The following is a 164,502-nucleotide window of genomic DNA, read 5'->3' as shown; positions in this document are numbered from 1 at the left end:
ACGTGTTCAACCTGGTCTCTACGAGTCCTTTAGGCTGTAGCACGGTAACACCCGTGAGTGTCACGGGCGTGAACGCACCAGTAATAGCACCAATTGCTCTCTCGTTGTGTGTCGGTGCTACTCTCGACCTGACCAGCCTAAGTGGCTTAACTGGGCTGACCAACATCTTCCGTACAGGTGGTCTGTTGGGGCTGGGTACGTTGCTCAACACACCGACGTCGGTGAGCGTTGGTGCGGGCGTGAACCTCTTCAACGTGGTTTCTACGAATCCATTAGGCTGTAGCACGGCTACCCCGATCAGTGTAACAGGGGTAGACGCGCCCGTGGTCGCACCAATTGCCTTAAGCTTGTGCGTGGGTACGAACCTAGACTTGACTAGTCTGAACGGTTTAGTTGGTCTGACCAACGTCTTCCGCACGGGTAACTTGCTGGGTTTAGGTGACGTCTTGGGTACGCCTACATCGGTAAGCATTGGTGCCGGGGTGAATCTCTTCAATGTGGTCTCTACCAATCCATTTGGTTGTACAACGGCTACCCCGATTTCGGTCTCAGGCGTTGCTCCCGGCGCAATTCTGCCCATTAACTTAAGCCTGTGTGTGGGTACGAACCTGGACTTGACTAGTCTGAACGGTTTAGTTGGTCTGACCAACGTCTTCCGCACGGGTAATTTGATCGGGCTGGGTACGTTGATCGGTACGCCAACGTCAGTAAGTATTGGTGCAGGCTTAAATCTGTTTAATGTAATCTCGACCACTCCATCTGGTTGTACGACATCTTCGCCCATTTCGATTACAGGCGTCGATGCACCCGTGGTGGCACCGATTGCGTTGAGTCTCTGTGTAGGTGCCAACCTTGACCTGACGAGCCTGAGTGGTCTGACTGGCCTGACGAATGTCTTCCGCACAGGTGGGCTCCTGGGGCTGGGAACTACCCTGGGATCACCAACGGCGGTGAGCATAGGCGCGGGTGTGAACCTCTTCAACGTGGTAAGTACCAACCCATTTGGCTGCACAACGGCTGCGCCAATCTCGGTGACGGGTGTAAATGCGCCGGTGGTGGCACCGATCGCTCTCTCTCTTTGTGTGGGCGCAAATCTCGATCTGTCGAGCCTAAGTGGTTTGACTGGTCTGACGAATGTGTTCCGTACAGGTAACCTGCTGGGTCTGGGTACGGTCTTAGGCTCGACTAATGTCACAGTGAGTGCGGGTGTGAACCTCTTCAATGTGGTGTCGTCTAACCCATTTGGCTGCACAACGGCTACGCCAATTTCAGTGACAGGCGTTAATCCACCGGTGGTGGGGCCAATTGCCCTCTCGTTGTGTGTTGGTGCTACGCTTGATCTGACCAGCCTAAGTGGCTTGAGTGGCCTAACCAATGTGTTCCGCACAGGTGGTTTGTTAGGTCTGGGTAACATCCTGGGAACACCTACTTCAGTGAGCATTGGTGCTGGTGTGAACCTCTTCAATGTGGTGTCAACGAATCCATTCGGTTGTACAGCGGCTACCCCGATCAGTGTATCAGGCGTTGATGCACCGGTGATTGCACCGATTGCCTTGAGTCTCTGCGTAGGAGCTAACCTGAACCTGGCCAGCCTAAGCGGCCTGGCGGGTCTGACGAATGTCTTCCGTACAGGTAATCTACTCGGTCTGGGTACGTTGCTCAACACCCCTACTTCAGTGAGCATTGGTGCGGGTGTAAACCTCTTCAATGTAGTGTCAACGAATCCATTCGGTTGTACGACGGCCACGCCAATTAGTGTAACGGGGGTAAACGCACCGGTAGTAGGGCCGATCGCCCTGTCACTCTGTGTAGGCACAAACCTTGACTTAACCAGCTTGAGCGGTCTGACGGGCTTAACGAACGTCTTCCGCACGGGTGGTCTCCTGGGCTTGGGTACGGTCGTGAACACACCGGTATCAGTTAGTATTGGAGTAGGGGTGAATCTGTTCAACGTGGTGAGCACCAATCCGTTTGGTTGCACGACGGCTACGCCGATATCGGTGACAGGTGCCGAAACGCCAGTGCTTTCGCCAATTAACCTAAGCCTGTGTGCCGGTGTGAACCTGGACCTGACGAGCCTGAGCGGCTTGACTGGCTTGACCAATGTCTTCCGCACGGGTAATCTACTCGGTCTGGGTACGTTGCTCAACACACCCACGTCGGTAAGCATCGGCGCTGGGGTGAATCTCTTCAATGTAGTGAGCACCAGCCCATTTGGCTGTACCGCATCCGCGCCAATTTCAATTACCGGTGTCGATGTGCCTGTTATATCGCCAATCAGTCTCACTCTTTGCGCGGCGGTGAATGCACCGGTCAACCTGAGTGCGCTCCTGGCAGGGAATGGCAGTGGAGCAGGACTGACGAACATCTTCCGGCTGGGTGGTCTCACGGGGCCAGTTATTGCGAATCCGCTGAACGTTAGTCTGGCGGCTGGTGTGAACCTGTTCACAGTGACGAGCACCAACCCAACTGGCTGTACGGTCATTACGCCAATTGACGTAACGCTGACCATCAAACCAGTGCTGAGTGTATCGACTGCCTTACGGTCACAGACAATCTGCGAGGGGACACTGCCATTACCCATTATCGGCACGGTAACGAGCGGAACCATTGCCAGCAGCCTCTTCTTTGGTCCGCTAGCCGACACGACCAGTCTATTTAGTACTACAGTCGGTGCCGGGCTGACGTTTACGCCAACGACGAGCCAACTGGCTGCTCCTGGCCAAACGGTTTACTTTGCCCTGGTAGCCAACAGCACGTCGACTTGCTCGGATACGGTGTTCGTGTCGATAACGACAGCGCCACGGCCCGTGGTGACAACGACCAGCCTGAGCATCTGCCTGGGTGAGACAGTTAACCTGTCGGCTCAACTGACAACAGCGGTGGGCAACGTTCGTACGTTCTTCGCCACTCGTCTGGATGCCGTTGCGCAGGTGAATCCGTTGACAAGCCTGAATGTGACGCCAACAGTAAACACGACCTTCTATACCCGTGTTACGGTGCCACTGACCAACTGCTTCAGCATTGACAGCATCGTGGTGACGGTTAAACCAAAACCAGGTGCGGGTATGGACATGACGCTGGCTTGCGGTCCGCTGGGCGAAACGCCAACCTCGGCCACGCTGACGGCTACACCAGCCGGTGGTTTGTGGAGCAACGGGGCGGGTAACCCAACGGTGGCCACCTTCACGCCAAATTCAGCGTCAACTACGGCTGGTGGCCTGGCAGTTGGTTCGTACCGGTTCATCTATACGGCCAACGGCTGTACGGATACAGTAGCGGTTGTGGTGCCAGCCTGCCAGACGTTCTGCGCCGGGGTATCGGTAACAGCCCTGGCCAGCAGCTACACCCTCACGCCAGCACAGTCGGTGAGCCTGTCGGCTCAAGTTAGTCCGGCCGGGTCGTATACGTACGCCTGGAATGGACCCGGAACCCTTACGCCAGCCAACGCCGCTACGGTAGTTGCGGCTGGACTGCCAACTGGAGCGAACACGTTCACAGTGGCGGTAACAACGGCACCGGGCTGCACATCTACAGCGGTTGTGTCGGTAACGGTGGTGGCACCTGAACTGGCCATCAGTATTACTGATCCAGGTACGTGTGAACAAGGAACGAATACGTACAGGACCACCGGTGTGATCTCACTTACCAATGCCATAGCCGGTACGCTGACGGTTACCGACGGAACCAGCACCACAACGGTGTCGGTAACTGCCGGACAGACAACGGCCAGTTTCAGCCTGACAGGCCTGACTCCTGGTTCGGGTCTGCATACGGTTGTGGTGAATGGAATCGGTTATCCAACCACCTCGACTACCTACGTTGCACCGGAATCCTGCACGGTGGCTACCTGCGACTATGTGGTGACGGCCACGACTGCCAGCGCAACGGTGGCAGCGGGACAGTCTGCTTCGCTGTCGGCGATTGTTTCACCGTCTGGTAGTTACACTTATGTTTGGAGTGCTCCGGGTGGGGTAACTATCACGCCAGTCAACGGGTCGGCGGTGCAAACCTCGGCCCTGGCATCGGGTGTCTATACGTTCAGTGTGACGGTAACGAATCAGTTGGGTTGTGCGAAAGTAGCTACGGTCTGCGTATCGGTGCCCTTGACGCCCTGCGCCAACAGCAACTACGCCTACAGCCTGACAACGGTGGCGGGCTTCAGCAACTACCAGTGGCAATACACAGCACCTGGTTCGGTGAGCAGCACTATTGTACAGGATGGCGTCAGTAACAGCTTCGTCGCCACGTTGCCGGGCGAATATCGGGTGGTGGTTACGGATGCCAACGGTCTTGGCAACTGCCCGGGCAACACCTGCTGTCCGATCATCATTGTCGAGCAGCCAGCCCCGGTATCGCTGTCGGTGACGGCCATCGCCGCCACGTGTAGCAGCACCGCTCCAGCCGCTCAGGATAACGCCCAACTTGTGTTGGCGGGACCCGTACTGGCAGGTACCAGCTACAACATCAGCGCAGGCAGCAGCTACTCGGCGGTTGGGGCACTGTTCGCTACCAATCAACCGCTGGCCGGTCTGACAACGGGTAGTGTACTGCGCAATGGATTGCTTAACCCGCCAACGGCGGCGGGCAGCACGTATACCGTGCGTGTATTCACGGCTGATGGTTGCTTCGCCGATACGGTAGTAACGATACCACGTTCGGATTGCCAGTGCCCACCGGCCAAGTGTGTGCCCATTACGGTTCGGAAAGTAGCCAGAGTACGATGAGTTGTCGGTAATTACTGAAGCTACTTCCTGTCTGGGAAGTAGCTTCTTTTAGCCTCAACTGCCAGGTACGTTGCCTATAGCTAACAGAACAGTTACCCCATTTTCCCGCCGTACCTGCACGCTGTTGCCTTGTCCAGGCAACAAAAAGCCGCCGATCGAAAGACCGGCGGCTTTTATTTTGGACCTGTCGCGCATGGCACCAGCCGTGTAAGACGCTACTTCACAATCTTCCACATGGCCTCTATGGTGGTGACGGGGAGCTGGCAGGCGCGGTTGTAGCAGACGTAAATCGCGGTCTGGTCACTGATCGTGCCGCGCTGCTGTAACAGGGGTAACGAACTGCTGCTGAACGTACCTGCCACCACTTTATTCGGGAAAAACTGACTATCGATCTGCTGCCGGAAAGCCATCGCTTCGGAACCAACAAGGGCGATCTCGGCCGTGGGACGTACCCGCATGGCGTAGAGCGACGCCCAGTTGGTGAGGTAGCTGGCTTCGTTGGCCATCAACGGTTGAATGAGGCCAAGCATGGCGTCGGCGCGCTGGCCGTAATCGGGGCGGTCGAGGAGGAGGCTGAGCGTGTACAGGTTATGCGCCATGATCGAGTTTGAGGCCGGAATTACGTTGTCGAACAGTTCCTTTTTTCGCGCAATCAATTCTTCGCCCGATTTATCGGTGAAGAAAAACAGTGGCTCCGGTGCTGCTGCGCCTGTCGGCAACGTACCTGGATCGTCGAAATGAGCGAGTACGTACTGCGTCAGCTTGTCGGCTTCGGTGAGCCAGCTTTCAGTGAACGTTGCCTGATAAAGGGCCAGATACCCGTCGATCACGGCGGCGTAATCGTCTAGGAAGCCGATCTGCCGGGCGCGGCCGGGCTCGCCTTCACGTTTTTTGTAGGTATGCCAGAGCCGCCCGCCGTTGCGCTGGTCGGTCAGTTTCTGATTGATAAAAAAGGCCAGCCGGAGCGCGATCGACAGAAAGTCAGGCTCACCAAAAACGCGATAAGCCGTGACAATGCCCTTGAGTGCCAGGCCATTCCATGAGCACAGGATTTTATCGTCGAGGCCGGGGCGGATGCGCTGATCCCGAACGGCCATCAGTTTCTGGTGCGTATCGGCGAGCTTCTGCTCCAGTTCGGCGGCAGTCCAGCCCTGTGTATCGGCAAAGGCGGGGTTTGTCTCGGTGCGGTGCAGAATATTCGTCCGACCATGCCCGTGGCCGATATCCCAGGCTCCCTCCCGGGTGATAGTGTAGAGCTTGGCGAACCAGTCGTAATCGTCGCCCAGGATCTGCTGTAACTCGTCGGCCTGCCAGGTGTAAAATTTGCCTTCTACGCCTTCGCTGTCGGCATCGAGCGCGGAGAAAAACCCGCCTTCCGGTCCCAGTAATTCGCGTTCCATAAAGCGGATGGTGCCATAAACGGTATCTTTATACAGCTTGTTTCCCGTCAGCGTAAAGGCATCGGAATAGAGTGTGAGCAGTTGTGCGTTGTCGTAGAGCATCTTCTCAAAATGCGGCGCAAACCAGTGGCGGTCAGTCGAATAGCGGGCAAAACCGCCGCCAATCTGATCGTAAATGCCACCCAGCGCCATGCGGTTCAGCGTCAGCACCAGTTGGTTAAAGGCCGAGGCGTCGCCGGTGAGATCGGCGTAGCGGAGCAGGAAACCATACAGTGTAGGCATCGGAAACTTGGGTGCGCGACCGGTGCCGCCGTCTTCCAGATCAAAGCGCGATGCCAGCTTGAGGTACATGGCCTCTACGGTTTCGAGCGCGTAGATCGGCTCGGCATTGCTGAGTTTGAACCGCTCCGTTTCCGATGAATTCAGGTGGTTCGCAAACCCCTCCGCCGATTCAGCCAGTTGGTCCCGGTTGTCATCGAACGCCTGCCGAACGCCGTTTAGCAGGTTATGCCAGTTCTGGGGCGGCGCGTAGGTGAGTCCGTAGAACGGTTTGGCGTCGGGCATCAGAAAGACGTTGAGTGGCCAGCCACCCTGCACACCCATCGCCTGCACGGCCTCCATATAAATCGCATCTACGTCGGGCCGTTCTTCGCGGTCAACTTTAATGCACACGAAATTTTGGTTCATTACCTGCGCAATATCTTCGTTTTCAAACGATTCGCGCTCCATCACGTGGCACCAGTGGCAGGCCGAATAGCCGATGCTCACCAGAATAGGCTTGTCTTCGTCGCGGGCGCGTTGCAGGGCTTCTTCCCCCCACGGATACCAGTCGACAGGGTTATGGGCGTGTTGAAGGAGGTAGGGCGATGATTCGGTGTTAAGGCGGTTCATGGTTCTGGACCCCACCCCCAGCCCCTCCCCAGTAGGGAGAGGCTGGGGGTGGGGTATTAATAAATGATCAATTGCTTACTCACGCCGCCGACCCGTATCAGGTACAGCCCGGCGGGGAGCTTGCTGGTATCAATGACGAGCGGGGCCGAAATGTTCATGAATTGCTGAATAATCTGCCCCAGCGCGTCAATCAGGGCCACATCGCCCCGCTGGCTGGTTTCGACTGTCACCTGCTGCCGGGCGGGATTTGGGTAGATGCGCAGGTCGGGCAGGACGGGCAATTCGGTGGCGAGCAGGCTCAGATCGTACTGGCAAAGCGCTACCTCGCGGCCCGTGAGCGTGAGGTAGCCCTGCCAGTTTTTGTAACGGATGGGCACCACCGTTTGCTGCCCGTCGGTGGCGTAGGGGTTCTGGGCGGCTATCAGCAGTTTGTTATCACTAAAGACGCCGCGCCAGACGGGTTTCTGGTCGTTCATCAGGTCGCGGGCGTTGGTTTCGGCCACCAGTTCGTAGGTGCCCTGAAACTGGCTGTTGAACTGCGACAGCCGGTATAGCCCGTGGATGAAGTATTCGTAGGCCGCGTGTACGTCCTGCCGCGTGGTCGAGAGGTTCAACTCATCCCAGAACCAGAGCCCTTTGGCCCCGGCGAAGAACGGGAAAATGGCGGTGGCCTCGGCCATCTGTGGCTGAATGAACGCAGGATAATTCCCGCAGCAGTCGTGAAAGCGCATCCAGACAAACGGGACCACGGGCTTGCGGATTGCCGCCCGTTCGCTCCAGGCCCGGTTGGCTTCGATCTGAAACAGCGTATAGGCCAGGTAATCACCCGCCAGCGGACTGGGCCGAACCGGGTCGTAATTGTAGTAGTAATAGACCGACGGAGCCAGAAAATCAAGCTGGTCATAAAATGGGCCGCCCAGGTACGTTCCCGTGCTGTCTTTGGCGAGGTAACTGAGGCGGGAAGCGTTGGTGGTCCAGTCGGTCCAGGTGTTGGCGACCACATTCAGGTACGTATTGCGGATGGGTACGTCGCTGTAGGTGCTGAGGCGGATTTGCGACAGATCGGCCCGCTGGCGCAGGTAGCGCAGGCCGTAGGCATACAGGGCCGCCATGTCTTTTTTGTAGGTACGTATGAAATCAGCGTCGGGCAGGGCGCGGTACGGGGCGGGTGTGGCCGCGTTTGTTTTCAACCGTAGAATGCCCGCGTCGGTGTCAATCTGCCGTTCAATATCGACCAGTAGTATATCGGTGGGAAGGATAAACTGACCTGCCGCATTGGTTTGCCCAGCCGACGTTTCGCGCAGCCAGCCGTCCCACTTGGCGCGGTAGAGAGCCAGGTCGTTTCCCCACGGACTTTCGAGCGTTTCCCAGGGCTGATTCAGGCCATAAACGAAACCGGCATATTCCAGCGCCCGTTGCTGTCTGGCCATTCCTTCGCCCGGTAGTGGCTGCACCAGCCGGTTGAATCCGTGGGAGGTGGGGCCGTTGAGGTCGCCAGCCAGGCGGGCACCCCCGTAGATGATGGTAAAGGCGCTGGGCAACGAAAAAGCCGGAAATTTGCTCCACTCGACCCGGTTCGGCTGGGCGACGGGCGTAAACGGGATCCGCTCGGCACACCGTAGCTGAGCCAGTCCGGGCACCGTCGTGCCGGGTACGTTGCCGGTAAGCAACAGCAGGGTAAGCAGGCCACTGAGCCAGGTACGTTGTTGGTGTAGCACAACTAACGGGTTTGTTTCGACAAAGCTAGGTTTAGAACGATCGCTTTATCAAAACAAACTTAGCCAGAGCTTACTCTCGCCCTACTTTGCTAGCGAAACTGCCTTTACGGTGTTCCGGGTACGTTCTTCATAAAAAGCCGTTACGGTGGTGCCGTTCACCTCCAGTAGTTCGCTGGTGACGAAAAATGGAAATTCAGTAACCTCGCCATCGGCTGCTGTAATAGTGATCAGCCCAGGTACATCGCCGGTGGTCACTTCATCGGCACCGAGTTCGCCCGTTACCTTGCTGGTTGTGCCTTTAAGTACGTTGATATCGGCGTCGAGCAGAAACCGGCCCCCTACTTCAATCTCCAGCAGTGCGTTGGTTTGCTCGGTAACGTATAGGAACGAAATGGTTTTACCAACCAGTTGCGTCAGCGTGTTTTTCTGAACGGTCGTAACGTCTTCCAGGTTGATCGTAAACTGGTCTGTAAGTTTGTTTTCCGGCAATTCGATCGTCAGAATGACAATTGGGAAATCGGTATCATTGACCTGTTTCAAGATGCCCGTTCCGCTGATCTCCTCGTCGGCGGGAATGGTATCAGCGGCAAAACGTGCGATTGGGGCAGGTTGCTGGCCGATGCCCCGGCCTTGCCGATCGAATGGTCTGCTCATCAACGCCATTGCCGGTAGAAGTAGGAGGACTACATACCAATGCTTCATCGGAACTAGAACGGGGGTTTATGGTCAGGGAGAGGTACCGGAGCGTGGCAGACGACCGGACAAAGTTACAGCTTTACCAGTACCGAAAGGGTGCTTTGATACTGATAGTTGTTTTGCGTCCTGGTCGGGAAACCACCATGTGGGTAATACCGCATGGCTGGTTCCAGTTGAAGGCTGAATACTGGCGTGAGCTGATACCGAAGTGTGGTCTGTGCACCGAAACCGACGTTTAATGACCGCCCGAGTTCGCTTTTATCGGAATTGCTCACTGGCAGCGTGTTTGCGCCATCAAAAAGCGTCTCATTAGCAGTGCTCAACAGATAGTCGGCAGCAACAGTAGCGCCGATGTACCATTGAAAATGGGCCTCTGGCGTAAGGCGGTAGCCAACTGTTATTGGTACGCTGATAACGCGTAGGTCTCTGTTGAATTGAGGCTGTGGTACAACCAGGGTTGTAACGGGAATGACTGATAGTAGCTGCTGGAACGCTTGCTGGCGGTAAAGCGCTTTTACGCCAACCAGGAACCGGTTGACCTGATAGGAAGCATCAAGCCCATAATTGGCAATAACAGGCGAGGAATAGGCGGATAGATCGCCAACGTACCCAGCCGTGTTAGTATACGTCATTTTGTCGATACCAATCGTTGGCCCGATCATAAATGAGCGTGTTGCTGTTGACTGAGCCGTAGCGAATCGAATCGTTAGGCAGGCGAAAGCCAGCAGTAAAAAAGGAGTTTTCATGACGATGTATGTTGAGTAAGAAAGCACATACAAAAGTAACCGTCATATCTTGAACAGGGTTGGAAGTGCCCCCTGAAACTGGAAGTCGCTATACACATTCGTCGGGAACCCAACGCGTGAATGATAGCGCAAAGCTGGTTCCAGTTGCTGGATGAACATGAGCGGTACCGAAGCGCGTCACATAAGAATATTATCAACGGCCTTGATCTTCGGTGGCAGGTTGGTTTCGCCCAGCATTTCGCGCAGGTCGATTTCAATGTTGCGGCAGATGGCCGACATAGGTACGTCGTTGATGCCGTTCTCGAACGGGTTTTCGCTCGTATCGCCCACAACCTCCATTGTATTGAACACCCAGGCAATCAGCGTGTAAAAGGGAATGGTGAGCCAGACGTGCCAGCCGCCAACCTTAGCCATTTCGGTGATGAGGCCGAAGGGCAGCAGCAGAATAAACAGCCACACAAAAATGTAGCTGAAAAAGGCGTACTGACGCGGAAAAGGAAACGATTTTAACCGTTCGGCGGCTCCCTGCTGGGTATACAGTTCAACCAGCAGCCGCTCCAGTTCGTTGTGGTAGATGTCGGAAAGAAGCCCCATTGCCCATAACTCCCGCAGGTGCGCCGACTGGTTACGAATCAACTGGGTGGCTATATTCGCTTTTTTCAGTAAGCTGTTCATCTCATCTTTCGCCACGAAAAGCCCCAGTTCTTCATCCATTTTCTCCTGATGAAACGCCCGGATCCGGTCGATGATCTGTAGCTCGGCACCGTGATGTTCCTGCCACACCTGCCGACTGCGGAGCTGCAACCGAAGGCTATTCAGAAAAGCCAGATGGCGGTAGATGAGTTGCCGGTGGTGCTCACGTAATTCATTGATGGACAGTGGGTTGTCGGCTTTTAGGTTCGTGGTGTAGTCGATCACCATGATGGCCCAGGAGCGGCTGGCGTTGGTCAGGCTGCCCCACACGCGCCGCCCTTCCCAAAGCCGGTCGTAGGCTGAGTTGTTTTTAAAGCCAACGTAAAAAGCTACGGCGGTGCCAATGGTTGCGATGGGCACAAACGGCACCGTCAGCAAGGGCCAGTTCGTTGTCACATACAGGCTGACAATGGCGGTTGAATAGAGAATAAAAAACAGGATGGGTCGCCAGGTAAACGACCATAAGTGGCGGAAGGCCACGCGTTTGCGGGTGTACATGATCCCAAAATAAGGAGCTAAGGCAATACGGACTTCCGTTCGTCTGTTTATTATGCGAAAAACAGACGGACGGAAGTCCGTGTTACGTTTTTCTATGAAAGCAATTAGCATTACCCAACCTGGAGATGAGTCTGTTCTACAACTCGAAGACCGGCCCATTCCACAACCTGCTCCTGATCAAGTGCTGATCCGGGTGCGGGCGGCGGGCGTGAACCGGAGTGATATTCACCAGCGCCGGGGCGGTTACGGGATGAATCCGGCGGGTCAGGTTCCGGGTCTTGAAGTGGCTGGCGTGATCGAACAGTGCGGGGCCGATGCTGGGCGTTGGCAGGTTGGTGAGGCGGTGTGCGCGCTGATCAGCGGCGGTGGCTATGCCGACTACGTGGCGGTCGATCACCGGCACTGCCTGCCCGTTCCGGCGCAACTTTCTTTCGTAGAAGCCGCCTCGTTGCCTGAAACCGTGCTGACGGTCTGGTCGACGGTTTTTCAGTGGGGACATCTGCGTAAGAGCGAAACCTTGCTTGTTCACGGTGGCAGCAGTGGCATCGGCGTTATGGCCATTCAGCTAGCCAACGTGTTTGGCTCGCCGGTGTATGCAACAGCGGGCAGCGACGAAAAATGTGCGGCCTGTGAGTCACTAGGCGCAACGCGCTGCATCAACTATAAAAAAGAGGACTTTGAACAGGCGCTTGGCGGCATAGGTATCAACGTGATCCTCGACATGGTGGGCGGCGACTATACCCCGAAAAACCTGCGGATACTGGCAACCGATGGACGGTTGATGTTTATCAATGCCATGCAGGGTGCCGATAGCCAGATTCATATTCCAACGCTGATGCAAAAGCGCATTACCATCAGTGGTAGTATGCTCAAGCCGCGCGATGATGCGTTCAAAGCCGCCCTGACTGCCGACGTGGAAGCGCAGGTCTGGCCGCTTTTGAACGATAGGCGACTGAAACCGATCGTGTATCGAACCTTTCCGCTGGCCGAGGCCGCTCAGGCGCAGGCGCTCATGGACAGTAGCGAACACATTGGCAAAATCGTACTGGAAGTGGCTGTGTAAAGCAGAACTTTCACACAAAAAGGATAGCAATAAAATTGCTTTTGTCAGGCCCTCCGACCAGGCGAAAGCAACGTACCTAAACTTCCTGTGCGTCGAAATACGCCTTTACTTTCTGCGCTTTGTCTTCACCGATCAATTCGGCGATAGCGGAAACATCGGCTTCTTTGATCTTTTTCACGCCTTTAAAGTGCGTCAGTAACTTACCGGCTGTCTTTTGGCCAATGCCTTCAATGCTCTCCAACTCGCTGATAAGGCTGTTCCGGCTGCGTTTATCGCGGTGATGCGTAATGCCAAACCGGTGCGCTTCGTCGCGGCACTGCTGAATAAGCTTCAACGATTCCGAGCGTTTGTCGAGGTACAGCGGTAGCGTATCTTCAGGAAAATAGATTTCTTCCAGCCGCTTGGCAATGCCTATAATCGGGATTTGGCCGTACAAATTCAGCGCCTTCAGGGCATCGCAGGCGGCGCTGAGTTGACCTTTGCCGCCATCGATAACGATCAGGTCGGGGAGGGGACCATCCTCTTCCAGCATCCGGCTATAGCGGCGGGTAACTACCTCGTGCATACTGGCGAAGTCGTTGGGGCCGATAACGGTCTTGATGCTATAATGCCGGTACTCTTTGTTTGCCGGCTTTCCATCAATGAAACATACCATAGCCGACACCGGGTTAGTGCCCTGAGTGTTCGAGTTATCGAAACACTCAATACGGCGGGGCAGGTTTTTAAGTTGCAAATCCTGCTTCAACTTAATAAGCACCCGGTCTTTCTTGCTCGAACTGGCCGTGGCTTCGGCAGCAGCCCTATCCTGACGCTCGCGCCGGAAGTAGAGCACGTTTTTCAGCGACATGTCCATCAGCTTGCGTTTATCGCCAATCTGCGGCACCGTTATTTCGGCTTTCAAATCAGTTTCCAGCGGAATATTGGTGATAATCTCCTTCGCCTGACTACCGTACTGATCCCGGAATTCGACGATCATCATCGTTAGTAAGTCAGCGTCGGTTTCTTCCAGTTTCTTCTTAATCTCGACCGTATGCGTTTGGATGATGGTGCCGTTTACCACCTTCATAAAGTTGACGTAGGCCGACACCTCGTCGGATGCAATTGTGAACACATCGGCATCCGCAATTTTCGGATTCACGACCGTTGATTTGCTCTGGAAGCGTTGCAACACATCAAGCTTATCCTTGTATTTCTGTGCCTGCTCAAAGGCCATTGTCCCCGCCGACTCGACCATGCGGTTCCTGAAATACTCCTGGGCTGGTTTAAGCTGTCCTTTCAGAATGGCGTGTATCTGCTCGATATCGGCATCATAATCGGCTTCTGCCTGTTTGCCTTCGCAGGGACCTTTGCAGTTGCCAATGTGGTATTCGAGACACACTTTATACTTACCCGCTTCGATGTTTTCGGGGGCCAGATTGTAGTTGCAGGTACGTAGGGTGAATAACTGGCTGAACATTTCCAGCACCGTGTACATCGGCTTCAGGTTGGCAAACGGACCATAGTACGTACCCTGCCCCCGCTCGATGCGGCGGGTGGTCACTACGCGGGGGAAATGCTCGTTCGTGACGCAGATAAATGGGTACGTCTTGTCATCGCGCAGTAGGATATTGTAGCGCGGCTGGTATCGTTTAATTAACTGGTTCTCAAGCAGAAGTGCATCGAATTCGGTATGAACAATAGTGAATTCGATCTTCCTGATCTGACTGACCAGCCGCTGCGTTTTTCGGTCATGCTGATTCGATTTGACGAAATAGCTGCTGACGCGATTCTTCAGATCCTTCGCTTTGCCAACATAGATAACCTCGCCCGTCGCATCGAAATACCGATACACGCCGGGCTCATGAGGCACCCTGGCCAATTCCTTTTTATAATCAAATTCTGGCATGATAAAGTAACGAACGTACCTGGCTAAAGGTTGCCCGTTTAACCCGTAACGTACCTGGGTCAGTTCAGAATTTCTTCTTCCTCGGTTGGGGCAATCTGCGGCGGAATGTAACGCTGGGCCGAGTCGATATAATAGCCGCCACAATCGACTTTGTAGCCGTTTGGTTTTAAAAATGGACCCGGTTTGTACTTGGTCAGCGATTTGTCGGCGTACACTTTTTGCATAAATAAAGCCCAGGCAGGCATGGCCAGGCGTGCACCCTGCCCAAAGGCAATATCTTTGAAGTGGATCGACCGCTCATCGCCGCCTACCCAAAGCCCCGATACCAGATTCTGTGTAATGCCCATGAACCAGCCATCGGAGAAGCTCGATGTCGTTCCTGTTTTGGCCGCAATCTGGTTGCCGTTTTCCAGCAACTTATACTGTCCACCCAGCCGGGCGGCCGTTCCGCCGGGGTCTTCGGTGGCTCCCCGCATCAGATAAAGCATGTCATAGGCTTTCTGGGCGCTGATCACCTGCACGGCATTCAGCGTGAAATTGTGCAGCACATTATCATTCTTGTCGGTAATCCGGTATACCGTGATCGGTTCAACGCGGTGACCACTGTTGGCAAAGGTGCAGTAAGCAGCCACCATGTCCATCACCGACACGTCGGCTGTACCCAGACAAAGGGTGGGGTTTTCCAGGAAACCGGTCGTGTCGATGCCCAGATCAGCCGCCGTCTTTTTAACTGCCGCCGCACCTGATTTTTTGATCAGTCGTGCCGACACGCTGTTGACCGACGCACCAATCGCCTCCCGCAATGATAAAGCACGCCCGCTGTACCGTCCGGTCGAGTTTTTGGGCGTCCAGGAGCGCGGGCCGTTGCCGTCTTCGTAAGCAGCAAAAGTCACCGGGCTGTCGGTGATGCGGTCGCAGGTGGTGAAGTAGTTGTTGTTCAGGGCAGTCAGGTACACAAACGGCTTGAAGGTCGAACCCGGCTGGCGTTTTCCCTGCGCCACGTGATCAAACTTCATGTGCCTGAAATTTATGCCGCCAACCCACGCCCGAACGTACCCAGTCGTGGGATCCATCGAAACGAAGCCGGTATGGAGCAGGCGTTTGTAGTACTTCAGGGAGTCGATCGGGCTCATCACCGTGTCTTTCTCCATGCGCCGGTTCGCGTAGGTGAAGACTTTCATCTTCACGGGCTTATTCAGTTCGCTCCATATTTTGGCTTTATCGTCACCGTAAACTTCCTTAAGCAACCTGTACCGGCTGGTCTTTTTTATCGCGGTATCAATAAAATTGGGCATTTCCTGCCATTGATTGGCTGCGTTCTTGAACACCCACGGATTACGCCCCCGCCATTGCTGGTAGAACTTTCCCTGTTGATCGCGCATGTTGGCCATCACCGCTTCTTCGGCGGCCTGTTGCATCCGCGAATCCAGCGTTGAGTAAATTTTCAGGCCGCTCGTGTACAGGTTCAGGTCTTTGCCGTTCTCCTGATTATACTGTTTGATCCAGCTTTTCAGGAAGTCCCGGATCGTGGCGCAGTAATACGGGGCTTTGTTCGTGTTCTGATTTTCGATGTTGAAGTCGAGTTTCAGTGGCTTGATCTTGTACGACACATACTGGTCGGTGGTCAGAAACTTGTACTTTTTCATCTGACTTAACACTACGTTCCGCCGCTCGCGCGCACGGTCTTCAAACACACGCGGGTCAAATAGCGACGGGTTTTTCAACATGCCGACGAGGGTCGCGCTTTCTTCGACGGATAGCTGCCAGGGTTCCCGGTTGAAGTAGGTTTTGGCCGCCGTTTTTATACCATACGTATTGTTACCGAACGACACCGTGTTCAGGTACATCATGATAATTTCCTGCTTGGTGTAATTGCGCTCAAGACGCACGGCCAGAATCCATTCTTTTGTTTTGGCAATCACCAGCCGGATAACCGGAAGATCGCCCAGAATGCCTTCGTATTTTTCCTCTCTGGTATTGAACAGGTTCTTGGCCGTTTGCTGCGTCAGCGTACTGCCACCTCCCGTACTGGCCGTATTCTGAAACGTAAGAATACCGGTAATAGCCCTGGCGATCGATCGGAAGTCGATGCCCGAATGCTTCATAAAACGGGCATCTTCGGTAGCCAGCAAGGCCGATATCACATTGGGCGACACCTGCGTAATATCGATAGGCGTCCGGTTTTCCAGATAAAATTTGCCCATTTGCGGCCCGTCGCTGAAGAAAATAGTCGATGCCTCCTGGCTCTTCGGATTCTCAAGTGCTTTCAGATCGGGCATACCGCCAAAAAGCCACAGAAAATTCACCGAGACGGCCAGTACGTACAGCACAATGGCAGCCAGCAGAATCAAAACGTATTTCCAGATTCGGGTAATGGTCGTGCGATACTGCCCGGAAGCAAATTCAATCATGGGTGGTTACTGAGTTCAATGTCTAAAAGTTCAAGTTTCAACGTATAGGTGCCAGCGTTAAGCTACAGGTTGGTACTGCCATTGGACATTGAACCCTGGCCGTTGAACTTTACCTTTATTTCCTTTTCGCCGTAAGCTGCTCGGCAGCGGCCTGGCGTTCTTTTATATGTGAAAGTAATGGACTCAGCGGATAATCGCGAACGAATTCGCCCAGGGCCTGCCGATACGCATCGACGCCCTGAACCCGGCCAATCAGGATAATTCGTAGCAGCGCCATCTTGTCGGCAATTTTTGAGCCGCCGAACGTACCCAGCGCAGCTTCTACGCGAGCCAGCGTTTCGGTGCTGTTGCCAGACTGGTACAACTCGTATAGCTTGGCGTAGGTTTGATTGGCCGCAATCTCATTCACACCACCTTTGCCCGTTTCGGTGCCGTTGGCCAGGGCCGAATTACTGGCCGCACTCAGCAGTCTAGCATACGATGAGGTCGGAAATTCAGTCAGTAATTTGTCGCGCCACGGCGAAGGCTTGCCCGCCTGTTCGGCCGCCAGATGCATCAGGTAATACGCTTCCGGCCGATAGCTTGAATTGGGGTAACGAACCAGCAACCGGTCAAGGGTGGCCATAGCCAGCAGCGGCTGGTCTAGCTGGAATTTGTACAGCTTGCCCTGCCGATAAAGAGCCGATTCGAGCAGATCGTTCGACTTTTGCAGGGCATCCGCCGAAAACGGAATTTGTCGATATAGATCGTCTTTCTTTGCTTTTCGCTGGTTCAGCGTATTCACCACGGGCGGGCGTGTTCCTGCCCCTGCTGCCGCCAGCGGCGTAGCCGGATTGGTGGCATTGGCGGGGTTGTTGCCGTTGAGCGCACTCGTCTCACTGGCAATAGCCTGCGAGGCATCTTTGTTCTGCCTGCGCCAGTCATCGGCGAGTGGACGGTTTCCCCAGACTTGCATAAATTCCTGTTTTCCCTGTGCCATCTGAACCGGGTTATACAATACCCAGCGGTCGTTGGGAGCCAGATCAGAATTGGTCGCCTGCGCACCCGACAGGTTGGTACGTCCTGTCACCTGTTTTGCCAGTTCGGCCTGGGCGGCGTCTTCTTTTTCGCGCTGGTCAATCAGTTTATCCAGCAACTGATCCAGCGCGGCGGGGTTCATTTGCGCCATTCGTTGCAGGCTATCTTCCCGGTCGATCGTGGTCTGGTTATTCACAAACTCATCGAGCGATTTCTTCCGGTTGGCCAGCGTAGTATACATGGCGTGATTCTGCGGCAGCAAGGCCAGCGAACTGTCGTAATACGCCTGCGCTTTGCCATAGTTGCGCTTCTTCTCGAAATACAGATTTCCCATTTCGGCATAGGTCAGCGGAACCTGTGCCGTATTACTGATCCCCGTCTGAATGGCCTTATTGAAGTTGACCAACGCCCGATCGTAGTTACCGCGACGGGCGTCGGCCTTGCCCATCGTAAAATAAATCTTGTCTTTCAGGTCCGAATTTTTTCGGTCGTTCAACATTTCCTCAAACCGCTCGGCATTACGAGCCAGTTGTTTTGGATCGTTGCCGTCGGCCTGCATCAGGTAGATGTTCGCGAAGAATTCCTGATCGTAATTAGGTCGGGTACGTAACACCTGCTGAAAATGCTCATTCGCCTGCGCTGCCTTTCCTGCCGACTCGTACAACTGGCCGGCAATCAGGTGAAGCCGGGCCGTAGCTTCCGACTTTTTCAGGAACGGGAATGTCGCGTCGAGAATACCCGCGGCGACCAGCGCCTCGCCTTTGCGCTGATGTAGATAGGCCTTTGTGAGGTAAAAGTCGCGGGTATTTTCTTTGTTCAGCGGTTGTGCCCGCAGGTATTCGGCAACAGTCAGGCCGTTCGGGAAATCGCCCGATTCGGTGTAGGCCCGCATCAGCAGAATCAGGGCTTCGTGCTTGTCGTCTTCGTCGGTTCCTTTCGTATTGACATACTTAAACACCTCAATGGCATTCGGTAGATCCTGCCGATACAGGCGGGTTTTGCCGATGAGTACATACGCATTATCCACCCACTTGCTGTTCTGATGCCGCTCGGCTACCAACGACGCTTTCTTGATGGCATCGTCGAGCTGCGGTCGAACCGGCTGGGTCGCGTTGGAATCAAGTGGCAGCAGGATGGGCAACGTTTCGTTATAGTTTTCCTGCCTGTTCTTAAACAGATACCGCTCCACTTCGTCGATGTCATCACGGGCCATGACGTACGCGTTAAAGTGAGCCGTCAGGTTATGATAGCCTTTACTAACAGAGCCGTTACTATGCTGCGAACAAGACCAGAATGCACCCGCCAGCCCGGCAATTAGGCCTAATGAAGCGATATAAGTAGGTCGGGAATGGTGCATACAAGGTAAAGAAGTTGTCGTTTGCCCATTTTCGGGACGTACCTTCGTGGAAGCGATAAAATAAGGGTAGATCAGTTTATAAATAAAACGAGCCTACTGCCAGTCAACGTATCGAATCCTGTGCCAGAAGGACGAAATTAGCTATTTTCCAACGATGAATCCACCAGAAAACCCAAACAAGCCATCTCAGGGTAACAGCGATGACCGTCGCCCGTCGGCTTTCGCGCAATACAGTGGCATTGGTATACAAATGCTGGGCACCATCGGCGTAGGGGTTTATGCCGGTATGAAACTCGATCAATGGCAGGGTAACAAAACGCCCGGCTGGACAATCGGGCTATCATTGTTCGCCATTTTCGCGTCGCTCTACCTTTTTATCAAACAACTGCCTAAAAACTAAGGCAAATAGTTTGCTAGTGTTAGCCAGATCAGCCATATTTTATTTGGTATTATAGGTCGTATGCATATTAAAACCAGGTTAATGGTATCGAAAAGAAAATATACAGCAAATGCGTGATTCTTTACTGTTAACGGCTTTCTTAGGAATTGTATTTTTTGTAGCTGACCGATTCTACAAACCAAACTGGCTGCATCCGTATTGGCCCTATTTGCTGCTCTTCTATACCATGCTGTCGGTGTTACTCCACCGGCTGATGAGTTTCGTAAAAGACCCAAAATCAGCGCAATTCACCACTTTCTTCCTGGCATTTACTACCGCCAAACTAATTTTAAGCCTGGCCTTTATGGGCGTTATGCTCTACAACAACGTACCTGGCCGTAAAATCTTCGTTCTGAGCTTTCTTGGATTGTATTTAGTTTACACCAGTTTTGAAATCTACGGCCTTACGCGTAAATTGCGGCGCGATTCGTAGAAACGCTTACTTATTTCATATGATGAGTTCGTCAATTAAGAGATTTTTGCTCGCTTTTGCCCTTTTGTTCAGCACCGTAGCGGGTGCATTTGCGCAGGATCACGCCGCCGAGGGTGGCCATGAAACCCACGCTGAAGAGAAAAAAGGATTTAAGGTTGGTGATATGATCACTCACCACATCAGCGACGATAAAGGCTGGGAGTTCGCCCACGGACTCACATTACCACTACCCGTTATTTTATATTCAGCCGATCGGGGCGTTGAGGTTTTTTCATCATCACGTCTGGCTCACGGTGAAGTATACAACGGGTATAAGCTGGAACATGGCCACGTTGAGCGGGTCGATGAAGCCGGTAAGCCGCTGGAAGACGTACACGTGCGTGACTTCTCGATCTCAAAGAACGTAGCGTCGCTGCTGCTCAGTGCGATCATCCTGCTTTTCGTTTTTACATCAATCGCCAAAAGTTATACCGTCAACAAAGGAAAGGCACCCAAAGGCCTTCAGTCGCTTTTGGAGCCGATTGTAATGTTTGTTCGTGACGAGATCGCGAAGCCGAACCTGGGTCCAAAGTACGAGAAGTACTTGCCTTATCTGCTTACGTTGTTCTTCTTCATCCTGGTAAACAATCTGCTTGGTTTGTTGCCAGGTGCCGCCAACCTGACCGGAAACATTGCCGTTACAATGGTGTTGGCCCTTATTACCTTCTTCGTTACCAATTTCAGCGGAAACAAGCACTACTGGATGCACCTGGTAAAACCTACGGGTGTGCCTGTGGCCCTGTTGCCGATCATGATTCCGGTCGAGATTGTTGGTTTATTCATGAAGCCATTATCGTTGATGATCCGGTTATTTGCTAACATCACCGCCGGTCACATTATCATTCTGGCCCTGCTTTCGCTGATCTTCATCGCTGGTCAGGCAAGTGCCGGTACGGGGTATGGTGTCAGCTTGATCGTTGTTCCCTTTACGCTTTTCATGAACCTGATCGAATTGCTGGTGGCTTTCCTGCAAGCATTCATCTTTACCCTCCTCACGTCGATGTATATCGGCAGCGCCATTGAAGATCATCACGAAGCCGATCATGGCATCGGTTACGAAGGTCCCGGCGACGAGATAGGGTAGTTTTTAATTTGCTTTCTTTTGTTTCTTTTTCACATATAAATCTGTTTGAAGATGTTAGCTTTCATGCTGTCAATCTTATTGGAAGCAACTGGTAGTGTAGCCATTATGGGTGCCGCTATTGGTGCTGGTCTGGCCGCTATTGGTGCTGGTCTTGGTATTGGTCGTATCGGTGGTAGCGCGATGGAGGGCATTGCCCGCCAGCCAGAAGCTGCCGGTCGTATCCAGACCGCCATGCTGATCATTGCCGCCCTGATCGAGGCCGTGGCTCTGTTCGCTGCCGTTATCTGTCTGCTGGTTGCCCTGGCTTAATCGCTTGGTTATCAGTACGTGTCCTGTCTGAGCATTAGGCGACGACGCACGGGATACACCGAATTTTTAGCTAGCCTGCCAATTGGGGTTGCCGTTGGCAGGCTACTATCAAAACAAAAGAGAGCCTATTATTTCTTGACTCATTACGCTAATTTATAATTTACTATGAACCTGCTTACCCCCGACATTGGCCTGTTAGTTTGGCAAGTAGTCATTTTTGGTTTACTGTTTTTTCTTCTCCGCAAATTTGCCTGGGGACCAATTACCGATAGCCTGAAAGAGCGCGAAAACAGCATTCAGGGTGCCCTTGACCTCGCCGAAAAAACGCGCGGAGAGATGGCCAAACTGAAATCGGAAAACGAGCAGATTCTGGCTCAGGCCCGGATCGAGCGCGACACGATTCTACGTGGTGCCAAGGAAACTGCCGACAAGATGGTTGCCGACGCCCGCGATAAAGCCGCCGCTGAAGGGCAGCGTATGCTGGAACAGGCTCGTGACGCCATGCAAAACGAACGTCAGGCACTGGTGGCTTCGATGAAGAAAGACGTGGTTAACCTGTCGATTGAAGTGGCTGAGAAAGTACTGCGTCGCGAACTGACAGACAAGGCGTCTCAGGAGAAACTGGTACAGGACCTAGTGTCTTCATCACGGTTAAACTAAACGGTAGTAAACGATGGCTATTTCAACGGTTGCTGCCCGGTACGCCAAGTCACTCATTGACTTGGCCCAGGAAAAAGGCATTGTGGAAGAGATGTATGGCGACATGCTCTATTTCCAGCGTACAATTTCCGAGAACCGCGCTTTAGGGGTGCTGCTCAAGAACCCGATTGTGCGTAACGCGAAAAAATGGAATATCATCAACGCGGTATTTGGTAGCAAGCTGAACCCGATGACGATGTCGTTCTTTCATATCGTCGCCCAGAAAGGCCGCGATAATATCCTGGAAGATATTGCCGTCGCTTTCTGTACCCAGTTCGATAAACTGAAAGGTGTTGAACGGGCTACGGTGATCACAACCGTGCCACTGACCGAAGAACTGCGCAAACAGCTAAAGGCGAAAGTGCAGACTCTGACAGGCGGCAAAAGTGTTGAACTCGACGAAAAGCAGGACGCTAAACTCATCGGCGGGTATGTCCTGCGTGTAGGCGACCAGCAAATCGACGCGTCGCTTCGAACCCAGTTGAATGACCTTCGACTGAAGTTTATGAACTAACGATTGACTGCATTACAGGCAAAAGCCGCCCCGGTCTGGGGCGGCTTTTGTATTTTTGTGGGTAATATGTTCAGGCAAACGTACCTGAGAGGGCCTCGCTAAAAGCTCAATGTCAGCAACATAACTACCTTCTTCATCACTTTTCTGATCGGTTTATTCATTCACGTACCCAGCTTACTTAGTGATTATCCCCCTTGCCCACCGCGCCAATCAGGCACAGGAATATTATTTCTCCATCAAACTCGCCGAAGTACGCAAGTTACAGGCGGCAGGTCACGATGTGATCAATATCGGTATTGGCAATCCCGATATGATGCCGTCTGAAGCAACCGTAGCGACGCTTTCAGAAACAGCCCGGCTCCCGACCGCACATGGCTATCAATCGTACAAAGGTATTCCCGCGCTCCGTCAGGGAATAGCCGATTATTATGCCCATACCTACGGCGTTACGCTGGATCCGGAAGCCGAATTGTTGCCGATGATTGGCTCAAAAGAAGCGATCACGCACCTTTCGTTGACGTTTTTGAATGAAGGCGATGAGGTGATGGTGCCCGAGCTAGGGTATCCGGCGTATCGGGCTGTAAGTCAGATGGTGGGCGCAAACGTGGTTGAATACACCTTGCTAGAGCATCAAGGCTGGCAACCGGACTGGCAGCAGATGGCCGACCAGCTAACGGAACGTACCCGGATCATCTGGCTGAACTACCCGCATATGCCTACGGGCGCACCCGCTACGCAGCGCCTTTTCGAGGAAGCCGTCCGGTTTGCGCAGGACCACAAGGTGCTGTTGTGTCATGATAATCCTTATAGCCTGGTGCTAAACAAAAAAGCGCCGATTAGCCTGCTTTCCATAGACGGAGCTAAAGAGGTGGCCGTCGAGTTGAATTCGATGAGCAAGTCGCACAATATGGCTGGCTGGCGTGTTGGCTGGCTGGCTGGCGCGAAACCGTATATTGATGCAGTACTGACCATCAAAAGTAACGTCGATTCGGGCATGTTTCTGGCGCTACAACAAGCGGCGGCAACGGCTTTACAAAACTCTGACGAATGGCATGCCGAACGCAACGCCGTGTATCAGGGCCGCCTGGAAGCCGCTTATTCGTTTCTGGATACGCTGGGGTGCACGTATGCCCGTGACCAGGAAGGTATGTTCCTGTGGGCTAAACTGCCTGACAGTATTCCATCAGCCGAGGCTCTGGTCGATGATCTGCTATACAATAAACACATTTTCATTGCCCCAGGCCTGATCTTCGGTCCTAAAGGAAACCGCTACATCCGGGTATCGCTCTGTATGCCGAAAGAACGGATTGAGCAGGCTGTAAACCGATTACTCTTATGACAATTACAATCGTTGGTGTTGGCTTGCTTGGTGGCTCATTTGCCTTAGCTGTTCGCGATAAATACCCCAAAGCACGCTTCATCGGCGTCGACGCCTCAGCCGTACATGGCCAACTAGCCCTGGCGAAAGGCATTGTCGATGAGATGATGCTGCTGGACGAAGCCGTTGCCCAAAGCACGTTGGTTGTACTGGCCACACCTGTAAATACCATCCTGAACCTACTGCCAGCCGTTCTCGATCAACTGCCCGCCAACGGTACTGTGCTGGACTTGGGATCAACCAAGGAGGGAATCTGTGCGTTGGCTGATCTGCATCCGAAACGTACCCAGTTTGTAGCAGCACACCCAATGGCGGGCACGGAGAACTCAGGCCCTGGTGCGGCTTTTCGGGAATTATTACCGGGTAAAAACCTGATCATCTGCGACCGGGAGAAAAGCCAGTCCGATAGCCTGAGCCTGGTAGAAGCCATGTTCAGCGATATCGGTATGAAACTGTTCTACATGACTCCACAAGAGCATGACCTGCATCTGGCCTATGTATCGCACCTTAGTCATATCAGCGCGTTTGCCCTAGGACTGACGGTACTGGAAAAAGAGAAAGACGAGCAGGCGATTTTTGATATGGCAAGCACAGGTTTTAGCAGTACCGTCCGGCTGGCCAAAAGCTCACCTCAAATGTGGGCACCGATTTTTGATCAAAACCGCGACAACGTCTCGCAGGCGCTGGCCGACTACATCGACTTCCTGCAACGCTTCAAAGCCGTGATCGACGAACGGAACGTACCTGGCTCGCTCGATTTCATGGCCCGCGCCAACGTCATCCGCCGCGTGCTGGAAGGTATCGAGAAGCGGTAGAACCGGGAGAAATAGATTATTGTTTTTTGCGAGTAATCAAGAAGAAAAGGAATCAACCTAATAGATTATGCAACCTACTCCTAACCGGCCTGCCGATCGCGTTATGCTTCGCATAGACCCCGTCAAAAAAGAAGCGTTTTTGCAAATGCTCCAGCTATTCGATTTCGTAGAAGTTGAAACGCTGGAAAAGCAGGTAAGCCGCTACGTTCAAAATGCGCCTGCAGATGTACCGCTAACCGACGATGACATTATGCATGAGGTATTGGCGGTACGTAAGCGTAAGAAACGGGCATGAACGTAGCCTTTGATGCTAATATCTGGATTAGTTTCACTATTGGTAAGCACTTGGGCATATTGAGCCATATAGTACTCGATGAAGCTTATTCGGATGTCCTCAATATTCATGGTTGCCCCGAAATCCTGACTGAGTATATCACAGTCATAAAACGGCCGAAATTACGGAAGTATATAAAGCCGGAGCGGGTACAGGAAACACTGGACCTCATTGCCCGTGTAACAAAAATCACTATCTGACGCGTGTCGTTAGCGGATCACGCGATGCTAAGGATAACTATTTACTAGCACTCGCTGAAACCGTGCCACTTGATTATCTGATAACTGGTGATCGTGACCTACTGGTACTCGAACAATGGCAGCAGACTCAAATTATCTCATTTGCTGATTTTATCAACCTGATTGGTAAGGCTAGTTAACTCAGAATTACTTCGCTTTACAAGACTAAATTTTCAGGTGGGGAGACTTTGTCTTAGCTATATTTTTGTAACAACCTGCTCAACCACTTTGACTCGCCCGTTTTGATAAAAACCGAGATAACGTCTCGCAGGCTCTGGCCGATTACATCGACTTCCTGCAACGCTTCAAAGCCGTGATCGACGAACGGAACGTACCTGGCTCGCTCGATTTCATGGCCCGCGCCAACGTCATCCGCCGCGTGCTGGAAGGCATCGAGAAACGGTAAGATAAACGTTCATGGTGCCATTAGGAGTGAACTTCGTGAAAGAAAAAACCGATTGTTGAAAACAGTTGTTGGTATTGACTAGTAAAGTAAAGAAGGCCTGAGTACGGGCCTTATAAAGTCAACAACCAACACCCATGCAGTCCGCAACAACTGAACAACCCGCCACAGCCTCTGGAACCATCACGCTCGGCGGCGATTTAACCGTAAACCGAATGGGCTACGGTGCCATGCGAATCACTGGCGAAGGCATCTGGGGGCCACCCAAAGACCGCGATGAAGCCCTGCGTGTCTTGAAACGGTGCCTCGACCTGGGCATTAATTTTATCGACACCGCCGATAGCTACGGTCCATTTGTGTCGGAAGAGTTAATTGCCGAAGCCCTGCATCCCTACGCCGAAGGCCTTGTCGTGGCCACGAAAGGCGCTTTGCTCCGCACCGGTCCGAATCAGTGGCCAGTCGACGGCAGCCGGAAGCATCTGGAAGAGGCGTTGAACGGAAGTCTGAAACGCCTGAAAGTAGAGCAGATCGACCTGTATCAGCTACACCGTTTCGACGATAAAGTGCCCTCTGAAGAATACCTGGGCTTTTTGAGAGAAGCGCAGCAACAGGGCAAGATCAAACACATTGGCCTGTCAGAAGTCGACGTGGAGCAGATTAAAGAGGCGCAGCAGTATTTCGAGGTAGTGTCGGTGCAGAACATGTACAGCTTCGGCCAGCAAAAGTGGAACCCGACGCTAAAATTCTGCGAAGAGCAAAACATCGCCTTCATTCCGTGGTATCCGTTGGGCGGCGGTAATCTGAAAGATGAAGAAGCCGTTCATCGTGTGGCTGCGCGTCACGGTGTCAGTGAATACCAAATTGCACTAGCCTGGTTATTGGCTGCTTCGCCAATGATGTTACTGATTCCAGGTACGTCGTCGGTGAAACACCTGGAAGAAAATACGAAAGCAGCTACGATTAAGCTGACGGAGGAAGACCTTCAGGATATGCCCTTGCCACAATAAGTCAAGGTAAGATGCTCGATAAGGCATAAACAAGAAAAGGAGACGTTTAAAACGTCTCCTTTTCTTGTTTGTAGAGAATTCACTGAATCTATTTCGACTTCAGGCTTTCCATTTTCTCACGTGATGCCTTCAACTCCGACAACTGCTTGGTCAGGTCTTCTTTGATATACGCAGGCAGATGATCTTTCTCAACCGCTTCCGCGTAAGCTTCCACGGCCGCGTCTTCGCCAAACGTCACTGAGCTTAATACGGTATCGCGGTCTTTACCTGTAAGTGCTGATTTAATATCGATCCAGGCGCGGTGAATTTTGCTGCTCACATCGGTCGACGTGGCCTCAGTAACAGCCGAACCGTCAATGCGTACAATATGGTCGGCCAGTTGGCTACGGAAGTTCTGGCTCTGCACAATCATCTCGTTGAAAAGGTGATCTAACTGGGTGTCTTCCGTGTCTTCCACGGCTTTCATGTAGCCCTGAATCCGGTCGTTATTAATTTTTACTAATTCGTTGAGGTCGTCAACAATCTCTTCGTTCTTAATCATGACTAACGCTGATTGAATGGTTTAAACACTTGTAGGAAAAACCATGTCGGCGGGGCAATGTTCAAAAAAAGCCGTCCGGCTTATTAACCGGGCGGCTTTCGGGAAGTTGATTTGTAGGTGTATTGCTTACGCGAGGCGGGCGGCCACGACCGATTCGGCGAGGGCCCGCCCCTACATGGGAATCATCTCTAAAACTCGGCTGACTTTGGGGCGCGGGGGAAGGGAATTACGTCGCGGATATTGCTCATGCCGCTCACGAACAGGACCAGACGCTCGAAACCCAGGCCGAAACCTGAGTGAGGAGCTGAGCCAAACCGGCGCGTGTCGAGATACCACCAGATGGCTTCCTCTTCGATACCCACTTCGGCCATACGCGTGGTCAACTTTTCCAGATTATCCTCCCGCTGCGAGCCGCCGATGATTTCGCCGATACCAGGAAACAGCACATCCATGGCCCGAACGGTAGGGCCGAACACGTCGCCCCGCTCGTTGGTAGCCGGTTCATTGTCCTGCTTCATGTAGAACGACTTGATGGCACGGGGGTAGTTGGTGAGAATGACTGGTTTTCTGAAATGCTTTTCAACCAGGTACCGCTCGTGTTCCGATTGCAGGTCGATACCCCAGCTTACTTCATACTGGAACTGCCCTTTTTTAGCTGGTTTCGAGTTGCGCAGAATCTCTACGGCGTCGGTGTAGGTCAGCCGCTCGAAATCATTATCGACCACGAACCGGAGCTTTTCGGTCAGCGTCATGTCGCTTTGGTCTTCTTTCTTTTTCGTCTTTTCCTCCTCTTTCAGGCGGTTCTCCAGGAAAGCCAGGTCGTCGGCGCAATTGTCGAGCGCGTACCGAATCACCGTTTTAACGAAGTCTTCGGCCAGATTCATGTTGTCTTCCAGCTCGAAGAACGCCATCTCGGGCTCGATCATCCAGAACTCGGCCAGGTGGCGGGTGGTGTTCGAGTTTTCGGCGCGGAAGGTTGGCCCGAACGTATAAATCTTGCCCAGTGCCAGCGCCCCCAACTCGCCTTCCAGTTGCCCTGATACGGTCAGGTTAGTTTCGCGGCCAAAGAAATCCTGGCTGTAATCGACCTTACCGTCTTCCGTCTTTGGTGGATTGATCGGGTCGAGCGTCGATACGCGAAACATTTCACCGGCCCCTTCGGCGTCAGAGGCCGTGATGATGGGCGTATTCAGGTAGTAGAACCCGTTGTCGTTGTAATATTTATGCACTGCAAACGCCAGCGCGTGGCGAAGCCGCAAAATAGCGCTGAACGTGTTGGTGCGGGGGCGCAGGTGAGCAATCTCGCGCAGAAACTCAAGCGAATGCCGCTTGGGCTGAAGCGGATATTTCTCCGGATCGGCGGGGCCGTAGATGTGCACATCGGCAATCTTCACCTCTACGGCCTGGCCCACGCCTTGTGAAGGAACTAGCTCGCCCGTAATGGCCACGCAGGCACCGGTAGTGATGAGGCGCAGGGTGTCGTCGGGCAGGAAACCGGCTTCGGCCACGGCCTGAATGGTGTGGATCGTCGAGCCGTCGTTGATGGCCACGAATACGGCATTTTTGCTCTCGCGCTTGGTACGTACCCAGCCTTTCACCGTCACGGTCTGGCCAGGTTCCGTCTGAAGCAATTGCTTAACAGGTAGGTAACTCATGGGGACAAAGATAAAACAGTTATCAGTTATCAGGGAACAGTTATCAGCGCCGCTTGCGCATTGTATAGCCCGGAAAGGCCCCTTGCAGAGCCACTGATCATTGTTCCCTGCTAATTGATAACTGTCCGACATACTTTCGCCCCCATGTCTAGCGAAGCCCCCAAACGTACTGTACTCGATGCTGTGAAGCAGTATGGGGGACGATTGTTTGGGTTTATCCGCGACCGGGTGCGAACAGAGGAAGACGCCGAGGATATTCTACAGGATGTTTGGTATCAACTGAGTCGCGTGGTTGATCTGGATCAGATCAGTAGCCTCAGCGGATGGCTCTATGAAGTGGCCCGCAACCGGATTACCGACCGTTACCGACGTACCCGCGAGGTAACACTGACGGATGCCACCCGCGATAACGATGATGAAGACGATCTTTCACTGGATGATCTGTTGCTGGCCGACCCCGAATCGGCGGATGACCCGGCTTTTCGGGATCTGATCTGGGACGAACTGATGCAGGCGCTTGCTGAGTTGCCTGACAATCAACGAAGCGTGTTTGTTCAGAATGAACTGGAAGATCAGACATTGCAGGCCATTGCCGACCTGACGGGCGAAAACCTGAAGACTATAATTTCGCGGAAACGCTACGCGGTGCAGTATCTTCGTAAGCGGCTCCAATCACTCTACGACGAACTGTCGAACTCCTGACAACCATGCGCTACGGACCTAAACGCCGCTTCATCTGGATTCCCTTTTTTGTGTTGCTCAGTGCGGCCATCCTGTCTGCCGCTGTGATGTGGCTCTGGAACCACGTACTGGTGTGCGTCGTGCAGGTACGTCCCGTCACGATCTGGCAGGCGGCTGGCTTGATGCTGTTGAGCCGACTTCTGTTTGGCAACTGGCCTGGTCGGGGCGGCCGTTGGGGCGATAGTCACAACCGGTTTGCCGGCCCTTCCTGGAAGGCCAAATGGCAACAGATGAGCGACGAAGAAAAGGCCCGTTTCCGGGAGCAATGGCGGAGGCGGAGGGGAGGAGCCTAACCCTATAAGGTACTTTCGAGACCTTATAGGGTTGATAATCAGCTTATAAAAAAATAACCAAACTTTTTTTCATTTTCGTTAAAGTAATTTCCCGACTCATGCGTCATCCTGTTTGAAGCCGTTTACAACCCCGGCTTTCAACAAGGATAATGAACCGTATGCCTCGCTTTATAGTACCCGCCATTGTGTTTGGCGCGGCTTTAGTAGCCTTCCCGTTCTTCTTTTTACGGCTGGCCTTATTCGCACTCATCGTTGGCGGAGCCCTTCGTTTCATCCGCCGCCGGGCGTTTGGCGGTGGGTCAGGTTACCCAACTCGATGGGGTAGCCCCTGGCAATCGCGCCGGATGGAATTCACCGATCGGATTCGCACCATGAGTGATGCCGAATACGCCGATTTCGTTCAGCAAAACAAACCACAACGTCCCATTCCAATCGAGTCATTTGATCGTCGGAGCGAAGATTTCGTGCTGTAAAATTGGCCATTCCGATCAGTTCAACCGCCTCATTCGTGTATACAACCAATCCAATAAACAACAAGAACATGCATCATCACCAACACCGCCATCAACAGCATGGCTCTCCTTTTTCGCAATTCATTCGTCCCTTTCTCGGAGGCTGGCGTCGGCCAAAACACAACGTACCTATGAACGTTGAAGACCACGGCGACCACTACAAAGTGATCGTTTACGCGGTCAGCTTCGATAAGGCAGATATCAAAATCAGCGTCCTCAACGACCAACTGATCATTCAGGGAACACGCGCTCACGATACGGCCAACGACCCGAACTTCCTCCTGCAGGAATACCCACTAAAATCGTTCGAACGGGCATTGCCCCTCAGCAACCGCGTTGATACGACGGGTATTGTTGCCAGGCAGGAAAACAGCGTGCTGATCCTCACCGTCCCTAAAAAGCCAGAAGTGGTTGTGGAGGTAAGCTAGATTTGTCGGTAGCGTAATTGCGTAAAGTCGTACACGGCACCAGCCATGTACGACTTTCTTTATTAATGCAAAGGCAGACTCTTGATCTGACCACCCAATACATCGTCGACGGGGTATTGAATCAGAAACGCCTTCGGATCAATCGTCAGGATGGTTGAGCGTAATTTGCTGATTTCGAGTCGGGTAACGACAACGTACAGCACATCGACATCCTGGGCCAGATCGCCGCGTTTGCCGTGGCCCTGAGCCCCTTTCAGCACCGTAAGTCCCCAGCCTGCGGCTGACACCTGCTCACGAATAACGTCGTATTCTTCGGAAACGATGAGAATAGCCGTGTACTCCTCGATACCATGAACGATGAAGTCGATGGTCTTGGAAGCGGCGAAGTATGTGATCATGGAATACAGCGCCAGTTCAATGGTCAGGAAGAAAGCGGCCGCCCCGAAAATGACCACATTCAACAGTAAGATGACATCGCTCACTTTCATGGTCGTAGCCTGACGGCTGATGACCAGCGCGGCCACTTCGGTACCATCCAGAACCGCTCCACCACGCATAGACAGGCCAATGCCTGCGCCAATGAAAAAGCCGCCAAAGAGCGAGGTCAGCAGCAGGTCGGGTGTGATGTCCGGGTAGGGAACGAGCACAAGACAGGCCGATAAACCGGCAATGCCTAGTGTGCTTTTTATAGCAAATTCCCGACCGATCTGCTTATAACCCAACCATATGAATGGTAGGTTAATGACTACGATTCCTGCCGCCAGAGGCAGACCTGTCTGGGATGCCAGCAGCATTGAAATGCCCGTTACGCCGCCGTCGATAAACTGGCTGGACAACAAAAAACCTTTCAGTCCGAGCCCTACACTGAGAATACCGGCGATGATAAAGGCCGCATCGCGGATGTAATGGGTAGATGGGTTTTTAGCCATAAGTATGAGTGAGATCAGTAAAAAATAGCCCTGTCAGTTATCGCAGGGCCGGTTAGGTTTATAACGGCATCCAGCCGAGTATCGTTAGGTGAGTACGCCAATAAAGCAGAATCAAACTTGTCCGTATTACCTTCCAGACTTAATTTAGAGGGTTTACTTTTGATCAAAACAGCATCGTATGGGCTTAATAAAACCAATTGGCACCCTTGACCGAACCATGTCGAAAACAGGCATTGTGCGCCTGGCAACCGATCACGCTCAGCAGATTATCGACAGTGGAAACTACGATCTGCTAAAGACGTATGTGGAAATGAAGCGGTACGAGGTATACATCAAAGCGATCATTGCCCGCCTTAAAAACCACAGTGTAGCCCAGGCGCAGGAGCTGCGGGCCATTACCCAGCATCCGGTTGTGGCACCCAGGCAGGAAGGCGCTGATCAGACGCTCGAACCGGTTTCGGCCTCATCGCTGCCCATGCCGACCAGTTCGGCCACGTCGCTTGGGGAAACCGACGAACCCACTGATGACCCGATCGTGCGCAACAACACCATCAACTACAGCACGGCCAGCGTGCAGATTACAAAACGCGTTACCTACGACTTTACGCAGGACGCTGAATGGCAACGGCTTACCGCCGAAATTGCTTCGTTGAAAGTGCAATTGAAACAACGCGAAGAGTATTTGAAAACCCTGGATGCAACACCCGCCCATGTGCAGGAAAATGTGTCGGTGAGGTTGTAAACGACACCTTCTTTCATTCCTATTTATAGAGAAATTTGTCTGTTTCCACGAGGAATGAGTTATCTTGAGTATAGATTTGCTCAACACTGACATGGTACCCTTAAGCGTGTATACCTATTCTTCCGACGCTGCACTTTGGGACGACTTTCTAACTGGAAACAGAGCCGCCTACGCGTACATGTATGAGCGTTATGCCAAAACGCTCTATAACTACGGCTATAAAATTGCCCAGAACAGACAGGTCACTGAAGATTGCCTGCAAGATCTGTTCCTCAACATCCTGGAAACCCGCGACCGCCTAGGCCGCACCGACTCAATCAAGTTTTACCTCATGCGCTCCCTCCGGCGCGAAATTGTTCGCCGCCTGCAAGCCGAGCAGCGCTTCGACCCCGACCCCGACGCGCTGGATTTTCAGGTCGAATTTCACTACGAACCAACCTGGCTGGATTCGCAGATTTCGGCCGAGCAGTCGGCTGCTTTGCTGGTTGAGTTGAATGCCCTGCCGCCCCGGCAAAAAGAGGCGCTGTTTCTGAAATACTTCGATAACCTGAGCTACGAAGAAATTGCCGGTGTCATGAATATCGAGCAGTCGTCGGCCTACAAGATTATCTACAAGGCCATTGCCGCCCTTCAAAAACGTGTGGGCAACAGTGTACTGATGCTGCTGCTCATGTAAATGGGTAATTGAGTAATTGGGGGATTGGGTAAATGCTTCGCTCAGGTACGTTGTTGTATAATAGCGGAGCAATTACTCATTTATCCAATCTCCAATTACCCACTAATTTCCTTCATCTCATATTTTTTTGCATTCGTGAGGGATAAAAAGGAGGCATGATTTCTTCTGTAGGAAATCGCCCGGAACATAACCGGAATGCCAACCTTGGGAATGCCTACTGATCAACCATCCGACTATTCGCAGTTTACCATCCGTGACTTTGTCCTCGACGAGTCGTTTCGGCGGTGGGTGCTTCAGCCCGACGAGGCGACTATGTCGTTCTGGCACACGTTCATGCTGCGCCATCCCGAACAACAATCGGTGGTCGACGATGCGGCCTCACTGCTGCTTCACCTGCGCGCTAACTACGACGACCTGACCGATGCCAGCTACGAGCGCATCTGGTCTATTCTGGAACAGGCTCACGCTGATCAGGCCACGCCCGTTATTGACCTGGCAAGTCGGGCCACCCGTCGGCGGTGGCTGAATGGTTGGAAAGTAGCGGCTGTCATGGCAGGTTTGCTGGGTACGTTGGCAACGGGCTGGTACGTTCGTGAGCGGCAGCACCAGCATGAAGAACATACTGCTTTTGGCGAAACCCGCACCCTCGTTCTACCCGATGGATCGACGGTACAACTCAACGGCAACTCAACCTTAACCTACCGCGACGATTGGGCAGATGGGCAGGCCCGTGAGGTATGGCTGGATGGGGAGGGGTTTTTTGTCGTGACCAAAAAGGCCGTATCCGGGCAGCGGGTGAAATTTATCACCCACACGCCGGGCCTCGATGTGCAGGTATTGGGAACGCAGTTCAACGTGAACTCGCGGCGTGGACAGACCGATGTGACCCTGGTAGAAGGCAAGGTTGAACTCATCCGGCCGGGCGACACCAAAGCCAGGGTGCTGGAGCTACATCCCGGTCAGGTGGCCACCGCCCGACCGGGTATTGAGCAGGTAGCCCTGAAAGAAACCGCCCCGGAAATACAGACGGCCTGGACGCAGAAGCAATTTATTTTCGATAAGACGCCCCTACGCGCCGTTGCCCAACAATTGAGCGACGCATACGGGCTTACGCTGGTCTTCGACGAAGAAACACTGGCTGATCGGCAGTTTACGGGTAACCTGTCGAGTCAGGATGTGGAAACGCTGCTGACAACGCTGGCTGCCACGTTTGATCTCTCTATCGAGCGAGACAGTAACATCGTTTACCTCCGAAAAAATAAGTAATCAGGCCCCTCTCAACATCGGGGAGGTGCACACAGTCTAGTATCAATCGAGTTTCTTGATCGGTTTAGTATACAGAATTGATCGAGCTTTATTTCTAATCATCCAAAACCATGAAGAATAGGTACGTTACCTTATCTGTGTTGGTTGGCCTAAGCCTGTACAGCCTGCCCCAATTGGCCGCTGCCCAGTTGATGACGAGGGCCAATACGAATAGCAGGGGAATCGCGTTACACCCTGATGCACAAAACGACGACAGCCGTTTGAACCGTGCCCGGCCGTTGAAAAAAGCGCTGTCGGAGATCGAACAGAAATACCATGTCAACTTTGCGTACGATGACCAGTTGCTGAACGGCCGCCAGACACAGGTCGATCCCTCGGGTGCTACACTTGAGCAGGCCCTCAACCAGCTACTGAATGGGCAAGGATTACGGTTCCGAAAAATCAAGGAGAATCTCTTCGTCATTCAGGCGGCACCCGCCGATAAACCTGTATCGGCGACCCCTTTAGCAAACCCAGCCACGGACCGTTCCGACGTGGTGGCGCAGGCCGTTGAGGCTGTTGTTAAACGAATTACGGGACGGGTAACGGACGAAACTAATCAGGGCTTACCCGGTGCAAACGTCATTGAGAAAGGCACCAACAACGGGGCCACGACCGATGCCGACGGTAAGTTCACCATCAACGCCAGCGACAACGCCACAACGCTCACCATCAGTAGCGTTGGCTACACAACGCAGGACGTTGCCATCAGCGATCAGACGGTCATCAACGTACAACTGGTGCCCGACGACCGGACGCTGAACGAAGTGGTTGTGATTGGCTATCAGTCAGTTCGCAAGAAAGACCTCACGGGTGCCAACGATGTGATCAGTCCGACGCAGGCAAATAAAGTAACGGCCAATTCGCTGGCCGAATCTATCCAGGGTTTATCACCGGGGGTAACCGTGCGGAATTCGGGTGTACCGGGGCAACAGGCGTCTATTCAGATTCGGGGGGTGGCCAGCTTTCTGAACACCGACCCGCTTTACATCATCGACGGCATGATCGCCGATGCCAACCCAACGATCAACAACGATGACATTGAGTCGATCCAGGTGTTGAAAGATGCGTCGGCGGCGGCCATTTACGGGTCACGGGCGGCTAACGGGGTGGTGATTATTACCACAAAACAGGGTAAAGAAGGTCCGATCCGCGTCTCGTTCTCGGGAAAATACGGCGGTCAGCAGGTCTACAAACGCTGGAACGTGACCGACGCGGCGGGTTTTGCCGCGTTGCAACGTACCCAGTATCAGAACGCCGGCCAAACGCCGCCTTCCAGCGTTGCCGTGGGTACGTTCAACCCCAACATCAACACCAACTGGCAGGATCAGGTACTGCAAACGGGTAGCCTTCAGGACTATAATCTGACGCTGTCGGGCGGCACCAAAACCGGAACGTACCTGATCTCGGGAAGTTATTTCAACAACCAGGGGTACGTCATCGGCAGCGGCTTCGACCGGGCTAGTTTGCGCATCAATACCAAGAGCCAGACGGGTCGATTTACGTTTGGCGAAAATGCGCTGCTGACGAACTCGAACATCCAGAATTTCCCGGCGGGAAACCCCATCTACGATATGGCGAGTGCGCTGCCGGTGATTCCCGTTCAGGACCCCAGGTACGTTAACGCAGCCAATCCGGGTGGGTACGGGATTGGCACTAACCCCGACGCTGTTTCGTATGCGTTCAACCCGGTGGCGGTTCGTAACCTGGTGAGCAACAAGAGCAACTTTGCCAAGCTGGTGGGCAATGCCTATCTCGACGTGAAGCTGACCGACTGGCTCACTTACCGGGCCAATGCTGGTTTGGAAGTGAGCTTCGATTACACGCAGAACCTGCGCCAACTGGGTACGTATCAATACAGTGCCTCGCCGGTGCCCAGCTCAGTGGGCGAAGACCGGTCGCGGTATTTGAGTTTGCTCTTTGAGCACACGCTGAATTTTAACAAAGCGTTTGGTGCTCACAGCATCAATGGCGTGGTGGGAATCAGTCAGCAAACAACGCGGCGGGACATTACATCAGGCTCACGAACTGACCTCGGCTTTGCGGGCGGCCAGTATTTCACAACCATCAATGCCGCCACGGGTATTTCCAACTCGGCAGGCAGCACTCCCGACGACTACCGGATTCTGGGCTATCTGGGTCGGGTCAACTACGCCTATAACGATCGCTACCTGTTGACGTTCACCGGCCGCGTGGATCAGGATTCACGCTTCGGGGCCAACTACCGCACCGGCTTTTTTCCGTCAGTAGCGGCGGCCTGGCGCATCAGTCAGGAGAAGTTTTTCCACGTTGACTGGATCTCCGACCTGAAACTGAACGCGTCGTATGGTAAACTCGGCATTGTGGTTCCATACCTGGGGTCGTTCCCATACACGGCCTTCATCAACAACAACCCGAGAGCTATTTTCGGAGCCGATCAGACCCCAAACGTAGGTGCGTATCAGGCTCAACTGGCCAATCCTGACCTGCGCTGGGAAGAACGCATTCAGCAGAACTACGGCGTTTCGGCGAGCTTCCTGAATAACCGGATCACGACAGAAATCAACGTGTACAACTCGCTGTCGAACAATGCCATTCTGAACCTGGCCGTACCGGGTTATCTGGGTAACCTGCGCGGTAATCCATTTGTCAATACGGCGTCGATTCGTAACCAGGGCGTCGAGTTTTCGGCCACGTATCGCAACAACGAGCATCCATTTAAGTGGGATGTGTCGGGCAATTTTACGACGATCAAAAACACGGTCGAAAACGTTGGTAATCAGGGCCAGAACATTAACTACATTCAGAGTGGAAACACCCGTTCGCAGGTTGGTTTGCCAGTGGGACAATGGTACGTGCTGAAAACGGCCGGTATTTTCCAGAGCCAGGAAGAGATCAATAATTACAAGGGGCCAACTGGTCAGTTGATTCAACCGAACGCCAAGCCGGGCGATATCAGGTACGTTGACGCGAATAACGACGGACAGATTCGGCAGAACGACGACCGGGTTTTCGTCTCGTCGCCCTGGCCCAAGCTACAGGCCGGTGCACAGTTCAACGCATCGTACGGTCAGTTTAGCCTGAATGTGCAAGTAACGGGTGTGTTTGGCTATACGGTATACAATGATGTGCGCCGTACACTGGACAGCTACCAGTTGACCAACTTCCGCAGCAATGTGAGCCCCTGGTCACCGACCAATACGAACACGAACGACCCTCGTCTGGGCATTGAGACCAGCGATGTAGGTATCGCCTCAAACAACTTCGCGTATACCGACCGCTGGCTGGAAGATGCTTCGTATGTACGGATGCGCAACGTAGAAATCGGGTACACGCTGCCACGTACGCTGCTCGACCGCATCAAGGTGCGTAATGCCCGCGTGTATGTGAGCGGCCAGAACCTGTTTACCATCACCAAATACACGGGTCTCGATCCCGACGTGACGGGCGCTAATATTCAGGAGCGGGGTGTTGATAATGGGCACTGGCCATCGCCCCGCGTGGTGTCGGTTGGTATCAACTGCGATTTTTAACACATTAAAGACCTCACCCCCAGCCCCTCTCTGACGGAGAGGAGCTGGGGGTGAGGTAAACAAATCATCATGAAAAATAGCATCATATCGCTAACCGTAGCCGCCGCTCTGATGCTGGCGGGCTGCGATCGAAGCTTAGATATAGTGAACCCGAACCAGATAACGGCTCAGTCGTTCTGGAAAACGCCCGACGAAGCGCTGGCTGGGGTCAATTCGGTCTATAGCACCATGCACCGGGGCGGCATTTCGCGCTGGATGCCGTTCTACTACATCATCCGGTCAGACGAAGGACGGAGCCAGAGCCCAGCCGTCGATATTGTCAATAACATGGATCAGTTTCTGGTGACTGATTACAATTACGGCAATGCCTACGCCGTCTGGAACGACAACTACATCGGAATCAACCGGGCTAATCAGGTGATTGATAACGTACCCACTATCACCATGGACGCTACGCTGAAAGGCCGCTATGTTGGGGAAGCCAAGTTTCTGCGGGCGATGTATTATTACCACCTGGTGACGCTGTGGGGCAATGTGCCGCTGATTCTGCGGACGTCGGTAGTGGGTGATAAACCCAGCTCGTCGACCAGTGCACAGGTGTGGGCGCAGATTGAGAAAGACCTGACCGAAGCCGCTGCCGTATTGCCAACTACCTACGGATCAGCCGATTTAGGTCGCGCTACCAAAGGGGCTGCGTATGCGTTGCTGGCTAGAGCGCAGATGCAGCAGCAGAAGTATACCGAAGCCCTGACGCCCCTGCAATGGCTGGCCGACGGCGAAGGAAAAACGGTGTATGCGCTGATGCCCAATTACCGGGATAACTTCCTGATTACGACGGAAAACAACAAAGAGTCGGTCTTTGAATGGCAATTTCAGATCAACCCCGCCGAATACACGGATGACGATACCGAGACACCAAACCAGAACTACGGCACCTCGCTGGCGCAGTTCTTTGGCCCAAGCGGCATCGGCTGGTCAGACGGTGAAGCAACCCGCTGGCCGATCTACGAATTCAACGAAAAAACGACCACCGGCGCCCGTGATCCCCGTCTGGAAGCGTCGTACCTGTTTGATTCGACCGATGTGCGTGGCCCCAACTTTACCCAGATCTACGGGCAGACGTTTACGCAGCGGTACGGGACGAACAACAAGCGTGTCTGGTTCCGCAAGTTTCAGAATGACCACTGGAAAAACGAAGAAGGCTACCGATCGCCCAACAACTGGCGGTATATCCGGTACGCTGATGTGCTGCTGATGTACGCTGAGGCGCTGAATGCCACGGGCAAAACCACGCAGGCCTACGCCTATGTTGATCAGGTACGTCGGCGGGCGGGATTGCCAGCCTTATCGGTGGCAAAACCGGGCCTTTCGCAGGCGCAGTTCCTGGCGCAGATAAAGCACGAACGCCTCACTGAGCTATCGGGCGAAGGCCACCGCTGGAATGATCTGGCGCGTTGGGGCGACCTCGGCCCGCAACTGGCCGTTCGCGACCCGGCCTTCTCGACCTTCGTGAAGGGTAAGAGCGAACTGCTGCCCATTCCACAACTCGATCGGGACTTAAATCCGAACCTGACGCAGAACCCGAATTACTAGATTTTTGCTATTGTATTGCTGACGCGTGGCCCTTCGACAGGCTCAGGGTGACAAACTTGAGTGGGCTTGTCACCCTGGGCCTGTCGAAGGGCCACGCGTCAGCAATACAATAGCATTTTCTATCTTTTGCCCTCAACGATGAAAAACGCGCTTTTCTCAACGCTTATCCTGCTCTGTTTTATTGGCGGATATAGCTGCAAAACAACCAACAACGGGAGCGTAACGCCGACGCCGCCCGTGGTGGCAGTCGATACGGTCGGGAAGTTCAAAAACCCGATACTCCCCGTTGGCCCCGACCCCTGGGTAGCGCAACGCGATGGGTTTTATTACGTGATGCACACCACCGGCAACAGCATCCGTATCTACAAAACCCGCACCATGAGCCGCCTCAGTTCGGTGCAACCCGTCACTGTCTGGACGCCCCCCGCCACGGGTTCCAACTCGCGGAATATCTGGGCCCCGGAACTGCACAGTGTGAATGGTAAATGGTACATTTATTACACTGCCGACGATGGCGTTGACCGAAATCACCGGATGTTTGTGCTGGAAAACACATCGGCCGATCCAACCACAGGTACGTGGGCAGAACGGGGGCAACTCAACCTGCCCGACAATAAATGGGCTATCGACGGCACGCTCCTCAACCTGAACAACCAGCTCTATTTTGCCTGGTCGGGCTGGGACAATGACTTGGGGGGCGCACAGTATATTTACATGACCCGATTGATAAATCCCTATACGGTTGCCACCGGAACCCGGGTACGTGTTTCGTCGCCCGATTATAGCTGGGAGAAACAGGGATTTGGCGTCAATGAGGGGCCGGAGTTTCTGGTCAACGGCGGAAAAGTATTCCTGATTTACTCGGCAAGCTATTGTGCGACAGACTTATACGCGCTTGGCCAGTTATCGGCTGACACGACGAGTAATCTGTTGAATGCCGTTTCATGGGTAAAATCGCCAACGCCTGTGTTTGGCCCCTACGCGAGTGGCGGCACCTACGGCGTGGGGCATAACGGCTTTTTTAAATCCGTGTCTGGAACAGAGAACTGGATCATCTACCATGCCAACCCGGCTCCTGGTCAGGGTTGCGCCGATTTCCGGTCGATCCGCATGCAGCCGTTTACCTTTAAAGCCGACGGCTCGCCCGACTTCGGCGCGCCCGACCCCGCCACGACTTACCTCAAGCGTCCGGCGGGTGAATAAACAGAGTGGGCCGTTCAGCGTTTACTACCTGGCTGGCTCCTGACTTCATGTACGTCCATTCCAGGTACGTTGCCGACGTTGGCCCGTCTACCCTGTGAACGAACGTTTATGCCCAGTCAGTTACCTTTTTATGAATGGACACCCGCCTGGCTGCGCGATGCGGGCATTGTTCTGCTGCTCATTGGGCAAAGCTTTGTCTTTGGACTAAGTGCTGACATGCTGCCTGAGTTGCGGGGCGAACTGGGGACAATTACCGAGAACATCAAGTTCATCATTCAGGCCAACGCGATCGGTTTTCTTTGCACCCTGCCTCTATATTACCGGCTGCGGAGCTTTCTCAGAAAGAAAGACCTGTTGTTGGGTGCCTTAATCCTGCAACTTGTACTGGCGTTGCTGGCTGGCCAGATCGTTGCCGTTCCGCTGCTTTGCCTGCTCAATTTCGGAATCGGCTTTACCAAGTGTATCGTTACGCTCGACATGATCGGCCTGCTGATGGCGTGGGTCAACCCGACCAACAACCGGGCTGTGTTTTACGGCGTTTATTACACGCTCTCCAAGCCCATTGCTCTCCTGGCCGACCTGAGCCTGGCCTGGGTCATTCACCAATACAACTGGCACTATGCTGCCTGGCTGTCGTTGCCGGCCGTGCTACTGTCGATTGGCCTGACCGGATTGCTGTTTCACGGCGGGCGGCTGGTGCCCAAAGTACCCCTCGCGAACATCGACTGGATTGGCGCACTCCTCCTCACGCTAACGTGCGGGCTGCTCGCGTTCACCGCCGATTTTGGGCAGTACTACGACTGGTTCAACTCGCCTATCATCATTTTGGCTACAGGTACGTTGCTGCTGTGTGCGGGCCTGTTTGTGTTTTGGGAGGCCCGGCACCCGCAGCCCTACTGGAACCTGAAAATTATCAGCCAATACCGGCAGATTCGGGTGGGCGTGGTGCTGATGCTGGTGTTGTGCCTGTTCATTTACTCATCTTCGCTGGCTAAACAATATGCCCTGAGCCTGGTCGGAAGCGATGCCTGGTACCTGTCGAAGCTGACGCTGGTTACGCTGTTGGCTTATCTGATCAGTTTCCCATTGAGCGGCTGGCTGTTAAATCGGCGGGTGTCGTATCGGCTGCTGCTGGGTGTTGGCTTTGTCTGTTACTGTCTGTCCTACGCCTATATCATTGTCACGGTTTCGCCCAATATCGACCCGCTGCGGCTATACCCGTTCTACTTCCTGCAAGGAATCGCGTACGGTATCATCCTGACGACGTTATCGACCTTTGCCTCGTCGAATGTCGAGGCTGCCGATAATCCGCACCGGGCGTTTGCGAGTGTGGCGGCCCGGAGCGTGATTGGGTTGGTGACCGTTGGGTCTATCTGGGATAACGCCCTGTATCACCGGTCGGCCATAAACCGGAATGCGCTGTTGAATCGGCTGACGGCGGCCAACGAGGCGTTTAATCAGCAGGTAAAGGGGTATGCCCAACGGTTTATGCAGATGGGCATGGATAAGCAGCAGGCACAGGCCGCGGCTACCCAACTGATGACCAGAAAAGTAGATGCACAAGCACTTTTGCTGACCGATAAAGACCTGTTTGCCAGCTTGTTATTGCTGGCTCTGGTGGTAGCGCTCTGTGTTCCGTTTCTCCGTTCGCTGGAGATGCACAACCGCCCGAAAACCAACGAATATCCGCTGGTGTAGTTAATTCCTTACAGCACCACCGCTCCCGATTTGATCGCTACGGCTGAGCCATCGGCTAGAAAAACCGAATGAGGCGGCTGCTCGAAGAAGGGAGCAAAGGCTGGCCCGTAGAGCCTGGGTACGTTGCACCTGACGTCATAATCCGATACGGTGTGGATGTTCCACTGCGGGTGAACGACTTCGTACTCCGACGTGCGGCCTGCGCCCCGGCCGGTATATCCCCAGTAATGTTCGGTGATGAACGCTTCTTCACTGTCAGGAATCAGCGCATGACCTACCCGGTCGGCGTTGACACGGATGTAATTCCAGTCGGTCCCAACTTTCCATTCATAACCAACGCGTTGTTCATTGCCTTCCGTTTGCCAGTAGTGGCGCATGGGGTGAGTAGCGTAGGGCTCCCCGTAGAGCGTTCGGGCTACCAGCGTAATGGCTACCTTCGGAACGATCTCTTTCACGAAAACCACGCCGCGTTTCCAGCCCGTATCCGTTTTGCGCCGAACATAAAACCGCAGGTTGAACTCCTCGAACTCGCGATGAAACGGCACCGCAATCTGACCGAACATTTTTACCCGCTGAAAGTAAAAGCCAACCAGACTGCCGTAGCAAACGCCCTCAAACTCATCAAGCTCGGTGCCATACGGAACCAACGGCTCCAGCACGTGGCGGTCAATGGCGTAATTGGCAAAGATGAGGTTACGCCATTCGGCGGTCAGAAAGGTGGTGGCCATGTGGTGGGTATTTACTACATAACAGCGGACGTAATGTATAGTTTAAGCACGCTACTACTAAAACAAACCGCATTATTTATGAGAAAACCGGAAATAGAACTGAGTATAAACCTTTGCCTGTTTTTCGTTGAGAAATAATCCTGAAGTAAGCTACAGATAGTAGTCGAGTAAAAATAAGTGTGTACTATTAACCTGGTAAAGCCGATTAGCCTGCCTGTCAACCAATCAGGCCAGCAGTAAACCACTCGTCTAGTCTCCTGTGGCAACACAACTGCGGCATGTAGTTTTGGCTGGTCAACGGCTTCGAAAAGCCAGTATACCTTAACTAAATCAAACACACTTTAGTACTATGAATCGCTTAACTCTACCTGGTAGGATCCTTGTTACGGCGCTTATACTCGGCGGCTTATGGGGACTCAAATGGCTTATTGTAGATAGTGGCTATGTCCTGAAAAAGACATTGGCCGAGTCGCAGAGTGTAAGTCGAATTGACTTGCCCGACGCCCCCAGGAACGCGGCAGCGGCTGTTCCGCCAGCAGCAATGCCCGGCGACAAGGTAGCCAGCCTGACAAGCCCTGAAATCAGGTGGCAATGCTGGGCCTGGAATGCGCAGATGGGCCTGATGTTCGCTAATGGTGGACCAAAAACGACCGAAGGGTCATTGATGGCGAAGAACAACGTGAACTTATCATTGACCCGTCAGGACGATGTGCCTCAGATGCAGGCGTCGCTGATCAAGTTTGCGTCGGAATACAAAACGAATCCTAAAACAACCGAGGGTATTCATTTCGTGACCATCATGGGTGATGGTGCCCCGTCTTTTCTGGCCGGGGTAAATCCTGAACTCGAAAAACTGGGCCCTGAGTACCGGGCGCAGATTGTGTATACCTGCGGGAAATCGCTTGGAGAAGACAAATTGATGGGGCCGGCAGCCTGGAAAGCGAACCCACAAGCCGCAAAAGGAGGCCTGTGTGCCGCTTACCTACGCGACGGTGACTGGAATATTGTGGTGAAATGGTGCGGCGACAACGGGATTAAAGTGAACCCGGACGAGAAGTCGTATGACCCCGACGCAATGAACTTCGTCGCTGCCGATTCGTACATCGATGCGTCGCAAAAATACATCTCTGATTATGCCGAAGACCGCCCGGTTGTTGTCAATGGGAAGGCTACGGGCGAAACAAAACGGGTAAAAGTAGATGCCGTAGCCACCTGGACGCCGGGCGATGTAATGATTGCCGAGAAGAAGGGTGGCCTGGTTTCGATCGTGTCGACCAAAGAATACCGCTCACAGATGCCCTGTGTGGTAATTGGGATCAAAAAATGGATGGAAGACAACCGCCCGGTCGTCGAGAATATCATCGATGCCGTAGCAAAAGGCGGTGACCAGGTGAAGTCATATTCGGCAGCATTGAATAAGGCTGGCGAGATCTCGGCGGCGGTCTATAAAGAAGAGACCGGCCCTTATTGGGTCAAGTACTATAATGGCGTGTCGCAGGCCGACAAGCAGGGGCAGGTAGTTGAACTAGGCGGCTCACGGGTTCATAACCTGGGCGACAATATTGAATTGTTCGGAATGGGTCAGGGCAGCACCAACGTCTACAAAATCGTTTACACGCTTTTTGGCGACGTTACCAAGCAACTGTATCCCAAGCTGATGCCAACGTACCCAGCCGCCGATGAGGTTATCGATCTGAGTTATCTTAAGGCAGTAGCCGGGCGCACCACAAACCGGGCCGAGGCCGACAAACTGACGTTCAACGCTGACGACGGTATCCGGGATAAAGTGGCCGAAAAAGCCTGGAACATCGAGTTTCTTTCGGGCAGCAACAAACTGACGCCTGCTTCTCAAAAAGTGCTCGAATCCTTGTTCAACGACCTGATTGTGGCCTCAAACCTGCGCGTTGAACTGCACGGGCACACCGACAACCTGGGCGACGCGGCCAAAAACCGCCAATTGTCTGAAGACCGGGCGTTTGCGGTGAAACAATGGCTGGAAACAAAGTCGGCCAGCAACTTCCCCGATGGTCGCTTAGCCGTGATCGCTCACGGTTCAGATAACCCGCTCGTGCCCAATAGTACCCCCGCAGGCCGCGCCAAAAACCGCCGCGTTACCGTGGTGATGGGGAAATGATAGCCAGAATCGAGTAGTAAGTGCGATGCCTGCTCGTTCGACGATAGGTCAGCGCAGCGCCGTGTAAACCGAAACTACAGTGAATTACTCCGAACTTTTTAAGCCCAACGGCCGACCCGATCGGGCGGCGTACGGGATGATGATCATTGCTCAACTGATCATCGCCTCTCTGATCTGGTTTTTCTCTCAATCACCACTACTACCCACGCCTATTGAGATAGGACAGGCATTTGGGCGGTTGGTACGCGAGGAAAACCTGATTCAGGAGCTCTGGACAAGCATGTCCCTCAGCCTGGAGGCTATGGCATACGCTACGCTTTTTTCGCTGCTTATTGCTTATGCTACCGTTATTCCATTCTTCCGGCCATTGGCTTTTCTGGTGTCTAAATTTCGGTTCCTGACCCTGGTAGGCCTGTCGTTTGTCTTTACGCTCCTGACCCATAGCGGCCATAGCCTGAAGGTCTGGCTCTTGGTCTTTGGCATAACGGTCTTTTTTGTGACAAGCATGGTCGGCGTGGTGCAGACTGTCTCGCGGAATGAACTCAATCATGCCCGCACGTTGCGAATGACGGAATGGCAGGTAGTTTGGGAGGTGATTATTCTGGGGCGTTTTGATGTCGTCTTCGAGGTCATTCGTCAGAATTTCGCCATCGCCTGGGCGCTGTTAACGCTTGTTGAAGGAATTTCGCGCTCGGAAGGTGGCGTGGGTACGTTGCTGCTAAACCAGAATAAACACTTTCATCTCGACGCCGTTTTCGCCATTCAGCTAGCTATCCTGCTAGTGGGTATCGCCCTCGACTATGGGCTCGGCTTCCTGAAACGTCTGTTTTGTCCTTACGCGTCACTAACTCTGGATCAGCGCTAAGATGAGCCAATCACAACGTACCGATATTATCCTTCGTGCAGACAACATTAATCTGTCGTTGGGGGGAAACGTTATCCTTCGTGATCTCTCCGTTGAGATTCGTGATGTTGTCCGGGCCAACGCAACAACCGGACAGGTGGTTGGTTTCCTGGGCCCCTCGGGCGTGGGGAAAACCAAATTTTTCGAAATCCTGGCGGGGCTGCTCACTCCCACATCGGGTTCGGTGCAGTTGGGTAATCCACTCCAGCCCGTTCGGGCCGGTATGGTGGGTGTGGTGCAACAGAACTACCCGCTCTTCAGCCATCACACAATTCAGGGAAATCTGATGCTGGCAGCCCGTAAACGCTATGCCAGCGCAAAAGAGGCTACCGACCGCATGCACGATGTGATGACGCGCTTCGGAATGGTCGATAAGCTGAGCCTATATCCGGCGCAGCTCTCCGGTGGTCAGAGACAACGCGTTGCCATTGCCCAGCAACTGCTTTGTTCAGACCATTTTCTGCTGTTGGACGAGCCCTTCAGTGGGTTGGATATTCTGATGATTGAGGAGGTGGCCGAAATGATCCAGGAGATAGCCCATGCCCATGAACTGAACACGATTATCATCGTTTCGCATGATATTGTAGCTACGGCTTCGGTCGCCGACACACTGTGGCTGATGGGGCGCGACCGGGATAGCAACGGCAGCATTATTCCGGGTGCCCATATCAAGCACACCTATGACCTGGCTGCCATGGACCTCTGCTGGGATAAAGAAATCCTTGGTAAACCAGCTTTTCAGCGGCTGGTCTCGCAAATTCGCGATCAGTTTCACCAACTCTAGCTGCGTCATGCTTCGCAGTACAGAAGACGTTGCTTTGCAAGCCGGGGTAGCCTTTCCGGTACTGCGAACTACAGCTAATCACACGGTACAAGGGAGCACGCAGCGGTGGTGCCGTTTCCTAATAAGGTGGGAAAATCTACGTTCTGACTGGTTAAATTTCCTCGAAAAAGGGGCGTCATTTTTAGAATGGCTCCCCCTTTTCGAGGAAACTCATAAGATAAACCAAACGTAAACAGTCATGAACACACTCGTAAGATCAGGTAATAACCTGCCTTCCTTGATCGAGAACTTCTTTGGGCGCGACATGAACGACTTCTTTGGTCAGTCGGCTATGCAGAACGTACCTGCCGTGAATGTGGTTGAACACAGCGACGGCTTCCGGATTGAAGTGGCCGCTCCGGGCTTGAAACGCGACGATTTTAAGATCAATCTGAATCACAACAACCTAAGCATTTCAGCCTACAAAGAGGAGAAATCCGAGACACCAACCAACGGCGGGGATGGCCAGTCGGCATCGGACCGGGAGCGCTACACGCGCCGCGAGTTTAGCTACACATCTTTCCAGCGTACCTTCATGCTGCCCGGCTCAGCCGACGCGGAACACATTCAGGCAAAATACGAAGATGGTGTGTTGAGGATCGAGATTCCTAAACGGGAAGAAGCTAAAGTAAAGCCACCCCGGCAGATTCAGATAGCTGAATAGCGGGCGGAAGTGTTGGGGTTTGGTGCTATAGTGCAGTGCGAAGCCACCCATTATAGCACCCAACACAACGTACCTACCGAAGCAAGACAATTACATCACCCGCCATTCGATGCGGCGGTTGCGCTGCCGGGCTTCATCCGTGACACCTTTCACCGCGGGGCGCGTTTTGCCGTAGCCAATCGCTTTCAGACGCGTTGGCGAAACGCCCATCCGAGCCAGGTAATCGACAACCGCTTGTGCCCGTTTCCGGGATAATTCCAGGTTGGCCGCCGGGTCGCCGCGGTCGTCGGTATGCCCCGCAATCTCGATACGAGTCGTTGGGTTGACCTTTAGAAAGTCGGCCAGCCGTTCGAGTTCGGTCAGCGATTTACCCGATAGTTCGTACCGGCCAGTTTCAAAAAACAGGTTATTTAATGTTTCCTTGCTCGTTGCCCCGATGGGTTCCAGACCAGCATCAAGCGAAACGCCCTGCCCCATGCCGGTTTCGGTAGAGGTTTTGTCCAGGTAATTGAAAGACAGGCTCTTGAACAGGTAGCCGGGTGCGCTCACGTAGAGGGCATATTCGCCGCCAGCAGGTAACACGGCCACATATTGCCCCGTTTGCGCATCCGACGAAATCCGGGATAACGATTGGTTTGTCCGCACGTCGATCAGGTCGAGGGTGGCGCTGATGGGTTTACTGCTGCGGGCGTCGGTGACAATGCCTTTCAGGTAATTGACGGGACGTACCTGTTCGCGCAGAATTGCCGGGAGATCGAAGGTATATATCCGTGACTTCTGCGAGACACCTTCTTTCTGTTCCTCGAACGAATAATACGCTTTGGTGCCGTTGGCCGATACAAAAAGCGACGCCTGATCTTCGGATGTATTGATCGGGTACCCCAGATTGACCGGCGTGGACCAGCCCGCCTTCAGGCTGTCGGGGCGGTTCCGGCTCAGAAACAGATCATACCCGCCCAGACCGATATGGCCGTCAGAGGCAAAGAAAAGCGCCTGCCCATTGGCGTGCAGAAAAGGCGACGCTTCGTTGAGGGGCGTGTTGATGGGCTTACCAAGATTTACCGGTTCGGTCCAGTTTCCGCTGGCATCGCGGGTGCTGCGCCAGATGTCGCGCTGGCCTGATCCACCAGGCCGGTTCGAGATGAAATACAACTGCCGCCCGTCGGCCGAGAGGCTTGGTTGCGATTCATAGTCGCGGGTGTTGATGGTGGGTCCCAGGTTCTGCGGCACGCTCCAGATATCACCGGTTTTCTGACTGCTATACAGGTCACAGCTCCCAAAGCCCTGCCGAATACCGCTCTGGCAGGCCGTGAAGACGAGTAAGCGCCCATCGGCCGAGAGGCTGGCGGTACCTTCGTTATCAGGTGTATTGATGTTGGCCGAGAGGGGAGTAGGGGTTTGCCAACCGCCTTCCGGGCGGTCCGACGATTCGGCAAACGTGGCCGTCATCAGGTCTTCGTCACCCTCGGGTTTAAGCATCGTGAACACGAGCGTCTGCTCATCGGCGGTCAGTACGGGGAAATACTGCGATTCACCGATCTTCAACGATTCAGACAGCGGCTTCGGATTAACCGCTACCGGATGCTGAACCGCTTCCTGACCGTAGCGGGCAATGGCGAGTGCGCGCTGTACCTGCTTCGCCTTGGCCGATTCGGGCGCGAAACTGCGTAGAAAGACCTCGAGTAACGGAATAGCTTCGCTGTAGCGGCCTAATTTTAGCAGAATTTGGGCCGATCCCTGATAAGCAGCAGCCGTTGCTCCGGTTGCACTGCCCGTTGCGGGCTGGTTTCCCTGAAGCGCAATAGCGGCCCGGTACGCATTCAGGGCCATTTCCGGGCGGCGTGTGAACTCGTAGGCCTGCCCCAGACGTACCTGCGCGTCGACGAAGGCGGGTGTTTCCCGAAGTGCCTGCTCGAAGAACGGAATCGCCTCCGTTGCTTTCCGCTGGTTGAATAAGTTGATGCCCTGTGTGTAGAGATCGACCGCTTTTTTCGACTGTGCCTGACAATGACCAATGACCAATGACCAATGAGCAATGAAGAGCCAGCGAAGTACGCCCAGCTTAAGACCTGATCGATTCCTGTTCACGGCTGATCGCTCTAGGGAATCTGCATGAATTTGTGCGTTTGCAGGGAGATTTGCCACTGTGGATTTGCCTTTACATACTCAACGATGCGGGGCAGCATTTCGTCTGAACGGCTCCACTCCGGTTGTAGTAATAACCGGCAATCGGCCCGCAGGTTTGCCACAAATGATTCGGCAAAGGCAAAGTCCGACTGATTGTAGATGATCACTTTCAACTCATCGGCTTTGGCGTAGATATCGGGGTTTGGCTGCTTGAACTTCTTGGGTGAAAAGCAGATCCAGTCCCACGACCCGGTGACGGGGTAAACGCCCGACGTTTCGATATTCGTCTTGAAGCCAGCCAGTTGCAGCGAGTCAGTTAGCAGCGTAAGGTCGTGCATAAGCGGTTCGCCCCCGGTAATGACGGCCATGCGACCTGGGTACGTTAGCGCCTCGCCCACAATCTGATCGATGGTCAAATGCGGATGCGCGTTCACATCCCACGACTCTTTCACGTCGCACCAATGGCAGCCCACATCGCAACCGCCGAGGCGGATAAAATAGGCGGCTTTGCCCGAGTGAGCCCCTTCACCCTGAAGCGTGTAGAACGCCTCCATAACGGGTAAGGTGGTAGTTGATGCTGTTTGTTGATGCTGTTCGGTACTCATGCTACAAAGATACGGCCCCGTGTAACGCGGACTTAAGTCTGCATTTGATAAAGTAAGATGTGTAGCGGACTTAAGTCCCCCCCTCAAGTCCGCGTAAGACAGCTCAATCAATCAAGTGGTTAAACATATCTGTTACCCTGCTGTTATATAGCTGTTTTATAAACACTCAACTTTAAAGAAAAACAGTCATGGGTATCTTAACATCAATCCTCGTCGGCGCTGTTGCCGGTTGGTTAGCCGATCTTGTCTTCAAGCGGTTCTCATTCTCACTGCTGGTTGAAATTCTGCTGGGTATTGCCGGTGGTATCGTGGGTGGTTATTTCTTCGGAAAATCGACCGGCGTACTCGATGCCATCCTGACCTCGTTTGTCGGCGCGGTGATCCTGCTGGGCATCGCTGCCCTCATCAAAGGCTCCACGAGCCGAGCCTAGAGAAATAAACAGGTTTAATCAACCACCAGAATAATACCCTCGACCCGGCGGATGGTAGCTCCATCGCCGGGTTTGTGCGTTTTACCGGCAATGGTCCGTGCCGACCATTCAACGCCCCGGTACTGCACGCGGCCAAGGCCGTGAACAGGTATAGTTTGCGTGACCTTGACCGAATCACCAATGAAATCAGTCGTGGCATCGTGGGTTGGTGAGGCAAACATCCGGCGTATCCACTGTCTGAAGAATAGAACAGAACTAACCGATAGCGTTGTACAGCCAATCAGTTGCTGGCCAGGCCCTGTGCCCAGGTCTTGAAGTGAGAGCAAAACCATTGTCGATGTGTTCGTGTCGAAACAGGTAGCCATAAATAGGTTTTCCAGAGACTCATCAAAAAGAAGACCACTTGGTATGAAGGTCCACGGTATGGTGTGCGGAAGTGGGAAGATTGCGTTCATTATTGAGGCTGGTAGTCAAGACAAGAAAACAGGTACCAGCTCTTTATCAATGAATTGTCTGCTTACCGGCCAGATAGTGAGCACACGGTCATAAAACGGGAAAACTCGGACCCAATCGCTTTTATACGTAGATTCGAACTTCTCCCGTATAGACACGCTAAACAAACGTACCTGATGTCGTTGACTACCCGCTTGCAATTATCAGCCATGATGTTCTTCCAGTTTTTCATTTGGGGCGCCTGGTACGGACAGGTTACCAAGTACATGGAAAAAAACATGGGCGCGTCGGGCGTGCAGCAAGGCGCTGCTTTTGCCACTTTTTCGCTGGCTATGCTGGTGGCTCCTTTCTTCGTTGGCATGATTGCCGACCGTTATTTTGCCGCGCAACGTGTGCTGGGTGTCCTTACCTTGTTAGGTTCGGTAGTCCTTTATTTTCTAATTGATGTGCACGACCCCGACCAGTTTTTCTGGGCGCTACTGGTCTATTGCATCACCTTCGCCCCCACACTGGCCCTCACATCGTCCATCGCCATGCAGCAGATGGTTAGCCCCGAAAAGGAGTTTCCTGGTATTCGGGTGCTGGGCACCATCGCCTGGATTGTGGTGACCAACATTGTGGGGTACTACGGTTTTGGCGATAAGGTGGCCATTTTCCAACTGTCGATGTATATGTCGGTGGCGCTGGGTGTTTTCGCCTTCTTCCTGCCCAATACCCCACCAAAGGCCACGGGTGGTGCATCCATCAGTCAGATTCTGGGGCTCGACGCGTTCCAACTGTTTAAAGACCGCTCGTTTGCGATCTTCTTCCTGTCGTCGGTGCTCATCTGCATTCCCCTGTCTTTCTATTACGCCATGGCCAACTCAGCCCTGACCGATTCGGGCATGAAAAACGTGGAGAACGTCATGTCGCTGGGGCAGGCGTCGGAAGTGATTTTTATGTTGCTGATCCCGTTTGCCTTTACCCGGTTTGGCGTCAAGAAAATGCTCATTATCGGCCTGGTGGCCTGGATTGCGCGCTTCCTGTTTTTTGGCTACGGTAACGCCGATGCCGGTATCTGGATGTTCTACCTCGCCATTATTCTCCACGGTGTCTGCTACGATTTCTTCTTCGTCACGGGCCAGATCTACACCGATCATAAAGCGGGCGATTCCATTCGCTCGTCGGCGCAGGGCCTGATCTCGCTGGCGACCTATGGCATCGGTATGAGCATTGGCTCCTACCTGGCGGGCTTTGTAAAAGACTGGGCCAAAACGCCAACGGGTATCAACTACACCACATTCTGGATGGTACCGGCCGCCATCGCGGGTGTTGTGCTGCTGTTATTCGTCTTCCTTTTCACCGACAAAAAAACCACGCAACCTACTGAAGGCGAACTGGTAACGGGACCATTATAAGGAGTTGAGCCCACCCCTACCCCCTCCCCATTAGGGAGGGAAACTACGCTAGTGTATTCCGAGCTATTCCCCTCCCTAATGGGGAGGGGGTAGGGGTGGGGTTTTTAAATCGCCGGTTCCTGCTGGCTCAGACAGTGGAAACTACCGAGACCCCAGACGATTTCGGTGGAGTCGATGCCGGTGATTTTCCGGTCGGGGAAACACTGGCCAATGAGGTCGAGGGCGGGCTGGTCGTTGGCGCACCGGAATGTGGGGACGATAACCGAGCCGTTGGTAATCAGGAAATTGGCATACGAAGCGGGAAGCCGCTGTCCGTCGCTCTCGACGGGGGCGGGCATGGGTAGCTCAACGATGTTGAGTTGTTTGCCGTTGAGTAGCCGCATCTGCCGCAACTCGTGATGAATTTCCTGCAAGGGCGCGTAATTGGCATCATTCGGGTTGTGTTCGATGGCGGCAATGACCGTATCTTCATTCACGAAGCGTACCGTATCGTCGATATGTCCGTCGGTATCATCGCCAACAATGCCATCTTCAACCCACAACACCTGTTGAACGCCGTAGTAATCGCAGAGGTAGCGTTCGATCTGCGCCTGGGATAAGTTTGGGTTTCGGTTTTTATTGAGCAGACAAGCCCGGCTGGTGAGTACTGTACCCGCACCGTTGAACTCGACCGAACCACCTTCCATGATGATGCCGGGCGTAACGTACTCCAGTTTACGGTAGTGCGCAATGGCCGTCGGAATCAGGTCGTCTTTGTCGAAGGGGGGGTATTTTCCGCCCCACGCATTGTAGCCCCAGTTCACGATCATCCGCTCTTTTCTGGCGGGATTGATCAGAAACGCCGGGCCATGATCGCGACACCAGGAATCGTTGGTCGGGAAGGGCAGGAGCGTGATGCGGTCCATGTTAGCTCCGGCCATCAGGAGCCGCATGTTGGCCTGCTGAATGATCAGCTCATTGTGGGCGTTGATGCAAACCTGCTCACTTTCCGAGATCGCTTTTATGAAATCGAGGTAAGCAGGCATCATTAGTTCAAGGCGCTCCGCCGTCCAGGAGGCTTCGGTATGCGGCCAGGTAAGCCAGGTGGCTACATGCGGATGCCATTCGGCGGGAAAGAAAAAACCCTGTTGAGCCGGTGTGAGCGGGGCTGAATCTATATCGGAAGTAAGCGTCATTGCGTTGGTTATTCGTTGAAATCGTTACTTAGTGGCCAGGTCTACCACCACACTACAAAGCTATGCAAGGATACCGTGGCGGCAATCGCCATAGTGGGTTGATAACTCCGCTCTGGCGGAGCAAGCTGTACCTGATCGGTTTGTGGCTGACCTGTATGGCCGGGACAGGCATGGCCCAGCAAAAAAATCAGGCCGAGTTGCCCTGGTATGTTCCTCAGCGGGCGTCGCCTTCCCGCTACATGGGTAGCTCGAATGTTGTTGAGTATAGCTCGATGCAGGATCTGGCTGAAAAACTGGCTAATCGGTCTGATAAACCGTATTATTTGTCGATCAGGTTGGATAACAGCACCGCCGAATACTGGCAACAGCTACGGTCACTGCCCGCCGCAACTGGTCTGGCTGTTGAATTGGCCGACAGCCTCATGAGCGATACGCTGGTACAGATTATTGCCAATTGGAGCGAATTGAAACGAATTGACATTACCGGGCTAACCAGTCCGCGTTCCTTCACGGTCGTGACGAACGCAAAAGGAGAAAAAGTATTCGGTTTATCGGTCTCCACCAAACGGTTGGCGGCAACGGGCTGGAGTAAGCTTCGGTCTGTTCAGGAAGTGCTCATTACAAACGAGATTAATATTAGTCAGGCTGTTAGTGTATTACAGGAGTTGCCAGCATTGGAATCTCTGACGATTCAGCAGTTTATGGGCAAGCCTACGCAGGACGTACCTGTGACCTTCACGGGTTTACGCCGATTACGCAAACTGACGATTGCGGGTGGAGATGCTTCCTGGGATTATAAAAAGACGTTTTCCGGGCTGCCAAATCTGGAAGAGTTGATAATCAGCGATCCCAATATCCGCGAACTGAACGCCGGGTTGCCCTTCCTAACGAAGCTGAACCGCCTGCAAGTAACGGTGTTTGGCCAATTGGAGATGCTGTCGAAACTCAGGCTCGGCAGTTTAACCAATCTCCAGACGTTGTACCTTATGAGTACAAGAACTCAGTCGCCCATTTTGCTAGACTCTACACTGGCTGGCTTAACGACACTTCAACGAGTATCAATTGACCAAATCAAACTTAAGGAATTCCCGAAAAGCCTCTTTGCTAATAGAGGGTTAACGTACCTGTCGATGCCGGATGCCGATCTGGGTACGTTGCCCAATGAGATAGGTCAACTTGCCGCGCTGCAGGAATTGATTCTCGATAACAATCCGCTCCATCGCCTGCCCGATGCCATTTGTCAGCTACGACAGTTACGTCGCCTGAGCGTGAGCCGGTGCGAACTCGATGCACTGCCTGCGGCCATTGGTCAGCTCACCTCATTGACCAGTTTAGTGTTGACTACCAATCAGTTGGCCGGGTTGCCGACGTCGGTAGGCCAGTTGAAACAATTGCGGGAGCTGAACGTAGCCATGAATCAGTTATCGGCCTTGCCTGATGAGCTGGGTACGTTGCCGAATCTGCAGATCATCGCCGCTTTCTGGAATAAAATAACCCGGTTTCCGGTCGGTTTCCCTCAGCTACGTGATCTGTATCTGTCAGACAATCAATTGACTGAGCTACCTGCCCGTCTGGGTACGTCGAAACGATTGCGAACGCTGTTGATTGAAAATAACCTAATCACGGCGTTACCCGACAATATCGGCCAACTCGACTCGCTGGAAACACTGGGCATTGGCGGCAATCAACTGACGAGATTACCTCCTTCGATTGGATCGCTCCGGCGACTTACCCGGCTCGACCTGGGAATGAATCGGATACGCGTGTTGCCCGAAACGATTGGCGGTTTAACCTCACTGACCAGCGTATCGCTTAAAGACCTGCCCATTAGTCAGTTGCCCGCCTCAATTGGGGCCTGGAAGCAGGTGAAACTGGCTTTATTCAGGCTACCGCTGCTTGAGGCTCTTCCCGAAGAAATTGGTCAATGGCAGCAACTTGATAACCTGACCATCGAAAGCGACCGGTTACTGGTGTTGCCGGAAAGACTAACTGATTGTCAAAAGCTTACGTTTTTGGCCGTAACGGGAAGGCGGCTTATCGGCCTACCTGAATCAGTCGGAAAACTGGCTAGCCTGATCAACATTACCCTGGATGGCCGGGCCGATACGCTTACGGGACAAGGGAGTGGGAGGATCACGGTCTTACCCGCCACAATGGCTAGCTGTAAAAAACTGACTAGTCTGCTTATCCTGAATCAGCAACAGTTCGACGGCACAGAAGCCATGCAACTGATAGAGGGTTTACCTGGCCTGAAGTACCTTACATTCGTCAATTGCGGGATCACAGAATTAACGGGTATAGCCTGGAAAAGACTGCATGCGTCCACTGTCAACCTGTCTAAGAACAGGATCAGTCAACTACCGGCCGCGATCTTTGATATGCCCAGCCTGGAGCAGATAAACCTGTCGGAAACGAATCTGCCCGGACCGCTGAACCAGTTCTTTTTCCGTAGATCGGAACTGGTTCTGGCGTATAGAAAAGCGAATGAATAACACTACATCATGGCTCTGTCAGAGGCCCGCATCCAGGGTGTTGGCGACAGGCACGTAAACTAAAGGTAATATAGATAAGGATACGAATTGTTGCTAGTTGTAGAATTATATCCTAGTATTGCCGGGCTGGATATGTTGATCAAAATGGATATCGACCAAGGCCGTTAAGCGGTAAAAAAGCCAATTTGTCTCCTCCCATAAACCTCACTCCGTATACCCTTATGCGTCTTTTACTACCTGTTTTTCTTCTCTGCTGTGTGTATGCTTATGGGCAGGTTACGCCAACAGCTATGCCCAGACCAATGCGTATGTTCTATCCGGAGATGGTCCGGCCCGGAGCTAAAAGACCACAGGCAATAGAGAATGAGTACGTTAAAACATACACCAACTGGGCGGAACTTGCTAAACTAAGCCGACAGCATGAAACGCCCATTTCGCTGAATCTGGTCATTGATTCGACAAGCCGACGAGCCGACTGGCCAAGCCTGAAGCGGGCGCAGCATGTGCGTCAGCTACAGTTACAACTGGCTGTTGTACTAACGCAATCTCTGGCCGATTCACTCTTATCGGCGCTTGCTTCGTGGACCGAACTCGACGCTGTTCAGGTCAATTCCTATCTACAGCCCTCACTGGCAACGGCAACTGCAACGGCCCCCGCAATCGATGGTCGGGCCAGCGCCCGGCTGACATCGGTCCATCGGTTGACCTTTTCGCTCAACGGCGATGCCCTGAAGGCGGCGATCCAGACGTTCAGCCAATGCCCGGCGGTGTACCACCTGTCGGTGAGCGATTACGATGTAGTACCCCGCGCATTGCCGGCAGAGTTGCAGTCGCTGAAACAGGTGCGGAGCTTATCGCTGTTTGGGCCGGGTACGTTGGTAGAGGTCGATAAAACGATCCGTGGATTTCCCGCTTTAACGGCGTTACAGATGAGCTTCACGGGTGATGGTCAACAGCTTACCGATGCCTTGGCCCGCGTGCCCAACCTGCAAAAGCTTGAACTGAACGTTGGGCAGAAACAACCAAAAATCAGCGGCCTGAAACTTGGCTCATTAGCTAAGCTGGATACCCTCATGCTGATGTTGCCATTCGATAAACAGGCGACGGAGCCAATCGATTCGGTGCTGTTGGGGGTGACGTCATTGCGGGTGGTCAACCTTACCAATGCAACCCTGTCTTCGCTGGACTGGATGGCCGCCAATACCGACCTGCGACAGGTTAGCCTGAGTCGTTGCCGGTTTCCGGCCGCGGGGAAATCGCTCGCCAGCCTGACTAAACTGGAAAGTTTGTCGCTCGACCAGATCGATTCGCTCCAGCAGTTCCCTGCGCAATTCACACAGGTGACGAACCTGCGCCGACTGTCAATGTACTCGTGTGGGCTCACCGCCATTCCCCCGTCGGTGAGTAGGATGACCTCGCTGACGTCGTTGAGTTTATCCCGAAACAAACTGACGGGCTTACCCGCCGAACTGGGGCAGTTAACGGCTCTCACTTCCTTGAATCTCGATGGAAACCTGCTCACAACCTTGCCCGGAAGCCTTGCCAAACTGGTGAGGTTGACCGAATTATCACTGAGTAACAATCAACTGACCAGCCTGCCTGCGGGCTTGGGGCAGTTGCGTCGCCTGCGCCGGTTATCGCTCGCCAGAAATAAACTGGTTACCCTGCCCGACGACATTGGGCAGTGTCGCGAACTGACCTCCATCACGGCTGATGACAACCCGATAACAGCCCTGCCTGAAAGCATAGGCACTATCGACTCGCTGGGTATGTTGACCCTGGGACGTACCCGGTTGCGTACCCTGCCTGCTTCGATCGGGAAATTGACGCGGCTTCGGTTGCTTACTATCTCCGGGGCAGCTATGACGGCTTTGCCCGAACTGATCGGTAATTGCCAGAACCTGACTATTCTGGAGATCGGCGACAGTACCCTGGCTACATTGCCCGCCAGTTTAGGTCGCCTTACAAAACTGGAATCACTCCGGCTGGATCTACCCCAGCTCGGCGTATTGCCCCAGCAACTTACTGGCCTGACCAACTTGAAATCCCTGATGTTGTCTGTGCCCCAGGTAATGATCCTGCCCGACGATCTGGGCAACCTGAGTAACCTGTCGAGGCTAACGGTGGCGAGTAGTAAACTCGTTGGGTTGCCCAACACCATCGGGCGTTTGCACCAGTTGGTATCGCTCCAGATAGACGGGAAAGTAGAGCCAATCACGAATAAACCAGTCGGCAAACTGGAGTTCCTGCCCGACAGTATCGTTCGGTGTGAAAAATTAAACGACCTGACCATTACGAACCAACTCGCTTTCGATGGGGTCGACGCCATTCGGAAAACAGCCCGTATGGCCGGGTTGAACAGCCTGAACCTGAACCGCTGCGGCATGGATCGCCTGACGGATATTGACTGGAAAACGGTTCAGGTAAGCATGCTTTCCCTGCAACAGAACAGCCTGCGCGACGTACCTGAGGCTATTCTGGACGCCCCGAATTTGCAGGCTGTCAACCTCCAGTATAACTATCCGTTGCCCCGTGCGCTGAACCAGAGCTTCTGGAGTAAAGAGTTGTTGAAAACCGCCTTCGTTGAAGCACAACTGGCCACCAAACCACTGGCTACCGATAAGCCCGATGCCCGGATCATGCAGGCGTATATGAACGCAGGCATGCGCCAGATGCAGCAGCGAAACTGGGGTGAAGTGTTTGCAAACCTGGAAAAGGCTATTCTGGTGGCACCCGACACCCTGAAAGCCCTGCCGCTGGCGCAACGGGCCGAACTGTATCTGTTTCGGAAAGAATACGCCTCGGCAGTGGCCGATTACGAACAGGCCATTGCCGGCGCTTCCCGGTTGAAGAATCGCTCGATGGGCATTGATCCGGTCATGGCTCAGGCGATGATGACGGCGCAATGGTGGGGGCGAATGGGCACCGCCCGCTCATCGCTTGGGCAGTATGACAAGGCACTGGCTGACCTCGACAAAGCACTTGCTTTACTGCCAAAGACGTCAAACCCGCCTATTCGGGCTAATTTCTACACGGAGCAGGCAAAAATCAACGCCAACCGCAACAAGCTCGATGCCGCCAAAGCCAATCTCGACAGCGCCAATGCAGTCTACGCGGCCATGCCATACGCTGGGCAGGGCGAGCGGCTGACCGAGGTGGAACTGGCTATTCTGACCAATCAGCCAGATAAAGCAACGGCCGCCCTGAGCAAGTTCAGGAAGCAGTTTCCGGCCGAAAGCTCGACCGGCAGAATGAATGGGTTAGGAATAGGCGGCTACAACACGCTGTATGAATACCTGTCGATCTGTACGGCGTTACTGAAGGGTACGCAAACGCCCGATCAGGGCATTGCCTCGCTGACAACGTACCTGAAAACGACACCCGAGAAAATCTATAACTGGAGCTTCGATTTGTTCGATACGATGTTGCCCCGCCTTGGTTTACCCGCCGAGAAAGCCACTGCCCTGAGCACCCTCACAAAAATGACTAAAGAGCAGGCAGCTAAAGTGGAGTAACGAAGAGCACGTAGCCAAAAAGCCTACCTCGCAACACAATTCAGCAACACAAGCAGAAACAAACTATTGATTTACAGTAATTTAATGATCGTTGCGTCGATTGTCTGGCCCAATGCCTGCGCTTGTTGGGCATGTTGCCGGGCTTCAGCCGTGTGGCCTGACCGCAGCAGGGCATAGCAGGCGTACATATGAGCGGGGCCGTTGGCGGGGTCCTGGGCAATGGCCTTCTGGCAGGTGGCGGCGGCTTCTGGATATTGGCGGTTTTGCAGGTACGTTGCGCCCAGGTTGGTCAGAAACTGGGCATTTGTAGGCTGACGCGCAATGGCTTTCTGATAATAGGTGGTGGCTTTGGCATACTGCTGATTGGCAAAATAAGCCGACCCCAGGTTGACCAGCGTGTTCAGGTACGTTGAATCGAGGCGATAAGCGTGTTCCAGGTACGTTATGGCGGCGACGGGCTGGTTTTTACCCACCAAAGCGGTGCCTTTTATGGTCAGGGCCACCGTGTTTTCAGGGTTCTGGGTCAATAGAAAATCGGCGTCGGCTTCAGCCTCGGCGGGGCGGTTTAGCCTGGATAACAGGTAAGCCCGATTGGCCCGGAAAAGGGGCTTTGGGTCGGCCTGAACAGCCGCGTCGTAGTCGGCAAGGGCTTCTTCCAGTCGATTCGCCTGTTCATAGAAAAGCGCCCGGTTGCTGTAGGCGGTAGCCGAAAAGGGTTGAGTTTTCAGCACGTCGGTCCAGAGTGTTTCTGAGTTTTTCCAGATGGCCGTTCGCTGAACGGTGAGCCAGGCAAACGCAACAGAGAAAACGGCGGCGATGGCAAGCCCCGCCTGTTTCCAGGTACGTCCATACGTGCTGAATGCGCCAGGCTGGGTACGTTGGTACAGACTGTCGATGGTCATAGCAATGGCAAAAAACAACCCGATGTAGGCGATGTAGGTGTAGCGATCGGCGTAGGCCGCGCTACCCACGGCTTTAATAAGTTGAAGGGTCAGTACCAGATTGACGATGAAAAAAGCGAGCCCGAAAAACCATAGTGCGGAGCGCCGGTAGAGCCAGACCAGACTGCTCACCACAGCGACACTCAATAGGGTATAGACCAGAAATACGGTCGGAAACGGCGTGCCAGCGCCCGGTCGCCCGTAAAGCGCCGATAGATTGACGGGCCAGATGAACTTCAGCAGGTAGTTGATGAACGCGTAGCCACCAAGCTGGGTACGTTCCCAAACGCTATACGCCTCATTAATTGCCTGCGCCGACGCCTGAGACTGGAGGGTGATATAGGCGAAGTAACCACTTAAGGCGAAAAAGATGAGCGTTGAGGTTAATTGCTTAATGGATAGATTTTTATGGTACCAATAAGTGAGTAAGACGAGTACGACGGGTAGAATAACGGCGGCTGGCTTAGCCATATTAGCGAGTAATCCGCAGAGCAGACTCAGACCAACGAACAGCCATTTCTTACTTTTCAGAAACTGCCAATAGGCGATGAGCGAGAGCAGAAAGAAAAAGCCGTAGAGCACATCTTTCCGCTCGGCCAGCCACGCCACTGACTCTACATGCATGGGGTGAATACCAAACCACAACGCCACCAGAAACGCCACCAGTGACCGTCCGCTGGAGAGTTGCCAGCATAGGCCAAACACCAGCCCCACGTTCAGGATGTGCAGCAGCAGGCTGGTGCGGTGAAACTGTTCGGGTGAGGTGCGGCCCAGCGCATAGTCCAGGCTAAGCGATAGCATGGTGAGCGGGTGAAGGTTGCCGGAAATAATGGTGGTAAAATAGGCGGATAATGGCGTTTTGCTGAAGTCAAGCAGCGGATTATTGGTCAGGTAATCAGGATCGTCCCAGTTGGTAAGGCCATTGCGCAGCGAAGGCAGGTACAGCCCCGCCGTGATCAGCATGGCAGCAGCCATGTACCAGTACCAGGTTACTTTTTCAGCAGAATAAGCGGTTGCCCGAACAGGAGCCGATACGGGCGGTGAGGCCGGTTTGGGGGATGAAGGACGAGGGGCTGTTCGGGTCTTCATGAAGTATGGATGGGTTTGCTTATCACCAACAAGTTACGTGCCAATACCAGTTTACGCTAAGGTGATATAACTATACGGTATGTTGAGCAGTTGAATGAATGGCTTTGTCTCTTGCTCCACTTATGAAAACGATTCTCTTCCCAACCGATTTATTCGACCAGTCGTCGACCACACTATCGTACCTGCACTTGATGGCTGAGGCCTGGCAGGCTCGTGTGATTCTAATGCACGTATATCAACCAGTAATTGCCGATACGTCGCTTCCTACGTTTGCCGACCCTGGAATCGGCTCGCTGGCCACGCTCGACCTGGAAACGATCAGCCAGAAGCACCTGAACACGCTTGTCGAGAAGTTCCGTAGTGAAGGCTTGGATGCAGTGGGTGAATGGCGGGTTGGCGATATCGAAAACAGCATCGTCGATGCGGCCCGCGAGTATAAACCGGATCTGCTGATTACGCAGCGCAGTACCATCGCGAGTTTCTTCGACCGTATGATTGGCAGTGCTGCCGATGATGTTGCCCGACAGGCTCCGTGTCCGGTCCTGTTTATTCCCAATAGTGAATTGGTGGCTGGTCTGCCATCGGTTGCGTTCCGGTCGGTGGCGTATGTGTTGCAGCAAAACATTACCCAGCAGATGGTGACCGACCAAACTGCCGCGTTTGTCGACGCGTTTGATGCACACCTGACAGTGATTACGGCCGACCAGATCGATGAAAATAAACCCGATCTGTTTGTGATCCAGCGAAAGGAAACCGGGTTCCTGGGTGGCCTGATGGGCACCGACCCCACCGAAAAGCTATTAACATCAGCCACCGTGCCGGTGCTGGTGTATCATGAGGCGGAATGATTTTTAAAGGTTTAACGTTCAAAGTCGCTCTGCTATACCACCGTTTATTGGGTATAGCAGAGCGACTTTGAACGTTAGACCTTGAACGTTAAACCTTTAAACCTGCTCTGCTTCTACCTGCGCCAGTGGCTTCAGGTTGGCGGGGATTTCGAACTCCACGGCGTCGTGGGGGACTACTTCCAGGATTGGCGTGAGGTTGATGTCGGTGATTTCAACGGGCACCAGCATCGAACTCAGGTTGTCGACCAGCCGTTGGTGCGCTTCGCGGAGGTTAGACCCGTTGATGAGCATCGTGTTCAGCACTTTTTTGGCCCGGCCCTTGTCGTCTTCGGTCATGTAGTACGTCTTACATTTATACCAGTTGTCGCCGCCTTCAATGTGAAAAACGTCGCTCAGGCGCATGGGCCGGATGGCCGTGATCTCGAAGTCGGGCGTATTGTCGGCTACGATTCGGTACAAACGGGCTTCGGCATCGGTATACGAAACGGCGTCGATCAGGTACGTTTCGTTGATGGTTTTAAGTTTGGGCGCTTCCGCTGAGCCCTCGTTGCGAGTATCAACGGCGGCAGAATCGTCGGTTTGCTGGTAGCGTATTTTGCCGATAAACCAGGTTGGCATGAGTCAATTATCAGTTAACAGTGATCAATTATCAATGACCAATTAACAATGATCAATGGCTTGGCTCAGGTGCAACCTGCCCCGAAAGACAAGGCTCTCTGGAGAAGCCACTGATAATTGATCATTGATAATTGATCATTGTAAAGGTACTCAATCCCGGTCTTTAGTCTGCGTGATTCGGCTGAGACCACTGGTCTTTTTCGATAGGTTTATGACCTCGCCAAGTGTAGCCCGGCTGGCTCCCGATGCGTTTACATCGGCCTTGTCGACGCGTATCTGGCTGGCCTGCAAACGGCTGGCTCCCGAAAGGGTCGACGTTAGCTGGAAGACCTTTCCGCGCAGTACAGCCCTGGAGGCACCGGTCTGATCGGTGGTAATCGATTTGGCCGTGGTGCGCACAAAAGCCTTGCTGGTGCCCGACAGATCGAGGGTCAGGTCGGTCAGGTTGTCGAACTCCGTAAGGCGGGCCTCGGTCTTGCCCAGTAGGCGCACTACCCGCACCGTGGGCAGGGTGATCGTGAGGCCAATCCGTTCATCGTCATCAGGATTGTTGGCGTTATCACGCTGCTCGATGCGCAGATTACCATCTTCGTTGCTGACGGTCACCCTGTTCAGCCCTTCTTCGCTACCGTCGCCATCGACTTTGAACGTACTTCCTTTCTGAAAACGCACCCCAAAGTTACCTGAGATGGCCACGCTCGTAGGAGCGGCTGCAGCATTGGTCGCACTGGTTGAGGCAGATAATAATGACCGGGTTAACTCGCCGTTTGTATCCACGTCCACGTCGTCCTGACTATCGTCTTCGTCATCCCCGTCGTTCCGGTCATTATCGGCGTCGAGCGTGCGGTCAAAACCGACGCCGGTTAGGCCTGTGGTGGTGAATTGCCACAGGTTTTGGGGCATGCCTTCCAGCTCTTTATCATCGAACCGGTTGGTAATGTAGCGACCAAATTCCGGCGTCATGCGGAACGATTTTCCGTAGGGAACGTACACGCGAAGGTGTAACTCCTGATTACGGAAACGGACATCATCGGGCAGCCCGAACTCATCTTTAAATGTCAGCAGTGAATCGTTGGCGACAACCGAGTAGGTGATTTCCTTCGCGTTTGTCTCGGCCTGCTCTCGATTACGGCCCCGTGCCGATGCTTCCTGAATCACCTTGATATCGGGTCCGTTGTAGCCTAGTAGTTCAATCTGTGGCCGTGTACGGAATTCGTTATCGTTATCTATGTTGTCTATGGCGAATGTAGGCGTGCCGGTTGGACGCAGGATCACCGATGTTTCTACTTTACCACGCCGATTGAATTCGCCCACGATCTGCGGCACCGTTGTGGCCAGGATGACGCCGCTGATAACCCAGGCAGCCAGCATAGACAGCACGGTATTACCCGACAGGAACGATTTGCGGGTGATCACGATCAGGCCGGTCAGGGTAAGGGCAAGGCTGGGCAGGAAGCCGAAAACGAAGCCTGCCAACAGGGTGATGAAACTGGCGTCTTCCCGCAGCAGCGAGAGTGGAATGCCGTTGCTATCACCGAAACTGGTGCCCGCCAGAATGCCGATGCCAGCGCCAAGTACGGTTAAGCAGGCAATGATGAGGCTGAAACCAACAAACATCAGTAGCAGGCCGAACAGGATACGGATCACACTGCCGAGTCCACCGAGGGTTTTGCCAAACAGGCGGCCCAGGGCTTTGAAAATGGCGGCAATAGCCCGGAACGGGAAGAGCAGTAATTGTGTCAGGCCACTTTCGGGGGCTGTTTCAGCCACGTTCAAGCTGCTTTTTACGCTGCTTTCGATATTGCTGAGCGTAATAGGCTTGCCCGTCATCTCCATTTTTTCGGTCAGGCTGCGGGCTTCGGGGGCCACCATCCAGATCACGATGTAGGCCAGAATACCAAAGCCAGCCACAAACACACTGGCTACCATGGCGATGCGGATGATGCTGATGTCGACGCCGAAGTAGGCGGCCAGGCCCGACGCTACCCCACCCAGTACTTTATTGTCGGGGTTGCGGTAAAATTTGCGGATACCCTTTTCTTCTTCCAGGGTTGAATCGCCCGGCAGAAAGGCCCAAAGCAGGATATAGGCAATGACGGTGACACCTGACAGTGAGCCGAAAAAGCGGCCATCGTGGAACAGGCCGTTGCCCAGCGCCGGGAAGCCGATCACGAGTGTAACGAACAGCACGCGCATCCAGACGGGGTCGATTCGGAAGTAGTGAGCCAGACCGGCTGCTACACCGCCCAGCGTTTTCTGGCGCAGGTCGCGGGCCAGTTTGCGCCCGCCGTAGCTATACGATGACTGCGATTTGCCCGTTGCGGCGTCGCGCTCATAGGCATACTCATACTTACCGCTTTTGAAATTGTAGCTCGTGCCGGGCGGGGGAGGTGTTTCGGTTTTGGCCGTACCAGGTACGTCGGTGCCGGGTACGTTGGTCCGCGACTGGCCGGGATTAGTTTTGGCCCGGCTGCCGCCCGTTACAATAACTTCTTCATTTTCAACGGCTTCAAAATCGGCTACGGTGCCCATTTTGGCAATCAGTCCGTTAACGTCTTCGAGCGTTACGGCCTGGCGGGCGGGCGTTTTTTCGTCGCCTTTCAGGTTTTGGAGGAGCTTCTCGGCAATGCGGTTTTCGATATCCGTGACAATCTCCTGACTGTCGTCGTAGGTCGAAAAATACTGCTGAATAGACTGGAGATACCCTTTCAGTTTCTCGTAGCCATCTTCTTCAATATGGAAGATCACCCCGCTGATGTTGATGCTGATGGTCTTTTTCATGGTTGTTAACTGGGGCTTATTGATCTTGTTTAGGTTCAGGCGCCGATTCGGGCATGACAATGTCGACCGAGCTGGCCGACGCAGCAGGCGTGTCTGTTTCTGTTGCTGGCGTTACGCTTACCACCGCAACTGCCGCAGGTGGTGCGGGCAGCACGTCGACGGCTGTTTGAATGGGCGGCGCCACACTGCTTCCGTTGGTTTGGGCGCGGTTTACGATCAGCATCACCGAGTCTGACAGTTCCTGCCAGGTTTCATTCAGCGATTCTAACGAATTTCGACCTAATTCGGTGAGCATATAATACTTACGGGGTGGCCCCGACGTCGATTCTACCCATTTATAATCGAGTAGGCCGGCGTTTTTCAGGCGTGTCAGTAGGGGATAAAGCGTGCCCTCGACCACCATAATGCGGGCAGAGGTTAGCTCATCGAGCATATCGGAGGCGTAAATTTCGCCCCTCGATATGATGTGCAGAATGCAAAATTCCAGAATGCCTTTTCGCATCTGGACCTGCGCGTTTTCAATATTCATGAGCCGTAGTGGGTCATAGGTCAATGGATAAGACAAATATAGTATAAGGTACTTTGTGATGCAAGGTACTTGACTGATACTAGTAGTATTTAAGTATGAATGGCGAATAATCGGGGTTGAACTGCGGGCTACCTAGTCACGCGAAACGAAAACTTGTAACTTGTCGCTGTTTTGTCCAATCCGTCGCATGAGACTACCCATCTACTCGTACTTGTTTATCCTGCTATTCAGTTTCACGGCGAAAGCCCAGAAAACCGTGTTCGGTACTGAATGGATTAATTATCAGCAGACCTACTACAAAATTCCGGTCGCACAGAAGGGCCTGTACCGCATTACGGCCAATGACCTGCAAAAAGCAGGGTTACCGCTGACGGGCCTTAACCCCAAAACGCTGCAACTTTTTCACCGGGGCGTTGAACAGGCCATTCTGGTAGAAGGCGAAGCCGACGGTAAATTCGACACGGCCGATTACATTGAATTCATTGGGAAGGGCAACGATGGCACGCAGGATTCGGCCCTGTACCGCCCGGCGTCGGCGCAGCCTCATCCGTATTACAGCCTCTATTCCGACACCACCGCCTACTTTCTGACTACCCGCCTCGACGGGTTGCCGGGTAAGCGCATGACCAGTTACACGGATCTTGACGCGGCTGCGCTAACGCCCCAGCCGTATATCTGGGCGGAGGAGTTGCGCGTGTTCACGGACCAGTACCCCGCCGGGAATATTTACCCGATCGGAGCCGGGTACAGCAATGGAGCGATCCTGACGGCGTATGATGTGGGTGAGGGCTGGATGAGCAACAGCATCAAAGCACAGACGCGCTACGAACAAGCCATTACGCTGACAAAAGTGCTGAGTACCAGCCTGGCCACGCCCACACTGACGATGCAGTATATTGGCCGGACGCCCACGGCCCATTCCGTGCAGGTGCAGGTAGGGCAGAGCGCCCGCCCCCGAACGCTCGACATGGTTAAAAGTGTCAACTACGACCCTTACACGCTGACGATTCCATTATCGGCAACGGATGTGGCCGATGGGGGCCGGGTAATTTGCAGCCTGAGCCCGCAAGTGCCGGATGAAGAAGTGTCGATGGCTTACCTGCGCGCCGAGTATCCGCACCAGACCGATCTGGCCGGCTACTCGTATCGGGAGTTTAAAACGAATGCAGCCACGGGTGGGCGGGCACTGCTGCGCCTGACCAGCGTGCCCATAACCGGGCGAGTGTTCGATATCACAACACCGGGGCAAACATCGGTGCTGTCAGGTACGTTGGTAGCCAGCACCTTAACGAGCGGCACCTGGACCAGCGTCGTTCGGGAGGCTTCGGTGCCGCGTAACCTGCTGATGGTCAGTACTTCGCTGCCGGTGTTGGGGATGCAGCGGGTTGCGTTTCGAAACATCAATCCGGCCAAAGCCAGCTTCCTGATCGTGACTCATCCGGCCCTGCGCGCGCCTACCGTTGCCTCGCCCGACGCCGTGGCGGAGTATGCCGCGTACCGGGCCTCGAAAGCAGGCGGCAGCTACGATACGCTGACTGTAACGATCAACCAGTTATTCAATCAGTTCAGTTACGGCGAGCGAAATGCGGTGGCCATCCGGCGGTTTATCGATTACATCAGCCGCAACGGGTCGCCCAGGGCACTGCTGCTGGTTGGGCAGTCACGCGACCCGCAGGGCGTTCGGAAAAATCCGCTGGCCAGTAGCCTCGACATGGTGCCCAGCGGCGGGTGGCCGGGTTCTGATCTGGCCCTGGTGACTGGGTTGAATGGTCGGCCCGAGTATGTGCCGGCCGTGGCGGTTGGTCGCCTCAACGTCACCCAGCCGCAGCAGGTACTCGATTACCTGAACAAAGTAAAAGAACATGAATCGGCGGCCAGTACGGCGTTGTGGCGCAAGAAAATGCTGCACCTTAGTGGCGGCCGCTCGGCGTATGAACTGAATCTGTTTCGCGCCTTCGTTGATGAGTTTGCCACCGATATTACCCGTAAGTACGTCAGTGCCTCGGTAGAAACAGTGTCTAAACGTACGGATGATCCGGTTGAAAATATTCCGATCGTTGATCAGGTAAATAAAGGAATCGGCATGATCTCCATGTTCGGGCATTCGAGCCTCGACGTGGCCGATATCGACATTGGGTACGTGAGCAACGACCGGCTGGGTTACCGGAACAAAGGCCGCTACCCGTTGTTGCTGGCCAACGGCTGTGCATCGGGTAACTTCTATTTTGGGCCTAAAACGTTTGTGTCTGACTGGGTGCTCACGCCCGATCGAGGGGCCATTCTGGCCCTGGCGCATACGTATAACGGCTTTGCCAGCGCATTGAAGACCTACACGGACAACCTCTACAGCGTAATGACCGACAGTACCTGGTACGCCAAACCGTTCGGCGATATTCAGGTCGAAGCCATTCGGCGGTACATGCTGGTCAATAATTCGATTTATGACAAAACGAATGCTGAACAGATTACCCTTCAGGGCGACCCGGCGGTGCGGCTGTTTCCATTCAGTCGGCCCGATCTGACGTTTTCTGATGGCGGTATTCGCGTAGTGGCACAACCCAACTCGGTATCGCTTACGGCGGTGGTCCTGAACCTGGGGCGGGGCATGAGTCAGCGGCCTGAAGTGCGGGTGCGCCAATACGCCGCCAGTGGGCAGCTATTACAGGAAACGCGGCAACCGGTAAACGCGGCCACTTACTCTGATACGCTACGGATTTCGCTGCCCGTAACGACGCTGGCAGGTACGTTCTTCGAGTTCTACGCCGATGCCGATGCCCGCTTTGACGAAGAGCGGAAAGACAATAACGTGTTGCAGGTCAAGAGCGACGGTCAACTGGCGAACTTACCTTTCGACGTGGACAATACGGCCCCGGTTGTGGAGGTGGCCTTTGATGGACGGCGCATCCTGAACGATGCGTTTGTGGCCCCACAACCGATGATCAGCGTGTTGATTGCCGATGAGAATACGCGCCTGTTCCGCACTGACCCAACCGGGCTGGAGCTGTATCTGCAACGCCCCTGTGCTCAGCAGCCCTGTGCATTCGAGAAGTTGACGGTGTTGGCCAGCAATGCCACCTGGAGCAACACTGGCGGTACGTTCCGGCTGAACTACCGGCCTGCGCAACCCCTGCCCGACGGCGTGTATACGCTGGAAGTGTACGGCTCTGACCTTAGCGGCAACCGGGCTCAACCCTACGCCATTCGGTTTGTGGTGAAGCAGGAAGCTGTTGTTCAGGCTATTACGGTAGCGCCAAACCCATTTGCGTACCAAACCACGATCAGGTACGTGCTCACGGGCAGCCAGACGCCGCAGCCCGTTACGCTGCACCTATTCGATCTGGCGGGGCGTGAGGTGCGGACGATCCAGCTACAAACGGTGGTGGGCACCAACGAATTTGTCTGGGATGGCACCAACGATACCGGTACGCCAATGGCGGCGGGTTCGTACCTGTACCGGCTCGATATTCCCGGTTACGATGCCTTTGCCGACACGGCGAAAAAGCAATTGACAGGCCGCATTATTTTAGCCCGATGAAATCGGATGATGGCTGGCTGGTGGCGCTGTGGTTGCTGATCAGCATCGTGATCGGCTGGCTGAGCTACGTTAATCCGACGCATTTTGTGAGCCCCGACTCCACCTACTACCTGTCGTTTGCGGGTTTGCTGGTCGGGCTCGATGGAGATCAGTACGGCCACGTTTCGGCCGGGTGGGAAGGCACCTTTCCGCTTGGTTATCCGCTACTTGTAGGTACGTTGGCAAAGGGTACAGGTACGTCGTTGCTGGTGGCGTCGAAGCTGTTGAACATATTGTTGACGGGTGTTTTCCTCTTCATCTGGCGGCAACGGATCGGTGCCCGCCGTGCGGTGTGGGTTGGCTCGGTGCTGTTGCTTGGCGGGTTCCTGCGGCTGCTGATTTACACTTGGTCTGAATGGGCGTTTCTGATTCTCCTGCTGGAATGGGTCTGGTTTATCAGCCAGGCCGAGCCCACCGCATCAACCCCGGCCAGCCGATTCAGGTACGTTGCCTATCTGCTGTTGCTGACGGTGGGCCTGTTTCTGCTCAGGTACGTTGGTGGGTACGTGGTGGGCGTGTATGGCTTGCTGGCGCTGGGTACATACCGGCGCGTTGGCTGGGAAATGGGCCGGCAGCGAATTTGGCCCGATCTGGCGTATGGCCTCGTTTCAGTTGCCTTCATGATTGGTTATTTCTACCTGAACAGTCTGCTGACGCCTTCCGCCTATGGCGGTGATCGGTTCTATGAAACGGCAGAAACGATGGGCGACAAACTCTACCTGATCGCCGTTGCCCTGATCAACGAATTGCTCCTCCTGCGCGACTACATTCCCGGCGAACCGGTCTTGCTGGTCCTGATCGGGATCATTCTGCAGCTCGGGTTGGTTCGCTGGATCTGGCCGGGGCTAAAGCAACAACGCGCTACCCTGCCCGACTGGGGTGAACGTGAACGCTCTGTTTGGCGAGTACTGCTGCTGTCGGCCGGTACGTACCTGGCTATCCTATTCATCATGCGGCTTTTCAGCCCGTTCAACGGCCCCAATGCCCGCCTGATGGCACCCGTTATGTTTCCGCTGCTGGTATTGGCCGCGTTCTGGATCAGCCGGTGGAACAACATGCTGGCCCGGCGGCAATTGGGCCGCTGGTGGGCCGTGCTGCTGCTCTGCTCGTGGCTGCAACTACTCCCACAGGCCGACTTATGGGAGAAGTTGCAGCATATACTGAGCCGGTAACCGGGAAACTGGTTGCCGTTATAACTGCTTCGGTTCGTCGCCCGAAAGGGGGGATGGTTTGGGGTGATTTCTATAGAACGGATTGGGGTCAAAACGGCCCTCGTAAAGCGGGTCGGTCAGGTAGTCGAGCTTGCGCGAGAACAGGGAGGTACCGTCCATCATCAGTAGTTGTTGGTCTTTGGGTAACTGCCTGATCTGGTTGACGGGTACACCGGTAATCTCCTCAATCTTACGGGCGATCTGGTAATTCTTACAGCCGAAAAACTGGAGTAGTCCGCAGTTGTTGATCAACGTCTGCCAGTCGTACGGGTAGTTCGATTCGAGTTGTTGAAAATCCTGCCAGATGGTCCAGCATTTGAGGCCGTACCCCCGGCACAGGGTAATGATGCTGTAGAGGTACGAAAAGTGGCCTAGCTGACCGGCTTCGTCGAGGACGAACAGCGTCTGCAGGTCGGGAATCACGTCGCGGCTGGTAATGGTTTTCAGCAACACACCGATCCACAGTTTCAATAACGAGCGGTGCGACACCAGCTTGTCGGGCGGAACGATGATGTAGATCGACATGGGTTTGCCCTCCCGGAACTCGTTAAGCGAAAAGCTGGATGTGCTGGTTGCTTTCAATACATCTTCACTCAGAAACGCCGACATATAGGCGTGGGCCGTGGCCAGCACGCTGGGCCGGGTGTTCTGATCGGGCATGGCCAGAATCGCCGCAATCTGGTGATAGGTCGATTTTGGAATCTGCTTGCCGTGCGTATCCAGAATAACGGCCAGCGAATAGACCAGATCATCGGAAAACAGCAGTTCCCGAACGGCGGCTAACGTGCGCTCTTCAGGTGGTTTTATAGAAGCAACGTACCCAATGATGCCGGCAAGCAGCATACAGGCGGTCAAATCCCAGAAAGGTTCTTTCGTGCCCCGGTTGCCCTGCGCAAATAATTCAGACATTAGCTGCGCCTCCGTTTCAATATCGATATTGGGCAAACCGAACACATCCATTATGTTGAACGAATCGATGTTGTCGGCGCCAAACGGATTAAGACAAATCACCTGCTGACCCATCTCACGCCGCGCACGGGCCGTTACCTGGTAGTTTTCGCCTTTGGGGTCGAGCACCACCACCGAACCTGGGTACGTTAGCAACGTTGGAATAACCACGCTGCGCCCTTTGCCCGTGCCGGTAGGAGCCACCGTCATCAGGTGAGCCGTACCGTCGTAGATAATAGACTGCGTGGGTGGAACCCCGGCAGTAACACCAGCAGACTTATAAGACCGGAACCCCCTGACTTCGTGGACCGAAGACGTATGGAGGGTGCTGTCGGAGTGGTAACCGACGTGTACTGAGGCTGAATCCTGTGACATGCTATGGGGGAGGGTAACTCAATGGGGCGGTGGAGAAATAGCCGACCCGACTGAGCAGATGAGTAGCCACAAGATAGACAGGCTCAATGGTTATTTTCCATAAGTTCGGTGAATGATTTTACTGTTTTTGAACATCCCCATTCTAGTACCTTTGTAACGCGTTTTCTTCAGATTATCAGTGTACAAACCGAAGGGAAACGCAGTATATCCCGATCAATCAATGGCATCTTCACTACTCGGCCTCCGAACGGCTATCTACGCCGCTCCCAATCTTGATCAGGCAAAAGCCTGGTACGCTACTTTCCTGGGTATAGCCCCTTACTTTGACGAACCATTCTACGTTGGCTTCAACGTGGGCGGGTATGAACTGGGGCTGGACCCCGACCTGACCCCGGCTCAGGGAACGCCGGTTAGCTACTGGGGCGTGACAGATTTACAGGCAACCTGGCAGACACTACTGGCCCAGGGAGCTACTGCGCTCAGCGAACCGCAGGACGTAGGCGGCGGCATTCTGGTTGCCACCGTAGCCGATCCGTTCGGAAACACGCTGGGCATTATCCAAAATCCTCATTTCAAGGCTGAATAAGGGTGTTGTTACCTTCCAATGGTGAGCGCTTTCAGCGCGAGGAGCCAGGCAATCAGGGTCAGCGCGTTGCGGAGGTAGTTTAAGCGTACCCAGGAAGTTACCAGCCGGGAAACGCTGGCGGCCGGTAATTGACCTGCTTTCTGAAGCTTGATGGCGGTTGGAATGAAGAAAGCGAAGGTGCCTGTACGCTCGGCAAGGGTCAGTAATGCCGCGCTAAGCCACCAATCATGCACAGGGTCTGGAGACTGCCAGGCAGCGAAGATATTGGCCAGGGTAAGTAAGGTGAGCGGTCCGGTTGTAACGAAGCCCCAGAACGTGCGACCCGTTTCGATAGTGTGCATCGCTTCTGTATTGACTCGATACGTGAGGTCCGGCGATCGGAGAAACCAAAGTGGTAAAACGATACGTGTTTCGTAGAGCCCGGCCCCGAAGGCAGTACCCAGATTCAGGATAAATAGCGCCAGCAGAAGTTCGGTTAGCTGATTCATTGCGTCTGTAAAAAGCGACCTCAGATGTGGTCATGTTTGATTACAGGCTCAAACCTAGCGGGTTACCCAACGCAATGCTGCCAAATGGGAGTCAACCAGCCGACGGCCGCGATAAACAGGCCAAACGAAACGACGAATTTGGTCATTGACTGTCGTTAGGATTCGCCGTCGTTAAAATGACTAGCTACGGTAACGTAGAAAAATCAATCGGGGGGGGCTGATGCTGCGCAGGCCTGGTGAACGTTGCGTTCAGGGGCGTGTTGACGTCGAAGAAGCCGCAGTTTCTGAGGAAGAAACGGCCGTTGGTCAGGCCACCGGCGTAGTCCATGCGGTAGGCTTTCCGGGCCGTATTGTCGCCGGTGAACCGCATCGTAGTCAGTTCGTGCCACTGCCCTTTGTTGCTACGTACCCACTGATTCGAGAAGCCAGCTTCGCGCTGTATGTTGCCTGTTTCCGGCTCGAAGTTTTCCAGAAACGAGTGAAGTGATTTAAGATACGTTTTGGTTTTAGGTCGTTTGAAACTGGCAATCAGTTGCCAGACAGTTGCATTGGGCGTCCTGAAATAAGCGGTATAGGCCGTGTAGCCGTCGGCTTCGGACTGGGCATGTAGCAAAAATGCATAGGTCTGTCCCGCCTGCCAGTTGTACCGCAGAAAGCTCTGTCCACCCGCGCCTTCGTTGCCAAACTCGTTGGTGGTAACGCCCGGTCCTTTGCGCACCAGCCGGATTTTCTGATCATCAGGAATTTGCTTTGGATCGTCGGTCTGAAACGGGCTCCACACTGAGAAAAGGATACGCCGCTCGGTGGTTGAGTTGACCTGCATGCCAAAATAACCTTCGCCAAAGCCAGTAGCCATGTAGTAGGAACCGATCACGTCGTTACCGATTGGCACCGTGACTTCATTATAAAACCACTCGGCTTCTACCCCGGCTGGCATCGGGTAGTTCAGGTGAACCGAAGGCCCGCGCCTGCCCCAGTAGAAGAAGTTACCGTCATTGGTTCGCACAAAGGCCGTTTGCTCATCGACAGCTTCACCGCTGAGGCCGAAATCGGTGGCTTCCGCATAAACCCGACCCGTTTTGGCAAGCCCCTGCAAGCGGATTTTAACGTACCCCGGTTTGGCAATGTTCCACTCACCAAGGGCGTAGCTGGTCAGGATATCTCCCTGAACATCAATCTCTTTTGACTGGTCGAGCACTGTAACCCGTATCCGGCTTTTACCCGAAGGTACACGTAGATTGATGGATAGTGCCAACGTACCTGGCTGTTCAAAGCGCACGTAGGTGTCTATCGTACATGACGAACTAGACCAGTTACTCAGCCCCTCTTTCGAGATTCTGGCCGGTTTCCCTGTCGTACTTGTGGCCCAACTGTTACCACCAATCGGCACGCTGACCGGATTTGGCCCCGGTCCGGCAAATGGTGTAGGGGATGGCGTAACTACCCCGAAGACGGTTACGAGCAGGCAACTGATCGGGAGCCAGTTTGTCAATAGAGTAGCCATTATTGGTTTCGTCAGTATGTTGTGTGTCAGTGTGTATTGCGTTGCGAACGCACCATCAGCAGCATACGCTATTTATGGTGTTTCAATAGCCAGCTATAGATCGCTTTCTCATCGTACAGATACAGAAGATCATGGCCTGTACTAACTAGTTTAGTGAACCGCACCTTTCCCTGGCAGGCGTTGAGGCGGCGCACCAGGCGGGCGGTTTCATCGAACGGAACCTGATCGTCGGCGGTGCCGTGGAAAGTCCACACAGGTACGTTCCTGATCTGGCAGATTTGAGTCGAATCGTCGCAGCCGCCACAAAGGGGTGCAATGGCCGCAAACGTGTTGGGCCGGGCTACGGCGGTTTGCCAGGCACCATACCCGCCCATACTGACACCCGTGAGGTACACCCGCTTCGGGTCGATTCGGTACGTTGTGGTCAGTTCGATATACAGAGAATCGAACCAGTTGTCGGTCGACCAGTATTTCCCTTCCGGGCATTGGGGTGAGGCAATCAGGCAATTAAACTGCCGACCCTGCGCAACGGCATGCGGCGGGCCGTACTGATTGAGCCTGCTCAGGTCGTTGCCCCGATGCGAGCCGCCATGTAGGTAGATGATGAGTGGGTAGGTGGCCTTGCTTTTCGGGTACGATGCAGGTACGTATAACTGGTAGGCGTAACGCGCAGCGGGTTTGGCTGGCTGTAGAGTTTGGGCAAAGGTTGGCAAGCAAGAAAAAATGCTTGCGAAGTAGAGGAGATAAAGTTGGATAGGGCGCATCGGAGCAGTGATCGGGTGCAAAGATGCCAGATAGCAACCGGTTTGTAATGGTCAGGGAGTTATACTATATCTCCAGGATATGGCATAACTCCCTGACCATTACAACCGGGCCAGTTTTTGGGCCAGTAATTTTTGCTCGGCCAGCGACGAAGTCAGATGTAAGGCCTGCTGGTAGTGATGGCGGGCCGCATCGGGCTCAGCGTTCCGTTCGTATAGATCGCCCAGAACAGCGTGGTAGTAAACGGTTTGGTCCAGTCCGTTCAGCCCGGTTACCTCCGAAATTGCCGCTGCCGGGCCAGCCACTTCGGCCAGAGCTACGGCCCGGTGCAGCGCCACTACCGGCGACGGTTTGTAGGCAAGTAGCAAGTCGTAATAATGTAGTACGGTTGGCCAGTTGGTGGCGGCGTAGGAGGGGGCGCTGCTATGAAGCATGGCAATGCCGGCCTCCAGATGGTAGTCGCTGGGCGTGTTTCCCTGGGCCGACCGGTTCAGGTACGTATGCCCTTTCCGAATGAGCAGGTGGTTCCAGCGACTCCGGTCCTGATCTGGCAGTAGCACAATGGCACCCTGCTCGTCGATGCGGGCCTCGAAGCGGGCGGCCTGAAAACACATTAGTGCCATCAGCGCATCAACGGCGGGCGTGTGCGTATGTGGCGTTTCGGTCAGCAGCAAGGTCAGTCGCATGGCTTCCTCGCACAGGTCCTGCCGGATAAGTGCCTCGGGCTGTGACGAATTATAGCCTTCGTTGAAGAGCAGATAGACACTTTTCAACACCGCACCGAGGCGGGGAGCCAGGTACGTTCCGGTGGGGACTTCGAGTTGAATACCATCCTGCCTGATCTTCTCTTTAGCCCGGTAAATCCGTTTCGTGATGGTGTCGCTGCTGGTCAGAAAGGCACTGGCAATCTCCTGAACACTCAGGCCGCAAAGGATTTTGAGACACATGGCCAACTGCGATTCGGGCGCAATGGCCGGATGGCAGATGGCGAACAGCATGCGTAACTGGCTGTCGGTGACGGCTTCATCGAAGAAAAGTTGTTGGGCCATAGCCTCGGTAGCGTCCTGCTGGTGCAGATAATCCGCCTCTGCACCGATTTGTCGGAACCTGTTTTCTCGCCGAACAACATCCAGCGCCCTGTTTTTCGCCACCCGATACAGCCAGGCACGTGGATTGTCGGGAATGCCCTGAAACGGCCAGCTTTGCAGCGCCTGCACCATAGTATCATGCACAATGTCTTCGGCCAGATCGAGCCGGTCGAAACCCAGGGTACACGCCAGCACCGACGTCATCCGACCTGCTTCGTGGCGAAACAGATGCGCAACTAACTGGCCGGGTTCATTCGGTGCTGGCATGGACTGGCTTGGGGTGATTTACCCGAAATTAACGACCGGCCGCACTTCGACCGAACCATCTTCGGTGTCGAATATGGGGCATCCTTTGGCTAGTTCAACGGCCTCATCGACGCTGGCTGCCGTAACCAGCGTGTAGCCGCCAATAATCTCTTTTCCTTCCGTAAATGGCCCGTCCGTAACCACCTGCCCGCCATTTGTCATCACCTTGCCAAACGGCATCAGGGATTCGCCGCCGACCATCTTATGCTGCGCCGCAATGCCACCGATCCACTGATTCCATTTCTGAATTTCGGCCTGCATATCCTCTGGCGACTGTTGTTGGTAAGCCGTTGCCTGTGAGACAGGCCAGTGAAAGATGAGCATGAATTTTTCCATGATAACTGGTTTGTTTGGGTGAAAATTACCTGATTTCGCCACTAAGACGAACAGCCTCCCCCAAATCGGACAACGTACCTGAAAAAAGTTTTTGCTGCTAATCACCTTCAGCAATAAACGGTTCAGTAATGATCTATTGCTGAATCTGCTGTAGCGCTTTCCCGGTCAGGCGAAGTTTAACGGTTGGGTCGGTAACGATGGATAAGCCCTGCTGAAAATTAGTGTATTGAAACAAACGTGAACTGTCACGGGCAGTAATAGCGCCTTTCACCAGACTGTTGGTCGAGTCACGAAGGACCAGTTGATTTCGTCCAGACAATAGGGCTGTCAATTGGTTAAACCGAACGTGTTCAACCAGGGTCGTGCCACCTTTACCACGCTGCGTAAGCGTCAATCCGTCGCCTTTGAACTCGTGAATCTGGCAGTTTGCATTGATCGTAGAAACTGCCTGAAGTAGCGGCAACTGCACAACAAACTGCGGATTATGCCACTCGTCATCCTCGTCGTCTACTCTGAAAGACCACCCTTCTGCGGGGTTTACGTGCAGAAACAGGGTGTCTCGCTCAACCCGGTAGGAGTAGGTTGATTTTTTCCACGGGTTAATTGTATCGGCAAGCAAACGGGTACTATTGCCCGGTTCAATCTGGACTACTGCCGCTGATGGGCCGGTGATCTGTACGGCGTGAAAAGTAGATAACGGCTTCTTTTGCCAGCGCGAATACTTGTCTGATTTATCGATCGAATCGAACTGATGACGAATGGAGATGGCCGCGCCAAACATGGCAATGATCAGGGCAAGGGCCAGCCCCAGCAGAAGTTTAATGCTGGTTTTCATGAGGCAGAAGCGGGTTGGAACGCGTTGAAACGAGATTCGATTTCAGCCATGCTGATGCCCAGCAGGGTCATGGTGCGGAAAAGGCTGGGCAGTTCGATGTCGAGAAACCGGGCGCGGCGCATGGCCTTTACCCGCTCCGGGGCATCGTCGGCGGCGTAGTAGCCCATGCCGCGCTTGTTGAACAGAATGCCCTGCTGCTGTAAAAAATCGAAGGCCCGCATGGCGGTGTTGGGATTCACTTCCAGCGACGAGCCGAGGTCGCGTACCGACGGAATACGCTCGCCGGGGGGCCAGGCCTGCTGGAGAATCTGCTCGCAGACATAATCGGCGATTTGCAGATAGATGGGTTGTTTATCGTTGAATTCCATGTAGTTACCGTTCTATTTCGTTAAACCGGACGCGGGCAATAACCCAAAGCCCGAGTAACGTACCTGCGTAAGCACCGTACTTTAGCCAGTCTGGCGGAGCTAATAACTCATAGTTGCTCTTGGACGTGTGAACGGCGATGTTGTAAAAAGGTAGTGCTGTACCTACCCCCTGCCCGGTAGATTGCAGACCGACTATCCAGTGGTACATAAACAGCAGGCCAATCGCTAAAATCAACACTGCACCCACGTTTCGAATCAACACCCCTCGCCGAAAGAAGAAGCTACCTATTAACGAGATAGCTAGGCTGGTAAAGAGAAAATAGGGAGTGAGAAACAGAAGTTCTCTGTCATCATCGGCCGAGTAGTTATAAATCAGTGATGACACATACCGGTCAGTTATGTTAGCTGGCAACTGGCTATTAGCTATATTGAAAACAATGGCCTCATACCCGAAGTAGGCAACACTCAGCGACAATAAAGCAATGACACAATACAGAGTACCCAGCCAGAACTTCTCTGTTCGTGAGGCCGGAATCATGAGGTAAGCAATAGCTGATTCCTGTCGGAACAAGGCACTAAACACGTCGCTGCCTATGCTAAACGTGACGATGAGTGACAAAAAATTAAAATAAACGATATCGTTCCGCTGTACCCCTAACGGGAAAAACATGCCCGTTTCTGAAAAAACTTGCGATGGAACCAGGATAACGATTGGTATCAGAGCCAACGCGGCTATACTATACGTTCGGCTTTTGGTGGCCCAGAACCAGCGGTTCAGTCGGGCGAAACGAGAGAAGGAAAAGGTCTGGTTCATGGTTTTGGGGCAGAAAAAAGCGTTTTCATGCGTTGCGGGTTGCTGATAGCGGCGTTGAATAGCCGTTCCAGATCAATAGGTGTGTCGTCGGTTGGGTCGTTGTTTTCCAGCACCACGGCATTCCCGCGCAGGCTGGGTTCGGCATACAGCGCGTTGGCTGGTACGTCGCGGCCGAGCAGTTCGAAGCGCAGGCGTTGGCTTACCCGTTCGAGCGGGGCGTTGATTAGCAGCTCGTGGTCATTGATCACCACAACGGAGTCGATCAGCGAGTCGAGGTCACGTACCTGGTGGGTGGAAATGATAATCAGCCGGTCGTCGGTGAGGGCGGCGGATACTACTTTTCGGAACTGACTTTTCGAGGGTATATCGAGGCCGTTGGTTGGTTCGTCCATCAGCAACACGCTCGTGTTGGTAGCCAGGCCGAAGCTGATCAGCACCTTTTTGCGCTGCCCCAGCGACAGATCCGCCAGCTTATCAATAGTGGCGGGAAGCTGAAACGACTTCAGGTAGTGGCGAAACTGGGCGTCGCTGAACTTCGGGTAGAAAGCGCCCATCGTGGTAACGTACCTGGAGAGCGTCATCGACGGTGTGTCGATCTCTTCGGGCAGAAAGAAAACGGTCTCCAGAAAAGCCGGTTCCCGTTGGCTGGGCTCGTGGTTATTCACCCGAATCTGGCCATCGGTCGGGAAGAGGAGCCCCGCTATCAGCCGCATCAGGCTCGACTTGCCCGCTCCATTCGAGCCCAGTAAACCATAGATTCGCCCCGGCTCCAGATGTAGACTCAGGTCCTGCAATACCGGTGGCTTCCGGCCGTAGCAGAAGGTGAGGTTAGTTAGGTTGATCATTGCTATAGTGTATTATATAACTAATACACTACAATAGTATAAGTTTAGGTCGAACTAACAATAAGTCTGGGCAATTTTTTTTCGGAACGCATTATTTCCCGACTATCTTTTTCGCCTTTGCTTCCTGGATGAGCTGCAGGTTGGCGTTTTCGGGGTGACGGTTCCCAACTGGCTTATAAAAAAGCAGATGCGCCGACATAGCTAACAGATTGATAAACAAAGCAAGGTGGTTGATATATGGCGGGTGCAGTTATTTCGCCATCTTAGCCGGGCATTTCTGACTCCTTCCTCCATGAATTATCGCTCCCGTGTACTGTCTTTCCTGTCAGTGCTCTCTATTATTACCTACATCGACCGGACAGGTATATCGCTCGTAGCGGCCGACATGAAACGGGATCTGCATATCGAAAACGACGCCTGGGGCTGGGTATTGAGTGCTTTTGCGCTCGCCTATGCCACCTTCGAGATGCCAACGGGTGCCCTCGGCGACCGGCTTGGCCCGCGTCGGGTGCTCACGCGGGTGGTGGGCTGGTGGTCGGCGTTTACCATCCTGACGGGCACCGCTACGAGTTGGCTGTACCTGGTTATCGTTCGGTTTCTGTTCGGCATGGGCGAGGCCGGTGCCTATCCAAACGCGTCGATCGTGGTGTCGCGCTGGTTTCCGCGTCAGGAAACGGGTCGGGCACAGGCGTTTATCTGGGCGGCTGGCCGGGTTGGCGGCGTACTGGCTCCGTGGATCGTGATTCCGATCTCAACGTATTATGGCTGGCGGGCGGCCTTCTTCGCGATGGGGCTGCTTGGGGTACTCTGGGCTATTTACTGGTTTGTCTGGTTTCGCGACTTTCCGCACGAGCAACCTGACGTACCTGCCGACGAACGGGCGCATATCGAAGAAAATCGCTGGTTCAAGATCAAATCGCACCATATTCCGTGGCGGGCCATTTTCCGAAGCACCAACATGTGGGCCATCATGCTGATGTTCCATTTCTACATGTATGGCGCGTATTTCTTCACCGGCTGGCTACCAACGTACCTGAAAGAGGGACGGCATTTCGACAAAACCCAGATGCAGTTGTTTGCCACACTTCCCTTTGTGCTGGGCGCTATCGGGTGCTTCACCGGCGGCTTTGCCAGCGATTGGCTGGCCAAACGCTACGGGCTGAAAGTGGGCCGCAGAGCGGTGGGTATCGTGGGCATGGGGCTGTCGAGCATCAGCATTTTCCTGTCGGCAAGCACCAGCGATAACCAGACAGCGGCGATATTGCTGGCAATGGGTATGGGCTTCAAAGACCTGACCTTACCCGTTTCGTTTGCTGTTTGCAACGATGTGGGCCGCAGCCAGTCGGGCGTGATATCGGGAGCCATGAACACGTTCGGGCAGATGGGAGCCGTTTTCCTGGGCGTACTCTTCGGCTACATCGTGAAAGCAACCGGCGATTTCAACGATCCGCTGTTCATGATTTCCGGCCTGTTATTATGCAGTTGCCTGCTCTGGCTGCGCATCGACCCAACGGAAGAAGTAGTGATTTAGCGCAGAAACCAGCACAGGCACTTTGCATCAAGGCTCAGGTACGTACCAGAAAGGAATGGTGATGAGTTCATCGGCCGTTGCCTGTCCGGGGCGGTTGATGGCCACCTGAAGCAGGTTACGACCGGTGATGAGGTTGCCCGGTACGAGCACCGTTTGCCAGCCGCGTTGTTGTAACGTACCTGATTGAGCGAAAAACAGGTCTGGTCGGCCAACTATCGAATCGTTAACCGTCAGCCGGATAAGCTTGTTGATCTGTTGACTACCCCAGATGGCATCCTGGCGGCGTTTTTCCTGCCTCGACAGGGAATCGGGCCAGACTGGCTTCGGGGCCACGCGCGTCAGCAGTGTATCGAGTACTTTTGGGTACGCAATGAACAACCGTAAGTACGGCTCGCGGATCACGTCGGCCTGAATAGATGCCACGTCAATGTATTCACCCTCAGGCCGTTGGTTGTCGTAGGCACCAGGGTCTACAAAGAGACTATCTACACTGACACTATACAGTTTACGGCTGTTGAAGAGGGTAGCCCGACGGTCGTTGCGGGTTGCATCAGTGATGGATTCGATAAAAAATGCCACGAAAAACGCCAGCATGAAGAAGGCAGCCGTACGGGTAAAGCGTTTCTGTGGAATGTGGCTGTAGAAGGTATTGGTGACATAGGACGAATGCCGGTACATACCCATCATGAGCACTTTCATAACTAGTTGGGTGGTTTTCGTCAGGAGAAAGTACAGCCGGGCACCCGTTGGCGATTCTTTTACCTTTTTTAGATTCAGTACAATGATAGCGACGTAGAATATGCCCACCACCACGGCTACGCCAATTTTGATGTTCTGCCAAACAGCCGCCGGTACGTTGGGCTGCACAACCAGATAAAACACCAGGCTCACTACGTAGAGGAGCCCAATCAGTATCAGAAAAAAAACGAACTGAAAAGCAAGGGCAAACACGATGTTGCACCGCTTGTCGAGCCAGAGAATATACCGGTCGAGTGGTCCAAAGTCGTCAGACATACGTTGCTGAATCTCAGGGGTTGAGAACGGCATACGGTCATAATGGATGCCCGACGGAAACACAGCCAGCAACCCGACCAGCCCGACCCAAAACGCCCGCATGATGAAGTTGGCCAGAAACGCCACAAACAGGATGTTAAGGGCCGTTCGGATCATGCTGTAGGCCAGCGATGGCAGTAGGCCGGCAATCCCTTTAGTATTGGGCAGAAAGTTGTAGCGCAGACTGGAAAAAGCCGAATCGAGCAGGTCGGGAAGTTGCAGGATGGCAAACATGGCGACGCCCGAAATGGCCAGTTCGAGGTTCCAGCTCTGGGTGGTCAGTTCCCGCAGTTTTTCCTGCTCGTCGGGCTCTAAGGAAGATTGTGGGGGCATGGGGGTAGGGGTAAGGGTAAGGTTAAAGTTCAGGGTTCAATGGCCAACGTGCTCCGCTTATTGATACTTCGTTGCTGAGCGGAGCACGTTGGTCAGTAAGCCATAAACAATAGACATTACTTGTACTGCTTACCGTCTTTCATGACGAAGCGGACGGTTTGCAGGGTTTTGATGTTCTGAATGGGATTCTCGTCGACGGCGATGATATCGGCAAATTTACCGGGTTCGATCGAACCGATCTGGGTGTCCATACCCAGCAATTTCGCGTTCGTCAGCAGGGCCGACCGGATCGCTTCGACGGGCGGCATACCCGCTTCGACCATGTACTCGAACTCTTTGGCGTTATAGCCATGAATGTACACGCCCGCATCGGTACCGAAGGCAATGTTCACACCCGCTTTATACGCTTTGGCAAACGTGGCCTGAATTTTTGGACCAACTGCCAGGGCTTTGGGCGTAACCAGGGCCGTGTAATAACCAAACATTTTGGCTGAATCGGCTACGGTTTTGCCCGCAATAATGGTGGGTACGTAGTAGGTGCCCATTTTTTTGCAGATGGCGATGGCTTCGTCATCCATGTAGGTGCCGTGTTCGATGGTCTGTACCCCGGCGCGGGCGGCGCGTTTGATGCCTTCTGCCCCGTGGGCATGGGCCGCCACGGCAAACCCGTAATCTTTGGCGGCTTCAACGATAGCGCGGGCTTCTTCCTCCGTAAACTGCGGACCAGACCCGTCTTTGGCGTTGCTCAGGACACCACCCGTAGCCGTGATTTTTATCAGGTCGGAACCGTCTTTATAACGCTGGCGAACTGCTTTGCGAGCTTCGTCGGGGCTATTGATAACGCCCTCTTCAGGACCCGGATCGCCCATCAGGTCTTTCCGGTAGCCGTTTGTGGGGTCGGCGTGCCCGCCCGTAGTAGCGATCGATTTACCCGCCGTCATGATCCGTGGCCCATCAACCAGCCCCCGGTTCACGGCATTGCGCAGTGCCACGTTTACGCCGGTTCCGCCCAGGTCACGGACGGTAGTAAAGCCCGCCAGCAGGGTTGTTTTAGCGTATTTAGCGGCCTGAAAAGCAACGTCAGGTACGTTCATAGTAAACCGGTCGACAATGCCGCCCCGGCGCGTCTCGGTTTCCAGATGCACGTGCATGTCGATGAGGCCGGGGAGTACGGTTTTGCTTTTCAGGTCGATCACCCGATCCTGTCCGGTAGCGGTGGTGTAGCCTCGCTGAATGGCGGCGATCTTGGTGCCTTCTACGATGATGGTCATTTCGCGTTGCAGGTCGTTGCCTGTTCCGGCGAAGAGGTTGCCGCAATGGAGCAGCGTACGGGTCGGCGCGGTGGCAGTTGGTTGCGCCAAAAGGGGAGACGTGCCGAGGCAAAGCCCCAGTGCTAAGGACAAGTAGTGACGGTTCATGAAGTTGATTTGAGGGGTACAAAAAAGCCGCAACCCGAACAGGTTGCGGCCTTGAAGATAAGAAAATGATCGGTACGCCTTCTATTATCAGAGAGGTGCTACCTGAATAATGGCCCGGCCCAGCCGACTCTGGTCCGTTTCGCCGATATACTGCCCCCTTACAATCACCTTGTATAGCTGACCACCCAACTTAACGCTCGCTGAGTCGCCCAAACTACCATCACGTCGGCTCTGAACACCGAAAAAAGTAAACAGCCGTACCGGTTGGCTCTCCTGGTTACGTACCACTTGTAATGAGGCGAATACGTTGTTGGGGACGAGACAAGACGCATTTTTCGGACATATAGACATGTATACGGTATCGGCAATGACGGTCAGTCCCGCAGGCGTAAGGATCGGCCCACCCATTTGTAGTTCTACATATCCAGCAGGAAGTGGCGGTAATGAAACATCTTGCTGCTTACAGGCATATACTACCGAGAGCAGTATGAGCAAAAAAGCAGCAAGGTGTTTCATGAACTGAGAAGTGTTTAGGTCAAAGGGACACCAGCAAGATCGCCTACAACTTCGACACTTCGATCACCGCCTGTGTGGCAGGGGGCGATGGCTGGTTAACGTTAGGATAAGGGGTAACGTCACGCAGGATCACTTTGTAGGTAATTCCCGACAATACCACGCCCGTAGAGTCTGACTTTTGCCGGGTTCCAGTCGACGATGGATCAGGACCCAAAACCAAACGTACCTGTTTCTGGTCGGTATCTTTCGATAAAGTTGCTTTCACCACGGCGTTGCCTTGCCAAATGCAGAGCGCGCCTTCCGGGCAGCGACTATCTTTAAGTGAATCGACCCGTACGTTGATATCGTTTGCCACACGGCCCGATTGGTAAGCGCTTAGGGCCACGCGGTTTGTGGGCGTAACTTCTGATGATGTTTTGCAGGCGTAGGCCAGCGTAATGGCAGCCACGCCCAAAGCAGCGATTAACTTTTGTGAGTACTTCATAACACAGGGAGTAAGAACCAAAAAGCGTAGCCGATACGGCCAGCGGCTGCATCGACTACGCTTACAATGACCCAGGCTGCAAAGACGCCGTTGGAACCTGTTTATTATTTTTTTACAATTACCCCATCAGCCACAAAGGTGAGGGCTTTCTCTGGCTCCGTAATTTTTGCGATCTCTTCTTTGCTTTTGCCAGCATCTTCGGCGTAGTGCCGCAGTTCGTCGACCGGAGTAAGCGTCTGTTTAGCCGTTCCCTGCATAACTACCGTTTTACCAACGATGTCTTTAGGAACAAAAAAACCGTAGTCTTTGAACGATACCCGCATCGTTTGTCCGTCGGTGGTGTTCACCTTCATCCAGCATCCTTTCACCTTACAGACCGATTCAACGGTGCCTTCCACTTTGGCGGGCATCTCTGTTTTGTTGGCCATCGTAGTGGCTAGCTGAGCGGCAGGAACGGCCCCTTTCTCGGAAATCTTTTTGCCGTGAAACGAGTCCTGGGCCGAAGCGCCAATGGTCAGGCCCAGCATAAGGGCCAGTGTTGCAACGAGTTTCATATTCGTTTGTGTGTTTATGATGCAAAGGTAGTTTAAAGTTCAATGTCTACTGTTTGAAGATCTGAAGGTCTAAAGTTCAAGGTCTACTGTGCGCTGCTTTTGGATACCTCGTTGATAAGCGGAGCACAGTAGATAGTAGACATTGAACATTTTTCCTTATTCCAGCACTTCGATCCAGCCTTTGCACTGGCTGCCGCCGGGAGTGGTTAACAGGTAAAAATAAGTGCCGTGGGCCACTTTGCGGCCCCAGTCGTTGGCGTAGTTGTCGGTCTGGTAGAGCAGTTTACCCCACCGGTTATATATTTCCAGCTTTGCTTTTGCGAAACCAACGTCGAAGACGTCATTTTTGCCGTCTTCATTGGCCGTGATCGTGTTGGGTATCTGGCTGAAATCTTCGTAGATGATCGGGTAGCTGAGCGAAATAGCGCAGTCATTTTTGGTGGCTGTAACGGTAATCTCATACGTACCTGAACGGGGATACCGGTAATTCTCGGGCATTCGCGTACGAAGTGTATCGCCATTGCCCATCGCCCACAAAAACTGAGTAGCTCCAACCGTCGAGTTGGTGAACGTCAGGCGGGTGGGTTTGCCGCAATCGGGTGTGGCCTCCACGCTGATGTTGGGTTTAAAGGTATTGTCGGCGCTCACGGTCACGGTTCGGGTCACTGAGCAGCCGTATTCATTGGTGATCGACACGCTGTAGGTTGTACTTGTCTTCGCCGCCACCAGAATACTCGCCGACGTTGGGTTGGCCAGGCCGATGGCTGGCGACCACAGGTACGTTACCCCGCCCCGGGCCGTGAGTGATACCGGCCGATCGGCACAGAGGGCGGTGTCTTTACTGACCTGAAAATTGGCCGGGTTTACCTTGATAATCTGTTGCGTAGAATCTACCAGCTTGCAATTCAGTGGGTTATAAGCCCGAAGCCGTACAATGTACTCACCGGGTTTGTCAAAGGTATAGCTTGTTGCCAACGCATTGGTCGATTGCACGTTGCCAAGAATCTGCCACTCGTATCGCCGCCCGCCGATGCTGGTATTCTGGAAATTCAGCGTAAGTGGTGCGCAGCCTTCAGTTACATTTTTCTTCGTGCCCAGGTACGTATCGAAGGTCGCTTTTAGCTTGTCGGTATCGAACTTAAAGGCGATGTTGTTGCAACTGGAATTACCGCGTGCTTTCGACCAGGCGGTGGCGGTAGCCGGAAACAGGTTGGTTCGGCAGCTACAGGCGGCGTGGTAGATGGTGCCGTCTTTGTCGAATCGGCATGTGCCGCCGTCCACATGGTCCCCGTCTGAGGTGGCGGCGTTGGCCGATCGGGTGTCGCCCATGAACGTGCCGTAAAGTAGTGATCTGGCACCCCGTTCCAGTACGCCGATCCAGAAATTGCTGGCGCTCGTCACGGGCTGATACGCGTCGGGCGTGACGGGCAGGCCGGTGGTGGTGCTAAACGTATTGTAGCCATTCTGCTGATTGACGGTTCCGCCCCAACCCGCCAGGTAGATGTTGCCGCAGGAATTGACCAGGAAGGCCGTAGGCGAAATATCGGGGCCGGTAATTGACCCGTTGCTCTGCAAAGCCCGCCCGGTTCCGATCACGGTAGAGAAGACCGTTTTGCTCAAGTCGGGCGAGAGGGCGTGAATAAATTGGCCACTACGGGCGTTGTTGTACACGTTTGCTGACACCGGATAAAGCCCCTTTGTAAGACCCAGCACATGAGGTACGTTGTCGGGGCCAATATCAACCAGGTGGGCTACGTCTGAAAAGGTCGTACCCAGGTATGTTAGTGCCATGATCTTCCCCGCGTCGGTCAGGCGGGCGAGATAGCCATCGTTCAATCCTGCGAGTTGGGGTTGCAGGCTACCTGCCGTGCCCAGATTGGTGCTGTACGAACTGCCACAGACATACAGCGTTCCGTCGGGCGACAGGCGCAGCCCGTTGGCCACATCGACGTTGTTGCCGGCAATTCGGGTACACCAGCGGAGTTGTGTCAGATCAGCCGACAGGCGGCTGATGATGCCGTCTGAATAACCCGCCAGGGCAGAGCCGTCCGTCACCGGAAAATCGGCTGATTGTGCGGTGCTGGCCAGGTACACGTCGTCGTCGGGGCCAACAATAATTTCGCCCCGAAACTCGTCGGAATAATTACGGACGTGGGTTGATGGGGAAACGTACAGGTTCAGTCCGTCATTGCCGGAGCCGCCAAGTAACGTGCTGCCAGTCAATGATTTGCCATCCATGCTCAGACGGACGATGAACAGGTCACTGGCGAGTTCATAATCAAGATAGCCTCCGTAAACCGACGCTCCGCCACCTTGTAGCGATTTGAGTGTTCGCTGAAATGCGCCCGTTGTAGTCGGGAACGCAGCGGAGGCCGTTGTGCCCATGATAATCAGTTCGCCCTTGCTGTTCACCACGGCACTGTGGGGTAAATCGGCCCCGCTACCACCGAGATTTACGGCATAGATCAGTTGAGAACCGTCGGGCGAAAATTTCATGATGCCGACGTCAGTCTGTCCGGCGTAGTTGACCTGGAAGGCACCCGTTGTGGTCGGAAACCCCGTACCCCAGACCGACCCGGCCACGTAGGTATTCCCCCCGGCGTCGTAGGTAGCTGTATGTCCGAAATTGTCGGCCCGCGAGCCGGAGAAGGTAGTAAACACCAGTTCCGGGTCGACGGTCAGCGTTTGGGTGTTGTCGTATCCTTTCGGGAACTCGAACCGGGCAAGTTTTCCATCCAGCACCCAGCGGGTGACAACTTCAGTGGCTTTGTCGGCCCGCGTAACAAAACTGTAGGGCGCATTTTCCCGAAATTCATTCACCGATGTTTTAATGATCAGCCGGTTATCGGTTAGTGAAAGCTGATCGGTGCCTGAATACGCCAGTTGAATGTTGGCCGGGTTGGCTCCGGGTTGCACCACAAATTCGTATTTCAGGGTTTGATAGTACGCGTAAATTCTGAGGTTGATACCGGGGTAAACGTCGTGGTATATCACTTCCGGGAATCCGCGTGTACTACCCGCCCAATGTGCCGGATCGTTACCGGTAAAATAGCTGAACGACGTACCCACCGGATGAATGCCTTCAATACGGACCGTACCGGTCTGGTTTAGCAACTCCACGCCGACACCATGCGCCCGAATGGTGGGCAGAATAGGCTCGCTGGAAGCGGGAGCGGCATGTCGGCGGGCTGTTTCGCGGGTATCGTAGAAGGCGTAATGAAGGCCACTTTTTTTCAGAAAGAGAAACCCGCCCGGCAGATCGGCCCGGAACAGAACATCATCGGGCCACTGCCCTTTATTCTCAACGAAAACGATGCCCGGCTGGATTGGGTCAGTTATGCCATGCGGGGCCGACCAACAGATCAGGTACGTTGAAAAAATGGCCAGCCAGGTTAGAATAAAGCGCATAGAGGTAGGGTAGGGCATTACCTTACCGAAAGCTACAAAAATTATTCCGGCCTTTGCGATGCCTTTCATTTGTAAGAGGCTCCCTTCGATTTATCGGACTCTCCAACTAATATGGCTCTTTTATTCAATTCATGGCGTAGGGGCGGCAATTTAGGCAACCAGCGACTATCGTTTCCACTGCGTTACGTCCAGGACATTGGGGCAGAAGTCGTATTCGGTGGGTTGATTAGAGCCGATCAGCAGGAGAACGGGGGGCTGTGTGGAGGGCGCAATAAGCTGGGTAACGTGCTCGTGATACCAGTCGGTGCCTTGCCGGTCGAGGTTGGACGTGGGCTCGTCGAGGAGAACGATACGCGCTTCGGAGAAAAAAGCGAGGCCGAGTTTAACGCGCTGCTTCATGCCCGATGAGAAGAACTTGATCTCTTTGTTTCGGGCGTGGGTAAGCTTCATCTGCTCGATCAGGTCGAGCGGTTCGGCTCCGTTGCGAAATGGTTTGAAGCGGCGATGAAAGTCAAGTAACTCGCTGAGGGTCAGTTCTTCGATTAGTTCAAGGTAGGGGGCGGCCAGAACGATGTGGCGGAACCAGTCGTCTTCTTCGATTGGCTTTTCTGCGTGCAGGTACGTTAGTTTTCCCGCCGAGGAAGGCTGCATACCCGCCAGTACCTGGAGCAGGGTCGATTTGCCGCTTCCATTAGGGCCAACAAAAGTGTAGCTGGTTCCCGCCGACAGCGTGAGGTCAACCCCCCGGAAAATCCATTCCCGGCGGTATTTTTTCCCGATCTGTTCAGCTACTAACGTGAGGTTTTCAGTTTTCAGTTTGCCGTTTTCAGTTGCTTCGCTAAGTGGTAAGGTAGTCAGCAAGCAGCGCAACTGAAAACTGAAAACTACAGACTGAAAACTGAAAGTTATTCTCCCCCTCCGCTGCCGGGGCCTTTCATGATGCCACGTTCTGAATTGCGGACGAAGTTGAGCACTTCGTCGCGTTCGGCCGTGGCGGGAATCTCCAGTTCAATGCGGTTGAGGGCCTCGGCATTGTTAAAGCCGCGCAGAAAAATGTACCGGTAAATTTCCTGGATCTCGTTGATCTGCTCGTTGCTATAGCCCCGTCGGCGGAGCCCAATCGAGTTGATGCCGGCATAAGACAGGGGTTCGCGGGCCGCTTTCGTAAACGGGGGCACATCCTTGCGAACGAGTGAGCCGCCCGACACCATGGCATGGGCCCCAATTTTGGTGAACTGAAGCACCGAACTTGATCCACCGATGATGGCCCAGTCGCCCATATGGACATGGCCAGCCATCTGCACATTGTTGGTCACGATGCAATGGTCGCCAATCCGGCAGTCGTGGGCTACGTGGGCGTAGGCCATAATCAGGCAGTTGGCACCGATCTGAGTACGCCAATGCTCTTCTGTTCCCCGGCTGATGGTAGCATACTCCCGAATGGTGGTATTGTCACCGATGATAGCCTGGGTTATTTCCCCGTTGAACTTCAGATCCTGGGGGACGCCGGCAATAACGGCACCCGAATAAATTTTGCAGTTCCGGCCAATGCGCGACCCCGAATTGATTACTGCATGGGAGCCAATCCAGGTGCCTTCCTTGATCTCAACGTCCTTATGAATGATAGCGAAAGGCTCGATGACAACGTTTTGGGCAATTTTGGCTTCGGGGTGGACGTAGGCTAATGGTTGAATCATTATAGAAATGTCATAAGGTTGTCATTAAGTGGTCATTAGCGGCATTTATAGTCTGCAACAGATGACCATGAATGACTACTAATGACGACGAATGACTATTTCTTTTTTACAAGGCTCGCGATCATGTCGGCTTCGCAAACGAGTTGATTGTTTACGTACCCACGTCCCTGCATCTTTACAATACCCCGTTTCATGGGCGAGCTAAACTCACAACGGAAGATTACGGTGTCGCCGGGTAATACGTTGCGCCGGAACCGACAATTCTCGATGCCAATCAGGTATGGCCAGTAATTCTCCGGGTCGGGAACGGTACTCAACACCAGAATACCGCCCGTCTGCGCCATTGCCTCTAACTGCAAAACACCCGGCATAACCGGATTGCCCGGAAAGTGTCCCTGGAAATACGGTTCGTTCATGGTCACGTTCTTGATGCCAACCACGCTGTTCTCATCGAGCGCAACGATTTTGTCGATCATCTGGAACGGATACCGGTGGGGCAGTAGCTGCGTGATGCGGTTAATGTCCAGAACGGGTGGTTGCTTCGGATCGTATTGAGGCACCTGATTCTGGGCATTTTTCTGAATCAGCCCTTTGATTTTCTTGGCAAACGCTACGTTGGCCGCATGGCCAGGCCGGGCGGCCAGAATCTGCGCTTTAATGGGCCGGCCAATCAGGGCCAGATCACCGATCATGTCGAGCAGCTTGTGACGGGCCATCTCGTTGGGGTAATGCAACTGCAGGTTGTTGAGAATGCCCGCCTGCCGGTTGATGCCCACCCGTGGTTTATTGAGTAACTCGGCCAGGTGGTCGAGTTCGCCCTCATCAACATCGCGGTCTACAATAACGATAGCGTTGCTGAGATCGCCCCCTTTGATCAGGTTCTGCTTATAGAGCATCTCCAGTTCATGCAGGAAAACAAACGTACGGCAAGACGCAATTTCCTGCGAAAACAGCGTCAGGTCGTTCAGGGAAGCGTGCTGGCTGTTGATCACCTGCGAGTTGTAATCCACCATCACCGTCAGCCGGTAGTCGTTGAGCGGCAGGGCGGCAATCTCAATGTCTTTCTCGGCATTGCGATGGTGTACAAACTCGGTGATCTCGAAGTACTTGCGATCCGCGTTCTGCTCTTCGATACCGGCAAACTGAAGTGCCTCCACAAACTTGATCGATGAGCCATCCATAATAGGCGGCTCCGGCCCATCGAGTTGGATAAGCGCATTGTCGATCTGGAGGCCAACCAGCGCTGCCAGCGTATGCTCGACGGTGTGGATGCGGGCCCCATTCTGCTCCAGCGTTGTACCACGCGACAGATCGACAACGAAGTCGACGTCGGCGTCTACAGTTGGCTGGCCCGGCAAGTCAATCCGCTGAAACTTATACCCGTGGTTTGCTGGTGCGGGCATGAACGTCATCGTGGCCGATACGCCCGTATGCAGTCCCACGCCCGATACCGAAACGGCTTTCTGTATAGTTTGCTGTTTAATATTCATCTTAATCTGTCTACTGTTTGCTGTTTACTGTCTTCTGTTGCTTCGCTGAGTAGCGATACGTACCTGGGCAGCGCAACAGAAGACAGTAAACAGCAAACAGTAGACTAATTTTGTTTTTTTTCCAAGTCACTTACTCGTCGTTCAAGCTCTGGCAACCGCCGGAAGATAGCTTGTGAACGCATGTTATCACGCAGCAAAAAAGCCGTCGATCCATTCAATGAAATACCTTCTTCAACAACGCTTTTGCCAATGCCCGACTGCGCCCCTACTTTCGTGCCGTTTGCAATCGTCAAATGCCCGGCAAAGCCAACCTGCCCCGCAATCACGCAGTTGTCGCCGATCCGGGTGGAGCCCGAAATGCCCGTTTGGGCAGCAATAACTGTGTTTCGGCCAATCTCTACATTATGGCCAATCTGGATCAGGTTGTCGAGCTTGGCCCCCTGCCGGATGATGGTCGACCCCATCGTGGCGCAGTCGATCGTGGTGTTGGAACCAATACTCACGTAGTCTTCGATCACCACGTTTCCCAATTGGGGTATTGTCTTGTAGGTGCCGTCGGCCTGCGGGGCAAAACCGAACCCATCGGAGCCAATAACCGCGTTGGGGTGAATGATGCAGTGATGACCAACCACGGTATTATCGACCAGCCGAACGCCCGGATGAATAATCGTATCGTCGCCGATGGTCACATTATCGCCGATGTAGGTGTGCGGGTAGATCTTTACATTCTGCCCAATTCGGCAGTGCTTTCCTACGTAGGCAAACGCGCCCAGATACCCACGCTCGCCCATCTGACTGCTCTCATGAATGAATGAGGGCTGTTCGATACCAACTCGGGCGAAACTAACCTGCCGATGGTATTCTTCTAATAATCGGGTGAAGGCCAGATAGGCATTATCGACCTGAATAAGCGTAGTAGAAACGGGTTCACGGGGCGTAAACGAGCGGTCTACAATCACGGCCGATGCCTGCGTATTGTAGATGAATGGCTCATACTTCAGGTTAGAAAGAAAGGAAATACTGCCCGCAAATGCTTCTTCGATTTTGGCTAACTGGCTGACTTTCAATCTGTCATCACCGCTAACGTCACCGTTGAGCAGGGCGGCTATTTGCCTGACTGTGAACTCCATATGCTTTTTAGAATCCGGGTAGTAGGATTTCGTCGTTACTGACGTTAGGTGCGCAAGGTAGCCAACAAATTGCACTATTCGTATAAATGGCCGTTTAATTCAATTTATTGTTGGTGCTGTCTAAATGAGTCTTCAGTCTTCTGTTGCGCTGCTGCTCAGCAAGCAACGTGATATAGCAGCGCAACAGAGGACAGAAGACTCACTTCACCACAGCCCAATCCAGTTCGCGCGCCCAGCAAACATAATGCCGCCTGACAATGGTTGATAACGCACCGATATTGGCCAGGTCCGATGCGTCGGCAATATCGCGAACGAGCCCATTTTTGAACTTGATCCTGATCGAATCACCCGTAGGTAGGTAGGCGGCGTTGGTAGCCTGCCCTTCAACCAAAAAATACGATAACTCATCGTCAGACAGCCCTTTGCGGCGGAGCTGCTGCGTCATTTCCTCAACCAGAACGGGCTGGAAAGGCTCGGTAGAGAGGATTATCTTGAACAACCGGCGGTCGAGCAGCATCTGGCAGAGCATAGACAGGACCGGGTCGGGGTGGGTAGCCCACGCTTTTACGCAGGCCCAGACATCGTAATCGTCGATGCGGGTGAACGCCTGTAGGTAGTCGGGGTTGGCCTTGAACTCATCGATCGATATGCTTTCGCGCAAAAACATCAGAAAATCTGGTAGCGCCTCGATCTGCTCGCCATTCCGCGCCAGAAAGCGCGCCCGGCGTAGAATTTGTACCAGCATAGACTCGCAGCAGATCGACGTTTTGTGCAGATATACCTGCCAGTACATGAGCCGCCGCGCGTTCAGAAAATTCTCGACGCTCAGGATTCCCTTATCTTCCACCACAAGCTGATCGTCGGCCAGATCAAGCATTTTAATGATCCGTTCGGCCCCGATAGCGCCTTCGGCCACGCCCGTATAGAAACAGTCGCGGTTGAGATAATCCATCCGGTCCATATCCAATTGGCTGGAAATCAGTTGGTGGAAGAAGGGCCGGTGGTATGTCCCCTCAAACATCTCGATAGCCAGTGACAAGGCCCCGCCAAACTGCCGGTTGAGGTCGTGCATCAGCATCAGCGAGATCTCTTCATGGGGAACGTCTTCCAGAATGCAACATTCCAGGACGTGTGAGAACGGACCGTGGCCAACATCGTGGAGTAGAATAGCGATCTGAGCCGCCTCGCATTCAGCGTCCGAGAGTTGATTGCCTTTGCTGCATAACGTACCTGTAGCCTGCCCCATCAGGTGCATGGCACCCAGCGCATGGTGGAAGCGCGTATGCAGGGCTCCCGGATATACGTATTCCGACAATCCGAGCTGTTTGATGCGCCGAAGCCGCTGAAAGTGTGGATGTTCGACCAGATCGAAGAGTAACGGCGACTGGATACTGATGAAACCGTAGACCGGGTCGTTGAGGATTTTCTTCTTATTGGCCATAGGCTAAAGGTAGCAGGTCGTTACCGCCTTAAAAACGAAAAATTGCGCCCGATGGTCATTAATTCCGTTGAAACCTGTATTTTTGTGCTGTCAGAGAGGAAACTATTTTCTGATATGGGCTTGTAACTCAGTTGGTTAGAGTGCCTGACTCATAATCAGTAAGTCCCTGGTTCGAGCCCAGGCTGGCCCACAAAAATGCCCCGCAGACGATCTGTTTGCGGGGCATTTTTGATTTTTTACAGGGTAGCATGTCGTACACGGCACCGGCCGTACAGTAAAAAGCCCGCTCATGTCAACTGACTACACGGCCGGTGCCGTATACGATATGCGCTACCGAATTTTTGCCATTGCCCGTACCGGGAACGTACCTACGCCCTTGAATTTTGGCGGTATAGCGCTGAAGGTGAAACCACTGGTTGGTACGGCCGATAAATTACACAGGTGCTCGACAATCAGAATGTTGGCCCTCAGTAAGGTGGTATGTACCGGGCGACTTCGGCCGCTGGTGTCATCAATGTTATGCGAGTCTATGCCGACCAGTTTTGCGCCGCAGTCGCGCAGGTATGTAGCTGCATTGGCCGTCAGGTAAGGGTGATTTGTGTAGTATCGATCGGTATTCCAGTGTTCGTCCCAGCCGGTGTGGATCAAAACGGCCCGGTTTCTGATCTCGTGGTTTTTCAGGTGGTCAGCAGTAACGGCAAGCGACTGGTTATGAGGTAATCGGATTACGGTTCCTTCCAGATCCGTGAAGGCGTAGAGGCCAACCTGCGACAGATCGTTGCCATCGGGGAAGCGGTGAAACGGGCAGTCCAGGTACGTTCCGGTGTTGGCGACCATCTCGATCTTTCCAATCTGAAACTCGGTGCCTTCTTCATAGAAGTTACGGGAATCTTCGCGGCTCAGAAAGTCGCAGATGATCGGTGCCGGTAAGCCTTTGTAAGTAATCAGCCCCGCCTCAATCGTGTGGCTGAGATCGATGAACTGGGTACGTTGCCCCGGTTCGTTGATCGCGGTTCGCTTGTGGGCTTCGGTGAAAATGACCTTGTTGCGAATAATAACCTGACCGACCATCAACAACCTCAGATCGGCGATGATGTAATCAGTCAGTTCGTTGTCGGTGATCGTATTACCAGCGATGTCGAGCCGGAAATCGGTACCCGTCAGGCTGCCTCCGTTGGTGAAGTGTATGTCAAAATCAAATTGTACCCGCTGTTGCATTGACCGTGTAATTAAGTTATTGGGTGGGCAATTGGGCTAGTGCCCGAGGGCGAAGGTAGCGTTTCGGGTAGAACCAGGCGGTCGGGTAGGGGAATTATCCGTAAGTTCGTCCATCATTTATCAACGACTCCCATGACTGTACAGACGATCGACACCGGTTTTTTTAAGCTCGATGGCGGGGCTATGTTTGGCGTAGTGCCGAAACCGATTTGGCAAAAGAATTTTCCGGCCGACGACCAGAACCGCTGCAACTGGGCCATGCGCTGCCTGTTGATCGAAGTAGACGGCAGGCTGGTTCTGGTCGATACAGGCATTGGTAACAAACAGGACGAAAAATTCTTTGGGCATTATGCGCTCAACGGTGATGCGACGCTCGAAAACTCGATTCGACGGGCGGGCTATGCCCTAAATGACATCACCGATGTGCTATTGACTCACCTGCACTTCGATCATGTGGGCGGTGCCGTTGAGCGGGCCGGAGACATGCTGCGTCCCACGTTTCCGCAGGCTACCTACTGGACACACTCCGACCATTGGGCCTGGGCAACAAACCCGAATCCGCGCGAAAAGGCCTCTTTTCTACGCGAGAACATGATGCCGTTGCAGGAAAGTGGACAACTCCAGTTCTTCGGCGATACGTACCTGGCTATTCCGGGCCTCGACCTGGTTTATGTGGATGGACATACGGAGAAAATGGCCCTGCCCAAATTAACTATTGGCGACCGTACCCTGTTGTACTGCGCCGACTTGATTCCGTCGGCCGGGCATGTGCCGCTTCCCTACGTGATGAGTTACGACGTGCGGCCGTTGCTGACCATGACCGAAAAGGAACGACTACTGGCGGAGGCCGCTGCGGGCAACTGGATACTGGTTTTTGAACACGATGCTACAACAGAAGCCGCCACCGTTGAGCAGACCGAGAAAGGGGTGAAGATTCGCCAACGTGGCGCGCTGGCCGACTTGCTAACGTAAACCTTCGTATTGCCCGGCACGTTGTTTGGTTAATGGATACTGGATAGTGAACACTAGTTTGCTATCCAGCATTCACTAGCCAACATCGAGTAGCATACGTTCCTTTGTAATTAGCTCTAATTCAATGAAAATTGGCCTGGTATTGTCGGGAGGTGGTGCGCGTGGAATCGCTCATCTTGGAGTTATAAAAGCGCTGCTGGAACAGGGCGTACAGATCAGTCGTCTGTCGGGAACGAGTGCGGGGGCCATCACCGGTGCGCTGACGGCCACAGGCTACACTCCCGACGAGTCGCTAAAGATCATTGAATCATCGTCGTTTGTCCGTCACCTGCGTCCTGCCTGGACCAGGATGGGCCTGTTACGGATCGATACCGCCATTGACCTGTATCGTAAATACATTCCTGCCGATAGTTTCGAGTCGCTCAGTATACCCCTGCATGTGGCGGCGGTAGACCTCAACGCGGGTGAACTGGTCATCTTCGAGGAAGGTGAGCTTATCCGGCCTGTACTGGCCTCCTGCTGCCTGCCGGGCATTTTCGAACCGCTGCTGATCAATAAAAAGCAGTATATCGATGGAGGAGTACTAAACAACCTGCCCATTGAGCCTGTGCTCGGTAAAGTTGATTACATCATCGGGTCGCACTGCAATCCATTTCCAGCCCATCGGCCAATTCGTACGGCGCGGGGTGTCATTGAGCGAAGCCTGGTTTTGTCGGTACGCAGTAAAACCAAAGAGCGGCTGGAGCAGTGTAACTTCGTGATTGAGCCACCTACCTTGGTCAACTTCAGTGTGTCTGACATCCGTCGGGCCCGAGATATCTTCCAGGCCGGCTACCGCTACGCCCGTACACTTCGGATCGCCGACACGATCGCCAGCGCTGTTTAAGCAAGAATTTATTCAGACTATAGTTCGTAGAAATCGGGCAGCTTATTAGCGGCTACTCGTTTTCTATTTAAGAATTTATACTTACAATATTGCCTAAATATTGCCTTATTTCTGACATTTTATAGTGATTGTCTGCAATAAAAAAGGAGAATGCTGTAGCTTATTCCACTATATAATAACCTATTGGTAGAAGAATATTTTGGCTTTAATGTGTGATACGGAATAAAAATTTGACAAAAGATAGATTTACTATTGTCTACTTACCATTCGATAATTAGTTTTGCAGATTCATTAACCATCGTATTTTCACTTATATCTAAAAACCGCATACATGAGGCAATTACTACTTATGAGCTTACTGCTGGTTTGCTCTACCTGGACAATGGGGTTTGGCCAGGACAGGACAGTGACCGGTAAAGTCACATCGGCCGATGATAATCAGGCTATTCCAGGCGTATCGATAGTTATTAAAGGAACAACACGGGGCGTATCATCAGATGCAGAAGGGAAATACTCACTGTCAATTCCAGGTACTGGTGTAACGCTAGTTTACAGTTTCGTAGGATCGGTAACCAAAGAGGTTTCAGTGGGTAACCAGTCAGTTATCAACGTTGCACTTACCAGCGATTCCCGTCAACTTTCTGAAGTAGTAGTAACGGGTGTTGGGGTAGCCACAACCAAAGCAAAACTGGGTATTGCGGTTGAATCAGTATCGGCCAAAGACCTGCCTACTGCACCCACCGCCTCAATCGATCAGGCATTGGTTGGTAAAATTGCCGGTGCGCAGATCGTGAGTGCCAACGGTACGCCAGGTGCCCGCGCCAACATTCTGTTGCGCGGTATCAACACAGTGAACCGAGGCACGGCTCCGATTGTGATCATGGACGGTTTACAGGTTGGGGTAACCGACCTTAACTCGCTGGATTTGAGCAGTATAGACCGGGTCGAGGTGATTCAGGGTGCGGCGGCCTCAACGCTCTATGGAGCGCAGGGTGCCAACGGGGTTATTCAATTGTTCAGCAAGCGCGGACAGGAAGGACCGATCCGGGTCAATTTCGCCAATAGCTACGCCGAAAACACGTACCTGAACATTGGTAATGTACGCAAAGCCGACAAGCATGCGTTTGTGACCGATGCCAGCAACAACGTCATTGGCGTATCGGGCAACCCCATTACCCTGAACCCCAACTCACTCCGCTGGAGCGAAAACGTTCAGTACAATGCGCTTGACGTAAACAGCAATGCAAACAAGGCTTACGACAAAAACCTGCAGTACTACGATCATTTCAAGATGTTCCTGGTCCCCTCGCAGACGATCAATAATTCAGTAAACCTGTCGGGTGCCAACAGCGTTTCTGATTTCAGCATCACACTGTCGAACAACTACCAATCGAGCCCAATTCGGAATAACGGTGATTTCAACCGCACCAACCTGGTGACCAACCTCGGTGTCACGCTGGCTAAAAACCTCAAGCTCCGTAGTGTAACGCAGTTGGTTTATACCCGCAACAACCTGAAGGTAGATGATCGGAACTTACTGTATTCGTTGAACAATACGCGCCCGTTTGCCAACTACGATCAGACAGATGTGGATGGCAATTATGGTGCGTATTTTGGTGATGCGTCTGGGGTTAATGCGTATAACCCGAACTTCCGGCAGCAGTATCTGACCCACAACGACAACAAGATCGATGTGCTGCAAAGCCTGAACCTGACGTATAACCCCATTAAGTTCCTGGAACTGAACGCCCGCTATGGCCTCAACTACCAGACTGAAGTGGATCGGTATACTTATGCCAACCAATCGCAGAACCGCAATATTATAGCTGATAAGACCAGGTCTACAGGCATAAACGCACCTGATGAAAAAGGGGAAGTGAGCGATTATAATTACAAGACGGTTTTTCAGAACGCCTTTACCAGTGCTACCATTAAAACGGATTTCAAGGAAGATTTCAAAATTAACCTGCCTATCCGCACGGCTACGCTCGTTGGGTTCGATTACCGCAAAAACGTGTATAGCGAATACAATACCTATGGCACCGGCTTGCCCCTATATAGCCCCGTTACGGCCGCTCAGGCAGGTACGTACCGCATCACACGCGACAACGTAACCCCCTTCATCACGTTCGGCTATCTGCTGAGCCAGAATATCGAGTTTGGTGATTATGGCGGCATCACAGGCACCTACCGTAGCGATTACTCGTCGGCATTTGGTCGGGGGTCAACGCCATTTGGTTTCCCCGCTGCCAACGGCTACATCCGGCCATCGTCGTTCAATTTCTGGCAGAACAGCTCATTAGGACAGATTGTGCCTGAGTTCAAAATCCGGGCTGCCTATGGTGAGGCCGGTATTCAGCCCCGCCCATTCGACCGCTACGTAACCCTGAACACCAGAACGCTCGGCACCAATAACGTATTCTTCTACAGCCCAACACAGAACAACCCAGACCTGAACGTAGAGGTATCAAAAGAACTTGAAATCGGTACTGATTTTGCGGTGAAAGGCGGTAATGGCGAATGGCTGCGCCGGTTGAACTTCTCGTTGAGCTACTGGAAACGCAGCACCGACAACTCGATCTATAACGTTGATGCAGCACCATCGTCAGGTGTAGGGCAACTGAAAGACAATGCCTTCGGGCTGTCATCGAGCGGGCTACAGTTCTCGCTCAATACGACGCTGTATCGCGGTAAGGACATCACCTGGGATTTTGTGACCAATTTCGGCAAGCAAACGTCGGAGATTACGTCTGTAAAAGGCAACGCACAAATCACCGTGACCTCAAGTGCCGGTAGCACCAACTACGTGCTGAAAGCCGGTGAGAAAATTGGGCAACTGTTTGGCTTCGTGGCCATCCGCGACCTGAACCAGATTCTTCCCGACGGTACTCCTGCTATTTCAGAGTCGAACAAGGCGTTGTATGAAGTGGCCAGCAATGGGTACGTGGTCAACAAAACTACCAAGCAGCCGCTGTTTAGCTCGAAGCAGTATAGCCTGGGCGACCCGAACCCATCGTTTACCTCGTCGTTTATCAACACGGTATCGTTCCGTGATCTGGTAACACTTGGTTTCCAGTTCGACTGGACACAGGGCAGCCACATCTACAACCAGACCAAATCATGGTTATACCGTGATGGTATCAGCTCAGACTATACGGAGCCAATCACCATCAATGGCAACACCGGTGCCTGGACGGCCTTCTATCGTGGTGTGTATCAGGCTGGTGCAAACAACGGCACCAAGAACTACTTCTACGAAGATGCCTCGTTTGTTCGCCTGCGGAACGTATCGTTGCGGTTCAACATCGCCAAAGCGTTGCCCCGCCTGCCTTTCCGCAACCTGCAGCTCGAACTGAGCGGCCGGAACCTGCTGACCTTCACCAAATATACGGGTATGGACCCCGAAGTGAGCTCAGGGCAGACAACGGGTAACGAAAACTCAGCTTTTGACCGGGGTACAGATCACAACACAATGCCTAACCTGCGTTCGTATCAGGTTGGCCTGAACTTCGGTTTCTAATCAATCTCCACCGAGTCGAATTCATGAAGATGAAAACATATTTTAAACATACCCTGCTTACACTCGCCGCCACCAGCTTGATGATGGCCTGTAGCACGGACGAATTGGACGTTAAAAACCCCAACCAGCCTACACCTTCGAGCGCAGCTACTGAAGTAGGGGTTATTTCACTGGGCCAGGGAACGGTCTACATCAATGGCCTGGGTACTAGTGCCGGTATCAAATATTACGATGGCGTACCCGGCGGTTTCCTGACAGGCGCACTGGGCTTCCACGAGCTCATGGGTGATATTGTTGGCGAAGAAGCAGCCAACCAGTTTGGTAACCAGATTGGTATGCCCGATATGGTCACGCTCGACGACGGCACTAAAGTGCTGAATCCCAGCTCGGTTTCAACCCAGATTGCCCTGATACGGACAGTTAATGTGAACGCACAGGGTGCATCGAATCCGCTGTATTACGAGTGGGCGTATATGTACAACCTGAACAATGGTATGAACTCGGTGCTGGAGATTGCGGCCAGTACTAAATTCTCTGGCGATGCCGCCGCACAGGCCGTTAAACTGAACACGCTCAAAGCCTGGGCCTACTGGTGGAAAGGCTACGCCTATTCGCGGATAGGCTCAATCTACTACGCGGCCATCATTAATGACAAAGCTGGCACAACCAACGGCAACTACGTGACCAAGGAGAAGATCATCGACGAAGCCACCAAAAACTTCGATCTGTCGGCTACAGCACTGACCGCTCTGGGTGCAGGCGGAACCGATTATAACACGGTGATGGAAGGGCTAATACCAGCCTTCAACCGGGTAGGCAAAGGATTGGTGCCATCGCCAGCCGAATGGAAACGGAACATCAATACCATGAAAGCCCGTAACATTCTGGTGAATACACCAGCTAAAACCATGACTGCCGCACAGTGGGGGCAGGTGCTGACCCTTGCCAACGACGGTGTGCAGGCAACAGACAGGGTGTTTACCGGTCGCTCAAACGATAACGGTGATTTTATGAACAACCAAAGCGGAAATATTGCCGCTAAAACGTTTGGCCCTACGGGTGGAACCTACAAAATCAGCGAACGGCTGATTCAGGATTTTCCGGTAGGTGACAAGCGATTAACGAATAACTTCAAACAATCAGCAGCTCCCATTCTTTTCAATCAGGACCGGGGTAACTCGTTCAATACCCGTTGGACATCGATAGATGGTGGTGCTGGCCTGCCGGGTGTAGTAGTGCTAACGAACCTCACTATAGGTGCTTACGAACTGTATTTGGCTGGTACATATGAAGAGAACGAATTGATGAAGGCCGAAGCCAAACTCTATACCAGCGACATTGCGGGTGGCCTCACGAGCATCAACGCCGTTCGTACCTTCCAGGGTGCCGGCCTGACAGCTCTGACTGGTTTAACCCAGACCGCCGCACTTGAAGAACTGCGCAAAGAACGCCGGGTGGCCCTGGCCTTCCGGGCGCTCTCGTTCTACGATGCCCGCCGCTGGGGAGTAATCACCGATGGCCGTAAAGGAGCTGTAGTGGTAGACAAAGCTGGTAAGGTGAGCACCAATGCTACTATCAACTATAACTTCCTGGACTATTGGGACGTACCTGACAATGAACTAGCCTACAACCCGGCTACATCAGGGAGCGCGCCGATTAAAAATCCAAAGTAAGGTGCTGACGTAGTTTACAATCGGATCTTTATTAAACACAAAAAGCCTGGCTCATGAGTCAGGCTTTTTGTGTTTAATAAAGATCCGATTGTAAACTACGTCGTGGATATACTGACCAGCCGCTTAGGACAAATTTCAATACTACAAGAAATTAAATGCACATTAAGTTTTTATACTGGCCAACACGTATATGATCGACAAATAGAACAGTAATAATTATTTTAATAATCGATATAATTTAAAAATTATATTTTACAAAGAGACAAATAAGTGAAATATAAATTGGCAAACCTTTCAATGTACCTATTGACTACTCGGTCGTGAATATGTAGCTTTGTTGACTTGACAAGTATAGTATTTACACTTAATCTAACGATCAATACGTATGAGGCAATTACTACTTATGAGCTTACTATTGGTTTGCTCTACCTGGACCGTCGGGTTGGCCCAGGACAGAACAGTGACCGGTAAAGTCACGTCCGCCGATGATAACGCAGCTATACCTGGTGTGTCGGTGATTATCAAGGGGACAACGCGGGGCACATCAACAGATGCCAATGGTATGTATACGATTGCTCTGCCCAGTAAGGGAGCCACACTTATCTATAGCTTCGTTGGTTCTGAAACCAAAGAAGTGGCCGTTGGCAATCAAACTATGGTCAATGTGGCACTTGGAAGCGATACCCGCCAACTGACCGAAGTAGTGGTGACGGGGAGCGGGGTAGCAACAAGCAAAGCTAAACTGGGTATTGCGGTAGAAAGCGTGTCAAGCAAAGATTTGCCGCAGACGCCAACAGCCTCAATTGACCAGGCGTTGATCGGTAAAATACCGGGTGCCCAGATTTCATCGGTCAGTGGGAACCCCGGCGATCCGGTAAACATTCTGCTCCGGGGCATCAACAGCGTACAGGGCGGCACAAAACCACTGATTATGGTCGATGGTGTGCAGATTGCATCTACCGACATCAACTCGCTCGACCTCAGCAATGTAGACCGTGTTGAAGTGGTACAGGGCGCTGCTTCGGCCTCTATTTATGGGGCGCAGGGTGCGAATGGCGTTATCCAGGTATTTACCAAAAAAGGGAAGAAAGGACGTACGGCCATTAACTTTTCGACCAGTTACTCGGCCAACGAGTTCCTGAACACAGGAAATGTACACAAAGCCGAGTTGCATCCGTACCTGACTGATGCCAGCAATAACATCGTTGATGCCAAGGGTAATATCCTTCAGTATACAGATGAAGGGGCTATCACGGGTATTTCATACAGGTATGGCGGCGCAACACGCTATGCCATTCAGGATATTCGGAATGATGCCAATACGCCATACAGCGGCAACCTGAAGTATTACGACCACTTCAAGCAAGTGTTCCAGACGGGTGTTACCACCAACAATAATATTAGCATTTCGGGTGCATCTGATAAGAGCGATTTCAACATTGCCGTTGCTAATAATCACACAACGTCGCCTATCCTGACCAGCGTCAATGGGTTTATTGATCGCAGTAACTTCTCGGCCAATCTCGGAACGGAACTCTTCAAAGGGTTTACGCTTCGGTCAAATACCCAGTTGATTTATACGAAGAATACGCTGAAGCCAGGTTTAGGCTCTGCTTTCGGAACGGGAAATGGGAATGTGGGCTCTGTATATGGCTTCTTAAACACATCGCCTTTCTTTGATCTGACTCGTAAACTGGCTGATGGGACGTACCCAGTTTACCCCACTGCTGATTTCCTGAGTATCAACGCTGGTAATCCCTTTTATCAGGCTGCCTATACCGACGCCGTTAATAATAAGATCGACGTGGTGCAGAATTTTGAGGCTGATTACAAGATCAACAAGTTTGTCGACCTGAATGCAAAGTACGGGATCAACTACCGGACCGAAACGGCAAGACAGACGTACTATAACCAGTCAGACAACATCAGCTCCAATTATTACGGGTCATATGCCAGCAATTACGCACCAGACAACCTGGGTGAAATTGACAACTACCAGTATACCAATACATTCCAGAACTTTTTGGGGACCGCCTTTATTCGGACCGACTTCGCCAGCGATTTCAACTCGAAGCTGCCTATTCAAACCAGCACGCAGATTTCGTTCGATTATCGGAAAAATAAATCGACCGAATACGACACATATGGCGTTGGCCTGGGTACTGCACCTCCGTATAATGTTGGAGCTACGTCGACCCAATCGGTTGCTTATGACAACGTAACCCCATTTATTACGTACGGCTATCTGGTCAATCAGAAAATCGAGTATGGCGATTATGGTGGCATCACGGCTGGTTTCAGAACAGACTACTCGTCAGCCTTCGGTGCCGGATCGACTCCATTCACGTTCCCGCACTTCGACGCTCATATTGCTCCGCTGTCGTTTGCTAAAAACAGCAGCATAGCCAACACATTGACCTACTTCAAGTTAAGGGCAGCCTACGGGGAAGCGGGTATTCAGCCCGGTGCGTTTGACCGGTACCCTGTCTTGAGCCAGCGAAACCTGGGATCTGGCCTGGTGTATACTATTCCAACGACAACCAATAACCCCAACCTGCAGGTAGAAGTATCGAAAGAACTGGAAATCGGTACGGACTTTACTATTGGTGGAAACTCAAACCGGACCTGGATCAACTCAATCTCAGGCTCATTTACCTACTGGAAACGCTCGAGCGCCAACGTGATTTATACGGTAAGCGTGCCACCATCGATCGGCTCCACGGGCCAGCTCACCAATGCCATCGACATGTCGTCGAATGGAGTGCAGTTCTCGTTAGACATTCCGGTGTACAAAACGCCTGGCCTGCGGTGGGATTTTAAAGCGAATTTCGGTCATCAGATCTCTAAAATCGATGCTATCTCAGGCGGCGCCGATATCATCCTGACGTCAAGCGCTGGTAGCACCGCGCTGGTGTTAACGCCTGGTCAGCCAATCGGTCAGGTTTATGGCTACAAAGCGTTGACTAGTCTCGACTACGTGAACCAGTCAGGTGTTCGGTATATCAGTGAAGCCGACAAAGCCAACTATACCATCGTAGACGGGCGCGTTGTGAGCAAGCTTACGTATCAGCCCCAGTTTACCAATGAGACGTACCCACTCATGAATCCGAACCCAGTCTTCAACGCGTCGTTCATTAACGGGGTGACGTTTAAAAATTACCTGACCCTGAACTTCCAGTTCGACTGGGTGTATGGCAGTCACCTGTATAACCAGACGAAAGAATGGATGTACCGCGATGGAATCAGCGGCGATTTCAGCAAGCAGGTCACCATTGATGGGAAAACGGGGGCTTTCCCGGCTTACTGGTCGGGGGCTTACTATAATCTGTGGGGGAGCACACGCGGCGCCGGGAACAACGCTACAAAAGACTTCTTTGTCGAAGATGCCTCGTTTGTACGGCTTCGGAACGTCTCGCTCGCTTTCGATGTCGCCAAGTTTGTTCGGCTTCCTTACCTCAATAAGTGCCAGATCGTCTTTACAGGACGCAATATTTTAACCTTCACGAAGTACACCGGCTATGATCCTGAAATTAGCTCGGGCTCGTCAAACTCGTCGTTCGACAGAGGGGTAGACCATAGTACCCTGCCAAACATCAAGTCGTATCAGGTTGGTCTCAATATTGGGTTCTAAATTTTAACTTCCTTGACTATGAAACTCATTCAGACAAATAAATTAGTTGCTTCTGTGCTGATAACGGCAACCCTGATGGGATCAGTGTCGTCTTGCAAAGACCAACTGGACGTGGGTAATCCTAACGCACCAACGCTTGCCGCCAACGTAAACAACGAGGCTGGCCTTATTGCCTTTGCCCAGGGCGGGGTATACGTAAACGGTTTTTTGAACGGTGATGGCTGGCTGGGTAACAGTTACTTTTCGTTACCGTGGGGCTATAGCGAACTGATGGCCGATAACGTTGGGGCCGATGCGTCGAACAACCAAGTGACAACGATCGGCGTGCCCGACTATATGATCCTCGACGATGGCTCGAAACTGACAAATCCGGCGCCTCAGATCGGTATTATCCGGGCCTACAACAGTCGGGCCGCTACGGGGGCTGGTAACAACCCGCTCTATTATCAATGGCTGAACATGTACGCCCTGAACAACGTCTGCAACCAGATTCTGGACATTACGGGTACTATTACGTTCAGTGGCGACGCCGCCAGCCGCGCAAATACCCTGCGGGCCTGGGCCTACTGGTGGAAAGGATACGCCTATGCGTCGATCGGGTCGATGTATTACGCGGGTCTTATCGCAGACAAATCAGGCGTGACGGATGGGGGATACGTCCTGCACGATGTGATGATCAACAAGTCGAACGATTACTACAACCTGGCGGCTACTACGCTGGGTAAAATAACTAGCGCCACTGATTATCAGGCTGTAATGGGTAAGCTCATCCCGTCGTTCGTTCAGGTTGGTAACGGTACAGTGCCAACCATCGACATGTGGAAACGGAACATCAACACCATGCTTGCCCGGAACATTCTGGTCAACAAGTTGTCTCCTTTTGTTAAAAGCAACCCCGCTGCTACAATCACCAAGTCATCGATGACAGCGATGACAGCCGCTGACTGGAACGCTGTGTTGACGCTGGCTACCAACGGTATTAAAAAAGGAGACGCTGTATTCACCGAACGTAGTACACCCTCAAACTCCCCTTTCTCGCCCACAGGTGGTACAGTTGCCGCGTTGACATCGAATGTAAATACCAGTTCGACGTTTAAAATCAGCGAGCGATTCATGCAGTCGTTCAACGCGGGCGATCAGCGGGTCGCGAACAACTTCAATACCAAGACGATGTATAAGAACAACTATTCGTTTACAACACGCTACAGCATGGTGCCGAATGGTAATGGCCTGGCGGGCGTTTACGTGTACGGATCGAGAGATGTAGGTGCGCATGAAGTGTACATGGCTGGTAGTTACGAAGAGAACGCCCTGATGCTGGCCGAAGCCAACATGCGTGTGGGGAACATAGAAACGGGACTGGGCTTTGTCGATGCCGTTCGTGCGTATCAGGGAGCTGGTGTACCGGCCACTGTTGGCACGAAGCTAACGCTGGCGGGCGCACTTACTGAACTGACCAAGGAACGAAGAGTGGCGTTGTTTAGCCGGGGCCTTGCCTATTACGACACCCGGCGGTGGGGCTGGATCTATGACATTGCGAATGGAGGCGGAAGCTACGGTAATGTCGTGATCACATCAGCGGGAACCGTTATCAACAAAAACGTAACCATCAATTACAACTTCCTGGATTATTGGGACGTACCTGCCGATGAGGCGGTGCTGAACGGGAGCTCAGGTGGAGTAGCTACGAAAAATCCGAATTTCTAGATACACTGCTTTGTGCTACTAAAAAAGCCCGGCCAGATGGCCGGGCTTTTTTAGTAGCACAAAGTTACCTAAGTGCCAGTACACCCGGCGGAACCGTTCAGGTAAAACAGGGCATCATTCACGCATTAAACCTAAACTACAGAGACAACTCTAACGTTTTGACTACGGTATTCACGTAGGCTCTAAAAACACTATGTTGACGCGTTTTCTTGTCATTATCGGCGTTTGTGCCTCGCTACTGGCTCAGGCCCAGGCGGTTGAGTATTCGACGCCGCAACCTCGCGTCGATGACGCGAACGACCCGGCCGTGATCATCAGCCGAGTTGATCTGACGGCCCAGTACACGATTATTTCCATGCGATTTCGGGGCTTCGCCCGGTCAGGCAGCAACATTCAGTTTGTCCCTACTGCCAAGCTGTATGCCAATGATGGGGCCCGGTCGTTTAAATTTATTAAGGCTGAAAACATCCCGGTTGGACAGCGGACCCGCAGCGTAAACGCAGGTGAACAGGTAGAGTTTGTGGCATACTTCGAACGACTTGATCCTGGTATTCAAACGTTTGACCTCTTTGAGTGTTCAGATCGGAGCCGGGATGGTATTACGTGCTTTAACTTCTGGGGCGTGCATGTTACAAATCCGTTGAAGCGGCAACGTACCCAGACGCCCCCACCCGCTCCGCGTCAGGTTCCGCGCCCAACCCCTGCCAAACCGACACCCAAGCCAGACCCTGAGCCGGTGCAGACTCCCGCTGCTCCCGTCCCAACGTTGGCTATCAAGGGCATTGTGCGTGATGCCAAAACGGGAAAACCAGTGCTGGCCACGCTTACCTACCGGCTGCTGTCTGGTGCCGAATCGTATGGCAATGCCGCCCCTGATTCGATTCGCACTAACCCGCAGGATGGAACCTACCAGATACCCGGCGATGCCCTGACTGTCTGGGATGTGTCGGTATCGGCCAAAGGGTATTTTGGGCAACGCGATACCGTCAGTATCAACCTCACGGAGAAAACGGTCAATTTTGATCTGGTGCCGATTGTAGCCGGCGCGAAGATTACGTTGAAAAATATATACTTCGCCCAGTCGAAATACGAGCTACAGGCCGAGTCGTTTCCTGAGCTGGACCGGTTGGTAACGGTGATGCGCCAGAACCCAACGATGACCATCAAACTGGAAGGGCATACCGATATTATTGGTGATTTTGATAAGAACCTGGAACTGTCGCGCAACCGGGTGCAGTCGGTGCGGCAATACCTGACCAGCAAGGGAATTGAGGCCACTCGGGTAGAAGCGGTAGGTTATGGCCACTCGCGCCCCATCAACAGCACGCCCGGTAAACCCCATCCCGAAAATCGCCGGGTTGAGATGGTGATAACCAAAGTGTGAGTTTACCGTTTTCTGTATACTGTCTTCTGTGGCTTTGCTCAGGTACGTTGTCGTTACCTAGCAGCGCAACAGAAGATAGTATACAGAAAACAGTAAATTTCTCCTATGTTCCCTCTCGACACTGTACTGGCTGCCATTGAACCGGCGATAGCAACGTACCCAAAAGCAGCCATGTTCGATCTGTTTGAACGAGGGTACAACAGCCTGTTCGAGCAACTGATCTCCTGCATTATCTCGATCCGCACGCTCGACGAGACGACCATTCCGGTGTCGCTGCGCCTGTTCGACGTGGCCCGTACACCCGCCGACGTGGCAGCGTTGTCGCCAGAGGAATTGACTCCGCTGTTGTACGGAACAACGTACCCAGACCAGAAAGCGTACACGATCATCGGCATTGCGCAGCGCATCATGACCGAGTTTGCCGGTACATTACCCGCCGATTTCGACACACTGACATCGCTGAAAGGCGTGGGGCCAAAGTGCGCGAATCTGGCCCTGGGCGTAGCGACCGGGCAGGCAGCCATCAGCGTAGACATTCACGTACACCGCGTTACGAACCGCTGGGGGTATGTGCAGACAAAAACACCGGAACAAACGCTGGCCGTGCTGGAAAAGAAAGTGCCTGTGGAACAGTGGATCAACATCAACCGGCTACTCATGCCCTTTGGCAAGCACATCTGCACAGGTACGTTGCCGCATTGCTCAACCTGCCCCGTATTGGCTTATTGCGCGCAGGTGGGTGTAGAGCGGCACCGGTAAGATAGCCGCGTTATCTTTGTGATTATGAGCAAGCAGCCACAGCAGCAGATCGTTCGGATTAACTCCGATAAGACCGCGCCACTTTCGAAAAATCAGAAAGTATTCAATCGGTTATCGACGCGTATTGCTGACCAGGAAAAGTTGATTGCCGAGCTGAAGATCGCCATCGACAAGGGAAGACAACGAATACAGGCCGATCTGCTTCCGCTCCACACACAGTTCGACAGGCTGCGGGTTGATATGGTCAAACTCTTCGACCAGATGAACACGCGTCATCAGTTCACGAAGGCTGAACGGAAAAAGTTAACTCAACTGATTACCAGTATTTCGTACGAACTGATTCAGAAAGGGTACGACGAGTTACTTGATATTCATGACCGCTACGATGAGGGTGGTTTCGAAGCCGCCATGTCGGAAGCAGAAGAACAGAGCGCTGTGTCGATGAAACTGATGGCGGAGTTGATGTATGGAATCAAATTTGACCCGGAAATTGACTGGAGCGAGCCCGAAACAGTACGTACATTCATCGACGAGCAATTGCGGGAACGTACCCAGGCCGAGCAGCAGCGTCGGCAGGAAGCAGCCGAACGGCAGGCAAGTCGCCCCAAATCGGAGAAGCAGCAGTTGCGCGACGCTAAAAAGCAGGCCGAGGAACAAAATACAACCAAAGCAGTACGGGCCCTGTATATGGACCTGGTAAAAGCATTTCACCCGGACCGGGAGCCCGACGAAACCGAGAAGCTTCGCAAAACAGCAATCATGCAGCGCGTTACGGCGGCGTATGAGAAAAGCGATTTGATGGCTCTGTTCCGTCTGCAACTCGAATTTGAACGAATTGATCAGGCGCATCTGGAAAAACTGGCCGACATGCAGTTGCAGTACTACAACAGAATCCTGAAGCAACAGGTGGATGAACTCGACGGGCAACTGTTGCAGCTCGAGAACGAAATGGAATCGATGACGGGCGGAGGCATATTCGGTTTCAGTAGCGCTATTGGCCTTGATTATGCTATCAATGCCGATATAAAGTCGATGAAAGGTGCCGTTAAAGCCCTGAAAGCGGACTTAAAAACGCTCAATGATGCCGCCTATCTGAAAGCGTGGCTAAAGACATACCGACTATAAAACGCGTGCATGGTTTTGCGTGCTTTAATGATCTCGTTACTGAGTATAACTTCTATTCATAGCATTATAGCGTGAAAAAATAGGGTACTTTTGGGGATGAATCCTGGCCATTCGCCTCAATTTATACCCATTTCCGACTGGAGCGACCCCGAACTGATCGAGGGTATCCGGTTGGGAAATCGGCTCGCTTTTGGGGAACTCTATGAACGGTATTGGGAGGAGTTACACCGGGTGGCTAGCCGAAAAACAGGCTCGGCAGAAGGGGCGGAGGAACTGGTTCAGGATCTGTTTGTATCGCTCTGGCAACGCCGGGAAACATTACAAATCGATCAGGCCAGACGTTACCTGTTTGCGGCACTTAAATTTGCCATAATCGACCTCATCCGGTCAACAGCGACGCACGAGCGGTTTGTGGCTCACATCGAAGCAACCACCACCCACATTGACCGCCGAACCGAGGATGAACTCGCCATGCAGGACCTGACCCGGTCGGTAGAGCAGGGGCTGAGTTCATTGCCCGAAAAAACGCAGGAAGTATTTCGGTTAAGCCGGTTCGATTGCCTGACCATCCCGGAGATCGCGGTTCGGCTCAATTTGTCAGAAAAGACCGTGCAGTACCACCTCTCAAACGCCCTCCGCGAACTGCGAACGTACCTGCGCAACGAATAAGAGCTAAACACGCTGTGCTTGTCGAAGGGCCTACCTGGCGAAGCAAAACGCGTCAGTAACACCATAAATCTATTTATAATTATACCATGAATATTTGCTTCATATTTATCTGTAGATACAAAATATTAAACAAAATAAAGAATTTATAAAACTGTTCAGGGTGAAGGCTGGTCTTCTACGACTTGTTGGTAACGGCTCCTTCTGACGAGCTATGTACCTGACAATGACCATAACCGACTTTAAAGACCTACTGCGCCGTTACCTCGACGGACAGTCGACCGAGGCTGAACTGCGGCTGATCGATACGTGGTATGATGCGCTCAACGAAGATGTTACCTATCAGTTTACGCCTGCCGAACAAGCGCGGCTAAAGGCCAGAATGTGGGCACAAATTGAGGAAAGGACCGTGCCGGAAGGCGATGAGGTAGAAACGCCCATTTTGCCCTTGCCCGTTCGTCGCCAGTCAGTCGCCTGGTTTCAGCGCCGAAGCTGGCAGGTGGCTGCTTCCCTGTTGCTGCTTGCTGGCGTTGGCTGGTTCGGTTGGCAAGCCCGGAATGACTCGTCGGCAGACGTATTGGCTTTTCAGGGTGATTTAGCTACCGCCTCGGCCGGGATGCCTGAGCGCCATAACGCAACCGATAAACCCATCACACTTCGCTTACCCGATGGAAGTACCGTATACCTGACCCCACACAGTACGCTTCGGATGGCTACTACCCTGGCCACTGGTGAGCGGGTGGTCTATCTGGCAGGCGATGCTTTTTTTTCCATCGCAAAAAATCCACATCGGCCATTCCGAGTAGTTACCGATCAGGTTGAAACGCAGGTGTTGGGCACCAGTTTCTGGGTACATGCCGCCGGACGGGCTAATCAGGTTGATGTCGAAGTTGTTACGGGTAAAGTTCAGGTTTATGAACGTACCCGGCAGGCGGGGAGCGGCAAGCGTGGCGACGTTGGGCGCGGTGTTGTGCTCACGCCGAACCAGATGGTGACTATTACGGATAAAGAGCACTGGCAAACCGGACTAATTGCACAGCCAGTGCCTATCAAGCCCGAATTGGCATCTGAGTCAACGGTTGATCCGGTTACCTCGTTGACATTCAGTGATGTACCGTTGACACTTGTTTGCCAGCGTCTCACCAAACTGTACGGAATTGAGCTTGATCTGGCCAACATTGATCTGGCCTCCTGTACGTTTTCGGGCGATCTGTCTCGCCAGTCCCTCTATACACAGCTTGATCTGATCTGTACCACGATCAATGCCCGCTACGATGTTCGGGGAACGCATATCCTCATCAGCGGGCGTGGTTGTTCCCGATGAGCTGTCCCAACTACCTGAATTTTTGCATTACTAACCTGTATCTCCTAAACCTTTACCTGTTTTTGTATGAATCTATTTGTCCTTTTCTCATCGCGCTGCCGGTCAATCCTGACGCGCAGTGCCCTGCCACTGTTGCTTGGCTTTTTGAGCCTATCGGTTGCGCTGGCTCACCCTACCCGTGGCCAGGATTTTCTGAACAAAACGGTAAGCCTGTCGGTCGACAACGCGCAACTGAGCCGGGTGCTTACCTTGCTCGAAAGCCAGATAAATGCCCGGTTTGTGCATAGCCCAACCGCCATTCAGGCCGAGCGGCGCGTGTCGGTATCGGCGCAAAACGAACGCTTATCAGTTGTGCTTGATCGGCTGCTTGGGCCACTCGCCATCCGGTATTCGGTGGTAGGTGGTCAGATTGTCCTGCGAGCCGATGCGCCGGCTGGTCAGTCGATGCTGGAAAAAAACGCGACACCCAGCGAGTTTACAAAACCCTACTCAGGGCGTGTGCTCACCGCCGACGGACAGGCCCTGCCGGGCGTAAACATTGCCGTGAAAGGCACGACCCGCGGTACATCCAGCGACGCTGAAGGCCGGTTTCGCATTGAAGCAGATCCGGGCGATGTGCTTGTATTTTCATTCATTGGCTATGTGAATCAGCCTGTTACGTTAACAGAAGAAACTGAACTGACGGTGCGGCTAGCCGAAGCGAATGGCTTGTTGCAGGAGGTCATGGTCATCGGTTCACGGGGCAAGCCACGGACAGATGTTGAACGCCCGGTGCCAGTTGATGTACTGAGTGCCAAGGAGTTGCAGCAAACAGGGCAGGTAGATTTGGGTCAGATGGTTCAGTTCAATTCACCGTCGTTCAACTCGGCCAAAACGGGCGTCAATGGCGTTGCCAACTATGCCGATCCGGCAACGCTGCGCGGCCTCTCGCCCGATCAGGTGCTGGTGCTGGTAGACGGGAAACGGCGTCATCAGTTTTCGGCCCTGAACCTGAATCAGACGGTTGGCCTGGGTACTGTCGTGACCGACCTGAACGCGATTCCGTCATTGGCCCTCGACCGCATTGAGGTATTGCGCGATGGGGCGGCAGCGCAATATGGCTCCGATGCCATTGCGGGTATTGTCAATCTGGCCCTCAACAAAAGTGTGGGCGTAGGTACGTTCAAGACGCAGTACGGGCAGACATCGAAAGGCGATGGCGCTGGTTATATGGCGGCCTTAAACTACGGTTTCCGGCTGGGCAAGCCCGACAGTTACCTGAACATGACCCTGCATTATCAGTACACCGGAGCAACCAACCGGACCGATCCGTATCTGGGGAATATCTATAACGCAACAAAAAGCAAGGAAGACAGCACCAGAAAGGTACGGGGCGTGTACCCCGTGAGTGGGCCATTTACTGTTGGCTACTATGGCAGCAACCAGACAAAAGCGGTGCAGGGGTTCTATAATGCGGGTATTCCGCTTAATCAGCAATGGTCGCTGTATAGCTTCGGCGGGTACTCGCGCAAAGACATTCTGGCCTACGGTTTCTTCCGAAATGCAACGCCATCCAACGCCAACTCAACCCCTGAACTATTCCCGGATGGGTACGTACCTGAACTGCCCGGCACCAGTGTCGACTATTCGTCGGTGGTTGGGGTAAGCCGCAAAGTTGTTGGTGGCTGGAACCTTGATTTTAGTACGGGTTACGGGTATAACTACCTGGATTTGTGGGCGAATAACACAACAAACCCATCATTGGGAGCCGCTTCGCCGACTAATTTTTATGTCGGTCGCAATGCGTTCGGCCAAAGCACTACCGAGGCTAACCTGTCGAAAAACTACACCGGTTTATTCGGTACAAAGTCGTTAAACTTTGCATTTGGTGGTCAGTACCGGGTCGATCAGTTCATTCTGGGTCAGGGTAGCCCGGACTCGTATTCGACGGGACCGCTGGCAAAGACGAAAAACAAAGCGCCTGGTTCAAGTGGAAGGCCTGGTATTGCCCCCGAAGATGAAACCAACGCCACGCGCAGCAACCTGGGCTTGTACGTAGACGTTGAAAGCGACCTTAGTGATCGCCTGCTGGTGGCTGGGGTACTTCGTTACGAGAAATACAGTGATTTTGGGTCTAATGTGTCCGGGAAACTGGCCGCCCGTATCAAACTGAGCGAAAGCGTTTCGCTTCGTGGTTCCATAAACAAAGGATTTCGGGCACCGTCGCTGCAACAGACCTTCAACAGTCAGACAACCTCTACGGTACAGTCGGGCGTGATTGTGCAGACGAAGCAGCTTCCGTCAAATGATGTCCGGCTGGCGCAGATCGGCGTTGAGCAGCCCAAAGCCGAAACGTCGTGGAACTATAACCTGGGCCTGACGGCTAAGGCGGGTAACGATTTCCTGATCACCCTCGATGCGTACCAGATCGATATTACCGACCGGATTGTGGAAAGCGAGCGAATGATCGTGAAAGACATTGCATCCCTGAAAACGCGCTTTGCCGGCCTGAGCGAGATTCGTTTCTTCACCAATTTTATCAATACCAGCACCAAAGGGATCGATTTCGTAACCAGCTACAAACACGCGTTTACTCCTCGCAGCCGCTTCACGGCCAGTGCCGCCTTTACGATTAACCAAACCAGGATTGTCGACACGAAAGCCACGCCATCAGCCTTGCAACAGGATACGCCAAAAGCGATTTTGCTGATCGACACCGTTAGTATTGGCCTGATCGAAACAGCGCAGCCCCGGCAAAAAATCCTGCTGTCGGTGGGGTACACGTATGGGAAAGTGGGTGTAAACGTGCGGTCGTCTTATTTTGGTGAGGTTACAGCCTGGGAAAAACCCACGGGCAAACCGCATCAGAGCCAGACCTTCGGCGGCAAAAACCTGATCGACCTGTCGTTGATGTACAATCCATCGAAACGCTGGGCCATATCGGCGGGCGGCAACAATATTTTTGACATCTACCCGGATAAAGTACTGGCAACCACGGCCGCTTACTCGAACGGCGAAATTCCTTACAGCCGAAACGTAAGCCAGTTTGGCTTCAACGGAGCCTCTTATTACATAAATGCCACCCTGACGTTTTAATAAAGGGCGAAAGCGTGAATGAGCGAAAGGGTGACTGTTTAATAAGTACTTTACAGGGTAGCTTTTGTAAATCGCCTGGCAGCCACCGGTCATTCACTCTTTCACTCATTTACTCTTTCACCCAGTAAAGCGTGTCCAACCTCATTCTGCTCATCGTATGCCTCCTGGCTGGGGTAGCCCTGCGCAGGATGCGTGCGTTGCCAGAGAATGCACCGCTGGTGCTGAACAAACTGCTCGTCAGCTTTTTTCTGCCCGTACTGACATTCCTGCACGTTGTCGACATGCAGATCGATTCCCGGCTGTGGCTTCCAATCGCCGCACCCTGGCTTGTGTTTATGGGTGGCTGCGTCTTCTTTGGCAGTTTGGCGCGTCGGATGAACTTTGATCGGGGTACGTTGGGCGCTCTGCTCCTGACGGGTGGAATCAGCAGTATTTCATTTGTCGGATTTCCCATTTTCGAATGGCTTTATGGGCGTAAGGGGCTCGAAATGGCCATTCTGATGAGTCAGGCAGGTACGTTTGTTGTCTGTGTAACGGCGGGAGTAGCCATTGCTTCCTGGCTGGCTGCCGAAGAGCCATCGGTGAAACGGATGCTGCACGATATGCTTCGGTTTCCGCCGTTTATGGCCTTTCTGCTTGCCTTGCTGGCGCGGTGGGCAGGCTACGAACACGCACCGCTGACGCGCGACGTATTGAGTAGCCTGAGCAGGCCCTTCTCGGTCATTGCCCTGTTATCGGTGGGCCTGCAAGTTAGTTTCAGCCTGCCAAAATCCGGACGGACAGCCCTTTTGACCGGTCTCGGTTATAAATTGCTGCTTGCACCGGCTTTGGTTTACCTGGTATTTGTAGTGATACTGGGACAAAAAGGGTGGGCCGCCGATTTGTGCGTGCTGGGTTCGGCCATTGGCCCAATGAACACGGCTGCTGTGCTGGCCAGTCAGTATAAGTTAAATCCACAACTGGCCGCTCAACTGGTGGGGCTGGGTATTCCGCTGTCATTCATTGGTCTTTATATACTGTACAACCTGTTGTAACAAATGAAAAAACTGGTTACCAACCTGACTTTCTGGGTACTTACCGCCATTAGCCTGGGCGTGGTGCTCGGCCATTTTCGCCCCGATCTGGCCTTATTTCCGCTGCTGGATGCACCGTTGAAGACGCGGTTTATGGGTCAGGAGTTGACCGTTGGTGCCACGTTCAGCGAATTTCTGAGCGGCCTCTTTATCAGTACGGTCAAACTCTTCATAAGCCCCATCATCTTCCTAACTATTACCCTCGGCATTGTCAGCATGGGTGATCTGAAGAAGGTCGGAAAGGTGGGAGCGAAAGCATTGCTTTATTTTGAAGTGGTCACGACCGTGGCTCTGCTAATCGGGGTAGTTGTTGCCAATGTAATTCGCCCCGGCGATGGCGTAGTAACCTCGGCGCTGGCGGGGGGCGACATATCCAAATACACGAAAGGGGCTTCTGCGTTTAGCTGGTGGACGTTTTTCATGGATAACGTGACATTACAGGTGCTGTTGGCGGCTATCATCACGGGTATGGTGCTCACGCGCTATGAAGGCCGCGACCGGATTGTTGCCGTCATGAATCGCGTATCCAAAGTGATTTTTGCGGGACTTCATAAGGTGATGCTACTGGCTCCCATTGGTGCATTTGGCGGCATGGCCTACACCATCGGCAAGTATGGGTTGGGTACGTTGCTGCCCCTCGCCAAGCTGATGATTACGGTATATACCACCATGGCCCTGTTTATTTTCGGCGTGCTGGGGGCTATTCTGTATACCTGCCGGGTGCCGATTCTGGGCTTTCTACGCTACATCCGCGAAGAACTGCTGATCGTGCTGGGTACGTCCTCGTCAGAAGCGGGGTTGCCGTCGCTGATGGAAAAGCTGGAACGAATGGGCTGTGCCAAGTCGGTGGTGGGGCTGGTGGTGCCGGCTGGCTATTCATTCAACCTGGATGGCACCACGATCTACCTGTCGATGGCGACCATTTTTCTGGCGCAGGTATTCAACGTGCATCTCAGTATCAATCAGTTGCTGACGATTGTGGGTATTCTGATGGTCACCTCCAAAGGCGCTGCCGGGGTTACGGGCAGTGGTTTTGTGGTGTTGGCCAGCACTCTAACGGCCATCAATGTGATACCGGTTGAAGGACTGGCTTTGCTGCTGGGCGTTGACCGGTTTATGTCGGAAGCCCGCAGTATCACCAACTTCATTGGTAATGGCGTGGCAACGGTATGGCTGGCCAATCATGAAAAAGCGTTTGATCGCAATCAGATGGAACGAGCTTTTGGCCAGGTAGAGAAGACGGAAAAAATCGCGCTTTGAGGCGGGAAGGGTGTAATTTTGACGATATGAACACATCAGCTTCCAGCAAACTACGCGAAGACGCCCTGCATTATCATGCCAAAGGCCGTCCGGGTAAGATTGAAATAACCCCCACCAAAGAGACCGAAAATCAACGCGACCTCTCATTGGCTTATTCGCCGGGGGTTGCCGAGCCTTGCCTGGCCATTGCCGATAATCCCGAACGGGCCTATGACTACACCGCCAAAGGAAATCTGGTGGCGGTCATCTCCAATGGTACGGCTGTGCTTGGTTTGGGCAATATTGGCGCAGTTGCTTCCAAGCCGGTGATGGAGGGGAAAAGCCTGCTGTTCAAGATATACGCTGACATTGATGCGTTCGATATTGAACTAGATACAACCGATGTCGACGAGTTTATCCGGACGGTCAAGATTCTGGAGCCGACTTTTGGCGGGGTAAATCTGGAGGATATCAAGGCACCGGAATGTTTTGAAATTGAGCGGCGTCTGCGCCAGGAATTGAATATTCCGGTCATGCACGACGATCAGCATGGAACGGCGATTACATCCGGCGCGGCCTTACTGAATGCGCTTGAGCTGGCCGGTAAGGAGATCAGCGCCATCAACCTGGTGGTCAACGGAGCGGGGGCGGCGGCCATCGCCTGCCTCGATCTATATGTCAATCTAGGCGTGTCGCCCGATCATATCACGGTCTTCGACAAAGATGGCCTGTTGACCAAAAACCGCACGAATCTGGTTGGTAATCAATACAAATACACAACCGACCGACACCCCGCTGGGTACGTTCTGGCCGACGCTATGGTTGGTGCCGACGTGTTTCTGGGCCTTTCAGTAGGAGGTGTCGTTACGCAGGACATGATCAAGAGCATGGCACCCGACCCGATCGTGTTCGCGATGGCGAATCCAAATCCAGAGATCACCTACGAAGACGCCACGGCTGTTCGCCCCGATATTATTATGGCTACGGGCCGGTCCGACTTTCCGAACCAGGTCAATAACGTGCTTGGGTTTCCGTATATCTTCCGGGGCGCGCTCGATGTAAGGGCTACCGAGATCAACGAAGAAATGAAATTGGCGGCGGTGCGGGCACTGGCTCAACTAGCCAGACGACCTGTGCCAGAGGCCGTAAGCCGAAGCTACGGCATCAATGGGTTGGTGTTTGGACGTACCTACATTTTGCCCAAACCCACCGACCCGCGCCTGCTGACGATGGTAGCCCCTGCTGTTGCCAAAGCAGCGATGGACTCGGGGGTGGCTAGAACCGCCATTCGCGACTGGGCCGAATATGACCTTCGTCTGTCGCAGCGTCAGGGACAGGATAACTCGTTCATTCGGAACCTGGTCCGGCTGGCGCAGCAATCGCCAAAGCGCGTAGTGTTTACTGATGGCGAAAATCTGTCGGTACTGCGGGCGGTGGCAGAGGTGCGCGAACAGAAAATGGCCGTGCCTATCCTGCTCGGTAACCCCGATATTATTCAGGCGACACTCAAGGAACATAACCTCGACTTGGGCGATACGCGAATTATTGATCACCGTGCCCCCCGCCAGGACCGCATGCGCGAAACGTTTGCAAAGGTGTTGCATGAAAAACGCAAGCGCAAAGGCATGACCCTGGGTGAAGCTCAAAATCTGATGCGCGACCGCAACTACTTTGGGTCGGTTTTGCTGGAAACGGGAGAAGCCGATGTGCTTATCTCTGGCCTTACCCGCAACTACCCGCAAACGCTTCGCCCTGCCTTACAGGTTATTGGTCGGCAAGCGGGTATTCGCAAGGTATCGGGCATGTACGTGCTGATGTCGCGCTTCGGCCCAATCTTCCTGTCGGATACCACGGTGAATATGAATCCGAATACCGCCGAAATAGTGGAAATTGCCGAAACAACGGCCTACGCGGTTCGTCGGCTCGGTATAGAGCCACGCATTGCGTTGTTATCCTATTCAACGTTTGGCAGTGCCACGGGCGACGATGCCGTGAAAATGCAGGAAGCCACGGCCATGTTGCAGGCCCGCCATCCCGATTGGGTTGTAGATGGAGAAATGCAGGCTCACTTGCCCTTCAACCAGGAATTGATGCGCGAGTCGTACAGCTTCTCGCCACTGGCCGACCAGCCTGCCAATGTGCTGATCTTCCCCAGTCTGGCGGCATCCAACATCGCTTACAATTTGCTCAAGGAAATTGGCCGTATCGAAAAGATTGGCCCGGTGCTGATGGGTCTTCGCAAACCCGTTCACGTGTTGCAATTGGGCAGTTCGGTACGGGAAATTGTGAACATGGTCGCCATTGCCGTAGCCGATTAGGTACGTTAGCCAGCATAAAGAAGTGCTTTCGACTCAAGCTTCGTACTTAAGTCGAAAGCACTTTTGCGCGTTTATCCGGCAAAATAATGTCCCATCTCCAGATCGTCCAGAAGCGATGACTGGCTGGGGTGCCAGCCCAATTGCTGCTGCGTAAGTGTACTGGAGGCCGGTGCATCCATTCCAACGAAACGTGCCATCCAGCCAAAATGGGCAGGCGCTTCTTCAGGTGATTTAGAAACGACAGGTACGTTCAGATGCCGACCGATCAGGGTCGCGATGTCGCGCATGGAGACGCCTTCGTCGGCAACTCCGTGATACCGGGCACCCACCGCCCCTTTTTCCAGCGCCAGTCGAAACAGCCGGGCTGCATCCAGCCGGTGCACGGCAGGCCACCGGTTTACTCCGTCACCCACATAGGCCGCTACGCCCTTCTCACGGGCAATGTTAATCAGGGTGGGTATAAACCCATAATCGCCCTGATCATGTACCGATGGCGACAATCGGACCACCGACGCATGTACGCCCTGTGCTGCCAACTCCATTGCCGCCTGTTCCGACATACGGGCTTGGGTAGTAGGTACGTCATTCTCGGTTGCAGGGCGGCCAAGAGTAAAACCCGCCAGGCCGGCCGTTACGATAAGGGGCCTGTCTGAGCCGGCAAGTGTACTTCCGAGTGCGTCAATGGCACGCCGGTCTGTCTCACCCGCGGTTTCATAGGCGGCGAAATCATGTACGAAAGCCAGATGGACGACACCATCCGATGCTGTTGCACCGCCTTTAAGGCTGTCGAGGTCGTCGAGCGAGCCCATATGAGCTTCGGCCCCAGCGGCGGCAAGTGCCTGGGCGGCGGCTTCTGAGCGGGCGAGGCCCAGGACCTGGTGCCCTGCGCCGATTAATTCCTGAACGACGGCCGAGCCGATGAAGCCCGTTGCGCCGGTAACGAAAACACGCATGTTGAGTTTGGTTGCTGATTAGGCAACAAAGGTCCGGTAGCAGCGGTTAACGGCTTTGCGTAGGTCAAACCATTTACTGAATAATTCAAACAATCGGCTTATGCCCGGAGAGCACCGGGAACCAACCCTGTTTGCCGTTTGAAGAAATTGCAAAAATGCGCTACGTCGGCAAACCCCAGGCTATCGGCGATCTCGGAGACGGTCCAGTTCGTTTGTTTCAGTAAGATTTTGGCTTCCTGCGATACCCGGCTGCCAATCAGTTTGGTGGTTGTGTGGCCGGTTGTTTCCTTCAACACGCGGTTCAGGTGGTTGACGTGAACGGCCAATTGGTCAGCATATTCTTTGGCCGTGCGCAGGCGTAGTTGCTGCTGCGGACTATCGAGGGGAAACTGTCGTTCCAGTAGGTCGGCGAACAGGGCCGCCAGTCGTGCAGATGCATTATGGCTTGGCGCCATTGCCATATCAGGCTGAAGCTTTTGACCAAAGTAGATCAATTCCAGAAGGTAGGCGCGAAGCAGGTCGTATTTGTACGAAAAAGTAGACGTAATCTCTTGGGTCATCTTCAGGAAAATGGCCTCTATTGCCGCGTATTCGTTGTTTGTGACCGACCATATCGGGCAAGTGCCCGGTTGAAAAATTGGCAGTTCTCCCAAGATCATTCCTCCCTTTGCAGGTTGTAGAAACTCGTCGGTGAAGATGCAGAAATACCCGACTTGGGCTGAATCTTTCGGGAGCCAACGGTATGGCACCCTCGATGTAGCAAACCAGATGGCGCATTGATCAACCTCAATCATGTTATCGGCGTACTCGACCTGGCTACGGCCTCGAATCAGGCTGATTTTGTAGAATGCCCGCCGGTCAAAGGTCATCGGTGGCTTGTCGCGGCTACCGCGCATCAGGTCTTCAACATTGAAGACGTTAAAATGCCCGACCTCTCGCTGCATACCCGCCTGTAGCAACGCGGTTGACGCGGTACTGTCCCTGGGCGCCAGTTTAACATATAGTTCTTCGATGGGCTTTTGTGGCATGACGGTCGTTGTAAAAAACAAAGATAGTATTCCCTTTTTCGTAAACGCCTTGCTGGCTTACTGCCTGGCACCGTGAATCGCTACGGTTGCGGCGGCAGATTGGGTAAAAAGAAAGGGCCGGATCAATGACCCGGCCCTTTACTGACTATTCCTAAACCCTTAACCTTTTCTACTTGAAAAACTAACTTAAACTGTTTCTTGTTCCAAGAACCCAACTAAATTAGTAGAATTTATATCTACTCATTATCAGGCATTTGCGGTACTTCCTGGCTTACTACCCAGAAGTAAGATATCATGCGGACGGTGTTGTTTACCTGGGTTAACCACAGGCTGGCGTTGCCGTCTTTTTGCTTAGCCAACTGCTTCGTAACTACAGACGAAGCTTGTTTAAACTGGTCACGTTCTGTTTCTGAAAGATTCAGCACCGAAACGGGATTTTCGTTGTATTTCGATACAACATTCATACAAGTCTGCCATTCGGGCTGACGGGTAAGCTGATTCATTTTCTGTTCGGCGTAAGCGCTGAACATTTTTTCTGAACCGTTAATCAGTATTGTTCCGGCAGGCTTGTTGGCAACCGGGCTATCATCGTTTATGGTGGTAGCGGCGTTAGATGTTGCTGTGATGCTTAATCCAAGAATCAACGATGCAAAGATAACACGCGTTTTCATTGTTTTATTCTATTTTGTGTTCAGTGATAGAACACAGGCTGGCCGCAGGAAGTTTATGAAGTTCAAGTAGTTACTAGGGCTGGTTTAGAATATTATTTTGAATTTAAGGGTTGATTTCCGCTAAAAATCCAAATATGCTCTTTCTCGTCTGGGTAATTCAGAATAATGTTTGGCGTTGTTTTGGCTCTACCTCTGTTTTGTAACTCTTGATATAATTCAAAAATTCTTTAAAAAGTTATATCATTGGTTGTAATTATTCATGGCATGTTGTATGCCCATAGTACAAAAACTGACCACGGCGTCGCCAGCCCGATCCAAAAAGTCGGGCAATTGGATCAACTCGTCTTCTGGAAACTGCCCCAGGACAAAATCAACCTGACGGCCGCGCGAGAAATCATTACCGATGCCAATGCGTAACCGGGCGTATTCCTGCGTGCCCAGCAACTCGTCGATGCTTTTCAAACCGTTGTGCCCGCCGGGTGATCCTTTGGGTTTCATCCGCAGTTTGCCAAAGGCAATGTCCTTATCATCAGTCAGTATCAGCACGTTTTCGATGGGAATATGTTCCTGCTTCATATAGTACGACACTGCCTTGCCGCTCAGGTTCATGAAGGTGGTGGGCTTGATGAAGAAGAATTGCTTGCCTTTATACGACCAGGTAGCCGTGTAGGCGAGCCGGTTCATGGTAAAGGAAAAGCCATGCTGAACTGCCATTCGATCAAGCACCATAAAGCCAGCATTGTGCCGGGTTAATGCGTATTCGGGACCGATGTTTCCGAGGCCTACAATCAAAAATTTCATGAGTTCTAACTGGATACTGTGCGTTGGAAAGGGTATTATTCCGTCGTAAAGGTCATAAAATTGGTTGCTGAAAGCCAGAAACTACGTCGGGAAACCTACTTTTAAGGCATGAATCAAAAACGTCTCGTGTTGTCCAGCCCATTGCTGGAGATTGTCATCAGCCGCCTGAGTCAGGAGTTGATTGAAAACCACAACGATTTTGCCAATTCGGTAGTGCTGGGCCTGCAACCCCGGGGAATCTATTTCGCCGAGCGGGTGGTGCGTGAACTGAACCGAACGCTGGCGGGCACCAATCCCGGCGTAACCGTGCCACTCGGTTACCTGGACGCCACTTTCTACCGCGACGATTTCCGCCGACGGGATTCGCCGTTGCGAGCCAACACCACCAATGTGCCCTTCCTGCTCGAAAACAAGCGGGTCATCCTGATCGACGATGTAATGGCTACTGGCCGGATGGTGCGCGCTGCTCTGGATGCTATGACAGCCTTCGGGCGGCCTCGAAAGGTAGAACTGCTCGTACTGATCGATCGGTTATATAATCGGGATCTGCCGATCAATCCTGATTACGTTGGTCAGCGTGTACATACGCTCGATACGCAACGGGTGCTGGTCGAATGGACCGAACAGGGCGCCGAACAGGACCGTATCTGGCTGGTTGACCCCGACTGACATAAAAAACGGCAGCCCTCAATGAAGGTTGCCGTTCCAGGTACGTTCAGTAGATGCCGTTGATTAGGCGATCTCGATTTGCTTCACTTCTGGTTTCTGTTCTTCCATTTTAGGAAGTTCCACCGTCAGGATGCCGTCGGTATAAGTAGCTTTGATGCCCTCGACATTCACTGTTTTAGGCAACCGGAAGCTGCGCTCAAACGCCTGGAAGTTGAATTCCTGACGGACATAAGCGTCCTTCTTTTCTTCTGAATTGTGCTCGTCTTTGAACGACAGCGTCAATACTTGCTGGTTCACCGACAGGCTGAAATTTTCCTTCTTGGCACCGGGCGCCGCTACTTCGAGCAGGAAGGCAGCTTCGGTGTCTTTTACGTTTACGGCCGGCGTAGATAGGGCTGGCTTGGTGTACCGGGTGATATAAGGACGGGCCGAGTATGAAGGGCCAAAAAAGGTGTCGAACAAAGTCGGCATTGAGTTTACGCGTGCTAAGGTGTTCATGGTTGTTTATCGTTTAACTGCGTTCGTAAGCAGGTTACCCATCCTTAGTCAAATCTAATACCAATCGCTGTTTGCTGACTATTTGTCATTATTGAGGTGATTTTTATTGACAATCCCGTCAAATTGTCTGATTTTTTTATTGAAGTACACTTTGCACTAGTTAATGCTGACAGTAGAGGGAGCAGGAAAGAAACTTAATTTGTTGCGCCAATCCTCGGAATGTATTTTTAAAGTTCTTAATTGATTGTACCTGCGTAACTAAAACTATGTCATTTGTGAAACATTGTATTCTACTTATTGTGGTGGTGCTGGTGGGGTTCCTGATCAGCAATCCGCTGATGGCCCAGCAAACAGCCGTTGACTACTTTGAAAGTGGCGTCACCAAGAGCCGCTCCGGTGATTTTACGGGCGCGCTACAGGCGTTTAGTATGGCCATCACGATGAATCCCGACAATGCGCCCAGCTACTACAATCGTGGTCTGGCAAAAGCGAACCTGAAAGATCACCGGGGTGCCATTTTAGATTACGACCGGGCTATCGAAATAAATCCAAAAGATGCCTTGGCGTACCTGAGCCGTGGCGTGAGTAAAAGCAAACAGGAAGACCACCGGTCGGCCCTGCTCGACTATGGACGTGCCATTGAACTGAGCCCGGAAGATGCCCAGGCTTATTACAACCGGGGAGTGAGTCGTAGTAAGCTTGACCAGTTCAAAGGGGCGTTGCAGGATTTCAACCGTACGCTCGAGCTGGAGCCTGCCAATCAGGCGGCTCTTTACTCAAGGGGCATAACCAAGCAGAAGCTCGAAGAATATTCCGGTAGCCTGGCCGACTTTACTAAATTGATTGAACTCAGTCCTAAAAAATCGCAGCCTTACGCCGCTCGTGGTGCCTCGCGCATTGAACTGAATGACTTTAATGGAGCTATCACAGACCTGAACAAAGCCATTGAAATCACGCCCGACGACGCCGAATCGTTCCTGAATCGGGGGTTTGCGAAGGGTAAACTAGAGGATTTCAAAGGAGCCAACGGCGATTATGACCGGGCCATTGCACTCAATGCCACAAACTATAAAGGCTACTACGGCCGGGGTTTCTGCCGTGGCAAACTGGGCGACCAGAAGGGAGCGGTGCAGGATTTTAACCAGGCGATTGAACTGAACAACACGAACACCGAAGCCAAACCGCTCTTTAGTGGCCGGATTAGCCGGGCTACGCTGGGGAGTTTGCTCAATGTGGTTCAGGAGCGAAACAAGCTGAACGAACTGTCGCCTGAACGGTCGGAAGCTTACTTCAGCCGGGGCATGAGCAAGAACAAGCAAGGCGATTCCAAAGCGGCCATCATCGACCTGAACAAAGCCATTGAACTGAACCCCACTTACGCTGAAGCTTACTTTAGCCGGGGCTTGATCAAGTCGGCGCAGAATGATCAGAGAGGGGCTATTCTGGATTGCAACAGTGCCATCAAACTCAATCCGCGCTATGCCGAAGCGTTCTATGTTCGGGGTATCATCCGGCATGGCCTAGGCGATGATAACGGCGGCTGCCTTGACCTATCGAAATCAGGTGAGCTAGGCTACACACCCGCCTACAAAGTGATCAGCGATTATTGCAATTAACAACGTACCCCGGACCTCAGTCCGTCTGTATTTGTTTCTCAGTAATATACAGACGGACTGAAGTCCGGGGTACGTTGTTATTCGAATCGCAGGTGTTTTACGGATTCGCCGGAGGTGGCCAGTTCGAGCAGCGAGTCGATGCCGATTTGCAGGTGTTTGTTGACGAACGTGGTTGTCACTTTCTTGTCACTTTCTTCGGTCTTTACGCCTTCAGGGACCATCGGGTTATCAGAAACCAGCAGGAGCGCCCCGTGCGGAATGGCGTTGACGAACCCTACGGTAAAGATGGTAGCCGTTTCCATATCGATGGCCATCGCGCGGGTTTCGCGGAGGTATTCCTTGAACGTTTCGTCATGCTCCCAGATGCGGCGGTTGGTGGTGTACACGGTACCCGTCCAGTAATCCAGTTCATGCTTCTTGATTGTCGACGACACGGCCCGTTGTAGTCGGAAGGAGGGCAGGGCGGGAATTTCCGGCCGCATATAGTCGTTGCTGGTACCTTCGCCCCGGATGGCGGCAATCGGCAGAATCAGATCGCCAAGCAGGGTACGTCGTTTCAGGCCGCCGCATTTCCCCAGAAACAGTACGGCCTTCGGGCTGATTGCCGACAGTAAGTCCATGACGGTGGCGGCCATGGCGCTGCCCATGCCAAAGTTGATGATGGTGATATTATTGGCGGTTGCCGTCTGCATTGCCCGACCAATGCCATAAATCTCCACCTCATGTTCCTGGGCGAACATTTCAACATAGTTGATAAAATTAGTCAGCAGAATATACTCGCCAAACTGATCAATGGGCGTACCTGTGTATCGGGGTAGCCAATTCTGTACAATTTCTTCTTTTGTTTTCATGGTTATGAATGGAGCCCTCTACTCGCTTATCTTCGTGTATGGACGCGCTTAATCTGCCTGAATTCGATTGTAAACTTACGGAGATCAATGGCAAACCGTATATTTTCGATTTGTTACGCCGTAAGCATGTCCGCCTCACGCCCGAAGAGTGGGTACGTCAGCACGTGGTTAATTTACTGATTACGCATTACCAATACCCCAAATCATTGATCCGGTCGGAGGGGGGCGTGGTGTTGAACGCTACCCAGAAACGTACGGATTTGGTAGCCTTCACGCGCGATGGAAAACCGTTTTTGATCGTTGAGTGCAAGGCGCCCCACGTGCCACTTACGCAGGCTGTTTTTGATCAGGCGGCGCGGTATAACCACGTGCACCAGGCTCCCTATCTGGTCATAACAAACGGGCTCACGCATTATTGCTGCGAAGTGTGCCACCAGACGGCAGGCATCACTTTCCTCGACGATTTCCCGGTATTTATTGGGTAGCAGCCTTGTCTTTTTAGGGGAATTTATACCTTTGCCCTGCACCAAAATAGTATGCACGCATACTACCCGTCATGGCAGAGACTTATCAATCGCTTTCTACATCCACTCAGAACGGAGTATTGACGTTAACCTTGCTGGGGCCTGGTAAAGGCAATGCGATGGGCCCCGACTTCTGGGCCGAACTACCGCGGGCGATCGACGAAATCAACGGCATGGATGATGTCCGGGCGGTAATCGTACGGGGCAGCGGCGACCATTTTTCGTATGGCCTCGATCTACCCCAGATGATGCCCAAGCTCGCCGCTATGGTGGGGGCCAATCAAATGGCCGACCGTCGGCGCGAACTGATGGACATGATCCGGCAGATGCAGTCGGGTTTTCAGAAGATGCATGAATCACCCAAGCCATTTATTGCTGCCGTTCATGGCTGGTGTATTGGCGGTGGGCTAAACATGATTTCTGCCGCCGACATTCGGCTTTGCTCGGCCGATGCCAAATTCAGCCTGCGCGAAGCGAAACTTGCCATTACCCCCGACATTGGTGGGTTGCAGTGGTTGCCGCGCATCATTGGCGAGGGCATTACCCGCGAAATGGCATTCACGGCCGGTGATTACGATGCCTCGTTTGCGCTGCGTACCGGCCTGGTCAATCACGTGCTTGATACGCCCGAGGCGTTGTTTGCTAAAGCTGATGAACTGGCTCAGCAAATTGCCGATAACGCGTACCTGGCCGTGCAGGGGGCTAAAGCAGTGCTGAACTACAGCCTCGATAAATCGATCGACGCCGGGTTGCAGTATGTAGCCGTCTGGAATTCGTCGCAGTTAGAGTCAATGGATTTTTCGGAAGCCATGCAAGCAACCTCCGAGCGTCGACAGGCCGCATTCAACAAGAAAATTAACAGAGGCTACTAAATTAAAGAGTGAACTAGTGAATGAGCGAAAGAGTGCATTGCTCTGCTGATTCAGGCCTTGAAACATTCACTCTTTCGCTCATTCACTACTTTACTCATTCACTTCATATGGCAAACACAGGAATGCTGCGCGATGATGCGCTGGCCGGGAAGACGATCATTGTAACGGGTGGCGGCACGGGCCTTGGTAAATCGATGACCCGTTACTTTTTGCAACTCGGCGCAAACGTCACCATCTGCAGCCGCCGTCAGGCAGTGCTGGATCAGACCGCGCAGGAATTAACCGATGAACTGAAAGAGCAGGCCGGGGCCGGACAGGTGCTGGCCGTTGCCTGTGACGTTCGTGACCCGCTGGCTATCGAGAAAGTTATTGCCGAGACTGTAGCTCGCTTTGGCCAGATTGATGGACTGCTGAATAACTCGGCGGGTAATTTTATCAGCCCTACCGAACGTCTTTCGTACAAAGCTTTCGATGTGGTGGTCGACATCGTGTTGCGCGGAACGTACTACTTTACACTGGCTGTCGGTAAATACTGGATCGAAAACAAGATTAAGGGAACAGTACTGAACATCTCAACGACTTATGCCACAACGGGTTCTGGGTACGTTGTTCCATCGGCGGTGGCCAAGGGTGGTGCGTTGATCATGACTAAGTCGCTGGCTGCGGAGTGGGGCAAGTATGGTATCCGGCTCAACGCCATTGCACCGGGGCCATTTCCAACAAAAGGCGCGTGGGACCGCCTCTTTCCTGAGCCGTTGGCCAGTATGATGGACCCTACGAGCCGTATTCCGCTGAAACGGGTCGGTGAGCATCAGGAACTGGCTAACCTGGCGGCCTACCTGCTATCCGATTTTTCCGGGTACGTTACCGGCGAGTGCATCACTATCGACGGCGGCGAAGTGCTGGCTGCAGGAGAATTTAGTCATCTTGAAAAGGTGACAGAACAGCAGTGGGACATGATCGGCGAAACGATCAAGCAAGCCAACCGGGAAAGTAAGAAGGAAGGCAAAAGTGAGAATTAGTTAATGGTTCGGCTTAACCCCCACCCCCCTGAGGGGGGGCTAAAGCTCCGCGATGGTATGTTGCATCGCAGTAGCCCCCTTCAGGGGGGTGGGGGTAAGCTGCTAATCAACCGATAACCAATCAACTAATAACTGACAATTGACACCGTTTCGCCATCGAAAACACCATAGGTGCGGGCGTGAACCCACTCGCCCAGATTGATGTAGCGACTGGTAGGCGAGACGGCCAGGTTGAGGGGAATGTGGCGATGACCGAAAATGTAGTAATCGTGGTGTTGACTGGCCTCTACTTCACGGCAGTAATGCCAGAGCCACTCATGCTCTTCACCCCGAAACACATCTTCTCCTTTCTCCGTATTGGTAATCCGGCTTCGGCGCGACCAGGCTTGTGCCAGACCAATGCCCAGATCGGGATGAAGCCATCGGAAAGCCTGCTGGGCCAGTCCGCTTTCAAATACCTTCTTAAGGCGCTTATACACATGGTCGCCGGGACCAAGCCCATCGCCGTGGCCGATCAGGAACTGTCTGGTGCCCAACTCGTATGAACGTGGCTGACGATACACCGGAATGCCCAACTCCTCGGTGAAGTAGTGGCGCATCCACATGTCGTGGTTACCGGTAAAAAGCGTGATGGGCATGCCTCCATCGGCGAGTTCGGCGAGCTTACCCTGCAATCGCGCAAATCCTTTCGGAATGGCATGTTTGTATTCGAACCAGAAATCGAACACGTCGCCAACGAGGAAAATAGCGGCTGCATCGGCCTCTATCGTCGAGAGCCAGCGGACAATAACAGCCTCACGCTCACGGCTCTGGGCAGGCGAAGGAGTGCCCAGGTGAAAATCTGAAGCAAAATAGATTTGGCGTCCCGGTGGTAGGGCAATACGGTCAATAGCGTCCATGTGGGGCAAAAATACATCAGAAACCGCAGGCCATACCTGTTCTCGCGCCTGACAAATGCTACGATCCGTCTCATAACAATCTGTTGCTAAATCGGGTTGAGAAGGAAGTTATACATCGACTTATGAAACAATCAGCCATTCTCTTCTCAATTGCTTTACTGGGCATGGTATCGTGCCGACCCGGAGATCGCGACGATGCCAATGATGCAGGCGGCACGTCAAGCCCTTACCTGGCTCGTCAGGTTGTGGGGGTGCGCATGTTATCAAATGACGCGATATACGACAAAGCGAGCAACCTGCTGGCCGAAGAACTGGTACGCGGTACATTCAAACTTGGGGGCGATACCGAAGTAGACGTAGTGGACGAGGCGCAGGGCGGAAAATTTAGTTGGGGCAAAAATGAAGTAGACGTTTCATTTGCTACACAACGGCCCTATCAGTCCATTTACCATGCCGAGTACGCTTTCGACCGGATGTTCCAGAACAGGCCAGCGGCCAGGATGAAAGCACCCGAAGTGGCAACGGAAGAGCCGCAGAGCGGGCCAAAACCGGAAGGAACGGGTGCCGAAATGCCAGCCGAATCAGCCACCAGTTCGCTGGCAAAACAGGATGCGTCAGCTAAAAACGACACAGCAACGAGCGTATCCCGTCAAACACCGGCGGCCACTCAGTTGACCCCGCCCGCCATTACGACCGCCCAGTTTGCTGCTTACCCTGGTTTGGGCGATAAAGCGGTGTGGGATGCATCGACAAAAACAATGCACGTTCTGCTTAACAATCACATTTTGAATGTGCGGGTAAACACCAGTGACAATGTGACAATGGCCCGGCAACATGCAGCAATTCTAGCTAATGTTATACTCGATGAGGTGCTGGGAAGCCATTAACGTATATAGTACCCGTTGTCTAAAAACCTCCCTCTGCCCAGAGAGAGGTTTTTTTTTGGACCAGACTGACTGACTGGTCGCTATGACGTTGGATTCGGCCATGATGTTTACTTTTTATGAGTTTGTAGCTGTGGTCAGGCCAAAGCAGGTACGTTGTTTTCTGCTTAATTTCTACCTGACCTAGCTGCTAAGCCTGGTATGAAAGTTTTGTGCGAAACGACTGAAAATGCCTGATAGTGTTGCAATTATGAAACACAGGCCTATTTTTGGATGACCAACGGCAACTTCGTTCGTCTAACCAACTCCCTACCCTTAACCATCTGTTAAGCACTACTATTACCCTCTCTCTATGTTCACTAACAAAACCCCCTGGATTATCCTGCTTCTTCTCTGGATGGGCGGCTCGACGTGGTGGCACGTCTGTAAAATCAAGCAGCTCTGTCTCGAAGGGCCCGCGCCTGCTTCGGCGACTGCCACGGTAGCCATGCCCCCTTTATCGATCATTGATGGCGACCGGCTCAACCTGAACGTACCCGGCAATTTTAGCTATGCCAAATCAGGCGCTGTTGCCAGCGCGGCGGCTATCGGCAATACAGTTCAAACGCTGGCCGACTATCTGAAAGCCAATTCGACCCGGAAGCTTACCATTAACGGATATTACCGGGCCGAGGAACAGAACCCAACAACGTACCCAAATTTAGGAGTAGCCCGTGCGGAGGACATTAAAGCACAGTTGGTAAAATTGGGGGCATTTCCTGATCAACTAACCACGGCTGGTGTGCTGCTTGATGGCACGAATACTGACCTGATGCCCTACAGCGCCAAGGGTGATTCACTATATGGTGGTTTGGCATTCGCCTTTACTGGCGAGGCACCCGCCCCGGTTGCAGAAAAAACAGAGAAAGTGCTTTTGAAGACAGAAGAAGCATTGGCTGATGCCCAAAAGTTTACATCCGTTTTTAAACCCATCGATCTCTATTTCAAGACCGGGCAATCGGGCTATATCCAGACAGAGGATACGAAGAAGTTTTTCGACGAAGCGGAAAAATACCTGAAAGAAAACAAGGGCAAGAAATTGTTACTGACGGGCCATACCGACGATAAAGGCCCTGAAGGTGTGAATATGGAATTGTCTAAAGCACGGGCTGGTAACGTGAAAAGCCGGCTCAAAAAAGCCGGGATCGATGGCGACCAGATTATTGTGGAAGCCAAAGGTGAATCGGAGCCAAAAGAATCGAACGAGACATTGGAAGGCCGCAAAGCCAACCGCCGCGTTACCGTCGTTGTCCAATAACTGAAAACGCAGAAGCACTATGTTTACCATGAATCCCCTGAATTGGCCCGACGCTACCCTACAGCACTGGATTATGCTGTTTGTGGCTGGTACGCTGGGTTTTATTATCGGCTATATTTCCCGCAAAGGCATGATTGCCCAACTGGAAGGCGATCTGGCCAGTACCGAGCGTGAACTGGCCGACTGCACGCGTGTAGTGGCGGCGCCCTCTGATCAGGAAGCCCTGGTTCTGAACCGGGTACGCGCCCGCGCAAATGAACTCGATTTTACGCATATTGGCCGGGCAACGCGTGCCGAGGCCGATGACCTGAAAGAGATCGTAGGTGTTGGGCCGTTCCTGGAGAAAAAGCTCCACGCTATCGGTATCTACACGTTCCGTCAGGTTGCCAACTTCACCAAAGAAGACGTGGCCAAAGTCAACGATATCATCGAGTTTTTCCCCGGTCGAATCGAACGCGACGATTGGGTGGGCCAGTCGGCTGAGTTTGAACGTAAAAAACGGAACGCTTAACCCCCTACACCTATGTTTGGATTAGATCCTTTTAGTCGCCCGGTCGCGATCGTCGAAATGTTACTGCTGCTCTCCCTGGCAGCGTTTGTGGGGTGGTTAATTGCCCGTTTTATCCTCAATGGCCGCGTGAATGCCCTGCAAGCCGCCATTGCCGATAAAGAGGCTGAACTCGACAATTGCCGTCGGGCCAAAGCAAGCGTGCCAAAACCGCCTGTAAACAGCATACGGACGGAGGCAATTGCGCCCGTGGCGATTGTTGAGCCGCTGGTGGTACCCGCTATGGCTGCTCCGGTACTGGAAGTGCCCGTTGAATTGCCTCCTGTGGTTGTTTCCACGGTAGTTCCACCAGTTGTCGGGGTAGTTATCCCGCCTGTAACCGAGCCAGTTACGCCGCCAGCGGCAGTGCCTGTACCTGCTGTGTCAGTACCGCCAGTGGCCAGTTCGGAAGATGCCGTTCTAAATCGGATTGCTGCACGGGCCAATGAAATTAACTTTGACCGTATTGGCCGGGCAACCGCTGCCGAAGCCGACGATTTGAAAGACATTGTGGGCGTCGGGCCATTTTTGGAGCGCAAGCTGCACAGCCTTGGTATCTATACCTTCCGTCAGGTTGGAAACTTTACGAAGGAAGATATCGATAAAGTGAATGAAATCATCGAGTTTTTCCCCGGCCGAATCGAACGTGACAACTGGGTTAGTCAGTCGAAAGCTTTTTACAACCAGAAGTATGGCGGGAAAGTGACTGAATAGCTTTTTGAGCCGTTTTATGAAGTGGGTTATCCGTGTTTTACCACAGATAGCCCATTTTTTATGTCTGCTAGCCTACTTCTTGCGAACGGGCGTGCTGCTGAGCACCATCGTCTTGCCCGATTGGAGGTAATCACAATGGAGGGCCAATACACATTGGCCGCATTTGGGCGTATACCAGGTGCAGACGCGTTGCCCATGCCAGTAAAAGTGCTTGTGGAAATTAAACAATTCAACGGCATCGGCGGGCAGCACTGCCAGCAACAGATCATGCGCTTTTCCGGCACTGACCTTTGGGCCAATGATGCCAATCCGTTGGGTTACCCGATGCACGTGCGTGTCTACCGGCAATACGGGCTTGTGAAACGTGAAAAGTAGTAGCAACGTCGACGTTTTTGGCCCAATACCTGGTAGCCGGTTGAGCCACTGCATGGCATCTTCCGTAGAAAGATCGGCCAGAAAGTCGATGTTCGCTTCGCCTCGTTCGGCAATCAAGACCCGCAGCAATTGCTGAATGTAGGGGGCTTTTACTTCCGGGTAGTTGGCCGTATGAATGGCGGCGATCAGGTCGGCCAGCGGTGCATCACGAACGGCCTCCCAGGTTGGAAATCGGTCGCGCATGGTACGATAAGCCGTGACTTCGTTGTCATGAGTGGTTCGGTGCGACAGAATCGTGCCAACCAGTTCGTGCATAGGGTCTTTGTACCCGTAAATTGCCTGAATGCCGTATTGTTCGTTGAGCAGTTGATGCGCCAGCCGCGTTTTTTCCGCAAGAGTCATGGCGATAAAACGCGGCTGGCACCGACTGGGCAGCTTTACGCCATTTTTTCTTTCTGACTGGCCCGTTCAATGAGCGTGTTGGCGAGTTGGGTCATACCGATGCTGGCAGGCTCACCAATCAGTGTAAGGTTTGAGCGCGGCTTGATCTCAGGTAGATTAGGGTCTACCACGTAAATAGGCACTGTTTTTGGAATGAAATCAACCAGACCCGCCGCCGGATACACGACCAGCGACGTACCTACGACGATAAAAATGTCGGCGGTCAAGGCAATGTCAACGGCCTCTTCCATCATCGGCACCGACTCGCCGAACCAGACAATATGCGGCCGAAGTTGTGACCCCTTTTCGCATTGATCGCCCAGCTTTATTTCCCACCCGTCAATATCGTAAACCAACGATTCGTCAATCGAACTGCGTGATTTTGATAACTCACCATGCAGGTGGATGACGTGGGTAGAGCCTGCTTTCTCGTGGAGCCCGTCAACGTTCTGGGTAACAATGCTGACATCATAGTACGCTTCCAGTTTTACCAGGGCGTAATGGCCCGCATTTGGCTCAACCGACAATGCCTGTTTACGGCGCTGATTGTAGAAATCAAGTACCAACTGTCGATTCTTTCGCCAGCCTTCAGGCGTTGCTACATCTTCGATTCGATGATTTTCCCAGAGGCCGTTCGAGTCACGGAAAGTGGCAATCCCACTTTCGGCACTGATACCAGCCCCCGTCAATACGACAATCTTCTGACGCTTTTCCATACAGTAAGATACAAAAATTGGGTGAGTCTGAAAAATGAAACTCCTGCCTTCAGCAGGTACGTTGCTATGGACAACGTACCTGGAAAATAGCGAAGCCCCACCAACTAACTGGCAGGGCTTCGCATCAATAGACTAAACAAACGCGTTTATTTCTTTTTTGCTACGGCCTTCTTGGCTGGTGCTTTTGTGGCTGTCTTGGTAGCGGTAGTTTTCTTCGCCGGTGCCTTTTTCGCTGGTTCGCTTTTCGCATCGCCGCCAGCCAGTTCAAGGCATTTCTCCAGTGTCAGTTCGGCGGGGTCGATGTCTTTAGGCAGGCGAACATTGCGCTTGCCAACCGCCAGATAAGGGCCGTACATACCATTAACCACCTTTATTTCAGGCCGTTCGGGGAATTCCTTGATGTACTTGTTCGCTTCTGCATTGCGCTTCTGCTGAATCAATTCCACCGCGCGTTCCAACGTCAGACCGGCGAGTTGTTCGCCTTTGGCCAACGAGATGTACTTGTCATCGAATTTCACATAAGGGCCAAAACGACCTTTCCCCGTAACAACTGGCTTGCCTTCAAATTCACCGATGGATTCGCTAATTGCCTCGGCCCGTTTCTGTTGAATCAACTCAGTAGCGCGTTCGGCAGAGATCGTGTACGGATCATCTTCCTTAGCCAACGACACGTATTTGCCATCGTGCTTCACGTAAGGACCAAACTTACCAACGCCAATGGTCATGGCCTGATCTTCGAAGAAGCCAACTTCACGCGGTAGCCCAAAAAGACTCAGGGCATCTTCCAGCGAAATAGACTCAATCAATTGACCGTCACGCAGGTTAGCGTATGCCGGCTTTTCCTCGTCGGTCGATTCGCCGATCTGTACGTAAGCGCCATATTTACCCAGCCGCGCTGATACTCGTTTGCCCGATTTGGGATCGATACCCAGTTCGCGGGCTCCGGTTTTGAAGCTAACGCCCGCCGCTGCGCCCTGAATATCTTCGATATTCTTATGAAAATCGCCGTAGAAGCCCTGTAGCATCGTTTGCCACTTGAGTTTTCCGTCAGCAATCTCATCAAATTCCTGCTCTACATTAGCCGTAAACTTGTAGTCGACAATGCCGGGAAAGTATTCCATCAGGAAATCGCAGACAACCACGCCGGTATTGGTCGGGAACAGTTTGGCTTTTTCTGAACCAAAGGTCTCTTTGCCACTTGTCTCGGTAATCGTCTCAGCCTGAAGGATGTACTCCAGAAAGGTGCGTTCCTGACCGGGTTTGTCCTGCTTGGTAACGTACCCACGATTGATGATCGTTGAAATCGTTGGCGCGTAGGTCGACGGCCGACCGATGCCCATCTCTTCGAGTTTCTTCACCAGCGAAGCTTCAGCGTAGCGAGGCTGTGGCCGGGTAAACTTCTCCGACGCCTTCATCTGGCTTAAATCAAGCTCCTGCCCAATGTTCAGCGGCGGTAGCATGCCTTTGGCATCTTCATCGTCCTCATCGTCTTTCGATTCGAGGTACACCTTCAGAAAACCGTCAAACTTGATTACTTCGCCCTGGGCAATCAGCTCCGTCGGAAAGCCCTCGGTTGGTACACCCGTTGTGCGGATGTTGATCGCTACGGTAGTACGTTCCAGTTGAGCATCAGCCATTTGCGAGGCTATAGAGCGTTTCCAGATCAGTTCGTAAAGCCGTTTCTGGTCGCGGTCGCCGCCAGCGCTATGGTCACTGAAATTGGTTGGCCGGATGGCTTCGTGGGCTTCCTGTGCCGACTCGTTTTTATTCTTAAAATGCCGCTTCTGTACGTATCGCTCATCAAATGCGGATGTGATTTCGGCAACGGCCTTGTCAACGGCTTCTGTTGAGAGATTCAGCGAGTCGGTCCGCATGTACGAGATCTTGCCCGCTTCGTACAGGTTCTGGGCAATGCGCATGGTCCGGTCTACCGAGTAGCCGAGTTTGCGCGATGCCTCCTGTTGCAGCGTAGACGTAGTAAACGGGGGCGCAGGCGACTTCTTGGCGGGTTTTACATCCAGGCTTTTGATCGTAAACGTTGCCCCGATGCACTGCTCCAGGAAGCTGCGCGCTTCGGCTACAGTAGCGAAGTTTTTTGGCAGTTCGGCGTTCAGCACCTTGCCACCGTCGACGATGAATTGAGCCGTTACTTTAAAGCTCGATTTAGCATTGTGCTTATCAATCTCCCGTTCGCGTTCAACCACAAGCCGCAGGGCCACGGATTGCACCCGACCGGCCGACAGGCCCGTGCTGCCACCTTTGATTTTGCGCCACAACACCGGCGATAGTTCATATCCCACCAGCCGGTCGAGGACACGCCGGGCCTGTTGGGCATTCACCAGATCGAGGTCGATGGTGCGCGGAATCTGAATGGCGTTCAGGATCGCATTTTTGGTGATTTCCCGAAAAACGATCCGTTTTGTATCGGATTTCAGTCCGAGTGCTTCTTTCAAATGCCACGAAATAGCTTCGCCTTCGCGATCATCATCCGTTGCCAGCCACACTTCGTCGGCGTCTTTTGCCAGTTTTTTCAACTCACTGACAAGCTGCTTTTTATCGGGTGAAATCTGATAATCAGGCGCGAACCCATTTTTCACATCAACGGCCAGGCCGTCTTTAGGCAGGTCGCGAATGTGGCCAAAACTAGACCGGACGGTGAAGTCGCGACCGAGGTAGCCTTCAATTGTTTTCGCCTTCGCGGGCGATTCGACAATGACTAAGTTCTTTGACATAAAGTGTCCTGCAGTTGATGATAGAGCTCTTTCACGTTGTGTGCCAGATATAGCGGTTGGGGTCAAATATAGACGCAAACCAATGATATCATGCAAGCCGCGTGATAGGCAAAGCCAGTTATAGGGGGGGAGAATGGTCTAGTTACTTAACACATTTCGGCGGGCGAACGTTCGCTCACCAAAATCTATTCTTATTGTATACTATATTGATAGCCAGTGTATTATGTACCGATGTAACGATTTGGCCACGCCAATCCAGTGTGTGGGATAGGCTGTTTATTAAAATGGGTAAGCGGTAGATCTAATGACGCGAATATTGTCGATAACGTTGCAATACGGCGAAGGTGAGATCGTATTCAGACGCCTGTAGAACGAAATCATCGTTGAAATTACAGTAGTCGCGGAAGGTTTCGATGGTCTCGCCCTGGAGGTCGGTGGCCCGTTGGGTGATGAGTTCTACCCGGTAGTTGGCCAACATTCGTTTGCGATGCTGCTGACTGATCACCGCCGCTTTTCGGCTAGCCCGGGCCTGCTTGCTGAAGAGTTCATACAACAACGTAACCGGCGACTGAGCGAGACTAAAAATCTGTTCGCCCGACAGATTCTTACGCGCTTCGGGTTCCCGAAGAAGCTGTTCCAATTCTTTACGGACCTCTGCCTCGCGTTTACCCCGAACTGTCAGGGTAGGCAGGTTGACAACGTCGTCGGAGAGTTGCCGTTTCATAACCAGTTGCGGGTCTTTGGTCATGCCGTCCCACTTCAGGCCTGCCCGGCCGTGGCTTGGGCTGGTGACAATCACCGAATCGCCGGGTTTGACGTCAAGGTAAAACGCACCGGCGGCGTTGGTGCGGCCAATAGCCTGTGTGCGCGGATTGATGACCGTTGCGTTGTTTACGCCGCTGCCATTTTCCTGATCCAGCACTTTACCAATGATGAACCGGGGTGTCTGGGCCTGACACAAAGCGGGGATGAGCAGAAACAACGATAAAAACAGGCGCATGGACAGTTGAAAAAGAACGGTGCAAAAATAACGGTTCTGCCAGTTAATACTGTATAGGTCGTGCCGGGTACGTTGCTCCCAGGAAGGTATAAAAGCCACAAAACAGTGAGCTGAGGGCTGTTTCGCTAATCTGGATTAAGACATTTTAACAATGGCGTTTGGTCGGGCTGGCAATAGCTGATTGAAGACAAGGGCGAAAATCATGACCAGCAGACAGCCAACCACGTTGAGCCAGAGAAAAGCCATCAGGTCGAACTGGTAGCAACCCACCACAATGGCTTCGGCCAGTAGAGCCGCCCAGAAAGTAGCCCGTCCGCCCACCGATTTAAGGTAAAAGGCAACGCAGAAAATGCCCAGAATGACGCCATAAAACAGGGAACCGAGCACGTTCACAATCTCGATCATGCTGCCGCCGATCAGGTTGGCAAACTGAGCCACAATAATGCAGAAGATGCCCCAGCCAACGGTCAGCCAGCGCGACAGAGTTACTTCATTGATTTTTTGGTCAGCAACCGGTACGATCCGGTTATAGACATCGACTACCGATGTTGAGGCCAGTGAATTGTAGGCTGAAGCGATAGAGCCCATAGAGGCAATGAAGAGTGCGGCAATAAGCAGCCCAATCAGGCCGTGGGGGAGGTGATCGAGCACAAACCGCAGAAAAACGTAATTGACATCGTTGGTATCGGCCGTGGGGTTGTTGCGCTTCACCAGGGTCGACACGTCTTTGCGGAGTTTGGTCAGTTCGCCGTCGCTGACTTTAATTTGTTCGCCTGCTTTATCTGCCGCCCCATCATCGTGCGATTGTATGGCTACTTCAAGGTCTGCAACAGCTTCGCGACGGGTAGCACTCAGGGTCTGGTGCTTTATATCCAGCAACTGAAATTCAGCCGCCAGCGGTCCTGACTTCAGCCGTTCGGTTTCCTGCTGGTTGAAAAAGATGGGTGACTCGTTGAATTGGTAAAAGACGAAGACAAGCACGCCCACCAGCAAAATCAGAAATTGCATCGGCACTTTCAGCAGCCCATTCATCAGCAACCCCACCCGGCTCTGCGTTACTGATTGCCCGGTCAGGTAACGGCCCACCTGCGACTGGTCGGTGCCGAAGTAGGAGAGTTGCAGGAAAAACCCGCCGACCAGTCCCGACCATAGATTGTACCGGTTTTGCAGGTCAAATTTTGTGTCGATCAGGTTTAACCGGCCTGCCTTGCCTGCCACGCGCAGCGCATCCGTGAACCCCATGCTGTCGGGCAGTAGCCGCACGGTAAGCCAGCCCGCCACCACCATCACCACCGTCACAATCAGCATTTGGGTCAAGTGCGTGTGGGAGATTGCTTTTGTGCCGCCCGTAACGGTATAGATCAGAACAAGCCCACCCATGATCAGGTTGGTGAGGTAGATGTTCCAGCCCAGAATCGTAGACAAAATAATGGCGGGTGCGTAGATAGATAGTCCCGTTGAGAGGCCGCGCTGCAATAGAAACAGGCCTGCTGTTAAGGAACGTACCCGGCCATCGAAGCGATTTTCCAGAAACTCGTAGGCGGTATACACGTTGAGCCGGTGGAAGATAGGGACAAAGGTGACCGACAGAACGATCATCGCCAGTGGAAGGCCAAAGTAGAACTGCACGAACCGCATGCCATCCGAAAAACCCTGCCCTGGTGCCGATAAGAACGTGATGGCGCTGGCCTGCGTTGCCATAACCGATAGCCCCACATGGTACCACGGAAGCGATTGCCCGGCGCGGGTGAAATCGTCGAAATTCTGCTGACCCCGACTTCTGTAAAGCCCATACCCAACCAGAACAGCCAGCGTGCTGCTCAGTACCCACCAATCCAGACTACTCATGCGAACCAGCGCATTAAGGCGTAGAAAAAGGCAATCTCAAGGAGTAAGGCCCCAATCACCACGGCATATGCACGTGGCCAGGAGCCAAAGAGTGGTGAGTCGGATGGGATGGGCATAGGAATAACGATTGGCGGTAAATGTACGCACGAACCACCAAACCGCCGGGTTCGGACGTCTGAACCTGTAACGCATAAATGATGCCATCCCTTACTTTTGTTCAATCGTGTTAATTGGTTGACTGGTTAATTGGTTGACTAGTTAATTGGTTGACTAGTCAACCAATTAACTAGTCAACCAATCCCCAATCCCTTAATCAACCAAAAAATGACTGTTGCACAAGCCGAAAAAGCCGTTTTTGACCTTACCGATAAGGTCGCCATTATTACCGGTGCCAGTAAAGGCATTGGCGAAGATATTGCCCGGCTCTACGCCCGCTTTGGCGCTAAAGTCATTGTCAGCAGTCGAAAACAGGAAGCCTGCGACGCACTGGCGGCTGACATTAAAGCAGCAGGTGGTGAAGCCACAGGTATTGCCGCTCACGTTGGTGATATGGATCAACTGGCGCAACTGGTTGAAAAGACCGTTGCCGTATATGGTGGAATAGATATTCTGGTGAATAATGCCGCCTCGAACCCAGTGTTCGGCCCGTCGCTGGAGGCCGATGGGGGTGCATTTGACAAGATTATGCAGGCCAACGTGAAGGCTCCGTTCGAGTTAAGCAAGCTTTGCTACCCAAGCATGAAGGCCCGTGGTAGCGGAAGCGTTATTATGGTGAGCAGCATTGCCGGCCACACGCCCGATCCGGGCCTTGGTCTGTACAGTGTTAGTAAAGCCGCCCTGAATATGCTGACGAAAGTGCTGGCGAAAGAGTGGGGCCCGGATGGTATTCGGGTCAACGCGATTTGCCCCGGTCTGATCAAAACCAAGTTCAGCCAGGCGCTGTGGCAGGATGATAAGACGCTGGCCCACTTCACCAGGCGCCTCCCTATTGCCCGGATGGGCACTACCGACGAGATCAGTCCGCTTGCCCTTTTTCTGGCATCGTCAGCCTCGTCCTACTCAACCGGTAGCCTGTTCTACGCCGACGGTGGAACGGTGATTTAGCCAGTTACTGGTTATTAGTGCTTCCTGGGTACGTTCCCTGGCGGAGTAATAACCAATAACTGTTTACTTCAAGAACGCCATCAGTACCCGCACAAACTCGGCGGGTTGTTCGGCTTGTACCCAGTGGCCCGCGTCGTTGATGGTGACGAGTTGTGCGTTGGGGAAAAGCTGGAGAATGGCGGGCCAGTCGCTGTCGAGGATGTACGGTGACCGTTGACCGCGAATGAACAGGGTGCGTTCGGTGATGGGGTGCGGGTTGGTTAGTTCTTCGCCCACGCCGTGAATTTCGCGGCTGATGACGGGTAGGTTCAACCGCCATGCAAACTGCGACGTACCTGCCACCTCTTCCCGGTACAGATTCTTTAGCAAAAACTGACGCACCGTTGGCGACGGCTCATAGGGCGTCAGCGCGGCATCGGCTTCGTTACGGGTACGTACGTTTTTTAGATCGATTGCCGCCAGCCCGCGCAGGATTTCGCCATGGTGAACGGGATAGAATTTGGGGGCAATATCAACGATAACGAGGCTGGCGAACGTACCCGGAAAGGTAAATACGTACTGCATCATGGTTTTACCACCCATCGAATGGCCAACCAAAATAGGGTTTACCAGATTCAGGTCGGTGATTAGTTCATGAATGTCAGCCGCCATATCGACATACGAAAAATCATCGCTCCGTGGCGACTGGCCGTGGTTTCGCTGATCGGGTAAAATGACGCGGTAGCCTTCGGCGGCAATCGTTTTGCTAATGGTGAGCCAGTTATCCGACGAGCCAAAAATGCCGTGTACAATAATGAGCGGAGTAGCCGTGGGCTCGCCCACTTCCCGGTAGTAGAGTTTCATACAAGATCGGTCCAAGGTTCAACATTCAAGGTCTAACGTTGCTCTGCTCAAAGGCTAATCAGTAGAGCAACGTTAGACCTTGAATGTTGAACTTTGGACTCATTTAGTTTACGTACACAACTTTTTCCTGCTTCGCTACCAGCGTACCAAAGGGTTTCAGGGCAAAGCCATTCTCGCTGGCCATGCGCTCAAACTCATCCGTACAATGTGGTTCTACAGCGATCAGCAAGCCGCCCGACGTTTGCGGATCGGCCAGGATATACCGTTGCGTGTCGGTGAGGTCAGCGATTTTGTGGCCGTAGCTGTCCCAGTTACGGTGCGTACCGCCTGGAATGCTGTTTTGGGCCAGGTACGTATCCACCACCTCAAGCCTGGGTACGTCGTTGAATTGGATTTCGGCGGAGAGTCCACTGCCTTCAGCCATTTCGGTGAGGTGACCAAGCAGACCAAACCCTGTTACGTCGGTCAGGGCTTTTACGTAGGGGAGAGGTCCCAGCACTGCACCGAATGAGTTCAGTTGCGCCATCTGACGAGGGGCCAAATCAGCATGTTCGGGGCGCAAAATGCCTTTTTTCTGCGCGGTGGTGAGGATACCGACGCCCAGCGGTTTGGTTAAATAGAGGACACAACCTTCGGTAGCCGTATTGTTTTGCTTTAGATCGCTGATACGTACCCGGCCCGTTACTGCCAGTCCGAACACCGGTTCGGGGCAGTCGATGCTGTGGCCACCGGCCAGGGGAATGCCCGCTTCGGCACAGATAGCGCGGCTCCCGGCGATCACCTCACCGGCTACTTCGGGCGAGAGTTTGTCGATGGGCCAGCCGAGAATAGCGATCGCCATGATGGGTTGGCCACCCATAGCATACACATCACTAATAGCGTTGGCCGACGCAATTCGCCCGAAATCGAAGGCATTATCAACGATCGGCATGAAAAAATCGGTGGTGCTGATGATCGCTTCACCATTCCCCAAGTCCATAACGGCCGCATCGTCGCGAGCGTCGTTTCCCACTAATAAAGTGGAAAAGAGATTGGTTGGCGAGGTTGGTCCACTAGACTGACCGTGCAGAATACGGTCGAGCACTTTGGGCGCAATTTTACAGCCGCAGCCAGCGCCGTGACTATACTGAGTGAGCTTAATAGTAGCGCTGTTATCGGAGGTTGGTATCATTGAAAAAGTGGAGTAAAACTAAGTAGACTAACACGTATGATTGCCTTTGGGTTGGCTTAACAAAAACATAATAATCACCTATTAGGCTGATACTGCGGAAAATATGGAGTTTTTTAAGAAAATAGCCGCTGAATAACCAAAACGTATCACTTTTTATAGAAAACTTGCTTGGCGGTCACGAAATCTTGTCTGACCTTTGCGGCTCAAAATATCTCCATGTCCAACTCTATGGGCCTGACTGCATTAACAATCAAACCAAACACTTCTATGTTTAAAAAGCTACTGCGCTTTCGGGCAGCGTTCATGCTGCTCGGCAGTATGTTGCTTGCCGTGATAGGCTATGGCCAGGGTGTAACGACCTCGTCAATCAACGGGGTTGTCACCGACGACAAAGGCGAAGCTTTGCCAGGGGCTACTGTGGTTGCTGTCCACGAGCCTTCTGGTACACGCTACGGGATTACGACAAACACTGCCGGGCGTTACACATTTCCTGCCGTACGGATTGGTGGTCCTTACAACATTACCGTGTCGTTCGTAGGTTACCAGGATGTTCAACAGCGGCTTCAATCAGCCGATTTGGGCGTACCTGTTTCGCTTAACATCAGGTTGACCGAAGTGGGTAAGCAACTCTCAGAGGTTGTTGTAACTGCACGGGGTTCAATCATTGATTCTGAACGTTCAGGTGCTTCTACCAACTTCAAACGTGAAAGTTTCGAACGGTTGCCCACGCTGAACCGTAGTTTCCAGGATTTTTCCGTTTTGACTCCGCAAGCTGGCCCAGGCTTTTCATTTGGTGGCCGGTCTAACCTGTACAATAACTTTTCAATTGATGGTGCTACGTCAAACAACGTATTTGGTCTAAGTGCGTTACCTGGTGGCCAGTCAAATGCCCAGCCTGTCAGTGTTGATGCTATTCAGGAGATCAGCGTTCAGCTTTCGCCATACGATGTAAGTCAGGGTGCGTTCACCGGAGCGGGTGTAAACGCCGTAACGCGGAGTGGTACAAATAAGCTACAGGGTTCTGCTTATTATTATACGAAGAGTGACGCACTGGCTGGCAAGAGCATTTCAGGGGTTGAACTTCCTGTTTTGCAACGGCCTGCCTTCACCTACTCCAACTATGGTGCTCGTATCGGAGGAGCCATTGTTAAGAATAAGCTTTTCTTCTTCGGTAACTTCGAGCGTGAAGAGGCTACTTCACCTGCTGTACTTTATCCTTATGGACAATCTACAAATGGTGTTGCGAATCAGCCAGGTTCGCAACTTGCGGATGGAGGTTTAAACCCAGAGACGGATCTTGAGCGCCTTCGCACGTTTCTGGTTACGTCTGGTAATGGCAAGAGCTGGACGTATGATCCAGGTACATATAATAACTTCAATGTACCTCAACAGAGTACCAAGTTTCTGGCCAAGATTGACTGGAACATCAATGACAATAACAAGCTGACGATCCGGTATAACCAGTTAAATGCATACCGCGATGTGCCCCCAAGTGGTTCGGGTGGTTTTGCCGCCGGTCCTACTGGTGGCCGTTCGAACAATAATAACACGTTGCCTTTCTCGAATTCATACTACCGAATTCTGAATAACCTGTACAGCGTGTTTGGTGAATTAAACTCATCGTTCGGTAACGGTAAATTCGCTAACAATCTACAAGCTGGTTACAATGCGTTCCGGGATACTCGCCAACAAGGTGGCGGTGGTGATATACCCCCTTTCCCAACTGTTGATATTCTCGGGCCTAACTTACAAAACCTGACAACGTTCGGTCCTGATCCTTTTACGGTAAACAACCGTCTTGATCAGGACGTGATTCAGGTAAATGACAAATTTGATGCGTTCCTGGGTGCGCACACATTTACACTTGGTACGGCCAACGAGTTTTACCGGTTCTATAACGTGTTTACGCAAGTTATTTACGGAACATATCAGTACAACAGCATTAGCGATTTTATCAATAATGCTACCAATCCATCGGCTGCTAATGCACCAACCCGTTTTTATCAGCAATACTCTGCGTTGGCAGGTAACCCGGCACCAGCCGCTGATTTCAAAGCATCACAATTGGGCTTTTACGCACAGGATAGCTATTCAGGGATCAAAAACCTGCGTATGACGCTTGGTCTGCGGGTTGACATTCCTATTTACAATGAGGCTGCTAGTGGTTTGTACCCTAACCCAACTGTTGAAAATCAGAGATTTGCCAACGGTGAGCAACTATTTGTAAACAAACTGCCAGCAACTACGCCGCTGTACTCTCCTCGTTTTGGGTTTAACTGGGATGTAAAAGGCGATAAGTCGTTACAAGTACGCGGTGGTGTTGGGGTCTTTACGGGCCGTGTTCCGTTTGTATGGATTTCAAACCAGTTGAGCAACAACGGTGTGTTCTTCAACACCTTTGCGTCGGCTGTTACTTCAGCGACTAACCCAGTCTCTTTTACGACTGGCCAACTTAATCCGCAAAATTCGGTCAATACGCCATTTAATCCGAACGTTAATGCATATGTTCCCACCACCGCTGGAGGGGCTTCTACGTATGCAATTAACGTAACGGCGCCAAACTTCAAATTCCCCCAAGTGTTCCGTACCAACATTGGTATCGACAAAACATTACCAGGTGGTTTTGTTGCGACGGGCGAGATGATCTACACGAAAGATATCAATGCCGTTTACATTCGTGATGCGAACCTGGCCGCTCCAGTAGGTACGTTGGCGGGCGATGGTCGGCCACTGTATGGTACAAACTTGCTGATCAACACAACTGGTGCAACGCAGGCTCTTATTCAGGACAACACGGATCAAGGATACGCATTTAGCCTTACTGGTCAGATTCAAAAAACGACTGGTCGTTTGAGTGGATCCATTGCTTATACATTCACTGATTCGAAAGACTTGAACTCGCAAGGTGGTTCTACGGCAGGTGGCTTGTTTACCGGTAATCCGTATGTGACCAACATAAATGCGCCAGTTCTAGGATATGCTGGTAACTGGTTTCCACACCGTGTGGTAGGCTATTTAGGCTACCGATTTGACTATGCCAAGTATTTCGCAACTACGTTGTCGCTGATTTATGAAGGTCGTAATGGTGGTAACTTCTCATACACGTATGGTGGCGCACCAAATGGTTTGACGTCAGCAGCGAACACAAACCTGCTTTACGTACCGCGTAACCAAAGCGAAATTTTGTTAACTACTACGAATGCAACCGACTTGCGCACGCCGCAACAGATCTGGGACCAACTCAATGCATACATTGAACAGGACCCTTATCTGAAAACACGTCGTGGTCAGTATGCCGAACGTGGTGCTGCATTGACTCCTTGGGTTAACTTCTTGAATCTGCGTGTGCTGCAAGATTTTAAACTTCGTACTGGGGGTAATGATAACTCTATACAGGTTTCTCTGGAAGTGTTTAACGTACTAAACCTGATCGACTCGAACCTGGGAGTAGTTAAATCAGCGGCCCGGACGAGCCTGCTTGGCTTCTCTGGCTACGAGACGCCCAACACGGCTACTGGTACAACTGGTCGCCCGATCTACACATTTGCCACCAACGCTGATGGCACACCGCTATCTAATTCTTATGTGAATAGCCAGGGTGTATCAAATGGTGTCACTACTTCACGCTGGCAGATGCAACTTGGTTTGCGTTACATCTTCAACTAACAGACTCAAGACATTGTCATGAATTTCAAGCTAGAATCTTTACTGACAGTAGCTGCCTCTGCGTTGCTGGTCGGTACACTAATTACAAGTTGCAAAGATACCGAGTATCCGACGCCACAGCCTGTTACAACAGCGCCCAACACATCAGCCCGCGTGCTATTTGCTAATGCTACGGGCGACGCTACTGCGCTAACTGCTTATCTTGAGAATTTGCCTGTTGGTTCAGCACTTGCTCTAGGGCAAGCTACCAACTACGTAACTGTTCCCTATCTGGGATCATTACAACTGCGTGTTAAAGGTGTAGGTGGAACGCTTGGAGCTAACGACTTATCAAACAAGTCGACTGTGGCCGCTAATGGGGCATACACTGTTTTTGTAACCGATTCGATAAATCGTCCGGTGGTCCGAAACGCAGCTAACCTCATTACGGATGTTGGTGGTGCCCGACTTTCATTTGTCACTGATCCCCTGACTCAAACGCTGACGGCTGGTAGTGGCGGTGTTCGTTTCTTTCACTTTGTAGCTGATGCTGGCCTGCCAGCCAGTTCAACAGCCACAACGCCTCTTGCTTTGTCGGTTCGGTTGAGTAATGTGAATAGTACATCGGCAACAGCTATAACTCCGTTCAATGGGCGGGTCTACAGGAATGTCGCTACAACTGCGTTTACCTCGGTTCCAGCAGGTACATACCTTGTGGAGGTAGTTACGGGGGCAACAGCGCCTACATCGGGAACCGTATCAGCCATCACCAGTACGACGCTTACAGTGGAGGCAGCTAAGCTGTATACGCTATACGCTCAGGGGTTAGCCCGTCGGCGTACGGTTAGTGTTGGTCGTATTCAGCATAACTAAGCTGGGGAACGTACCTGGAATGAGAAAACCCCGGCCAACTGGCCGGGGTTTTCTCGTTTATGTGGTTCGCAGAATGTCGGTTCCGTCCTGGTAGCCCTGCACGATAAGCTTGCCAATATCGTCGGAAGCGAATTTCTGGAGATTTAAACTCAGGGGTTTAGTGGGGCGAATCACGGTGAGGCTGAATGTATGACCGCGTAACTTTTCCCGGTCAACGAAACGCTCGGCCCAGGCAATGTCGTTATTTACGATCTGGTTAACCGTGATGTCTTTCACCCGCTCCATGAGGTTCAGCAGGTTGCGGTGATTGAACGATTCGTTGAAGATTCGTTTGGCATGGCAGGCAACGCACATCAATTCGGTGGCTCCGTCGTCGATGGCTTCTCGCAGGGGTGCCACTTCGCGTAAGCCGCCGTCGAGAAACGCCTTTTTGCGGTCGCCACCAATCTGCACGGCGGGCATCAGAAACGGCAGGGAACTGCTGGCAAAGACATAGTCGAGGAAGTTGTCGTCGCTGGGAGATACGTAGACCATATCGCCCTCAATTACGTTGACGGCCCCGACCTTCAATTTGATCGGTCCCTGTCTCAGTATGTTTACATCAATATGCTGTCGGATCAGGTTGCGCAATGGTGTATTATCCAGAAAGCCATCGAACCGGCTAAACAACGTATTGTAGCCCGTCAGAACGCGCGACCGGATCACGGCTACGTCGTCGGGTTTGGTGATATTCTTGATCCAGAATTCGAGTAATACGCGTGCCACTTTCGGCCAGTCGATATGGCCGGTTTCGGCGTACTGCCGGTTGGCCTCATGAACCAGGAAGGTAGCGTTCAGGCTTCCGACGGAAATGCCATAGATGGCTTCGGGTTGAAAGCCCGTTTCAAGAATGGCCGTTATAGCACCACATTGAAAAGCACCTTTGAGCGAGCCCCCCCCCAGCACCAGGGTACGGCCACAGGAGGTGGGCAAAAAGGTAGATTGAACGTCAGACGAGGGAATAGTGGGTTGGTCAGGCATGAGTTAATGAGCGGCGCGTTGTCGGACGCCTATAAATAAACAGTTAGGTGGGTAATTGCAGAGGGCCCTCGCAGAGTGTCCTCGCAGAGTGTCCCCGAAGAGATACCTCGAAGATTGGAATTTTTGCCAACAGTTCGTCAATTCGTCGTTACTTTTGCCCATAACCTAATCAATGGTGTATCGCGGGCGACCACGAGCCCACGTAGTCAGGCAGCCTCCAAAGTTGCCCCTTCAGTAAACCCAATGGCCCTCACCATCGCCGACATCCAGGCTCCGATTGCTGCTGAAATGAATCGGTTTGAGCAGACATTCAAAGACTTGATGAAAAGTGACGTGATGCTGCTCGATCAGATCACGTCCTACATTGTTCGGCGCAAAGGCAAGCAACTTCGCCCTATGTTTGTTTTTCTGACGGCGGGTGTATGCGGTACCATCAACGACTCGACCTACCGGGGAGCGGCCCTGATCGAGCTACTACATACGGCTTCACTGGTCCATGACGATGTGGTTGATGATTCAAACTACCGTCGGGGATTTTTTTCCATCAATGCACTCTGGAAGAATAAAATTGCGGTTTTGGTGGGTGATTATCTGCTGGCACGAGGGCTGTCGCTCTCACTCGACAATGGCGATTTCGACCTGCTGGGCATTGGTAATAGGGCCGTTCGTGACCTGTCGGAAGGGGAACTGCTGCAACTCGAAAAAGCACGTCGGCTTGATATAAACGAGGATATCTACTACGAAATTATCCGTCAAAAAACGGCGTCGTTAATTGCCGCCTGTTGTGCCATGGGAGCCCGTTCCGTGAATGCCTCGGCTGATATGATCGAAACGGCCCGACTATTTGGGGAGAAAGTAGGAATCGCATTTCAGATCAAAGACGACCTGTTCGACTACGGAACCGCCGAAGTGGGTAAACCACTGGGTATCGATATTAAAGAAAAGAAGATGACTTTGCCGTTGATCTACGCCCTGAATAATGCCGGACGGAGTGATAAACGGCGGGTAATCAACATCATCAAGAACCACAGCGATGAGCCCCGGCAGGTGAATGACGTCATTTCGTTCGTGAAAAGCTCGGGTGGCATTGAATACGCCACCGGGGCGATGCAGAGCTATGTACAGCAGGCTAAAGAGCTCCTTTACAAACTACCGGCCTCGACCTACCGCAACTCACTGGAAGGCCTCATTCAATACACCATCGAGCGGAGCAAGTAGACAATTATCAATGGCTCCGCTCAGGTACGTTGTTTAGCGGAGCCATCAATAATTGATAATTGTTAACTGTTTTCCCGTGCTTCGGCCAGTTTCCACCAAGGGAGGTAGGGTTGGTTGTGGTGTTCGAAGTGGTATCCGAAAAAATAGCAGGATATAAAAGCCCAGGTGTGGTTGAGGCCCTGGCTACGGGCATTGTGGGGCGGATTATCGTGGTTGCCCCGATGCGGCAGGTACGTGCCGAAGAAGAAAAGCTGGAACGTGCTCAGTATGGCCGGTATCATCCAGAAAACGATCAGGTTTTCCATCGGAAACCAGATTTTCAGCACATTATACGTAACAGCCATCGCCAGCACCTGCCAGACGGACACATAGCTGCGGGCAAAATCAATGAACCAGCGAAGTATGTGCGCGTTGCCCCGATGGTAGTCAGGATCGTGTTCCGTAGCGGCATGACGGTGATGCAGATGATGCCCCGCCGACAGTTTGCTGTAGCTATTATAAGCGAACATCAGCGTGGCTACCCAGCCGATGGCGTTGTTGAGCCGCTTGTTGTTGGGGGCCACCACACCGTGAATGGCATCGTGGGCCGTAATGAACACACCCGTATACAGATGCGTCTGAAGCAGCACAAACAGGTATACCAGTGGGTCGGCCCAGCTAAGGCCAACACCGGGAATAACGGGAACCGGACTGTGGTAGGTCAGTAGGAAAGCGAGTAACGTACCCCAGGAAAGTAGAATGGTAAGCGCAATCCAGATGCCCTTGTTGCCGATCTGTGCGGGGCTAAACGACATTCCTTGCTGCATGGAAACAAGCCGATGGCTTCGTGATTTGGTAATCAAGTCAACGGTAGCCGCGCCCGAATTGTTCGTTACCTTTGTGGCCATCTATCGCTCGTTTCGCCGCTTTATTTCATGACGCGCTTCGCATCCTCTATACTCTTTATTGCCCTGGTTGGCTCCCTGACAACTATTGCACAGTCAAAAAAGGCCGGTGATCCCACTATTTCACCAACCACAAGCCCCGGTAATGCCAATACGGCAGCCCGCCCCAAACTGGTGGTTGGCATTGTTGTCGACCAGATGCGGTATGATTACCTGTATCGCTACTACGACAAATACAGCTCCCTGAGCACAGGCGGCGGTTTTCGGCGGTTGATCGAGCAGGGCTACAATTGCCGGAACAACCATTACCATTATGCCGCCACTTACACTGGCCCCGGACATGCCGCTATCTATACCGGATCAGCTCCCGCGTTCAATGGCATTGTAGGCAATGAATTCTACGACCGCAACCTGGGCCGTATCGTGTACTGTGCCGAAGATACCACGGTAAAAACAGTTGGTAACAGCGGTGCTGCAGGCCTGATGTCGCCCCGGAACATGCTGGTGACTACCATTGGTGATCAGCTAAAGTTGGCCACCGACAACCGGGCTAAAGTGGTTGGCATCGCGCTGAAAGACCGTGGCTCGATCTTGCCCGCTGGCCACGCAGCAGATGGTGCTTACTGGTTCGACTCGAAAGATGGCAACTGGATCACCAGCACGTTTTACCGGAAAGAACTACCGGCCTGGGTGCAGGCTTATAACAATCGCCGGTTGCCCGATCAGTTCCTGAAGCAGAAATGGGAACCACTTCTGGCCCTCGACAAGTACGTTGAAAGCACATCGGACGACCAACCCTACGAGGCTACGCTACCGGGCGAAACGAAATCTGTTTTTCCGCATGAATTTGTAGCCGTTGCGGGCCAAAGCCGGTATGAGGTCCTGCGGGCTACACCGTATGGCGACCAGCTCACCAAAGAATTTGCATTGGCTGCGCTGGATGGTGAACAGTTGGGAAAAGACAACATCACCGATTTATTGGCTGTTAGTTTCTCGTCGACCGACTATGTTGGGCACGCCTTCGGCACACATGCCATCGAAACGGAAGATGAATACATCAGGCTCGACCTGCAACTACAGGACTTTTTCAACGAGTTAGATGCGAAAGTGGGAAAAGGGGCCTGGCTTGCGTTTCTGTCGGCCGATCATGGGGCCGCCGACATTCCTGCGTTTTCGCGGTCATACCGCATTCCTGCCGATACAAAACCGGCTGGTGATGTAGGAGAGGCGGTTAAAGCGGCATTGGCTAAAGCGTATGGGCCGGGGCAGTGGATGCTGACGTACTTCAACCAGCAGGTGTATCTGAACACGACGTTACTAGCCGAGAAAAAAATCCCGATTCAGGACGTGTACGCATTGTTACGCACAACCTTACTGGCGCAACGGGGCGTGATCAACGTGATTAACCTGCATGATCTGGCCAATACGCCACTTCCTGAAAACCAGCTTTTGATGTTACGCAATGTGTATAACCCCAACCGGAGCGGTGATTTTTACGTGATGTTGCAGGCAGGCTGGTTCGAGGGCCGTAGCAAAGGAACAACGCATGGAACCATGTATCCCTACGATACGCACGTGCCCTTTTTGCTCTACGGATGGGGTATCAAACAGGGGCAAACCTTCCACCGGACTCAAATTGCCGATATAGCCCCAACGATTTGCGCGTTACTGGGCATCCTCGAACCCAGCGGATGCGTTGGCAACCCCGTAGAAGACGCACTGAGACAATGAACAATTATCAATGGCTCCGCTCAGGTACGTTGTTTAGCGGAGCCATTGATAATTGTTCATTGTAAAAAAGTTACTTCCTTAAAGGCGAAATAGCGCATGACACCGTCTGACAGGATGCCAAGACGTCCGGTTGGGTCCAGATCGGTGATGGTGCCGGTAAAAAGCTGGTCATCGGCCAGGTACGTATGCGGTTGCTGGTACCGGTAAAGGTGTTGCAGGTACGTTGTACGAAGCACATGTCGATGGCCCGCCCGTAGTTGTAGATAGCGCTTTTCCAACTGCTCGGCCAGGGCGGTCAGCAGCCCCGGCAGCGAATAACCATCCGGGGCCGACGACTCGAGCAGGAGCGATGTAGCGGTTGGCACTCCGAATGCTGTCTGGTTCACGTTTAGGCCGACACCAACAACCGAATGGCCCAATACGTAGCCCTGAAGCGTATTCTCGATCAATACGCCGCCTAATTTTCGGTCGTGGACATAGACATCATTCGGCCATTTTATCGTTAATCCGGTAGTGGGCAGGAGTGGAGACAGCGTGTCCTGAATGGCTAGTGATACGGCTATGTTTAGCCAGAACTGATCGGTGGCGGCCAGAAAATTCGGGTGTAGCACCAGCGATATGGTCAGGTTCTGACCGGCTTGTGCTTCCCACTGGTTACCTCGTTGTCCACGACCCTGGGTTTGCTGATCGGTGACAATAATCGTTCCTTCAGGTACGTCTTCCTGTGTTAGCAGTTGAGCGGCCTCATCGTTGGTAGACTGACAGCTTGGCAGATAAACGATTTTTTGGCCAACAAAGAGGGTTTTGGGATAAATTTTGTACAATGATTGTTATGATTATAGATTAGTCAAATAATGTATGGTGCGTCGAAGCAGTGGCTTCCCTTGACTTGGCTACGTACCCGCTACCTGTTTGCGCTCACAAGTTTACACGCAAAGCATGATTCAAAACGCTGTTTCAGCCAAACTAACAGAATTAACGACCGAACAACTCCGTGATCTGGTCGTAAAAGGAATGCAGGAGAAAAAAGGGCAGGACATCGTTGTGATGGACCTTCGCCATGTGAAAAATGCCATTACCGACTTCTTCGTGATCTGTTCTGGTAACTCCGATACACAGATCGATGCCATCGCTGGCTCTATCGAAGAAGAGATTTTGAAAGTGAGCCGGGTATTCCCCATGAACCGCGAAGGCAAATTGAACCGCGAGTGGATCCTGCTGGATTACGTGGACGTTGTTGTGCACGTGTTCAAAAAGGAACGCCGGGCTTTTTACGATCTTGAGCAACTCTGGGGAGATGCCGAGATGACGTGGGTCGATAATGAAACCGATGTATTCATTCAGCGTTAGTCTGTTGAATACCGGCTGGTTGTCTTCCTGTTCACAGTACACTAGCAAAAACAATCACTATTGTACTGTGTTTCCCTACTAACCGATTTCTGTATAACCTGTCGAAATGTCTGATAACAACAACAATAAAAATCCACTGCCCCGGTTGCCCAGAAAGCCGAACTTCCAGGGCTGGATTGTGGTACTGCTGATTGCCGCTATTCTGGGCATCGCCTTCCTAAGTAAAAGTACATCGGTACGCCCTACCTCGGCCCGGCAGTTTGAGCGGATGGCTCGCAACAACGACGTTCAGAAGGTTATCGTCGTCAATGATAAATACGCCGAAGTAACGCTTACTCAACAGGCGTTGCAAAAACCTGAGTATCGGGGGTTGAATGGGGAGAAACCCTACTTTGGGGGGGGCGCAGGCCCACATTACCAATTTGAGGTGCCTTCTGCTGAGTCGCTGAAACGCGATCTGGAACGTATTGAAAAGGATAAGCCCGATAATCAGCGGATCGACTATAACGTTGAAACACGCACAGACTTTGCAAGTCAATTGGCTACGTACGGATTCTTCATTGCCATGATTCTGGCCATGTATTTCATCCTGGGCCGAATGTCTGGTGGCGGTGGTCCCGGTGGTCAGATATTTAATATTGGAAAATCGAAAGCCGCGCTGTTCGATGCCGATAGCAAAGTTAAGATCACCTTTAACGACGTGGCTGGCCTGGACGAAGCCAAAGAAGAGATCAAAGAGATCGTTGATTACCTGAAGAACCCGTCGAAGTTTACCAAACTGGGGGCGAAGATTCCGAAAGGTGCCCTGCTGATCGGTCCTCCGGGTACTGGTAAGACCTTGTTAGCCAAAGCAGTAGCTGGCGAAGCGGGTGTCCCTTTCTTCTCGCTCTCAGGTTCCGATTTCGTCGAGATGTTTGTCGGTGTAGGTGCTGCCCGGGTACGTGACCTGTTCAAGCAGGCGAAAGAAAAAGCGCCCTGTATCATCTTCATCGATGAGATCGACGCCGTGGGTCGTTCACGTGGCCGTGGCTCGATGCCCGGTGCCAATGACGAGCGCGAAAACACGCTGAACTCGCTGCTGGTTGAAATGGATGGTTTTGCTACCGACTCAGGTATCATCATTCTGGCCGCAACCAACCGTCCTGATGTGCTTGACTCTGCCCTGCAACGTCCCGGCCGCTTCGACCGTCAGATCAGCATCGACAAGCCGGATATTATCGGTCGCGAAGCCATCTTCAAAGTCCACCTGAAGCCCATCAAGTTGTCGGCCGATGTGGAGCCTAAAGAGCTGGCCGCCCAAACACCTGGTTTTGCTGGTGCTGAAATTGCCAACGTTTGTAACGAAGCCGCGCTGATTGCTGCCCGTCATGATAAGGAATCGGTGGATATGATCGATTTCCAGGATGCGATGGACCGTGTCATTGGTGGCCTCGAAAAGAAGAACAAGCTGATTTCGCCGGAAGAAAAAGAAATCGTTGCCTATCACGAAGCCGGACACGCGCTGGCCGGTTGGTTCCTCGAATTCGCTGATCCGCTGGTGAAAGTGTCGATCGTGCCACGTGGTGTAGCTGCATTGGGTTATGCGCAATACCTGCCCCGCGAACAGTACCTGTACCGGACCGAACAACTCATGGACGAAATGTGCATGGCGCTGGGTGGCCGGGCAGCCGAAGATCTGGTCTTCGACAAGATTTCGACTGGTGCGCTGAGCGATCTGGAGCGGATTACCAAGCTGGCCTACAGCATGGTGACCATGTACGGCATGAATGACAAGATTGGTAACGTGTCGTTCTACGACTCGAAACAATCTGAATATTCGTTCAACAAGCCATACTCGGAAGAGACGGCCCGTCAGATCGACGAGGAAGTTCGGAAGATCATCGAGGGCGCTTACGAGCGGACAAAAACGATGCTGGCCGATCACCGCGAGGCGTTGGAGATTATTGCGCAGGAACTGTTGAAGAAAGAGATTCTGTATCAGGATGACCTCGTTCGGTTGATCGGCAAACGCCCATTCGAGCGTGATACAGTGTATCAGGCGTACAAAAAGCGGGGTATTGCTGAGGAAGTCAAAGAAGAGATTGGTACGGACTCAATCCCCGATGCGATCAAGCCTCACGAGACACTGGAAGGTATTTGAGCAACGTACCTGACTACCACAAAAAAGGCCCATCCAGTACTGGATGGGCCTTTTTTGTGGTAGTCAGGTACGTTAACTGATCTCTCCTACTAAGCTCAATGTTTGCAAGGCTTGATTATGAAGAATCTGAATCAGCAAGGCACCGGTTTCCGTTGATAGCAAGTCTGTTGGTGAAATATGGTAAAAGGTGGCAATAGCTTGTACATTTTTCCAGCGGGGCTGTGTCTCGCCCGTTTCCCAGTAGCTATAAGCTGGCTGACTCACATTCAGGAAGAAGGCTATCTGGTATTGCGACAAACCAATCACTTGGCGAAGCTGGCAGAGTTTTGCGGGAAGTGTTTCCATGAACTTATAACTTGTGGAGAGTAGATACGCCATACGCTAAGTAAGCAACAATCTTAGTATTTTTTAGTTATAAACAAAGAAGAATCGATTAAACGAGCATTAAGTGGAATAACTAAAAATTTACTTAAGTAGATACTTATTGTTTGATAAGTTTCAGTTATTGGTTTACCAACAGAAAGCCTACATTTTTGATCTGTTTACAAATCACATCGAAAATGAAAGACTTATTCTTAGTTCAACGACGTTGGCGTGTGATGTCGTTACTCATTATTGGCGGCTGTCTACAGGCTTGTAGTCCCGACTTTCTGGAGAGCGATCCGGGTAAAGGGAAGCCTGAAGAGGGCGTATTGATGGGATTGGTGCTATTCCCTTTGTTTATTCAGCCATCCAATGGGGCAGGGGCATGAACTGGGTACGGTACGACTCGGAGCGGATCTGGAACCACCTGATCGGATCAGGCATTCCGTCGTACTTCCAAATCTGTTATGAAGACATTGACCATAATGCGTTGAACGCCTGTTTGGGGCCTGAAAACCCGGACTTTGCGACGGTGGGCGGGGATTATACCACCTGTATCAACAGCAGCATTATCCAGGTTTGCTACACCTACTATCCCTCCACCAATGGGCAAAGCGATGGTTTGATCAAAGCACCTTCGCTGTCGGGTTACAACACAGCCTGGGCCACCAACGCTACCCGTGTCGAGGCTTTAGGCGTGAACCATTTACAGATGCGGAAGCATCCGAGGATGGGAACTATATACAACGAGGCATTTGATAATGTTTACGGCCCCGCTTTTGCTACCCCAAAACGATGATAAGGGCAGTTATCATGCTATTGGCTCTCCTCCTTGTTGCGTGTAGCGAGGAGGAGAGCGTGGTTGACGCTGATGGCGTAGTCAGTAAACAACCTTCCTTATGGGCTACTTCGATATCCAATAATGGCGAGTTAGCGGAGGAAGTGGTCAGGTCAGTACTGGTTTACAATGAGGAGAATGTACTGGTAGGTGCTAATCGGGGTGCTAAGCGTTTCGTATACAGTCTAAGCAGCGGTAGTGGTAGTGTAAACTGGATGTGGGGAGATTTACTTTCGCAACTTACCAATCCTACATATACAGACCCATTAACTGTTAGAGAGGATAGATACCACCTTTACGATGAGGGGTTGGCTTTTATTGACGGTGGTAACACGTACCTGGTAAATTTGCCAACAGGTAAGACTATAGCTAGAAATCAGGTGACGCTCTCTCGCTATCCGCAATGCTCGGGAATCAGTAATTTTTTGTTTACCAGCGGTTCAGTACGCGATTCTGGGCAGCCAGAAGGACTATATATGACTGATCTGAAGGCAGTAGGCGACCCGGTTTATGTGGTCATGCCTACTTACGATTATACCGATGCTGACCAGCAAAGCGTATTCAAGGGAATGATTGGTGAGACTTTGCCTTTCAAGAAAGATGGCGAAATCTTGGTTACGGTGCTGTATAACGATCCAGCAAAAAGCGGTAGCCGTTATTCCACTGCTATGGGCTTATACAATTATACACAGCGTAAATGGGTATATGAACGGGTGACCTTGAACGGTTCGTATCCAAACTCGAACGTATCCTGGGCCAAGCTGTATAACGGTAAGGTGTACCATACTTCTACCCGGTCCATGCAGTGTAATGATGTGATGACAGGGAAACTACTCTGGTCGGTCAACTTCGATCAAGGGTTTGGTTCATCGGGCTTTATTATCCAGGATGGTAAAATCTTTGGCAACAACGACAACCGCTACACCTACTGCCTTGATCCTGAAACAGGCGCTCAGCTTTGGAAAGAGGAAAGCTCGGGCTCGGCCTCGCCTATCAGTTACCTTAACGGGGTGCTGTACTTCATGGGTGGTGGTGATGGTCGGTTGCACGCTATTGATGCGGCTACAGGCAAGCATCTGTGGCGGTTGCGCTCACCGGATGTAGACAAGAACTCCGGGGCTTATTTCTACGGCACCTGCGTGGCCGTGCCGGGGCAGGGAGGCAGCAAAGGGCGTATCGTAGCCACAACGGGGTTAAACGCGTACGGCTATGAAGCGATCCGCTAAGCAGACAACGTACCTGAACACAAAAAATCCCCGTCAGTACTGACGGGGATTTTTATTGCTGTAGTAGCGTACCAGAGTGGTTAGGTACGTTACCGGTTCATCGAGATCAGGAATTCTTCGTTGTTGCGGGTGCCGCGCATCCGGTCGAGGAGGAAGTCCATCGATTCAACGGGGTTCATGTCTGACATATGCTTGCGCAGAATCCAGACGCGTTGCAGCGACTCACGATCGATGAGCAGGTCCTCTTTCCGGGTGCCTGATGCCATCACGTCAATAGCCGGGTAAACACGTTTGTTGGCAAGGCGACGATCCAACTGAAGTTCCATGTTGCCGGTGCCTTTGAATTCCTCAAAGATTACCTCATCCATTTTAGAACCTGTATCGATCAGGGCTGTGGCGATGATCGTTAGCGAACCGCCATGTTCTACGTTACGTGCTGCACCGAAGAACCGCTTGGGTTTGTGCAGCGCATTGGCATCTACACCACCCGAAAGAATCTTGCCCGATGACGGCACAACCGTGTTGTAGGCTCGTGCCAGGCGGGTGAGCGAGTCGAGCAGAATAACCACATCGTGGCCGCACTCAACCATGCGCTTGGCTTTTTCGAGTACCATGCTCGCCACTTTCACGTGACGGTCGGCCTGTTCGTCGAAGGTTGAGGAAATGACTTCGGCGTTTACGCTGCGGGCCATGTCTGTCACTTCTTCCGGGCGTTCGTCGATCAGCAGAATCAGCAGATATACCTCCGGGTGGTTCTTAGTGATGGCATTGGCAATCTCTTTCAACAACACCGTTTTACCCGTTTTAGGCTGAGCCACGATCATACCGCGCTGCCCTTTGCCAATCGGAGCAAAGAGGTCGAGTACGCGGGTAGAGTACACGTCGGGTCGGGTGCTGAGTTTGAGTTGTTCTTCCGGGAAAAGAGGCGTGAGGTATTCGAAGGGAATACGGTCCCGGATTTCCTCGGTCGTTTTGCCGTTTACTGTGGTTACTTTCAACAGGGCAAAATATTTTTCGCCTTCTTTCGGTGGGCGAATCGAGCCATTGATGGTATCACCGGTTTTCAGGCCAAACAGTTTGATCTGCGACGGAGACACGTAAATATCGTCGGGGCTGGCCAGGTAGTTGTAGTCGGCCGAGCGCATGAATCCGTAGCCACCGTCGGACATGATCTCCAGCACACCTTCATTGTCGATGATGCCATCGAATTCGCGAACGTGCTGGTTATACTGGCGACGAATACGGCTGGCGTATTCCGTTTGTTCACGAGTGGGCTGGGGCGACTGCTGCCGCTGACCATCCTGACCAGTTGCTTCGCCATCCGGCTGTTGAACGTCGGTAGCAGGTTGCTCCTGATCGGCTTGTTCAGGTACGTTGGCGAGGCCGGGCGTTTCGTCAGAAATCACCGTTGGCGTCAGGAATTCCTCGTCTGGTTCCTGCTGAAAGTTGGTCGCGTTCTCGTCCCGGACGGTAGGTCGGCGGTTTTGAACAGGCTGCTGAAACGACGGAACGGACGGGTTGGGATTCTGACTCCGGTACGAATCCCGCAGCTCACGCCGGGTTTGTTGATTTCGGTTGGTATCCTGATCGGTCCGGTTGGGGCGTTGTTGATTGCCAAACCGGTCGTTGCGTTGCTGGGGCTGATTGCCCGACTGCCGATCTGTCCGGCCGTTATCAAATCTGGATGAATCTGGCCGCGCCGAATCTGGCCGTCCGTAGCTGGTATCGCGTGGGCGATCCGACTGATTACGCCGATCATCCGTCCGCTGCCGGGAATCATCCCGCCGGGGCATATCACCCTGTTCCGGACGACTCTGTTCCGGGCGACTTTGGTCGGTCCGGTTTCGGTTTAGCTGCTCTGGCCGGCTTTGATCAGTCCGGTTCTGACGTGTCCCGTCGGCCCGGTAATTCTCTGATTGGTTGCGCCGATCATCCTGACGTCCCTGGCGGCTGTCGCCCTGGCGGGCTCCGTCCATACGCTGGCGAGGCTCACGCCGATGCTCTTCCTGAGTCGCTTCGGTTGATTCCCCGCTTGGCTGAGTTGGCTCAACCGGCTGAGCGGGTTGTTCCGTTGCGGGCTGGGCGGTAACTGCTTCTGGCGCAATGGGGCTGACCGGTGTTGACGGTGTCATTACGTCGGCGGCATTTTCAGCAACGGGTTCGGCTGTTCGTTTAGCCCGTTGTTGCCGGGGTTTTGGCGAATGCTCAGCGGGTACTTCTTCAGTAAGAATGGGAGTGGGGGTAGACTCGGCGACTACGTCGACGCTGTTGTTGTCAACGGCGGGCTGCGTTTTACGGCCTCGTGCTACTCGTTTGGGCGCACCGTCGGCTGAAACGTCCGAGCTGGTTACTGTGGGCGATGTATCGCCTGGTTGCCGCGATTGTTGATCCAAAATCTTATAAACAAGGTCTTTTTTTAGGTACTTGGTGGCCTCAGGAATACCGAACTGATCGGCAAGGCCACGTAACGCCGTGATAGGCTTGGACGTTAAGTCGTCAATAGTATACATAAGTAAGGGTTAGCGCAGACTGCTGTCGGAGAGCAAAGTGAGCAGGCACAGGGAGAAATAGGAAAGTGGCCGTTGGGACCAGCTAA

Annotated in this window: 133 protein-coding genes, 1 tRNA gene and 1 pseudogene; 73 read left to right on the top strand and 62 right to left on the bottom strand. The window is 52.9% G+C overall.

Going from position 1 to position 164,502, the window contains the following annotated elements; translation table 11 throughout:
- The first annotated feature begins 68 nt into the window (after nt 1-68).
- Complete coding sequence (locus tag ACFE8Q_RS09525; protein ID WP_375445136.1) at nt 69-4,727, top strand: beta strand repeat-containing protein; 4,659 nt, start codon at nt 69-71, stop codon at nt 4,725-4,727.
- Nucleotides 4,728-4,781: 54 nt separating this feature from the next.
- On the opposite strand, the gene ACFE8Q_RS09520 is transcribed toward ACFE8Q_RS09525, so the two are convergent.
- From ACFE8Q_RS09520 to ACFE8Q_RS09495, 6 genes are all read right to left on the bottom strand, one after another.
- Entirely contained in the window at nt 4,782-4,922 is a 141-nt protein-coding gene (locus ACFE8Q_RS09520) for a hypothetical protein (protein ID WP_375445135.1), read from the bottom strand.
- Nucleotides 4,923-4,942: 20 nt separating this feature from the next.
- Nucleotides 4,943-7,018 carry a thioredoxin domain-containing protein gene (locus ACFE8Q_RS09515; RefSeq protein WP_375445134.1) on the bottom strand — a complete coding sequence of 692 codons (2,076 nt, stop codon included), beginning with the start codon at nt 7,016-7,018 and terminating at the stop codon, nt 4,943-4,945.
- 56 nt (nt 7,019-7,074) lie between these two features.
- On the bottom strand, nt 7,075-8,736 hold the full coding sequence (locus tag ACFE8Q_RS09510) for a T9SS type A sorting domain-containing protein (RefSeq protein ID WP_375445133.1): 1,662 nt from the start codon (nt 8,734-8,736) through the stop codon (nt 7,075-7,077).
- An 81-nt stretch (nt 8,737-8,817) separates the two neighbouring features.
- Nucleotides 8,818-9,390 (bottom strand): hypothetical protein, encoded by a 573-nt coding sequence (locus ACFE8Q_RS09505; RefSeq protein WP_375445132.1) that lies wholly within the window; start codon nt 9,388-9,390, stop codon nt 8,818-8,820.
- A gap of 113 nt (nt 9,391-9,503) precedes the next feature.
- The gene (locus tag ACFE8Q_RS09500; RefSeq protein WP_375445131.1) at nt 9,504-10,178 is read right to left on the bottom strand and encodes a hypothetical protein; all 675 of its coding nucleotides are present in this window, start codon (nt 10,176-10,178) and stop codon (nt 9,504-9,506) included.
- Nucleotides 10,179-10,355: 177 nt separating this feature from the next.
- Nucleotides 10,356-11,369 (bottom strand): bestrophin family protein, encoded by a 1,014-nt coding sequence (locus ACFE8Q_RS09495; RefSeq protein ID WP_375445130.1) that lies wholly within the window; start codon nt 11,367-11,369, stop codon nt 10,356-10,358.
- A gap of 94 nt (nt 11,370-11,463) precedes the next feature.
- On the opposite strand from ACFE8Q_RS09495, the gene ACFE8Q_RS09490 reads away from it, so the two are divergent.
- Nucleotides 11,464-12,432: an NAD(P)H-quinone oxidoreductase gene (locus ACFE8Q_RS09490; protein WP_375445129.1), complete on the top strand. Its 969-nt coding sequence runs from the start codon at nt 11,464-11,466 to the stop codon at nt 12,430-12,432.
- 76 nt (nt 12,433-12,508) lie between these two features.
- Here the strand turns inward: ACFE8Q_RS09490 and uvrC are convergent, their stop codons facing one another.
- The 3 genes from uvrC to ACFE8Q_RS09475 form a co-directional block, all read right to left on the bottom strand.
- Nucleotides 12,509-14,317 carry an excinuclease ABC subunit UvrC gene (gene uvrC, locus ACFE8Q_RS09485; RefSeq protein ID WP_375445128.1) on the bottom strand — a complete coding sequence of 603 codons (1,809 nt, stop codon included), beginning with the start codon at nt 14,315-14,317 and terminating at the stop codon, nt 12,509-12,511.
- Nucleotides 14,318-14,376: 59 nt separating this feature from the next.
- Nucleotides 14,377-16,728 carry a penicillin-binding protein 1A gene (locus ACFE8Q_RS09480; protein ID WP_375445127.1) on the bottom strand — a complete coding sequence of 784 codons (2,352 nt, stop codon included), beginning with the start codon at nt 16,726-16,728 and terminating at the stop codon, nt 14,377-14,379.
- Between the two features lie 115 nt (nt 16,729-16,843).
- Nucleotides 16,844-19,102: a tetratricopeptide repeat protein gene (locus ACFE8Q_RS09475; protein WP_375445126.1), complete on the bottom strand. Its 2,259-nt coding sequence runs from the start codon at nt 19,100-19,102 to the stop codon at nt 16,844-16,846.
- A 154-nt stretch (nt 19,103-19,256) separates the two neighbouring features.
- Here ACFE8Q_RS09475 and ACFE8Q_RS09470 point away from each other — a divergent pair, with 154 nt between their 5' ends.
- The 12 genes and pseudogenes from ACFE8Q_RS09470 to ACFE8Q_RS09415 all read left to right on the top strand — a co-directional run bounded on the left by ACFE8Q_RS09470 (nt 19,257) and on the right by ACFE8Q_RS09415 (nt 26,795).
- On the top strand, nt 19,257-19,502 hold the full coding sequence (locus ACFE8Q_RS09470) for an AtpZ/AtpI family protein (RefSeq protein ID WP_375445125.1): 246 nt from the start codon (nt 19,257-19,259) through the stop codon (nt 19,500-19,502).
- Between the two features lie 109 nt (nt 19,503-19,611).
- Complete coding sequence (locus ACFE8Q_RS09465) at nt 19,612-19,974, top strand: hypothetical protein (protein WP_375445124.1); 363 nt, start codon at nt 19,612-19,614, stop codon at nt 19,972-19,974.
- A 19-nt stretch (nt 19,975-19,993) separates the two neighbouring features.
- Nucleotides 19,994-21,097 carry a F0F1 ATP synthase subunit A gene (atpB, locus tag ACFE8Q_RS09460; protein ID WP_375445123.1) on the top strand — a complete coding sequence of 368 codons (1,104 nt, stop codon included), beginning with the start codon at nt 19,994-19,996 and terminating at the stop codon, nt 21,095-21,097.
- 63 nt (nt 21,098-21,160) lie between these two features.
- Complete coding sequence (atpE, locus tag ACFE8Q_RS09455; protein ID WP_370723402.1) at nt 21,161-21,406, top strand: ATP synthase F0 subunit C; 246 nt, start codon at nt 21,161-21,163, stop codon at nt 21,404-21,406.
- A 165-nt stretch (nt 21,407-21,571) separates the two neighbouring features.
- Nucleotides 21,572-22,066: a F0F1 ATP synthase subunit B gene (atpF, locus tag ACFE8Q_RS09450; protein ID WP_375445122.1), complete on the top strand. Its 495-nt coding sequence runs from the start codon at nt 21,572-21,574 to the stop codon at nt 22,064-22,066.
- 13 nt (nt 22,067-22,079) lie between these two features.
- A complete protein-coding gene (gene atpH / locus ACFE8Q_RS09445) occupies nt 22,080-22,619 on the top strand; it encodes an ATP synthase F1 subunit delta (RefSeq protein WP_375445121.1) in 540 nt (179 codons plus the stop codon).
- A gap of 181 nt (nt 22,620-22,800) precedes the next feature.
- Nucleotides 22,801-23,958, top strand: a complete 1,158-nt coding sequence (locus ACFE8Q_RS09440) for a pyridoxal phosphate-dependent aminotransferase (RefSeq protein ID WP_375445120.1) — start codon at nt 22,801-22,803, stop codon at nt 23,956-23,958.
- Complete coding sequence (locus tag ACFE8Q_RS09435) at nt 23,955-24,812, top strand: prephenate dehydrogenase (RefSeq protein ID WP_375445119.1); 858 nt, start codon at nt 23,955-23,957, stop codon at nt 24,810-24,812. The genes ACFE8Q_RS09440 and ACFE8Q_RS09435 overlap by 4 nt, the downstream gene beginning before the upstream one ends.
- 67 nt (nt 24,813-24,879) lie before the next feature.
- The gene (locus ACFE8Q_RS09430; protein WP_375445118.1) at nt 24,880-25,107 is read left to right on the top strand and encodes a hypothetical protein; all 228 of its coding nucleotides are present in this window, start codon (nt 24,880-24,882) and stop codon (nt 25,105-25,107) included.
- Nucleotides 25,104-25,346, top strand: a complete 243-nt coding sequence (locus ACFE8Q_RS09425) for a putative toxin-antitoxin system toxin component, PIN family (RefSeq protein WP_375445117.1) — start codon at nt 25,104-25,106, stop codon at nt 25,344-25,346. Before ACFE8Q_RS09430 ends, ACFE8Q_RS09425 begins: the two co-directional genes overlap by 4 nt.
- A gap of 280 nt (nt 25,347-25,626) precedes the next feature.
- A pseudogene (locus ACFE8Q_RS09420) lies at nt 25,627-25,791 on the top strand (prephenate dehydrogenase); the annotation flags it as partial.
- Between the two features lie 134 nt (nt 25,792-25,925).
- A complete protein-coding gene (locus ACFE8Q_RS09415) occupies nt 25,926-26,795 on the top strand; it encodes an aldo/keto reductase (protein WP_375445116.1) in 870 nt (289 codons plus the stop codon).
- Nucleotides 26,796-26,883: 88 nt separating this feature from the next.
- Here ACFE8Q_RS09415 and ACFE8Q_RS09410 read toward each other — a convergent pair whose 3' ends face one another.
- Together ACFE8Q_RS09410 and asnS are read right to left on the bottom strand one after the other, a co-directional pair.
- Nucleotides 26,884-27,336 carry a PA2169 family four-helix-bundle protein gene (locus ACFE8Q_RS09410; RefSeq protein ID WP_375445115.1) on the bottom strand — a complete coding sequence of 151 codons (453 nt, stop codon included), beginning with the start codon at nt 27,334-27,336 and terminating at the stop codon, nt 26,884-26,886.
- A 188-nt stretch (nt 27,337-27,524) separates the two neighbouring features.
- The gene (asnS, locus tag ACFE8Q_RS09405; RefSeq protein ID WP_375445114.1) at nt 27,525-28,991 is read right to left on the bottom strand and encodes an asparagine--tRNA ligase; all 1,467 of its coding nucleotides are present in this window, start codon (nt 28,989-28,991) and stop codon (nt 27,525-27,527) included.
- A gap of 144 nt (nt 28,992-29,135) precedes the next feature.
- Between asnS and ACFE8Q_RS09400 the strand changes: the two genes are divergently transcribed.
- The 4 genes from ACFE8Q_RS09400 (at nt 29,136) to ACFE8Q_RS09385 (ending at nt 30,965) form a co-directional block, all read left to right on the top strand.
- The gene (locus ACFE8Q_RS09400) at nt 29,136-29,693 is read left to right on the top strand and encodes an RNA polymerase sigma factor (protein WP_375445113.1); all 558 of its coding nucleotides are present in this window, start codon (nt 29,136-29,138) and stop codon (nt 29,691-29,693) included.
- A gap of 5 nt (nt 29,694-29,698) precedes the next feature.
- Nucleotides 29,699-30,025, top strand: coding sequence for a hypothetical protein (locus ACFE8Q_RS09395; protein WP_375445112.1), 327 nt, complete (start codon nt 29,699-29,701; stop codon nt 30,023-30,025).
- A 158-nt stretch (nt 30,026-30,183) separates the two neighbouring features.
- Nucleotides 30,184-30,498: a hypothetical protein gene (locus tag ACFE8Q_RS09390; RefSeq protein WP_375445111.1), complete on the top strand. Its 315-nt coding sequence runs from the start codon at nt 30,184-30,186 to the stop codon at nt 30,496-30,498.
- A gap of 68 nt (nt 30,499-30,566) precedes the next feature.
- Complete coding sequence (locus ACFE8Q_RS09385; protein WP_375445110.1) at nt 30,567-30,965, top strand: Hsp20/alpha crystallin family protein; 399 nt, start codon at nt 30,567-30,569, stop codon at nt 30,963-30,965.
- A 62-nt stretch (nt 30,966-31,027) separates the two neighbouring features.
- On the opposite strand, the gene ACFE8Q_RS09380 is transcribed toward ACFE8Q_RS09385, so the two are convergent.
- Nucleotides 31,028-31,894 carry a YitT family protein gene (locus tag ACFE8Q_RS09380; RefSeq protein ID WP_375445109.1) on the bottom strand — a complete coding sequence of 289 codons (867 nt, stop codon included), beginning with the start codon at nt 31,892-31,894 and terminating at the stop codon, nt 31,028-31,030.
- 178 nt (nt 31,895-32,072) lie between these two features.
- On the opposite strand from ACFE8Q_RS09380, the gene ACFE8Q_RS09375 reads away from it, so the two are divergent.
- From ACFE8Q_RS09375 to ACFE8Q_RS09345, 7 genes are all read left to right on the top strand, one after another.
- Entirely contained in the window at nt 32,073-32,636 is a 564-nt protein-coding gene (locus ACFE8Q_RS09375) for a hypothetical protein (protein WP_375445108.1), read from the top strand.
- A gap of 91 nt (nt 32,637-32,727) precedes the next feature.
- On the top strand, nt 32,728-33,312 hold the full coding sequence (locus ACFE8Q_RS09370) for an RNA polymerase sigma factor (RefSeq protein ID WP_375445107.1): 585 nt from the start codon (nt 32,728-32,730) through the stop codon (nt 33,310-33,312).
- 210 nt (nt 33,313-33,522) lie between these two features.
- Nucleotides 33,523-34,578: a FecR family protein gene (locus tag ACFE8Q_RS09365; protein ID WP_375445106.1), complete on the top strand. Its 1,056-nt coding sequence runs from the start codon at nt 33,523-33,525 to the stop codon at nt 34,576-34,578.
- 110 nt (nt 34,579-34,688) lie between these two features.
- A complete protein-coding gene (locus ACFE8Q_RS09360) occupies nt 34,689-38,129 on the top strand; it encodes a SusC/RagA family TonB-linked outer membrane protein (protein ID WP_375445105.1) in 3,441 nt (1,146 codons plus the stop codon).
- 69 nt (nt 38,130-38,198) lie between these two features.
- Nucleotides 38,199-39,722 carry a RagB/SusD family nutrient uptake outer membrane protein gene (locus ACFE8Q_RS09355; protein ID WP_375445104.1) on the top strand — a complete coding sequence of 508 codons (1,524 nt, stop codon included), beginning with the start codon at nt 38,199-38,201 and terminating at the stop codon, nt 39,720-39,722.
- A 138-nt stretch (nt 39,723-39,860) separates the two neighbouring features.
- On the top strand, nt 39,861-40,925 hold the full coding sequence (locus ACFE8Q_RS09350; RefSeq protein ID WP_375445103.1) for a family 43 glycosylhydrolase: 1,065 nt from the start codon (nt 39,861-39,863) through the stop codon (nt 40,923-40,925).
- A 108-nt stretch (nt 40,926-41,033) separates the two neighbouring features.
- The gene (locus ACFE8Q_RS09345) at nt 41,034-42,623 is read left to right on the top strand and encodes an MFS transporter (RefSeq protein WP_375445102.1); all 1,590 of its coding nucleotides are present in this window, start codon (nt 41,034-41,036) and stop codon (nt 42,621-42,623) included.
- A gap of 8 nt (nt 42,624-42,631) precedes the next feature.
- Here ACFE8Q_RS09345 and ACFE8Q_RS09340 read toward each other — a convergent pair whose 3' ends face one another.
- A complete protein-coding gene (locus ACFE8Q_RS09340; RefSeq protein WP_375445101.1) occupies nt 42,632-43,351 on the bottom strand; it encodes a YqjF family protein in 720 nt (239 codons plus the stop codon).
- Nucleotides 43,352-43,700: 349 nt separating this feature from the next.
- Between ACFE8Q_RS09340 and ACFE8Q_RS09335 the strand changes: the two genes are divergently transcribed.
- The 4 genes from ACFE8Q_RS09335 to ACFE8Q_RS09320 all read left to right on the top strand — a co-directional run bounded on the left by ACFE8Q_RS09335 (nt 43,701) and on the right by ACFE8Q_RS09320 (nt 47,876).
- Nucleotides 43,701-45,485, top strand: a complete 1,785-nt coding sequence (locus tag ACFE8Q_RS09335) for an OmpA family protein (RefSeq protein ID WP_375445100.1) — start codon at nt 43,701-43,703, stop codon at nt 45,483-45,485.
- 79 nt (nt 45,486-45,564) lie between these two features.
- The gene (locus ACFE8Q_RS09330; RefSeq protein WP_375445099.1) at nt 45,565-46,350 is read left to right on the top strand and encodes an ABC transporter permease; all 786 of its coding nucleotides are present in this window, start codon (nt 45,565-45,567) and stop codon (nt 46,348-46,350) included.
- A gap of 1 nt (nt 46,351) precedes the next feature.
- Nucleotides 46,352-47,173 (top strand): ATP-binding cassette domain-containing protein, encoded by an 822-nt coding sequence (locus ACFE8Q_RS09325; RefSeq protein ID WP_375445098.1) that lies wholly within the window; start codon nt 46,352-46,354, stop codon nt 47,171-47,173.
- A 238-nt stretch (nt 47,174-47,411) separates the two neighbouring features.
- Nucleotides 47,412-47,876 (top strand): Hsp20/alpha crystallin family protein, encoded by a 465-nt coding sequence (locus tag ACFE8Q_RS09320; protein ID WP_375445097.1) that lies wholly within the window; start codon nt 47,412-47,414, stop codon nt 47,874-47,876.
- A gap of 90 nt (nt 47,877-47,966) precedes the next feature.
- On the opposite strand, the gene ACFE8Q_RS09315 is transcribed toward ACFE8Q_RS09320, so the two are convergent.
- Nucleotides 47,967-49,964: an OmpA family protein gene (locus tag ACFE8Q_RS09315; protein ID WP_375445096.1), complete on the bottom strand. Its 1,998-nt coding sequence runs from the start codon at nt 49,962-49,964 to the stop codon at nt 47,967-47,969.
- An 11-nt stretch (nt 49,965-49,975) separates the two neighbouring features.
- Complete coding sequence (locus ACFE8Q_RS09310) at nt 49,976-50,608, bottom strand: 7-carboxy-7-deazaguanine synthase QueE (protein WP_375445095.1); 633 nt, start codon at nt 50,606-50,608, stop codon at nt 49,976-49,978.
- 188 nt (nt 50,609-50,796) lie between these two features.
- Here ACFE8Q_RS09310 and ACFE8Q_RS09305 point away from each other — a divergent pair, with 188 nt between their 5' ends.
- Complete coding sequence (locus ACFE8Q_RS09305; RefSeq protein ID WP_375445094.1) at nt 50,797-51,039, top strand: GlsB/YeaQ/YmgE family stress response membrane protein; 243 nt, start codon at nt 50,797-50,799, stop codon at nt 51,037-51,039.
- Nucleotides 51,040-51,053: 14 nt separating this feature from the next.
- Here ACFE8Q_RS09305 and ACFE8Q_RS09300 read toward each other — a convergent pair whose 3' ends face one another.
- Nucleotides 51,054-51,494 carry an NfeD family protein gene (locus ACFE8Q_RS09300; protein ID WP_375445093.1) on the bottom strand — a complete coding sequence of 147 codons (441 nt, stop codon included), beginning with the start codon at nt 51,492-51,494 and terminating at the stop codon, nt 51,054-51,056.
- Nucleotides 51,495-51,668: 174 nt separating this feature from the next.
- On the opposite strand from ACFE8Q_RS09300, the gene ACFE8Q_RS09295 reads away from it, so the two are divergent.
- Nucleotides 51,669-52,889, top strand: a complete 1,221-nt coding sequence (locus ACFE8Q_RS09295; RefSeq protein ID WP_375445092.1) for an MFS transporter — start codon at nt 51,669-51,671, stop codon at nt 52,887-52,889.
- 104 nt (nt 52,890-52,993) lie between these two features.
- Here the strand turns inward: ACFE8Q_RS09295 and ACFE8Q_RS09290 are convergent, their stop codons facing one another.
- Nucleotides 52,994-54,064, bottom strand: a complete 1,071-nt coding sequence (locus tag ACFE8Q_RS09290) for an agmatine/peptidylarginine deiminase (RefSeq protein WP_375445091.1) — start codon at nt 54,062-54,064, stop codon at nt 52,994-52,996.
- Nucleotides 54,065-54,126: 62 nt separating this feature from the next.
- On the opposite strand from ACFE8Q_RS09290, the gene ACFE8Q_RS09285 reads away from it, so the two are divergent.
- Together ACFE8Q_RS09285 and ACFE8Q_RS09280 are read left to right on the top strand one after the other, a co-directional pair.
- Nucleotides 54,127-56,556, top strand: a complete 2,430-nt coding sequence (locus ACFE8Q_RS09285; RefSeq protein WP_375445090.1) for a leucine-rich repeat domain-containing protein — start codon at nt 54,127-54,129, stop codon at nt 56,554-56,556.
- A 221-nt stretch (nt 56,557-56,777) separates the two neighbouring features.
- A complete protein-coding gene (locus ACFE8Q_RS09280; RefSeq protein ID WP_375445089.1) occupies nt 56,778-60,071 on the top strand; it encodes a leucine-rich repeat domain-containing protein in 3,294 nt (1,097 codons plus the stop codon).
- Between the two features lie 71 nt (nt 60,072-60,142).
- Here the strand turns inward: ACFE8Q_RS09280 and ACFE8Q_RS09275 are convergent, their stop codons facing one another.
- Nucleotides 60,143-62,101 carry a tetratricopeptide repeat protein gene (locus ACFE8Q_RS09275; protein WP_375445088.1) on the bottom strand — a complete coding sequence of 653 codons (1,959 nt, stop codon included), beginning with the start codon at nt 62,099-62,101 and terminating at the stop codon, nt 60,143-60,145.
- Between the two features lie 122 nt (nt 62,102-62,223).
- Between ACFE8Q_RS09275 and ACFE8Q_RS09270 the strand changes: the two genes are divergently transcribed.
- Nucleotides 62,224-62,949, top strand: a complete 726-nt coding sequence (locus ACFE8Q_RS09270; protein ID WP_375445087.1) for a universal stress protein — start codon at nt 62,224-62,226, stop codon at nt 62,947-62,949.
- 96 nt (nt 62,950-63,045) lie between these two features.
- On the opposite strand, the gene ACFE8Q_RS09265 is transcribed toward ACFE8Q_RS09270, so the two are convergent.
- The 3 genes from ACFE8Q_RS09265 to ACFE8Q_RS09255 form a co-directional block, all read right to left on the bottom strand.
- A complete protein-coding gene (locus ACFE8Q_RS09265) occupies nt 63,046-63,567 on the bottom strand; it encodes a DUF4494 domain-containing protein (protein ID WP_375445086.1) in 522 nt (173 codons plus the stop codon).
- A 150-nt stretch (nt 63,568-63,717) separates the two neighbouring features.
- Nucleotides 63,718-66,348: a PspC domain-containing protein gene (locus ACFE8Q_RS09260; protein ID WP_375445085.1), complete on the bottom strand. Its 2,631-nt coding sequence runs from the start codon at nt 66,346-66,348 to the stop codon at nt 63,718-63,720.
- 16 nt (nt 66,349-66,364) lie between these two features.
- Nucleotides 66,365-66,877 (bottom strand): PadR family transcriptional regulator, encoded by a 513-nt coding sequence (locus ACFE8Q_RS09255; RefSeq protein WP_375445084.1) that lies wholly within the window; start codon nt 66,875-66,877, stop codon nt 66,365-66,367.
- 187 nt (nt 66,878-67,064) lie between these two features.
- Here ACFE8Q_RS09255 and ACFE8Q_RS09250 point away from each other — a divergent pair, with 187 nt between their 5' ends.
- Both ACFE8Q_RS09250 and ACFE8Q_RS09245 read left to right on the top strand, forming a co-directional pair.
- Nucleotides 67,065-70,412 carry a C25 family cysteine peptidase gene (locus ACFE8Q_RS09250; protein WP_375445083.1) on the top strand — a complete coding sequence of 1,116 codons (3,348 nt, stop codon included), beginning with the start codon at nt 67,065-67,067 and terminating at the stop codon, nt 70,410-70,412.
- Nucleotides 70,409-71,623: a hypothetical protein gene (locus ACFE8Q_RS09245; protein WP_375445082.1), complete on the top strand. Its 1,215-nt coding sequence runs from the start codon at nt 70,409-70,411 to the stop codon at nt 71,621-71,623. Before ACFE8Q_RS09250 ends, ACFE8Q_RS09245 begins: the two co-directional genes overlap by 4 nt.
- An 18-nt stretch (nt 71,624-71,641) precedes the next feature.
- Here the strand turns inward: ACFE8Q_RS09245 and ACFE8Q_RS09240 are convergent, their stop codons facing one another.
- Nucleotides 71,642-72,985 (bottom strand): type IV secretory system conjugative DNA transfer family protein, encoded by a 1,344-nt coding sequence (locus tag ACFE8Q_RS09240; protein ID WP_375445081.1) that lies wholly within the window; start codon nt 72,983-72,985, stop codon nt 71,642-71,644.
- A gap of 220 nt (nt 72,986-73,205) precedes the next feature.
- Between ACFE8Q_RS09240 and ACFE8Q_RS09235 the strand changes: the two genes are divergently transcribed.
- Complete coding sequence (locus tag ACFE8Q_RS09235) at nt 73,206-73,571, top strand: VOC family protein (RefSeq protein ID WP_375445080.1); 366 nt, start codon at nt 73,206-73,208, stop codon at nt 73,569-73,571.
- A gap of 8 nt (nt 73,572-73,579) precedes the next feature.
- Here ACFE8Q_RS09235 and ACFE8Q_RS09230 read toward each other — a convergent pair whose 3' ends face one another.
- The 9 genes from ACFE8Q_RS09230 to ACFE8Q_RS09190 form a co-directional block, all read right to left on the bottom strand.
- Nucleotides 73,580-74,059 carry an anthrone oxygenase family protein gene (locus ACFE8Q_RS09230; RefSeq protein ID WP_375445079.1) on the bottom strand — a complete coding sequence of 160 codons (480 nt, stop codon included), beginning with the start codon at nt 74,057-74,059 and terminating at the stop codon, nt 73,580-73,582.
- 184 nt (nt 74,060-74,243) lie between these two features.
- Nucleotides 74,244-75,563 (bottom strand): DUF3472 domain-containing protein, encoded by a 1,320-nt coding sequence (locus ACFE8Q_RS09225; protein ID WP_375445078.1) that lies wholly within the window; start codon nt 75,561-75,563, stop codon nt 74,244-74,246.
- 68 nt (nt 75,564-75,631) lie between these two features.
- The gene (locus ACFE8Q_RS09220) at nt 75,632-76,327 is read right to left on the bottom strand and encodes an alpha/beta hydrolase-fold protein (RefSeq protein WP_375445077.1); all 696 of its coding nucleotides are present in this window, start codon (nt 76,325-76,327) and stop codon (nt 75,632-75,634) included.
- A gap of 99 nt (nt 76,328-76,426) precedes the next feature.
- Entirely contained in the window at nt 76,427-77,680 is a 1,254-nt protein-coding gene (locus tag ACFE8Q_RS09215; protein ID WP_375445076.1) for an RNA polymerase sigma factor, read from the bottom strand.
- Between the two features lie 18 nt (nt 77,681-77,698).
- Complete coding sequence (locus tag ACFE8Q_RS09210; RefSeq protein WP_375445075.1) at nt 77,699-78,055, bottom strand: YciI family protein; 357 nt, start codon at nt 78,053-78,055, stop codon at nt 77,699-77,701.
- A 133-nt stretch (nt 78,056-78,188) separates the two neighbouring features.
- Nucleotides 78,189-78,890, bottom strand: a complete 702-nt coding sequence (locus ACFE8Q_RS09205) for a hypothetical protein (protein WP_375445074.1) — start codon at nt 78,888-78,890, stop codon at nt 78,189-78,191.
- Nucleotides 78,887-79,258 (bottom strand): GntR family transcriptional regulator, encoded by a 372-nt coding sequence (locus ACFE8Q_RS09200; RefSeq protein ID WP_375445073.1) that lies wholly within the window; start codon nt 79,256-79,258, stop codon nt 78,887-78,889. The genes ACFE8Q_RS09205 and ACFE8Q_RS09200 overlap by 4 nt, the downstream gene beginning before the upstream one ends.
- Before the next feature lie 4 nt (nt 79,259-79,262).
- The gene (locus ACFE8Q_RS09195; RefSeq protein WP_375445072.1) at nt 79,263-80,072 is read right to left on the bottom strand and encodes a hypothetical protein; all 810 of its coding nucleotides are present in this window, start codon (nt 80,070-80,072) and stop codon (nt 79,263-79,265) included.
- Nucleotides 80,069-80,917 carry an ATP-binding cassette domain-containing protein gene (locus ACFE8Q_RS09190; protein WP_375445071.1) on the bottom strand — a complete coding sequence of 283 codons (849 nt, stop codon included), beginning with the start codon at nt 80,915-80,917 and terminating at the stop codon, nt 80,069-80,071. Before ACFE8Q_RS09190 ends, ACFE8Q_RS09195 begins: the two co-directional genes overlap by 4 nt.
- A gap of 292 nt (nt 80,918-81,209) precedes the next feature.
- Here ACFE8Q_RS09190 and ACFE8Q_RS09185 point away from each other — a divergent pair, with 292 nt between their 5' ends.
- The gene (locus tag ACFE8Q_RS09185) at nt 81,210-82,448 is read left to right on the top strand and encodes an MFS transporter (RefSeq protein WP_375445070.1); all 1,239 of its coding nucleotides are present in this window, start codon (nt 81,210-81,212) and stop codon (nt 82,446-82,448) included.
- Nucleotides 82,449-82,475: 27 nt separating this feature from the next.
- Here the strand turns inward: ACFE8Q_RS09185 and ACFE8Q_RS09180 are convergent, their stop codons facing one another.
- The 11 genes from ACFE8Q_RS09180 to ACFE8Q_RS09130 form a co-directional block, all read right to left on the bottom strand.
- Entirely contained in the window at nt 82,476-83,834 is a 1,359-nt protein-coding gene (locus ACFE8Q_RS09180) for a hypothetical protein (RefSeq protein WP_375445069.1), read from the bottom strand.
- Nucleotides 83,835-83,950: 116 nt separating this feature from the next.
- Nucleotides 83,951-85,252 carry an amidohydrolase family protein gene (locus ACFE8Q_RS09175; RefSeq protein ID WP_375445068.1) on the bottom strand — a complete coding sequence of 434 codons (1,302 nt, stop codon included), beginning with the start codon at nt 85,250-85,252 and terminating at the stop codon, nt 83,951-83,953.
- A gap of 87 nt (nt 85,253-85,339) precedes the next feature.
- Nucleotides 85,340-85,768 carry a hypothetical protein gene (locus ACFE8Q_RS09170; RefSeq protein ID WP_375445067.1) on the bottom strand — a complete coding sequence of 143 codons (429 nt, stop codon included), beginning with the start codon at nt 85,766-85,768 and terminating at the stop codon, nt 85,340-85,342.
- A gap of 43 nt (nt 85,769-85,811) precedes the next feature.
- Nucleotides 85,812-86,252 carry a hypothetical protein gene (locus ACFE8Q_RS09165; protein ID WP_375445066.1) on the bottom strand — a complete coding sequence of 147 codons (441 nt, stop codon included), beginning with the start codon at nt 86,250-86,252 and terminating at the stop codon, nt 85,812-85,814.
- A 104-nt stretch (nt 86,253-86,356) separates the two neighbouring features.
- Complete coding sequence (locus ACFE8Q_RS09160; protein WP_375445065.1) at nt 86,357-86,806, bottom strand: DUF4920 domain-containing protein; 450 nt, start codon at nt 86,804-86,806, stop codon at nt 86,357-86,359.
- A gap of 156 nt (nt 86,807-86,962) precedes the next feature.
- Nucleotides 86,963-90,214, bottom strand: coding sequence for a gliding motility-associated C-terminal domain-containing protein (locus ACFE8Q_RS09155; protein ID WP_375445064.1), 3,252 nt, complete (start codon nt 90,212-90,214; stop codon nt 86,963-86,965).
- Nucleotides 90,215-90,379: 165 nt separating this feature from the next.
- Nucleotides 90,380-91,075: an ATP-binding cassette domain-containing protein gene (locus ACFE8Q_RS09150; protein WP_375445063.1), complete on the bottom strand. Its 696-nt coding sequence runs from the start codon at nt 91,073-91,075 to the stop codon at nt 90,380-90,382.
- A 44-nt stretch (nt 91,076-91,119) separates the two neighbouring features.
- A complete protein-coding gene (lpxA, locus tag ACFE8Q_RS09145; RefSeq protein WP_375445062.1) occupies nt 91,120-91,911 on the bottom strand; it encodes an acyl-ACP--UDP-N-acetylglucosamine O-acyltransferase in 792 nt (263 codons plus the stop codon).
- Nucleotides 91,912-92,006: 95 nt separating this feature from the next.
- Nucleotides 92,007-93,401 carry a bifunctional UDP-3-O-[3-hydroxymyristoyl] N-acetylglucosamine deacetylase/3-hydroxyacyl-ACP dehydratase gene (locus tag ACFE8Q_RS09140; RefSeq protein ID WP_375445061.1) on the bottom strand — a complete coding sequence of 465 codons (1,395 nt, stop codon included), beginning with the start codon at nt 93,399-93,401 and terminating at the stop codon, nt 92,007-92,009.
- Between the two features lie 104 nt (nt 93,402-93,505).
- Nucleotides 93,506-94,531: a UDP-3-O-(3-hydroxymyristoyl)glucosamine N-acyltransferase gene (gene lpxD, locus ACFE8Q_RS09135; protein ID WP_375445060.1), complete on the bottom strand. Its 1,026-nt coding sequence runs from the start codon at nt 94,529-94,531 to the stop codon at nt 93,506-93,508.
- A gap of 199 nt (nt 94,532-94,730) precedes the next feature.
- Complete coding sequence (locus tag ACFE8Q_RS09130; RefSeq protein ID WP_375445059.1) at nt 94,731-95,972, bottom strand: HD domain-containing protein; 1,242 nt, start codon at nt 95,970-95,972, stop codon at nt 94,731-94,733.
- Nucleotides 95,973-96,088: 116 nt separating this feature from the next.
- On the opposite strand from ACFE8Q_RS09130, the gene ACFE8Q_RS09125 reads away from it, so the two are divergent.
- Nucleotides 96,089-96,162: transfer RNA gene (locus ACFE8Q_RS09125), tRNA-Ile, on the top strand.
- Nucleotides 96,163-96,302: 140 nt separating this feature from the next.
- Here the strand turns inward: ACFE8Q_RS09125 and ACFE8Q_RS09120 are convergent.
- Nucleotides 96,303-97,190, bottom strand: coding sequence for a cyclase family protein (locus tag ACFE8Q_RS09120; RefSeq protein WP_375445058.1), 888 nt, complete (start codon nt 97,188-97,190; stop codon nt 96,303-96,305).
- A gap of 132 nt (nt 97,191-97,322) precedes the next feature.
- On the opposite strand from ACFE8Q_RS09120, the gene ACFE8Q_RS09115 reads away from it, so the two are divergent.
- The 15 genes from ACFE8Q_RS09115 to ACFE8Q_RS09045 all read left to right on the top strand — a co-directional run bounded on the left by ACFE8Q_RS09115 (nt 97,323) and on the right by ACFE8Q_RS09045 (nt 122,542).
- The gene (locus ACFE8Q_RS09115; RefSeq protein WP_375445057.1) at nt 97,323-98,162 is read left to right on the top strand and encodes an MBL fold metallo-hydrolase; all 840 of its coding nucleotides are present in this window, start codon (nt 97,323-97,325) and stop codon (nt 98,160-98,162) included.
- A gap of 124 nt (nt 98,163-98,286) precedes the next feature.
- Nucleotides 98,287-99,048: a patatin-like phospholipase family protein gene (locus tag ACFE8Q_RS09110; RefSeq protein ID WP_375445056.1), complete on the top strand. Its 762-nt coding sequence runs from the start codon at nt 98,287-98,289 to the stop codon at nt 99,046-99,048.
- 331 nt (nt 99,049-99,379) lie between these two features.
- Entirely contained in the window at nt 99,380-102,568 is a 3,189-nt protein-coding gene (locus ACFE8Q_RS09105; protein WP_375445055.1) for a SusC/RagA family TonB-linked outer membrane protein, read from the top strand.
- Nucleotides 102,569-102,597: 29 nt separating this feature from the next.
- Nucleotides 102,598-104,241, top strand: a complete 1,644-nt coding sequence (locus tag ACFE8Q_RS09100) for a RagB/SusD family nutrient uptake outer membrane protein (RefSeq protein WP_375445054.1) — start codon at nt 102,598-102,600, stop codon at nt 104,239-104,241.
- Between the two features lie 385 nt (nt 104,242-104,626).
- The gene (locus ACFE8Q_RS09095) at nt 104,627-107,872 is read left to right on the top strand and encodes a SusC/RagA family TonB-linked outer membrane protein (protein ID WP_375445053.1); all 3,246 of its coding nucleotides are present in this window, start codon (nt 104,627-104,629) and stop codon (nt 107,870-107,872) included.
- An 18-nt stretch (nt 107,873-107,890) separates the two neighbouring features.
- Nucleotides 107,891-109,579, top strand: a complete 1,689-nt coding sequence (locus tag ACFE8Q_RS09090) for a hypothetical protein (protein WP_375445052.1) — start codon at nt 107,891-107,893, stop codon at nt 109,577-109,579.
- A gap of 193 nt (nt 109,580-109,772) precedes the next feature.
- The gene (locus tag ACFE8Q_RS09085) at nt 109,773-110,963 is read left to right on the top strand and encodes an OmpA family protein (RefSeq protein ID WP_375445051.1); all 1,191 of its coding nucleotides are present in this window, start codon (nt 109,773-109,775) and stop codon (nt 110,961-110,963) included.
- Nucleotides 110,964-111,068: 105 nt separating this feature from the next.
- Complete coding sequence (gene nth, locus ACFE8Q_RS09080; protein ID WP_375445050.1) at nt 111,069-111,722, top strand: endonuclease III domain-containing protein; 654 nt, start codon at nt 111,069-111,071, stop codon at nt 111,720-111,722.
- A 24-nt stretch (nt 111,723-111,746) separates the two neighbouring features.
- A complete protein-coding gene (locus ACFE8Q_RS09075) occupies nt 111,747-112,847 on the top strand; it encodes a hypothetical protein (RefSeq protein ID WP_375445049.1) in 1,101 nt (366 codons plus the stop codon).
- A 96-nt stretch (nt 112,848-112,943) separates the two neighbouring features.
- A complete protein-coding gene (locus tag ACFE8Q_RS09070; protein ID WP_375445048.1) occupies nt 112,944-113,516 on the top strand; it encodes an RNA polymerase sigma factor in 573 nt (190 codons plus the stop codon).
- A gap of 223 nt (nt 113,517-113,739) precedes the next feature.
- Nucleotides 113,740-114,837 (top strand): FecR family protein, encoded by a 1,098-nt coding sequence (locus ACFE8Q_RS09065; RefSeq protein ID WP_375445047.1) that lies wholly within the window; start codon nt 113,740-113,742, stop codon nt 114,835-114,837.
- A gap of 66 nt (nt 114,838-114,903) precedes the next feature.
- Complete coding sequence (locus tag ACFE8Q_RS09060) at nt 114,904-117,912, top strand: TonB-dependent receptor domain-containing protein (protein WP_375445046.1); 3,009 nt, start codon at nt 114,904-114,906, stop codon at nt 117,910-117,912.
- Nucleotides 117,913-118,043: 131 nt separating this feature from the next.
- Nucleotides 118,044-118,946, top strand: coding sequence for an AEC family transporter (locus ACFE8Q_RS09055; protein ID WP_375445045.1), 903 nt, complete (start codon nt 118,044-118,046; stop codon nt 118,944-118,946).
- Between the two features lie 3 nt (nt 118,947-118,949).
- On the top strand, nt 118,950-120,245 hold the full coding sequence (locus tag ACFE8Q_RS09050; RefSeq protein ID WP_375445044.1) for a cation:dicarboxylate symporter family transporter: 1,296 nt from the start codon (nt 118,950-118,952) through the stop codon (nt 120,243-120,245).
- A 26-nt stretch (nt 120,246-120,271) separates the two neighbouring features.
- The gene (locus ACFE8Q_RS09045) at nt 120,272-122,542 is read left to right on the top strand and encodes an NADP-dependent malic enzyme (protein ID WP_375445043.1); all 2,271 of its coding nucleotides are present in this window, start codon (nt 120,272-120,274) and stop codon (nt 122,540-122,542) included.
- A gap of 71 nt (nt 122,543-122,613) precedes the next feature.
- On the opposite strand, the gene ACFE8Q_RS09040 is transcribed toward ACFE8Q_RS09045, so the two are convergent.
- From ACFE8Q_RS09040 to pth, 4 genes are all read right to left on the bottom strand, one after another.
- The gene (locus ACFE8Q_RS09040) at nt 122,614-123,495 is read right to left on the bottom strand and encodes an SDR family oxidoreductase (protein ID WP_375445042.1); all 882 of its coding nucleotides are present in this window, start codon (nt 123,493-123,495) and stop codon (nt 122,614-122,616) included.
- A 98-nt stretch (nt 123,496-123,593) separates the two neighbouring features.
- Entirely contained in the window at nt 123,594-124,523 is a 930-nt protein-coding gene (locus ACFE8Q_RS09035; protein WP_375445041.1) for a helix-turn-helix domain-containing protein, read from the bottom strand.
- Nucleotides 124,524-124,759: 236 nt separating this feature from the next.
- Complete coding sequence (locus ACFE8Q_RS09030; protein WP_375445040.1) at nt 124,760-125,194, bottom strand: hypothetical protein; 435 nt, start codon at nt 125,192-125,194, stop codon at nt 124,760-124,762.
- A 240-nt stretch (nt 125,195-125,434) separates the two neighbouring features.
- A complete protein-coding gene (gene pth / locus ACFE8Q_RS09025) occupies nt 125,435-125,995 on the bottom strand; it encodes an aminoacyl-tRNA hydrolase (protein ID WP_375445039.1) in 561 nt (186 codons plus the stop codon).
- A 108-nt stretch (nt 125,996-126,103) separates the two neighbouring features.
- Here pth and pyrR point away from each other — a divergent pair, with 108 nt between their 5' ends.
- On the top strand, nt 126,104-126,664 hold the full coding sequence (pyrR, locus tag ACFE8Q_RS09020) for a bifunctional pyr operon transcriptional regulator/uracil phosphoribosyltransferase PyrR (protein ID WP_375445038.1): 561 nt from the start codon (nt 126,104-126,106) through the stop codon (nt 126,662-126,664).
- 63 nt (nt 126,665-126,727) lie between these two features.
- Here the strand turns inward: pyrR and ACFE8Q_RS09015 are convergent, their stop codons facing one another.
- Nucleotides 126,728-127,162, bottom strand: a complete 435-nt coding sequence (locus tag ACFE8Q_RS09015) for an Hsp20/alpha crystallin family protein (protein ID WP_375445037.1) — start codon at nt 127,160-127,162, stop codon at nt 126,728-126,730.
- Nucleotides 127,163-127,437: 275 nt separating this feature from the next.
- On the opposite strand from ACFE8Q_RS09015, the gene ACFE8Q_RS09010 reads away from it, so the two are divergent.
- Nucleotides 127,438-128,778 (top strand): tetratricopeptide repeat protein, encoded by a 1,341-nt coding sequence (locus tag ACFE8Q_RS09010; protein ID WP_375445036.1) that lies wholly within the window; start codon nt 127,438-127,440, stop codon nt 128,776-128,778.
- Between the two features lie 77 nt (nt 128,779-128,855).
- Here the strand turns inward: ACFE8Q_RS09010 and ACFE8Q_RS09005 are convergent, their stop codons facing one another.
- The gene (locus ACFE8Q_RS09005; protein ID WP_375445035.1) at nt 128,856-129,629 is read right to left on the bottom strand and encodes an AMP nucleosidase; all 774 of its coding nucleotides are present in this window, start codon (nt 129,627-129,629) and stop codon (nt 128,856-128,858) included.
- 38 nt (nt 129,630-129,667) lie between these two features.
- On the opposite strand from ACFE8Q_RS09005, the gene ACFE8Q_RS09000 reads away from it, so the two are divergent.
- From ACFE8Q_RS09000 to ACFE8Q_RS08990, 3 genes are all read left to right on the top strand, one after another.
- Nucleotides 129,668-130,114, top strand: coding sequence for a type I restriction enzyme HsdR N-terminal domain-containing protein (locus ACFE8Q_RS09000; protein ID WP_375445034.1), 447 nt, complete (start codon nt 129,668-129,670; stop codon nt 130,112-130,114).
- Nucleotides 130,115-130,185: 71 nt separating this feature from the next.
- A complete protein-coding gene (locus ACFE8Q_RS08995) occupies nt 130,186-131,025 on the top strand; it encodes a crotonase/enoyl-CoA hydratase family protein (RefSeq protein ID WP_375445033.1) in 840 nt (279 codons plus the stop codon).
- 122 nt (nt 131,026-131,147) lie between these two features.
- A complete protein-coding gene (locus tag ACFE8Q_RS08990) occupies nt 131,148-132,047 on the top strand; it encodes an SDR family oxidoreductase (RefSeq protein ID WP_375445156.1) in 900 nt (299 codons plus the stop codon).
- 125 nt (nt 132,048-132,172) lie between these two features.
- On the opposite strand, the gene ACFE8Q_RS08985 is transcribed toward ACFE8Q_RS08990, so the two are convergent.
- Nucleotides 132,173-132,946: a UDP-2,3-diacylglucosamine diphosphatase gene (locus ACFE8Q_RS08985; RefSeq protein WP_375445032.1), complete on the bottom strand. Its 774-nt coding sequence runs from the start codon at nt 132,944-132,946 to the stop codon at nt 132,173-132,175.
- Nucleotides 132,947-133,068: 122 nt separating this feature from the next.
- Here ACFE8Q_RS08985 and ACFE8Q_RS08980 point away from each other — a divergent pair, with 122 nt between their 5' ends.
- From ACFE8Q_RS08980 to ACFE8Q_RS08965, 4 genes are all read left to right on the top strand, one after another.
- Nucleotides 133,069-133,833, top strand: coding sequence for a hypothetical protein (locus ACFE8Q_RS08980; protein ID WP_375445031.1), 765 nt, complete (start codon nt 133,069-133,071; stop codon nt 133,831-133,833).
- A gap of 349 nt (nt 133,834-134,182) precedes the next feature.
- Nucleotides 134,183-135,127 carry an OmpA family protein gene (locus ACFE8Q_RS08975; protein ID WP_375445030.1) on the top strand — a complete coding sequence of 315 codons (945 nt, stop codon included), beginning with the start codon at nt 134,183-134,185 and terminating at the stop codon, nt 135,125-135,127.
- A gap of 19 nt (nt 135,128-135,146) precedes the next feature.
- Entirely contained in the window at nt 135,147-135,638 is a 492-nt protein-coding gene (locus ACFE8Q_RS08970; RefSeq protein WP_375445029.1) for a hypothetical protein, read from the top strand.
- A gap of 12 nt (nt 135,639-135,650) precedes the next feature.
- Complete coding sequence (locus ACFE8Q_RS08965; RefSeq protein WP_375445028.1) at nt 135,651-136,388, top strand: hypothetical protein; 738 nt, start codon at nt 135,651-135,653, stop codon at nt 136,386-136,388.
- Between the two features lie 72 nt (nt 136,389-136,460).
- Here ACFE8Q_RS08965 and nth (ACFE8Q_RS08960) read toward each other — a convergent pair whose 3' ends face one another.
- The 5 genes from nth (ACFE8Q_RS08960) to ACFE8Q_RS08940 form a co-directional block, all read right to left on the bottom strand.
- On the bottom strand, nt 136,461-137,165 hold the full coding sequence (gene nth / locus ACFE8Q_RS08960; RefSeq protein WP_375445027.1) for an endonuclease III domain-containing protein: 705 nt from the start codon (nt 137,163-137,165) through the stop codon (nt 136,461-136,463).
- A 35-nt stretch (nt 137,166-137,200) separates the two neighbouring features.
- Nucleotides 137,201-137,920: an NAD-dependent deacylase gene (locus tag ACFE8Q_RS08955; protein WP_375445026.1), complete on the bottom strand. Its 720-nt coding sequence runs from the start codon at nt 137,918-137,920 to the stop codon at nt 137,201-137,203.
- A 146-nt stretch (nt 137,921-138,066) separates the two neighbouring features.
- The gene (topA, locus tag ACFE8Q_RS08950) at nt 138,067-140,652 is read right to left on the bottom strand and encodes a type I DNA topoisomerase (protein ID WP_375445025.1); all 2,586 of its coding nucleotides are present in this window, start codon (nt 140,650-140,652) and stop codon (nt 138,067-138,069) included.
- 301 nt (nt 140,653-140,953) lie between these two features.
- A complete protein-coding gene (locus tag ACFE8Q_RS08945; RefSeq protein WP_375445024.1) occupies nt 140,954-141,652 on the bottom strand; it encodes a hypothetical protein in 699 nt (232 codons plus the stop codon).
- Between the two features lie 135 nt (nt 141,653-141,787).
- Nucleotides 141,788-143,500, bottom strand: coding sequence for a sodium:solute symporter (locus ACFE8Q_RS08940; protein WP_375445023.1), 1,713 nt, complete (start codon nt 143,498-143,500; stop codon nt 141,788-141,790).
- 324 nt (nt 143,501-143,824) lie between these two features.
- On the opposite strand from ACFE8Q_RS08940, the gene ACFE8Q_RS08935 reads away from it, so the two are divergent.
- Nucleotides 143,825-144,604, top strand: a complete 780-nt coding sequence (locus tag ACFE8Q_RS08935; RefSeq protein ID WP_375445022.1) for a glucose 1-dehydrogenase — start codon at nt 143,825-143,827, stop codon at nt 144,602-144,604.
- A gap of 63 nt (nt 144,605-144,667) precedes the next feature.
- Here ACFE8Q_RS08935 and ACFE8Q_RS08930 read toward each other — a convergent pair whose 3' ends face one another.
- On the bottom strand, nt 144,668-145,447 hold the full coding sequence (locus ACFE8Q_RS08930; protein ID WP_375445021.1) for an alpha/beta fold hydrolase: 780 nt from the start codon (nt 145,445-145,447) through the stop codon (nt 144,668-144,670).
- A 103-nt stretch (nt 145,448-145,550) separates the two neighbouring features.
- The gene (gene selD, locus ACFE8Q_RS08925; protein WP_375445020.1) at nt 145,551-146,618 is read right to left on the bottom strand and encodes a selenide, water dikinase SelD; all 1,068 of its coding nucleotides are present in this window, start codon (nt 146,616-146,618) and stop codon (nt 145,551-145,553) included.
- Between the two features lie 267 nt (nt 146,619-146,885).
- Here selD and ACFE8Q_RS08920 point away from each other — a divergent pair, with 267 nt between their 5' ends.
- On the top strand, nt 146,886-150,284 hold the full coding sequence (locus ACFE8Q_RS08920; RefSeq protein ID WP_375445019.1) for a carboxypeptidase regulatory-like domain-containing protein: 3,399 nt from the start codon (nt 146,886-146,888) through the stop codon (nt 150,282-150,284).
- An 18-nt stretch (nt 150,285-150,302) separates the two neighbouring features.
- On the top strand, nt 150,303-151,136 hold the full coding sequence (locus ACFE8Q_RS08915; RefSeq protein ID WP_375445018.1) for a hypothetical protein: 834 nt from the start codon (nt 150,303-150,305) through the stop codon (nt 151,134-151,136).
- Nucleotides 151,137-151,193: 57 nt separating this feature from the next.
- Here the strand turns inward: ACFE8Q_RS08915 and ACFE8Q_RS08910 are convergent, their stop codons facing one another.
- Nucleotides 151,194-152,156: a patatin-like phospholipase family protein gene (locus ACFE8Q_RS08910; RefSeq protein ID WP_375445017.1), complete on the bottom strand. Its 963-nt coding sequence runs from the start codon at nt 152,154-152,156 to the stop codon at nt 151,194-151,196.
- Nucleotides 152,157-152,399: 243 nt separating this feature from the next.
- On the opposite strand from ACFE8Q_RS08910, the gene ACFE8Q_RS08905 reads away from it, so the two are divergent.
- Nucleotides 152,400-153,374 (top strand): polyprenyl synthetase family protein, encoded by a 975-nt coding sequence (locus ACFE8Q_RS08905; protein WP_375445016.1) that lies wholly within the window; start codon nt 152,400-152,402, stop codon nt 153,372-153,374.
- A gap of 62 nt (nt 153,375-153,436) precedes the next feature.
- Here the strand turns inward: ACFE8Q_RS08905 and ACFE8Q_RS08900 are convergent, their stop codons facing one another.
- On the bottom strand, nt 153,437-154,180 hold the full coding sequence (locus ACFE8Q_RS08900; protein WP_375445155.1) for a fatty acid desaturase: 744 nt from the start codon (nt 154,178-154,180) through the stop codon (nt 153,437-153,439).
- A 108-nt stretch (nt 154,181-154,288) separates the two neighbouring features.
- On the opposite strand from ACFE8Q_RS08900, the gene pafA reads away from it, so the two are divergent.
- Entirely contained in the window at nt 154,289-155,989 is a 1,701-nt protein-coding gene (pafA, locus tag ACFE8Q_RS08895) for an alkaline phosphatase PafA (RefSeq protein ID WP_375445015.1), read from the top strand.
- Nucleotides 155,990-156,045: 56 nt separating this feature from the next.
- Here the strand turns inward: pafA and ACFE8Q_RS08890 are convergent, their stop codons facing one another.
- Nucleotides 156,046-156,813, bottom strand: a complete 768-nt coding sequence (locus tag ACFE8Q_RS08890) for a biotin--[acetyl-CoA-carboxylase] ligase (protein WP_375445014.1) — start codon at nt 156,811-156,813, stop codon at nt 156,046-156,048.
- 115 nt (nt 156,814-156,928) lie between these two features.
- Here ACFE8Q_RS08890 and rsfS point away from each other — a divergent pair, with 115 nt between their 5' ends.
- Both rsfS and ftsH read left to right on the top strand, forming a co-directional pair.
- Nucleotides 156,929-157,339, top strand: coding sequence for a ribosome silencing factor (rsfS, locus tag ACFE8Q_RS08885; protein WP_375445013.1), 411 nt, complete (start codon nt 156,929-156,931; stop codon nt 157,337-157,339).
- A 106-nt stretch (nt 157,340-157,445) separates the two neighbouring features.
- Nucleotides 157,446-159,479 carry an ATP-dependent zinc metalloprotease FtsH gene (gene ftsH / locus ACFE8Q_RS08880; protein WP_375445012.1) on the top strand — a complete coding sequence of 678 codons (2,034 nt, stop codon included), beginning with the start codon at nt 157,446-157,448 and terminating at the stop codon, nt 159,477-159,479.
- A 72-nt stretch (nt 159,480-159,551) separates the two neighbouring features.
- Here ftsH and ACFE8Q_RS08875 read toward each other — a convergent pair whose 3' ends face one another.
- Nucleotides 159,552-159,824 (bottom strand): helix-turn-helix domain-containing protein, encoded by a 273-nt coding sequence (locus tag ACFE8Q_RS08875; protein ID WP_375445011.1) that lies wholly within the window; start codon nt 159,822-159,824, stop codon nt 159,552-159,554.
- A 254-nt stretch (nt 159,825-160,078) separates the two neighbouring features.
- Between ACFE8Q_RS08875 and ACFE8Q_RS08870 the strand changes: the two genes are divergently transcribed.
- From ACFE8Q_RS08870 to ACFE8Q_RS08860, 3 genes are all read left to right on the top strand, one after another.
- Nucleotides 160,079-160,231 carry a hypothetical protein gene (locus ACFE8Q_RS08870; RefSeq protein WP_375445010.1) on the top strand — a complete coding sequence of 51 codons (153 nt, stop codon included), beginning with the start codon at nt 160,079-160,081 and terminating at the stop codon, nt 160,229-160,231.
- Nucleotides 160,228-160,641, top strand: a complete 414-nt coding sequence (locus ACFE8Q_RS08865) for a hypothetical protein (RefSeq protein WP_375445009.1) — start codon at nt 160,228-160,230, stop codon at nt 160,639-160,641. The genes ACFE8Q_RS08870 and ACFE8Q_RS08865 overlap by 4 nt, the downstream gene beginning before the upstream one ends.
- Before the next feature lie 515 nt (nt 160,642-161,156).
- Complete coding sequence (locus tag ACFE8Q_RS08860; protein ID WP_375445008.1) at nt 161,157-161,906, top strand: PQQ-binding-like beta-propeller repeat protein; 750 nt, start codon at nt 161,157-161,159, stop codon at nt 161,904-161,906.
- 89 nt (nt 161,907-161,995) lie between these two features.
- Here ACFE8Q_RS08860 and rho read toward each other — a convergent pair whose 3' ends face one another.
- Nucleotides 161,996-164,416 (bottom strand): transcription termination factor Rho, encoded by a 2,421-nt coding sequence (gene rho / locus ACFE8Q_RS08855; RefSeq protein WP_375445007.1) that lies wholly within the window; start codon nt 164,414-164,416, stop codon nt 161,996-161,998.
- Between the last annotated feature and the right edge of the window lie 86 nt (nt 164,417-164,502).

It is taken from the genome of uncultured Fibrella sp. (assembly GCF_964250085.1).
GTDB lineage: Bacteria > Bacteroidota > Bacteroidia > Cytophagales > Spirosomataceae > Fibrella.
This window is presented reverse-complemented; position numbering and strand designations above follow the sequence as displayed.

What these genes read in the sequence shown, in the direction of transcription:
- pyrR (WP_375445038.1), top strand. Translation starts at nt 126,104, where the DNA reads ATGAATCAAAAACGTCTCGTGTTGTCCAGCCCATTGCTGGAGATTGTC.
- selD (WP_375445020.1), bottom strand. Translation starts at nt 146,618, where the DNA reads ATGATACCAACCTCCGATAACAGCGCTACTATTAAGCTCACTCAGTAT.
- ACFE8Q_RS09375 (WP_375445108.1), top strand. Translation starts at nt 32,073, where the DNA reads ATGGGCTTAATAAAACCAATTGGCACCCTTGACCGAACCATGTCGAAA.
- ACFE8Q_RS09325 (WP_375445098.1), top strand. Translation starts at nt 46,352, where the DNA reads ATGAGCCAATCACAACGTACCGATATTATCCTTCGTGCAGACAACATT.
- ACFE8Q_RS08935 (WP_375445022.1), top strand. Translation starts at nt 143,825, where the DNA reads ATGACTGTTGCACAAGCCGAAAAAGCCGTTTTTGACCTTACCGATAAG.
- ACFE8Q_RS09475 (WP_375445126.1), bottom strand. Translation starts at nt 19,102, where the DNA reads ATGCACCATTCCCGACCTACTTATATCGCTTCATTAGGCCTAATTGCC.
- ACFE8Q_RS09250 (WP_375445083.1), top strand. Translation starts at nt 67,065, where the DNA reads ATGAGACTACCCATCTACTCGTACTTGTTTATCCTGCTATTCAGTTTC.
- ACFE8Q_RS09235 (WP_375445080.1), top strand. Translation starts at nt 73,206, where the DNA reads ATGGCATCTTCACTACTCGGCCTCCGAACGGCTATCTACGCCGCTCCC.
- ACFE8Q_RS09165 (WP_375445066.1), bottom strand. Translation starts at nt 86,252, where the DNA reads ATGAAGTACTCACAAAAGTTAATCGCTGCTTTGGGCGTGGCTGCCATT.
- ACFE8Q_RS09255 (WP_375445084.1), bottom strand. Translation starts at nt 66,877, where the DNA reads ATGAATATTGAAAACGCGCAGGTCCAGATGCGAAAAGGCATTCTGGAA.
- ACFE8Q_RS09280 (WP_375445089.1), top strand. Translation starts at nt 56,778, where the DNA reads ATGCGTCTTTTACTACCTGTTTTTCTTCTCTGCTGTGTGTATGCTTAT.
- ACFE8Q_RS09130 (WP_375445059.1), bottom strand. Translation starts at nt 95,972, where the DNA reads ATGGCCAATAAGAAGAAAATCCTCAACGACCCGGTCTACGGTTTCATC.
- atpE (WP_370723402.1), top strand. Translation starts at nt 21,161, where the DNA reads ATGCTGTCAATCTTATTGGAAGCAACTGGTAGTGTAGCCATTATGGGT.
- topA (WP_375445025.1), bottom strand. Translation starts at nt 140,652, where the DNA reads ATGTCAAAGAACTTAGTCATTGTCGAATCGCCCGCGAAGGCGAAAACA.
- ACFE8Q_RS09205 (WP_375445074.1), bottom strand. Translation starts at nt 78,890, where the DNA reads ATGAAAACCAGCATTAAACTTCTGCTGGGGCTGGCCCTTGCCCTGATC.
- ACFE8Q_RS09415 (WP_375445116.1), top strand. Translation starts at nt 25,926, where the DNA reads ATGCAGTCCGCAACAACTGAACAACCCGCCACAGCCTCTGGAACCATC.
- ACFE8Q_RS09495 (WP_375445130.1), bottom strand. Translation starts at nt 11,369, where the DNA reads ATGTACACCCGCAAACGCGTGGCCTTCCGCCACTTATGGTCGTTTACC.
- ACFE8Q_RS09410 (WP_375445115.1), bottom strand. Translation starts at nt 27,336, where the DNA reads ATGATTAAGAACGAAGAGATTGTTGACGACCTCAACGAATTAGTAAAA.
- ACFE8Q_RS09220 (WP_375445077.1), bottom strand. Translation starts at nt 76,327, where the DNA reads ATGCGCCCTATCCAACTTTATCTCCTCTACTTCGCAAGCATTTTTTCT.
- ACFE8Q_RS09180 (WP_375445069.1), bottom strand. Translation starts at nt 83,834, where the DNA reads ATGCCCCCACAATCTTCCTTAGAGCCCGACGAGCAGGAAAAACTGCGG.
- ACFE8Q_RS08995 (WP_375445033.1), top strand. Translation starts at nt 130,186, where the DNA reads ATGGCAGAGACTTATCAATCGCTTTCTACATCCACTCAGAACGGAGTA.
- ACFE8Q_RS09155 (WP_375445064.1), bottom strand. Translation starts at nt 90,214, where the DNA reads ATGCGCTTTATTCTAACCTGGCTGGCCATTTTTTCAACGTACCTGATC.
- ACFE8Q_RS09300 (WP_375445093.1), bottom strand. Translation starts at nt 51,494, where the DNA reads ATGAACGCAATCTTCCCACTTCCGCACACCATACCGTGGACCTTCATA.
- ACFE8Q_RS08980 (WP_375445031.1), top strand. Translation starts at nt 133,069, where the DNA reads ATGAAACAATCAGCCATTCTCTTCTCAATTGCTTTACTGGGCATGGTA.
- ACFE8Q_RS09060 (WP_375445046.1), top strand. Translation starts at nt 114,904, where the DNA reads ATGAATCTATTTGTCCTTTTCTCATCGCGCTGCCGGTCAATCCTGACG.
- ACFE8Q_RS09465 (WP_375445124.1), top strand. Translation starts at nt 19,612, where the DNA reads ATGCGTGATTCTTTACTGTTAACGGCTTTCTTAGGAATTGTATTTTTT.
- ACFE8Q_RS09435 (WP_375445119.1), top strand. Translation starts at nt 23,955, where the DNA reads ATGACAATTACAATCGTTGGTGTTGGCTTGCTTGGTGGCTCATTTGCC.
- ACFE8Q_RS09175 (WP_375445068.1), bottom strand. Translation starts at nt 85,252, where the DNA reads ATGAACCGTCACTACTTGTCCTTAGCACTGGGGCTTTGCCTCGGCACG.
- ACFE8Q_RS09045 (WP_375445043.1), top strand. Translation starts at nt 120,272, where the DNA reads ATGAACACATCAGCTTCCAGCAAACTACGCGAAGACGCCCTGCATTAT.
- rho (WP_375445007.1), bottom strand. Translation starts at nt 164,416, where the DNA reads ATGTATACTATTGACGACTTAACGTCCAAGCCTATCACGGCGTTACGT.
- ACFE8Q_RS09195 (WP_375445072.1), bottom strand. Translation starts at nt 80,072, where the DNA reads ATGAACCAGACCTTTTCCTTCTCTCGTTTCGCCCGACTGAACCGCTGG.
- ACFE8Q_RS09095 (WP_375445053.1), top strand. Translation starts at nt 104,627, where the DNA reads ATGAGGCAATTACTACTTATGAGCTTACTATTGGTTTGCTCTACCTGG.
- ACFE8Q_RS08865 (WP_375445009.1), top strand. Translation starts at nt 160,228, where the DNA reads ATGAACTGGGTACGGTACGACTCGGAGCGGATCTGGAACCACCTGATC.
- ACFE8Q_RS08970 (WP_375445029.1), top strand. Translation starts at nt 135,147, where the DNA reads ATGTTTACCATGAATCCCCTGAATTGGCCCGACGCTACCCTACAGCAC.
- ACFE8Q_RS09085 (WP_375445051.1), top strand. Translation starts at nt 109,773, where the DNA reads ATGTTGACGCGTTTTCTTGTCATTATCGGCGTTTGTGCCTCGCTACTG.
- ACFE8Q_RS08900 (WP_375445155.1), bottom strand. Translation starts at nt 154,180, where the DNA reads ATGCAGCAAGGAATGTCGTTTAGCCCCGCACAGATCGGCAACAAGGGC.
- ACFE8Q_RS09100 (WP_375445054.1), top strand. Translation starts at nt 102,598, where the DNA reads ATGAAAACATATTTTAAACATACCCTGCTTACACTCGCCGCCACCAGC.
- ACFE8Q_RS09035 (WP_375445041.1), bottom strand. Translation starts at nt 124,523, where the DNA reads ATGCCACAAAAGCCCATCGAAGAACTATATGTTAAACTGGCGCCCAGG.
- ACFE8Q_RS09215 (WP_375445076.1), bottom strand. Translation starts at nt 77,680, where the DNA reads ATGCCAGCACCGAATGAACCCGGCCAGTTAGTTGCGCATCTGTTTCGC.
- ACFE8Q_RS09380 (WP_375445109.1), bottom strand. Translation starts at nt 31,894, where the DNA reads ATGGCTAAAAACCCATCTACCCATTACATCCGCGATGCGGCCTTTATC.
- ACFE8Q_RS09500 (WP_375445131.1), bottom strand. Translation starts at nt 10,178, where the DNA reads ATGAAAACTCCTTTTTTACTGCTGGCTTTCGCCTGCCTAACGATTCGA.
- ACFE8Q_RS09290 (WP_375445091.1), bottom strand. Translation starts at nt 54,064, where the DNA reads ATGACGCTTACTTCCGATATAGATTCAGCCCCGCTCACACCGGCTCAA.
- atpF (WP_375445122.1), top strand. Translation starts at nt 21,572, where the DNA reads ATGAACCTGCTTACCCCCGACATTGGCCTGTTAGTTTGGCAAGTAGTC.
- ACFE8Q_RS09285 (WP_375445090.1), top strand. Translation starts at nt 54,127, where the DNA reads ATGCAAGGATACCGTGGCGGCAATCGCCATAGTGGGTTGATAACTCCG.
- ACFE8Q_RS09390 (WP_375445111.1), top strand. Translation starts at nt 30,184, where the DNA reads ATGCCTCGCTTTATAGTACCCGCCATTGTGTTTGGCGCGGCTTTAGTA.
- atpH (WP_375445121.1), top strand. Translation starts at nt 22,080, where the DNA reads ATGGCTATTTCAACGGTTGCTGCCCGGTACGCCAAGTCACTCATTGAC.
- ACFE8Q_RS09295 (WP_375445092.1), top strand. Translation starts at nt 51,669, where the DNA reads ATGTCGTTGACTACCCGCTTGCAATTATCAGCCATGATGTTCTTCCAG.
- ACFE8Q_RS09210 (WP_375445075.1), bottom strand. Translation starts at nt 78,055, where the DNA reads ATGGAAAAATTCATGCTCATCTTTCACTGGCCTGTCTCACAGGCAACG.
- ACFE8Q_RS09515 (WP_375445134.1), bottom strand. Translation starts at nt 7,018, where the DNA reads ATGAACCGCCTTAACACCGAATCATCGCCCTACCTCCTTCAACACGCC.
- ACFE8Q_RS09305 (WP_375445094.1), top strand. Translation starts at nt 50,797, where the DNA reads ATGGGTATCTTAACATCAATCCTCGTCGGCGCTGTTGCCGGTTGGTTA.
- ACFE8Q_RS09355 (WP_375445104.1), top strand. Translation starts at nt 38,199, where the DNA reads ATGAAAAATAGCATCATATCGCTAACCGTAGCCGCCGCTCTGATGCTG.
- ACFE8Q_RS09270 (WP_375445087.1), top strand. Translation starts at nt 62,224, where the DNA reads ATGAAAACGATTCTCTTCCCAACCGATTTATTCGACCAGTCGTCGACC.
- ACFE8Q_RS09050 (WP_375445044.1), top strand. Translation starts at nt 118,950, where the DNA reads ATGAAAAAACTGGTTACCAACCTGACTTTCTGGGTACTTACCGCCATT.
- ACFE8Q_RS09340 (WP_375445101.1), bottom strand. Translation starts at nt 43,351, where the DNA reads ATGGCCACCACCTTTCTGACCGCCGAATGGCGTAACCTCATCTTTGCC.
- ACFE8Q_RS09275 (WP_375445088.1), bottom strand. Translation starts at nt 62,101, where the DNA reads ATGAAGACCCGAACAGCCCCTCGTCCTTCATCCCCCAAACCGGCCTCA.
- ACFE8Q_RS09030 (WP_375445040.1), bottom strand. Translation starts at nt 125,194, where the DNA reads ATGAAAACGCGTGTTATCTTTGCATCGTTGATTCTTGGATTAAGCATC.
- ACFE8Q_RS08905 (WP_375445016.1), top strand. Translation starts at nt 152,400, where the DNA reads ATGGCCCTCACCATCGCCGACATCCAGGCTCCGATTGCTGCTGAAATG.
- ACFE8Q_RS09230 (WP_375445079.1), bottom strand. Translation starts at nt 74,059, where the DNA reads ATGAATCAGCTAACCGAACTTCTGCTGGCGCTATTTATCCTGAATCTG.
- ACFE8Q_RS09065 (WP_375445047.1), top strand. Translation starts at nt 113,740, where the DNA reads ATGACCATAACCGACTTTAAAGACCTACTGCGCCGTTACCTCGACGGA.
- ACFE8Q_RS09200 (WP_375445073.1), bottom strand. Translation starts at nt 79,258, where the DNA reads ATGGAATTCAACGATAAACAACCCATCTATCTGCAAATCGCCGATTAT.
- asnS (WP_375445114.1), bottom strand. Translation starts at nt 28,991, where the DNA reads ATGAGTTACCTACCTGTTAAGCAATTGCTTCAGACGGAACCTGGCCAG.
- uvrC (WP_375445128.1), bottom strand. Translation starts at nt 14,317, where the DNA reads ATGCCAGAATTTGATTATAAAAAGGAATTGGCCAGGGTGCCTCATGAG.
- ACFE8Q_RS09395 (WP_375445112.1), top strand. Translation starts at nt 29,699, where the DNA reads ATGCGCTACGGACCTAAACGCCGCTTCATCTGGATTCCCTTTTTTGTG.
- ACFE8Q_RS08870 (WP_375445010.1), top strand. Translation starts at nt 160,079, where the DNA reads ATGTCGTTACTCATTATTGGCGGCTGTCTACAGGCTTGTAGTCCCGAC.
- ACFE8Q_RS09245 (WP_375445082.1), top strand. Translation starts at nt 70,409, where the DNA reads ATGAAATCGGATGATGGCTGGCTGGTGGCGCTGTGGTTGCTGATCAGC.
- ACFE8Q_RS09430 (WP_375445118.1), top strand. Translation starts at nt 24,880, where the DNA reads ATGCAACCTACTCCTAACCGGCCTGCCGATCGCGTTATGCTTCGCATA.
- ACFE8Q_RS08875 (WP_375445011.1), bottom strand. Translation starts at nt 159,824, where the DNA reads ATGGAAACACTTCCCGCAAAACTCTGCCAGCTTCGCCAAGTGATTGGT.
- ACFE8Q_RS09105 (WP_375445055.1), top strand. Translation starts at nt 99,380, where the DNA reads ATGAGGCAATTACTACTTATGAGCTTACTGCTGGTTTGCTCTACCTGG.
- ACFE8Q_RS09335 (WP_375445100.1), top strand. Translation starts at nt 43,701, where the DNA reads ATGAATCGCTTAACTCTACCTGGTAGGATCCTTGTTACGGCGCTTATA.
- ACFE8Q_RS08965 (WP_375445028.1), top strand. Translation starts at nt 135,651, where the DNA reads ATGTTTGGATTAGATCCTTTTAGTCGCCCGGTCGCGATCGTCGAAATG.
- ACFE8Q_RS09490 (WP_375445129.1), top strand. Translation starts at nt 11,464, where the DNA reads ATGAAAGCAATTAGCATTACCCAACCTGGAGATGAGTCTGTTCTACAA.
- ACFE8Q_RS09505 (WP_375445132.1), bottom strand. Translation starts at nt 9,390, where the DNA reads ATGAGCAGACCATTCGATCGGCAAGGCCGGGGCATCGGCCAGCAACCT.
- ACFE8Q_RS09520 (WP_375445135.1), bottom strand. Translation starts at nt 4,922, where the DNA reads ATGCGCGACAGGTCCAAAATAAAAGCCGCCGGTCTTTCGATCGGCGGC.
- ACFE8Q_RS08930 (WP_375445021.1), bottom strand. Translation starts at nt 145,447, where the DNA reads ATGAAACTCTACTACCGGGAAGTGGGCGAGCCCACGGCTACTCCGCTC.
- lpxA (WP_375445062.1), bottom strand. Translation starts at nt 91,911, where the DNA reads ATGATTCAACCATTAGCCTACGTCCACCCCGAAGCCAAAATTGCCCAA.
- ACFE8Q_RS09480 (WP_375445127.1), bottom strand. Translation starts at nt 16,728, where the DNA reads ATGATTGAATTTGCTTCCGGGCAGTATCGCACGACCATTACCCGAATC.
- ACFE8Q_RS09090 (WP_375445052.1), top strand. Translation starts at nt 107,891, where the DNA reads ATGAAACTCATTCAGACAAATAAATTAGTTGCTTCTGTGCTGATAACG.
- ACFE8Q_RS09170 (WP_375445067.1), bottom strand. Translation starts at nt 85,768, where the DNA reads ATGAAACACCTTGCTGCTTTTTTGCTCATACTGCTCTCGGTAGTATAT.
- ACFE8Q_RS08940 (WP_375445023.1), bottom strand. Translation starts at nt 143,500, where the DNA reads ATGAGTAGTCTGGATTGGTGGGTACTGAGCAGCACGCTGGCTGTTCTG.
- ACFE8Q_RS09265 (WP_375445086.1), bottom strand. Translation starts at nt 63,567, where the DNA reads ATGCCAACCTGGTTTATCGGCAAAATACGCTACCAGCAAACCGACGAT.
- ACFE8Q_RS08985 (WP_375445032.1), bottom strand. Translation starts at nt 132,946, where the DNA reads ATGGACGCTATTGACCGTATTGCCCTACCACCGGGACGCCAAATCTAT.
- ACFE8Q_RS08975 (WP_375445030.1), top strand. Translation starts at nt 134,183, where the DNA reads ATGTTCACTAACAAAACCCCCTGGATTATCCTGCTTCTTCTCTGGATG.
- ACFE8Q_RS09185 (WP_375445070.1), top strand. Translation starts at nt 81,210, where the DNA reads ATGAATTATCGCTCCCGTGTACTGTCTTTCCTGTCAGTGCTCTCTATT.
- ACFE8Q_RS09320 (WP_375445097.1), top strand. Translation starts at nt 47,412, where the DNA reads ATGAACACACTCGTAAGATCAGGTAATAACCTGCCTTCCTTGATCGAG.
- ACFE8Q_RS09345 (WP_375445102.1), top strand. Translation starts at nt 41,034, where the DNA reads ATGCCCAGTCAGTTACCTTTTTATGAATGGACACCCGCCTGGCTGCGC.
- nth (WP_375445027.1), bottom strand. Translation starts at nt 137,165, where the DNA reads ATGACTCTTGCGGAAAAAACGCGGCTGGCGCATCAACTGCTCAACGAA.
- ACFE8Q_RS09260 (WP_375445085.1), bottom strand. Translation starts at nt 66,348, where the DNA reads ATGAAAAAGACCATCAGCATCAACATCAGCGGGGTGATCTTCCATATT.
- pafA (WP_375445015.1), top strand. Translation starts at nt 154,289, where the DNA reads ATGACGCGCTTCGCATCCTCTATACTCTTTATTGCCCTGGTTGGCTCC.
- ACFE8Q_RS09000 (WP_375445034.1), top strand. Translation starts at nt 129,668, where the DNA reads ATGGACGCGCTTAATCTGCCTGAATTCGATTGTAAACTTACGGAGATC.
- ACFE8Q_RS09425 (WP_375445117.1), top strand. Translation starts at nt 25,104, where the DNA reads ATGAACGTAGCCTTTGATGCTAATATCTGGATTAGTTTCACTATTGGT.
- ACFE8Q_RS09115 (WP_375445057.1), top strand. Translation starts at nt 97,323, where the DNA reads ATGACTGTACAGACGATCGACACCGGTTTTTTTAAGCTCGATGGCGGG.
- nth (WP_375445050.1), top strand. Translation starts at nt 111,069, where the DNA reads ATGTTCCCTCTCGACACTGTACTGGCTGCCATTGAACCGGCGATAGCA.
- ACFE8Q_RS09070 (WP_375445048.1), top strand. Translation starts at nt 112,944, where the DNA reads ATGAATCCTGGCCATTCGCCTCAATTTATACCCATTTCCGACTGGAGC.
- ACFE8Q_RS08920 (WP_375445019.1), top strand. Translation starts at nt 146,886, where the DNA reads ATGTTTAAAAAGCTACTGCGCTTTCGGGCAGCGTTCATGCTGCTCGGC.
- ACFE8Q_RS09015 (WP_375445037.1), bottom strand. Translation starts at nt 127,162, where the DNA reads ATGAACACCTTAGCACGCGTAAACTCAATGCCGACTTTGTTCGACACC.
- ACFE8Q_RS09160 (WP_375445065.1), bottom strand. Translation starts at nt 86,806, where the DNA reads ATGAAACTCGTTGCAACACTGGCCCTTATGCTGGGCCTGACCATTGGC.
- ftsH (WP_375445012.1), top strand. Translation starts at nt 157,446, where the DNA reads ATGTCTGATAACAACAACAATAAAAATCCACTGCCCCGGTTGCCCAGA.
- atpB (WP_375445123.1), top strand. Translation starts at nt 19,994, where the DNA reads ATGATGAGTTCGTCAATTAAGAGATTTTTGCTCGCTTTTGCCCTTTTG.
- ACFE8Q_RS08945 (WP_375445024.1), bottom strand. Translation starts at nt 141,652, where the DNA reads ATGCGCCTGTTTTTATCGTTGTTTCTGCTCATCCCCGCTTTGTGTCAG.
- ACFE8Q_RS09075 (WP_375445049.1), top strand. Translation starts at nt 111,747, where the DNA reads ATGAGCAAGCAGCCACAGCAGCAGATCGTTCGGATTAACTCCGATAAG.
- ACFE8Q_RS09120 (WP_375445058.1), bottom strand. Translation starts at nt 97,190, where the DNA reads ATGCAACAGCGGGTACAATTTGATTTTGACATACACTTCACCAACGGA.
- ACFE8Q_RS09190 (WP_375445071.1), bottom strand. Translation starts at nt 80,917, where the DNA reads ATGATCAACCTAACTAACCTCACCTTCTGCTACGGCCGGAAGCCACCG.
- ACFE8Q_RS09310 (WP_375445095.1), bottom strand. Translation starts at nt 50,608, where the DNA reads ATGAGTACCGAACAGCATCAACAAACAGCATCAACTACCACCTTACCC.
- ACFE8Q_RS09110 (WP_375445056.1), top strand. Translation starts at nt 98,287, where the DNA reads ATGAAAATTGGCCTGGTATTGTCGGGAGGTGGTGCGCGTGGAATCGCT.
- ACFE8Q_RS08915 (WP_375445018.1), top strand. Translation starts at nt 150,303, where the DNA reads ATGAATTTCAAGCTAGAATCTTTACTGACAGTAGCTGCCTCTGCGTTG.
- ACFE8Q_RS09040 (WP_375445042.1), bottom strand. Translation starts at nt 123,495, where the DNA reads ATGCGTGTTTTCGTTACCGGCGCAACGGGCTTCATCGGCTCGGCCGTC.
- ACFE8Q_RS08990 (WP_375445156.1), top strand. Translation starts at nt 131,148, where the DNA reads ATGCTGCGCGATGATGCGCTGGCCGGGAAGACGATCATTGTAACGGGT.
- ACFE8Q_RS08955 (WP_375445026.1), bottom strand. Translation starts at nt 137,920, where the DNA reads ATGGAAAAGCGTCAGAAGATTGTCGTATTGACGGGGGCTGGTATCAGT.
- ACFE8Q_RS09225 (WP_375445078.1), bottom strand. Translation starts at nt 75,563, where the DNA reads ATGGCTACTCTATTGACAAACTGGCTCCCGATCAGTTGCCTGCTCGTA.
- ACFE8Q_RS09365 (WP_375445106.1), top strand. Translation starts at nt 33,523, where the DNA reads ATGCCTACTGATCAACCATCCGACTATTCGCAGTTTACCATCCGTGAC.
- ACFE8Q_RS08910 (WP_375445017.1), bottom strand. Translation starts at nt 152,156, where the DNA reads ATGCCTGACCAACCCACTATTCCCTCGTCTGACGTTCAATCTACCTTT.
- ACFE8Q_RS09385 (WP_375445110.1), top strand. Translation starts at nt 30,567, where the DNA reads ATGCATCATCACCAACACCGCCATCAACAGCATGGCTCTCCTTTTTCG.
- ACFE8Q_RS09370 (WP_375445107.1), top strand. Translation starts at nt 32,728, where the DNA reads ATGGTACCCTTAAGCGTGTATACCTATTCTTCCGACGCTGCACTTTGG.
- ACFE8Q_RS09400 (WP_375445113.1), top strand. Translation starts at nt 29,136, where the DNA reads ATGTCTAGCGAAGCCCCCAAACGTACTGTACTCGATGCTGTGAAGCAG.
- lpxD (WP_375445060.1), bottom strand. Translation starts at nt 94,531, where the DNA reads ATGGAGTTCACAGTCAGGCAAATAGCCGCCCTGCTCAACGGTGACGTT.
- ACFE8Q_RS09240 (WP_375445081.1), bottom strand. Translation starts at nt 72,985, where the DNA reads ATGTCACAGGATTCAGCCTCAGTACACGTCGGTTACCACTCCGACAGC.
- pth (WP_375445039.1), bottom strand. Translation starts at nt 125,995, where the DNA reads ATGAAATTTTTGATTGTAGGCCTCGGAAACATCGGTCCCGAATACGCA.
- ACFE8Q_RS09360 (WP_375445105.1), top strand. Translation starts at nt 34,689, where the DNA reads ATGAAGAATAGGTACGTTACCTTATCTGTGTTGGTTGGCCTAAGCCTG.
- ACFE8Q_RS09005 (WP_375445035.1), bottom strand. Translation starts at nt 129,629, where the DNA reads ATGAAAACAAAAGAAGAAATTGTACAGAATTGGCTACCCCGATACACA.
- ACFE8Q_RS08860 (WP_375445008.1), top strand. Translation starts at nt 161,157, where the DNA reads ATGACTGATCTGAAGGCAGTAGGCGACCCGGTTTATGTGGTCATGCCT.
- rsfS (WP_375445013.1), top strand. Translation starts at nt 156,929, where the DNA reads ATGATTCAAAACGCTGTTTCAGCCAAACTAACAGAATTAACGACCGAA.
- ACFE8Q_RS09470 (WP_375445125.1), top strand. Translation starts at nt 19,257, where the DNA reads ATGAATCCACCAGAAAACCCAAACAAGCCATCTCAGGGTAACAGCGAT.
- ACFE8Q_RS09350 (WP_375445103.1), top strand. Translation starts at nt 39,861, where the DNA reads ATGAAAAACGCGCTTTTCTCAACGCTTATCCTGCTCTGTTTTATTGGC.
- ACFE8Q_RS09140 (WP_375445061.1), bottom strand. Translation starts at nt 93,401, where the DNA reads ATGAATATTAAACAGCAAACTATACAGAAAGCCGTTTCGGTATCGGGC.